This window comes from Thermanaerovibrio velox DSM 12556, assembly GCF_000237825.1.
GTDB lineage: Bacteria > Synergistota > Synergistia > Synergistales > Synergistaceae > Thermanaerovibrio > Thermanaerovibrio velox.
The window spans coordinates 798,490-1,029,175 of sequence record NZ_CM001377.1; the positions used below are offsets into that span (position 1 = coordinate 798,490).

Here is a 230,686-nt window from a genome sequence, read left to right on the forward strand (position 1 = left end):
GAGGTGGACTTGGAGATGGCCCCTTCTCAGCGGGATGTGTGGGCGGATCCTGGCATGTTGGAGAACCGTATGCTCAAGATCAAGAGGGAGGTGGGAGCCCGGTGGTTTAGGAGCGCTGTGTTGGGTATACAGGCGAAGGATGTGATGGTGAAGGTCATACAGCTGCCGCGCATTGAGGATGGAAGGGGACTGAGAGAGCTTTTTAAGATGGATTTTGATAAGCATTTCCCCTTCCCCGCCAGCGAGGCGGTTTTTGATGTTGCCACCATAGAGCACCCGCTGGATGCTGGGGGTGACGTTTCTTATGCGGTTGCCGCGGTTTCCAGGTCCAGACCGGTGGAATCCATCATCGAGGTTTGTGGCAAGGTGGGCCTCATGGTGGATGCGGTGGAGCCAAGCGTGATGGCTGCCTTTCGGGCCATGCAGGGGCCTGAGCCGCCGAGTGAGCGCTGTAATCTATATGTCATGGCGGGTTTTTATTCATCCTTCATAGTGGTTTCATACAAGAATAGTGGGATACTATACAGGAATGTCTCTTATGGTTTTGGCAACGAACGTCCAGATGAGGATGTATTCGTGTCCTTTGCCCGGGAGATATACTCCTCCGCCAACTTCGTAACCACACAGCTCAAGGGACTTGGGGTAGGTAAGATATACATTGGGGGATATGGGCTGAATTATGCGGATGAGATAAAGGAAGCGGTTTCATCCATGACGCTTATACCGGTTGAAACGGTGGATCCTTGGGATCTATGGGAGATCGATGGGGCTCCGGAGGAACGGTGGGGTTGGGATGTCACCTTGGGCCTTGCGCTTAGGGGGGTCGATGACGAATGAAGGTTATGTTGGATCTGAGGCCCGAGGGGATAAGACCCGTGCAAGCTGCCTCCACGGAGGTTAGTGTTGCGTTTGTGCCAATGCTGCTCTTTACCCTTTTCGTGGTTGTGGGTCTGGGTAACATAGGTTGGTCTTCGTATCTCCTTCTCAAGATGGGAGCTGAGAAGGGGGAGGTGGAGGTCAGCATGCAGGAGGCCCAGTCCTTGTCGGATCGTCTTGCGATGCAGATACAGGTCATGGAGAGGAAGAACAAGGCCTTGTCTGAGGGCATCGCGTTTCTGCTAGGAGATGTCCCTGCTTTGGAGGTGCTGACCACCATAAATGGAGCTTCCCCTAGCGAGTTCTTCTTGGAGGGGGTAGAGATCAAGGACGGCCTCTTCTCAGTTGCTGCGGCTGGTAAGGATCAGAACAAGGTCGTTGCATTCAGCACCGCCTTGAATGGTCAGCCGGTCTTTTCCTCGATTTCAATGCCCGTGACGGAGGAGAGGAAAGTGGGCAAGGACACATGGTTGGCCATAACCACCAAGGGAACGGTGTCCGGTTGGAAGGAGTATCTTGATAAGATCCAAGGAGGGGGTGTCGGCAATGAAAAACCTTAAGATATCCTCCCCCCTCCTGGGGCTCATCCTGGTGGTGGTTTTCTTGGGAGGACTGCAGGCCTTTATGGCATACAGGGTGAAGCAGACGGCTGCCGAATTAGCTGAAATGAAGGTTCAGAAGGCCGCGCTGGACTATGTTAACGAGCAGCGGGCCATGAAAGTGGAAGCCCTTAAGAAGGCTGAAGTGGAACTCAGCGACCTTATGGTAAAGCGTTTCAAGGATGGGGTTGATTTTTACGCTTCCCTTAATGCTATCATGAGCAAGAACAAGATGGAAAAGCCTTTGGTGGTGCCGATATCCATGGATCAGGGTGTAGTGGCCGCCAAGGTTGACGTTACCGGAAGCTACAATTCTCTATTGCTGTTTTTGGGAGATATGCGCCAAGGGCCCAAGGGTTTGAGAGTCGACTCCCTATCTGTATCTGCCGCATCTAAGGATCAGGTTAAAGTCTCCATGTCCGTTAGCGGCCTCTTGGAGGTGACAAGCGGTGACCGGTGAAAACACTGAAAGCATTTTTTACCTTTTGAGCCGTAGAACCCCCGAGGGAAGGGGCTGAGGTGGGTTTTTTCGATCATATTCGGTGCCCTTGTCCTAGGGGAAGCTTACGCTGGGTACCTAATAGCGGGAGCATCGTATGTATCTCCTGACACCTTGAGGAGTGCCTCCCCAGAAGTAGCCCAGAAGGATGCCATGGATGAGGTGTCATTCCAAAGGTCTTATATGGAGCTTAGGCGGTCTTCCTTGCAGACTGCACAGCTCGCTACCGCTTCCGGGATAAACCCCTTCAGCAAGCCTCCGATGGCGGTTGAGCTTCCTCCGTTGGATACTTCTCCGGTGCTTCCTGGCGGTAGCCCCATAGCTCCTCCGCCGGAGGTCCAGCCTCCGATGGTCACCGTCAAGGCCATAATGATCTTGGGGGATAAGGCTGCGGCGGTGGCGGACATCGAAGGAGACGGGCAGGCGGTCATACTTAGAGTCGGCTCCTCCTTTGATGGTGGCAGGGGAAGGGTTGTCGGCATAAGCAACTCGGGTGTTAGGTTCCGGTGGAAGGAGAGGATATACGATGCGGCACTCCAGTCCAATTAAAGGTTGTTCTCCCAGGCTGTTTTATCCGAAGAGCTGGGTGGTCCTTAGCATATTGCTGGCGATTTTGATGTTTGGAGCCGGTCAATCCTTTGCTGCACCGGCTGATGTGGTCTCCGGGGACAAAATCCCAATGATAAGCGATGTTAAGTGCGGTCAGGGAGGTAGTGATCTTGCGGTGTTGGAGCTTATAGGCAATATGGTGCCTGCTCCTTCCAAGACCCAGCAGGGTAAGGACGGACTTGAGATGTTCTTCCCCGCATCCCTGGAGCCGTCTTTAAGAAATGTGGTGTTTGAATATCCTCTAGTTAACTTTGTAAGTTTTCGTCCCGATGAGGGCGGGGTTTGGATGGCGGTGGGGTCATCGAAACCCGTTAAGGTTCAGTCGGTTTATGGGGCTGGGACAAGCCGTTTGGTGGTGTCCCTGGTTTCTAACCCAGAGCTTTCTCCGGTTAAGGGACCCAAGAATCCCCCTACCGTGGTGCCCCGTCTTTCTTCTGGCAAGGATCCAATAGCCCTTAGCGTTCCCGTAGATTTAGCCCTTCGGGATGTGGAGCTTAAAGACGTGTTCCGGATGCTTGGGGAGTTCAGCGGTTATAACATAATCTGCGATCCCACCGTGCCTTCTAGCCCAGTGACCCTTACCGTCAAGAGGGTACCTATGAAGGAGGTCTTCGCCTACCTCATGAGGACCTATGACATAACCTATGCGGTGATGGGGAAAACCATCCTGGTGGGCAAGGCGGATGCGTTGGCCAAGTCCTTGGGGCAGGAGAAGACCAAGGCATTTGAGATATCTTACGGGGATATAAAGCAGATATCCGGTCAGGTGCAGACGTTGTTTGACATAACAAAGCCCATTGTGGTGGATGAGCGTCTTAGGCTTCTTTATGTAACTGGCAGGCCGGAGCAGTTGGAGGCGGTGGCTAAGTTCCTGAGCCAGGCGGACCATCCGGGCAAGCAGGTAATGCTCCAGGCCAGGATCGTGGAGGTTAAGGACGATGGCATGAAGGAGCTGGAGTCGGTCATAAACGCGGTATATCGGTATTGGTGGTTCTCGTTCAACAGCAAGGGTGGGGTGGTTGGATATAGCCGAGTTAATGAGGCGTCTATATACAAAAATGATTCCAACCGGGTTACCAAGCCTGGTGCGGCGGATATAAGCGCCATAGCCGAGAGCGGGAACATAAGCATGATAGACGCGGGTATAAGGGCCCTTGAGACCGCGGATAAGGGCAAGGCCCTGGCAAGCCCTTCGGTTGTGGTGGCGGATGGCAAGGAGGCCAAGATAGCGCTTACGGAGAACGTTAAGTACATATCCGCCAGGGATCAGGCGGGTAACCCCACTTACTCGGAGGAGAAGGTAGGTCCATCGATGGAGTTCCTCCCCGTGGTTGGAAGAGACGGGTTCATAACCATCAAGATGACCCTTAAGACCGGAGAGATAACCAAGTACATAAAGGGAGGTTTGGGTGAGCAGGTCCCCCAGACCAGCACCAGAGAGGTTACCTCCTACGTCAGGGTGAGGGATGGGGAGCCGTTTGTGGTGGGAGGTCTTTTCAGAAACTCTGACAAGTACTCGGAGTACAAGATACCTGTTTTGGGGGATATCCCGCTTCTTGGGGAGCTGTTCAAGTCCAGGAGTCGGACCAAGGAGAGGGGAGAGGTGGCCATGATCGTGATCCCGCATATACTTGATGTCCCCACTTCTCCTGTGAAGGCCTCCGATGTGAATACTTTGCAGTAACAGGTTGCTTAACCCTATTTGCCCCAGGGTGGATGTTGGGGTATTATAGGTTAGTGCAACACGGCTTGTGGAGCGTTTGATTTGAAGTCCAGATCGGGAGGTTTTCGTTTATGGCTCAGGTAGTGGACACAAGTGACCTTCGCCCAGGTATGAAGATAAAGTGGGAAGGAGGCATGTGGACCATATTGGAGTGCTCCCATCACAAGATGGGTCGTGGGGGTGCCATAGTTAGGGGTAAGCTTAGAAACCTTGAGACCGGTGCTGCCATTGAGCAGTCCTTCAAGTCCGGTGAGCGGTTCGAGCGGATAGTGTTCGATGAGAAGCCCGCCCAGTACCAGTACCAGGAGGGGGACAACTACGTCTTCATGGACTTGGAGAGTTACGACCAGGTTTACATCCACAGGGATATCCTTGGCGATGTGGCGAAGTACCTGGTGGACAACCTAGAGGTCCAGTTGGAGATGTATGAGGGCAAGATAATGGGTATAGAGCTTCCCAACTCCGTGGTGATGAAGGTGGTGGACACCCCTCCTGGGTTCAAGGGGGACACTGCTTCTGGCAGCGGTAAGCCCGCTACCTTGGAGACCGGTTTGGTGGTGAACGTGCCGTTCTTCGTGGAGAACGGGGAGGAGATAGTGGTGGACACCAGGACCGGTGAATACCTGGAAAGGGCTAAGAAGTAGGGGCTATCGGGGCTTGGGCTTTGACCATCAAGCAGAAGGGGGGAGATGCGGTGTCTTCCAGGGAAAAGATAGCTTACCTTAAGGGGCTTATAGACGGTCTTAAGATCTCGGATCCCGACATTTCCAAGGTTTTGTCGGCGGTGGTGGAGTCCTTGGATGCCCTGGCGGATGAGATAGAGGATCAACGGGGGATCATAATGGATCAGGGGAACGCATTGGAGGAGATCTCCGAGTACCTGGATCAGCTGGACGACGACATATCTTCCTTGGAGGATCGCATTGATCCCTGTTGCTGCGATCACGATGAAGAAGATGATGAGGACGGGGAGGAGTACGTCTCCGTATGTTGTCCCAATTGCCATAAGGATTTCTTTTACGATCCCAGCTCCTACGATGAGGATGAGGACTTGTTGTGTCCCCATTGCGGTGAGCCTTTCAACAGGCCGGAATAGGTGATAGCTTTTCGGCTTTTTGATCCCTAGGAGAGGGGGCTTGTCTTAGCATGGACGATATGGACAACAGGGAGTTCATGGAAGAGGTGGAGTCGGAAGAGGTGGCTGGTGCCTCCGGCAAGGTTAGGATATCCGAGGACGTGGTGGCCCAGATAGCGGTGAAGGCCCTCAGCGGGGTTGAGGGGGTTCGCCCTGCTAGCCCGGGGCTCATGGCTAACCTAAGGTTGGGCAGGAAGGCTACTAACGGAGTTAGGATCTTGCTTTCCGAGGGGGAGTTCCCAGAGGTTCAGGTGGATGCATATGTGGCGGTTCGCTACGGCCTTAGGATCCCTGACGTATGCTGGGATGTTCAGGAAGCCATAAAGGAACAGGTAGAGCGTTATACCGGTTATACCGTGAGGGCGGTCAACGTTTTCGTTCAGGGTATAACCTTCCAGGAGAAGCGAGACGACGAAGGTTATGAGGAGGCACCTTCTTTCATAGAGGAGGATTGACCTTTTAGACTCGTCGCTTCCCGGCCTTCCAATTCCATGGAAGGCCGTTTTTTTGTTAGCTGTTAAGATTAACATAAAAAGAGTGGCGGTCTATACTTCCCTGGGCTTACCATGGGGTGAGAGGGCGTGTGAGCGGACGTTTTGAGCTTTTTGTGATGGGTGGGAAATGGTGACTTGTCCTTCTCTTCCGGCTATGCTTGTGTTCCGTGGGGGGTGTTGGTGCGATGATGTACCTTTGGAAGTCCAATAAGCTCGGTAAGATATGGTTAGATGGTGATGGCATGAGGCGGATCGTGTCGCTTCAACTGCCCGGTGGGTATGTTTGCCAGGAGGTTTCATTCGTTGGTGACATGGACACCATTAACGTATTCATTGGTTTCCCCGAAGGGGAGTCTCAAGAGAAGCTGGACAGGATAGGCAGGCTTTTGGAATCTAGGTTTAAGAGGTCCGGGATAAAGGTGTCGATTCACTGGGTTGAGCGCACCAAGGAAGTGGAGTGCTCATCGCCGCCGCTTTGGCGGACCCCCATCGTTTGGGCCGCTGGGGTTTCCACGTTGGTTGCATTGGCCCAGTTGGGGTTTAAGGGTATAACAAAGACCGTTATCGCGGGATGTCTCTCCTATGGAGTGGCTTGGCTTGCGTTGACAGATGATGGCAGGAAGTTGCTAAACTCCGTGATCAAAGAGGTGAAGAAGGGGAGATGAGTAGGGATCTGCCCAAGAAGCGGCGAAGGGCCAGGGAAATTGCCCTGCAGCTGGGCTATTTAATGGACATGCGTCAGGAGCTGCCGATGGATAAGGTCTTGTCCTCCTTGCCGCTTGAGGAGGAGGAGCCGGAGGTCAGAGATTACGCTACAGCCCTGGTTAGGGGGCTTTTTAAGGAACGGGATATATTGGAAGGCCTGCTTAGGGAGCACCTGGTGGGGTGGCGTCCTGAGAGGATGGTTTCCGTCGATCGGGTTCTGATAAGGCTTGCCCTGTTGGAGGGATACGTGGATAGGTTGGTCCCCTATCCGGTGGCCATATCCGAGGCGGTGGAGTTGGCCAAGCTGTTTGGAACCGATGAGTCTGGGCGGTTCGTTAACGGTGTTCTAGGTCGGATGTTCAAGGATTTATCTAAAGAATCGGGAGAGGCCTCCTCGGATGAGGAAGTCTGACGGGGACGCTGTTTTTGACGTGGACTCCCTTACGGGGAGGATAAGGGAGGTCCTCAAGGCAGGGGAATTTCAAGACATCCTGGTTCAAGGCCAGATAGAGGGGCTTAAAAGGCACTCGAGCGGGCATGTTTACTTTACCCTTTTGGGTAAGGAGTCCAGGATAAGCTGTGCCATGTTCCGTTCTAGCGCCTCTTTGGTGTTGCATTGGCCGGAGGACGGACAGGATGTGGCTGTGCAGGGCGGTTTAGACCTTTACCCCCCTCGGGGGGCCTACCAGCTTATCGTGAGCAGATTATACCCCCTGGGGCAGGGTGATAGGGCCAAGCAGAAGGAGCTTCTTCAAAGAAAGCTTAGGGAAGAAGGGCTTTTCGATGAGCGTTTGAAAAGGCCGATCCCGCCAATACCTTCAAAGGTTGCGGTGATCACTTCTCTTACCGGTGCCGCCCTTCAAGATGTCATAAGGGTCTCCGGGGAGAGGTTCCCGCAGTGCCCTTTGCTCGTAATCCCATCGGTGGTCCAAGGGTTGGAGGCCCCGCGGGCTATCGTTGCGTCCTTAAGGAGGGTTTCTGCCCTTGAGGGCTTGTCCTCCGTCATGCTGGTCCGGGGAGGTGGGTCGAGGGATGACCTGGATCCCTTTGATGACGAGGACGTGGCAAGGGCCATCAGGGCTTGCCCCTTCCCGGTGGTAACCGGGGTTGGGCATCAGGTTGACCTTACCATAGCGGATATGGCGGCGGACCTTTCCGCTCCCACCCCTTCTGGGGCGGCGGAAAGGGTCTTCCCGGATCGAAGGGACCTCTTATCTCGCCTGAATGGTAATGTTAGGTTGTCCAGGTCATCGGTTCAACGGCGCATAAGCACCACAAGGGAAAGGCTGCTTGCCCTTAAGAGCACTATGAACCGGTCCGTGTATCACTCCCTGGACGCTAACCACAAGAGGCTTTCAGCCCTTATAGGGACTTGTAGGTCATCGTTAAGCTTAAAGGTGGTACGGGTTGAGGGGGTGCTTAAAACCCTTGATGCCCGTTTAAACTCCCTTTCTCCCGATTGGATACTCAGGAGGGGATATGTCAAGGTGGAGGATCTGAAGGGACGGAAGATATGCTCCGCCCGAGATCTTGAGGTGGGACAGAGGATGGTTTTAAGGTTCAGGGACGGGTCGGTTTTAGGAGAAGTGATTAAGCCTTTGCCCCCAGGAGGTGACTTCGTAGATGCCTGACTCCTTCAGGTTCTTAAGGGAAGAAACGGCCTTGGAGATATTGGATCAAAGGCTGATCCCCTTTCAGGTTAGCTATTTGAAGTGTACCAGCGCTGACCAGGTGGCCTCCGCAATAGTTTCCATGGCGGTTAGGGGAGCTCCAGCCATAGGCATAGCCGCTGCATTTGGAGTGGCTTTGGATGCGCTGGCGGGCAGAGATGTCGAGAGGGCCATAAGGATATTATGGGCCACAAGGCCTACTGCGGTGAACCTGTTTTGGGCCCTGGATCGCATGAGGTCTATTGCGGGATTGCCCCCCGATATCCGAGGGGATGCCATGTTGAAGGAGGCCCTTTCAATATGGGAGGAGGACCTAAGGATAAACAAGGCCATAGGGGCTAACGGCAGCGTACTCCTGCCTGAGAGGGCCAAGGTCATAACCCATTGCAACACTGGTTCTCTTGCCACCGGAGGGTACGGCACCGCTCTTGGGGTGATCAGGGCTGCTGTTGAGGCCGGTAAGGATGTAGAGGTCTTCGTGGATGAAACCCGTCCCAGGTTTCAGGGGGCGAGGCTTACCGCCTTTGAGCTGTTTTCTGATGGCATAAAGTTCACCGTGATCTGTGATTCCATGGCCCATTGGCTCATGCGAACCCGCAGGATTGATGCGGTGTTGGTGGGGGCTGACAGGGTTGCCATGAACGGTGATGTGGCCAATAAGATCGGAACCTATTCATTGGCTGTGGGGGCCAAACATCATGGGGTCCCCTTTTATGTGGCGGCGCCCTCTTCGACCTTTGATCTCCAGTGCCCATCTGGAGAGGCGATCCCCATAGAGGAGAGGTCTCCAGAGGAGCTTAGGACATTGGGGGCGGAGACGTTGTTCCCGGAGGATTATCCGGTTTGGAATCCCTCCTTTGATGTTACCCCTAATGAGATGATATCCGCCATAATAACCGAGAAGGGAGTGCTTCATCCCCCTTATGGCGCGTCGATAAGATCCGTCCTTGGCTTTGAGGTTTTGAAGCCTTAGTTATCCTGGATAACTATAAAGATAAGAGATTGGAAGGTGATTTTGATGGGCCAGGCAGCGGTCCTCTCCCTGGCGGAGTCCGGGAAAAGGAAGATAGAGTGGGCGTGGAGGTACATGCCGGTGCTTCGGGCTTTAAGGGAGCGTTATTCCCCTTCGGCTCCCTTGGCTGGCCGTAAGCTGGCTTGCTGCCTGCACCTGGAGGCCAAGACCGCATGCCTTCTCCTCACACTTAAGGACCTGGGGGCCACTGTCTTCGCGGCTGGAAGCAACCCCCTGTCCACCCAGGACGACGTTTGTGCCGCCCTTGTGGAGAGAGGGGTTACGGTGTACAGCAAAAGGGGCATGTCAATGGAGGAGTACTCGGAGAACCTTAGGAGGTGTCTCCGGGAAGCTCCAGATTTCATCATAGACGATGGGGCCGATATGGTCTACATGCTTCATTCGGAGATGCCTGAGGTGCTTAGAGGGGTCTTGGGGGGCTGTGAGGAGACCACCACGGGGATAAAACGCCTCAGAGCCATGCATAAAGAGGGGATCCTTAAAATCCCCGTGGTAGCTGTTAATGATGCCCTAAGCAAGTACCTCTTTGATAACCGCTATGGTACCGGTCAATCGGTGTGGGATGCCATATCGAGGCTTACAAATCGGGTGGTGGCCGGCAGCTGTGTGGTGGTGGTGGGTTACGGCTGGTGTGGCAGGGGGGTTGCCAAGCGGGCCCAAGGCCTTGGGGCCAGGGTCATAGTGGTTGAGGTGGACCCCCATAAGGCCTTGGAGGCTCACATGGATGGATTTGGGGTCATGGATATGAAGAGGGCCTCCATGGAAGGTGATTTCTTCGTAACCGTTACCGGTAACGTTAATGCTATACGGGGGGAACACTTTGCCCTTATGAAGAACGGGGCCATATTGGCTAACGCTGGCCACTTTGACGTGGAGATCTCCCTGCCGGACCTAGAGAGGATGAGCCGTTCCGTGGAGGACACTCGGGATGGGGTTAGGACCTACACCATGGAGGATGGAAGGGAGCTGCACTTGTTGGCGGAGGGGCGCCTTGTGAACCTTGCGGGGGGGGATGGCCATCCGGTGGAGATAATGGATTTGAGTTTCTCATCCCAGTTGCTGTCCGCGATGTATTTAATGGATAATCCTATGGATCCAGGGCTCTATCCCATGCCCTGCAAGTTGGACCAGGAGATAGCCAGGATTAAGCTAGAGAGTCTCAACCTATCCCTGGAGGAGCTTACGGACGAGCAGAGGGAGTACCTAGACTCCTTTAGGGATTGAAGCCGGAGGGGATTATCGAGATGGGCTTGCTATTAAGGGATGTTATCCTTTGGGATCCAGAGATGCCGTCCCCCGTAAGGGGTGATCTGGTGGTGGAGGATGGCAAGATATCCGGTATCTTGGGGGTAGGGGAAGGGGATGGCGAGCTTCTCCTGGACGGGGGCGGTAAGTTTGCGGTTCTGCCTGGATTTGTGAATGCCCACACCCACGTGGCCATGGTCTTGTTGAGGGGGTTGGGAGAGGAGCTACCCCTCATGGATTGGCTTAGGGAAAGGATATGGCCAGTGGAGGCTCGGCTTAAGGCAGAGCACGTCTTAAATGGAACCTTGCTGGCGACCCTTGAGATGATATCCACCGGTACCGTGGCATTTGGGGACATGTACTTCTTCATGGATCAGGTGGCGGAGGGCACCATCAAGAGCGGGCTCAAGGCCAACCTTTCCAGGGGTATCACCGGTGATGACCCGTCTAAGCTGGAGGACGGGCTTGCATTGGTGAGGAATTTGAGCGGAAGACGTGATCTCGTTGGCTTCTTTGGCCCCCATGCGCCCTATACGGTTCCGCCGGATTTCCTTGCCGAGGTGGGGAGGCTGGCTGTCAAGGAGGGGGCAGGAGTCCACACCCATTGGCTTGAGACCACCTGGGAGGATAACTACATAAGGGAAGAGCTCAAGGTTGATCCGGTGGAGCTTCTGGCTAGCAGCGGGCTGCTTGAGGTAAAGAGCCTCATCTTGGCCCATGGGGTTTGGTTTAGGGAGGAGCACATGCCCCATCTGGCCAGGGACAACGTCACGGTGGTGCACAATCCGTCGAGCAACATGAAGCTGGGGAGCGGTTTTGCCCCCCTGCGCTGCATGCTTGAGAACGGTGTCCGGGTGGCTCTTGGTACCGATGGGGCGGCCAGCAACAACCGCCTGGATATGTGGGGGGAGCTGCGTTTGGCTGCCCTTATACATAAGGGGATCGGGAAGGATCCCACAGCCATATCCGCAAGAGAGGCCTTGCGGATGGCCACTCGGAACGGAGCGTTGGCTTTAGGATTCCAGGATGTGGGCCTCATAAGAGAGGGGTTCTCTGCGGACGTTATGGTGGTAGACCTTAGGGGACCTCACTACATGGGAGTGTCGGAGGCGACCTTGCCGGAGTACTTGGTTTATGCGGGTTCCTCATCGGATGTGCACATGGTTATGGTGGGGGGCCGGGTGCTCTATCGGGAGGGAAGGTTCCCGCACCTGGACCCTGAGAAGATAATCCAAAAGGCTTTGCGAAGCCGAGAGGAACTTTTGAAGCCTTAAGCCCTTTACCTGGGTGAACACCAGGGGCAGGGCCGGTTTCGTAGATAAATTTTTAAAGCTAAGCTAAATGGGGGTATGGCTGGTGAAGTGGCGATCTGCTGCAGAGTTAAGAGAGATGTTTCTGTCCTTCTTTGAGGAAAAGGGCTGTGTTAGGTATCCAAGCGCTTCGCTGATACCGGACGATCCGACCCTTCTTTTTACGATAGCTGGCATGGTGCCCTTCAAGCCCTATTTCCTCGGTCTTAAGCTCCCGAGCCACACTCGTGTTACCACTGCGCAGAAGTGCATAAGGACCAACGACATAGATAACGTTGGCAGGACCGCCAGGCATCACACGTTTTTTGAGATGCTGGGCAACTTCAGCTTTGGCGATTACTTCAAGGCGGAGATCATCCCATGGGCGTGGGAGTTCCTAACCCAGCGGGTTGGGATGGAACCGGACAGGATGTATGTGACCATATACAGGGATGACGATGAGGCGGAGTCGATTTGGATGAACTCCGTTGGTATCCCTAAGGACAGGATAATTCGCATGGGAGAGGAAGATAACTTCTGGGCCGCTGGCCCCGTGGGGCCCTGCGGCCCATGCTCAGAGATAATCTATGACCAGGGACCGGAGTTCTCTTGCGGTAAGCCCACCTGTGGGGTCGGCTGCGACTGTGACAGGTACCTTGAGGTGTGGAACCTGGTGTTCATGCAGTACAACCGGGACGAGGCGGGCAATCTTACCCCCCTTCCCAAGAAGAACATAGACACCGGCATGGGGCTTGAGAGGCTTGCCTCGGTGGTGCAGCGGGTGAAGACCGACTTTGAGACGGATCTTTTCCGGCCCCTTATAGACAAGGCCTGCTCCCTTGGAGGGGTTTCATATGGCGCTTCTCCCAAGGCTGACCTCGCGGTACGGGTGATATCCGATCACGTGAGGGCCGCCGCTTTCCTGGTGGCCGATGGGGTTCTGCCCTCAAACGAGGGAGCCGGGTATGTCTTAAGGCGCCTTATCAGGAGGGCGATCCGCTTTGGCCGGTTGATAGGGATTGATGGGCCGTTCATTAAAGAGATCCTTCCGGTGGTGGAGCAGCTCATGGGTGATCCCTATACGGAGCTGTTGGAACATAGGGCCACCATCTATCAGGTTTTGGATCTTGAGGAGGGACGCTTCTTAAGGACCCTGGAGCAGGGAAGTGCCCTCCTGGAAGAAGAGCTATCGCGGCTTAAGGCCGGAGGGGAGACCGTTTTTCCGGGACAGACGGCTTTTGAACTTTACGACACCTATGGTTTTCCATTTGAGCTAACCGCGGAGATATGTGCGGAACATGGGATGAAGGTGGATTCCACGGCGTTTGAGGAGGCCATGGAGCGTCAGCGGGAGATGGCCCGATCGGGGAGCAAGCACTCCTCCGCTGTGCTCAAGCGCACCGTTTACTCCGATGTTCTAGCCCACGGCAAAACAGTTTTCGTGGGGTATGAAACCGAGGAAGCGGAGTCCTCCGTGGTTGCCATTGTGGCGGATGGCAAGGCGGTGGATCATGCCTCCGCCGGAGAGTCCGTTGAGGTTTTCCTTAAGGAGACCCCCTTCTACGGAGAGAAGGGAGGACAGGTGGGGGACCGGGGTGTCATCCTCTGGGAAGGCGGGGAGGCCCAAGTGGAGGACGTCCAGTGCCCGATGGATGGTCTCATATCCCATAAGGTGATGGTGCTTAAGGGATCCCTCCAGGCGGGGCAATCGGTTAAGTGCCAGGTGGATTCAAAGAGGCGGTGGCACATAAGGCGGCATCATACCGCTACTCACTTGTTGCACGAGGCTCTATCAAGGGTTCTTGGAGGGCACGTGAGACAGAGCGGGTCATTGGTGTCGGAGGACATGCTTCGTTTCGACTTCAATCACTTTGCCCCCATGTCCCCGGAGGAGATAGCCAAGGTGGAGGACGTCATAAACCAGGTTGTTTTGATGGACCTGCCGGTTTCCACGGTGGAGACCGATTTGGATTCTGCTAAGGCAATGGGGGCGAAGGCGCTTTTCGATGAGAAGTACGGGGATACTGTCAGGGTGGTATCGGTTAAGGATTTCTCAACGGAGCTTTGCGGGGGTACACACGTTCACTCCACCGGTCAGATAGGGCTCTTCAAGATCCAGCGGGAGGAGGGGATCGGTTCTGGGCTTAGGCGGATAACCGCCACGGCTGGAATGGCTTCCCTTGAGGGGTATCGAAGAGCCTTCGATGTCTTAAAGAGCGCCTCGTCGATCCTCGGGGTAGAACCCGACGGGCTGCCTAAGCGGTTGGAAGAGCTTATTAAAGAGGTAAGGGGGCTGGAAAAGGAGCTTAAACAGCTTAGGCTGTCCCTTAGCACCGGTGAGATTGAGAGAGAGCTGTCATCCCCTATCAACGTTAAGGGGGTAAACGTGGTGACGTTCTTCACCGAGGGAGCCGACGGGGATGCTTTAAGGGCCATGGGGGATATGGTGAAGGGCCGTTACCCCGCGTCCGTCTCCGTTATGGTATCGAAGAACGACTCCAAGTTTTTGGTGGTGGTGATGGTCTCCGATGAAGCGGTATCCAGGGGTATTAAAGCTGGTGCCCTCATCAAGGAGTTGGGAGCCCTTTGGGGATTCAATGCGGGGGGGAAGGCCAACACTGCGCAGGGAGGCGGGGTCTGGAGTGACCAGGTGTCTCAAAGGGTATCTTCTATCAAGGAAGACGTGGAGAAGATAATAGGGGGAATGATCTAAGGATGGCCGCTGATTCCAAGGGCAGGGTTATGGCCTTGGATCTCGGGGAGGTGCGGATTGGGGTCGCCTTGAGCGACCCCTCTCGCTGTTTTGCGTCTCCCCTTGAGGTCCTTAAGATGGAAGAGGGATGGATCGAAAGGGTTAGGGAGTTGATCGAGCGCAATCAAGTATCCCTGGTGGTTGTGGGCCTCCCAAGACGTACCGACGGAAGCCTGGGGCCTGAGGCGCATAGAGTGGAGGCCTGGCTGGAGGAGCTCAAGGGAGTGCTTGGTGATGTGGAGGTGACCACCTTGGATGAGCGGTTTACCACTGCCATAGCCCAAAGGTTTCTCCTGGAGGCGGACATGCGCAGGGATAAGAGGAAGGGAAAGGTGGACAAGGTGGCCGCGGCGGTTTTGTTGCAAAGCTATCTTGACGCCAGGAGGGACGTTTAGTTGCTTCCAGATGGAGTTAAGCTTACCCCCATGCTAGAGCAGTACCTTTACTGGAAGGAGAGGTACAAGGACTATCTTCTTTTCTTCCGTATGGGTGACTTTTACGAGCTGTTCTTCGACGATGCAAAGGAGGCGTCCCGGCTTTTGGACATAGCTCTTACCGCCCGGGATCAGGATCGCTCGATACCCATGGCTGGAGTTCCCCACCATTCGGTGGAGCAGTACCTTGCGAAGTTAGTGGAACAGGGGCGCAAGGTTGCCATATGTGAGCAGGTTTCTGAGCCAGATGGTAAGACGCTGGTTAAAAGACAGGTGGTACGCTTGGTGACCCCGGGCACTTTTGTCCCTTCGGATGGTTCGGGGGATGCTTATCTGGCGGCCTGTGCACCTGTTGGGGAGGGATGGGCTTTCGCGGTGATATCCCTGTCTACCGGTCAATTTGAGGCGGGGGTTGTGTCAACCTTGGAGATCCATGGGGTGCTGTCCGCCTATGCCCCTACAGAGGTTTTGGTGCCTAGGGGCAAGATACCCGATGGCATGCCTTGGAGATGGGTTGAGCGGGAGCTAGATCTCTTTTCGCCAGCGGCCAACGAGGTGCTGTTGAAGCAGCGCCTTGGGTTATCCACCCTGGAGGGACTGGGCTTCCCAACCAGTGATCCTGCTTTGGGTCCCGCAGGAGCGGTGCTTCGCTATGCGGAAGAAACCCAGTTCAGGGCTATAGGTCATCTAAGACCTCTTAAGCGGATATCCCTTGGCAGGGGGCTTATGCTCGACCTCACATCCCAAAGGAACCTGGACCTTTTGGAGCCGAAGGGCTCATCGCTATTCTCCGTTCTTAACTTTTGTGTAACCCCTCTAGGCAAAAGGGTCTTGAAGGAGTGGATACTGCATCCCCTGAACGATCCGGATGAGATAAACCTTAGGCTTGACGCGGTTCAATCTTTGGTGGAAGACCCGTTGGCTTTAAATGCCATACGTTCATCCCTCGGAGCCGTTGGGGATGTGGATCGTGCGGTGTCTCGGCTTCATCTTGGTACTGGAGGTCCAAGGGATGCGGGGGTGTGCAGGGATTTTCTCTCCGCCCTTCCGGATGTGGCTGCTTGTGCTGCATTGTTCCCGGAGAGGTGGCGCATAAGCCTTTCCAGTGCCTTGGAAGAGCTTAAGGTGACGTTGGAGGCCGCTTTGGAGGAAGTGCTTCCGCGGGATCTGTCTGAGGGGCCCGTTATCAAGCAAGGTTATGACGGTGAGTTAGATGAGCTCCGGTCTTTTGTGGATGGTCACGAGGGTTGGCTTTCTGCCTTTGAGGATAGGGAGAGGGAGAGGACCGGCATAAAGGGCCTAAAAGTACGGTACAACAAGGTGTTCGGCTATTACATAGAGGTCAGCAAGGCCAACCTAGACAAGGTCCCCTCCGATTACGTTAGGCGTCAAACCCTGGTAAACGCCGAGCGGTTTGTTACACAGGAGCTTCAGGAGTTTGAGGCCAGGATGTCCAAGGCGTCCATGGCGGTTAGCGTTAGGGAGGCTCATGTTTGGGGAGAGGTACTTTCCAGGATACTTAATGCTACGCCTGAGATACAGTCCCTTTCGGCCCTGGTGGGGGAGATAGATTGCATCCAAAGCCTTGCCGTGGCAGCGGTGGAGAGGGGGTACTCCAGGCCTCATGTGGACCTTGGAGACGTATTTCACCTGAAGGATGCCAGGCACCCGGTCGTGGAGGTTGCACTACACCCCGAACCCTTTACCCCCAATGACATGTATTTGGACAGCGGGGAAAGGCGCATGATCCTTTTGACCGGCCCCAACATGGCGGGTAAGTCAACCTATCTTAGGATGGGGGCTCTCGTGGCGATAATGGCTCAGATGGGATCCTTCGTGCCTGCAAGCTACGCGAGGATCGGGTGTTTCAGCAGGATATATACCAGGATAGGGGCCAGGGACGATCTGGTGCGGGGGCAGAGTACCTTCATGGTTGAGATGGTCGAGACCGCTCAGATATTGAACAGTTTGGGTCCCAGGAGCCTTGTCATATTGGACGAGATAGGTCGGGGTACGTCCACCGATGATGGTATGAGCATAGCTTGGGCGGTGATGGAGTACCTGCATCACCGGTCAGACGTGGGGGTTAAGGTCCTTTTCGCCACTCACTATCATGAGCTGACGGTTCTTGCGGATCAGCTCCCTGGGGTTAGCAACTGGAGCGTGGCGGTGGAGGAGACCCCAAGGGGGGTTGTTTTCCTGCATCACGTGATCCCTAGGCCTGCGGACAGGTCTTATGGAGTGGAGGTTGCGAGGTTGGCAGGGCTTCCGGAGTCCGTTCTTAGGCGTTCCCGGGAGCTGCTGGAGATGTTCGAGGGAAGAAGGAAGAGGGATGTGGGCGCCGCTTTTGACGTTGCCCCTGGGGTGGTGCAGCTCTCGCTTTTCGACCCCAGGGTGGACGGGTTGCTGGAGGAGTTAGCGGCTTGTGATCCTGATAATATGACCCCTCTTCAGGGGCTGGAAATGATATATGAGCTCAAGATGAAGGCTCTTGACATACTAAGGGGTGGGGGACATAAAGCACGTGAGCAGGATTGAGCACCTGCCCCAGGAAGTAAGGGAGAAGATAGCCGCCGGCGAGGTAATAGAGAGACCGTTATCGGTGGTTAAGGAGCTGGTAGAGAACTCTATCGATGCTGGGGCGGCCCGTATCAGCGTATCCCTCTCCCAGGGAGGGAAGAGCTGGATAGTGGTGGAGGATGATGGCAGGGGTATCCCATTTGAAGATCTCCCTATGGCGGTTTTGCGTTATGCCACAAGCAAGATAAAGTCTCTGGATGACCTGTTTAACATAAGATCCCTTGGCTTTCGGGGGGAGGCTCTTGCCAGCATTGGTGCGGTGAGCCGGATGGAGATAAGGAGTCGCTTCGAGGGCGATGATGTCGGGGGGCTTATCCTATGCGAAGGGGGGGAGGTGCTGGCGTGTCACAGAATCCCCCGTCAATTGGGCACCACCGTAAGGGTGGAGGAGCTATTCTACAACCTTCCAGCCCGGAGAAAGTTCCTAAGGGCTGCTGCTGCTGAAACCCGTAGGATAAGTCAGTTTATCCAGGAGATGAGCTTGGTTTGGCACGATCGGTGGTTTACCTTGACTTCCGATGGCAGGCGTATCCTTGACCGGCGGCCGGTGGGTTCTAAAAGGGAAGCCGCTCAGGCCCTGTGGGGTTGTGAACCCAGGGAGGGCCGCATGGAGATGGATGGGATTAGATGCGTTACCCTGTGGAGCGGGCATGGGGATGGCCGTGGCGGAATGGTTATCTTTGTAAACCAGAGAAGGGTATGGGATACGAATATAAGGGCGGCGATACAGGGGGCTTCTGGCTCGGCCAGGGGGGATTGGGTCGTCTTCATAGATCTGCCACCGGAGGATGTGGACGTGAACGTTCATCCCACTAAAGGTGAGGTTCGCTTCAAAAGGCCTAGGGACATCTTCAGCGTGGTGTATGGAGCGGTTCAGTCGGCGGTAGGAATTGTGACCATGGCAGGCCGATCCAGGGTTGAGGCCCCCCCGCGGGGTTCTGGGATTACAGGGATCATGGGATTCCCAGGTCGGGAGGACTTTGATATCGATACCCTGCCAAGGGACGAAGGGGAGGATGTCTCTGGGCTCAATGGATCCCGTGGAGGGACCAATGTTGCGGAGGCGGACACCTTGGAGGAGGGAGGTTCTGCCTGTAGGGCTGAAAAATGCCCGGAGCCCCTAGATCTTTACGAGGTGGTATCGGTTGATGTTTTGGAAGCTTGTTATATCGGCAAGACCTCTAAGGGATATCTGCTATATGATCTTCCCCGAGGAGTTCTTTTCTTGGATCCTCATGCGGCGGAGGAAAGGATAACCTTTGAGCGGATAGTCAATGGCTCCTATGGAGGGTCACAGGTTTTAACCTTCCCGGTTGAGGTCCCCGCGTCGGTGGCTTCCCAGTTGAAATTATCTACTAAGCCCTTGGAGCGCTTAGGGTTTAGGTTCAGCTTAGGGCAGTCCGATACCGTTTGGTTGGAAGGTATTCCCCAGTCTCTTTCCGCGTTTGATGTATCTCCCGTAGAATGGCTTCGTTGGGCGGTTGCGAGCTCGTCTGAGGAGGACGAGGGGGATACGGAGGAGGGCCGTATTTTGCGGCGAATGGCGGGGAGGGCGTGTAAGCGTTCTATGAAACTTGGCGAGATGCTTGACGATGAGGGGGCTCTCCGGTTGATACGGGAGTTGTTTGGGTGTTCCACCCCTCACAAGTGCCCCCACGGCAGATCCACTTTTTTCGTTATCCCGTGGGGCTATGTTGAGTCCAGACTTGGGAGGTAACATGAGAGAGCGAGCCGTTGTTCTGCCAGCCATAATAGGTCCCACAGCGGTGGGGAAGACGGACTTCAGCCTGCTGCTTGCGGAGGAGCTGGATGGGGAGATAATCTCCGTGGACTCGAGGCAGATATACCGCTACCTGGACGTTGGGACCGATAAGGTTTCCCCGGAGGTTAGGCGCAAGATAATTCATCATTGCATAGATGTTGCGGATCCAGATCAGGTGTTCTCCGTGGCGGATTTTGTGAAGTGCGCTTCCGAAGCGGTGGAAAGGATACTTAATCGTAACAAGGTGCCTATATTTGCGGGTGGTACGCCGTTCTATTTTAAAGCCCTTGAGGGAGGGGTTTTGTCGGATCTTCCGTCGGATATGAACGTGCGCCGCGCCATTGAACTGGAGATGGAAGAAAGAGGCAGGGAGGCCATGTACGAGGAGCTCAAGTCGTTGGATCCAGATGCGGCGGTCCGCATAAATCCAAACGATTCCCACCGTATAGTTAGGGCATTGGAGATATATAGGGCCAGCGGCAAGCCTCCAACCTGGTGGTATAGGAACAATCCGCCGTCATCGGGCGGTTTCAAGATGATGTACATAGGGCTCAACAGGCCAAGGGATGAGCTGTACCGGCGCATAGATGAGAGGGTAAGGAAGCAGTTCCAATCGGGATATCCGGAGGAGGTCCTTTGGCTTCTCTCGAATCGCTTTGACGAGCGTTTGCCGTCCATGCAGGGTTTTGGGTACAGGGAACTTATTGCGTGGGCCAAGGGTGAGATGACCATTGAGGAGGCCATGGCAGGAGATGTGCGTTACACCAAGGCATTTGCCCGGCGTCAGATGACGTGGTTTAAACGGTTTCCTGTGTATCGTTGGTACGATCTTTCTCTGATATCACCCGAGGGCCTTCTCCAAGAGGTTAGGGACGAGGTTTTCCGTCAGATGGAGGCGAGGCAATGAAGGTCCTTACGGCAAATCCAACGGGCCTTTGCTTCGGTGTTAGAAGGGCCATAGAGGCTCTTGAGAGGGCGCTCGAAGAACGAGGCAGGGTTTACTCGATAGGCAGCCCTATTCATAATCCTCAAGAGGTGGAGCGTCTGGAGGCTAGGGGGCTGGTGGTTGTAGATGATTTAGATGAGGTTCCCCCGGGAGCCCCGCTGTTCGTAAGGGCTCACGGCATTGCCCCTACTCTATTGGATGAGGCATTGCGGAAATGTGGAGAGGTGATCGATGGCACTTGCCCGTTCGTAAGAAAGGCCCAGGAGAGGGCGAGGGATCTATCTGCGGAGGGGTATCCGGTGGTGATAGTGGGGGATGGTGAGCACCCAGAGGTCCGGGGGATACTGGGATTCGTCAAAGGGTTTGCGTTGGTGGTGCCTGGAGACCATGACCCCTCCCTTTCCAGACTATCCCGTTTTGCCAAGGTAGGGGTTCTCAGTCAGACGACCCAAAAAATGGAAGTTTTTTCAAGCGTGGCCAAGGCCCTTGTGGGTATCGTTCCCGAGGTTAGAGTGTATAATACCATCTGTAGTGCCACCCTTGAGAGGCAGAGGGCTGTTTGTGAGCTTGCGTCCATGGTGGATGGCATCTTGGTGATAGGCGGCAGGAACAGCGCTAACACTAGGAAGCTTGTCCAGATAGCCCAAGAGGCTGGGGCCTCGGTGCTATGGATAGAGCACCCGGATGAGCTGGACTTGGGGTGGCTTAGGGGAAGGGGTTCCATCGGATTGGCCGCCGGCGGAAGCACGCCGGACTGGTTAATCCGGGAATTGATAGAAAGGCTTGAGAAACTGTAGGTCGCGAGGAGGATGGAGAGGTATGGTGGACGAGTCGATGATGAACAATTCCGGAGTGTGTGATCCGGAGCCTGAGACGATGGAGAGCATCATGGAGCAGATTGACTCCGTGAACATACATCGGGGCAGCGTGGTTGAGGGCACGGTGGTTGATGCCCGGGAGGACGGCTGGCTTGTGGATGTGGGTTACAAGTGTGAGGGCTTCTTGCCCAAGCGGGAGTGGACCCATCGGGCCATCGTGGAGAAGGTGGGGGAGCCCCAGGTTGGGGATCGCATAAGGGTCCAGGTCACTAACGTGGGTCAGGGTGAGGAGGCCCAGCTCAGCCTTAGCCGTTGGCGCTGTGAGTTCGACGAGCGTTGGAACGCCCTCGAGGAGAAGCTGGCTCAGTCGGACGTCATAGAGGTGGAGGGTATCCGGAAGGTTAAGGGCGGTCTTATAGTGGACTGCTGCGGTCTTGAGGGTTTCATCCCCATCTCCCATCTGGCCGAAGAGGGAAGGGGCATCAACCCTGCCAATCTGGTGGGTAAGACCTTCCCGGTTAAGCTGGTGGAGAAGGACCGGAGGAAGCGTCGTCTGGTTCTTTCCAGGCGCAGCATCCTTGAAGAGGAACTCTCCTCGCTCCGGGAGGATTTTTACGCTAACGTTCACGAGGGTGACATCCTGGAGGGGGATGTCAGCAGCGTGACCTCTTTTGGGGTCTTTGTCAACCTCGGGGCCCTTGAGGGGCTTGTCCATGTGACCGAGCTATCCTGGCAGAGGGGAGCTAAGGCCAAGGATATAGTCCAGAAGGGTGACAGGGTTAGGGTAAAGGTGATAGGCATAGACCGGGAGAACAACCGCATATCCTTGAGCCTTAAGCAGGCCCAGGAGGATCCGTGGGTTAACGTCACCTCCAGGTGGAGCGTGGGGCAGAAGACGAAAGGGGTTGTCACCAACCTGGCCGATTTCGGTGCCTTTGTGGAGATAGAGCCGGGAGTGGAGGGGCTTATCCACATAGGAGACCTCAGCTGGAGCCGGGTCAAGCATCCCAAGGAGGTGCTTCGCAAGGGCCAGGAGGTTGAGGTTGTCATCCTTGAGGTGGATGGCGAGCGTCGCCGGATAGGTTTGGGCTTTAAGCAGCTCAACGATCCTTGGAACAACGTGGCAGAGAAGTACTCCAAGGATCAGGTGGTTAACGTCAAGGTGGTTCGTCTGGCTGACTTTGGGGCTTTCGTTGAGCTGGAGGATGGGGTTGAGGGGCTCATTCACATCTCCCAGCTGAGCCGCCAGAGGGTGGAGAAGCCCTCTGACGTCCTAAAGGAGGGGCAGGAGGTGCAGGCCAAGATCTTGGAGGTCAACCCTGCGGAGAGGCGCATTCGCCTGAGCCTAAGGGCCCTGGAGGAGGAGCCGGCCCAGGAGCGTAGGGAGGAGCGTAAGCGTCGTCCTGCCAAGGATGATTCTCACGGCTCTCCTAAGTCCTTCTTGCCCCAGCAGGAGGAGTTCACCTTTACCATAGGAGATCACCTGAATCTTAACCAGTAATAAAGGGATGGAGGTGCGTGGGCCGGTCTTCGGACCGGCCCTTAAGTTCTAACCATGGCCAGCAATGTTAAGGGTAATGTAATGAAAATTAGGGTTTTCCCTGACCCGGTTTTGCGGGAACCGGTGGATCCGGTGGAGGACTTTGGATCGGATCTGTCCAAGCTTTTGGCTGATATGTGGGCCACCATGTATGTGAAGGACGGTATAGGGCTTGCGGCGCCCCAGGTGGGCATATCCAAGAGCTTGGCTGTCATCGACTATCACGGGGAGCGTTACACTCTCATAAATCCTGAGGTCTTGGATGCGGAGGGTGATGAGGAGGGGGAAGAGGGTTGCCTTAGCTTCCCCGGCATTTTCGTTAAGGTTCACAGGCCCACTAGGATAAGGGTGCGTTTCCAAGACGAGAGTGGAGATCCAAGGGAGATGGATGTTCACGGCTTTCTTGCCAGGGTGTTCATGCACGAGATAGATCACCTCAAGGGTAAGCTTCTTATAGACCATGTCTCCCCGATGAGGCGGCACATGATAACATCAAAACTTAAGAAGAGGTCGGCGGAGGAACGATGAACTGGGGGGTTCTGAGCGCTGGCCCCTTTGGTGCCCTTTGGATTAAGGGGCTTGTGGATTTGGGGATGCCTCCTGAGTGGGTTCTTACCAAGCCCCCAAGGCCCGCTGGCAGGGGATATAGGGAAAGGCCCACGGATGTTGAAGCCTGTTGTTCAACGTTGGGGCTAACGGTGGTCAGGACATCTTCTCCGCTGGAGAGCGTCCAAACCCTTGTAGGCCATGGGTTGGATGCTCTTTTTGTGGTGGATTGTTCGTTCTTCATCAGGGAGCCGTTGTTGAGTTTGCCTAAATTGGGGTGTTTGAACCTTCATCCTTCCCTTCTGCCGCTTTTAAGGGGGGCTGCTCCTATCCAGAGGGCCCTTTGGATGGGGTTTACGGAGACCGGGGTAACGTTGTTCAGGTTGGTGGAGGAGATGGATGCGGGGCCCGTTCTCATGCAGCGTAGGAGCCCAATAGATGAATCCGATGATATGGGAACCCTTATGGCCAAGCTGGCGATGCTCTCTGCGGAGATGACCGTAGAGTTCCTTAGAAGCCCCCATTCGTTCATCCCAGTACCCCAGGAGGGGGAGCCCACTTATGCGCCAAAGATAAGCAACGAGGAGACTCGTGTGGATTGGCGCAGGGGGGCGTTTGAGATCCTCTGCATGGTTAGAGCCCTTTCACCGAGGCCTGGGGCCTGGTCCACGATCAATGGTAAACGGCTTAAGATACTCAAGGCTTCTATAGATCATCAGGTGCCCCGTGGTCTTGAGCCAGGGGATCCCTATGTAAAGGGAAAGCTACCAGGGGTGGTATGTGGTGATCAGCTTGGCCTTATACTGTTAGAGGTACAGCCGGATGGCAAGAGACCGATGCCAGGGGAGTCATGGTTATCTGGGCTGAGGTCCTATGATGCGGACTGTCGCTGGGAGTGAGGAGGGGTCTTATTGTCCGATTCCAACCTGTCCGAGGAGGTCTTGTGCCGAGAGATCGTTTATGGTGGTAAGGTCATATCGGTTGCCAGAGATGTAGTTAAGTTGCCAAATGGGAAGAACACATTTCGCGAAGTTGCTGTCCACAGGCCTGCGGTTGCGATTTTGCCGATTTTAAACGATGGACGGATATTGTTGATCCGCCAGTATCGTCACCCGGTCAAGAGGGTGATATGGGAGATCCCCGCAGGGCTCCTTGAGGAAGGGGAGGATCCGGCGGGGGCTGCTCAAAGGGAGCTGCGGGAGGAGACCGGTTATAGGGCTGGTGTTTTGGAAAGGGGGCCCTCGTTTTTCCCGTCCCCGGGCTTTTGTGACGAAGAGATCCACGTCTTCATAGGCAAAGAGCTGGCCCAAGACCCTCTGGATTGTGATGATGACGAGTTCGTGAGGGTTGAGTCGGTATCGTTGGAAAAGGCTCTTAGTATGATCTCAAGCGGGGAGATAGTGGACGGCAAGACGATCCTAGCCATTTTGTGGCTTATAAACTCCCTGGGAATATCTCAGAGGTGAACTCCGTTTTGGGAGGTTGGTGCTGTGGAAGAGGGTTCCTGCTTCCCCTCGGATCCCCGGATGGGGGCTTTCTTGGAGTATCTAGCGTTAGAGAGGGGTTTAAGTGGCAACACCATCTCCGCTTATCGGCTTGATCTGGTGAAGTACGCTGATTTTTGTGCCAAGAGGGGCAGGGATGCCATACCTCCGGATCCCGAGACGGTGTCCCTGTTTTTGTCGGACCTTCAGCGGTCCGGTTACGCCAAGAGCTCGGTGCAGCGGGCGGGAGCCTGCATAAGGTCTTTAAACCGTTTTCTTGGTGAGTGTGGCGCGGATCCCGGCAAGGTCCCGATGTTGCCATCTAAACCTTCGGTTATACCTTCGATTCTTACGGAGGGGGAGGTTACGCGGCTTCTTGAGGCAACGGCGGGGGATGGAGTTTTAGACATAAGGGACAGGGCTATAATAGAGTTGCTTTACGGGTGTGGCCTTAGGGCTTCCGAGCTGTGCGGGCTGTCCATGCGGGATCTTGACCTATCCTCCGGTACCCTTCGTGTTTGCGGCAAGGGAGAGAAGGTGAGGGTACTGCCCTTGGTGGGAGAGACCCGCAAGGCCTTGGAGCGGTATCTGTCCATACGGGGTACGGCTGATGGCCCTGTCTTCCTGTCCAAGCGCGGCAAGGGGCTTAAACGGGAGGACGTATGGAAGATCATGAGGCGAAGGGGGATGAAGGCCGGCATAGCTTCGTCTAGGCTTCATCCACACGTTTTGCGCCATTCCTGTGCCACCCATCTTTTAAGGCGCGGCATGGATTTGAGGGCCCTCCAATGCCTTTTGGGGCATTCATCGGTAAGGACCACTGAGGTATATACCCATTTTGACATGGAACTTAGAGATGTATATGACAAAAGTCATCCTAGATCGCAAGGGAGTTGATTTTTATGACACCTAGGGACAAGGTCCTTGAGGCTCTTGGGGTTCTTAAGAGGTTTGTCCCCTCCGCCCCGGAGGTTGTGATGATTTTGGGATCCGGAGTGGGAGATTTCGTTAATATCTTGCAGGATCCGATCTCGATCCCCTACGAGGATATCCCTTGGTGGCCCAGGTCCACTGCGCCAGGACATCAGGGTGTACTTCGGATAGGAAGCATTGATGGCCTTACAATTGGCGTCCTGCAGGGCAGAGTCCATTATTACGAAGGGTATTCGATGGAAGAGGTGGTGTTCCCCGTGCGGGTCATGGGGGAATGGGGGGCCAGTACGCTGGTTGTAACGAATGCCTCCGGTGGCATCGATACCTCTTACTCCCCTGGCCAGTGGGTTCTTATAGAGGATCACATAAACTTTATGGGGGCGAATCCCCTTATCGGTCCCAACGAGGATTGTTGGGGGGTAAGGTTTCCCGACATGACGGAGGCCTATGACAGGGGCTTGATGGATATGATGGAACGGGCTGCTTCCCAGGTGGGGATTGAGATAGGTAGAGGGGTTTATGCTGCCATGTCGGGCCCCAGCTTTGAGACCCCTGCGGAGGTAAGGATGCTTCAAAGACTGGGCGCAACCTTGGTGGGGATGTCAACGGTGCCGGAGGTCATAGCGGCTAGGCACATGGGGGTGAGGGTTTTAGGCCTTTCCTGTGTTGCTAATTATGCGGCGGGTATTTCAAAGACCAAGTTAACCCATGAAGAGGTTTTGTCCGAGGTATCCCGGGCAACCGGTGATCTGTGTAAGCTTCTGCCGGCCTTTTTGGAGGTGATGAGGCGTGGGATTTAACATCCTCAAGTTCATCGAAGTGAAGAGAGACGGAGGGGAGCATAGCAGGTCTGACATAGAGGGTTTTGTAAATGGCCTCATGGATGGTTCCGTGAAGGACTATCAGGCAGCGGCTTGGCTTATGGGGGCCTTCATACGGGGCCTTACCATGAGTGAGATGTCTTATCTAACCACCGCTCTTGCCAACTCTGGTGATGTGTTTAAGCTGCCGGCTAATGGTTTTTCTGTGGACAAGCACAGCACCGGAGGAGTAGGGGATAAGGTTACCTTGGTTTTGGTCCCCTTGGTGGCATCCCTTGGGATACCGGTTGCAAAGTTGAGTGGCCGGGGCCTTGGGTTTACCGGAGGCACGGTGGACAAGCTGGAGTCCATACCAGGTATGAACATGCATCTCTCCATAGAGGATTTCAAGACCCAGGTGGCTCAGATAGGCTGTGCGGTAAGCGGCCATTCGCTGCAGCTTGCCCCCGCGGAGGGGAAGCTCTACCACCTCAGGGATGTTACGTCTACGGTTCCTTCTATGGGTTTGATTGCCACCAGCATCGTTAGCAAGAAGATAGCTGGAGGTGCGGATGGCTTCGTCTTCGACGTCAAGTGGGGACGGGGTGCCCTGATGGAAACTTACGACGGCGCCGTGGCCCTTGGGAGGTTGCTGGTTGACCTTTCAAGCTCCCTTGGACATCCGAGCAGGGCGGTCCTCACCAGCATGGAACAACCCTTGGGGGATTGGGTTGGGAATGCCGCAGAGGTTCGTGAGGCCCTGGAGGTGCTAATGGGGGAGGGGCCCAGTTCTACCAGGGAGGTTTCCCTTTTGTTGGCCAGGGAGATGGTGCTTTTGGCCCGCAGGGCATCAAGCCCGGATGAGGCCCTTGATATGTGCCGACGTGCTTTAGATGGCGGCTCTGCCCTTGAAAGGTTTGCCATGATGGTGGAGCGCCAAGGAGGAGACCCCAGGGTCACCGATCCTTCCACCTGGGATCGGTTGTTGCCTTTGGCGCCGGAGCGAGCCGTTGTAATTGCGGAAGAGGATGGTTTTATGGCCGGGATTGACACCAGGGCCATTGGTGAGGCACTGAGGACCCTTGGTGGTGGTCGGATTAGAAAAGAAGATCCAATTGACCATGGGGTGGCCATAAAGGTCCACTGTTCAGTGGGGCAGCCGGTTAGTAGGGGAGATGTGCTCCTGGAGATTCTGGGAAGGACTAAGGGGGCTGCGGAAGAGGCTGCTGCAACTCTGGGTGGTTCTTTGGTGATCTCCAAGGAGCCGGTGGATTCTATACCGTTGGTGGGTGAGATCCTTTATCCCCTTGAAAGAGTGGCGAAAAGCTAGTAGGATTTACTGGTCCCGAGCGGAGGTGAGTCGTAGCTGGTGCTGCGCCCAGGCTTCAAACCTGGTGGGGGTCGGTAGGCCGGTCCCGGTGGGTTCGATTCCCACGCGCCTCCGCCAGAGTCGAGAAAGCCCCTTCCCTTTCGAGGAGGGGCTTATTTTTTAGGATGTTAAGTTTAAAATCACAGGGGGCAGGGGGATTTTCGATGTCCTTGGGCTTCTTCCTCACCATAGAGGGGATAGATGGATCCGGAAAGAGTACCCAGGCGGGCAAGGTGGCATCCTGGATTCAGCAGGAGCTTGGCAGGCCGGTGGTTTGGACCCGAGAACCCGGGGGTTGGGGGGACGGGGAGTCATAAGGGACATGCTCATCAGGGGAGATTGGGCTAATTCTTACACGGAGATGCTTCTGTTTTTTGCGGATCGTTGCGAGCACTGTACAAGGGTGATCACCCCAGCCCTTTTGGACGGGTCGGTGGTTTTGTGTGAGCGTTATCAAGACTCTACCATTGCATATCAATCCTTTGGGATGGGGCTGCCAGAGGGGTTGGTAGCGGGGGTTTTCTCTTCCTTGAGACTACCGGTTCCTGATAGGACGTTGTGGCTTGACGTATCTCTTGAGGAGGCCATGGCCAGGCTTTCCGCCAGGGGGGCTGGTGATAGGATAGAGGCAAGGGGATTGGATTTTTTTAAGAGGGTACGGGAAGGATACCTCTCCATATCTGTCAGGGAGCCTGATAGATTCATCAGGGTGCCAGCTTCCGGAGATCCCGAAGACGTGTTTCAGCGGCTGAAGGAAGAGTTGGTGAGGATGCTTTGTTCATGAAGGTACATGGTGGGGGAAAGAGAAGTTCCAGCAATCAAGGTGTCTCACTTGGAGGCAGAGGAGCTGGGCAGCCCAGGGCCGGGGATAGGGTTGAGGGGGCAAGCTTCTTGGAGGCCATGGAAGAGGTGGAGCGGGCGAGGTTAATAGAGGAGATCCGCTCCCTGGGGGACAGCCTTTCGAAGCATCCGTCGGTGTCGGTGCTCCAGCGTTATAGACATTTGATAGGCCTGGCCATAGGGATGGTTCGCAGCACCATGGCGCTAAAGAGGGACTACAAATGGAGGAGATCCGAGAGGACTCTGTACGTACTGATAGAGAGGACGGAGAACGCCCTCGCCGAGCTAGAGGCGGTGTTAGCGGGAGAGGGTGACCGCTCCAGGGTCTTGGATTTGGTGGAGGAGATAAAGGGTTGTTTGATATCAATTCTTTCCTGATTTCCAACCCCCCATGGGATGATTTCCTTAGGATGGCCCACTCTGGCCGGTGTCAGAGCCTATGTTTTGTGGTGCCAGAGACCCTGCAGGAAAGTTTGAGCGTCCAAGTGGCGATGGCACTTTGGGGAGGAGATGGGGAGGGGATGGATGATCTTATCCCCCTGGGAAGTCCTGGTAGTCCCCCTGGGATAGAGGTTTGTAAGACCCTTGCCATGGAACTGTCCCTCTCTCCGGTGGGGAGGCCGTTTAGGATTGGGGTGGTGTTTTCCGCAGATAAAATTTCCCCTGCGGCGGCTAACAGCCTTTTGAAGGTCACGGAGGAGCCCCCTGGGGGATCCAAAGTGGTCTTTCTTTTGGAGAGGGATAACCTTTTGCCCACGTTGAGAAGCCGGGTTGGCATGTTTAACCTGCTTGCTCCGGAGATGCATGAACCATCCCATCATCCATCTGACCCGGAAGCCTGGATGAGAGTTATGAGGGCCTGCGGCAGCGGTGGGAAGACCCAGTGGGATTTGCCCAGGCTAAGACAGGAGATCCAGGGATGGGTAACGCAGATGATCAGGGATGGTATGCTAGAGGAAGCTGATCGGGTCTCTCGTTTGGTTGAGATCCTCTTGAACCATCCCATGTCCCCATCTATGGGGGCGGATATGGTGTTCTTGACCCTTGAGGAGGGATTAGACTTTGCCTAAATACCTTGCAGTCCTTGGTAAGCCCAGATACCTTGGGATATTTTCACTGGATGATCCAACGTTTTCGCTTTTGAAGGGTGATAGGGTAATGGTTTCCTCCCCCAGGGGGGAGGAAACCGCGGTGGTCCTAGGGACAATATCAGAGGAGAAGGAAGAGGAGCTTAGGTCCATGCGGTCTAATCAGGATATGGGGGATGGGGTTAGATCGGAACCGTTGATTATGGATCTTGAGTTCGTTTCCACCTTGAGGGAAGAGGAACTGGAAGAGATAGATCGACTATCTATGGAAAACGATGGGGCCCTTAAGTCTGCCAGGGTGATCTTAGAGGCCCATCAGCTTCCAATGAAGATCATTGACGCGGAGTACCTGCCTAACAAGAAGAAGCTGTTCTTCTATTTTACCTCCGAGCAAAGAGTTGATTTCCGTGCCCTGGTGAAGGATCTTGCGAAGGAGTTTAGAACCCGGATAGAGCTTCGCCAGGTTGGAGTCAGGGACGAGGCCAAGATAATAAGGGGCCTTGCCCCGTGTGGAAGACCTTGTTGCTGCAGCTACTGGCTTCATCAGTTCGCCCCTATATGCATAAAGATGGTTAAGGAACAGAACTTGGCGCTTAACCCCACCAAGATATCTGGTCTGTGTGGAAGGCTTATGTGCTGCATGAGCTATGAGCATAAGACGTACCGGGAGCTGTGGGAGGATCTGCCTAATCCGGGCTCTAAGATAAAGACTCCTGCGGGTAACTATGTGGTGTTAGGAGTGGACCTTGGAAGTTCCTCTGTGCGGTGTTCCTTGCCGGGTGGCGGCGAGATCTTAGTGCCTGTAAGGTTTTTTGAGCAGTTTAAAGATGCGGTTACCAGGGGAGAGGTTTGGGAAGCTCCGGATTTGCCGGAGGAAGCGTCTATTGAGACCGGGACATCCGGCGTGCTTTTTGCTGAACCCGAGGTGGAGTTGTCAGTGGATGACGCGGAGCAAATGAACGCTGCCGGTGAATTGATGGGACGGTCGGATGGTGCAGAGGGGCCTTCCAAGAAGCGGCGCAGAAGGAGGAAGCCCAAAGGTGGCAGGGATAAGTCCTCCCAGGAAGGAGACGCTTCTGCGGGTGTGGCGGATGCGGACTTATCTCGCTTATCCTCCGGGGAAGGCGACTTGTCCGATGTAGAGACGATGGGGAGGAGCAAGACTGGTTCTAAGAGAAGGAAGTGGAAGGATAGAAGGAATAAGAACCGGTCAGAAAGGGATAAGGAGGGGAACTCGGTTGATAGGCTTTCTCAAGAAGGTATTTGATAAGGTAAAAGACGTAAAGGCCAGGTGGGAGTACGGGCTTTGGAACATATTCTCCGATGAACCTATAACTGACCAGTTCTTCGAACGTCTTGAGGAACATCTCATAGCCGGGGATGTCGGGGTGGGGCTTTCCGAGTCCTTGGTGAAAGGTCTTAGGGAATTTGCGATAAGTGCCAAGATATCGAGGGCTTCGGATCTCAGGGCCCATTTTGCCAGTATGTTGAAGGACATGTTAAGCCAGGCTCAAGGGAGTGGTTCATCCCTTAAGTTCAGTGGACCGGTGGGGCTAGTTTTGCTTATAGGGGTTAACGGCAGTGGTAAGACCACCACTGCGGCCAAGCTGGCCCGGTTGCTCAAGGAAGAGGGACGTAACGTGGTCTTGGCAGCGGCAGATACCTTTAGGGCTGCTGCAATAGATCAGCTTAAGGTGTGGGGGAAACGTGCTGGGGTAAGGGTGATAGCTCAAGAGCCCGGGGGGGATTCCGCGGCGGTGGTTTACGATGCCATACAATCGATTAAAGCTGTCGGTGGCATAGTTATCGCGGATACCGCCGGCAGACTTCATACGAAGCATAACCTTATGGAAGAGCTTTCTAAGATATACCGGGTGGCCCTTAAGGACTTATCCCCCGATGACATATGCCCTATTTTGGTTGTGGATGCCATAACGGGCCAGAACGCCTTGGCGCAGGCCAAGGCTTTTAACGGGGCCATGCCACTCAAGGGACTGATACTTACTAAGTTCGACCATACCGCCAAGGGGGGTACCATTTTGGCCATGACCTCCGAGCTTAACGTGCCGGTCTTATACGTTGGCGTTGGGGAGGGGATGGAGGATCTGGAACCGTTCTCCTGCGACTCTTTCGTGGAGGACTTGCTTGGGGGCGGTGTAGGGGCATGACTTTAAGGGAGGTCTTGCGGGAGATATTTAGATCCGGTGCGGATTACCTGGGGCATCGTGGTCCCGGCGGGGTGGTTCTAGTGCACAAGGATGAGCTTATACCGTTCATCGAGACAAACGATTCCGCGGAGATAGAAGAGGTCATCGCAAGGTTTGAATCCCGCAGGGCTCTGTCCTTTGATCAATCTCTTGAGGGCAAGATATTTTTCGTAGCGGAGGAAGATCCTGCCAATGCCGCTGCCGATAAGAAGGGTTTGCCCCAGTGGTGGGACGTGCCAATCCCGCTTTTTTCAACCAGGCTTGGGGGATTTAATCCAGCTGGGGTTAGGGAGTATGGCTCTTTAGAGGGCCTTGTGAAGGCCTTGGAGGTAGCGGTCTCTGCGGGGGATGATGTGGTGTCCGTTTGGCACGAGGGTTGTGAAAGGGTTTTTATGATCCATCCGCTGGGTGACGGGATCTATCGGTTGGAGGACATATCGCTGGAAAGCGCTTCCGCCAGGGAGATATGTAAGTGGGCGGCGGTTGGGCGGTCTATGGTTGACCGTTTTAGGGATAACGGCTTGGATGTCAGGGTTTTCGATCCTCAGGAGGTAGTACCTCCGGGTGGCGAGGTGGTGCCCTGCATGTGGGAGAAGGAACTGGTGGGATATCTTTTCATCCCATTGCCTCAGGAGGATGGAATGGAGAGGTCAAGGCCTTCGCGGGGTTCCAGGGCTAAAAGATCTAAGGGGACAGGGGAGACGTAGTTTGGTCTATCCCAGCGGTCTTGTTAAAGCGGGTTTCCCTATATTTCCCATGTAAAGCCATATTAAAGCTGCCATTCTGTAGGGGGGATTTTTTTGATACCTCGTTATGAGACGGAGGAGATGCGCGGGATATGGTCCGATGAGAATCGGTTCAAGGCATGGCTTGAAGTTGAACTTGCCGCCTGCAGGGCTTGGGCGGAAGAAGGGGTTATCCCAAGGGAAGACATGGAGGCAATTGAGGCCAGGGCGGGGTTTGACGTCGATAGGATAAGAGAGATTGAGGAGGTCACACAGCACGACGTAATAGCCTTTGTGAGTGCCGTGGCCGAGCGGGTGGGGGAGAGCGGACGCTATGTTCATCTAGGGCTTACGAGCAGCGATGTGGTTGATACGGCTTCATCGCTTTTGCTTTATAGATCTTCTAACGTTATCCTGCGGGAGTTGGAGGGGTTATTAAAGGCCTTGGGGGAGTTGGCGGTTTCACATAAGTTCACCCCTTGCGCTGGTAGGACCCATGGGGTTCATGCGGAGCCCATGACCTTTGGACTTAAGCTTCTGAATCACTATGCCCAGCTTAAGAGGGACCTTTCTAGAATAAAGTCCGCTGCGGAGGATATCAGGGTGGGGAAGATCTCCGGAGCGGTTGGAACCTATGGGAACTGCCCCCCCCACATAGAGGGTAGGGTTTGTGAGTCCCTTGGGCTCAGGCGTGATGAGGTATCAAATCAGATCATCCAACGGGACAGGCACTGTGCGCTGCTTTGTTCACTAGCCATAATGGGTGGGTCCCTGGAGAGGCTTGCCATGGAGATACGCCACCTTCAGAGGACAGAGGTTCTAGAGGCCTTGGAGCCCTTTGGTAAGGGGCAGAAGGGATCAAGCGCCATGCCGCATAAGAAGAACCCCATATTGTGTGAGAGGATCTGCGGTATGGCCCGGTTGCTTAGATCCTATGCCCTGACGTCAATGGAGAACATAGCCCTTTGGCATGAGCGAGATATAAGCCACTCTTCAACCGAGAGGGTAATATGGCCGGATGCTTTCCACGTGGCTCATTTCATGATACGTTCAACGAAGAAGGTGATTTCCGGCCTTACTGTAGATCAGGATAGGATGAGGCGCAACATGGAACTTACGGGAGGCCTCCTCTTTAGTGGGAGGGTCCTGCTGTTCCTGGTGGAGCGTCTTGGAATGTCGAGGGAGGATGCTTACTCGGTGGTTCAGGATAACGCCATGAGGTGTTGGAACACTGGAGAAAGGCTTTCGGACCTGCTCTCGGCGGACAGCAGGCTTAAGGGTGTGCCAAGGGAGGAATTGGAATCCCTCTTTGATGTGGGCTTTTTTACCAGGCACGTGGAAGACATTTTTTCAAGGTTTCCCGAGCTCAACTGAAGGATTTTTTGTGATTTAAAGCCGCAGTCTTATTGGTGGGGTTATTAAATATCACAATCTCAGGGGGGTGTCTTGGTTGTATGCTCCGGAGAGGAACATGGCGTTGGAGTTGGTAAGGGCCACCGAATCTGCCGCTATGGCGGCTGGAAGGTGGATGGGGCGGGGAGACAAGAACGGGGCGGATAAGGCCGCGGTTGATGCCATGAGGTATATGCTTAACACCATCCACATGAATGGGGTGGTGGTCATCGGGGAGGGGGAGAAGGATGAGGCCCCAATGCTTTTTAACGGGGAGATCCTTGGGACCGGTGAACCCCCGGAGGTTGACATCGCGGTGGATCCCATTGATGGTACTAGGCTTTGTGCCGAGGGGCAGCCGAATGCGGTGAGCGTGGTGGCGGTGGCTGAGAAGGGGTCGCTATATGACCCGAAGCACATCTTCTACATGGACAAGATTGCCACGGGTCCCGAGGCGGCCCATGTGATAGATATAGAGGCACCGATTGAGGAGAACATCCGTAAGGTGGCGTCGGCTTTGAAGAAGTCCGTTGAGGACGTTACGGTTGTGGTGCTTGACCGTCCAAGGCATGAGGATTTGATAAAACGCATAAGGGTCATGCGGGCCAGGATAAGGCTCATAAGGGATGGAGATGTGGCGGGAGCCCTTATGACGTGCAAGGATGACAGCGGTATAGATCTGCTTCTTGGGATAGGTGGATCGCCTGAAGCGGTTATAAGTGCCTGTGCTATAAAGTGTGTAGGGGGTAACATGCAGTGTAAGCTTTGGCCTAGAAACGAGGAGGAAGCCTCTCGTTGCAGGGATTTAGGCATGGACCTTGACAGAGTTCTAACGCTTAATGACCTAGTAAGCAGCGACAACGTGTTCTTTGCTGCTACGGGAATAACGGATGGGGAGTTCCTAAAGGGCGTCAAGTACCATGGGGATAGGATAAAGACCACGTCGATGGTCATGAGATCGAAGAGCGGTACCATCCGGTATGTAGAAGCCATACATCAGCTGGACAAGCTGGAAAAGATAAGCGGGATAGAGTACGGCCCCGTCAGGTAGGGCCGTGCGTTCTGTAAATATATAGCGAGCCCTTTACATAAACGGTTAGGGGGGATGTTCCCTCCTAACCGTTTATGTCTTAGTTTATTGGGCCTTAGCCTTCAGGGGCACGAGGCTTTTATCGAATCTTCTTCCATCTGGTCCCCTGGGGTGTATCCTCGAGGACTATGCCCATGCTGAGCAGCTTGTCCCTTATGGCGTCTGCCTCTTTAAAGTTGCGTTCTTTCCTCGCCTGGTTCCTACGATGTATTAGCTCCTCTATCTCATGATCCAGGGCTTGTGCATTTTCTATCCCGATGATGCCCATTATCCGGTCCACGTCCTGCAAGAACCGGGCTGCTTCATTTAATGCCTCAAGGTCCAACGGTGACTGGGAGCCTATATGGGAGTTGGCGGACCTTATCAGAGCGAAAACAGCACCTATGGCTTCTGCGGTATTGAGGTCATCGTCCATGGCATTCAGGAATTGTTCCCGGCTTTCCCTTACGGCGGATCTTAGTTCCTCCGATATTCCCCCGGAGTCCTGTCTCTTAAGGGCGAAAGATATCTCTGCCCACCCATTCCTCAGCCGCTCAAGGGCCCCTTGGGCCTGGCGCAGGTTGTCCTCTGAGAAGTTTATGGGAGACCTGTAATGGGCGGATAGCATGAATAATCTTACGGCCAGGGGGTGGAACTTGCTTATGACGTCCCTGGCGGTCATGAAGTTCCCAAGGGACTTTGACATCTTTTCCTTATCTATCATGAGATATCCGTTGTGAACCCAGTACCTGACGAAGGGCTTTCCCGTGGCGGCCTCTGACTGGGCTATCTCGTTCTCATGATGCGGGAACACGAGATCGCAACCGCCTCCGTGGATATCGATGGTTTCTCCCAGGTGATGCCTGCACATGGCGCTGCACTCGATATGCCATCCCGGCCGTCCCAAACCCCAGGGGCTTTCCCAGGCGGGTTCCCCAGGCTTTTGCGCTTTCCATAGGGCGAAGTCCAGGGGATGTCGTTTCCTTGGATCTACGTCTATGCGGGCTCCGGCTTGAAGTTCTTCCAGGTCCTGACGTATCAACTTCCCATAGGCGGGATAGCTTTTAACGTCGAAGTAAACGTCCCCATCCACCTGGTAGGCGTGTCCCTTGCGTATGAGGATTTCTATTAATTCTATGATGTGAGGTATCTCTTCAGTGGCCTTGGGGTTTACCGTGGCACGTTTTATGCCCAGAGCGTCTGCATCCTGGTAGTAGGCCTCTATGAACTTGTCGGCCAGCTCCTTAACCGTAATCCCCATCTCGTTGGCCCGGTTTATCATCTTGTCGTCTATGTCGGTGAAGTTCTGCACGTATTTAACCTGATAGCCTAGGTATTCCAGGTATCTGCGCATAACATCGAAAACTATAAATGGTCTTGCGTTGCCTATGTGAAAGTAATCGTAAACTGTGGGGCCGCACACGTAGAACCTAACCTTGCCCTCCTCTACTGGCACGAAAGGCTCCTTTTTGTTAGTAAGATCATTAAATATATTAAAGGCCACGGCTATACCTCCCTCGCCTGTTTGGCTATTGTGTTATCCTATATCAGGATAGGCAAAGAATCAAAGCCCAATGGGATCTTAAAAACAGCTTTGTGGTGCAAGGTAGAGGGAGCCGATGGCGGAAGAACGGTTGATAAATTATGTTAAGTCCCTTCCTGAAAGGCCTGGGGTCTACATAATGAGAGACCAGGACGGCCAGGTCATATACGTGGGCAAGGCCAAGGCCCTGAGGAGGAGGGTGATGTCGTATTTTAGACATGGGGGGTTTGCGTCTCCAAGGCTTAGGAAACTAGTAGAGATGGTGAGGGATATATCGGTGGTTAGGACCGCCACCGAGGCTGAGGCGCTGATACTCGAGGCCAGGTTGATAAGACAGCTTCAGCCCTTTTTCAACGTGGAGCTTAAGATGTCAGAGCGTTATCCCTACATAAGGGTGACCGAAGAGAAGTTCCCCAGGATAACGGTTACCAGAGTCAAGTCAGGGGGAGGTCTTTTCATCGGTCCCTATGTTAGGGTGAGGGAGCTTAGGGAGCTTTTGCGCCTGTTGGATCGATTTTTCCCTCTTCGTAAGTGTTCCATCCCCATAGAACCCCCTTACGATAGAAGGCCGTGTGTATATCACTCAATAGGTAAGTGTCTTGCCCCCTGTGCTGGACTTTGTAGCCAGGGGGAGTACCTTCAGATAGTGTCCGATGCGGTCATGCTTCTTCAGGGGCGTGGGGCTGATTTGGTGGAACGGTTGAGGCGCAAGATGGAGGACGCGGCGTATAATAGGCTTGCTTTTGAAGAGGCTGCCCAGATAAGGGATATGATAAGGGCCATATGGAGGGTTGGCAGGCAATCCCCTTCTGCTCACGTTGGGGATGAGGATAACTTTCCATTGCTGTGTTCCCTGCAGGATATCTTAGGGCTTAAGGTGATCCCCTGGCGCATAGAGGGTTATGACATATCGCATCTTAAGGGGACTAGCACGGTGGCCTCTAAGGTGGTATTCGAGCAGGGTAGGCCTAACAAATCTTTGTACAGGAGGTATAACCTTGGGGACTTTGGGGGTGATGACTTTAGGGCCCTGGGGGAGGTTTTAAGGCGTAGGTTCTCAAGGGCCTCTGAAGACGAGGTGCTACCCAACCTGATATTGATAGATGGCGGACCAGTACAGCTGGAGTTTTCTTTAAAGGTTCTCAGTGATATGGGGTTGTCGATCCCCACCGTTTCCCTGGCGAAGGGGGAGGAGGAGGAGGTATATCTTCCTGGGAAGGACCAGCCTTTGCGGTTGGGAGAGGGGAGCTTGGCTCTTAGAATGCTTCAGATGGTTAGGGATGAGGCTCATCGCTTTGCCGTTTCCTCCCATAGGGAAAACAGACGTCTGAGAATGAGGCATACCAGACTGGAGGAGATACCAGGTGTTGGTCCGAACAGGGCTTCCCAGTTATTGAGCCGATTTGGAAGCGTTAAGAACATAGCGAGGCTTTCGGAAGAGGAGCTCATGGCCATGCCCGGTATCGGCAAGAAACTTGCCAGGATCATATTGGAACATCTGAAGGAGGGGAAGGATTGAAGGCCCTGAAAGAGTTTAATAGGGAGTCCCTGGGGGAGTCCAAAAGGCACATATATTTTATGCGCATGGCCTTAAGCCTTGCAGCAAGGGGAGGGGTTTCGGTAAGCCCGAACCCTAAGGTGGGCTGTGTGTTGGTAAGGGATGAAAAGGTGGTGGGTATTGGTTATCACCGAAGATACGGGGGGCCTCATGCGGAGGTTGAGGCTTTGGCCATGGCGAGGGATAAGGCGAGGGGTAGCACCGCCTACGTCACCCTTGAACCGTGCGCCCATCATGGGAAGACCCCACCTTGTGCCCCAAGGCTTGCAGAGGCTGGGGTATCAAGAGTGGTTTATGGATTTAGGGATCCAAACCCTAAGGTGAACGGAGAGGGGCTTAGGATCTTAGAGTCAAGCGGGGTTGAAGTGATAGGGCCAGTGCTGGAGAGAGACTGTAAGTGGATTAATCGTGGTTTTATAAGGCGGATTACCTTGGGGAGGCCTTGGGTCACGTTAAAGGGTGCTCTGTCTGTGGATGGAACTGCGTGTCTGGATAGCGGTGAGAGCAAGTGGATAACCGGTCCCATGGCGAGGCAGAAAGCACACCTTCTGAGGGCAGAGCACGATGCGGTCCTTGTGGGTATAAATACAGTTATGAACGATGACCCGGAGCTTACCGTTAGGGCATTGGATGGTGAAAGCCCTAAAAAGGTAGTCCTTGATGGGCACCTAAGAATACCCCTGGAGGCCAAAGTGCTTAAAGGGGGAGAGAGGATAGTATTCACCTCACAGGAGGCCCCTATGGAGAAGTTGACGTGCCTTCGCAACATGGGGGTTACGCTGATTCAAGTCCCTAGCGTTGGCGGAATGCTGGACCTTAGTCAGGTTTTGTTGGAGCTTGGAAGGCTTGGGGTTAACAACCTGCTTGTGGAAGGTGGCGCCAGGGTGCTAGGGGCCTTTGTGGACAGCGGTCTTGGCGACATGGTATCCCTGTTCGTAGCCCCTTCTATACTGGGCAGGGGGCTTCAGATTTTCGAATCCTTTGCCATTCAAGGTCTTGGTAGCAGGGTAGAGATCACGGACCACATGGTTCGCCAGGCGGGGCATGACCTTTGGCTCGAGGGGGTATTAAGGTGTTCACCGGCCTTATAGGGGCTGTTGGTAAGGTGGTTTCGGTCAAGCCGGTGGGTGGCGACGTATGGGAGATGCAGGTTGATTCGGTGGATGACTTCTTAAGTGGGGTATCCATAGGTGATTCGGTGGCCGTGGACGGAGTTTGTCTCACTGTGACCGCCATTAAAGGCACCAGGATTGTTGCGCAGATGATGCGGGAGACGGTGGAAAGAACTAAGTTGGGTAGTTTGAAATCGGGGCATCGGGTGAACTTGGAACTTTCCATGCGATTGGACGGAAGGCTGGACGGGCACATAGTTCAAGGCCATGTGGACTGCCTTGGTATTGTCGATAGTTGGGAGGCGCAGGGCAGCTGGAGGAAGCTTTGGGTTTCGGTGCCACGGTGGTTTGCTCCATATGTGGTCCCCAAGGGGTCTGTTGCGATAGACGGCGTTAGCCTTACCGTTATAGATGCCCTAGATGATGCTTTTTCCGTTGGGCTTATCCCCGAAACTCTTAGAAGGACCTGTCTGGGTGATCTTAGGATTGGGGACAAGGTTAACTTGGAGGGGGATATAATAGGTAAATATGTGATGCGTTGGCTTGGCATCTTCGGCGGTGCTTCGATGAAGCCCGGTGAGGGTGTTGATGTGGGTTTAGAGGAGGGCGGGATCAGCTACGATAAGCTGGCCCTTTACGGATGGGATGTTGGGGGGCGTTAGAGTGGCAGAGGATGCTGTTGGAGGTGTCCTTGGGAGCGTGGAAGAGGCTCTTAGGGTGATATCCGAAGGTGGAATGGTGATAGTCGTTGATGATGCCCAGCGAGAGAACGAGGGGACCTTGTTATGGCTGCCCAGTTCTGTCGTGGGGAGGACATAAACTTCATGGCTAAGTATGGCAGGGGTTTGATATGTGCTCCTGTGGATGATGAGATAGCTAGAAGGTTGGATCTTGCCCCAATGGTGGAGAGGAACACGGATCTTCACGAAACCGCGTTCACCGTCAGCGTTGATGCCAAGGAGGGGACCACTACCGGCATATCGGCTCAAGAGCGGGCGTTAACAGCCCGATTGTTGGCGGATCCCAAGTCGAAACCAGAGGACTTCAGAAGGCCCGGGCACCTTTTCCCCCTTATTGCCAGGAGGGGTGGGGTTTTAAAGAGGGCGGGTCATACCGAGGCGGCGGTTGATCTAGCCAGGTACGCGGGCCTCTCCCCCGCAGGGGTGATATGTGAGATCATGAACGAGGATGGGACCATGGCAAGGCTCCCTCAGCTTGTGGATTTCGCCAGGGAACATGGGCTCATGATAATCTCCATTGAGGACCTCATAAGATACAGGAGCCGGAGGGAGAAGTTGGTAAGGCGGGAGGCGGAGATACATCTCCCTACTGCCTACGGTGACTTTAGGGCCATTGGTTACAGGTTTGTGCTGGATGAAGACCCGGATAAGGTTCACATGGCACTGATAAAAGGGGAAGTGGAGGGTAAGTCCGGTGTTTTGGTGCGGGTCCACTCCGAGTGTTTTACCGGGGATATCCTTGGCTCGCTCCGCTGTGACTGTGGCCCGCAGCTTCATAGGGCCATGGAGATGATAGAGGAGGAGGGGGCTGGGGTTCTCCTCTATATGAGGCAGGAGGGACGAGGTATAGGGTTGCTTGCCAAGCTTAAAGCCTATGAGCTTCAGGAAAGGGGTATGGACACAGTAGAGGCCAATGAGGCCCTTGGGTTCGGAGCGGATCTAAGGGACTATGGTGTGGGGGCCCAGATATTGGCTGACCTGGGGCTTAAGGAAATAAGATTGTTGACCAATAACCCGAGGAAGATAGTCGGTTTAGAGGGTTATGGCCTTAAGATCCTAGAAAGGGTGCCCATAGAGATCCCGTCTAACCCTCATAACGAGAGATATTTGAAGACCAAGTCCTGTAAGCTGGGGCACCATCTTCATCTTTGATTGATCTCTTTTGCCCCGCTTAGTTGCCTTTTGTTTTGAGGTTTTGCTTTTAATTTTGTTGGATATTAAGGGGGTTCCGACGTGAGGGTTTACTCTGGGAAGTTAATAGGCACTGGGTTGAGGTTTGCGGTGGTGGTTTCCAGGTTCAACGAGTTGATATCATCGAAGCTCTTGGAGGGGGCCAAGGACGCTCTTTTTAGACATGACGTAAGGCACCAGGATGTGGATGTCTTTTGGGTTCCCGGGGCCTGGGAGATCCCCCTGGTGGTTAAGGAGCTGGCCCTTACTGGTCGTTATGATGGGATAGTTGCATTAGGGGCGATAATAAGGGGAGATACTCCCCATTTTGACTATGTGGCCGCGGAGGCTAGCAAGGGTTTAGCGGCGGTGGGCCTGGATCAGAGGGTTCCTGTGGCCTTTGGGGTTCTTACCTGTGATAACCTGGAGCAGGCGTTGTTGCGGGCTGGCAGCAAAGCCGGGAATAAAGGGGCTGAAGCGGCCTTGACCGCCCTTGAGATGGCAAGGCTTTTGGATCAAATCCGAAAGGACCAGGGACAGGGGGAGGAGTAGTTCATATGATGGACCTTCGATGGGTAAGGGATAACCTGGAAGAGGCGAGATCTTATTTAAGGGCTCGGAACTCCGATTTCCCGCTAGATCAGCTTATATCCTTTGATGAAAGGCGTCGGCAGATCCTGGCGGAGGTTGAGGATCTGAAGGCCAAGCGCAATGAGGGTTCCCGGAGGGTTGGGGAGATGAAGCGCCGGGGGGAAGAACCCAAGGATCTTATGGAGGAGATGCGTGCCATAGGAGATAGGATTTCTGTGCTGGAGAGTGAGCTGTCTGCGGTTGAGCAGGAGCTCAACGGTCTTTTGCTTAGGATGCCCAACAGGCCGCATGAATCCGTCCCGGTAGGAAAGGATGAGACTTGCAACCCGGTGGTCAGGGTTTGGGGAGAGCCTAGGCAGTTCGACTTCACTCCCAAGCCCCATTGGGAAGTTGGCGAGGCCTTGGGGATAATGGAGTTTGAAAGGGCGGTCCGTTTGGCGGAGAGCCGGTTCGTGATTCTTCGGGGACTGGGTGCTCGGTTGGAAAGGGCATTGATCCAGTATATGTTGGATCTTCACTGTGAGAACGGCTATACTGAGGTATCCCCTCCCTTTCTCGTTAACACCGATACGATGACTGGTACTGGTCAGCTGCCTAAGTTTGCGGAAGATCTGTACCGCTGTGCCAACGATGACCTGTGGCTCATCCCCACCGCGGAGGTTCCCCTTACGAACCTTCACAGGGGGGAGATACTGGAGGAGGAACAGCTGCCCCTTTACTACACTGCTTACACCCCATGTTTTAGGCGAGAGGCCGGTAGTTATGGGCGGGATGTAAAGGGTATGCTCAGGGTTCATCAGTTCTCCAAGGTGGAGCTTGTAAAAATATGCAAACCCGAGGACAGTTACGATGAGCTTGAGAAGCTTACCGCTTCTGCGGAGTCCGTGTTGAAGGGGCTTGGGCTTCCGTATAGGGTTGTTTGCCTCTGCACCGGTGATATGGGATTTGGAGCCAGCAAGACCTATGACATAGAGGTCTGGCTGCCATCTCAGGGGTGTTATCGGGAGATAAGTTCGTGCAGCAACTGTGAGGATTTTCAGGCCAGGAGAATGAACACCCGCTACAGACCGAAGGGAGGGGGCAAGCCGCGATTTGTCCATACCCTAAATGGCTCTGGGATAGCGGTTGGGCGGTGCCTCCTGGCCATAGTGGAAAACTTCCAGCGGCAAGATGGGTCCGTTGATATCCCCGATGCATTGGTGCCCTACATGGGAGGGGTCAAGCGGATAGTCCCGGTTTGCAGTGGTAATGCTTAGTTTTGTTTGGGGTCAGTGGTTTGGTGAATATTGACTTTTGGTCTCAAGTTTCTTTGATCCTGGTCCTAGGGCTTGGGGGATTGCTGGTTCAGCGGTTCTTCAAGCCCCATTTGGACAGGGATCAGTACTACTACGTTAAGGACATAACCATGCTGGCATCTTGGGCCATGGTGGGGATTTGGTCTGGAAGCGGGCTCCTCAAGTGGGTCATAATAGCTGGCATGGGAGGGTTGTTTCTGGGCTTTTGCCAGAAGATGCAGCGTTCTTTTGAACTCAGACCCCTGTTTCTGCTATTGGGGCTCCTGCTTGCCCTCTTTGGACCAAGGATAAACTTCATAGGAATGCCTGGAGGTGTTTTCCTTTACCTTCCGCAGGGGGTAGCGGTGATTTTAAGCGCCCTTTGGTATTCCCTCTTCCCGCTTGTTCTCCAAGAAGTGGATCAGATACCAGGTCTTGGGGGAAGCCTGCTTTTCGTTGGGTGGTTGTTGATGACTCTTGGAGTCGTCACATCTTCTCCGGGGTGGAACGAGGTGATATACGCTTCTTTGGCCGGGTTGGTTCTGATAGGAACCTTTTGGAGCCGTCACCTTCACGTCTACGGCAGGCTTGGGGAGCAGATGACTTCCATGTGGGGTATGATAATGGGAGGCATAACGGTGCTTGGAGCTTCTAAGGGGTTGGCCTTTTCTGCGCTGTTTTTGATGCCCCTTGGGCTTTTCCTGGTGCCAATAATGGAAACCTCCCTTAGGGTGGTTGGAACCTCCTTGGTGAGGCGGCAGTTGGGGAACGTGACCCTTTACAGGGCCCTAATAAACCGGGGTGTTGATCACCCAATGGCGGTATATATGGTGTCCTTCACGTGCCTTTGTCTTGGTATTTTGGGTTTCTCCGCTCAGCGATATGGTCCCTGGCAGGTGCCTCTTTTGGTGCTGCCCGGTGTTTTGTTGTTGGGAGGAGGACTTTATGCCTTTTTAAGATGGGGAGGTTCTGTTTTGACCCATAGCAGGCGTCCACGGATATTCGGGGTTCATGTGGATAACGTTACGCTTAACTACGTTTTGGGCAGGGTAAGGGCGATGGTGTCTCAGGGGGAATCCTGTCTCATATGTACCCTGGATGCGTTGGGGGCCTTAAGGTCCAGGGAGGATGCGGAGTATAGGGAGGTTCTGAATCGATCGGATCTGGTGCTCCCGGATGGCAGCGGTTTAATTGAGGCATTTAAACTGCTGGGGAATCCCTTATCGGAGAGGATACCTGGAGTTGAGTTCGTTGACCACCTTTGCCGGTTGGCCGCATCGGAGAGGTGGGGGGTGTTTCTTCTTGGAGGTAAGCCAGGAGTTGCGGAGTTAGCGGCTCAGCGGTTGTTGGAACGGCATCCTGGGCTTGTGGTGGCCGGATGTAGGGACGGTTACTTCCCGGATTCAGAGGAAGGGGAGGTGATAGAATCCATAGCCTCCAGTGGAGCTAGGGTTTTGTTCGTGGGGCTTGGAGTCCCCCGCCAGGAGAAGTGGCTGTTCAAGGTGTTGAAGGCCCATGGGCGGCTTCCTGGCGTGGTAGGGGTTGGAATTGGAGGAAGCTTTGACGTGATATCCGGGAGGCTAAAGCGTGCTCCTGTGTCATGGCAGCGCCTGAGGCTTGAATGGTTATACAGGACCATCCAGGAGCCCTGGAGGATACGCAGGGTAGCGAGGTTGCCCAAGTTCGCATTCCTCGTCCTTTGGGAAAAACTGTTTGGTAAGAGGGAAGAGAGACAAGATTAGCAGTATCTGTCTTGAATTTAGCAGCAGGGGGGTTAATCCCCTTCTGGTTTTGTCTATTTATTAGTTGATTTTTATGAAGAGGAGATGGTGGTTTTGAAGATAGATAAGATTTTCAAGCAGGCCCAAAGGGTTCAAGCTCAGATGGCCACGTTGCAGGAGGAGCTGGCTAAGACAGAACATCAGGGATCTTCTGGTGGGGGCATGGTGACTGCACGGGTTAATGGACAGGGGGATCTTCTCTCGGTGAAGATATCTAAGGAGGTTATCGATCCATCGGATCCGGAGATGCTTGAGGACCTTGTGGTATCCGCGGTCAACGATGCCCTGAGGAAGAGTCGTGATTTTGCTTCAGAGCGGATGAACCGGTTGACTGGCGGTCTTGGATTTGGAGGTTTCTAATTGAGTTCAACTGGTGTTTTTGTAGTAGATAGGCTTATAGAGAAGTTTAAGAGGCTCCCTGGGGTTGGGGAGAAGGGGGCCAGGCGTTTTGCGTTCTTCGTTCTTCAGCAGCCCTCTGGTTGGGTTGAAGATCTCGCCAGGGATTTGCTGGAGGCGAAGACCGCGGTCCGTCCATGTAGGATTTGTGGGGGGCTTGCGGAGGAGGAGCTTTGCCCTATCTGCGCGGATCCTAAAAGGTCTAATGGGATCATTTGTGTGGTGGAGACTGTAGAAGATAGCTTGGTGATTGAGAGACACGGGGTGTTTGACGGCCGATACCACGTGCTTGGAGGTCGTTTCTCCCCGCTGGATGGAGAGGAGATCCCGAGCGATAGGTTGGATGCGTTGCGTCGGAGGCTTGTCCAGGAGGGAGTATCAGAGGTCATATTGGCGCTTAATCCAAGTGTGGAGGGGGAGCTCACTGCCATGGCGGTTAGGGATGCCATAGTGGACCTTCCGGTAAGGGTTACTCGTCTGGCCTTTGGGATCCCAGTTGGAGGGAGCATAGGTTTTGTGGATAGCGCCACTTTGAAGCTTGCAATGGAGGGGCGCAGGGGCCTTTAGGCCCCGTTGGCTTTATTTAAATTTATATATTTTTGGAGGTTTGTAATATGTTTAGGATCATGAGGGGGGTTATAAGGCTCCTGTTGGCCGTGTTGGGTGGCGTTGTGGGGTATCAGCTTGCGGGCTTTATTTTGGCAGATGGCGGAGAGATAGGGGCTTTTATAGGTTATCACCCGGTGGGGTGGGTAATTTTCTTCGTATTTTTCTTTGCACTGGTTGGTTTTATGCTTACCCCGGTTTTTTGGATGGGGCTTGGGAAGATGGGTCAGCTTTTCGAGGCTAATCTGCAGGGATTCGGTTTTCATGAAATATTAATATCCTTGATGGGCCTTACCCTTGGCCTTGTTTTGGCTAATTTGATAGCCCTTCCCTTGTCCAGGGTGCCCGTTGTGGGGGTTTACCTAGCTGTCCTGATCAACGTGGCTTTGGGGTACTTGGGGGTTAGGTTGTCCTTAAGGCGCAGGGATGACATATGGGCCTTTTTCTCCTCTGCTGGCTCCATAAGGGGGAAAATCAACTTCCGATCCAAGAAGTCTGGCCAGGTCCCAAAGGCAGAGGTTAGTGACAAGGGGGATGGTTACGGTTATAGGAAGCCCAAGGTTTTGGATACCAGCATTTTAATAGATGGAAGGATCTCTGATATAGTCTCCACGGGTTTCATCGAGGGACCGCTCATCCTTCCCCGCTTTGTCCTATCAGAGCTTCAGGGGGTGGCGGACAGCTCGGACCCGATAAAGAGGGCCCGGGGAAGGAGGGGGCTTGACGTGGTAAATAGGATGCAACAGCACCTCGGTGACGATCTCAGGATAATGGATGTCCCAATGAAAGAGCTTGAGAGGGACGTTGTTGATGAGGCCATCGTTGCCCTAGCCAAGAGGATAGACGGGTGTGTGCTGACAACGGACTATAACTTGAACAAGATAGCCCAAATAGAAGGGGTTAGTGTCCTCAACGTTAATGACCTTTCAAACGCCCTTAAACCTATGCTGTTGCCTGGAGAGAACATAAGGGTTGATGTCATTCGGGAGGGGAAGGAGCCAAACCAGGGTGTGGGTTATCTTGAGGATGGTACCATGATAGTGGTTGAGGATGGGCAGAGGTACATCGGAAGCCATGTGGATGTGGTGGTGACATCTATGCTGCAGACATCGGCGGGAAGGATGATATTTGCCAGGATAAGGCGATGAGCATCAGAAGATCATCCTGGTCGTTTGTGTGTGTGGCTGCTGGAACTGGGAGCAGGCTTGGAGGGACGCGAAAGCAGTTCCGGTCTCTTGGGGGGCTCCCCCTTTGGGCCTGGAGTTGCAGAACCGCCAAGGTTCTCTGGGATATGGGAGCCATGGGGGAAGTTATACTCGTACTTCCTTCGGACATGGAGGATCATTCGTCCATTAGGTGCGCGTTTGGGGAACTTTTGGGGCCTATGCCACTGGTCACTGTGCCAGGTGGTATCGATCGACATGCTTCAGTCCTAGCTGGTGTTGGGGCTGCTTCAGGTGATATGGTAATGGTTCATGATGCCGCAAGACCGTTCCTTAGCGAAGACCTTTGCCTGAGGTTGATGGAGGTGGCGGAGGAGACTGGGGCGGCAATCCCAGTGGTTAGATGTAATGATTCCGTTCGATATGTCAAGGACGGAGTAATTAAGGGCACGTTGGACAGGTCGTCGTTGTTGCTCACCCAGACCCCACAGGCATTTGATCGAGAGAGGCTGATTAGCGCCCTTTTAAGGGGTGGGGGGTTTAAAGATGAGGCAGAGGCGTGGCTTGACGCCGGGTGGGATATCGGCTGGGTTGAGGGAGACAGAAAGCTTTTTAAGGTGACGGAGGATTGGGATTGGAAGGTGGCGGTGGCTATGACAGGGGGATTAGGATTCCGATGTGGTCATGGTTATGACGTTCACCCTCTAGTGCCTGGAAGGCCATTGGTGCTTGGAGGGGTGACCATTGAAGGAGCTCCGATGGGTCTTTTGGGGCATTCCGATGGTGATGTAGTATGTCATGCGATTGCGGACGCAATACTTGGTGCGGCGGGAGAGCCTGACATAGGTACCCTCTTCCCCGCCTCTGATGAGGCCTATCGTGGTGCCTATAGTCTTGATCTCTTGAGGCAGGTCTATGCGAGGGTGGTTGAGCTTGGATTCACGGTGGAATGGGTGGACGTTACCATAATGGCTCAAGTTCCCAGACTTTCCTCTTGGATATCTCCGATTAAGTCGGAAATTTCCTCGGCTTTTGGGGGTTTGAATTTGATCAATGTTAAGGTAAAATCCGGGGAACATGTGGGATCGGTGGGCAGGGGGGAGTGCGTAATTTGTCATTCCGTGGCCACTTTGAGGTGTTCAGGGCTTTAGCGTCCGCCATTTTCTCTGTTCTATTCCTTTTAGGGGCGGCGACTTCTACGTTAGGAGGCGTGGCATCCGAGGTTGTGATCGGCGACGGTGTGGCGGTATGGCTTCTCTATGGGGAGGAGATCTGGAGGTTTCCCATTTCATCGGAGGTGGATGCTAGATCCGCCTCCGATGCTTTAAATGGCGTTTTATCCAGTGGATTCAGCCTGTCCGACCTTAGGGTCGCGAGGCGGGATGATCGATGGTTTCTTCAGGTTGGGCGAAGAGATCTTATCGAGGCCCAATCGGATCATTCCGGTCTTTTGAGGCTTCCTCCTAAATTTGTAGCCCTTTTGATGCTGTCAAGGATTTACGATGTGTTGGGCAAGGGAGCCCCTGTTGGAATGGATGAGCGTTTTACCCTTAGGGGAGGAAGAACGGCGGAGGGGACCATATCCTGGTATGGTGGAGAGTCTATGATTGGCAGGAAGTTTGCCAACGGGGAAGTATGTTCCGGCAATGAGTTAGTTGCGGCTGCTAAGGATCTGCCCTTTGGGACGCTGCTAAGGATAAAAAATCTGGCTTCAGGTAAGACGGTGGTGGTTAGAGTTGTAGACCGTTTTAGGGAGCACCGAGGACGGATATTGGACGTATCCAGGGCTGCAGCGGAACTACTGGGTTTTAAGAGCCAGGGAGTGGCTAAGGTTTTGGTGGAGGTAATAGGTCACGTCAAAAGGGTGGGCGGGAGGTAGGGCCCAGCTTTTTTTATAACTTTACGGAGGTGTTTGCATGAGTCTAGGTGATCGCTTTGTTCCGTACGAGGGGTTTACGTTTGATGACGTACTTTTGGAGCCCGCTTACAGCGAGGTCCTGCCGTCTCAGGTGGATCTTCGGAGCAATCTTACCCCTATGATAGGACTTAACTTACCCATAGCTAGTGCCGCCATGGATACGGTTACGGAGAGCCGGTTGGCCATAGCTATGGCTAGGGAGGGTGGCATAGGTATTGTTCACAGGAACATGCCTATAGAGCGCCAGGCGGCCGAGATTGATAAGGTCAAGAGATCGGAATCGGGGGTTATAGTGGATCCCTTTTACCTCTATCCGCAGGACAAGATTCAGGATGCGGTGGATTTAATGTCGCACTATCACATCTCTGGGGTGCCCATAGTTGATGATAGGCTGCGCTTGGTTGGGATAATAACTAATCGTGATCTTAGATTTGTGACCGATTATGGACAGCCCATATCCGAGGTGATGACCAAGGAGGGGCTGGTAACTGCCCCGATCGGTACGACCCTTGATGATGCCAAGGACATACTGATGAGGCATAAGATTGAGAAGCTTCCCATAGTGGATGGGGAGGGGAAGCTTAAGGGGCTTATAACCATAAAGGACATACAAAAGGCCAAGGAGTTCCCGAACGCTGCAAAGGATGAGCATGGGCGTCTTCGGGTAGGGGCTGCCATAGGAGTTGGAACGGATTCCCTGGTGCGGGCTGAGGCCTTGGTTAGGGCAGGGGTTGACGTGATAGTGGTTGACACAGCGCATGGGCATTCCGTGGCGGTTTTGAATACCGTTAGGGAGTTGAGGAAGCGGTATCCGAAGCTGCAGATAATAGGAGGGAACATAGCCACTGGAGATGCTGCCAAGGCGTTGATTGAGGCTGGGGCTGATGCGGTTAAGGTGGGTATAGGGCCTGGCTCAATATGTACTACCCGGGTGGTGGCGGGTATTGGGGTTCCTCAGGTGGCAGCTATAATGAACGTTGCTAAGGTTGCTCATTCCATGGGGGGGACCGTCATAGCGGATGGAGGTATTCGCTATTCCGGGGACATAGTTAAGGCCATAGCCGCAGGGGCGGACGTGGTTATGATAGGTTCTCTCCTTGCTGGTACAGAGGAGAGTCCTGGTGAGGTGGTCATCTCCAGGGGGAGATCGTTCAAGAGCTACCGGGGCATGGGGTCCCTTGGTGCCATGAAAGAGGGATGCAGTAAGGACCGTTACTTCCAGGAGGGAACCGTGGAGGACAAGCTTGTGCCCGAAGGGATAGAGGGGCTTGTTCCTTATAAAGGGTCTTTGGCGTCTGTGGTCTATCAGATGGCAGGTGGCATCAGGGCTGGTATGGGATATGTTGGCGCCAGGGATATCCGGGAACTTCAGACCAAGAGCCGGTTTATAAAGATAACCGCTGCCTCGGTTAAGGAGAACCACCCGCATGATGTTACAATAACAAAGGAGGCTCCGAACTATTGGGTGGAATAGGGGGTGATTCCCGTTGAGGGTGTTTCACGTTCCCGAGGATTTTAGCGATGTTTATAAGGATGGTGTTATGATGCTCCCAGATCTGGAGCTTGACGTGTTAAGCGATGATTCTCTGGAGAGCATGCCGGAAGATGATTTTTTGATGGGCATTGACGATTGGTGGGCGGAGTTCACCGCGGACATGAACTTGTGATGGTTCTTCCCTTGGGAGAGATTGTGTAATATAATCAGCAAGGATTAGCATTTGCGTTTGGCATATTTCCACAGTAGGTGGTCTTGGATGTTGGAGAGTGGGTTATATCCCACTCTTCGTTTTTTGTTCCACCCTTTTGCCACGGAGGTGACCGTGTTGGTCGCAAGAGGATTTCGATTGCGTGATGATATAAGACGCATGGTGGAAGAGATGGGATACATATGTGTGGAGGTTAAGGTCACTAGGGAGATGGGGGCCCAAATTTTAAGGGTGACCATAGATTCGTCGGACTGCCCGATCGGCCTCTCTGATTGTGAATCGGTTTCCAGGCGTATTAATGAACTGCTGGATGAGCGGGAGGATGGGGGCATAAAGGAGAGGTACTATCTGGAGGTTTCATCGCCGGGTCCTCAAAGGCCTTTGATCTGTTTGGATGACTTCAGGCGTTTTGTGGGACGGAAGATAAGGATATCAATGGGCAAAGGCAAGAAGAGGACCTTTTTCATAGATCAGGTCATGTCTGATGGCAGGGTAAGGCTCTATCAAGAGGGAGAGGAATTGATCTGTCTGTGGGATGAGCTCAAGAATCCCAGGCTTTGCGATTGAAATTTAAGCTAGATTAAAGGAAATGGGGGAGTATTTTTATGATCTTGGGAAGGGATTTCGCCAGGGCCCTTAAGCAGCTCGAGGCGGAGAAGGGTTTGTCGCTTGACATAATATCGTCCAGCCTGGAGGCTGCTTTGGTGTCCGCCTACAGGAAGTTTAAGGGAGGAAATCAGAACGTAGAGGTCTTTATAGACTTTGAGAATGGGGAGATATTCCTATCAGAAGTCAAACAGGTGGTATCTTGTGTGGATAACCCTGATACTGAGATATCCTTAGAGGATGCCAGGAGGATGGGTTTTGGGGACGTGGAGATTGGGGATGTGATAAGGATAGAGGTGTTCCCCGAGAACTTCGGCCGCATAGCTGCTCAGACCGCGAGACAGGTCATAATTCAACGGTTAAAGGACGCGGAAAGGCAGGTTATTTTTGAGGAATTTGCGGATAAAACTGGGGACCTGGTACAGGGGGTAATATTTAAGATAGAGGGGGACCAGATCCTGGTCCGTTTGAACGATAGGACCGAGGCCATACTTCCCCGAGAGGAGAGGATCCTTGGGGAGTCTTACAAGGTTGGGGATCGCTTTAAGTTCTTCCTTTTGGATGTGAGGCAGACCACCAAGGGACCTCGCATAGTGGTGTCAAGGACTCATCCTGGGTTTTTGAGAAAGCTTTTTGAGTTGGAGGTTCCGGAGATAAGGGATGGCATCATAGAGATAAAGAACATCGTAAGGGAGGCTGGTGGCAGGTCCAAGGTGGCGGTTCAATCCCTTGACTCTAACGTAGATCCTGTAGGGGCCTGTGTGGGTCCCAAGGGAACGAGGATAAAATCGGTTATGGATGAGCTTGGTGGCGAGAGGGTAGACGTCATATCCTGGAGTAGTGATCCCATGGTATACGTTAGGAACGCCCTTTCTCCGGCCAAGGTGGTTAAGGTGGAGCCGTTGCTTGATCAGGAGAAGGCCTTCAGGGTATATGTGAGACCGGATCAGCTTTCCTTGGCTATAGGTAAGGCTGGGCAGAACGTGAGGCTTGCCGCTAGGCTTACGGGATGGAAGATAGATATTAAGGTGTTGGAGCCAGAGAGGCTTCCTACCCTGAAGGACCTTTTTGAGGACATCATGGCCGATGCAGGCGGAGAGAGGGGCTAGGAGTGGAACAGGGGAAGCGGCGCCGTCCGAGACGTTGTGTTGGATGTGGTACCGAGGCTCCCAAGAGAGGACTTGTGAGGATTGTTAGGTCCCCAGAGGGCAAGGTAAGCATTGACAGGTCCGGTCGGGCTCCTGGTAGGGGGGCCTACTTGTGTCCTAAGTTGTCGTGTCTTGCTTTGGCGGTCAAGAGGAAAGCCCTCCAGAGATCGCTTCGTACAGAAGTGGGATCTGAGGTTATAAGGGAACTGGAGGATTTGCTTAAGGCCTTGGAGGCAGAACCGTTTGATGGTCAATACTAAGAAGCTTTGCGGTCTTATCGGATTGATGAGGCGTCGGGGGGTTATAGCCTATGGCCAAGACAGGGTGGTTAAAGCTGTTGGCAATGAACCAAGCGACTGGGCGGTTCTCATCTCCGGTGACTGCCCCGACAAGCTGGCGTCTAAATTTCGCCGTATTGGCTGTGTTGTGTATATATTAAATGATATTAATTCTATTGAGATGGGTTATTTGCTGGGAACCCGTGCGGTTTACGTTTTAGCGGTGCCCCTGTCGGATTCAATGGGGCGGTCGTTGGCGTCTCTTTTAGAAGGGGAGAGTGATACTGTTGAGCAAGATAAGGGTTTATGAGTTGGCTAAGATGTTGGGGAAGTCCAACGGAGAACTGATGGATATATTGAAGGATTTGGGAGTGGATGTTAAGACTCATATGAGTTCTATAGATGCCGACGTGGCGCAGTTGGTGGAGGATACGGTTCTTGGGGGAGGACGTGCTGTAGAAGATAAATCTCAAGGGGCTAAGAGGGTGCAGTATAGGCCTGGATGCAGCGTTGGGGATATCGCTAAGGCATTGGGGCAGACCCCTGGTGGAGTTGTTAAGGTGTTGGTTGAGGCTGGCATGATGGCCCCAGCGTCCGCGGTTGCGGATGAGAAGGTCTTAGCAGTTTTGTCCGAGCACTTTGGAGTTGTCTTTGAGCCATCCCAAGGGGCCGAGGCTGGTCTAAATCAGCCAGGGGATACCAGGTTGACCAAGGGGGAGAAGTCGTCAGGCGGAAAGGGTAAGCCCAAGACGAAAAAGGAGGTTGCGGCCCCGTCCGGCCAGATGCAGCCGAGGCCGCCGATCGTGACCGTCATGGGTCATGTCGACCATGGCAAGACCACCTTGCTGGACTTTATAAGGAAGACCAAGGTGGCGGACAAAGAGGCGGGAGGCATAACGCAGCACATAGGGGCTTCTGTGGTTGACTATGGTGGGAAGAGGATAGTCTTCCTGGATACGCCAGGTCATGAGGCTTTTACCGCCATGAGGGCCAGGGGGGCTAAGGTTACGGACATTGCGATACTCGTGGTGGCGGCGGATGACGGGGTAATGCCTCAGACCCTGGAGGCCCTTAACCATGCGAAAGCGGCGGGGGTCCCGATAATAGTGGCTATAAACAAGGTGGATAAGCCGGAGGCTAGGCCTGATAGGGTTCGCCAGCAGCTTTCGGATCACGGCCTGGTGCCAGAGGAGTGGGGCGGAGATACCGTTATGGTGGAGGTGGCTGCCAAGTCCGGGTTGGGCGTGGATCAGCTGCTTGAGATGGTCCTTTTGGTTGCTGAGATGGAGGAACTCAAGGCGGATCCAAACGGGGAGCCTAGGGGGACGGTGGTGGAGGCAAACCTGGACAAGGGTAAGGGGCCCGTGGCCACGGTGATAGTCCAAGAGGGAACTCTCCGTAGGGGGCATGTGATAAGGACGAACTCCACGTGGGGCAAGATAAGAGCCATGTTGGATCACCGGGGTAACTTCATTGATGCGGCGGGTCCCAGCACTCCGGTGGAAATATTGGGTTTCGAGTCGGTGCCTCAGCCCGGAGAGACCTTTGAGCGGGTTGCGGATGAGAGGGAGGCCCGGGAGCTTTATCAGATGCACCTTCAGGAGAAGAGGAGCGCAGAGGTTAAGAAGGAGTCCCGCCTTACATTGGAGGAGCTTTACGAGAGGATGCAGGAAGGTGGAGAGTCCCCCCAGCTTAACCTGGTTCTCAAATGTGATGTTCAGGGTTCTGTTGAGGCCTTCAGGTCTTCTCTCTTGAAGCTGAGCACTGATGAAGTGGGGATAAACATAGTCCACGAAGGGGTCGGTAGGATCTCGGAGAGCGATGTGATGCTGGCCTCTGCGTCAAACGCAATAATAATAGGGTTTAACGTCAGGCCCGATGCCAATGCCAAAAAGATAGCGGAGAACGAAGGGGTTCAGATAAGGCTTTACAGGGTCATATACGACGTCTTGGACGACGTTAAGGCTGCATTGGAAGGGATGCTGTCCCCCACGATCAGGGAGAACATCCTGGGTCAGGCGGAGATCCGTGCGGTCTTCAAGGTGCCTAAGGTCGGTAAGATCGCCGGTTGTTACGTTCAGGAGGGGCTTATAAGGCGCAACGCCAAGGTTCGCCTCATCCGAGAGGGAGTTGTTATATGGGAGGGTGCCTTGGCCACCCTCAAGAGGTTTAAGGATGACGTAAGAGAGGTTTCCGCCGGTTATGAGTGTGGCTTGAGCTTCCAGAACTTCCAGGACTTCCGGGAGGGAGATGTGGTGGAGGCCTATGAGTTGGTGAAGGAAAAGCGTCACCTGGATTAAATAATTTAGTTACGGGGGGTCCGCCATGGAAGGACTTAGGGGATGGATGGGTTACTTGAGGGTGGAGCTTAAGGGCCCTGAGTTCTCGTGCCTAAAGGATCGAAGGAGTTGGATCCGTTCTGTTCTGGATCAGGCCAGAGGCAAGTTCAACGTTTCCATGGCGGACCTTAGCCCCGATGGCGCTCCAGGGGCAGTTGCCCTCGGTTTCGCTGTGGCAAGCTCTTGTAATTCCGAGCTGAAAGGAAGGATCGAAGCCATTAAATCGTTTGTGACCCGCATGGCGGAGGATAATGGCCTTGAGATCCTGAATCTTTGGGAAGAGGTTTTCTGCGATGACGAGTTTTCGGATTGAAAGACTTAATAAGGAGTTTCTAAGGGAGATATCGGTCCTGCTCCAGGGCAGGGTTAAGAACGAGAAGGCCAAGATGGCCATATTGACCGCCGTTTCGTGCTCCAAGGACCTTAGCGTGGCCAAGGTCTACTTTACGGTTCTTGATAGGTCTACCGTTGGGGATGTCAAGGCCGGCCTTGAAGAGGTTGGAGGTCTCCTTAGGGGGCTTTTGGGCAAGGAGATGAGGCTTAGGAAGATACCGGAGTTCCGATTTGTTTATGACGACACGGAAGACCGGGCTGGTCGAGTGGAAGCTTTGTTAAACCGCTTATCCCTTGTAGAGCCTTCCCGTAACGCCGATGAGGAGGATGAAATGTCTTATGAGTGGGAGGATGAGGAGGGTTTAGAGTGACACCGATCCCCTTCTTTGACCTCGTGGAGAAGTTTCAACGATGGATAGTTGTATCTCACGAAAAACCCGATGGGGATACCTTGGGCTGTGGAAGCGCAGTCTCTTCGGTTCTAAGGTCCATGGGCAAGAAGGTCATTTGGTGTGGTCCTAGTGACATGCCCCAGATATATAGTTTTTTCAGTTCTTCTGGGGAGTATATCCGTTTCAGTGATCCAAGAGATGTAAGGTCCTCCTTGGGAGATGACCCTGTTGGGTGGTTTTTCTTAGACTTGAGCGACTTCACTAGGGCCATGGAGTATATACCCCGCTTGAGCGGGGATGTGGTGGTAAACGTGGATCACCACGGGGACAACACGTTTTTTGGGGATTACAACTGGGTTGATCCATCCGCTGCGGCGGTGGGTGAGATGGTGGCTCGCATGTTCCGCGATCTTGATATTCCCCTATCAGGGTCGGTTGCAACGGATCTTTACGTTGCTATTGCCACGGACACGGGTTTCTTTAGGTTTAGCTCGGTGACTCCTGTGACCTTTGATGTTGCGGGGTTTCTTTTGTCCAGGGGTGTTGACGTAGCCTTTTTGGATGATGCGTTGAACAGGTCGATGGATGAGGGGATACTTCATCTGTGGGGCAAGGCCTTGTGTCGGGTTGCCTCATCGGGTGATGGTTTAGTCGTGGTGTCTTGGTTGGACGAGGATGATTTTAGACAATGCGGTTGCGGTCCCGCTTCCACCGAAGGGTTGGTCAATTTGATATTCTCAACCCCCAAGTCCATGGTGGGTGCCATGGTTAGCCGGGATTGTGGGGATGTATCAAGGGTGAGTCTTAGGACCCGTAGGCCTGTCAACGCCAGGGAGATAGCGGCTTTGTTCGGCGGCGGAGGCCATGAAAGAGCGGCAGGGTTCAGGCTCAATATGTCTCCGGAGGAGGGGGCCAGGATGCTTTTAGGAGAGCTGGTATCTCATGTGCTTCAGTGGATTTCTTCTGATAGATAAGGAGGAGGGGCTTCGAAGCACCGCCTGTGTGGAACTTATGCGGTTGAAGCTTGGCAGGTCCGTTAAGGTGGGGCATGCTGGTACCTTGGATTCAGGGGCTACCGGGCTTTTGGTCCTACTTGTAGGGCGTTCTACCCGTCTGTCTGAGATTGTAATGTCCTTTACCAAAGAATACTTTGTTGACGGGGTGCTGGGGGTCTCCACTGATACCGATGACATGACAGGTCATGTCATTCAACGAGAGAAGCCACCTAGGATTTCACCGGAGCAGATGGATCGTGTGATAGCCTCGATGTTGGGTTGCAGGTTTCAGCGTCCTCCTGCTATATCCGCGGTCCACGTAGGAGGTAGAAGGGCTCATGAGATCAGCAGGTCTGGTGAGCTACCGGACATAGCCCCTAGGGAGGTTATGATCCGTCGCATAGATGTACTAAGGTATCCCGATGCTGATGGGGTGTTCTCCCTTAAAGTGTTGTGTGGCAAGGGTACGTATATTCGGTCACTGATCAGGGATATCGGGACGGCCCTTGGGACCTCTGCATCGGTGTTAAAGCTTCGCAGGACCTCTGTTGGCCCTTTATCTTCGGAAAATGCGTTGCCATCTTCAGTGGCCCGGGATCTTTGCAAGGAGGATCTGCTTGCCCATGTAATACCTGCTTCTGAGGTCCTCTCCATTTTGCCCTTTGGTGAGGTGCCGGAGCGTTTGGACAAGCAATGCGTTAATGGTGGATTCATATATGCTAGGGATCTTGTGGGTTTCCGTATCTCCCCGGGGCTCATAGCCGGTGGTGCGGTTCTTGTGAGGCATTCGGCCGGTGGTGGTATATATCGGCTTGCCGATGGGGGGCGGCTGGATTGCATGGTGAATATGGTGCTTTAATCGATATCGGGGGTTTGGCCTCATGATATGGGTCATGGGATATTTCGATGGGTTTCACCTTGGGCATCAGCTCCTTCTGAAGGAGGCTAGGAGAGCTGCCAAGGAGAGGGGAAGAGGTTGGGGCGTCCTGTCCTTTACAGCTCATCCAAGAGAGGTCCTTTTAGATAAGCCTATGGGTCTCCTTTTCAGCAGGCGGGAGAGAAAGATCCTGTCGAGGTACCTTGGGGTGCCTGTTATGGAGGAGATCCCCTTCGATAGGTCTGTAGCGGAGATGTCGCCGAGTGACTTCCTTCATGTGGTTGAAAGGAAGCTAGCCCCATCTGGGATAGTGGTGGGGGAGAATTTTCGTTTTGGTCGTGGAAGGGTTGGAGACATAGGTTTTTTAAGGGATTTTTCCGCTAGCCGGGGTTGGTTTTTCAAGGCTCTTAAGTGCCTTGAGCTGGATGGAGAGTTGGTTAGCAGCACCAGGATAAGGGGTTTTGTGGAATCTGGGGCCGTTTACGAGGCGAATAGGTTGCTAGGATATCCGTTTATGATGCTGGGAAGGGTTGTTCGTGGAGATGGCAGGGGACGTGGTTTGGGGTTCCCCACCGCCAACATATCACTTCCTCACGCAAAACTCATTCCTGGCAGGGGTGTATATGCAGCTGTCGCCTGGGTAGGGGGGGAGTGGCGGGGCGCTGCTTTGAACATAGGATATAACCCCACATTTCAAGGGGTTCGTTCCCTCCGGGTAGAAGCTCACCTTATCGGTTTTCATGAGGATATATATGGTTCTGATATCGTTATATTTCCGTTGAAGATGATAAGGGATGAAAGGCGATTTAGCTCCTCCTGCGAATTGATTAAGCAGATGGAGAGGGATGTTGAGGAGGCTCGCCGAATTTCTATCGAGGTGCCTCAAGGGTTTATAGAGCACATGGGTAGTGTGTTAGTTGACGAAATGCCCGTTGTGATGAAGGCGAAAAAAATTCCGTAAATTGACCAGATCCTTGACATGGTGGATATGGCTGGGTATTATGTACGCCGTGATGTGCGGGCCCATAGCTCAGCAGGATAGAGCGACGGCCTCCTAAGCCGTAGGTCGCCAGTTCGACTCTGGCTGGGCCCGCCATGATGCGACAGCCCTGACGTGGTAGCCATGTCAGGGCTTTTAGTTTGGCCTTAAATGGCTGATTAATTTTTATTTTTTGTTTTTTGTGGCGGGGTTTGGTGTATGCTCAAATGGTTGCTTCCCTTGGCGATGCTCTTATCGTTGTCTATCCAAATGGTCCCTCTTGGGTTCAAGCTAGTTGTGAGGGATCAGCGTGGTGTAGAGGTTTTTAGTTTGCCTATTTATCTTGGCTCAAGGTTGGTATTGCGCTCCGAGCATTCTTTGGAGAGGTCCCAGATGGAGGATCAAGTGGTTATCTGTGATGGCAAGCTTTGGATATGGAGCACTGCGGTTAGGACTTACAATGCCGGTATTCCAACGGAGGTCCCCGTGGGGGGTGTTTTCCTAAGAGATGGGGAGTGGGATGTATTTTTAGGGGGAAGACGTCCACTTCCTGATGATTTTAGATACAGGGTTGGCAATGCAATGTTTGGTAAGAATCAGATGTTTTTTTGCGGCGAGCGGTGGGATCTTTTTAAGGTTTTCCCAAATAGGGTATTGAATTTCCGTTTGGAAGCAAGGTGATTAGGTTGGGGGGGTGATGCTGAGCGAGGGGCATGGACTTTAGCCTGTGTCAAGTGTTAGCTTCCCAAGCTTTACTATTTGTTGGCTGTAGAATGGGGGTAGGTGGATTTGAGCGAGAAGGATCTTGAGGTTGGTAATGTGGTTGCTGATAGTCCGGGTGGCGGTACGATCGATATCGACGAGATAGTTAGAAAGTATGATACGGAGGCGAGGTTTAGAAGCCTTAAGGGTTGGCAGGGGGCTTTAGTGACTGTCATAGCGGTTGCTATGTCGGTGTTCCATTTCTACACTGCTGGGTTTGGCCTTTTGGATGCGGTTAAACAGGGGGCTGTGCACCTGGCTTTCACCCTATCTCTCGTGTTCCTGCTCTACCCGATATCAAGTAAGTCTGCAAAGGATAAGATCCCTTGGTACGACGTGCTTCTTGCTCTGGGGGCTGCATATGGTTCCCTCTATCTAGTTATCAACTTTGACGCCTTAAGTGCCAGGTCTGGTCTTCCCACCACCATGGACCTGGCTATGGGTTTTATGACCATGGCATTGCTCATGGAGGCTACCCGAAGGATATCCAACCCGGTGTTGCCGATATTGGCGCTGCTCTCCCTGATATATTGCTACTTTGGTAGGAGCATGCCGTCCATATTGGCTCATCGAGGTTTTTCGATCCCTCGAATAGTTAACCATATGTACTTGGGTACCGAGGGGATATTTGGGGTTCCCCTTGGTGTTTCCTCAACCTTTGTGTTCATGTTCATCCTTTTTGGTGCGGTGCTTGAGAAGACTGGGATGGGGCGGTTCATAATAGACCTGTCCCTTGCTTTAGCTGGTTGGTCTACTGGTGGCCCTGCCAAGGTGGCGGTTTTGAGCTCCGGTCTTATGGGGACGATATCCGGGTCTTCCGTGGCCAACGTTTGTACTACCGGCATGTTTACCATACCTCTGATGAAGAGCGTGGGCTACAAACCCCATTTTGCAGGAGCCGTTGAGGCGGTGGCCTCCACAGGTGGTCAGATAATGCCTCCGGTCAGTGGGGGCTGGAGCGTTCATATTGGCTCAGATATTGGGGGTGCCCTACATTGAGGTGGCCATCGCAGCCATAGTCCCGGCGCTCCTATACTATGGCGGAGTGCTTGTTCAGGTTCACCTGGAGGCTACCCGGTTGGGGCTTAAGGGCATACCTAGGGATCAGCTGCCGCCGTTGCTTCCACTTTTGAAGTCCCAGGGGTTCCTTTTGATCCCCCTGGTGGTCATCGTGTACTTCCTCTTGGCTGGCTACACCCCGTTGAAGGCCGCCTTCAACGGCATCATTGCCAGTTACTTGCTCTCTTTCCTTAACAAGGATACCAGGCTTACGCCCAAGCGCCTGATAGAGGCCTTTGAGGCTGGTGCTAGGGGGGCTATTGGTGTTGCCTGCGCCTGTGCTACCGTTGGCATAGTGGTCGGCATGGCTACTTTGACCGGCCTGGCCCTTCGGGTTGCGGGTACTATCATTGCCCTATCGGGTGGAAAGCTCTTGAACACCCTGGTGCTCGCCATGGTCTCCAGTATCTTGCTGGGTACGGGGCTTCCTACCACAGCCAACTTCATAATAACCAGCATGATGGTCGCTCCCTCGCTTCTTCAGCTTGGGGTTCCCGCTATGGCGGCCTACATGTTTGTCTTCTACTTTGGGATTGCTGCGGATCTTAGCCCCCCTGTTGCGCTGGCTGCCTATGCTGGGGCTGGAATAGCCGGCTCTGACCCTATGAAGACCGGGTTTACCGCCTTTAAGCTGGCCTTGGCAGGCTTCTTGGTGCCTTACATATATGTTTACAACCCCATGATACTGCTAATAGGGTATGAGCCGTTGCCCTTTGCCCAAGCGGTTGTCACTGCGGTGATAGGTATATTCCTCTTGGGGATGTCCACCATAGGGTTTTATAAGGCCGAGATGTCATGGCCCTTTAGGATATTGGCCATGATCGGAGCCCTTGGTTTGCTGATACCGGGTACTAAGACTGACATCATGGGTCTTTCAATATTGGTGGTCATCCACCTCTGGCAGACCATGAAGGCTAGAAAGGCAAGCTCTTAGGTGGGTTTAGACAGGGTGTGACCGATAACTTTTAAAGTTGTGTGGTTGGTGTATAATCACTTGAGAGCGCCCCTTGCGCTTAGCAAGGGGCGCTCCTTATAGCATGAAGGGGGTATTTTGGTGACCACGGACTACAAGGACACGCTTCGATTGCCCAAGACTGACTTCCCGATGAAGGCCAACCTGGCCCAGAGGGAAAAGGAGTTTTTGGCCTTTTGGGCTGAGAGGGATATATATGGAAAGATGCAGGATAAACCGGATGGGGCTCCTACCTTTGTGTTACACGATGGGCCTCCTTACGCCAATGGCCACATACACATAGGGACTGCGTTTAATAAGATTCTCAAAGACTTTATCCCAAAGTACAAGTCCATGAGGGGGTATAGGGCTCCTTACGTCCCCGGGTGGGATACCCACGGATTGCCCATAGAGCTTAAGGTCCTTAAGGAAGAAGGGGTTGATAAGGATCAACTTTCCCCGGTAGACCTGAGGGCCAAGTGTGCCAAGTATGCTTTGGGTTTCGTGGATGTTCAAAGGGAGGAGTTTAAGCGTCTTGGGGTTTTGGGGGATTGGGATAATCCCTATCTCACCCTTAGACCAGAGTATGAGGCTGCTCAAATAGAGGCATTTGCCGACATGGTGGAGAAGGGATTGGTTTACAAAGGGCAGAAGCCGGTGTTCTGGTGTACCGATTGCCAAACAGCCCTTGCTGCCGCGGAGATAGAGTACGAAGATGAGGCTTCCCCTTCAATCTACGTGGCTTATCCAATGAGAAAGCTTAGCGAGTCCATGGGGCAGATGCCGATGGATGACCTCTTCGTGGTCATATGGACCACAACGCCTTGGACACTTCCTGCCAGCATGGCGGTGGCGGTTCACCCGCAGTATCAGTATGGTGTTTTCTGTGCCTCCAACGGAAGCCGTTTGATCATGGCTGTGGAGCGCAAGGAGGCATTTGAAGCGGAGTCCGGTATTTCCCTTGGTGAGGCGATAAGGGTTTTCCCAGGGGCAGGGTTAGAGGGGGCTATTGCGGGGCATCCCTTCTATGCTGATCGGGATATCCCATTGGTATTAGCAGATTATGTGGTGCTTGACTCCGGTACCGGCTGTGTCCACACCGCCCCTGGGCATGGGGTGGAGGACTTTGAAACCGGAGTCCGATATGGGCTTGAGATCCTCAACCCTGTGGACAACAAGGGGTTTTTTGTTAAGGACACCCCATTGGTGGGTGGCATGTCCATATCCGATGGGGCCAAGTTAGTAATGAGCACTTTGGCTGAGTCCGGTAGGCTTCTATTCAGTGGCAAGATAAAGCACTCATACCCTCACTGTTGGCGATGCAAGAGGCCTGTTATCTTCAGGTCCACCGATCAGTGGTTTGTATCCGTCCAGGCTTTCCGGGAGGATGCCATGGGGGCTATTGAGTCGGTTAAGTGGGTGCCCGCCTGGGGTAGGGACAGGATAGGCAATATGGTTAGGGACAGGTCTGATTGGTGCATAAGCCGTCAGCGGGTCTGGGGGGTGCCAATACCGGCGTTTTACTGTGAGGATTGCAAAAAGGTCGTTGTGGAACCTCCTATGGTAAGGCGGGTTGCTCAGGTCATCCGCCGGGAGGGAAGTGATGCTTGGTGGACCAAATCGCCGGAAGAGATGCTGGGGGAGTTGTGCCGCTGTCCCCATTGTGGTTCAAACCGGCTGCGCAAGGAAAGCGACATCATGGACGTATGGTTTGACTCTGGGGTTAGCCATCTTGCGGTTCTTGAGACTCGGCAGGAACTTCGGTGGCCTGCGGATATGTATCTAGAGGGAAGCGATCAGCATCGTGGGTGGTTCCAGACATCTCTGCTGACCGGTGTTGCCACCAGGGGCAAGGCTCCTTTCCGCCAGGTCCTTACCCATGGCTTTATAGTTGATGGGCATGGGCGGAAGATGTCCAAGTCCTTGGGGAACGTTACCAGCCCTCAGGAGGTAATAGACAAGTATGGAGCGGACATACTGAGGCTTTGGGTTGCTTCCACTGATTATCGCGGTGATGTTAGGATATCAGACAGGATACTTAAAAACCTGGTTGAGTCGTACAGGAGGATAAGAAACACTGCCCGCTTCATACTAGGTAACCTGTCTGATTTTGACCCTTCCAAGCACATGGTAAGCCGTCACGATCTCATGCCCTTTGATAAATGGGCTTTGAGCAGGCTTCAGGATCTGGTGGAGAAGGTTACAAAGGGGTATGAGGAATACGAGTTCCACGTTCCATATTTTGCGGTTCATCAATTCTGTGACAACGATATGAGTTCTTTGTACCTTGACGTATGTAAGGACCGGTTGTACGCGGATCACTGCGATGGTCTGTCAAGGCGAAGCGCCCAAAGTGCCATGTGGGAAATACTGATATCCCTTACCAAGATATTGGCTCCGATCCTCAGCTTTACATGTGAGGAGATATGGCAGTTTGCCCGCCAGATGGATCCTTCCCTGGAGGAGAGCGTTTTCTTGAGTGCGTGGCCTTCTGTGGACAGGACTGGCCTTGATGACGTGGAAATGAAAAACTGGTCCAGGCTGTTTGAGGTGAGGGGGGCGGTTCTACGGGCCCTTGAGCAAGCTCGTTTGAACGGGATGATAGGCAATTCCCTGGAGGCCCAGGTGGAAATGGATCTTGCAGGCTATGCCGATTTATTGAATTACTTCTCCCTGGAGTTCCTAGAGGATCTATTTATGGTGTCTGGGCTTGTTGTATCGGGTGCCATGTCTTCGGATGCACATGTTGATGAGGAGACTGGGGTTAGACTAGCGGTTTCTCACAGCCCCTATCAAAAGTGCCCCAGGTGTTGGAAGTGGAAGCAAGAAGTCAAAGATCTTGGGGTTTGTGGCCGATGTGGTGAGGTGCTCTCCAAGCTTGGATAGATCAGGTGAAGGCCTCCTCTTTGGTGATGGTCAGCCTTTGGGGCATGTCTTCGGAGAGACGGAGGATGCCCCAAAGGCTGAAGGGGTTCAAATCTCGGTTTCGCCAGGGTGGGAAGGGCATAGGTTGGATTTTTTGATATCCCAGGAACTCGGTCTTAGCAGGTCATATGCCACCAAGCTTATCCGTATGGGTAGGGTGATGGTTTCTTGGTCCGATAGGGTTAAGCCGGCTCTTAAGGTCCAGACGGGCGGTTCTGTGTCGGTGGACTTGCCGCCCCCGGAGGATTTGGAGCTTCAGCCTGAAGACGTCCCGTTCCAGGTGGTATACGAGGACCAGGATATAGTGGTTGTTAACAAGCCCGCAGGTTTGGTGGTTCATCCTGCCCCTGGGCACTGGAGGGGGACGTTGGTTCATGGGCTCCTTTACCGGTACCCGGAGATGATGGAGCTCAATGGGGTCAGACGTCCAGGGATAGTTCATCGATTGGACGGTACCACCTCTGGTTTGATGGTAGTGGCCAGAAATGGTTTGGCCATGGAGGGTCTTATAAGGTCCTTCAAGGGTAGGATGGTTGAGAAGGTTTACATCGCTGCGGTCTCTGGGTCTCCCTGTCCTAAGGAGGGGGAGATCCGTTTCCCCATAGGAAGAGATCCCGGGAACAGGAAGCGCATGGCACCGGTGGATTGGGGTAGGGATGCTCACACGGCATACAGAACCCTTTGGAGCCATGGGGGCTACAGTCTGCTGTTGTGCCAGATAAAGACCGGCAGGACACACCAGATAAGGGTTCACATGAAGGCCATTGGACATCCACTGGTGGGGGACCGGCTTTATGGGGGGGCTTGCCCGCGGGGGTGGGAGGTGGAAAGGGTATTTTTGCACTCCTGGAGGCTCAGCTTCCAGCACCCCAGGACGGGGAAGATGATGAGTTTTGTCTGCCCCCTCCCGGATGAGCTGATTAAATTCATAGTCCAAGTTCGCCGGGGTCTTTAGGTTGTACTAGCAGGCTTTTGAACACCTTATACCTTACGCCCGCCACCCCCTTCTCCGGTAGCGGGCGTAGGTTCTTTCTTTGAGTGTAGTCTACCCAAGCCTTGCTCTCGCTCCTTGCGGGGCTGAACCAGGCGGCTAAAGAGGCCACGACAGCTAACACCTCTTCTGCAATAGGTGATTTGGGGTCTTTGGGTCTTAGCAACACATGAGAACCGGGCAGATCCTTTACATGAAACCAGATGTCGTCCGGCTTTGCTATCCTGAACGTTATCTCCCGGTTCCCCATGGCGCTTAGCCCCACGTAGATGGTGCCAAAGGATGGGTTGAGCCTTTTCACCCCCGGTGCTTCTTGCCCCTTGGGGATCCTTACTTTTCCGCGGGTATTCCCCTTGCTGCCTTTGGTATCTATCTCCGCCTCCAGGGCAGCCAAGTCTTGACCGCTGATGGGGCCCATGAGCAGGGCTCTTTGTTCCTCGAGGGTGGCTATCTCCCCTCTTACAACAGGAGCTCTTTCTTCTGATGCCCTGTGCCTTCTTAGCAGGCGACGGTATTCTTTGAAAAGCCGCTGGGCCTCCTCTACTGGTGTTGTGCCATTGGGTATTTCCACCTCAGTGTTTTCTTCCAGTCCTGGCCAGTTAGTGATGAACAGTTTACCCCCTTCCCTTCCCTGTGGAAGGCTCATTAGGAACTCCGCAACGGACTTTATCCTGTTGGCCCTTTCAAGAAGCTCCGGATTTGGGAGTTGCGGTTGTAGCGCTGTTACCTTTTTATCTATTATAGATAACAGCTTTTTCCTTTTGGTAGCTAGAGCCTCACCTATGAGGTGTTCTTCCATGATTCCGGAGGGCAACTCTAGAGGATCTTTTAGCGTTGGCAAGTACTCCTCCGCGAGTCCCTTGGGAATGGGGAAGAGGTCCTTTCCCTTTTGTATCGCTTGCCATTCGGTCTTCAAGGGGTCTTGAGAGTATAGGAGGTGCTCCATCTCGGCTGCTGTGCTTGGATAGTTGGGGTATCCCTGTAGAACTCTGATCATTCCCCTGCTTAGACCCGCATGGGGCTGGGAAAGCATTGGGGAAGGAGGGGAGTATGTATTTCCCGGTAGTAGTACTCTATCGGATGTGTCCGGATAAAGGCGTTTATGGCATTCCAGTATGATGCCATCCTGCAGAAGGCATATATTAGTGGACCTGTCCATGAGTTCCATGATCATTGTAATTCGATGATTAACCGAAGAGCTAACGAGTTTAGAGAATTCTAAGGCCATGATCCGATCTCGTTGGATCTGCCTTGCTTCTAGCAGATAGGCCCCGGCGAGATGGCCGTTTAAGAGTTCTCCCAGGGGGGACCTTCTGGGAAACAAGGTGATTAGATCTTTCTTTTGGGAACGGGTTATTTTGAATATGCCTGGTAGTTTGGTAGACCATGATATGAACAGGGTTATATCCCTCCTGTGGCACCTAAGATCCAGGAGGATTCCCTCGGAGCAAGATTCTCCGCGGTCTACCAGGGCGTTTTTCATCGTATTGTTTATCCAAGCTTCTTGTAGCCTTATCATCTCTGGCCCGAAAGCCATGTTTATCACCTCCAGGGAAGGGGAGGTTATCACGAATGGCTGAGACTTGACAAGCATGCAAATGATGTATAGAATGCTCTTCGTGATTTCGGGGCTGTAGCGCAGAGGGAGCGCGTTTCCTTCGCACGGAAAAGGTCGGGGGTTCGAGTCCCCCCAGCTCCACCAGTTAGATATCGGGGCGTAGCGCAGTCTGGCTAGCGCACCTGCTTTGGGAGCAGGGGGTCGAAGGTTCGAATCCTTTCGCCCCGACCAGGGTAGATCGGAGGCGGGAATAGCTCAGTTGGCTAGAGCGACGGCCTTCCAAGCCGTAGGTCGCGGGTTCGAATCCCGTTTCCCGCTCCAGGGTTTTTGCGGGTTTGCGCCTGTAGCTCAACTGGACAGAGCAACGGACTTCTAATCCGTGGGTTGGAGGTTCGAGTCCTCTCAGGCGCGCCAAAATGGGTGGTGTGGTGAGCGTAGCTCAATCGGTCAGAGCACTGGACTGTGGCTCCAGGGGTTGGGGGTTCAAGTCCCCTCGCTCACCCCAGCGTTCTCTTGTTTCTTGGGCTTGCGCCCGTAGCTCAGTGGATAGAGCGGCAGACTTCGGATCTGTTGGTCGCGGGTTCAAATCCTGCCGGGCGCGCCACGGAGTGTAGCGTTGATGGACCGTTAGCTCAACTGGCAGAGCACCTGACTCTTAATCAGGGGGTTACAGGTTCGATTCCTGTACGGTCCACCAGGATTTCGCAGCTCGTTGCGAGAGTGGTGGAACTGGTAGACACGCGGGACTTAGGATCCCGTGCCTGTGGCGTGGGGGTTCGAGTCCCCCCTCTCGCACCAGAGGTTGTAGCATAGATTGGTTTCGGTATGAAGGACCGTTAGCTCAACTGGCAGAGCACCTGACTCTTAATCAGGGGGTTACAGGTTCGATTCCTGTACGGTCCACCAAGCTTTACGGGCAGGGCTTTAGGCCTTGCCCTTTTTTTGTATTTGGTGCCCTCTGCGGTGGTGGATCTCGTGTGGTGATTTGGCCTTGACGGCCCATGTGAACCTGTTGGATCAGGGGGGGTTGGCTTGATAATAGGCATCGGGGTGGACATGTGCTCTGTATCCAGGATGAGAAGAAGCATTAACATTGGCGGCTTTTTGGAGAGGGTTTTCCATGAGGAGGAGCTTGAGTATGTAAGCGGTTCTTCCAGGCCCGAGGAGAGTTTGGCGGGGTCTTTCGCTGCTAAGGAGGCTTTTGCCAAAGCCCTTGGAATCGGGCTTTCCAAGCTTGGCCTTAAAGGGGCATGGGTGAGGCGGACCGCGAGGGGCCCTGTGCTATGCCTTGATGATAGAATTTCTGAGTACGCTAGATCTATAGGGGTTGATAAGATCTTCCTGTCCATATCTCACGAAAGGGAAATGGCTGTGGCATTCGTGGTTTTGGAGGGAGGTGTTTAGGTTGTCCTTGTCAGCTTACGATCCCAATGACGTAAGACTGGCGGATCAAAAGGCCGTTCAGATGGGCATCCCCGGTGAAATACTGATGGAAAATGCTGGAGCTGGGGCCGCAAGGGCTATCATTGATAGGTTTGGGGCGTTTAAAAAAGCGGTTGTTTTATGTGGTCCCGGGAACAATGGCGGGGATGGTATGGTGGTGGCAAGGCATTTATTGACCGCTGGTGTGGATGTGGCGGTTGTGTCAACCACATCTAGTAGGGCTGGTGATTCTCTCGGGGCGGAAAGGATGTACCTGGGGGCTGGAGGCAGGGTGTTCGTATCCAGCGAGTTTTCTGACCGGGAACTTCTAGATTTTATAAGGTCGTCTAATTTGCTGGTGGACGGTCTCTTGGGCACTGGTTCGGGAGGGCCTCCACGGGGAGAGGTTCTAAGGTTGATAAGGCTGGCAGGTGATGCAGGAGTCCCTGTGGTTTCCCTCGATATCCCGACGGGGTTTGATGGTAGGACAGGGGCGCTCCTGGGAGATAAAGGGGATTTCCTTTCCGCATCTTTGACCGTGTCTTTTATGGCTTTAAAAAGTGGTCTTTTTTTCACCCCTGCCTTTGATTCTGCTGGTAGCCTTGAGGTGGTGCCCATTGGTGTGCCTCCTTGTTCGGTTCTACCCGAGGAACCGGCGGTTACGGCGATATTCCCCGAAGATCTACCCTTTTTTAAACCCAGGTTGGGAAGCGGGTACAGCAAGGCAGATAGGGGTATGGTCTTGGTCATAGGGGGGTCGGACTCTTTTGGGGGGGCTCCTTTCCTTTCAGCGCTGGGGGCTCTGTGTGCCGGTGCTGGTTGGGTTGTATGTGGTGTGCCTGAAAAATGGTCAACCTGCTATGCCCCGATCGTACCGGAGGCCATGATTGAACCTCTCCCGGTTGATTCCTCTGGATCGATAGTCCCTGAGGCTTATGAGCACCTGATGTCCCGTTACGGGGATAAGGTCAAGGCTATAGTATTGGGGCCAGGTCTTGGGAGGAGTGAAGGGGCGATAGCTCTCGTGGGTAAGGTCCTTTCGTCTTGGGAAGGGCCTTTGGTCTTGGATGCCGATGGGCTTAACGCTTTTTCGGCGCTTGGCATGGATTGCAGTTGCGTAAGATCCAAAGTCTGGATAACTCCTCATGAGGGGGAAGCTGCGAGGCTTCTTGGGAAGTCGTCCAGTTGGATTAGGGGTAACAGGCGAGATGCGGCGGAAGCTTTGGGGAAGTGTTTTGACGGGGTGCTTTTGAAGGGCAGGAACTCCGTATTGGTGTTCCGCCAAAGGATGGTGGTTTGCTGTATTGGAGATCCTAACATGTCAATACCGGGTTCTGGTGATGTCCTCTCCGGCATAATGGGAGCGATTTTTGCCCGGGCTGGCTGGAGCATGGATTCTGCTATTTTTGCGGTGGGCCTTCATGCAATGGCGGGGCAGAGCTTGGCATTAAAGGGTAGAGGGGATGGCATCTTGGCAAGACATCTGGCGGATGAGGTTGCCTTGGTGCTTGGTGGGATGTATAGATGAGGCGTGCTAGGCGCTCAGCAGAGGATTTATACAAGCGACAGGAGGAAGCCAGGAAAGCTAGGATAAGGGGTCTCCGTTATACCCTTTTAGGCTTCCTATCTGCTCTTGTTGTCATGGTGGGGGCAAAGGTGAGACATCCCAAGATCTCTCTTAAATCCCCCATGATGGTTCTAGGTGCCTTGGTGCTTGGCACGCTTTTGATGATAGCCATCGCTTCAAGGCGGGACGAATGAGGTGAAACAGTTAAGATGATTGGCAAGAAGGTATTCAAGATTCAGGTGGACGGGTTGGATAAAATGGAGGAACTTGGCCGGGCTTTGGGGGGTAGCCTCTATCCCGGCCTTTTGGTTTGTTTAGATGGAGAGTTGGGGACAGGGAAGACCACCTTGGTCCAGTACATGGGGATGGCCTTGGGGATAAGGCGAATGCAAAGTCCCAGCTTTATTTTGGCAAGGGAATATGACTCCAAGCCGCCTTTGGTTCACGTGGATCTTTACAGGTTGTCGTCGGATGAGGTTGAGGGGTTGGCGCTTTGGGAGTATTTAGATGACGGGAGGGCCCTTTTGGTTGAGTGGGCTTCCCGGATGGCCCTAGGGGGGTTCATCGATCGTTGGGAAATTTTTATCGCATATGGTGATTCACTGTTTTCTCGGGAGATCAGTGCTTGGGCGTCTTCTTCAAGGTCTTGGGAGGCCTTGACTGCTGCGCTGTCTGGATTTAGTGGGTCCGTAGTTTTAGAAGAGTTGAGTAACGGGAAGGAGATAAATAGATAATGGCGGACTTGGGAAGGGTTCTTTGGATAGACACGTCATGTGGATATACCACAGTAGGGATGACGGAGGGCCGCAGGGTTGTGGGTGAGGTTAGGCTTGATCTTGGCCGCTCCCAATCCACCCATCTTCCCGGGATGGTGGAGGGGTTATTTCGCAGCCTAGAGGTTCCGATGCAGTCTTTGGACTCCATAGGGGTGGTGGTAGGGCCTGGGGCTTACACGGGGCTTAGGGTGGGGGTGTGTTATGCCCAAGGGTTAGCGGAGGCCATAGGCGTTGATATGCTGCCGGTACCAACTTTGGATGCTCTTGCACAGGAGCGCACCTGGGGTCATTCGGGGCCTTTCATCTCGTTCCTTCGGGCAAAGAAGGGGTTGTTGTATGTGGCGGCCTATGATGATCTGTCCTGTGGCCCTTTTTGGGGCCCTGTGATTTGTGAGCCTTCTTATTTGCTTAAGGAGGTGACGGCTAGGGGGATCAGGTTGGCCAAGGGGCCTTATTGCGAGGAGATAGAGCTGATGCATCAGGTTGGTTTATCGGTCATGGACGTACCGTCGCCATCCATTAGGGGTATGGTGGGCTTTGTCGAGTCTTGTTCGCCCTCTGGGGTCTCCCCGGCTGATGTGCGCTTGATGTATTTAAGGGAGCCTGATTTTGGTCCCACGCCTTGCAAGCACCCCTAGGCAAGAGTATTATATCTTCTATACAGCATTTTGTATTTGAATTACCCTGTTTGGGGAGGTGATTGAACCAGGGTTTCTGGCGGTGGTTAGGGTTCAGCAATATCCGTTCAAAGTTCAAGGAGGGATATTAGGCATGCACCTTATTGACCAGCACCCCATTTTGGACTATCGCCATGGCAGGAAGGTTAAGTTTACCTTCGATGGCCAGGAGATGGAAGGTTATGAGGGGGAGCCCATTGCGGTGGCCCTTCACGCCAATGGAGTTCGTGTATACCGTATAACTCCAGAGATGAAACGCCCCCGAGGCTTTTTCTGCGCTATAGGGAAGTGCAGCAGTTGTTTCATGGTGGTTAACGGAGTGCCAAACGTTAGGACCTGCGTTACTCCTCTTGAGGAGGGGATGGACGTTAGGACTCAAGTTGGCAAGGGCAAGGTGTCCATATAAGGGGGCGGGATGGACATGATGAGCACGGACATTTTGGTGGTTGGCGGAGGGGCGGCCGGTTTGTCCGCCGCCGCTGAAGCCGCTTCCTATGGGGCTAAAGTCCTTGTGTTGGAGAGCGACCTGCAGCTTGGTGGGCAGCTGATAAAGCAGACCCATAAGTTCTTTGGTAGCAAGGATGAGTATGCTGGCACAAGGGGCTACAAGATAGCAGACATCCTCCTTGAGGAGATCCGATCCGTCGGAGACCGGGTTCAAGTGGAGACCAACGTAACGGTCACCGGTTACTATCCTGAGGACGGTACTATCACTGCCATGCGTGGGGAGGAGGAGTATTTCCGGGTCTCTGCCAAGAAGGTGATAGTCGCTACCGGGGCTCAGGAGAGGTTGATTCCGTTCCCCAACAATGATCTTCCTGGGGTTTATGGGGCCGGGGCAGTTCAGACTCTCATGAACGTCTACGGGGTGGTCCCAGGCAAGAGGGTTCTCATGGTTGGGGCTGGGAACATAGGTCTAATAGTAAGCTATCAGTTAATGCAGGCAGGAGTAGAGGTTGCGGCGGTTGTGGAGGCCATGCCGAAGGTTGGTGGGTATTGGGTTCACGCTGCTAAGATACGCCGGCTTGGTGTTCCCATATATTTAAGGCACAGCATAAAAGAGGCTCTGGGCAAGGAAGTGGTTGAAGGAGCGATCATTCAAGAGGTGGATGATCGCTGTTCTGGAATAGGGAATGAGAAGAAGATAGATTGCGACATAATATGCATGGCCGTTGGCCTTTCCCCGACCGTTGAACTGTGCTGGCAGGCGGGCTGTAAGATGAAATACGTACCCCACCTTTGTGGTTATGTCCCCCTTAGGGATAGAACCATGAGGACCAGCCACCGGGACATATGGGTTGCTGGAGACGCCTCTGGCATAGAGGAGGCCAGTGCCGCCATGGTGGAGGGAAGGATAGCTGGGTTATCCGCTGCCATGAGCCTGGGGCTCCCTTGCAATGTGGAGAAGATGGACGAGTATTGGGCGCGTCTTGGGCACCTGAGGGCCGGTGAGGTTGGAGAGAAGATCAGGGCTGGCATCAGTCAGGTTATGGTGGATGGTTGGGAGGAATAGGCCATGACCGATAAGGAGCTCTTGTTCAACAGCGGAGTTTTGGTGGAGCATCGCCAGGGGGCAGAACTTCCCCCCAGGGATCTGTGGGAGAGCAAGAAGAACGGGCTTGTCATCATCGAATGTCCCCAGCGCATACCATGCAATCCGTGTAACACCAGTTGCCCTACCGGAGCTGTCCTTCCCTTTGAAGACATAAACGACACGCCTCGGATAGACTACTCTAAGTGTACGGGGTGTGCCATGTGCGTTGCGAAGTGCCCGGGCCTGGCTTGTTTTGTGGTGGATCTTACCTGGGGCGAAGAGGGCATGGCGTTGATGAAGCTCCCCTATGAGATGTTGCCTCGTCCCGAGAAGGGCGATTCGGTGGAGTGCCTTAACAGGGTAGGCGAGGTTGTTTATAAGAGCAAGGTAGAGGCGGTCACTGAGCCCTGGAAGGACAAGACCTTGGTGGTTCACGTGGGGGTCCCAGTGGATCTTGTGGACCAGGTTAGGGCTGTTAGGGTGGTGAAGTGATATGAGCGAGATAATCAAAGCCGGAGAGGTGTGCAACAACGAAGAAGTGGAGAACCGGGAGCGGGGGATAGTGGTCTGCCGCTGTGAGGAGGTAACCCTTGGGGAGATAAGGGACTGGATTGCCCGGGGCTATGACACGTTTGATGAGCTGAAGAGAGTTCTGCGGGTAGGGATGGGGCCCTGTCAAGGCCGTGGTTGCAGGGAGATGATACTTAGAGAGATCTCTCGGATTACTGGTAAGCCTGTTGCGGAGATACCTGCTGGTACGATCCGACCGCCAGTTAAGCCCGTTAAGCTTGGCATCCTAGCCTCTGGGGGTGGAGAGTGATGGAGTGGAAGGATACCGCTGAGGTTGTTGTCATCGGCGGTGGGGTTCAGGGCATGTCTGTGGCCTACAACCTCGCCAAGTTTGGGGTTAAGGACGTGGTGGTCCTGGAGAAGAACAGCATCTGCTCCGGTTCCACCGGGCGTTGTGGGGCGGGAATAAGGGCTCAGTGGGGAACCGAGATGAACTGCCGTCTTGGTTTGGCTTCTCTTAACCTGTTTGAGCAGCTTCACGAAGAGCTTGGTATGGATGTTGGATTGAACCAGTGTGGTTACCTCATGGTGGCTTATAAGGAGAGCGAGTTTGAGACGTTGAAGAAAAGCATGGCTCTCCAGAACAGCTTGGGCATAAAGACTAGGGTGGTTTCCAAGGAAGAGGCCATGGAGATATGTCCTTGCCTTTCTGCGGATGATGCGGTTGGTTTTACCTTCCACGAAAGGGATGGTCATGCTGACCCGTTCCTCACCACCTTTGCCTATCAGGAGGCGGCGAAGCGCCTGGGGGTTAAGGTCTTTAAGTTCACCGAGGTCACCGGGATCCGAGTTGAGTCTGACAGGATAGCGGGCGTGGAGACTAGCCGTGGGTTCATATCCACCAGGGCGGTGGTCAACTGTGCGGGGCCCTATGCTCAGTTTATAGCCGCCATGGCGGGCATAAAGATACCGAACTATTCGGAGAGGCACGAGATATTGATCACCGAGCCCGTGGAGTTCGGGGTATGCCCCCCTATGCTCATGAGCTTCTCTGGGAACTACTACATTCAGCAGCGTCCCCATGGTTCCATCATAGGCGGATGCAGCCCTGAGGGGCATCCCGAGGACTACGAGAATAAGGCTTCTGCGGACTTCCTTGAGCACATGTCTAAGACCTTCGTCAAGGTCCTCCCGAAGACAAAGGGGATCAGGGTGGTTCGTCAGTGGTCTGGTATGTACAACATGACCCCGGACAAGCAGCCGGAGCTGGGAGAGACGGACGTCAAGGGCTTTTACCTGTCTACCGGATACTCGGGGCATGGTTTTATGTTTGCCCCAATATCGGGTCAGCTCATAGCGGAGTTGTACACCAAGGGTACTACGTCGATAGACATCTCCATGCTTAGCTATAAGCGATTTGAGAGGGGCGAGCTGATACTGGAGCCTGCGGTGGTGTAGTTTCCATGCTTGGTTTGGCAGGAGACTAAAACAGGGGGGCGTTGCCCCCCTGTTTTAGTATGGTGTGAAAATTTTTGAATTGTCTATTTTGGATCAGTAGATTCAACATATAAACACCTTTTTTTTGTTGCAACGCATCTTTGGGGCTGGCATAATTAACGAGGTCATGGGCAGCAGCACGCAGGGTTTACATGCCAAGGGAAGGAAGGTGGAGCGATTGGCCAAGAAGTTCTCCGTCCTGGTAAACAAGAAGTGGTGCAAGGGGTGCGGGCTTTGCATCGCCATATGCCCCAAAAAGGTTCTTGAATTGGATAGCAGGGTCAAATGCGAGGCGGCTAGACAGGATGACTGCATAGGGTGCCGTCAGTGTGACAACGTCTGCCCGGACTTCGCCATCACTGTGAAGGAGCGTGAGGAGAATGCCTAGGGTCGAGTTTTGGCAGGGCAACAAGGCTATAGCCATGGGAGGCATAGCCGCTGGGTGCCGTTTCTTTGGCGGGTATCCGATAACCCCTTCAACGGAGATAGCAGAGGTGATGGCGGAGGAACTGCCCTTGAGGGGTGGTAAGTTCATCCAGATGGAGGACGAGATAGCCGGGATAGCGGCTTCCATTGGGGCGGCTCTTACCGGTGTTAAGGCCATGACTGCCACCTCTGGGCCTGGTTTCTCCCTTAAGCAGGAGAACTTGGGTTACGCGTACATGGCGGAGATCCCCTTGGTGGTGGTCGATGTTATGAGGGGAGGCCCCTCGACCGGCCTTCCCACTAAGGTATCTCAGGCGGATGTCATGCAGGCCCGTTGGGGGACCCACGGAGACCATGGCACCATAGCCTATGCTCCTTCCTCCGTCCAGGAGAGCTTCGATCTTACCGTGACCGCTTTTAACATGGCGGAGCGGTTCCGTCAGCCTGTTCTTGTGATGACCGATGAAGTCGTGGGGCACATGAGAGAGAAGATAGTGGTCCCTGATAAGGTGGATACTGTTGATAGGAAGCGTCCTACGGTGTCCCCCGATCAGTTTGTCCCCTACAGAGCCGATGATGACGACGTGCCCCCGATGGCGGCATTTGGAGACGGTTACCGCTGGCACGTTACCGGCCTTACCAGCAACGAGTGGGGATTCCCCACCAACAACGCTGAGGATATCGACAAGAAGGCCACCAGGATAATACGAAAGGTGGATCGTTTTAGAGATCAGATAGTTTCCTACTCTCATGAGGGTCTTGAGGATGCGGAGGTTTTAGTCCTTTCTTACGGTTGTGTTAGCCGTTCTGCCTTGAGGGCCGTTAGGGAACTTAGGGCCAGGGGTGTGAAGGTTGGACACTTCAGGCCCATAACCATATGGCCCTTCCCGGACAAGGAGCTTAGATCCCTTGCTTCTCACATAAAGAAGGTTATTGTCCCGGAGCTCAATGCTGGACAGATGGTTCTTGAGGTTGAGAGGGTTATGGGTAGGTACTCGGAGGTAATATCCAAGACCCTTATAAATGGTGAGCTCTTTAAGCCGGCCCAGATAATGGCCGCCGTCGAGGAGGTGGCGTAGTATGCCTCGGGAGGATGTTATGAAGTGGATCCGCAGTCAGTTCATGCCCCATATATGGTGCCCCGGCTGTGGTCATGGGATAGTGATGCATGCGCTGTTGCGGGCCCTTGCTGACTTGGGCAAAGATCCCACCAAGACTGTTCTTTCCTCTGGGATAGGTTGTTCCAGCCGGCTTCCCGGTTATGTAAACGCCTGCACTCTTCATACTACCCATGGGCGGTCTTTGAGCTTTGCCACGGGTGTTAAGCTGGCCAACCCAGAGTTGACGGTGGTTAACGTGATGGGGGATGGAGATTGTTCCGCAATAGGGGGCAACCACTTCATCCATGCCTGCCGTCGTAACATAGGGATAACCGCCATCGTCATGAACAACAATATCTATGGGATGACAGGTGGGCAGGCTTCTCCTACCACCCCGGAGGGGGCTTTTGCCTCTACTACCCCTTATGGGGCTGTTGATCCTTCTTTTGATCTTTGTAAGCTGGCCATAGGGGCGGGAGCCACGTTTGTGGCCCGGGCTACTATCGCGCAACCCCAGCTCTGTGAGACCCTCATAAAGAAGGCCATACAGAACGACGGGTTTTCGGTGGTAGAGGTGGTCACCCACTGTCACACCCAGTTTGGCCGCAAGAACAAGCGGAGCCGTCCGATCGACAACTTCAATTTCTTCAAGGATCACAGCGTTATGAAGGCTAAGGCGGATTCCATGTCCCCGGAGGAGCTGAAGGATAAGATAGTGATAGGCGAGCTCTTCAGCGCCGAGGGGGAGGAGTACACCAAGAAGTATCAGCAGCTCATAGATCGGGTAAGGGGGTAGTCGGATATGAGCGATCGTTTTGAGATTCGCTTGGCTGGGTCCGGCGGCCAGGGGGTTATCTTGGCGGCTGTGATAGTAGGAGAGGCTGCCGCCCTTATGGAAGAAGGGCTTTACTCGGTTCAGACCCAGGCTTATGGTCCCGAGGCCAGGGGAGGGGCTTCCAAGTCTGAGGTGGTCATATCCAGGAGTGAGATAGACTACCCCAAGGCCAGTGCGCCGGACCTTCAGGTTATCCTTACCCAAAAGGCCTGCGATGAATACGCTTTGGACACAAAGCCAGGCGGTATAGTTATAGTGGATGATTTCTTCGTAACAGATCTTCCCAACTTGGATGCGGAGGTATACCCTCTTCCCATCGTGAGGACTGCCCGTGAGGAGCTTGGGAGGGAGATCGTTACCAACATGGTGGCTCTTGGGGCCTTGGCCAGGGCCTTGGAGCTTAAGGGGCTCATGAAGCCGGAATCCATCAAGAAGGCCATATTGAACCGGGTTCCCAAGGGCACCGAGGAGCTGAACGCAAGGGCCTTTGATGCGGGTTACGATATGATGAAGGCCAAGAAGTAGCGTTTGATCCAGCAGGATTAGAGAGAAGTTCGTTAGTAGGGTATTTGAAATGAAGCTGTGTTAAGCTAGGGTCTGGGGGTCCGTTTTAGGGTCCCCAGACCCTTGGTTTCTGTGGTATTGGTAGCATTAGGATCGTATCATTGGCCGGTGGCACTTAGCTTTGATGATTTCTTGTCCGTTGGGGGATTTAAAATTGCTAAGCAGTGGAGATGTCTTGGAATTGCTCATTTCTTCGGTTAATAGCGCCGGGGATGGGGTTGCAAGGGATGGTGATTTCGTCATATTTGTCCCCTACGCTCTTCCTGGGGAGAGGGTAAGGGTTGAGATCGGTCTGGTTAAGAAGACCTATGCGCGGGCTAGGCTGATTGAGGTGCTCGAGCCCTCAAACAGCAGGGTTATGCCTTCCTGCCCACTTTATGGGCGCTGTGGGGGATGTCAGCTTCAGCATGCGTCTTATGGTATGCAGCTTAAAATTAAAAGCATGACAGTCAAGGACGCCCTTCGTCGTATAGGAGGTCTTTCGGTTGATTCAGTTGAGGAGTGTCAGGCTAGTCCCAAGCGATTTGGTTATCGTAATAAGGCGATAGTCCCGGTTAGGCGTCATGGTTCTGGCGGGGCCATTGGTTTTTATGAGCCCTTTTCTCATAGGGTGGTACCCCTCAGGGGGGATTGTCCTGTGATGTCTAATTCGGTTAATAGGGTTTTGGAGGGGGCGATCAGCTTCTTGACCCCCAGGATTTCGAAGGGGATATTGCCTCCTTACGGAGAGGGCAGGGAGCCATCGGGGCTTATTCGAGAGCTGGTGGTTCGCTCTGGGGAGCGTACCGGGGATGTTGTTTTAAGCCTTGTGATGAGGGGGAAGCCCCGGGGAACGTTCAAGGCAGAGGTGGAGCGGCTGTGGGGGTTTATGAAGGGACTTGGGGTAGGAGGAGTATCGGTATTTTGCAATCGATCGGATGGTAACTTCGTTTGGAACGGTTCCTTCGTGTGGGAGGGAGGGAGCCGTGTTGTTCGGGAGGTTTTTGGCGGTTTGACCCTTTCTTACGATGTGACATCGTTTTTTCAGGTGAACACGTCCCAGGCGGAGGCCATGTTTTGCCACGTAAGAGATCTGGTGGCCTCTGTTGGGGCCGATAATGTGCTAGAGCTTTATTGTGGTGTGGGGAGTCTGACGTGTCTCTTGGCCCAGGGTGGGCATCAGGTTACTGCCGTTGAGGAGTGGCCATATGCGGTGGATCAGCTTAGGGACAATCTGGAGATCAACGGACTTTCCCATAGAGCGAGGCCTTTTTTGGGGGCGGCGGAACTGGTGATAGGTGATTTGGATGGGGGTTTTGATTTGGTGGTGTTGGACCCCCCTAGGGGAGGGTGCGACAGTGCGGTGATTGATGCTATAGCAAAAAAAGGTATAAGACACGTTATATACATTTCCTGCAATCCAGCCACCATGTCCAGGGACCTAAGGCTTCTCGTGGATAATGGGTACTCCATAGCTTCCGTGAGGCCCTTTGATATGTTCCCACAGACCAGCCACGTGGAATGTGTAGCGTTGGTAGAGCGGAAATAGCTTGAGATATGGGGTACCGTGATAAAAGCTGAAAGGCTACCCTAAGAAAAGGCCCCATTCGAAGGGGCTAGTTTAAGAGGGCAATTATGGCCCCTTTCAAGGTTGTGGTTGTGATGATCTATTAATAGTTGTTGGTAAATGTTGACACTTATTCATTGGCGAGAACAGGCATTTTGAAATAGGTTTAGACGCTCGGGAATGCGAAGTGCTACCTGAATAATTGCCCATAGTTATCGTTGTCTGTTTGGAAAATCTTAGCTGATAACCATGGCATTTGTGGGGTGTTGCCTTGCCCCTTGCTGTGGCGATTTTAAGGTTATGCTTTAGTGATCTTCGTTTGTGCTGCCCTGGGGGAAGTTTATCCTCCCCGTGGGGTTTTTGTTCCACGGGAGGACTACCATCGCTTGGGTGGTTGAATGTTGGTAGCATAATTATCCCATTCGGATTTTCCGTGGGGCAATTCGGGGGTTGCAAATACTCAATGGGTTATGTATAATCCCCATCGTGATGCGCGGACATAGCTCAGCTGGTAGAGCATCGGCTTCCCAAGCCGAGGGTCGCGGGTTCGAATCCCGTTGTCCGCTCCATGTTAATTGAGAGGGGCAGTGGTTGCCCCTCTTTTTTGTTTTTTGACATCCCTTAATGAGGAATTTTTTTTATCCCGTTCTCGTTATTTTTTGCACAATTGACTCATGTGGGGTTGTTGTCTAAGATAACACCAAGCTGGGGTTTTATAGCCTTTTACCACTTAGGAGGGGAGGTGTCTTCGTTGAGTGAGAACCTGGCTCAGGAGATTAGGCTTTGTGAGGAGGCCGCCCAGAAGATGGTGGCGGATGCAAAGGCGGAGGCTTCTAAACTAGTTGCGGAGGCCAAGGCCTACGCTTCCAAGTCCGTTAAGGAGGCTTGGCAGAGGCTTTACCGGGAGCACCGGGAGCGTATAGCCAAGGCGGAGAAGGAGGCGGATCTCGTAGCTCAGGGCCTGCTGGAGAAGGGACGCGCCGAGGCGGAGGCCTATTTCGAGAGCAAGAAGGGTTCAGTGCCGTCAGTGGTCTCTTGGGTGGTAGAAGAGGTGATGAGATCTCATGGCCTTGGTTGAAATGGGTAAATACCGTCTTGCCGTGCACTCTGATGCGGCAGAGGCGGTCTTTAGGGAGATCCAACGGTTCGGATTCTGTGAGTGGATCTTGCCGGAAGGGGAGGATGGGGCTGTTAAGGCGGAAGAAGCCAGGGAGCTCCGGGGCATAGACGATCAGCTTGGAGAAGCTCGGTTCGTCATTCGATTCCTTGACGACAAGGCCCAGCAGAAACCAGGAGGGCTTGACAAGGCCCTTGGGAAGTCTCCTGAGCTCACCCTAGACCTTCTTGAGAAGGAAGCGGAGTCAAGGAACTTCCCTAAGACCGCGGAGAAGATCCGGGGGCTTGAGCGTAAGCTTTCAGAGATAAGATCCGAGGAGGCCCGTCTTAGGGGGATAGCAGCCCAGCTTGCACCGGTTGAATCCTTGGAAGTGCCCATATCCATGTTCAACGGGGGCACGTCCATGGCCGAGGCCTACCTGGGATCCATATCTGAGGAGTCTTTCTTTGCCTTCTCAGAGGCCCTTCAAAACCGCTTGGGTGGGGCTGTTGAGGTAATCAAGCTATCGGGTGGCACGGATGGCCAGCTTCTGTGCGCGGTGATCGTGTTGAAATCCCACGCCCAGGTCTTCAAGACGGTGGCCGATGAGATGGGGTTCCAGCGCATGGAACTGCCAAAGGAGCTCACTGGCCTTCCGCAGGAAGAGTTGGCCAAGATAAGGTCTAGGCTGGAGGAGCTGGAAGCGAAGACCAGGGAGATCGAGGATGAGGCCCGGAGCTTGGCCGATGAATCCTTCGCTGATGCGCTCTTTGTCTCCGATTATCTCTCGATACTTAAAGCCCGCAAGGAGGCCATACTCAGGTGCGACTCAACCGGTTTTACCAGGATAGGGGAGTTCTGGATGCCGGTCTCCAAGGAGGCGGACCTCAAAAAGGTGTTGGCCCCATTCGAGTCCCACGTGGACCTTTCGAAGGCAGAAGTGGAGGAGGACGAGTTGCCTCCCACGCTGCTTGAGAACCCATCATGGGCTGCTTCTTGTGAGCCTTTGACCTTGATGTACGGGGTGCCAACTTACGGCGGTGTCGATCCTACCCCCAAGATGGCCCCGTTCTTCTTCCTGTTCTTCGGAATGTGCTTTGGGGATGCGGGGTATGGGTTGATCTTGACCGCCCTTTTCTCTTACTTCCTGGTTAAGCACCGTTTGAGCAGTAACCTGCGCAAGTTCTTCCAGGTCCTAGCCATAGGCAACGTGGCCACGGTGTTCGTTGGCGCTGTTACCGGCTCTTGGTTCGGTAACATGTTTGACGCGTTCTCGTTCCTGCGTTCCGTCAAGCCCATAAAGGATGCCATGCAGGTGCTGGATCCCATGACGGATCCGATTACCTTCCTTGGGATCTCCCTTGCCATAGGGTTCCTGCAGCTTCTCTTCGGTCTTTGGATATCCATGATGGATTCCGTAAGGAAGGGAGACTACTTCGGAGCTGTGGCGGACAAGGGCAGCTGGATCGTGTTCCTTGTGGGACTGGTTTCCTGGGGCTTGGGGGGCAAGATCTCTCCTTTGGTTGCCGCGGTCGGTAAGGTCCTTTCCGCTGTGGGGGCCATTGTCCTGGTGACCACTCAGGGGAGGGACAGGAAGAACATCTTGAGCAGAGCTGTAATAGGGCTCCTTAGCCTCTACAACGTGACTGCCTACCTTGGTGATACCCTGAGTTACAGCCGTCTGCTGGCGTTGGGTTTGTCATCCGCCGCCATAGGCATGATAGTGAACCTCCTATGTACTTTGGTGGTGGGTGTGCCGTACGTGGGGTGGCTTCTGGCGCTGGTCATATTCGTTGGGGGACATCTTTTCAGCGTGGCGGCCAACATACTCGGGGCCTTCATTCACTCCCTGAGGCTTCAGTACGTTGAGTTCTTCAGCAAGTTCTACGAGGCCAACGGAAGGGCTTTTACCCCCTTCTCCTGTTCCACCAGCTACGTGAGGTTGTCGGACACCGAAAATCCGGCTTAGCCTCATAAAACTTGATCAAGACGAAGGAGGATGTTCAGAATGAATTCCATCATTTCCACCATGGCTGATCAGCTCGGACCGGTTCTTGCTATGTTTGGTGCCGCTTTGGCTGCCGGAGTGGCCGGTTGCGGTTCCGCCAAGGGCATAGGGATAGCCAACGAGGCGGCGGCGGGCATCATGACCGAGGATCCCAAGAAGTTCGGCTTGGCCTTGATCCTCTTGGCCTTGCCGGGCACCCAGGGTATCTACGGTCTTCTGACCGCCTTCTTCGCCATCCAAAAGGCGGGCCTTTTGGGCGGTGCCCCGGTTCACGTTACCATATGGCAGGGGCTTGGCATATTCTCCGCTTGCATCCCCATCGCCTTGGCGGGGTACCTATCCGCGGTCTTCCAGGGTAAGTCTTCAGCCGCTACCATACTGATGATATCCAAGAGACCGGAGGAGATAGGTAAGGCGGTCATACTGCCTGCAATGGTGGAGACTTACGCAGTTTTGGCACTCCTCATGAGCATAATCCTGCTCAACAGCGTCAAAATAGGTTAGAGAGAAGAGGGTTCCGGATATGGCTTTGGCGGACATTAAAGCCAAGATAGAGGCCGATGCTAAGGAACAGGCGGAGGCCATTCTAAGGCGGGCGAGGGAACAGGCGGAGGAGATACGCAGGGAGGCCCAGCGCGAGGCGGAGGAGATAAAGCGCTCCTTCGATGAGAAGTTCGCCAAGGAGGCCCCGGAGATCTCAAAGCGCCGGGAGGCAGTTGCTCGGCTTGATGTGGAAAAGGAGATGCTCAACGCGAAGCGGCGGCTCATCGCTATGGTTTTCGATGAGGCCTTTAAGGCCATGTCCTCCATGGACAAGACCAAGAAGGAGGCACTGGTTGAGAAGCTGCTTCTCAGTGCCGTGGAAGATGGGGATGAAACGGTTGTGGTTGGGCCCTCCGAGGATCTCATCAACGAACAGTGGCTGGAGGAGTTTAACTCAAAGCATCAAAAATCCCTAAAACTTTCTCCCCAGAGGGATCCGTCCGTTAAAGGAGGTTTTCTCCTTGAGCGGGGTAGGGTGGTTACCAACTGCACGTGGGATATGCTGCTCAAGGTTTTTCAGGAGGACCGGGAATCAGAAGTGGTGAGGCAGCTCTTTGCCGACCGCTGATTGGGAGGTGGTGCGTATGGCTGTCCAGGGGGCTTATGGATACGTAGTTGCCCGCCTCCGTGCGATGGAACATCGTTTCCTGGATGCCTCTTTCATCAACAAGCTTGTGGAGAGCGATGATGTTCAGAGTTCTCTCAAGCTTTTGGGCGACACCATCTATGGGCAGTTCCTGTCCTCCCAGAGGTCGGACAGGTTCGACGAGGCCTTGGAGTCGGCGTTGCTTGATTCGTACCTCGAGGTGAGAGGTTTCGTCCCGGACGTGGCGTTGGTGGATGTTAACAGGCTCTACTACGATATCCATAACGTCAAGGTGGTTGTAAAGAGCGCCATACTGAGCAAGAGGGGTGGCAAGAAGCGGTGGGATCTAATGACCTCCTTGGGGTCTGTCCCGGTGGACGACCTATTGGAGGCGGTGGAGTCCGATGACTACAGAATGCTCCCCTTGGGGCTGGGAGAGGTGATCCAGGGGTGTTTCGCCGTCTTTGAACAGACCGGAGACCCCATGGATGTGGAGTCCCTCCTCGACAGGTACTACTTCCAAATTCTGGAAGAGGTGGTGAAAGAGACCTCTCTTGCGGGCCTTTCGGATTGGGTTAAGGAAAAGGTTGACGGGGAAAACCTGAGGACCTTATTCCGCCTTAAGAGGATGGGTTTCGACTCCCAGATGGTACTTCCGTTCCTCTATCCGGGGGGCAAGCTGGATCGGTCGGACCTCATTAGTCTCCTTAGCGAGCCCGTTAGCGCGTGGAGCCGGGTACTTTACTGTACCTCTTTCAGCCAGCTCTTCAGTGCCATAGGGGATCAGATGTCTCTAGAGGAGGCTATGCCGCTTCTTGAGAAGGCCTTGGATGATCACTTCTCCGCCTACTGGAACAGGTATAGGTATGTAATAGATGCTCCGGAGAACGTGCTCGCCTTCTTGTGGGGTAAGGAGATGGAGGTCAAGAACGTAAGGATGATCCTCGTCTCCAAGGCGACCAACTATGACAAGGAGAGGGTTAGGAGGCTGTTGCGCCATGGATACCCATAGGAACCTTAAGGGCATAGGGGCCTTAGGGGATTACGAAAGCGTCCTCCCCTTCCAGGCCATAGGCTTGGATGCCGTGGTGGTTTCCCCTGATGCGGACGATGAGGAAGTGCGTTCTGCGGTTCATCGTTTTAGGACCGGAGGCTTCGCCATCCTCTTCGTCACCGAGCGCGTCTACATGAGCCATCGGGACTTCTTGGACGAGATAAACGATACCGAAGATCTTACGGTGGTACCTATACCGGGCATAGGGGGCTCCATGGGCCTTGGTATGCAGTCGGTGCGCAAGTGCGTCGAACGAGCGGTGGGAATGGACATATTCGCCGTCCAATAGGTCACCTTAAAAAAGTTTTTCTGGGGGCGATATTAGTGGCTGAGAAGAGGACCGTGAAGGGTTATATATCTAAGATATCAGGCCCTCTCGTCGTGGCCTCCGGCATGGGCGGAGCGTGCATGTACGACGTGGTAAGGGTTGGGAACATGGGGCTTGTGGGCGAGATAATAGAGCTCAAGGGTGATACCGCCTCCATACAGGTCTACGAGGAGACCTCTGGGCTTATGCCTGGCGAGCCTGTGGTCAGCACTGGTGAACCTCTTAGCGTGGAGCTGGGGCCTGGGCTCATTGAGCAGTTTTACGATGGAGTTCAGCGCCCGCTTAACAGCATAGAAGAGGTCGCCAAGAGCCCCTATATATCCAGGGGCATAGCGGTTCCTGCTATAAGCAGGAGCAAGCGTTGGACCTTCGAGCCCAAGGCTAAAGAGGGCGACCAGGTGGGGTCCGGAGATGTTTTGGGCACCGTTAAGGAGACGGTCTTGGTAGAGCACCGGATACTGGTCCCCTATGGGGTATCGGGGAAGCTGGTTTCCATAAAAGCCGGGGACTTTACGGTGGAAGATGTGGTTGCGGTCATACGGACCGACGATGGGGATGTAGAAGTAAGGATGCTCCAGCGTTGGCCTGTCCGAATCCCTAGGCCTGTGGCTAAGCGTCTTCCTCCGGATACGCCGCTCAGCACTGGACAGAGGGTTGTGGATACCCTATTCCCGATAGCTCGGGGCGGTACCGCCTGTGTTCCCGGCCCCTTCGGATCAGGCAAGACGGTCATTCAGCACCAGCTCGCCAAGTGGGCGGATGCGGAGATAGTGGTGTACATAGGCTGTGGGGAGCGTGGCAACGAGATGACCGACGTGCTTCTTGAGTTCCCCGAGCTTGAGGACCCACGCTCCGGACAGCCTCTGATGAAGCGTACGGTGCTCATAGCCAATACTTCCAACATGCCGGTGGCAGCCCGGGAGGCTTCGATATACACCGGCATAACCATAGCGGAGTATTACAGGGATATGGGGTACTCGGTGGCCCTCATGGCGGATTCCACCAGCCGTTGGGCAGAGGCCCTTCGTGAGATATCAGGGCGCTTGGAGGAAATGCCAGGCGAGGAAGGCTATCCGGCGTACTTGGGTACACGGCTTGCATCCTTCTACGAGAGGGCGGGCAGGGCCATATGCCTTGGCAACGACGGAAGGGAAGGGGCAGTGTCCATAATAGGCGCAGTCTCTCCTCCTGGCGGTGACCTATCAGAACCAGTTACGCAGAACACCCTCCGGGTTACCAAGGTGTTCTGGGGGCTTGATGCTAACTTGGCATATCAGCGGCATTTCCCCGCGATAAACTGGCTTACCAGTTACTCCTTGTACGCCGAAAAGCTTGGAGAGTATTGGGACAACCTCTACGATGGAGAGTGGAGCTCCTACAGGACCGAGGCCATGGGCATACTGGAGGACGAGGATCGCCTAAAGGAGATCGTGAGGCTCGTCGGCATAGATTCCCTCTCGAAAGAGGAACGCATGACCTTGGAGACTGCTAAGTCACTGAGGGAGGACTTCCTCCATCAGAATGCCTTCCACGAGATAGATACCTATGCCTCGATGGATAAGCAGTTCAAGATGTTGAGGAACATCCTGACCTTCCATCACCTTGCCATGGAGGTGTTAAGGCGGGGAGCCCTTCTAAAGGACGTGTTAGAGCTCCCGATAAGGGAGGAGATCGCCAGGATGAGGTATCTGGACGAGAAGGAGCTTGCTAAGCTGGACGAGCTGGAGGATAGGATAAAGGAAGTATTGGGGCAGCTTACCGCCAATGGAGGTGATGAGGATGTTGCCTAAGGAGTATCGCACAATCTCCGACCTCTCTGGACCTCTGTTGGTGGTGGAGAAGGTCCAGGATGTCCGGTACGACGAGCTAGTTGAGATATCCCTGGCCAATGGTGAAAAGCGCCGTGGAAGGGTCTTGGAGATAACCACTGACAAAGCCCTGGTTCAGGTCTTCGAGGGAACCACTGGTATTGATACGGAGAGCACCAAGGTTAGGTTCCTCGGTAAGGTCCTTACGCTTCCAGTGAGTGGCCAGATGTTGGGCCGGATATTCAATGGTCGTGGTGAGCCCATAGATGGAGGAGCCCCTATAATCCCAGAGGCATCCTTGGACATAAACGGGTTTCCCATGAACCCCTATTCCAGGGACTATCCCTCTGAGTTTATTCAGACCGGCATATCTACTATAGACGGGATGAACCCCCTGGTTAGGGGTCAGAAGCTCCCGATATTCTCTGGCAGTGGGCTTCCCCACAACCGGATGGCCGCCCAGATAGCCCGTCAGGCCACGGTTATCAGCGGTCATGAGGCGTTCGCGGTGGTCTTCGCCGCGATGGGCATAACCTTTGAAGAGGCCACGTTCTTCATGGATGACTTCCGGAAGACCGGAGCCATCGAGAGAACGGTTATGTTCGTCAACCTGGCGGACGACCCGGCCATAGAGCGAATAACCACTCCCCGTCTAGCTCTCACGTGTGCGGAGTACCTGGCATTTGAGAAGAACATGCACGTGCTGGTCATCCTTACGGACTTGACCAACTATTGCGAGGCTCTGAGAGAGATATCAGCGGCTCGTAAAGAGGTCCCGGGTCGGAGAGGTTACCCTGGATATCTCTATACAGACCTTGCCACCATGTACGAGAGGGCGGGCCGTCTCCGCGGTAAGGCTGGGTCGATAACTCAGCTTCCGATACTCACCATGCCTGAAGATGATAAGACCCACCCGATACCGGACCTAACCGGGTACATAACTGAAGGCCAGATAATCTTGAGCCGGGGGTTGCATCGGAAGGGCATATACCCCCCTGTGGACGTGATGCCGTCCCTTTCCCGTCTTAAGGACAAGGGTATAGGCAAGGGCAAGACCCGCGAGGATCATGCGGACCTGATGAACCAGCTTTTCGCCGCCTATGCAAGGGGTAAGGAGGCCAAGGAGCTGGCGGTCATACTCGGCGAAGGAGCCCTTACTGACGAGGACAAGGCCTTTGCCAAGTTCGCTGATGCCTTTGAAGACAGGTACGTGAGACAGGGTGAGTATGAGAACAGGACCATAGAGGAAACCCTTGCCCTTGGTTGGGATCTCCTGTCCATGATACCGGTCAAGGAGTTGAAGCGAGTCAGAGACGCTTATATTGAGAAGTACCTGAACCCAATACTTGCGGAAAAGGGAAAGAAAGAGCAAGTTGGGCAGGGAGTTTAAGGGGGCCTTCCCATGGCCAAGGCTTTAAACGTAAACCCCAACCGGATGGAGCTTTCCAGGCTGAAAAAACGCCTGGTGGTGGCCAAAAGGGGACATAAGTTGCTTAAGGATAAACAGGATGCCCTTATAAAGGAGTTCCTTCAGAGGGCGAGGGATCTCAAAAACCTCCGGGAGGAGGTTGAGGGGGAGCTAAGGGTTTGCTACCAGAGCTTTCTCTTGGCAAGGTCTCAATCCCTTCCGTCCTTGTTGGAGCAAGCCCTTTTGCTATCCAGTGGTGGGCTGGGGGTTGAAGAGAAGAGGAAGAACGTTATGAGCGTTAGCATACCGCTATACACTCTCTCTGAGCGGGCGGTGGGGCTTACCTACGGTCTTCTAACCTCTTCTGGGAGCTTGGATGTTACCCTGGAGAAGTTCGAGTCCCTGCTGCCTAAACTGGTCCGATTGGCTGCGGAGGAAAAGGCTTTGCGGCTTATGGCCAAGGAGATAGAAAAGACCAGGCGGCGGGTAAACGCACTGGAGTACGTCCTGATCCCCAGCTTCATAGAGACCATAAAGAACATATCCATGAAGTTGGATGAGATGGAGAGGGCTACCCTGGGGCGGCTTATGCGTATTAAGGAGATAGTCAGATCACATTAAGGACCATGTGTTGGGCGTGTCTCGGAGGGCTATCTCTCCAAGACACGCCCGTGAGCTTTATGGAGGTATATGGTGATGATCGCTGAGAATCTGTTGCCCTTTGAGGGTATAATGCCAGAGGTTCATGAGGATGCCTTTGTGGCTCCAACAGCTTGCCTGATAGGTAAGGTTAAGGTAGGCAAGGGAGCAAGTGTTTGGCATCATGCTGTTTTGAGAGGTGACCTCAACCGGATAGAGATAGGGGATAGGTCTAACATACAGGACGGTTGTATAGTTCACGTTACCGACCAGCTACCTGTGGTTGTAGAAGAGGACGTGACCGTCGGCCACGGTGCCATACTTCACGGTTGTACCATAAAGAGAGGTTGCCTTATAGCCATGCGGGCCACCGTTCTAGATGGTGCGGTTATAGGGGAAGGTTCCGTAATAGCCGCCGGAGCCATAGTCCCAGAGGGGGTTAACATACCGCCGGGGAGTGTGGTAATGGGCATTCCAGGCAAAGTTGTAAGGGAGGTAAGGGAGAAGGACAGGGAAAAACTGGCGTTCCTGTCCTCCTCTTACGTCGAACTATCTTCTCGTTACAAGGGTCTGCGGTAGAGGAAGGGACCTGCGGATTCAAACCCTATGTTTTTGTAGTCGAATATCTGCTCAGTAGATCCTGTCATGAGATATCCGCCAGGGCGAAGGGCCTCAAAGAACTTCCTGTAAAGGAGGCTCTTCGTCTCTGGGGAGAAATATATGACCACGTTTCTGCACAGGATCACGTCGAAGTTCTTGTCGAACGGATCCTTTATGAGGTTTTGTTGCTTGAAAACCACCCGGTCTTTTACTTCCTGTTTCACCTGAACCGTGTTTGAGTCTATTTCCGTGAAGTACTTTTTAAGCCAATCAGTAGGAGCGTTAAGTAGCTGCCTCTTTTGATAAATGCCCTTTTGGGCTATGGCTATAGCACCTCTATCTATGTCGCTAGCTAATACCGGCTGAGCGTTCATTACCCCGGTCTCGATTGCAAGAATCGCTAGAGAGTAGGGTTCCTCCCCTGTGGCGCAGCCGGCGCTCCATAGCTTCACCTTTTTCTGCCCCGTCTCCTTGAATATCGATGGGATGACCTTGTCTCTTAGATCCCACCACCTGGCGGGGTTCCTGAAAAACTCCGACACGTTTATGGTGAGGTAGTCCAAGAACTCCCTTAGTTTCTCTTCTTTGGAGGCCATCATGTTGAAGTATTCGTCGTACGATTTCACGCCCCATCGCTGCATAAGCATGTGCACCCGCCGGTGTATTTGGTACTTGTAGGCGTTAAGGTCCACACCGGTTAGGTCTTGAACTTTCTTCTTGAAGGTTTCATATTCTGGGGGGGCAGGATAAGGTCTTTCGTCAATGGATATGGCGAACAACCCCTTTCTTTGGTGGTATGCTTTATAGCCTCCATTGGGCATATTGTACTTAGCAAGAGGTTGTGTAGCAACAGGACATTATTTGTCATATCACAATAAAATCTGGCAGCATCTATGGACATTCGATGTAATGTGTAATAAACTTTCTGGGCTTGGGGAGTACCACATCCAGTCGCTGCCTTTTAGGTAGAGGAAAGTCCGGGCTCCGTAGGGCAGGATGCTGGAGAAATTCCAGTGAGCGCGAGCTCAAGGATAGCGCCACAGAAAATATACCGCCTCTTGTGTGAGGTAAGGGTGAAAAGGCGGGGTAAGAGCCCACCAGCCGGCGGGTGACCGTCGGGCTTGGCAAGCCCCATCCGGAGCAAGGCCGAATAGGGGGGGATGACGTGGCCCGCGGACCCCCGGGTACGGCCGCTTGAGCGCCTCCGCAAGGAGTGCGTCAGAGAAATGACTGGACTTAGACAAAACCCGGCTTACGGGGTGCTCCCCAAGGACCTGCTCAGGGTTTCCTGCATCTAACGTATTATATCAAATGGGTCCAAAGCCTCATAATGGTTTTGGGCCTTGTCTTTATTTGTTTGGCCTTTGGTGGTAAAAAGTGGTAGTAAGTGGTTTAAGGGGGATGATCGTGGCTTGTTAGTGGGAACCTATGATCATCGGATGGATTCAAAGGGGCGCCTTGTGCTCCCATCCAGGTTCAGGGATGAGCTGGGAGATCGTCTCGTGGCCACGGTGGGAATAGATTCCTGCGTATCCATATACGGGCTTCCGGGTTGGAGGTCATTTTTTGAAAAGCTTAGCGCCCTCTCGTCCGCCAGGGCGGGCTGCAGGGATGTCAAACGGCTTCTCATGGCTTCTGCAGTGGAAATAGATGTGGACTCGATGGGGCGGGTGCTTATCCCGCCCTTTCTGAGGGAGCATGCTTCTCTGAATAGGGAGATATCCGTCATAGGGGTTGGGGATCACGTGGAGATTTGGGATAAGGAGTTATGGGAGGCAAGGAGGTTGCAGATAATCTCCGAACTTCCTGCCATCATGGAAGGGGTTGGGGGGCTTTGATGGTACACGTTCCGGTCATGTTGAATGAGGTGCTCCATATGCTTAGCCCCTTTGAGGATGTTGAGCTTGTGGTGGACGGAACCCTGGGGGCAGGGGGGCATTCGATGGCCATATTGGAGAACTGCCCTAACGCTTTCTTGATTGGCATAGATCAGGATGAATCCATATTAGCTATAGCCAAGGATAGGCTGTCTGCTTTCAAGGATAGGGTTTATTTTGCTTTGGGTAACTTCAGGGATATAAGATCCATACTTTCTGATGCGGGCTTTGATAGCGCACAAGTGTTTCTGTTTGACCTGGGCATATCTTCGCTTCAGGTCGATTCCCCAGAGAGGGGCTTTTCCTTTAATTACAACGGACCCCTTGACATGCGTATGGACATGGGGAGGGTTTGTTCTTCCCTTACCGCGGCCGATATTGTAAATACATGGTCCCCTGCGGAGCTTACCATGTTGTTTAGACGGTATGGGGAGGATCCCTTCGCTTTCCAAGTGGCCAGAGCTATATGCCGGCGTAGGGAGAAGGACGGTCCCATAATGACCTGTGAGGAGCTTGTGGAGGTGATAAGGTCTGCCGTCCCAGCTCCAGCCCAGAGAAAGATGCGGGGGCATCCAGCTAGACGTATATTCCAGGCCTTAAGGATTCAGGTGAATGATGAGATGGGAGCCCTTGAGGACCTCCTCGATGAGCTACCCCAGATAACAAGAAGAGGTGGCAAGGTGATTTTTATAACCTACCATTCTCTGGAGGACAGGATGGTTAAGAGGAACATGAGGAGCTGGGCAGAAGCGGGGCTTGGCAAACCCATGACCTCACGCCCCCTGGTGCCGTCGGAGGAGGAACTGGAGCTTAACCGTAGGTCTAGGAGTGCAAAGGTGAGGGGTTTCTTGTTTACGCCTTGAGGTGTTGGATTGGTAGATTGTTAACGTGATGAGAGGAGGCGTCCAGCGTGTCCCTTCCCAGACATGAAAGCCCCCATAGGATTAGTCCATCATGCCTTTTCGCTGTGATGGTAATGGCGTTTTTTGCGGTATTCCTTGGAGGAGTCAGGCTTTATTCCCTTTACTTAGAATACCGGTTGTCTGACATAAACTCTAAGATAGAGTTTGAAATGAGCAGGAAGGTGCAGCTGGAGATAAAAATGGCATCCATGCTTTCTCCCGAGAGGATATACGTCAACGCTAAAAATAAATTTGGGATGAAGCCTCGTAGCTCCTTCCAAACCATAAGGATTGCAGGGGGGGCAGGAGAATCTTGGGTTGCAGGAAAAGGTCTGCAAGACTCTTTGGACACAAGGGAAGGTAAAACCGCGAGGAGGCCCATAGTACCTCCAGCCTTATTCGATATGGCGGGAGCAGCCCATGCCAAAGAGTAGCAGATCTGGATACACCAGGCGGCAAAGCCAGTGGATAGCGCTGGCGGCCGCCTTTCTAGTGATTGGAATTAACCTTGTTAGGGTTCACCTGTTCCCAGATCCTAGGGTATCATCTCAGGCTTCTAAGCAGTATTGGGCGCAAGTACCAATAAGCACTTCCAGGGGAGGGATATTTGATAGAAATGGTATCCCGCTAGCTCTTTCCGTCCCCGCGGAGAGTTTCTTTATAGATCCCCTCTATTGGAATCCCTCAAACGCCGTTATGCTTCGTGGGCTGCTGGATCAAAAGGAGCTTCTCCGTTTCCAGAAGCCCCTCCAAGGGAGGTTTGTGTGGGTTCGCCGGAAGGTCGATCAATCCCTTGCCCAAACTTATCTGGCAAGGGACATTCCTGGGCTTTTTTCCATAAGAGAGAGCGCCAGGGTATACCCTCATGGGCATCTTGGAGCTCACGTTTTAGGCTTCTGCGATCTGGATGACAACGGGTTGGCGGGGATAGAAAGGGCTTGGAACAACGTTTTGTTTTCTCCGCAACAGACCAGATTGCTTGCCCGAGATGCCAAGGGTAAGCTTCTTGATATAGTGGGCAACAGCTCTGATGAAAACTACGTAGGGGCTGGGAATATCTATCTTTCGATAGATTCTAGGATACAGCAGATCTTGGAGGAAAACCTGACCGTGGGAGTTCAAGAGGCTAGTGCTGCCTGGGGGGCCGCGGTTTGTTTGAATCCTAACGACGGATCAATCCTTGGTTTGGCCAGTTACCCAACCTTTAATCCCAATGATAGGGGCTCGTTTTCCAACCAGGAAGCATTGCGCAATAACGTGGTGGCCAGGGTCTATGAGCCTGGTTCCACGTTTAAGCCTCTGGTCATGGGACTTGCCATGGAGGAGGGATTGGTGAGCGGATCTGACAGGTTTTCCTGTTCAGGTAGTGTGAGAATCGCTGACCACATTATAAGGGATGTCAAGAAGGGTGGGCACGGCGTAGAGGACCCCAAGAAGATACTTGTTAACTCCTGTAACGTTGGGATGGCGTTGATAGGTGTTAGGTTTCACGTTTTTCGCTTCTATCAGGGTCTTAGGTCTTTGGGATTCGGTCAGAGGACCGGGATAGATTTGGCCGGTGAGGAAGCGGGGCTCATGCAGCCCCCCGAGAGATGGTTAGGGGTAGTTCCTGCTAACGTTGCAATAGGGCAGGGGGTGGGAGTTACCCCTATTCAGCTGGTTTCTGCCATAGCCGCTATTGCGAACGGAGGGCACCTGCTAAAGCCATATGTGGTAAGAGAGGTTAGGGATGACAAAGGAAACGTGATATACAGAGGTAAGAGGACTCCGAAGTCCGCTGTTTTTTCCCCAGGGATTGCCTCATACCTTAGGGATAGCATGAGAGAGGTGGTTAAAACAGGTACTGGCAAGGAGGCAGACACCCCCCTTGAGGAGGTGGCAGGGAAGACTGGGACCGCCCAGGTGGCCTCAGGGGGTACCTATACCAAGGGACGTTATGTGGCCTCTTTCGTCGGTTTTTGGCCTTATAAGAAGCCCAGATACGTCTTGCTAGTGGTCATAGGAGAGCCCAAGGGAGGCCGATTCTACGGCGGAGAACTTGCAGCGCCGGTCTTTAAGAATATAGTGGAGGCGATATCCCTTCTGCCTAGAGTTGGCAAGGACTGAGGATGCTCCATCCATCGGTTAAAAGAAAAACATACTGAAATAATCCCGGGCAGGTGATGCATGTTGAAGCTTAGAGAGTTTTTGAACTTGATTAGCCAAGAGCCGGATTTTGTATCTGTGATTGTAAGAGATGAGTCCACCTTGGATAGAGAGGTATGTGATGTTGCATCGGATACCTATAGCGTAAGAGATGGATCTATCTTCGTGTGTGTTAAGGGAAGCAGGTATGACGGGCACAGCTTTGCGAGGGATGCGGTAAGGTCGGGGGCGGTTGCGTTATGCGTGCAAAACCCCATTGACGACATCCAGGTCCCTCAAGTGGTCTCTTCAAACCCAAGGTCTTTCATGGGTAGGTTGGGGGCTGTGTTGTACGGTTGGCCCTCTAAGCAGCTTAAGATGGTGGGAGTGACAGGTACCAACGGCAAAACCACCACCACGTACATGATAAGGTCAATATTCGATAAGTCGGGCATGAAAACCGGCCTTTTGGGGACTATATTTTACTGCGATGGCATATCGTTTGAGTATGCTGATAGGACAACCCCAGAGGGCAGCGGCATTCAGATGTTCCTTAAGAGGATGAGGGACAACGGCTGCCATGCCTGTGTCATGGAGGCCTCTTCTCATGGATTGGAGCAGGGAAGGCTGGAAGGGTGCCTTTTTGACGGGGCGGTTTTTACGAACCTTACCCCTGAACACCTGGACTTCCATGGTAGCCTGGATTCTTATTTTCATGCAAAACGAAAACTGTTTGATTGTTATATGAAAGATGGCTGGGTTGGGGCTTCAAACGCGTATGATACATGGGGTAAGAGGCTGCTGGAAGAGTACGGCGGAAACATGAATGGATATGCGGTTATAGGTGTAAACGAACCCCCTATCAAGGGTGTTTGGTGTGGCAGGGTCGTATCCTATGGTCTTGATGGCATGACTCTGGACGTGTTCGATCCCCAATGTCAGATGTTCATTGATAAGCTTCCTGTTCCCCTGATAGGTGAATATAACGCTCAGAACGCCATGGGAGCCATTGCTCTTTGTGCTTCCCTGGGTATAGACGCCTCTTCCATAAGGAGAGGTATTACCTCGATGCCCCAGGTTCCAGGTAGGCTGGAGACTTACCGATTCCCTAACAACGTGGTGGCGGTGATCGATTATGCCCATACGCCAGATGGGCTGGAGAAGGTGTTGACAGCCCTTAAAAAGGTCTGTGCCGGAAAGCTATGGGCAGTATTTGGCCATGGGGGGGAGAGAAGCAGGGAGCATAGGCCTAAACTAGGAGCGGTTGCCTCTTCTTTGGCGGACAGGGTGGTTATAACGATGGACAATCCAAGGAGCGAGGATCCAGAGGATATAGCCCGGCAGATAGAGTCGGGAATGGTGAAACCAAAGGACGGGTTTGCCCATTGGGTTATAATAAACCGCTCTGAGGCCATAAGGTTTGCGATGGATAACGCTGCCCCTGGAGATTTGGTGGCTATAACGGGTAAGGGACCGGAACGGTTCCTTATATTTGCAGATCGCAAAGAGCCCTTCGAAGACCGTTTAGAGTTGATAACCTGGGGAAGGGAGCGTTTTGGTCCCCTAGAGTGGGATGTCTAGGTGAAGGATGTTTTGTATGCCATCCCAAGGTGCCAAGGGGTGTCTGTTTGTATTTAAGTTAAAATTTTCATAAAGACAGGGGATTTGATATTTATGTCCGGTGGGGATTTTCTTACCCTTGGGGATATAGCGAGGTTATCTGCTGGAACTCTGATAGGCCCTGATGTGTCCTTGCCAAGGGGCATTTCGATTGATAGCAGGGATGTAAAAAGTGGAGATTTGTTCGTTGCCATTGAGGGCAATAGGACTGACGGGCACAAGTACGTGTCTCAGGCGTTCAAGAGTGGGGCGTCTTGTGCTTTGGTAAAACGGTCTAAGCTGGATATAGTAAAAGCCCCTATGGGGTGCAGCATCGTAGCGGTTGATGATACAGAGAAAACCTTGGCTCTGGCAGCCAGGGAGTGGCTGGACAGGGTCTCTCCAAGGGTTATAGGGATTACTGGATCAGTCGGTAAGACCACTACCAGAGAGGTCATGTTGGCCGCCATGAAGGGTATAGGGCCTGCTCATAGTGCCCCTAAGAGTTACAACACGATGATAGGGGCATCTCTCACCGTTTTATCCATGCCTAGGGATTGCAGGTTCCTTGTCTTAGAGTACGGAACCAGCAGTTTCGGTGAGATATCATCCCTGGTGAACGTGTTCCCGCCTAACGACATGATAATAACGGAGGTTCGCCCTGCCCATCTGGAGGGGTTGGGAAGCCTTGAGGGAGTTTTAAGGGCTAAACTGGAGATATTGGAGTCCCCGAGGGGGGAATTTTTGTCTTATAACGCCGATAACGACCTCCTGTGGAATGCCTTTAGTAGCGGTATAGGTGATGGGAATGGCTTGGAGGTAGTGTCTGTTGGGACCAGTAGGGGAGACGTGAGGATTGAACATCGTGAGATCCTGTGGTCTTGTGATGGCCCTAGGCTCTTCATGGTGGTCTCCTATGGTGGGGAAAGAGTGGAAATATCCTCCGGATTGTGGCTTCTTCACAATGCCTACTCTCTAGCCTTCGCTTGGCTCATGGCAAAGCGAAACAGGGGGGAGGACTCTTTTGTAAATTTAGCCAGCTCGTTAACTCCATTCTCGGGAAGAGGCGATGTGATTAGGACGAGCGGCGGAGGGTGGATGATTAACGAATCCTATAACGCAAACCCAGCGTCCATGAGTGCCGCCATAGATAACTTGATGGATCTTGCGCAAAAGGCCAATCTCCGACCGCAAGCGATCTTAGGGGGCATGTTGGAGCTGGGAGCGGAATCCGATCACTGGCATGCCTTGATGGTGGATAAGCTGCGGGGGTTGAAAGAGCTGGATAAGGTGGTATTTGTTGGTAGGGAATGGTCAAAGTGTGCTCTCCCTGACAGTGCAATTTGGGTGAATAGCTTGGAGGACGTTTTAGAACTTCCCCTTGACATGGGAGATGGGACCTTAACCTTGATCAAGGGATCTAGGGGATATGGCCTTGATGGATTTGTTAAGGTTAAGTCCAGATAGCTTTTGTGATGAAGGGTGGCGGTATATTGTCTTTTGATGATGCTATTAAATTAGCCCCCATGTGGATCTTTGTCTTGACTTTCCTATCTCAGGTGTTGGCACAAGAAGGCTGGGTGCGGTTTATGGCCCAGTTTAAAATAAAGCAAAACGTCAAGGAATACGGTCCAGAGGGGCATGCGGTAAAGGTGGGCACTCCATCCATGGGCGGGGTTGTGTTCCCACTCTGTATAGTCGTTGTTTTGCCATTTTGTGGGAGTGATACTTTGAAGTTGTTTTCCCTCCCGCTTCTGGCTTCGGTGGTTGGTTATCTGGATGACCATGCTAAGGTGGTTAAAGGGTCTGGAGATGGCCTTAGCAGCCTTCAAAAACTTGGGCTTCAGGTGGCTTTGTCCATGCCTTGGTGTGTATGGGTATCCATGGGTGAGGGGATCAGCCTTTGGTCTGGAATGAGGGTTGCGGGATATTTTGCGATACCATTGCTTCTCTTTTTGAGCGTAGGTCTTCAAAACGCGGTGAACGTTACCGATGGTTTGGATGGCCTTGCGGCGGGGGCTATGGCCATATCTGTGCTGGGTTTTATCCCTTTTCTGGTTGATAATCCCATGGGGCTTGCTTTTGTGGCTGCATTGCTGGCGGTTTGCCTGGCCTTTCTTTGGCACAATTCTCATCCTGCCAGGGTTTTTATGGGAGATGGTGGTGCTCACTTCCTTGCCGGGTCTCTCTTGGTGCTGGGTGTTATATCCGGCAGGCTCTGGCTTGTGTTCCCCATGGGTTTCCTATTTGGGGTTGAAATCCTTTCCGTGGCAATTCAGATATTAGCAATAAGAAAATTTGGGCGTAAGGTCTTCAGGATGAGTCCTATTCATCATCACTTTGAGCTGATTGGGTGGCCAGAGACCAGGATAGTGACTAGGTTTTGGTTGGTTCATGTGTTCGGGATGGTGGCTTTGGTTATGATCGCCGCTGTTTTTGGGGAGGGCATGTTAGGTTGAAAAATTTGCTTCGCGATTGGACTGGAAAGGCTGTAACGATAATAGGGGGCGGGCTTAGCGGTGTTGCCTTGGCAAGGCTCGCCAAGGAGGCGGGAGCAAGGGTTTTCGTATCGGACGCTGCCAAGATCAAGGATGATCGGCTCTCGGATATGAAAGCCATGGGCATAGCCTTTGAGGAGGAGGGGCACACGGAGAGGCTTTTTGAGGCAGATGCTCTGGTGTTAAGTTCCGGAATAGCTCCAACATCGCCGGTGCTTTCCCTTGCTAGAGATAAGGGGATACCTGTTGTTGGAGAGCTGGATTTTGTGGCTCCCTTTTTGGACGTACCGGTTATTGCTGTAACAGGGAGTAACGGCAAGACCACTACCACGGGGATGTTGGGGCACTTCTTTTCCTCTTTGGGACTTAAGGTGGTTACTGCGGGGAACATTGGTAACCCGATCGCCCTGGTCCCCGTATGCTTTTCTGACTCCCAGGTGGTTGTTGCGGAGGTGAGCAGTTTTCAGCTCTTTTGGTGCTCTAGTGCCACCTTTGTGGGCAGTGTTGTGACCAACATAGCGCCTGATCACATTGACTGGCATGGATCATTCGAAAATTACGTGGCATCCAAGAAAAGGGCTATGGAGAGGACTATGCTTTCTGGTTTCTCTATTATACAACGCTCGGATGCGAACATCTTGGGAGCCTCGGGGTTATCTCATAAGGTGTTAACCTTGACATGGGGTCATGCCCTAGGGGAACAGGACGTATGTTTGGATGATGATGCCAAGGAGGCCAGGATGATCCTCGATGGCCAGCCTATAAGGCTTTTCCGATTTGAAGAGGTAAAGCTGCTGGGTAAACATAACCTCGAGAATGCCGCCATGGCATTGGCGTCTGCAGCTATGTTCCTTCGTCGCCCTGTCTCTGGAGAGGAGGTTAATATAGCCGGTTTTAAAGCACCGCCTCACCGTTGTGAGCTCGCAGGAGTAGTGAATGGAGTTATCTTCGTGGACGATTCTAAGGGTACCAACGTTGCTGCCACTGTCACTGCCTTAAAGAGCTTAAAGTGTCCTGGCAATGGAAGGAAGATAATACTCCTTGGAGGCCGCGGCAAGGGGGAAACTTATGAACTGCTTGCCAGGGCGGTATTGGAGGAGTGTTACCACGCGGTTTTATATGGGGAAGAGGGGATGGCTATCGGGGCTGCCCTCTCAAAGGCGGGGTTTTCTAATTGGGTATATGTCAATGATCTAAACGATGCTGTAAATAAGGCCTATGAGTTAGCAAGGCCCAATGACATGGTGCTCCTGTCTCCCGCATGCACAAGCTGGGACCAGTATTCAAGCTATAAAGAGCGTGGAGATCACTTTAAACGTTTAGTGGCCTCCCTTGCTAGCTTAAACTAAAGGGCTTTTGAGGGGTGATATTGATTTGTCCCGCTCGTTAGAACCACCTCTTGGCTCACGGGGTTATGATACCAGACCAGATGTACTGCTGTGGCTAATCCCGTTTCTCCTGAACGGCCTTGGTATGTTGGTGATAACGTCCACTACTACTCCCAAGATATTTGGCAGCAGCGGTTCCCTTTTTTGGGTTGGGCTTAAGCAGCTTCAATGGATGTTGATAGGATGGGTAGGCTTCATAGTAGGTTGGAGGATACCTTTTAGGGTGTGGATGCGAACGAGCGGCATCCTTTGGGTTGTGTCGATATTTTTGGTGTTTTGTACCCTTCTCCCAGGTATAGGGGCTACCATAGGTGGAGCAAGAAGATGGATAAGGATCGCTGGTTTGTCGTTTCAACCAGGGGAGGTACTTTACCTATTTTTTTCCATTCATCTTACCAAGATGCTCCATAAACACGATAAGGATGAGATAAAATCCTTCATTGTTCTTTTGTCCCTTATTTTTTTGTCTGCTGCTCCGCTTCTATTGCAACCTGACCTGGGGACCATCATACTTATATTTACTATAGGCATGGGTATTTTTGTGGAGCGCCATGGTTGGAGGTTGCCGCTTGTCTCTGCCGTAGGAGGGGTGGTGATCCTCGTTTTGCTTATAGTTGCCGAACCATATCGTATGAGGCGAGTGGTTGCGTTTTTGGATCCCTGGAAAGACCCCTTGGATACTGGTTTTCAGGCTATTCAGGGGCTAATTGCCTTTAGCAACGGTGGGCTTTGGGGGACTGGGCTGGGGCATGGTTTCCAGAAGCTTCAATACTTGCCTGCTGCATACACGGATTTCATATTTGCCGCCCTTGGGGAGGAGATGGGACTTGTTGGCACCATGGGAGTTCTTGCTCTCTTCTTCATATGGACCATGAGGGTTAAGAGATATTACTTTGAAATGGACGATGATATCGTGGCCTCAATGCTTTGGGCCATGGTATTGACTATAATTACCCCCTTTTTTATTAACGTGGGGGGAGTTACGAAGATGATGCCTCTTACCGGTATGCCGTTGCCATTTTTGAGCTATGGCGGCACATCCTTGGTGATGATGTGGTTTAGGCTCGGAATGGTGATGGGTATATGTAGTGCTGGGGCATCTCAGAAGAGGGGATTAGCTTGAGGATAAAGCGAGTCTTAGTGGTTGCTGGCGGGACTGGAGGACATATATGGCCTGCGATAGCCTTTGGGAGCTGGCTTAGGGAAAGGCATTCGGATGTGGATATTTCCTTTGTGTCTGGATCAAGGCCCCTTGAGTTGAAGATATACAGGGAGGTCAATTTGGATCCTCATATAATACACTTGGAGGGTTCCCCCCTGGGGGGGGGATTGCGCAAGATGCCCAGGAGATGGAAGCAGATATTTAAGTGTTTTCACCAGGCTAGGGACTGTATAGAGAAAGAGGCCCCTGATGTATGTCTTATGTTTGGAGGATACGTATCCTTCCCAGCACTTATGGTGTCCAAGATGATGGGGTTGCGTTGCCTTATACACGAGCAGAACGCAGTGGCCGGACGGGTTACTAGGCTGGCTGCCTTGCTTGGTGTCCCCGTGGCATCTGGATGGGATACCTGTCATCCCCTTAAGGACAAAAGCTATAAGTACGTGGGGGTGCCAATAAGGGGAATGCAAAGGATACCTAGGCCCATTGCTTTAAGGCGATTGGGGATATCGGTAGAAGCGGGATCGAAGGTGGCCTTGGTATTGGGAGGGTCTTTGGGAAGCGGATCTCTTTTCGAGAAGGTTATAGAAGCATCGAAGGATGAATACTTTAGTGGGTGGACGTTTCTAATCATAGGGGCAAGTAGCGTCCCCCAAGTTATTGGAAAGTGCATTCTCATGCCTCACACGTGGGACATGGAAGCCCTTTATTCCGTGACGGACGTTGTCATAACCAGAGGGGGAGCTTCAAGTTTAACTGAGATTAAGTTATGGAAGTTGCCTTGTGTTATAATTCCTTGGCGTGATTCATCAGGTGGACATCAGAGGGCCAATGCTGTGGCCTTTTGCCGATCCGCCAGGGGTTTGATCCTAGACGAGGAGTTAGTTTCGGGAGGCCTGGGAAGGGCGGTGGAATCCCTCTTGAACGGGGGGAGCGCTTCCTCAGACTTGATTGTCTGTGGCACGACTTTAGATGAGGATCTCCCATCTGTTACATCTAAGACTTGTTGCGATTTATGGGAAATGCTGCTCGCTCTCTAAAAATCGAAAGGAGAGGTATTGCTTTGCTTAAAATGCCTTCCAATGGCCTTGGCTGCGGTACGAAGATACATCTCATGGGAATTGGTGGAGCCGGCATGAGCGGTCTTGCGCTGCTGTTGAAGGGGATGGGATGCCAGGTTAGTGGTTGTGATGCGGCCAAGACGTCCTACAGTAAGAAGCTGGTTCAGGGTGGGATGGAGGTACTGATGGGGCACGACGAAGCCCATATTGGACGTTTCATGCCTGACCTTTTGGTCTATACGAGTGCCATAGAGGACTCTCATCCGGAGATAGTTGAGGCCAGGAGGCTAGGTGTTACGGTGGCTAAGCGGGCGGAAGTGCTAAGCGCCATATTTAACTCTAAGCGAGGATTTGGTGTGGCGGGTACTCATGGGAAAACAACCACCTCGTCAATGTTGGCCTTGATCGCCGAGCGACATGGGATTTCCCCTACCGTGGCCATAGGCGGTGAGCTCTGTGATATAGGGTGTAATGCAAAGTTGGGGACCGGAGACGTCATGGTAGCCGAGCTTGACGAGAGCGATGGTAGCTTCGAGCTGTTTGAGCCAGAGGTTGCGGTGGTTACCAATGTTGATTGGGACCACGTAGATCATTATGGATCTGTTCATGATGTCTTAGACGCTTTCCTTCGGTTTGTGGGTGGGATGAAAGATGGAGGTGCTCTAGTGATATGCGCCGATGATGGTGGCAATCAGGAACTGCTTCGACGCATCGAATTTCGGGATAAGTGCATTAGGGTTCTCAAGTACGGATGGGGTACTTCCTGGGATTGGGGGGCCGCCAACGTTTGTCATATAGATGGGGGAGGCGTGGCCGCCGATGTGTACAGAGATGGCAAGTTCTGCGGCGAGCTACGCCTTCGTGTGAGTGGGGAGCATAACGTGCTTAATGCTCTTGGAGCATGTGCTGCGGCGGAGATGATGGGGGTGCCTTTCAAGGCTTCCTCGTCCATTTTAAGTTCTTTCAGTGGTGCCAAAAGGAGGTTCCAGCGGGTTGGATCCTCCGGGGGGGTGGATGTTTTCGATGATTACGGCCATCATCCAAGGGAAATTCAAGCCACTATAAACGCTGCCCGAGGTGCATTCCCGGGCAGAAGGCTCATCGTTGTCTTTCAGCCCCATCGATATACCAGGACATCCGCCATGTACGGTGATTTCGCAAGAGTTCTGGCTTTAGCGGACAAGGCATTGGTGCTCCCAATTTATCCCGCGGATGAGAAACCTATCAGTGGCGTTAGCTCCAGCCTTATAGTCGATAATTTCCCTGAGGGGGCTTCTTCTCCGGTTCTATGCGGATCCTTTGATGAGGCGGTAAATACGCTGTCCGGTTTCTGTCGTCAAGGGGATGTTGTTTTAACTGTTGGGGCTGGGAATGTATCATGCCTTGGCGAAAGGATCGTTAACGCTCTTGGGGAGGGCAGAAGGCTTAATGATGAGGTGGCTGTTGGATCTAGATAGGAGGGGACTTTGCTCTGTTAGACCCAAGGAACCTCTTAGATTCTGGAATACATGGTGTGTCGGTGGTTGTGCGGAAGCGGTGATAAGCCCAAGGTCGGAGTCTGCTTTGGGATGCATTAGGAAGATGACCTCCGAAGAGGGAGTTCATGCTTTTGTGCTCGGAGAGGGCTCAAATGTGCTGATCCCAGACGAGGGGCTTGAGGGTTTAGTCGTGCTGCTTCGTGACGACACTTCTCCCCCGATTGTGGAGTTCTCTTCGGATAGTAGAGTGGAAGTTCAGGTTTCGGCGGCCCTCCCGCTCCGCAAGTTGTTGAATTGGGCGGTTCGCAGAGGGCTTTCGGGGCTTGAGTTCGCTGTTGGAATCCCAGGGACTGTAGGTGGGGCTGTGGCGGGGAACGCCGGAGCCAAGGGGAGGTCAATAGGGGACTTGGTCACCTTCGTTAGAACCATTGAGGAGGATGGGAACGTTAGGGTGTGGATGGGTAATGAGTTGTCGTTCTCCTATCGCAAGTCTGGGTTATCCTCTGGCAGATCTTGGATTACCTCCGTGGGTTTGAACTTGTATCCATCTAGCGATGGGGATATCAGACAGAGACTTAAGCACTTTGCCTCTTTCAGGAAGGGGCAACCGAAGAACGCTAAGACTGCGGGGTGTGTTTTTAAGAACCCACCTGGTGGAAGCGCTGGTATGATGTTGGACTCTGCGGGTTGCAAGGGGCTTAGAGTTGGTGGGGCTATGGTTTCTTTGCAACATGCAAACTTCATTGAGAACCTTGGGGATGCTACCGCGGGTAACATAATCCAGCTTGTTGATATTTGCAGGGATAGGGTAAGGGATAAGTTCGGGGTAAATCTCGAGTTAGAGGTAAGGGTTTTGGGAGATGGTCCATCGCCGCCCGAGGGTTAGAAGATCAACGTCTAATAGAAAAAATCTAAAGCCCCTTTGGAGGATCGTCTTACTGGCTTTACTGGTCGGTATTCTCTGGGGAGTCGAGTCTAATATAAACCTTATGCGGATGCTGGGAGTGACTGTGGTTCCCCCTGGCTTGTTGCCTGAGGAGGCGGTTTGGTCGATTCTCACCCCTACAGAGCGGCGTTTTTGGCCCCTAGCGGCGTTCCGAAGCGAAGAAATCGCTGAAAGACTTGAATCTAGAGTCCCGGTGTCCGCGGAGGTATCCATAGCGAATTGGGGTTGGTTAAGGTTTCGAGTATCTCCGTTGCATCCGAGGGCGATGGTCATGTGGAAGGGAAGGTTTTGGCTGTGGGCTAGTGAGGGAAAGGTTTGGCCTGCATCGTTGCCTCAAAACGTTACCGTGAAGGGAATGGTCTACCCCTCAGGACCTGTGGTCTACTGGGATACCTCGATGGATCCTCTCTTTGAAGGAGCATCGGTCAACAGAGAAGTTATGCCATCGAATGTTCCTTTGGTTAAAATTATGAATATATTGGATGTTATAAGGAGTATAAGGGTGTCTGATGCTGGTCTTAAGGGGCTTAAGGTGTTGCGTGGAGACGAATCTCCTATTGGGATAGCCATATATGTATCTGGTGATGCGGAGACCATGAGGGTAATGTTCCCCATAAAGGATGAGGCTGGGGCAGAGAGGATTTTTCGGGTGCTCAAAATATTGAAGGAAAAGGGTGCCATTTCAGGGGATCAGATGTTGGTAGATTGCACTTATAAGGATAAAATTATACTGAGGAAGTAGGAAAGCAACCAACATCATATTAATAAAAAATCAAGTTTTATCGGGGGGGCTTCTCTTGTTTAAAAGGATATCTACCTCCGCCGCTCATGGCGATCCAGATTTGTTGGTGGGTCTCGACTTGGGGACCACCAAGGTGTCTGTCGTTGTTGCCGAGCGGGAGAGCCGGACGGGGGAGGCTCAGATAATAGGGATAGGCCATGCCCCTTCCAGTGGGATTCGAAAGGGATTAATAGTCAACCTTGATCAAGCAGTTCGATCGGTGCAAAGCGCGATTTGCGATGCTGAGAACATGGTAGGCCTTGAGTTAAAGGAGGTCACCGTGGCATTCAGCGGGAGCGAGGTAAAAAGCATAAGGTCCAAGGGCATGGTTTCATTGGGTAGATCCCCGAGGCCTGTCATGCAGCTTGATGTAGAGCGAGTTATCGAGGCCGCACAAACGGAGGTATCCGTTCCGCAGAATCAGAGTATTCTCCATGCCATACCGGTAGAGTATTTTCTTGATGGCCATGGTGGTATTGACGATCCCTCGGGAATGACCGGGATGAGGCTAGAGATAGATCTTCAGTCCGTCATAGTTCCAACCGCAGTGTTGCAGAATGTTCTTAACTGTGTAGAGAGGGCGGGGCTTGAGGTTAACGGCTTGGTTATAAAGCCGTTGGCGTCAGCCTTGGGAATGCTTTCCAAGGAGGAATCCATGGCTGGGGCTGTGGCTGTGGACGTGGGGGGCGGTACAACGGGGGTTGCGGTCTTCTCCGACGGGCGTCCCAAGCATTTGGCGGTCATACCAGTTGGAGGAGATCACATCACTAACGACGTGGCCTCGGTGTTGAAGATGCCATTAAGCAAGGCAGAGGAGATAAAGAAAGAAGTATCCCTTTTCGAGGGAGCGGAGTCTGCAGAGGATGTTCTAGAGTTTGATGTTAGGGGCAGGAGCTACTCATGTAGGGTCGTTGATGTGGTGGAAGTTATCCGATGCAGGCTTGAGGAACTATACTCTGTCCTGATAAGGAGGGAGATATCGGACCTCAGCCCATCAATGATGTCTGCTGGGGTAGTCATGTGTGGAGGCGTTGCAAAGACTTCCGACATAGAGGTGTTAGTTAGCGAGCTCCTTGACATGCCTGCTAGGGTTTCCTTGCCCTTAGATCATGACAGGATGCCTCCCAGTAGGAACGGTGTGGAGTTCGTGTCTGCCGCAGGAATAATTAGATATATGATAGAGAGGGAGCGCAATCCATTCCGGTTCATGGAGCCTCACTTGGATTCCATAAGACGACAAGGTCATGGACGGGGTATCATGGAGGAGCCGCGTCCTAGGGTTAATCCTAGGGTTTCCTCCGGAGGAGGATTGGGTGATCTTTGGGAGAAGATACGGAGATATGTGGATGAGCTTTTTTAATCCTTTAGCTCGCTTGTAGTGTATTACCGCCGAAGGTGGCCATATTGAAATGCTTAGGGGGATTTGCAGACATGGCGGAGCTTCTTCAGATAGACCGGTCTGGTAGAGCCTACAGGGAAGTTATAAAAGTGGTTGGGGTAGGCGGTGGTGGAAACAACGCCTTGAATCACATAATAAGGAGCGGGATAAAGGGAGTTGAGTTTATATCCGCTAACACTGACGTGGCTCATATGGAGCTCTCAGAAGCGGACGTCAAAATAATCCTTGGCAAGGAGTTGACTAGGGGCCTGGGGGCAGGAGCTAATCCCGAGATAGGTCAGAAAGCCGCACTTGAGTCCAGGGATGAGATCAGGGCCGCCATAGAGGGTGCGGATATGGTCTTTATAACCGCCGGCATGGGGGGGGGTACCGGTACTGGGGCTTCTCCTGTGATAGCCAACATAGCCAGGGAGAGCGGAGCCTTGGTCGTGGCAGTGGTGACAAAGCCCTTCATGTTTGAGGGTAAGCGTAGGATAAGCCAGGCATTGGGTGGGATAGAGCGTCTAAAGGAACAGGTGGATGCCCTAATAGTGATACCTAATGACAGGTTGCTCCAGTTGGCCGATAAGAAGACCGCCCTCACTGAAGCCTTTAAGCTGGCGGATGAAGTGCTTCGCCAGGCGGTTGACGGGGTCACCAGTTTGATATTAAAACCGGGGCTTGTCAACGTTGACTTTGCGGACCTTAAAACTGTCATGAGCAACGCCGGATCTGCAATAATGGGAATAGGTGAGGCTCAAGGTGAGAACCGCGCTGCCGTTGCCGCGAGAAACGCGATAAACAGCCCGCTTATGGAGGCCCCAATAAAGGGTGCCAAGGGAGTGCTGTTTAATGTCATAGGCGGTACCAGTGTCACTCTTCATGAGGCTTTGGAGGTTTCTGAGGTCATAAGGGAGTTCACCGATGATGATGCGCAGATAATATGGGGTGCCGTCCTGGAGCCTAGCTTAGAGGATAAACTCCAGGTGATAGCCATTGCCACGGGTTTCTCTCAGATGGCCCCTAATGAGTCTAAGGTCTCGAGCTTTACAGGAGCAGCAAAACCATCCAGCCAATCCAAAGGAATGTGGGCCCCCGATAAGTTAAAGGCCAAGGCTCAACTCGAGGAGACCGAGGTCCGCCCGATGGGGCATCCCTCGGGAGCTGAGGAGGATTTGTTCAGGGGTAGTGGTGTCCCTACCGATGACCTGGATCTTCCGGCTTTTAAGCGCAGGAGGGGGCATCTTTAACACTTAGGAAGGAAGAAGAGGGAAGCTTTTGGGTAAAAAAGATTCTAAAAAAAGTGCTTCCCGGAGCGGAGACAGTGGTTCCTGCTGGGGTAGCTGGTCTTCGTTTCGGGAGGCTGAGGTTTGGACTCAGGAGCTTCCCAAGGGCGGGGCTCCACGTTGGGCTTTGCTTTACCCTGGAGAGTATGGTATTGGAAGTGCCAGCTTGGGTTTTCATCACGTTTATAGAAGGCTGCGTAGAATGGGGGTTGGGGTTGAGAGGTTTTTCATAGGCCCCGGCCCTGTTTATCGTTCCGTTGATTCGGATGTTCACCTTCGTAATTTCCCCATTGTGACCGCTACCATATCCTATGAAAACGAAGTCTTATCGTTTACCCGATGGCTTGAGGAGGGGGCAATCCCGCCCTTAAGGGCAGACAGGAGGGATCCCTTTCTGCCAATTGTAGGTGCTGGTGGGGCATTGACCTACATTAACCCGTTTGCGTTATACCAGATTTGTGACTTTATCGTGCTAGGTGACGCAGAGGTTTCGTTACAACAGGTGGTCAACGTCCTTCGCGAAAGCCATAGTAAGGATGATGCCCTTAAAGAACTTGCATCCCTCCCGTACGTTCTGGTCCCATCTCTTCTTGATCTTCACCGCCCCCAAGGAGTCGGTAAGATCTCTGAACTAAGTCAAGAGGATTCTATAAGTTCTTGGGTCACCAAGAAGAGTCTTTTCGAATCTTCACTCCTTTTGGAGTTACAGAGGGGATGTAGACGGGCCTGCAGGTTTTGCACGTTAACTTATTGTTTTTCGCCGATGCGGCGCCTTCCTCTCCATGATGCTAAATTTTTGATAGACCACATAAAATCCAAGGTTCCATTCGAAAGGGTGGGGTTGATAACTCCGGAGGCAGGGGATTACCCAGAGATAAGGCCATTGATAGAAACAATCCTTGCCCTTGGTAAGGGCATCTCCTTTGCCTCCCTTCGACTGGACTCTATGGACAGTTTTATGATAAAAGCATTAAAGTATAGTGGTGGTAAATCTATAACCCTGGCTCCCGAGGCAGGGACGTTCAGGCTTAGGTCTCTATGTGGAAAGATTTTTACCGATGATATGATAATGGAAAAGGCAGCGATGGCTGCTTCATCGGGCATATCAAAAGTGAAGCTATATTTCATGATTGGTCTTCCAGGCGAGACAGATGATGACTTGAGCGGCATAGGGGAGCTTTGTGGAAGCATAATCTCTAAGACAGGGCTCAGCGTTGTGGCATCGGTAAATGCATTTGTCCCCAAGCCGTTAACTCCATGGTGGGAAGCGGATTTTTTAGATAAGAAGGAATATGATCGCAGGGTAGCGCTTATAAAAAAGACATCTATTGCCTTTTGTGGCAGGAGAAAGCTAGAGCTTAGGTTTAATGGCTATAGGGAGGCCGCCATCGAGAACCGCCTGGCTTGGTCATTACCAGAGGGACCATTAATAACGCAGGAAGATCTAGACGCTAGTGTAGGCAAAAAGAAGCAAGTCCTAAGAATGCTTGCCGAGATAGGGATTGCTAGCCCTGTTTAGCCTTTTTATCTTTTGCGGATGGGGGATGATAAAGTGGGATACCGGCTTACTAGAAACTACAAAAAGCGAAATCAAGGTGGGTTGGCCACAAAGATAGTGATAGCTTTTACCGCTTTAGTTGCACTTGGAATATTGATTTCTGGGGTGAAATACTTTGCAACTCAGTGGTTACCTAGCGATAACTACCAGTCCGATCAACGGTATGAACAGGAAGTTCCACCCCAGGTAGACCTTAATGGTGACTTATCAACCAAAGGTAATGAATCGCGGGGCTATGATGAAGGGGTACAAAATCTCGCTACCCCACTGCCCAATGTTGCAAAAGCCAAACCTTCTAGTTCCGTGTCGTCGCCGGTAAGTACGGAATCAAGCTCTAAGTCAAATTATGACAAGGTTAAGGGCAAGCCTAAAGCGTCAACCGCCATTCAGCTGGCTTCACCGGTGGAAGAGACATCCAAAACCCAGCTGAAAACACCCCCTAAAGCTAAAGTATCGCCAACTTCGTCAGAGGAAAAGGCTAAAGAAGAAAAAGCAAAAAAGGAAAAGAATACGTCTCAAGAGAGAACTCAAGAAGGCAGCCCTAAGGCATCTGAGCCTACTAAAACATTACCATCTAAATCTTCACCTAAGGAGAGCACAAGCACGACCGAAAGGGCTGGTGGTTCTGGTTCGTCCGGTCATAGCCAGAAGGAAGGTTCCAACAATACTTTTATGGTTCAGGTGGGGGCTTTCTCATCGTTAGACGGAGCTAAGGCGCTCCTGGAAAAATTGAAGAAAGACGGGGTGGAAGCCACGTTGCAGGAGGCCAGCGTATCGGATAAAAAGTTCTTCCGGGTAAGGGTTCCTGTGGAGGGGGACCGTTCAAAGGCGGACGAGGAGGCCTCCAGGCTTGCGAAGATGGGCTATCCTACTCAGGTTATACCGCCTAAGGGGGAGACAAAATAATGTGCCCCATAGGTTCGCTAATGGATAGGCAAGACGCAGTGCATGCCATGGTAAGTGCAGCTAAACTTGAGGTCCCGGTTGAAGATGTACCGCTTGGAAAATCTACTAATCGAATACTAGGTTGTGATGTCCGTTGTAAGTTGGATCTGCCCCCTTTTGATAGGAGCCTTAGAGACGGTTATGCGGTAAGGTCCGATGACCTTATGGGGGCATCCTCCGGGTCGCCTTCCTTCCTTAACGTGGTGGGTGAGGTGCCTGTTGGTGGGGTTCCAGACTTCAAGATCCCTCAACAGGGAGCAGCGGTTATACATACCGGGGGTATGCTGCCAGATGGTGCGGACTGTGTGGCGATGCTAGAAGACACGTCATTGGTTGGTTCCATTCTGGAAGTTCGCAGGGCCCTCCAGAGGGGTGAAAACGTGGTGTTCAAGGGGGAGGAGGCCCCTGCTGGTTCTGTCGTGCTTGGGAGGGGGACGCTGCTCTCTGAAGCCCACGTGGGGCTCCTCGCTTCTCAGGGTATCAAGGATGTCCCGTGTCTTGGGTTAAGGTCTTGTGTGTTTAGTAGCGGTGATGAGATAAAACCAGTTGGAGAGGCAATTCCATACGGTATGCTTTATGATGTAAACGGATGGTTTATCTGTTCAGCCTTGAGCCGCATAGGCATCGAATCTTCTTACGGTGGGATACTCGAGGACAGAGCCGTTAACATAAGGGAAAAGATCCGAGATGCCATGGAATGGGCTCATGTGATCATCATTAGTGGAGGATCCTCGATAAGCGTAAGAGATCACTTGGAAGAGGTATTTTCAACGTTTGATCATCCTGGTTTGATAGTTAGAGGCATCAACGTTCAGCCTGGCAAACCACTGTTGGGAGCGGTAACTGGATCTCCTGCACGAGTAGTCCTTGGCCTGCCGGGACATCCCTTGTCCTGTGCAACGTCTTTTTACACCTTTGTTACTCCTATGCTTGAAATGATGTTTGGGGGCAGCGGATGGAACGTGAAAACCCTGAAGATCTCCCTTGCTGAGGATTTACCAGCCAGGTCTGGGATTGAGGAGTTCGTCCCCGGTAAGATATGTGATGATGGTGTTGTACCTATTTTTTCAGCCTCCAGTTACAGCGGTGTCCTTGCAAATTGTGACGGTCTCATAAGGGTTCCTAAGGACAGGGAGACCCTTCGTAGAAGGGAGACGGTTGACCTTTGGATGATTCGATGAGGAGCAGGGAGCATATATCAAGAGAGGAAGCTTTGATGATGTTAATGGCCCATTTCTCCCCTATGGGGGTGAAAAAGGTGCCTACCCGTTCATCGGTTGGATTGATACTGGGGGAAAACGTCTTTGCCCGCTTGAACATACCCAATTCCGTGGTTTCTGCGGTGGACGGATATGCGGTGCTTTCGGAATCTACCGCCAACGCTAGCCCACAAAGGCCTGTGGTACTTGAAAAACAAGGGTATGTTTGGGTCAATACCGGATCCATGGTGCCACCGCCTTTTGATTCCGTGGTAATGGTGGAGGATGTCTCCCGCTGGGATGATGGGACCGTGGTGGTTTATAGGGCGTCACCCAAGGGGCAGAACCTTAGATACCTTGGGGAAGATGTGATGTCTAACCAGCTTTTGGCCTTTGAGGGAGATCAGATAACTCCTCAGCTGGCCTCCCTTCTAATAAGCGCTGGTGTTTTGGAGTTAAAAGCTATACCAAAGCCGAGGATATTATTTATACCCACAGGGGAAGAGATAGTAGGCGATGATGCGTTAATTAATGGCATTATGAAACCAGGTGATGTTCTAGAGAGCAACTCAATATTGGTTACCGGGTATCTTGAAAGATGCGGCTACCGAGTGGATGTTCACAGCTCTATCCTGTCCGATAACGTTGATGAGCTTAGAGGTGTGCTTAAAAGGGCCGTAATGGATGATTATCATGTGATATTGATATCTGGTGGTTCCGCTAAGGGCCTAAGAGATGTGTCGGCGGAGGCCCTAAAGGATGGGCTTCTGTTCCGTTGGCTGCTTATGAAGCCTGGGCGACCTGCCATAGGGGCTTCCTTTGATGGATGTCCGGTCATTGTGTTGCCAGGGTTCCCCTCATCCTCATTAGTAGTGCTTCTCACTGTCGTAGTGCCTTTCCTTAATCATCTGTCCGGCAAGCCGCCGATGACCTACTTTGAGTCCCTTGACATTGAACCTTGGGAGACCCAGTTACTTCATCGCATGTCCTCATCTCCGGGCATGGAGGAGTGGGTCAAGGCTAAGGTGGTGAAGATGGGGGATCAAGCCTTGCTTTGGCCCCTTGGCGGCGGTTCAAGTTCCTTGTTCTCCCTTGGGGAGGCAGACGGATTGGCTTGCATACCAAGTAGTTCCGTTGAGCTTGATAAGGGAGATAAGGTACGGTTCTATCCGCTCGTTCATCTCGACCTCGCCAGGCGTTGCCTATTACAGGGGTCTGATGATCCGGCCCTGCAAATGCTTGCTGCGATTGCTAAGGGAAAGGGCGGAGAAGTTGTGGTTAAGAGGACTGGTAGCATGGGAGGGGTATTGGCCCTCGCAAGAGGGGAGGCTCATGCCGCTACCTGTCACATTTTGGACCCTGACACTGGTATTTACAACGATCCGCTGATAAAGAGACTTGACCCCCACGGGTTGTGGTGTAGAACGATACTTTTCTATCGGGAGCAAGGGTTTATTCTGGCAAGGGGCAATCCTAGGGGTGTGAAGGGCATCAGAGATCTGGTTAGAGATGACATAAGGATAGTTAACAGGCAGCCTGGTGCTGGGACCAGGATACTTCTTGACCATCTCCTTGAGAAGGATGGCATCTCGAGGGACGGAGTCAAGGGATATAACGATCTTTGTGTCTCTCACTTGGATGCTGCTGCCAGAGTCCTTGCAGGTGCTGCTGATGTGGCTTTGGGGGTGAAAAGTGCGGCTGATGCTCTGGGATTGGATTTCATCCCCATAGCGGAGGAGCCGTATGAACTGGTGTATCATTCGGCCTATTTGGATCATCCTGGGATAATGGCGCTTATGGAGGCTGCGTTGGATCCCAAGTGGCGTTCGATTGTTGATAGAATGGGGGGGTATAGGTGGCCCTGACGGATAGTTATCTTAGAAACATAAACTACGTAAGGATCTCTGTGACCGATAGGTGTAATTTTCGCTGCCGCTACTGTATGCCGGAGGATGGGGTCCCGCTTTTGGATCACAGGGACATAATGTCTTATGAGGAGCTCGCGTTATTATGTCAGGCTCTCCAGGACCTTGGGGTAAAAAAGATTCGCTTTACGGGAGGAGAGCCTCTGGTGAGACGGGGCTTTCTGGATTTTCTCTCCTCTCTGAAAGGTCTTCTGCCCAATCTCAAGATAGCCCTTACAACAAATGGGGCTATGTTGGGCCAGGAGGCACAAAGAATAGCTGAGATTGGCATATCGGGGCTGAACGTGAGCTTAGATACCATAGATCCAGAGAAATTTCGCTACATCACGAGAAACGGGGATCTCCAAGGGGTTTTGAACGGCATGAGGATGGTTCGGGATCTCGGTCTTAGGTCTATAAAAGTTAATACGGTGCTCATAAGGTCCTTTAACGACATGGAGGTACCGGCCCTTTTGGATTTCTGTGCCAAGAATGACTATCTTTTGCGTTTAATAGAGTTCATGCCCCTTGACGATGGACTTTGGAGCAAGGATAGCTTCATATCCGCCGATGAAATCCTCGGGAGGGTTTCATCTGGTTATCGTTGGGTTCCATCCTCAACCGGCGAAGAGGTAATGGGTCCCGCCAAATACTATCGTGATCTGGAAACTGGTCAGAGGATTGGGATAATCTCTTCCGTGTCCAGCCATTTCTGTTCCCATTGTAATAGGGTTAGGATCAGCGCATCCGGCAGGCTGAGGGCTTGTTTGTTTGCCAGGGAAGAAACGGACCTCAGACCCTTCCTTTTGAAAGGGGATTTTGAGGGCCTCAAGGATATTATAGTCAAGGCGGTAAGTGCAAAACCCCGTTGTTGGGAGGACGTTATAACCGGAGACCTCCACATGTCTCAGATAGGAGGATGAGAACATCGTCATGAGCTCATTTACCCACCTGGATGAATACGGAAGACCTCAGATGGTAGACGTAGGAGGCAAAGGTCCTAGCGTAAGGAAGGCATGGGCGGAAGCTAGGATATGCCTTACCGATGTCATCGTTAAAGCCTTGTTGGAGGGTGGTGTTCCTAAGGGTGAGCCTTTCACTGTTGCTGAACTGGCGGGGATAATGGGGGCCAAGCAGACCCCATATCTTATTCCCCTTTGTCACCCAATAAAGATAGACGGCGTGTCCGTCCGCTGCACGCTGGATGAAGAGGCTAAAGAGGTGATTGTTACAGGTGTCGTCTCTGCCAGTGATGTGACTGGAGTGGAAATGGAAGCTCTTATGTCGGTTAGCGTAGCGGCCCTGGCTTTTTACGATATGTGCAAGGCCTTGGACAAGGGCATGGAGATTAGATCTATAAGGCTTTTGAGAAAAACTGGGGGGAAGAGCGGGGATTGGACTTCCCCGTCGGTTCCCCAGGAGAGGCTGGGTGATCTCAAGTGAATTCAAGGCTGATTAGGATATGCTGGAACTTGGCAGAGGATCTTCCCATGGCCTACATACACATGGGCAGTTCAGGGGATGCCCTATGTAACGGTGAGCCGTCAAAAATAACGCTTGCCTTCCCCGGTGAACCCTTGGACTTTGACAAGGGGGAAGAATCGGGAGGATTAAAACTAAACCCTCTCCATCTGGTCGTGTCTGGGCTTAATAGGGATTCTATCAAATCAAGGGTTTTTGTGGCTTTTGGCGATGGCGGAGCTGTTCTTAGGTTGGGAGAGGGGAAGAGGTTAGAGGTAGTATCCCCTGGATTCATCGCGGTTTCTCAGAGATTTAAGCTGTGGGAGCCTATAACAACAGGGGTGCTTACCATAAGTGATAAAGGAGCAAGAGGTGAGAGGGAGGATACCGCTGGTCCTGCTTTGGCGGAAAGGGCTCTGTGTATAGGAGCTGAGGTCATAAAAAGGGACGTTGTCCCTGATGACGTGGAGATGATAAGGGATAAAGTGTTGAACTGGGGCAGGGAAGGTATCGAACTGATACTTTGCACAGGTGGTACCGGCTTATCTCCCCGGGACGTGACCCCTGATGCGATCATGGGAATCGCGGATAAATTGGTTCCTGGTTTTGGGGAGATGATGAGGATAAAAACCAGCCATGCAAACCCGAGGTCCTTCCTGTCTAGGGGCATTGGGGCATTGGTGGGCAAAACACTGGTCTTGACGTTCCCAGGGAGCAGAAGAGGGGCTCTGGAGTGCTTTGAAGCTGTAGAAGAAGGTATAAGGCATGGGGTTGAGATAGCCAATGGCAGGGCCATGGAGTGCGGTAATCACGGCTGATCCTTTGAGGTAAGTGTTTTGGTTTCGTTGTGCTTCTTGGGTTATGGATCTCTGGGAGAGTGGTTTCATGGGGGAGAATAATGTTAAAAGATTAATTATACTTACAGGGCTCTCCGGTAGTGGTAAGAGCACTGCGTTGAGGGTTTTGGAGGATCAGGGGTTTTATCCCATAGACAACCTGCCTCCATCGCTGTTGCCGCAGCTTTTGGATGTTTTAAGCAGCCATCCTTCCGCGTCTTCTGTAGGGGTAGTTGCAGTGATGGACGTTAGGGGGAAGCACCTGCTAAACGACCTTGATCGGGTTGTAACTGGTCTTAAGAGGGCAGGAAAGACTCATGTGCAGTTGATCTTCCTGGATGCATCCGATCGGGAAATTGCATCCCGATTTCAGCTTACCAAGAGAGCTCACCCCATAAACCCAGAAGGTGATCTGCTGGAAGGCATATCGGAGGAGCGGGCCATGTTGGTGCCCCTTAGGGGGATAGCTGATATGGTCATAGACACCAGTGGCATGAACCACACCATGCTGAGGAAGGTCCTTTTAGAGGAGCTTCTAGGTGGTGAAGGGTTCAAATTGATAATAACTTCTTTTGGGTTTAAGTATGGCGTCCCGCAGGATTCCGACGTTGTATGGGATGTGAGATTCCTTCCCAACCCCAACTACGTTCCGCACCTTAAAGATCTTACCGGTATGGACAGAGCCATAGTTGATTATTTTGGGGATGTCCCTGTATTTTTTTGATTTTGTAAGACAAATGTCTGATATGTTAAAGCGATTTTCTCCCTGCTATGAGAGGTCCGGGAAGGTGGTCCTAAGGGTTTCCATAGGCTGGTACGGGGGGGAGACATCGTTCTGTGGCGGTTGCGGAGGCTATAGGGGACTTGGTCAGCCAGATGGGGCTTAGGTGTGAGGTATTGCACCGAGACGTTGACAAGGGTAGTTTGGACTGATATGGACTCGGGAATATCCGCTCTTATAGGCTTTATAACCGGTGCTTTGGCCACGTGGGGAGCTGTCTCCGCCTTAGGGGGATCTTTGTTAAGCGGGGCTAGGGGTGGCCGGGAGGTAATAGCAAGCGCGATAGAACATCGGCTATCTATGGGACCCAACATAGTGGCCATAGGTGGCGGTACTGGCTTATCTACCCTTTTGGGAGGACTTAAGGGGTTTACCAGAAACATAACGGCGGTTGTTACGGTTACGGATGAGGGGGGTAGTTCCGGAAGGCTTAGAGAGGAATGGGGAGTTCTCCCCCCGGGGGATATAAGGAACTGTATAGTGGCGCTCGCAGAGAACGACAGTGCGCTTCAGCGGATACTTTCCTTTCGTTTTGATCGGGGTGGGTTAAAAGATCACAGCCTTGGCAATTTAATACTTCTTGCTGCCACAGAGCTATATGGGGATTTTGGCGTGGCAGTTAAGGAGATGAATAAGCTTCTTGCCATAAGGGGTCAGGTTTTGCCTGTGACTCTGGAGCCGGTGGTTCTATTTGGGAAAACCGCTGATAGGACAGTTCGTGGCGAGGTAGAGATAGCCAGCGTTGGTTGTGAGCTGGTAAAAATCTGGTTAGAACCAAGGGATCCCAAACCTCTTCCGGAGGTGCTTTTGGCTTTGGAGTCAGCAGACTTGATAGTCTTAGGTCCTGGCAGCCTATTTACAAGTGTTCTCCCCAACCTTCTTGTGGATAGAGTGGCCCATAAAGTTAGGATATCAAAGGCTCCTAAGGTTTACGTCTCGAACATAATGACCCAGCCTGGGGAGACAGATAAATTCGGTTTTATGGATCATGTTGAATGGATTGCTGGGGTGTTGGGGACTTATCCGGACATGGTGATAGCAAACTCAGCACAGCTTCCCAAGGAGGCGCTCAATAGGTATTTAAGCCAAGGAGCAGTTCCTGTGTATCCTAGCGTGGAAGAGGAAGAAAAGCTTAAATCAAGTGGATGTCGTTTGATAAAAGGGGATCTCGTGGGTTCTGAATCGCAGAAAGGGCTTCTTCGGCATGATCCCAAAAAGCTGGCGGAACTTTTAATCCGTATAGCGAGAGAGGTCAAGGAGGGTGAGCTTTGGAGGACCTGAGCCTGTCAATGTGGGAGGAGTGGGGGGCAATGCCTTTGGGTACCGCTCCATTGGCGGAGCTAGCGGGGATATTGGCGGGACTGTTGCCTCGGATGGTATTAGGCGGATGGGTATGCAAGACTTCAAGGCGATTCGTGTTGAGGCGAGTATTAAAGCTTTGGGGAGCCTTAGATAAAAAATTAGTTGCCAATGGATCGCCTAAGCTATTGATTGATCGCGAGGCTGGGGGCTCAAGAGCTAAGGTTTCAATGATCTTCCCCGATGAATTGTTTAATGTGCTCAAGGAGTTTAGGGGAAGGAGTGAAATCGAATGGGCATGCTGGCTTAGAGGACTATGGGGGAGTTGTGGGGCCCTTTATCTCCCAAGGGTCGGTTACTATCTGATGGTAAAGGTCCCTCTGTTTGATAATACAGCGGATTTGTTGTATAAATTGCTTAGGGCCAGGGGAATTACTTTTTCAAGACGCCCTAAAGATCAACGAATAGAGGTAATGATAAGAGATCAACAGAAGATAGTTGATTTCTTGGCTGTTATAGGGCTTTCTAACACCCTGATGAGGCTAGAGAACACTGCAATAATACGATCCATGAAAAACAAGGCCAATAAGTTGGTAAACTGCGATTCCGCCAACATAGTTAAAAGCCTGGAGGCATCAGAAAACCAGATGCGTCTGGTTAGGCTGATAGATGAGATGGGGCTGGAGGAGGAGTTGCCCATGCCTTTGCGGGAGGTGGTACGGGCTAGAAGGGAGAATCCCAGTCTCTCACTTAGAGAGCTTGGACAGGTGTTGCCTCATCCTGTCTCCAAGAGCACGGTGGAGTACCGTTGGAGGAAGTTGGAGAAGATGTTTGCCAACCTGTTGAAGGGGGATGATGCCCATGTACCTGGGAAAGGCTGATGTCAACACCTATGATAAGGGGGCGGGGAGGGAGTTCCTCGTATCTGATGGTCATGGTAGCTACTGTTTCTCCACTGTAATAGGAGCTAACACCAGGTTGGCTCACGGTCTGTTGGTGAAGAAACTGGATCCTAAGGGTAACCATAAGGTATTGGTAAGCAAGCTTGAGGAAACCCTCTTCATCGGAAGCAAGAAGTATCAGCTATCCACTAATCGCTATAAGGACCTCATTTACCCCGATGGGTTCCGTTACCTTCAGGAGTATCAGGCATCCCCCATGCCCTCCATGTTGTTTGTGATACATAGTGCTCTGTTCAGGAAGTCCATATTCATGCCCCAGGGTATGGGTTGCACTATAGTTAAGTATGAGCTAATGGCATCCCCGGAGAGGGTAAGGCTTGAGGTTCGTCCCCTTATGTCGCACCGGGATGTTCAGTCTCCCCAAGCGTCCCGTTTGGATTTCAGCTGCAGTGCTTCGGGCATGGAGATCATTGTTAACGGAGGGGGTATAACCACCAAGGTGGGGGCCACCGATGGAGAGTGGATAGAAAAGCCCCTATGGTTCGATCGGGTGGTCTACGAACAGGAGGAGAATTGCCAGGGGGCGGTCTGCGAGGACCTATGGTCGCCTGGCTTTTTGCAGCTCGACATGCAGGAGGGAGATTCGGTTTACCTAGTGTTGTGTTCCTCTGACACAGGGGCTTGCAAGTCCAAGGCCGAGATAGGGGTTCTAGAAAAAGAGGCCATTCAGGGAGCTCATAGATTGGTGTCTTCCGTTCCCATGGAGCCGAAGACAAGTGCCATAAGGGATCTTGTGATGGCATCGTCCCATCTAGTGGATGAGGGTAATGGGGGCAGCCCCTGCATATATTCTGGATATCCTTCCATGAGGGTGCTTGCGAGGGAGACCTTTATCTCGATGCCAGGACTATTGGTGTCCACGGGTAGACACCAAGCCGCAGAGGGAGTTTTGAATAGGTGGCTAGCCCTAGCGGAGGATAATGATTGGGTGGTCCCCACAGAGGTCGACGGTGACGATGTAAAGTTCCAGGGTGTGGACACCGGGTTGTGGCTTGCGTACAGTGCCCAGAAGCTTTATGAGGCTGTTGATAACCCTGACGCCAAGGAGGATCTCTGGAGGAAGGTCCTCTGCGTGATAGATCGCTATTCTCGCCCTATAGATGTGCTTCAGCTTAGTCTAACGGATGGTGGGATGCTGTTTTTAGATACCGATGATCCATCCAGACATTGGATGAATGGGGTAGTTGATGGTGAGACGGTGGTTACCAGGAGAGGCTACCTGGTGGAGGTCAACGCCCTTTGGTACAATGCCCTCCGATTTGCGGAACAGGTTTGCGAGCTAACCGGGGACGTAAGCTCCCGGGAAAGATATGCGGGTATGGCCGATAGGTGTGGGAAGTCCTTTAAGGACACCTTCTGGAATAAAGAGGGGGGAGTATCTCTACGATTGGGTCGATCCCTCATGCAAGCCTGACCCGTCCATAAGGCCGAATCAGATACTTGCGGTATCGCTTCCATGTTCACCCCTAGATCCAGTGATGGGAAGGTCCGTTTTGGATGTCTGTTGGAACGAGCTATATACCACTTACGGCCTTAGAACCCTTGAGCCTAAGCATGATAAGTTCAAGGGGCGTCAGGAAGGACGGATAGACCAAAGAATCAAGGCTAAATTTAGGGGTATGGCCTGGCCTTGGTTGCTTGGCCACTTCATAACCGCTTATCTCAAGTTCAACCCCAACAGGATAGATATCGGGTGGGTTTTCATGAGGCCCTTTAACGCTCACATGAGGCACGGTTGTCTTGGTGGTATAGCGGAGTTCTTTGATGGGATTATGCCCTATAAACCTCATGGCGATGTACTGTATTCCGCAAGTCTAGGGGAAGTCCTAAGGGTTCTTCAAGAGGATTTGCTAAATCCCATGGGGGTTGCTTAAATAAGAGTTTAATATAAAATATACCTATCGTCGGCGAACCTTTGGAGATCTTATGAGTTTGGGGTTTGCTTAGACTGAGGTAATAAAAGGTAAAAGGGGGATACTTGATATGGGTAAGATTAAGGTGGCTATTAATGGCTTTGGTCGGATAGGGCGACTTTCGCTTAGGGCCTTCTTCGAGAAACAGGGCAACTGCTTCGATGTGGTTGCGGTAAACGACCTCACTCCGCCGGCATCGTTGGCGTACCTTTTCAAGTATGACTCGGTGTTTCGTCGCTTTCCTGGCACTGTAGAGGTGGACGGAGATAATTTGATTGTAAATGGGCATAAGATAAAGGCATTGGCCGAGCCGGACCCCACCAAGCTGCCCTGGAGGGAGATGGGGGTTGACGTAGTTATTGAGTCCACCGGAAGGTTCACCGATGCCGCGAAGGCGAAAGCCCACATGGACGCGGGGGCCAAGAAGGTTGTAATAACCGCTCCTGCCACGGATGAGGATATCACCATAGTAATGGGGGTAAACGAGAAGGATTACGATCCTTCTAAGCACCACATTATCTCCAATGCATCTTGTACCACCAACTGTTTAGCTCCCGTGGCAAAGGTGCTCCATGAGAGGTTTGGGATAGTGAAGGGGCTTATGACCACCGCTCATTCTTACACTAACGATCAGAAGACTTTGGACTTCCCTCACAAGAACCTCTCTAGGGGAAGGGCTGCAGCGCTTTCTATAATCCCCACTAGCACGGGGGCTGCTAAGGCCATAGGCAAGGTCATGCCTGAGCTGAAGGGCAAGCTCAACGGTTTTGCCCTTCGGGTCCCTACCCCTGATGTGTCAGTGGTAGATCTGGTGGTGGAGTTGTCAAGGAACGTTACCGCCGAGGAGATTAATCAGGCGGTTAAAGAGTACGCAGAGGGTTCCCTGAAGGGGATCTTGGCCTATGAGCCGGAGGATTTGGTATCGATGGATTTTGTTCAGGACAGCCATTCCTCTATCTTCGCCCCCAAGCATACGATGGTCATCGATAACATGGCCAAGGTGCTTTCCTGGTACGATAACGAGTGGGGTTATAGCTGTAGGGTGGTTGATCTGGTTAACTACATTGTGGAGAGGGGACTTTAAATGCCAAAGGTAAGGACCTTTTCCACCGACCAGGTAAAAGGGAAGAAGGTCTTCCTTCGGGTGGACTTCAATGTCCCAATGAAGGATGGCAAGGTGTCCGATGATACCCGGATTCGGGCTCATCTTAAGACCATCCAGGCTCTTAGGGATGCCGGGGCGGTTGTTTGCATGGCATCCCACCTTGGAAGACCCAAGGGCAAGAGGAACATGGAGTTTTCCTTGGGGCCGGTAAGGGATGAACTGGCTAAGCTTACCGGTTGGAGTATCAAGATGGCGGAGGACTGTGTCGGCGAGTCGGTGGTGGAGGCGCTTGGCTCTCTAAAGGATGGCGAGATGCTCCTGTTGGAGAACCTTCGTTTCCATCCGGAGGAGGAGAAGAACGACCCAGATTTCGCCAGGAGGCTTGCAGAGCCCTTCGACGTGTTTGTTATGGATGCGTTCAGCGCTGCTCATAGGGCCCACGCATCCACCAGGGGTGTCGCGGATCACCTTGAAACCTATGCGGGGTACTTAATGGAAAAGGAGATAGAGGTGCTCAGCAAGGTGAGAGATAACCCGGATGCCCCCTTCGTGCTTATCTTGGGAGGGGCTAAGGTATCCGACAAGATAGGCGTTATAGACAACATGTTGGATAAGGTCCAGACCATCCTTATAGGCGGTGGCATGGCCTTTACTTTCCTCAAGGCAAGAGGCGTGGAGATAGGCAGATCCCTGTGTGAAGAGGATAAGCTTGACTTTGCCAAGGAGATGATGAACAAGGCTGCCGAAAAGGGGATATCCATGGTGCTCCCCGTTGATGTGGTGGTGGCCCAGGAAGTAAAGGATGGAGTCTCTTCGGCGGTAGTATCAAGCGACGCGATACCTTCCGATCAAATGGGTCTAGACATTGGTCCTGAGAGCGTTAAGAGCTTTGCTGGGATCATCGAGGGGGCCAAAACCATTCTTTGGAACGGCCCAATGGGGGTTTTTGAGATATCAGCTTTTGCTTCCGGCACTAAGGGGGTAGCTGAGGCTATTGCCAGGACTGTTCAAAACGGATCTACATCAGTGGTAGGTGGAGGTGACAGCGCTGCCGCGGTGGCTGCTTTCGGGATGGAGGATAAGGTAGGACATGTCTCCACCGGAGGGGGAGCCAGCTTGGAGTTCTTTGAGGGTAGGGTGTTGCCTGGAGTCGAGATCCTGTTGGATTAGGTTTTAGGGGTTGTTTAGCGATGGCCCGCCGTTATGGTGGGCCATCGCTTTATGATCACCGGTTTTCCCGTAACGACTATCATATAAGTTAGGTTGGGAGGGATCTCCATATGTTGAGGCCTCACATTGTGGCGGGTAACTGGAAGATGCACAAAGGGATAGAGGAAGCGGAGGCTTTCGTAAGGGGATTGGAGAGGACCTTGGATTCACCGGATAGGAGCGGCCTTGCAGAACTTTTGGAAGAGGATCTCCTGGAGGTGCTAGTATATCCAACTGCCCTATGCATTCATAGTTGCCTGATAAGCCGCTCAACTGAAATGGTTAAGATCGGTGCCCAGAACGGTCATTGGGAGGAAAAAGGAGCATATACTGGTGAAATCAGCATCAGTGCTCTTATAAAGGAGGGATGTGATTACGTCCTTATAGGACATAGTGAAAGGCGAACCCTGTTTGGAGAAACCGATGAACAGGTGGCGAAGAAGGTGGCTTCCGTTGAGGCCCTTGGTGGGAAGGCCATGGTGTGCGTTGGGGAGTTGCTGTCACAACGGGAGTCCGGGGAAACCTTCAACGTTGTGAGGTCACAGGTCGAGCAGGCGCTGGGTGGGCGGTCTAGCGACTTCGTGGCCCAAAGGCTTGCGATTGCATACGAACCAGTATGGGCCATAGGTACCGGTAAAACCGCCAGTGCTCAAGATGCACAGGAAGTATGCTCCTACATAAGGGAGGTTGTAAGGTCCTTGATGCCAAATGCGGCAGATTCAGTCAGGGTCTTATATGGAGGCAGCGTAAAGGTTGACAACACCTTCGATATTCTAAAAGAAAGGGACATCGACGGGTTGCTTGTCGGTGGCGCATCCCTGGATCTGGAGGGTTTTACTGGCATACTTAACGAGGCGTATCGTGCCATGGCCGCTAAGGGTTTTGGCAAGAAGCTCTAGGTAACATAAGATATATTATAGGACATATTTGGGGCCTTCAAAGGGCGGCCGCTAACCCCTCCGGCCGCCCTTTGAAGAGTCTCACCCACCTAGGCAGTCGCTACACGTTTATAGAATCATTCGTCCGGGTCCTCAAACCTAAGAACTGGAGAATCTCCCCATATACGTTCTATCCGATAGAAGTCTCTTGCGTCCTTAGAAAATATGTGAACTACCACGTCGCCCGCATCCAGAAGCCTCCAGCGCCTGCTTTCCTTACCTTCTTTCCTTACGGACTCAAAGTGATCCTCCAGAAATTCCTCTGCTTCCGCCTCCAACGCTTCCATGTGTATGTCATTGAGTGCAGTTACAACTACAAATAGATCTGCTACCCCTAACGTATCTCGAACATCTATGAAATCCACATCCTTGGCGTGCTTATCGATAAGCCTTATGCCAAGGGGGCGATACCGCTTAAAGAGACTTTCCGAGTCCTCTGTGCTTTTAATCTCATCGATAGAAGCCGCTTCCCTGCCTGGTACTACTAATTTGTCCTTCAAAAAAAATCGCCTCCTTTTTATCGCATTTATCGCAATATAAATAGCCGCCGCAAAGGCCAAAGACCGAAGAACACCTCATGATCTTATGTTGCTTGAGTGTGTCGCGGTTTAATCTTATCATGTGCTAACTTATAGGGAGACATGCCCTATAATAAGCTTACTAATCAATGAGAGTCCAAGTACTTCCTCGCTTCATCCAGGCTCCCAAAGATCTTTCCATAGTCTCCTCCTAAGACCAGGCTTGCGAACATCGCTTGACGACCTGATCGTACCATCGAATCCCTTATCCCGCATAGCTTAGCCATGTTCTTAGCAGCCCTTATGGTGTCTTGGTTTGCCCCTTCTGGGTAGAGGACCATGCTAGCTCTGTAATCAAAGTGTTTAGCGTTGCCCGTGTATATAACCTCTATGCCCATCTTCTGAAATGTCTCCGAGGCGATCTGTCCTAAGCCCTTCTTCCCAGTTCCGTTAAGAATCGCCACCGGTACAGTTATGTTTTTAACAAGAGTTCTGATGTCATCTTCCGATGCCTCACTCGGGCCCCCTTGGAGGCTTGTCCTTTTATCGCTGTAAATATCCCTGTCCGAAGCAGTTGAGATTTGTACCCCGTAGTTGGCGACAAGATCCATGGAAGCCCCATCGGGGTTGGATAGCTCCTTCACACTCATAGCACATATACGCTTGAAACCTTCCATCTCGGGGAGCCAATAACTCACTCCCTTTATGTAACTTGGCTTGCCTGGCATCATTGTGAAGAGGATATTACTCTTATCTATATCACTTAAAAAACCACCGAGCTGCAGTGCCACCGAAAGTGGCATGTCGGTCTTTATGATGCTTATGGCCTCCCTTACGAACTGTGGCACCTTCGTAACCATCTCAGGGCTCTTAAGCTTGCTCAGAATAGCCTTGATAAATTCCTGCTGACGCTGCACCCTGCCAATGTCACCCATAGCATCGTGGCGGAACCGCACAAAGTGAAGGGATCTCTCCCCATCCAAATGCTGAAGCCCCTTCTCCAAGTTTATGTTGAGCCCTCCTGCCCTATCAACATACCGCATTTTCTTAGGTACGTATACGTCTACACCGCCGATGGAATCCACCATCCTGGCGAAACTGCTGTAGTCCAATAAAACATAGTAGTGTATAGGTATGCCCAGGTTTGACATCACCGTTGACTTAAGCAGGTCTACACCGCCGAAAGCGTAGGAATGATTTAGTTTTTGAAACCCGTGACCTGGTATATTGACCCTGGTATCCCTTGGCAACGAAACCACCTTAACAGTATTAGCATCCAAGTCTAAAAACACAAGGGCGATGCTATCGGTTCGCCTGGAGCCGTCCACGTTATCCTCCCCAAGCAAAAGAATGTTCAGTGAACCCGTCAGCTTCTTCCCCATGTCCTCGGAGATGGTATCCTTTATCTTCTCTACCGGCGCAGAAACCTCCGAACGGAACCGCACATATGCTCCAGCGGCGAAAGAAACAAGCACTAAAAGGGCTGCTAAGAACATATTTCTTAGTCTCATGTCCTGTGGAGATCCTACCTTCCATAGTGGAATAGTTAATTTAATCTAAGTAAAGCCTCTTGCGCATTATGTAGTCTACGACAGTATCAGGCGTAAGATACCTTATGCTCATACCGTCCCTGAGCCGTCTCCTGATGTTCGTGCTGGATATGGCAAGCAACGGAATCTCCAAGGGCAAAATGGCCTTTCTTATCTGCTCCGGCAAATCCAAAATCTTATTCACATTATACCCTGGCCTGCTTACCGCAATTAAAGTACAAAGAGATGCCAATAAAAAAGGCTCCTTCCATGTAAGGAGTTGAAGTATAGAGTCCAATCCGGTTATAAAATAAAATGAAGAGCCCTTGGGGAAAAGAGACTTAAGTGCTAGGATGGTATCAACGGTATGATGAGGACCAGGTGTGTCTATCTCTATCCTGGAAACCTTAAAACTGCTGTTACCCGCCACCGCAAGGGAAGTCATCTTGAACCTATCCTCTTGATGGGATATTCGACTAGTATCCTTATGTGGAGGGTATCCAGTTGGAACAAATATGACCTCGCTAAGCCCTATTCTAGATCGAGCCTCTTCTGCTGCCAAAAGATGACCGTAATGGATGGGATCAAAGGTCCCACCCATTACGCCGATCCTCCGCTCGTCAGGCCTTGACAGATCCGAATCGTTTTCTAGCCTGTCCATGACAGCACTCCTGTTTTCAGAGGTGTTGTTCAACGATGACATTAAAATTTAACCTCGATCAACTTTAATTCTAGCCGAGGATAATCTCATTTATCACCATCGGGATCCTCGTCTTTGGAAGGCGAGATCTCCTGTCCTTCAATTTCTTCAACGGCATCTAAATCGGGGTTGAAGTTAAACTCCACGGAGCCTATTAACACCGTGTCCCCTTCTTTAGCCCCTGCACTTAAAAGAAGATCATCAACCATGTAGGAACGCAATAACCTACCAAACCTCACTAGGTTTTCCTCGTGATCGAAATTGTATCGCAAAACTGCGTCCTCAAGGTGTGGGTGAACCACTCTGTATACCCCATCGGCTTCCCTTAGAACATGAACACTGCGATGGCGCATGGACTTGAAGTCCCGGCTCTTTGTGTCACGGGAAACCTCTACGGCTGTTACCCTTGGGGTATAAATGGGAGTTGGGTTCTCATCGGCAAAACGCAGTATCTCTTCCACCAATTGATCAATGTTCTCTCCCGAGAGGGCGCTTAAGGCTACAAAACGCATCTGTTTTTCGGTGAAAAACTCCTTTGTAAGGGGTAACAGGTGATTTCTGGTCTCCTCCGACAAAAGGTCTAGTTTATTACCGACGATCATACACGGTTTATCCAATATGGACCGATCAAAAGCCTCCATCTCGGCTCTTATGGTGCTCCAATCCTTAACAATGAGGTCTAAATCCCCGGAGGATATGTCCAACACATGGATCAACATCCTGGTTCTCTGGATATGCCTCAAAAAGGCTATGCCAAGCCCCCTATTCTCGTGAGCCCCCTCTATTAAACCAGGGATATCTGCAATTACAAGCCGATGTCTATGGTCTGCTAGCACTCCGAGGTTAGGGGTAAGGGTGGTAAAAGGATAAGGGGCTATCTTGGGATTAGCTTCACTTAGACTTTTTAGCAGGCTAGACTTACCCGCGTTTGGAGCCCCCACCATTCCAAGGTCCGCTATCATCCTTAGCTCTAGAAGCAGTTCCCTAGAATCTCCAGGATAGCCCTTCTCCGCAAACCGAGGAGCCTTTCTTAAGGAGCTGGCAAAAACCCTATTGCCCCTTCCACCCCTGCCCCCCCTCGGCTGCCAGGAACATATCTCCATGGGATACCAAGTCCGCATAGACCTCCATTGTGGACGAATCATAAACCACGGTGCCACAAGGGACCTTAATGAAAAGATCCTCTCCGGATTTCCCGTTTCGCCCACCTCCGCTTCCGCTCTTACCATCCTGAGCTTTATATGACCTTTTATACTCGAAGTCAGCTAAGGTTTGCAGGTTGCGATCTGCAACCAACCACACGTTGCCCCCCCTGCCACCGTTGCCTCCATCTGGGCCACCCTTAGGAACGAACTTCTCCCTTCGGAAGCTGACACAACCGTTGCCACCGGCACCGGCCGTGACCCTTATCTTGGCCATGTCCACAAACTTCATATGCCAACACCCTCACATGTAGAAACATAATTAAAGGGGCCGCAAGGCCCCATAAAGAAGTTGATCACAGGATATGATGCGCCTACGGCTCAACAGGGTACCACGGCTACGAACTTGCGATCCGCCTTGGTCTGGAACTTAACAACCCCATCCTTCAGGGCAAACAAGGTATCGTCCTTACCCCTACCCACGTTAACCCCAGGACGGTACTTAGTACCCCTCTGACGGACGATTATGGTACCCGCCTTGACCACTTCACCATCAGTTCTCTTAAGACCAAGATACTTTGGGTTGCTATCCCTGCCGTTTGAACTGCTCCCCTGCCCCTTCTTATGGGCAAAGAATTGAATATCAAAAACTAAGATCATTTCGCTCCACCTCCGAAACGACTATGTACTTAGGATACGAGGACGCCAAAGACTTCAACGAGAGCCTAACCGTTTCCACCAGAACCCTCCAGCCCTCTCCTTCCAGCTGACCCCATACCATCCGCCTGAGCGGCTTGCGGGGATCCACCTGAAAATCGGGGTTTTTAACTCCTACCACCTGGATCATGCCCAACTCTAAAGCTTGAAGCAAGGTGGAAACAGCGGCACATACCACGTCCTCACCTCTTGCTGCGGCCCCTGAGTGCCCAACCGCCTCAAAACCAACTATCAAACCGCCCTTAAAAAAGAACGTGACCCTGGTCATTTACACAACCTAAGACCTAAAAAACGTCCAACTGAACACAAGACTAGAGCGTGATATCCTCCACCATGAGGTCGGTATAGTGCTGCCGGTGCCCCCTAAAGCGCCTATAGTTCTTCTTCCTACGATACTTGAAAACTATAACCTTGTCCTCTTTGCCGTGACCAAGAACCTTAGCGGTTACCTTGGCCCCGTCAACGTAGGGGCTGCCTACCAATATAGAATCATCCTTTGAAACGAAGAGGACCTTATCAAGGCAAACAGAAGAGCCCTCGTCTGCCTTCAGCAACTCAACCCTTATCTTATCTCCTTGCTTTACCCTGTACTGCTTACCACCGGTCTCTACTATCGCGTACATTCACACCTCTCCCTTCGCTGCGGCTCGGGTGAGCAAAGCTACTTTAAACCCGACCCAGGCGATATTAACGCCAAAGAATTCTACACTTTAGGCCCCAATTAGTCAACGTCAACCACGGTCTCAGCGCCGTACTTCTCCAGAAGGAACCTGGCGTGCCTCATGGCATCTTCATGGGCTTCACCGGATAGCATTCGAGCTATCTCCGCCACACGTTCTTCTCCGGAAATATCTAAGACCTCGGTGATATCCCCTTTCCTCCTAACCACAAGATGTTGGTCCCCCATAGCAGCAAGAGTAGCCTCATGGGTTATTAGTATGACTTGACCAGCTTTAGATAACTCTTTCAACTTCAGTCCAGCTAAAAGGGCAGATCTTCCCCCAAGCCCCGCTTCCACCTCGTCGAATACTATACACTCCGGGGACCAACGGTCCTTCATGGCACACTGAATTGCAAGCAAAATACGACTTAGTTCCCCTCCAGACGCTCTCTTAGATATGGGATATAAATCAGATCCCTCGGTGCCCATTAGAAAGAGGACTCTATCGGCCCCTGACGGGCCTATCTTTTTTAGCGGCTCCCTGGAAACACTGAATTTGATCCCATCCATTCCCAGAGCCTCTAGGTTTAGAGATACCTCCCCGCTGAATGACTCAGCAAGCGCCCCCCTAAACTCTCTTAGCTCCATAGCGGTTTCATATGCCTTTTTTTTAAGTGCAGCAACTTTTCCGCTAAGCGAGCTGAGTCGGGATTCCGCCTCTATTAGCCATCGGGATCGCTGTTCGGCTTCGTTTAAAAAATCCGTTATATCTTCGTCGCTGTCCAGGTGAAGTTTCCTCATCAGCTGCCTTAAGCTTCCAAGCTTGTCTTCCAATTCATCTGCCTTGGCTTCCATCTCATCAACGGCATCAATGCCTTCCCAGCTTCTAAGATCCGCTATTGCGGCTCCTAAGGCATCCAGGGCCTCAGAAAGCCTCCTGGTGATTTCCTCTTTCCTGTCGGAGCTTGGAAGCTTTGATGACAGGGAACTCAATGTGCTGCCTATGATGTCCGCTGCGGACCCCTCTCTATGATGGAGCATATCCATGGCCTCTTCCACCGCTCTAAGCTCTTGCATTGAGTCTCTTATCCTTTTTGCCTCTGATTCCCAGATCTGAACACATCCTGGGAATGGATTTAGCCTCCTAAGTTCAACAAGCAGTGGTTCTATTATCGCCTGGTCCCTTTGGCACCGCTCAAACTCCCGCTTGAGCCTCTCAAGCTCCAAAGCCGCGCTCCTGGCATCCTCGTAAGCAGATTTCATTTGATCCCTAAGGGATCTCATCGAAGAACCACCGAACGAATCTAATATTTCCATAAAAGCGTCCTCATCCAAAAGACACAGGTGGGAAAACTGACTTTGTATCTGAATTCTGTTGCCCAGGTTCAGGATGAGATCCGATAGGCTAACCTGGTTACCCCCCAGAAAGATCCTGTTTCTACCCTCAGAAGATATGATCCTCCTGATATTGACGGTACCGCCACGAAAAGAAAATTCTGCGTCAACTTCTCCACTGGTGCTGGATGACCTTATCAGTGCGTTGCTTGACCTCTTACCAGCAACCAACTCCAGAGAACGGACAAGACTGCTTTTGCCCGACCCGCTCTCCCCGGTTATCGCCACAAACCTTCCGCCTATGCACAGATCTGCGGAGGCTATCCCACATATGTTGCGCACCGATAGCCGCTTCAGCAAGATTCATCTCCCCCAGGATCAAAGGCACATCTACCCCATCGAAGTTTGTCCCGTAACAACGAGTAGTAGCTCCGATCGGGAAGGGATATAGTGTACACCTTTGGGGCTCCGGATATGGACACCTCTATGCTGTCCCTCCCTTGAAGCCTATAGCCCAACTGACCATCCTGAGTAAGCAAGACCTCCCTATCCTCACAGAGAGGGGTTATCACGGCCCTATCGTTGGGTCCCAGCACGATAGGCCTGGAGTACAGTGTATGAGCACAGATGGGAGCAAGTATCATGCACGATAGATGAGGAGGTACTATAGGACCACCAGCCGATAAAGAATACGCGGTAGAGCCGGTGGGTGTTGACGCTATAAACCCGTCACAAGGAAATAAACCTACCAGCTCCCCATCTATGGATAGCTCCAGGTCTATTGACCTCGCAAATGATCCCTTTGTAACAACCAAGTCATTGAGTGCAAAGAGTTCATGAACCTCTTCGCCATCCCTGATGACTATGCCCTTCAGACATTCCCTAGTCTGTAAGGTGTACCTGCCATCCATAATGGTGGATAGATCTTCCTCCGCGCTAAGGGGACTGCCTATCGCAAGGAATCCAAGGCGTCCAACGTTTATGCCATAAAGGGGTATCTCCCGTCCTAACGTATACCTGGCGGCCCGAAGGAACGTGCCATCTCCTCCTATTACAACCACCAGAGTTGATCTTTCAAGGAATTCTTGGTCAGATGACGCACCAACCCCTAAAAAAACCGCTTCCTCTGGAGGTACCAGCACCTCTATGCCTCGCTTATTACACCAAGCAAGTACCCGCTGAGCTATCCTCAGAGCGGGAGCCTTGCTTGTGTTGAACAACAACCCCACCACGCTCATCGGGCATCACGATGGGCCAAAGAGACCACCTCATCTATATCAATCAGCTGATAATCTACATCATCCCCATGAGCTGCCACTACATGGAAGAGAAACTCTATGTTCCCCTCCGGGCCTCTTATAGGGGAATGGGTCATACCCGCCACCCTCCACTTAGTGTTATCATTGATGAAAGCCGTCATATCCGACAGGACCTCTTTGTGCAACAAAGGATCTCGCACTACCCCTCTCTTGCCAACTCTCTCTCGTCCCACCTCGAACTGTGGCTTTACCAAGGCTATGACGTGACCAATCGGGTCCATAACGGAAAAGAGGCTTGGAAGTATCAGCTTCAACGATATGAAGGACACGTCGCAAACCCCTAGACCACATGGCTCCGGTATTACCTCCCTAGATAAGGATCTTGCGTTAGTCCTCTCCAAAACAACTACCCTGGGATGATTCCTTAAGGACCATGCCAATTGACCGTACCCCACATCTACTGAGTACACCCTTGAAGCCCCTCGCCTTAGCAAAACCTGCGTAAAACCTCCCGTGGAGGCCCCTACGTCAACGCATACCAGGTTAAACGGGCTAACCTGGAACATATCCAATCCCCGCAAAAGCTTGTAAGCTCCCCGGCTCACCCATTTTTCTTCCTTGGAAATTTCAACGACGTCCACCGTTGATGTCATAGCAGCCATGCAAGATGGTTTTGAGGCTACAACGCCATCTATCCTTACAACCCCTGCTTCTATCAACCTCTTTGCTTCCTCCCTGGATGTGGCAACTCCTCGCCTCACCAAAAGGGAGTCTAGCCTAATCCTTTGAGATTTCATCTAGCATCTGGACCACCCCATGAGGGGTTAGCCCCTCCTCCTCCAACTGTTCTTGTCTTTTAGCGTGGGGCACAAATCTGTCTGACACGCCCATGGTGATAACCCTGCATCGAAGCCCACGCTCCGAACTTAGGCGGCATATGGTCTCCCCCATACCACCTAAACGGTAGCCCTCTTCTGCCACAACCACTAAGCGATGCCTAGATAAGACGTCTATCATTCCCTGATGGTCTAGCGGTTTAAGGAATCTGAGATCTAACACCGTGGGATCCATTCCCCTTGACCCCAGGATATCCGCTGCGGCCTCTATGGTTGATACGGTACTTCCGTATCCCGCGAGGCATATGTCCCTGCCGTTCCTTATAACCTCCAGTCTTCCCCAGGGGGCAACCATGCGTTTTGCCGTTTTAACTGCTCCCTTAGGATACCTTATAAGGGCTGGGCCTGGAGATTTGAGCCACTCGGACATCATGAACCGAAGATCCTCGCCGTCTCTTGGAGACATCAAGGTTAGGTTTGGTATACACTTCCCCCACGAAACATCCAAAAGTCCCTGATGGGTCTCTCCGTCTTCTCCCACTAAGCCTGCCCTATCCACGCAAAGCAACACTGGAAGCCCCGGAAGGCAAACGTCGTGAACCAACTGGTCCATTGCCCGCTGAAGAAACGTAGAGTATATGAATACCAGGGGAATCATGCCCTCTGCGGCCATTCCGGCGGCAAAGGTTATCAGATGAGACTCCGCTATTCCAACATCGAAGAAACGATCCGGGAAGGAGTTCGCAAATTTGCCGAGCTTGCTACCCTCCTTCATGGCGGCGGTGGAACACACCACCCTAGGGTCTTTCGCTGCCATCTCCTCCGCTATGGATGCGGCAAGAGAGCTCCAATCCTGGGTCTTAACGTTCAAGGTCCCATCCTCGGTCTTATCTTCTCTGCCTACGAAAGAAGGGGATACCCCATGAAAGACCGTGGGGGATACCTCCGCCCTTTGATACCCCTTCCCCTTCTTAGTTATAACGTGAATTAAAACCGATTCAGGATATTCCTTTGCCCAGGTAAATACCCGGTCCATCTCGTCTACATCGTGCCCGTCGAAAGGCCCCCAGTAGGTTATATCCATTTCCTCAAATATGTTGGGGGGTAGTAGCAAGGACTTAATCTTACCCTTCCAGCGACCGATCAGGTCCTCCAGCTTTTGGCCACCTTGGGCCTCCCTTAGGGCCTTTTTTACCCGCTGTTTGATGTCCTGGTATGTGCTGCTTGCGGACAGCTTAGCTAAGTGCTCCGCCATGCCGCCGACCCTGTGGTTTATGGACATCTTATTATCGTTTAAGATTATTATAACCTTAGTACCAAGGGGGGTAACGTTGTTTAACCCCTCGAATGCCAACCCGTTGATCAACGCCCCGTCCCCTATGACTGCTACCACATGCCCCTTTTCCCCTAACGATTCCCTAGCCTTTGCCATACCCAACGCGGCAGATATTGACGTGCTGCTATGACCTACATCAAAGGCATCGTAGGGGCTCTCCTTGCGACGAGGAAATCCCGCTATCCCATCCTTCTGCCGTAGAGTTTTAAATACATCTCGACGATCGGTTAATATTTTATACGCATAAGCCTGATGCCCGACATCAAAAATGATCTTATCCTCCGGGGGGGAGAAGCTCCTCAAGAGAGATACTATCAGCTCCACTGCCCCCAAGGAGGAAGCCAAGTGCCCCCCGTTGCTAAGGGTAACCTGACATATGAGGTCCCTTACCTCTTTACATAGTATTCCAACCTGTGATTTGCTGAGGTTCTTGATCTCCTGTGGCCCTTTAAGGTTCCACAAGACTCCCCCTGTATCTTGGCTCATGCTGCCGTGCAAGCTCATCGTGTCCTCTCCATTAGTTTTTCTAACCAGTAAACAAAAAGACCGCTGCACAGGGGAGCTCCGCTGCCCATCCCTTGGCCTTGTCGGATAGATCAGCCAAGATCCTCCTTGCCCCATCAATCCCGTGTACTGACACAAAGGTGGTCTTGCCCTGAGCCTGGTCCTTACCTGCCGTCTTGCCTAAGTCCTCACTCTTGCCTATAACGTCCAAAATGTCATCAGCAACCTGGAACGCTACTCCTAGAGAAATGCCGTAGTTCTTCAACTTGAGTAGATCTTCCTCATTTGCGTTGGCCAGGATGGCTCCACTTTCCAGGGCAGAGGATATCAAAACCCCCGTTTTGTAAGTGGCCACCCTTAAAACCCTATCCACTGGATCCAGATTGTTCACTTCGAGCTCAAAGCCCATGTCCATGGACTGCCCACCACATATTCCCTCGGGCCCGGTTGCCCTAGCCAAGCTTAAAACCGCGGCTAATATCAAATCAGAGGGGAAACGGTTCTCCCTAAGCCCGTCAATCGCATATTGGAAGGCCCATGCCAACAGAGCATCCCCGGCTAGCAATGCCAATGCTTCTCCGTAAGCTTTGTGATTTGTAGGCCTACCTCTGCGCATGTCGTCGTTGTCCATACATGGAAGGTCATCATGGATCAGGGAGGCGGTGTGAACCATTTCATAGGCAAGGGCCATCGGCATGACATCCTTTCTGGACACGCCGAAAGCCTCCGCCGTTGCCATGCAAAGGATGGGCCTTAACCTTTTGCCTCCGCCAGAAAGGGAGTAATCCATAGAGGACCAAAGACGATTTGGCATGTCGCTTGGCAACGAAGAATTAATTGCCTTTATCTCGCATTCCACCTCATCCCCAACATGACGCATGTAGAGGTTAAGTTCTTCCATAGAGGATACATCTACCAACCTGATAGCGTTCACCATCTACTCCCCCAAGCTACGATTTATGTTCACAGGTTTAAAGGCTTTTCCGTCCCATCTTCGCTAAGGATGTCTATCCTGCGGCGGGCGTCTTGAAGGAACTCAAAACACCTCCTGGCTATTATAACTCCCTCTTCATAGACATTGAGGGCCTCTTCGAGAGGTAGATCGTCCCTTTCCAATCTAGCAACTATTACCTCTAGCTTCGACAGGTCTTCAGTAAATGACAACTACAGCACCTCCAGCGCCTTTCTTTTACTATGTTGCTTCTATCCTACCGTCCATGATACAATGCTCGAGCTCAGTTGTCGCCACAAGCGGAGGGAGGGAAACGAATGTCCAGGATCTGCGATTGCTGCGGGAGAGGGCCACAGACGGGCAATGCCGTCAGCCACTCTAATCGTCACACCCGCCGCCGTTGGCTAATCAACTTAAGGACCGTGCGGGTGGACCTGGGTTGCGGTGAGACCCGCCGACTCAAGGTCTGTACCAAGTGTCTCCGTTCCGGTGTAGTTCGTAGGGCCGTCTAGGACGGCCCTTTTTCTCTGTGTTGTTACGCCCCATGATCCCATTGGGTTCCCCCTCTTCAGTGGCTTCGGTAGATAATTGACAGCCTTAAGGGGTGCGGATCAAACTCAACTCGTGCGTGTTTTTTAACTAACGCCATTGAAGGTATGCGATCAAAACGCCAGTTCTAGAGAATACGTAGACCCTGCGGGATGTTGGCTTATTGCTGATTGCGAAGGGCAGACATTTTCTTAAAAGGGCATCCTGAAGCTCCCATTTAACCCCTCCTATGCTTACCCCCGAGCAATCTTCCAATGGCAGCAACGATATGTTCTTAGGCATGCCATGAGGATTAAACTCCAAGGAAATCTTCTCTTCCCCTCTCAATATGAAAGCCATTTCCCGATGATCTACCATGCCAACTGGCACAACCCCACGGGCATAGCAGAAGCTCATCATAGAGCTCATTAGGTGATCCAGCCTTCCCCCGAACGCAACCAGTTGCTAACACTGGGACTGCTTCTCCCTGCGATAATGAACTTATCTTAGATGCCCTCTCTAGCGCCAATTGAAAGTCCGTAAGATCCTTATCCACCGGGTGAACATCCATGGGAACTCCTAGCCTCTGGGCCCAGTTTAAGGCCTCTGAATGGACGCTATCCATATCACCCAAGACCATAGACGGTCTCCAGCACACCCGTTTGCAAGACTCTAGCCCCTTGTCCACCGCCCAAAGCTCCCAACCCAAGTTTTTAAGGTCCTCAAGTAAGAAAGGAGATGGCTTCCTGCCTCCAAGAACCATTACAACTCCTCGTGTAGATCCATCATCCTCTGAATGGGGCAAGGGTGCATTCAGACGCAACCCTACGGATGGAAAATTGAATATCATTATCTAATCCCCTCTGGCCTCCCTAAGTATTTCCATGGCGCTATCCTCGTCAACCAGTATTTCCCTCGGCCTTGCCCCATCCGGCGGGCCCACGATGCCGAGCTGCTCCATGGTGTCTATGAGACGAGCTCCTCTGGTAAAGCCCACCCTAAGCCTCCTTTGCAGGCTGCTGGCAGATGCTACCCCGGAAGAGAGGACAATGCGTATCGCCTCCTCGAGCAACGGATCGTCCAGGCTAGCATCTCCGCTTGAGTTACCGTTTTCTTGATCTTCTATGTCTATAACTTGAGGCTCGCCAAAAGTTGATACCAAGTGGTCAAGCCATCGGCTTATATAGATCTCGTCTATCCAAGGGGCCTGAAGCCTTATCGGCTTAGGGAATCTTGAGGAAAGGAACAACATGTCCCCTTTCCCAAGTAGCTTTTCGGCTCCTGCAGAATCCAATATGGTCCTTGAGTCCGCTTGGCTTGGTAACGAGAACGCCACCCTAGCAGGCACGTTAGCCTTTATAAGGCCTGTTATCACGTTAACAGATGGCCTCTGAGTAGCTAAAATCAGATGTATGCCCGTGGCCCTGGCCATCTGAGCCAAGCGGCATATGTAGTCTTCAACTTCCCTTGGGGCGGTCATCATAAGATCCGCTAACTCATCCACCACCACTACCACCTGCGGTAACCTCTCCGCGGGAAGTACCTTTTTGTTATATGCCAATAGATTCCTTACCTTAAATCGTGAGAAGGTGTCGTAGCGGTTCTCCATCTCTCGAATGCACCAAGCCAGTGCCTGAACCGCCTTTTTTGAATCCACAACCGGTTTGGTCAATATGTGAGGCAAGCGGTCGTATATGGCCATCTCAACCCGTTTAGGATCTATTAGTATCAGTCTAAGATCCGATGGGGGCTTTGACGAGCAAAGTCCTACTATACATGAGTTTATGAAAACGCTCTTCCCGGAGCCGGTCGTTCCGGCTACCAAAAGATGGGGAAGGTCCTCAAGGAATGACACCATGGGGGATCCGTCTATGGAAACCCCTAACGGCAAGGGAAGATCCCCCCTAGGCCTTGAAAACGCCTCGGACTCCATTACCTCTCGGAGTGACACGGACCTTCTCTCTGGGTTGGGTATTTCAACCCCTACGTACGGTTTGCCAGGGATTGGCGCCTCTATGCGAAGGCTTGGAACGGCCAAAGCCAAAGCAAGATCGTTAGCAAGGGATGCCACCTTACTTACCTTGATACCCGGGGCGAGTTGGATCCTGAACTGGATCACCGTGGGCCCTATCTGGGTCTCTCCAAGCTCGGCTTCCACCCCGAAGTCCCTCAGTGAAGATAATATCCTATCTGCCATGACATCCATCTGCTCCTGATCCAGATCATCGTCCCGGTGATTCGGAGGACCGATTATATCCAGAGGTGGTGGGAACAGCCCTGGTTTGATCGGTTCTGCCGATAAGGAAGGATCCACTTCATCGTTGCTCAGGTTATCAGCTTGAACATCCTCCAATGTCCCCTCCTCTAGGAGAAAAGGGTTGTCCGATTCGATGCTCCGACCTCCCATGTAATCTCCCGCAGTCTCATAACCTTCTTCCTCGGAGCAAAGTGGCGCGGCAGAGTTCTTAAAATCATCAGAGCCTGTGAGTCCTTGCTCTTTGTTGCTTTTGGTGGGGGTGGTAATCCTCAATAGTATGTTTAACGCTCTAAAACGATCCTTGGACCAAGCTGTTGCATTGGCTAAGATCATGGCTATGAAGTTCATAACCTCTGATGGGGATTCCCCACTGAATGCACCTACGGTTATTAGACAGCACAGCAACCCTAGTAACGTAGCCCCAAAGGGCCCCAGAAGGTGAAACGCCCTTAGCCCTATGGATCGGCCTAAAAACCCGGAAAGCTCCAGAAGCCTTTTGTGTCCGAAAGCCTCGGACCACATGGCGAGCATTAGAGCTAGACTTATGGTTAGCGATAAAGCCCCTAGGGCCTGTCCCCGGATGTTGGGGACTTGATATCTAAAGAGCCTTGCCCATGATGCGTAAGCCATGAAAAGTATGGGTACTATTATCGAGATACCAACGTGATCTATCATCCAATTCCTAACGGCCCTTCCCAGATCTCCGGTCCAAGCGGTGAAAAGGGAGGCCCCAAGGAAAAGGGATAGTAAAAATGATAGGATTGCTAGCCAATCCCAAACCCAGTCATCAAGCTTTATAAGCGTGATCAGAGATTTAAGCCACCCTTCCTTTCGGGCGGAATAGGTCCTGCTATTTCTCATGGCGATTCCTCACATGCTCGTCGAACGTCTCCGAAAATCGGTGACTTCCACCTTCCCCAAGCCTAAAGAAGAGAAACTTTGAGCTGGCGGGGGCTAACGCAGCGCTCCATGATTGGATCCCCGGTATTCCTATAGGCCCAGGAGGCAATCCCCTCTGGATGTATGTATTATAGGGTGATGTTACCTTAAGGTCGTCAAAAGAGAGGTGCGTTTTCTTCTCTCCCCTTAACTTCCAAGCGTAAACCACGGTTGCACAGGATTGTAGGGGCATGCCCTTGTTAAGCCTATTTACAAAAACCGATGCCATCAGGGGCCTTTCCCTATCAAGCTTGGCCTCCCTCTCCACTATTGATGCCAGGGTCGCCGTAGATAGGGCACGGTCCTTTGTTAGCCCCGTGTGATGTGTCCCAACCCGCTCCCACCAAGCCTTTGAAGCCAACCTGATGAGCCTTCGGACCGTCTCATCCCCGTACCCTACGAAATAAGTATCAGGGGCCAGGAAAGCGATCCTGTCCCAAGGTTCATCTGGAAGAATAGGCCTAACCGGGGGGAAGAAGGCTTCATCATCCTTAAGGGCTAATTCCCAGGTCCTTAGGTCGAAGAACTTAAGAAGGTCGATGCGATCGTAACCCGGTATTATGGTTATCTGTCTTCCTTCAGGGAATGCCATCTTTAACCGCATGGCTACCTCCCAAGGTGAGCCGGGTTCAATCCTGTAGGATCCGGGCTTTATGCTCCGGTCAAAACCAAGCCGCTTCATCCAACCAAGTAGTTCCGTATCGTTGGAGACTATGCCAGCATTAAAGAGGATCCTCGCCACATCTTTTGCAGAACTCCCCTGGGGTATCTCCACGGTTATAGCAGCGGATCCCCCCGGGGGCATGCGATACCAATTCTCAGATGGCACAACAAAAGATAGCCCCACCAAAAACCCAAGGAACAGGATCACTCCTAGGGATAAAAAAAGCCACTCCTTTCCCCTCAATAAAGAAAGCCCCTTTCGCAAAGTAGAATAGGTTTATCATTATACACTAATGTTCCGTATCCATATATACATGACTTAACTAGTTTAATGCTTGACTTGTCGAGGTCGCCCATGGTATAAGCAACCAAATTTTACGAAGAGAGGTGAAGCCGGTGCATATCATGTCATTACTTCGCAATCTAAAGATGTGCTCCACAACCTCTCAGGCACTCAATACGGAGGCTTTAGGTTATCGTTTTTCTTCCCACTCAGGTTCCCTCTCTTGGTCCTCTTCAAATTCTGGAGAGGATACGGTTGGATCATACATCGTACCTGGGCCCCCGATATAGATGAAATCCCGTGATAGAGCTAAATTTAGCAGATTAGAGGGTTATCTTTAGCGGGGGAGGCTGCTACGAACCTCCCCCGCTCTTTTTAAAGATTCGCTTCTTGATATCAAACCCCTCTGTAATGGAGCTTTTATTTGGCTCTAGAGGGGTTAAAAGAGGAGGTAGATAAAATTGAGAATGCTATTAACCCCAGGACCAGTTGAAGTCCCCTTTGACGTATCTATTCGCGGCAGCATGCGGATGATATCCCACAGGGGGCCTGAGTTCTCCAGCCTCTATTCTGACCTGCTTCACCAATTATCCCGTCTCTTTGAGGTTGAAGAGCCTCCAATCCCGATACCTGGATCAGGTACGGGAGCGTTGGACGCTCTTTGCGGGAACTTGATATCCCCGGGTGATAGGGTCATATCAATATCTTGCGGATTCTTCGGCGAAAGATTCCGTGAGATAGCGTCAAGGTGCGGGGCTTCCCTGGAGATCATAGACGTACCCTGGGGGGAATCGTTGGAGGTCCACCACCTGTTAGAAGCGTTGGAACGTTTCCCAAACGCGAGGGCAATACTTCTGACCCACAATGAGACGTCCACTGGGGTGCTTAACCCGGTAGAAGATCTGGCGGGATCTGTTCCTAAGGATGGGCCATTGATACTTTTGGATGCGGTAAGCTCCGCAGGGGCTATGCCTTGCCTTCCCGAAAGGTGGGGCATTGATGGTGTAGCCGCCTCTTCACAGAAGGGATTGATGGCCCCCCCGGGGGTCGGATTGGTATGGCTATCCAAGCGGGCTTGGAGTAGAGCCCAAGAGGTACGGTGCCCTTCCTACTCCATGGATTTGAAGTTATATAAGAAAAACTTAACCGATGCTCCGGAAACTCCATACACTCCCCCGGTATCCCTGTATGCCCAGCTACTAAAGGGGGTTGAGATCATCCTTAGTTCTGGCAAGGAAGAATGGTGGAAAAGTCGGGCCCGCATTTCTAGGGCCCTATGCGCTGCCGTGGAAGCAATGGGATTGGACCTCTTGGTTAAATCCCCAAACAGGAGATCCCCTGGCTTAACCGCTATAAAAATGCCCCCTAATCTAGCCAATGGAGTTCGCTCAAGTCTAAAGGGCATGGGGCTTCAAGTGGCGGGAGGGCAAGGGGGGCTTAAGGACAGCCTCATCAGAATTGCCCATTATACGGATATGGACTGGCCGGAGGTTTGCATGATCATAGGATCCCTATGGAGAGCCTTAAATGATCTTGGAGTAAGGGCCGATGTCGGCTGTGCCCTTGAAACGGCGAATAAGATTATGAGCGAGAGGTGAGTTGCCGTGTGGAAGGTCTTGGTTACCGAATCGATCCATGAGGAAGGCCTTAAAATCCTGCGAGACGCCGCAGATGTGACCCTGGTTGAAAGGGTTGGTATATCCAAGGAGGAGTTTTTGGCAGAACTTGCAGACGCGGATGCCTTGCTAACTAGGAGCGGCACCGCCATAGATGTCCACGTGCTTGAATCGGCGCCCAAGCTTAAGGTGGTAGCAAGAGCAGGGGTTGGGGTGGATAACGTAGACCTTATGGAGGCAAGCAAGAGGGGTATTGTAGTGATAAACGCCCCTACGGGTAACACCCTGTCTGCAGCGGATCACACTATGGCCCTCATGTTAAGCCTCGTACGAAGGGTGCCACAGGCTCATGCCTCCATCTTGGCGGGCAAATGGGATAGAAAGAGCTTCATGGGGCACCAGCTTCATGCTAAAAAGCTCTTCATCATAGGTTTGGGGAAGATCGGTAGCCAAGTGGCTATCAGGGGAAGGGCTTTTGGCATGGAGGTTTACGCATATGATCCCTACGTGCCGGAGGTTAAGATGGATAACCTTGGGGTAGCACGGGTTGATAGCCTTGAAGATGGGCTTGCTATCGCAGATGTGGTGACAATTCATGTCCCTCTAACTGATGAGACCAGGGGAATGTTGGACGAAAATCGCATAAGAACCGTTAAGCGAGGGGCTTACCTGATAAACTGCGCAAGAGGCGGCTTGATGGATGAGGTCGCTTGCTACAACGCGCTAAAAGATGGAAGGTTATCAGGGGTGGCCATAGATGTATATGGGCATGAGCCGGTTAGCAGTGACCATCCTATTTTAAGCGAGGACGTTAGAGACAGGGTGGTATTGACCCCGCATATAGGGGCCAATACTTTCGAGGCCCAATCGGCAGTCGCCAGGATAGCTGCACAAAATCTGCTGGCGGCGTTAAGAGGTGAACCGTATGAGCATGCGGTCAACCTGCCATTTATGAAGCATCGGCTATCAGACTTGAAAAAAAAGTTCCTGGCCTTATCTAGAAACCTCGGCATACTGGGCACCCATATGGCGGATCTAACAAAAGGGGCCGTGAAATCCTGCAGCTTGGTGCTCAGAGGGCCTGTATTTCAAGAGGAAGATGAGCCGATAAAGTTCGATGCACCATTTAGATTGAAACCCTACACCGTGGCTTTCCTTAAGGGGCTTCTGGAGGTACGGCATGGAGCTGAGGTTAACTATATGATAGCCCCGCTTATTGCCCGGGATAAGGGCATAGATATCGAGGAGGGCACGGGAGAATCCAACACCTATAGGAACGTCATAGAAGTGGTCATAACCACAGAGAAGGGTTCCGTCCGGCTTATGGGAACAGTTACAGAGGAAGGCAGACAAAGGGTGGTTAGAATAAACGATTACTGGCTCGATCTGATACCTTCGGGCAAGATTTTGCTATTCCAGAACCACGATAGGCCTGGTGTAATAGGCAAGGTGGGGACTTTGCTTGGCAGGGCCAACGTCAACATAGCGAACTTCGCTTTAGGTAGAAAGAATGAGAGCGGCCTTGCCCTAGCAGCGATGCAGATAGATCAAGACCTTAGCGAAGACCTGCTCAAAACCCTCAGAGAGGATGTGGACCTCATCTGGGCCACCACGGTCTCGTTGAAGGAGGATCTGTGATGAATCTAGTCTTGATTAGGCATGGTCAGACCGATTGGAACAGAGAGGGTCGATTTCAAGGGAGGATTGACGTACCCCTTAACGAAGTTGGTTCTCAAGAGGCATTGGCTTTAGCATCTAGGTTGAGAGATGTCAATGTAGATCTGATAGTCTCAAGCCCCTTAAGCAGGGCATTGAAAACCGCTGAGGCCTTAGCCCAGTTGAATATGGGCATGCCGGATTTGGAGATTTGGGAGGACCTTGCAGAAATAAACCACGGCGATTGGGAGGGGTTGCTTTTCGAAGAAGTCCTCGCGAAGTGGCCCGACCTCCTGCGCCTTTGGAGGATTCGTCCGTCAGAGGTCACCATGCCAAACGGGGAGAACCTTGATCAAGTTGCCCAAAGGGCAAATAGGGCTATCGGGGTTACTAAAGACAGATTATCTACTAAGGATGGAACCGTGTGTCTAGTAACCCATGACGCGGTTATAAAGGTCATCCTTTGCAACGTCTTACAGGCCCCCTTGGACTCGTTTTGGCGGTTTATAATACCCAACGCAAGCCTTACGGTGATAAGGTTTATCGAAGGTATCCCCAAGCTGGCCCTCTTGGGAGATTCAAATCACCTTAACAGGGGATTTGTCTTTTCAGAGCAGAGGGGGTTGTGATCCTGCTCTCGGGCTGAGATTTTTTTAACTCCAAGTATCAAAGCCATCTTCGGACAGGCAGCTTAACGTAGGGGATCTCAAGATCGCTTAGTGGTTTAGGTGTATCAGTAGTGCCGCTAAACCTAAGCGATGTCTTGATGATCCCCTTAACGTCTGGATATAGGACTAGGCCATCAAGTTCATCTAGGGGTATCCAACATACCTCGTTTGCAGAAGTCTCTTCAGGATTAAGATGTGGGATCCCGCCTGTTATGGTACAGGAGAAGAGCACGTGGAGGGTAGGCACTTTGTTACCCATGGGTCCTCCCTGGGCCAGCGCTAAAATGGGGCCAACGGATACGGAGATGTCCAGTTCCTCTAGTAACTCTCTAATGAGTGCACAGTCCAGCCACTCGCCATCATCTACTCCGCCGCCGGGGATGCAATAGACATCACCTCCCCCGTGACGATAGCGCATTAACAGCAGCCCCTCGGGGCCTGTTATTATTCCTCCGACCCTTATCTTCAAGTGCATCACCCCCATAAGGAAACTACGACGCAAACCCTATTAACCATCCCGGTTGCGTCGTAGTTTAGCATTACTTTCATAGATGTTTATATAGGGGTTATGCCTTATATGCCCAGCTTTTGGGCTAAGAGCTCCTCCACTTCCGCCCCAATCTTGGCTACCTTATCAAGGCATGTCCTTACGCTATCCTCACAGGTCCTTACGAAGTCCTGGTCGTCTATGCCTGGCAGGTTGATGAAAACGTTGTAAGCCGCCGCCTTAGCCGCTGCCCGTGCCAAAAGGGCGGCGGTGCCAGCGTCGGTTACCGCGTTGGGATTCCCACTCCTCGCAGCTTCGAGGGCTATCTCTGCCAGCGCTTCACAGCTCCTCAGGGTTGCCAGAGGAACCATAGCGGTTCTCTTAGAGGCCTCTGCGATCGCCTGTGCCCTTGCGGCCTTTTCTTGATCCGTATCCTTAGGCATTTTCCTAGCCGCCATAAACTGATTGAAGGATTCCGTGTCCTCTTCCATTAGCTCCAAGAACTTCTTGTTAAGAGCCAACCCGTCGGAAATCACCTTCTCCATCACATCCCAGGACTCTTTGTACTTTTCCTTGCCAACGGTAAGCCGTGCCACCATCGTTGCCAACGCTCCACCGAGGGCTCCGCAGAGGGCCGCAACGCTACCTCCGCCAGGGGCAGGGGAATCGGACGCTAATTCTTCAACAAACGATTTAACCGTCATATCTTGAAGACTCATTATGGCTAATCCTCCCAGAAGATTTTTTAGTGCTGTAACCCTAATTGGGGGCTATACCACTTTCTCTCCCCGCTTGTAAACTTCAAGCACCGAGTTAGCCCCAACATGGTAGGCCATGGTAGCCGGGGTCTTCCCATCCAACACCACGAAATCCGCCAGTTTCCCCTCCTCTAGGGATCCTACCAGGTGTCCCATGCCTATCGCATGAGCAGCGTTTAACGTACAGCCAACCAATGCCTCCTCCACTGACATGCCCATATTCATCACCGCAAGGCCAAAGACAAACTGCATGGACTCGCAGAAGCATGACCCAGGGTTACAATCGGTGGCTAGAGCCACTGGCACCCCAAGCTCGATCATCCTGCGGGCCCTTGCATATGGTTTTTTGAGGCTGTAAGCGGTCGCAGGAAGGAGTACAGCTATGACTCCTGCTTCTGCCATGGCATTCAAACCCTCATCGGAAGCGGCCAAGAGATGCTCTGCGGATAAAGTACGGAGTTCTGCTGCAAGAGAAGCTCCGCCTAAATCATGCACCTCATCGGCATGGATCTTAAGTTCGAACCCGTTGCTCCTCGCACATGACAATATCCTGCGGGACTGATCAACCGAGAACACACCATCCTCACAGAACACGTCGCAGAAGCGAGCTATGCCCTGCTCTGCAGCGGCGGGTATCACCTCGCCGCATAACAGGTCCACGAACTTATCCGGGTTGTTCCTAAAGTCCTCGGGCACCGCATGAGCCCCCATAAAAGTTGCAACCACGTCTAAATGGGTTTCTTTCCCAACCCGGTTTATGACGCTGAGCATCCTAAGCTCCGATTCAGTATCCAATCCATAGCCGCTTTTTATCTCCACAGTGGTGGTTCCGTGTTTAAGGGCATTGATGGCGTTCGTCTTGGTTACCTCGTATAGATCTTGATCGCTCGAGGTTCTAACTGCCCTCACGGACGATAATATCCCTCCGCCGGACCTCAATATCTCAAGATATGGGACCCCATGCAACCTCTTGGAAAACTCTTCTTCCCTCCTCGAGGCGAAACACATGTGAGTGTGGGGATCGACTAAACCTGGTATCACACATTTGCCATGGAGGTTTATCTCTTGATTGACCTCAAGGGAGGAAGCATAGGCAAGCACTTCCTCCTCCGGTCCCACCATTTCAATTATCCCATCTCTACAGAGGATAGCCCCCAGTTCTATCTCCCGAATCCTTCCCTGTTCCACCCCCCGCAGGGGAGCAGTTCCAGCTTGGGGAGTGTATATCCTAGCGTTACGAAAGAGCTTTACGGTCATTTCAAACCCTCTCCCATCAGCTTGAGCAACCTAAGCTCTATAACCTGCTGGGGATCAAAATCGGCCACTTGCATATAATAGGCTGCGCTATCCAAGATGGCTCCAGCGGGTATCATGCCGTATATCTCAGTCTCCACAACTGGCACGCCGTAGCGCTTGGCCTCCATCCTTATGGTCTCAAGCACCCGGTAAAGGGAGTTCTTCTCGTAATCCACCAGGTTCATGCTAACCTGTACCATGCCCTTATCCTCCAAGGCCACTCCTATGCCCTTCACGTGACAGAACCCTCCGCTGGATGCCCTCACGTAGGATGCTATCTTCTTGGCCACATCCAAGTTGGTGGTCCCCAAGTTTACATTAAAAGCAACCAAGAACTTCCTAGCCCCTATGACGGTGGCCCCAGCGGTGGGGTGAAGTGCCGGTCCCCCTACATCAGGTTGCCTCTCGGGATTACTGACTGCCTCGTCCTTTAACGCTTCATATTGTCCCTTCCTTATGACCTCCAGTTTCTTGCGATCCGGTTTCAATGCGGCATCCTCGTAATAGTAGACGGGGATACCGGTAGCCTCATGGTATCGTCTGCCAAACCCCCTGGCCAACTCCACACATTCCTCCATGGTTATGCCTGAGATCGGGGTAAACGGGATAACATCCACCGCACCAATCCTCGGATGTGCCCCTTTATGGTTGTTCATATCTATGTGAGATTGAGCGATCTTAGCGGACTCTATGATGGCTTCCTGAAGAGAATCGGGATCCCCTACCAGGCTGACGACTAAGCGGTTATGGTCCTCATCAGCTCTATAATCGAAGAGATAAACCCCTTGCCTGTTCTTGAAAGGCTCCACTATGGCCTCTATAACTTCTTTCCTGCGACCTTCGCTGTAGTTGGGTACACATTCCACAAAGGCTTTTTCCAACTTTGATACCTCCCAACGATTTGGTTTCTTCAGTGCCTAATGCACTAGTCCAGCGGGCCTATGACGGACTCAACCGCCTCTAAGATAGCTCCTTCATTCACCAATGACAAGGCTTCACATATCATGGGATGTATGTAGGCGTCCTTCTCCATGAATGGTATCCTCCTCCTGATGCAGCTGTAGGCTGCCTTTGTTCCTCTTCCCGGGTTGAGGGGCATGGAGAAGTCAAGTCCCTGGGCTGCGGTAAGGAGCTCTATAGCCACCACCTTTCTTGTGTTCTCCAATATATTGCGTCCTTTCCTGGCCGCATAGGTACCCATGGAGACATGATCCTCCTGGTTTGCTGAGGTGGGTATGGAATCCACCGATGAGGGGTGAGCAAGGACCTTGTTCTCCGATACGATCGACGCGGCGGTGTATTGGGGTATCATGAATCCGCTGTTGACGCCGCTATCCTTGACTAAGAAGGGCGGTAGCCCAGACAGCTTATGATCTACAAGGCGGGCTATCCTGCGCTCCGATATGTTGGCTATCTCAGCCACAGCTATCCCGAAGAAGTCCATAGCTATAGCCATGGGCTGGCCATGGAAGTTGCCGCCGCTTATGGCCTCGTCATCGGATGGGAATATGAGGGGGTTGTCCGTTACGGAATTTATCTCGATCTCCACCTTCTGCCTAACGTACTCCACAGCATCCCTGCTTGCTCCATGCACCTGGGGAATACAGCGTAGTGAATAGGCGTCCTGCACCCGGTTACCCTTGTATTTCTCCACGATCTCGCTTCCTTCAATGAGACGCCTCATGTTAGACGCCACGATCCTTTGTCCCAAATGAGGACGCAGATCGTGGGTACGCTTATCAAAGGCATAGGGAACCCCATGGAGGGCCTCCAAGGATACCGCGGCGGTGATGTCCGCAGTCTTTAAGAGGGCCTGGGCATCAACAACACATAGTGCCGCAATGGCAGTCATCACCGTAGTGCCGTTGTTCAAAGCCAACCCCTCTTTAGGGCCAAGCTCTATGGGGCTAAGAGACACTTCGTTAAGAGCCTCCATGGTAGGCATCCTGCGGCCCTTGAAGAAGACCTCCCCTTCCCCTAGTAGGGTAATTGCCAGGTGAGATAGCGGGCATAGATCTCCGCTGGCTCCAACCGAGCCCTGCGAGGGTATCACCGGGTGTATTCCAAGGTTAAGGTAATTAACCAGCTGCATTAGGGTTGGAAGGCTTATTCCAGAAAACCCCCTGGTTAGGGTATTGATCCTAAGTAGCATTATGGCCCTCACCAGGTCCTCCGGGAAGGGGTCCCCCGTACCGCAGGCATGGCTCAGTAACAGATTGCGCTGCAGCAGTTGGCTCTTGTCTGATGGTATAGAAACGTTGGCTAAATCACCAAACCCAGTGGTTATGCCATATACCACCCTTCCTTGATCGACCCACTTGCTTACCGCTTTAGAACCTCTTTCAACAAACGCCACGGCGGAAGGGTCAAGCGCAACCTGCCAACCGTACCTCGCAACCCCAACCACATCCTCCAGAGTCAAGCCATGACCATTGAGCTCCACTACCCTATTAGCCATCTCTAAAACCCCCTTGGAAGACCTTTGACCACATTGGGAGCAGGGTATAAATTCTAAGCGTTCAGGGAAGCGCTATCCCCACCTTAGATCCGCATAAGCCGCAATTTCCCAATGTGTCTAAATAATTAGCTACCACATTATAGCCCATCCTGACAATTATGTCTTCGCCACAATTGGGACATTTGGTAACGTTCAGGGCCCTTTCAGGAATGTTGCCTACGTATACATTAAATAGGTGTTCCCTTGCAATCTCCACAAAGCGGTCTATTTCAGTTACTGGGATAGGCCTTGTCTTCATCAAGTAGGCAGGATGGTATGCAGATATGTGTAGAGGGATCAATCTGGAGAGACCGGTAATCCAACGAACCATTTTCTCAAATTCAACATGGTTTGAAAGGCCTGGAACCAAGAGATGGGTTATCTCCACATGAACCCCCATGGAGATCAATGCCTCCACGGATTTGACCACGCTGCTAATGTCTCCGCCGACATGATCATATCCTTCCTTGGAGAACGCTTTGACGTCCACGTTTGCACCGTCAATCAACCCCTTAAGCTCATAAAGGGGGGGCAAATTAACGGTGCCGTTGGTCACCAACACTGTGGCCAAACCCCTTGCCTTCAAATAACCACAGGCTTTAATAAGATACTCCATGTGGACAAGAGGTTCGTTGTAAGTAAAGGCCACTGCGGATACCCCAGCCTCGATGGCTAGACTCTCAATATCTGGAGGGGATAGCGCTAATAACTTGCCATCGTAGCGACCGTCACTTATTTGCGATATTTGGTGATTCTGACAGAAAGGACACTTCAGATTACACCCTATGCTCCCGAGGGATAGGATTAAGCTTCCAGGACGCCAGTGATACAGGGGCTTCTTCTCCACCGGATCCACTGCAACACCGGAGAAAAAGCCGGAAAAGGGGGAACGCAGGGCACCCCCTTTAAAGCACCGGACGCCACAATAACCCCACCTGCCCTCGGTTAGAAAGCAACGATGGAAACACAGGTTGCACCGGCAACCATCTCGCTCTGGTGACCAAAAGGAGGCCTCCTGTAGATCATCAAGGCTCTTTGTATCTACGTACGGTAAATCGCTGGATTTTGACCTCCTCATGGTCCCCGATCCCAGCCTTTCTTTTGGCTATGCTAAGCTGATCTTGAACCGTGTCAACTCCATTGATGTCCGGCAAAAGGACACCGCGCCTTCTGCCCGCCCGCACTACCACACCATAAACCTTTGGATTTAGATCTTCTATAGAAGCATCTTCCAAAGGGGACAAGACGTCAACGGATATTTTCAAGTTAGGAAGTTCTTCCGGTTTGACCGGGGAAAACCTTGGATCCTCAAAAGCAGCGGCAGCAGCGTTGTTGGCTATCTCAAGGGCAATGGAAGGTCTTGTCGGCTCAATGGTTCCGATACACCCCCTAAGCTGGCCATTTAGAGTATAAAGGGACACGAAACAGCCACTTCTTTGGTCCCATACCTCCTTGCCACCGCCTGCGGACCTCACCAGAATGGGTATATCGGGCAGCCTGTTGTCCAAGAGGTCCATAAGGACAAGTCTGGCAAAATCCACATAGTGATGAATGTCCTTAGGTCTCAGGACCGCCACCGCATACCCTACTCCAAAGGGCCCCTCATAAGACAACACCCTCAGCGGTTGCTGGGCCATCCCAATGAATGCCAACACGCTATTAAGTCCACATTGTCCTGCTTCATATAGCTGCTCTTCACCCAAACGGAGAAGAGCTGATGGATCCCCACTGGAGAGTGCTTCTATAACCATATTGTCAAAGACGTTCCCAAAGGGGCTAAAACCACATGGGGCATCTGGGCTTAAACGATGGGATAGGTCCCCGCTGAAAAGAATTCCAAAGTCAGCTTTATTTGAATCAAGTTCATCCCTGAGACGCCTACCAAGATCATATGATTGGGCTGGAGAAAGCCCCACGGGGTTTAAGGGGACGATTTTGGCCGGTCGTCTGCCATATCCCTCCAATAGCGCTAGAGGCACGAAGGTGCCGTGATCCAAAAGCCTGGTCTTGCTGTCAATTTTCGCTGGAATATCCGCCCCAGCCATAAACCCCAAGAGATCCTGGGCGAAAAGCGAATTCCCTACGTATTGATTGGAGACTTCGGGGGCAGAGAACTTGGAAAGATCACCGCTATACATGTCCAAACTGCCCACGATCAGGTGACCTGGAAGGTAGGTGAAGTGCGGAGACATGATAATGGCGGTTTCATCCTTAAAGTAAGGAAGGAGCATCCCAAGCCTTTTGATTCCCCAAAGGGTTTTCTCCGCCTCCAACTCCCTTCCCCGCCCAACCTGAGGCACCAAGATGGGCGGATGCGGCATAAGACAAGCCCATTTAATCAAAGCGAATCACCTCCTAGGGTGATGGGATCTTCCTTTTTTCCCCGCCTAAGCAACAAGAGTCATCGGACCATTTGCAATTCTTGCTCCCCGCTCACCTTACAAGATTAACATGGCATCACCAAACGAGAAAAACCTATACCTTTTGCTAACCGCTTCCTTGTAAGCATTCATAACGTTGTGATACCCAGCAAATGCAACCACCAACATTAAAAGGGTGCTCCTAGGTAGGTGAAAGTTAGTCACAAGGCCATCTACTACTTTAAACTGAAAACCCGGCCTTATGAAAAGGTTTGTCGAGAAACTCCTTCCCTTTATCCCGTTCAATCCAAATGATTCGAGCGTTCTAACCACGGTGGTCCCCACTGCAATAACCCGGCCCCCCTTTGACTTGGTGGCTGCTATCAACTCTGCGGTGGACTCGGGAACCGAACATACCTCTTGATGCATGATGTGGGCTGATGCCCTCTCCGTTTTTACTGGTCTAAAGGTCCCTATCCCAACGTCAAGCGTTACGAAAGATGTTCTAACCCCTTTATCATTGAGGCTCCTAATAAGCTCCTCTGTGAAGTGAAGGCCTGCGGTTGGTGCTGCTACGGATCTTTCTTTGCAGGGGTCACAGTAGATGGTTTGGTACCTGTTTTCATCAACCGCATCGTTCTCAATGTAGGGAGGGAGAGGGACATCCCCGAGCCTGTTAGCTATATCCCTTCCGTTACAGTTAGGGAACCTGACCAGCCTTAGCCCATCCCCTATCCTATCCTCCACTATCGCCATATCCGCTTCGGAGTCGGAGAATAGCACGCAAGTCCCATGAGGCACCTTCCTGCCAGGCTTTACCAGCGCCTGCCACAGGGTACCTTCCTCATCCAATGGGGACAGCAAGAAAACCTCTACCTTTCCTGAGGACGGCTTACGCCCCAAGAGCCGGGACTTCATCACCCTGGTATCGTTTAGAACCAGCAGGTCTCCGGGTAGAAGGTAATCCTTAACATCTCGGAAGATCCTATGATCAATGGATCCCCCTGTCCTGGGTAGCACCATTAGCCGAGAAGAGTCCCTGGGCTCAACCGGGCTCTGGGCTATCAACTCCTCCGGCAGTTGGTAATCATAAGAATCCATCAGATCTAGATCCAACAAAGTTCTAACGCCTCCCAAGATGTGTACCGGGGAAGTAGTACATCAATATTTGTTCAAAGTTCCAACCGTACTCCGCCATGGTCTTTGCACCCCATTGAGACATGCCCACCCCATGTCCCCAGCCCTGGCCCTCAAGGACCCAAGAGTTGCTGCCGGATGCACGTCTTATCGTGGGCGAGGATGTCGCGACGGCGGTACGATTATCATCGTCGTTCCCCTTCCTGGATGTTCCACCCTGTGTCCTGGCCTCCCCCATCTTCTTATACATCTCCCTCTTGGAGGGGTTCATTATCATGTCAAATACCTCATCCTTTGAGAACAGCCCATCCTCAACCATCTCCACTAGAGGATCTGTTTCGTATGATACGTCCGTCTTCCCCTTCACATCCGCTTCAATTGGCCTGTCCACCGTAGAATTGTCTGGGGTGTCCATTTTTCCGTTTATGGTAAAGTTCGTGCTCCTTACGACCGATGTCCCCAAGGCCATCCTAAAGGCATGTCCGGAAAGCCTAACCGTACCGGCGGAGCCCTTTATGTCCATGGCGGTTATTCGACCGCCTTTGTCCCTGGTTACAACCCTTATTCCGATGATGTTACCTACCCAGCGGTTTATGCGTTTAAGTGCGCTTTCGATCTGGCTGGAGGACAAAACCGTCTTCCAGCTGGAATAAGGACTTCTGTACTGGAAGGGCTCCGGCCTTGATAAAAGGTATGGAACACGTCCTCCCCATACGTCTGACGCAGCAGCGGTAATGCCGCCACTGTCCGAGTGAAAAGGGGTTATCGCAAGGGATGATCCGTACATCAGGACAACGCCGGAGGTATTGAATACTGCCTGATCAGATCTTGGGCTCTCTCCGTTTCGTCCTCTGTAAACCTGGCAATGGAGCGATGAACAGATGTCAAAGCCATCACTCATGTGTCTTCCCAGATTCCTAAGGGCATAAGTACGGGCCACTACCGCTTGAGCCTTCAAGAACTCCATAGGCCACTCAGGATTCGCCTCAACTTTCATGATGCCCCTTACATAGTCCTCTAGTTCTACCACGTTAACGACGTTAAACCCCCTGCCTACTCTTGAGGGGATTAGCTCAATGCTTCCTCTATAGCCAATGGGACCAAATGAGAGGTTATCTCCATATATCTTTACGGGAAAACTCAAGAACCTTCCTTGAACCCAAACACCGCCATCCCCCACAGAAACCGAGGTTCTACCAGATAAGGGCACAGAGATACCAGATGAATCGGTCATACTACCCACTCCACCTAAAGTACCATTGACAACGTTTAAGGCAACACCCACCCTAAGTAGGGTCTGGGCCTCTAGTCTAGAACCCAAAGAACAAATTAAGACAGCAATCGCCCATACCCGAAACACTTTTAAGCGGCTTGTTTTACCCAATATTTACGTCCTCCCTTGCAATTATTCCGCAAAAGGTAGCTTTCTCTAGTTCTACGATTGCATAGAAAAATAAACTTAATATATCATCGGCCAATAATTCGATAGATCACATTAAGCAAAATTGACAGCACAAGACTAAATACAAGCATGCTTCCCAATGGTGCAAAGAAAGTAAAGTTCTTTCTGGTAATAACTATATCCCCTGGAAGTTTCCCAATGGGTAGGTTGAATTTTGAAAGCCCTAAGACGATAAGACCCACAAAGAGGAACACCACACCTATCAAGACAAACGCCTTGCCTAAATTCCACATGATGGTCAATCCTCCTCAACAAGCATGAGTTGCTGAAACTTGGGAGAAGGTTGAAGTCCAAGATAGCTATACGTTCCCCTGGTAGCCCTCCTACCCCTAGGGGTCCTTTCCAATAGCCCCTTTTGGATGAGAAACGGCTCATATATATCCTCTATGGTCTGAGGATCTTCATTGAGGGCCGCTGCCAAGGTTGATAGGCCCACGGGACCCCCGTCAAAGAGCTCCACCAAAGCTCTTAAAAACTTCCTATCCCCATCATCAAGGCCTTCCTTGTCAACTCCAAGCATGTCTAAGGCCTCTCTAGCTACATTGACATCTACAACCCCAACTCCTCGTACCGCAGCCACATCCCTGACCCGTCTTAACAACCTTAACGCAACCCTCGGGGTGCCACGGGACCTCATCCCTATTTCCATCGATGCCTCTTCATCTATCTGAACTCCAAGTACAGAAGCCCCACGACGTACTATGGCAGTAAGCTCCTTAGGGGTATATAACTCCATCTGCTCTACTATCCCAAAACGTGCCCTAAGGGGGGAAGTCAACAAACCAAGTCTGGTAGTTGCCCCCACCAGCGTAAAGGGGGGAAGTTGAAGCTTTATGCTCCTTGCCATGGGACCTTTACCTACGACTATATTCAAAAAGAAGTCCTCCATAGCAGAATAGAGCACCTCTTCCACCACCGATGGGAGCCTGTGTATTTCGTCTATGAAAAGCACGTCGTTGGGTCTTAGGTTTGATAGTATGGAGGCCAGATCTCCGGCACGCTCTATGGCTGGACCAGTGGTGACACGAAGATCACCACCCATTTCCTTTGCTATTATGTTCGCCATCGTGGTCTTCCCAAGACCAGGCGGGCCGTAGAATAGACAATGATCCAAGGGCTCCCCCCTACCCTTGGATGCAGATATGAATATCCTTAGCTTTTCTTTAATCGCCTCTTGCCCCACGAATGAATCAAGGCTTTCGGGCCTTATGGATCTAACAACCGTGGCGTCCGTATCGTCCCCGTTCTTTAAACGATGCATAAGCTTATCTTCAGCGCTCATAGGAACTCATCACCCCTTTCCAAGCAACCTCAGGGATGCCATCAATAACTCTTCCTCAGAAGCCCCCTTAAGCCTACCCATCACGGTGGAAAGGGCGGAATACGCTTCCCCTCTTGAAAAGCCCAGTTCAACCAGGGCCTCCACTAAAGACGATACTTCTGATGCCGATTCTGAGGCTTGCATAACGCCGAAGGAGAATTGATCTATTTTCCCCTTTAGCTCAAAACATATGCGTTCCGCCCTTTTAGCCCCTACGCCGGGAGCTTTGGCTATTCTAGAAGGATCTCCAGCTCCTATGGCCTGTACTAGCTCATCTTTACGAAGGGTTCTTAGAATGGACATGGCCATCTTGCCGCCCACGTTGGACACCTGCAGCAAAAGAATGAACAACTTCCGTTCGTCTTCATCGTGAAATCCGTAAAGCGATATGCCATTCTCAGTGACAGACAGGTAAACGTAAACCTTAATCCTTTCTCCAGGAAGGGCCCTTTCTAAGACAGCCCTGGTGGCGTTTATCTCAATCCCTACGCCGCTAACCTCCAATATCAGAATATCCCCCAAAACTTCACAAACGAACCCCTCAACGTACCTTATCAATTCTTAATCCTCCGACGCAGGTCAATCTTCCCATGGCCAATCCCGCTATGGCAACCGCAAGCGCATCGGCCACATCATCAGGAGTCGGACATGCTTCCAGTCCCAGAAGACAACGTACCATGAGCTGGACTTGTCTCTTTTGTGCTCCACCATAGCCACAAACCGCCATCTTAACCTCCGAAGGCCCCGGTTCAATCACCGGGACCCCCATCATGGATGCGTAAAGCAATACCACCCCTCGAGCTTGCCAAACCATCTCCGCGGTAGTCGTATTCCTTCCGAAGTATAGCCTCTCTACAGCCACAAGATGAGGGGCAAACATGCTAAGCCTCTCATCCATAAGACGATAGAGCATTTTAAGCCTTTCTGGCAAGGAAAGACCGGGAGGGGTATGGATAGCCCCATACCCCTCCGCACGAAGTTCACTACCCCGCTGAACCACTATCCCATACCCAAGGGTACCTATCCCAGGATCTATCCCAAGACAACGAATTTCGTCGCTAGGCATCGAGCTGCTCAAGGATCTCGTCTGGGATCTCCATGTTAGAGTAGACGCTCTGCACATCGTCATGGTCCTCAAATTTGTCTATGAGAGCCAAGACCTTGGCAGCCTCCTCTTTGGTCGATATGGTCACGGTGTTCTTGGGAATCATGGCTATCTCCATATTGCTCACCGTGTAGCCCGCGTTCTTTATGGCCTCTCCTACCTCACTCATCACAGAGGGATCACAATAGATCTCAAAGACATCACCTTCCAGCTGCATATCCTCTGCCCCTGCTTCGGCAGCCACGTCCAAAAGGGATGCCTCGTCAACCCCGGAAGCATCTACCTTCACAAGCCCCTTCCGGTCAAAGTTCCAAGCCACACACCCAGCCTCTCCGATGGCACCTCCGCCCTTGGTGAATATGGAGCGAATCTCTGCCGCCGTCCGGTTCCTGTTGTCTGTCATGGCCTCAACCATGATAGCCACACCAGCAGGGCCATAACCTTCATACGTTACCTCTTCGTACACCGCTCCTTCTATCTCACCGGTACCCCTCTTTATGGCTCTCTCTATGTTGTCCATGGGCACGTTGCCTGCCCTGGCTCTCTCAATAGCTACCTTCAAACGGAAATTGGCGTTTGGATCACCACCACCAGCCTTCGCAGCAGCTATTATGGCCTTGGTAAGCCTCTGATAAGCGGCCCCTTTCTTTGCATCCTGAGCCGCCTTCCGGTGCTTTATGTTCGCCCACTTTGAATGTCCAGCCACTAAATATCACCCCATGGATATGATTTAAGAAGGTTCGACCAAAGATTCATTATAACATCTCCGGCACGGGCGGAACCATTCGCTTGTGCCGGGATCTCTCAAAAGCCCTATCGATCCTATCCCTTGCCTCCAAGGAAACTGGCAATCCCATTATGTGGCGATCCAGGTCAACATAAGATACCCCCATCTCCCCCTCATCGGTCTGCCCTTCCCAAAGACCTGCGGTAGGTGGCTTGTTGACCACCCTAGCCGGTATACCTAGGTGTTCTGCCAAGGCCCAAACCTCATGTTTTATGAGCCTTCCTAGGGGTAAAAGATCTACCCCTGAGTCACCATGTTTTGTAAAATAGCCGAACGTAAGTTCCGCCCTATTGCCGGTTCCCAAGACTAATAGGTTTCTTGTTTGGGCAATGGCATACAAAGTGGCCATCCGCAGCCTCGGTTTAACGTTGGAGGCTCCAATGTGGGACAAGGCTATGCCAGCACCATTGATAGAGCCTATTAACACGTCAAAAGCCGATGAAAGATCCACCTTGATCACGGGAATCCCAATGGATGAGGCGACGAGACGGGCATCCTCTTCATCTACCGGCTGACTATGACAAGGCATTATTACCCCCAGGGAGCCGCTGCTTCCAAACGCCCGCATCGATAGGGCCGCAACAACCGCAGAGTCAACCCCACCACTTAACCCCACCAAGCCACCTAAAGCCCCAGCTTCACTTACTTTATCTTTAAGCCAAGCAACTATGACGTCCGCTAGATACTCAGGATCCCTAACCGGAACGCTCAAACTGATCACCCTTTCAACCTACGGTGTTGGTATGGCCCTTTTTAGCCTTTTATTTTAACATATACGGTATCCCCAGCTATGAGGTGATCTAGTTGCCGCTTGGTCTGATAATAGATGGATATGTGGATGAGCCAGCCTGTTTTGGTGTGCCGCCCTATATATCCCCATATGTAAGGTACTGTGCCGGAGTGTTTATGTCCCACGGCTTTGAGGTTATATATCTCACAGTTGATCAGATTAGACAGGAGAAAGCAGACCATCTGATAAGATCCGCGGAGGTCACGGTGGTGATAGCAGGACTTACCGTCCCAGGACGATATCGTGGCGGATCTCCAATGACCCTTAAGGAGCTCAAGGGCTTATCTGAGATACCTAGACGGGGTGCAATGATAGTTGGAGGACCTATCGGAAGCGGCTATGCCCTCAAGGGAGGGGATGCGGCCTTAGATGTGTCTAAAATTCTGGATGTGGATTGCATTGCCACCGGGGATCCAGAGGCGGTTTTAGACCTATGGATTCGCACTAAGGAGATGACCCATGACGCCAAAAGAGACTACGGGACGCTAGCGAAGTGGGCAGAGGCAGGCGCCCAGGTGGTTAAGATGCATCCAATGTACCCTTTAATCATTGCTGAGTTGGAACTGTCCAGAGGATGCGACAGAACCGATGGGAGATGCAGCTTCTGTGTAGAAGGGCTTAAGGCGAGGGAGGAGAGATCTCCGGATTCCGTCGCCGCCGAAGTCCGATGTTTGGCAATAGCTGGGGTTAAGGCCTTTCGCTTCGGACGGTGTGCCAACGTCTTAACCTATGGAGGTACGTTAACTCCTAAGGGATGGATGCCCTCTCCCGATGGCTTGCGGAGCCTCTATTCCTCTGTTAGATCCGCCGCTCCAGATATCAAGGTTCTCCACATGGATAACGGTAACCCAAAGACCATAGCAACGTTCCCAGATAAGAGCTTTGAAGCACTAAAGGTCATAGCGTCTTACAACACACCAGGGGACACTATATCGTTAGGCCTTGAATCCCTGCACCCCCAGGTGGTACTGCAGAATAACCTAAAAGTGTTTTTCGACCAAGCCCTTGAAGCGGTAAGAATAGTTAACTTAGCAGGGGGAACAAGACCCTTTCAGAATTCAATGCCATCACTCCTGCCAGGGCTTAATTTTTTGATAGGGCTGCCCGGTGAAAACAAGGAGACCATCAACGAAAATCGAAGGTTCTTGGAGAAACTTCTCTCAGAAGGGCTTTCCGTAAGGAGGATCAACATAAGACGCCCTATGACCTTTAAATCTACTCCTCTGGGGGCTGTAGATTCCAGCGCCATGAAGGGCATACGGGATCGTGACTATAAGGCCTTTAAAGATTGGGTAAGAAGCGAAGTGGATCCTGTGATGTTCTCAAGGGTGGCTCCAGAGGGAACGATCATCAGGGATGTGATATGCGAAGAAAGGCTCGGCAACCTCATCTTCGGTCGCCCCTTGGGGAGCTATCCCCCTCTTTTAGGCATAACATCATCAACGCTTAAAGAAGGTGATACCACAGACGTAACGGTGACCGGAGCAGGCCCTAGATCTCTGTCTGGGATACCATGGCCACTTGATATTAACAACTGCAGCCAACAGGAGCTGCAGGGGATACCAGGCATAGGTAAGGCCCGGGCCATGCGGCTTATCTTGAACCGACCAATAGCGGGGTTGGAGCAGTTCAAAGCTGTACTTGATGATCCGGGCCTTGCCGATAAGGTGGCTAAGTTCTTTAGTTTTCCCAGTGACGAGGGGGCAATTTGATATATTTTTAATTTAGCATGTTAGATCTCTCCAGGAAACCCGTAAAGATCCTTACGACGACAATCAAAAACTCTCATGACCTTCCTGGTGCGATGAAGGATCGCCATGTCAAGCTCCACCGTCACAACCCCCTCATCAAGCTCCATCTCCATCAGTACCTGACCATCAGGAGCTACCACGGTAGAATGGCCGCCGTATATGTCCCCTCCCCCCTTGCCGCAGCGATTAACCGCAACCACAAACATCTGGTTCTCAATTGCCCTTGCCCGCACAAGCGTTTTCCATGCATCTATCCTTGACAAAGGCCACTGGGCGCAAACAAATAAAACCCAAACATCTTCAAGGGCAATCCTTCTTATGTACTCTGGGAAGCGTATGTCATAACATATAGCGGTCCCCGATGGGACACCACAGACAGAGGTGATTAGTGGGGAATTACCCGCCACGAAGTTGCTCGGCTCTTCTAAAAGGGGGAACAGGTGAACCTTATCATAATAAGCCACGAGAGTGCCCGTTGGATCTATCCAGAAGGCACGATTATATAAAGCTCCACCCTCTGAAAACGGCAGGGATCCTGCCAATGACCAAGAGGCCCTGTCTACACACCAATTTGCCACAACATCAAGGCATTTATGGGTAAACTGCGCATGTTCGCTAAGGCGCTCATTTTGGTACGAACAGCTCCAAAGCTCCGGCAGGACCGCCACATCACAATCTTCAATTGAATTAAGCATCTCCTTGGCCTTCTCAATGTTTCCCAATGGGTCTCCCCATAGGACGTCCATTTGAATGAGCCCAACACTTATCTTGTTTGCCATCACAAGCCCCCCTTGTGCAGCTTATTGCTTGACTAAACACCTAGCGCACAAAATCAGCACTCAAAATTTCGCGAACGAACTCCATGAGCATATCCGGTACCACACGGAACGAGAACTCCATATCCAGCCTCTCGGTCCATTTGTGGGCATCTTTACCCCCAACCCCTATGTTGATAACAGGAACATCAAGCATTCTCATGGCGTCCAAATCTAAGGGATATAACGTGCTGGCCCCAGGCATGTTATCAAGAACAGCCCTAAGGTCCTCCACTGATGTTCCGCCACCTAGGAAACTGAGATCAGTTATCCCACCAAAGGCCTCTTTTAACACGAAGGGTTCACCAAACCGGTTACTCCATTTAACGCACAAATCCTCGGCCAGCTTACGAAGCATTTTTTCTTTTACAGATTTGTTTCTATTAACCTTTGACGGATAGTAGGGGGGCAAAAAACCCACCACTGCGGCAGGAGGTTCTATTGGAATTGTCTTAATTGCCTCCAGGAGGATCATCAATGACATCTTCCTGGTGTCCATCTCTTCCTTATTTGAGGCCTGGGCAGATATCACAGAGTCCTCTCTAAATCCATTCCTCCTGGCCTCATCAATGACATCCCGGACCTCAACGATCCGTATCCCCTTCTCCAATGTAGGGGATGGTAATCCGCAAAGCGAAAGTCTTTCTTCCCAGTCGCTAATGGCCCGCCTTAATGATTCCTCACATGCCTTCTTAAAGGAAGATAGGAATACGCCATGATCATCTTCGACGGCCAGCTTATTGAAGTACAGTAAAGCCATGTCTGGAATGGTAACCGAGTAACTTTCCCTTACAACCGATATTTCCATGCAAGCCATCGGGGGAAACCTATCATCGCCAATCTCATCGGAGCTCCATGGCACCCCCTCAAGATCCAAAACTATCCGGCTTGCTAAATGAGCTGCATTTATACCGAGCCAAGGCTCCCCCACATGAGAGGGCTTTCCTAGCACGAGAACAAAGGGCATCAACTTGCCGACCGAGCCTATGAAAATGGGTCTTTTGTCATCAGCCCCCCCCAGCTCACAGGGTTCCGTGTTAACACAGGCCACATAATCCAGTCCTTCCGATTCCATAACTTCCTTCAGGAATGGAAGGGCTCCCCTCATTCCAACTGAATCTCTCTCTTCATCTACCACAGGGCAAAAAAGCACGTTGCCGGTCTCAATCCTTGCCTTTACAAGCTCTCTGAGCAGGTTCATCTCAAGGACCAGACCGGCCTTCATGTCCAAGACACCTCTCCCGAAGAGGAATCTACGGCTCTTCAGGTCATCCTCAACCTCAGGAGGGAGCTCCTTGATGCCCCTCATGGCCTCTTTTAGAAGCTCTGGGTTGAATGCCAGATCCCGCAAGCTTCCATAGGGAGAAGTGTCCACCACGTCCACATGCCCTATTAATATTACCGTTCGCGGCCCCTTACCCTTGAGCAACGCCGCCACATGGTTTCTGTCGAAAGGGTCATTGGGGACCTTGTACTTAAATATTTTTAAAGCCCCTCCGCTGATCGCCCTGATCTCTTCAAGCTGCTTTTCTATTAGGGCCATTACCCGATTCTCCCCGTCAGACTGTCCAGATGTACTAGGGATCCTACAAAGCCTTATCAGTTCACTTTTGAGCCTTTCGCAACCTAAATCCAGCCCCTCACAAAATATCCGATCCACACCTCCAGTTTCCATATACAGCACGCCCCCTAACATCCCTACGATAAGGACCAAAATCTTCGTGCAGAATATTATATTAAAGCGGCCCCAATCCCAAGGATCGAGGCCGCCTGATGAGTTAGATCGTCGCTTCGAGTTACGATGCGATTCTTAAGGTTTAGAGATTCCCTATGCTCGAAACCATCACCGCTTTGATGGTGTGCATGCGGTTCTCCGCCTCATCAAAGACCCTGGACTGGCGGGACTCAAAGACATCCTCGGTGACCTCATAACCCTTGACGGCGGGTAGACAGTGCATGAAGATAGTATCCTCCCGACCGGTAGCCGCCATGAGATCCTTGTTAACCTGGTAGGGCTGCAGGATAGCCTTCCGCTCTGCAAGCTTATCCTCCTCACCCATGGAAGCCCACACGTCAGTGTAGATAACGTGAGCCCCATTAACAGCCTCCTTCGGGTCCTCCGTTATCTCTATCACCGCACCGGATCCACACTCCTCCGCGATCTTCTTGCACTCCGCCACAAGAGAAGCCTCGGGGAAGAGGGACTTGGGGGAACCTATAACAAAGTGCATACCCATCTTAGCAGCGCCGATCATGAGGGAATTAGCCATGTTGTTACGCCCGTCGCCAACGTACACAAGCTTTATACCCTTAAGGCAGCCAAACTCCTCCTGAATGGTGAGGAAATCCGCAAGAACCTGGGTGGGATGGAACTCGTCGGTGAGTCCGTTCCAAACGGGAACGCCAGCGTACTTGGCAAGCTCCTCAACCACGGACTGCTTAAAGCCACGGAACTCGATGCCATCAAACATCCTGCCCAAAACCCTAGCGGTATCGGCCACATCCTCCTTGTGCCCGAGCTGGATGTCGTTCTTACCCAGGTACTCAGGATGCCCGCCCTCGTCGATGCACGCGACAGTAAAAGCACAACGGGTCCTGGTAGAGGGCTTCTCAAAAATAAGGGCCACGTTCTTACCCGCCAGGAGGTTACCCCTTATCCCAGCCCTCTTCTTGTTCTTGAGATCCCGAGAGAGATCCAAGAGGAACTTTATCTCCTCCGGAGTATGGTGCCTCAGGCTCAAAAGATGACGTCCCCTAAGGTTCACTGCCATGATCTATTCCTCCCTGTTTTGTTAAGTATCGGAAACTCCCAAGCTTCAACTGCACAAGCAGGTCCAGAGGGAATCGAACTTTCGGGACAGTAAAATAAACCTGGGAGATCCGATGGTTTACTGTTCAATATTACCACAAAGGATTAGATTTTCAATAGCCCTTCTCAGGGGAGATGAGTGTCCCCTGCGCGGGACAGGACCTCCCTCAATATTTCCGGTATTACAGATTCCATCATCTCCAGCGGCCAAGATCCAAGCGATTTCCCCCGTGCAAAAACTATAAAGCCCGATGGAGCGCCAGCTATCCCTAAATCAGCCCCAGCGGCTTCCCTCGGCCCATTAACTTCACATCCCATGACAGCGACCTTGAATCCATCAGGAACATCGTCAATCCCATCAAAGATCTTGCGGACTTTGTCAACATACACCTTGGAGTCCATCCTACACCTGCCACAGGTAGGACAACTTATCCACTCCACTCCTTTTGAACGGATGCCCAGCGACCTGAGGATTTGATAAGCCGCCTTGACCTCAAGCACTCCATCCCCCGAAAGGCTCACCCTTATGGTATCCCCTATTCCGCTCATCAAGAGACCACCTATACCAACAGCGCTTTTTATCGCCCCCTCGAAAGGAGGCCCCGCCTCGGTTATACCTATGTGGAAGGGAAGATCATATATGGATGCGAGCATGTGATTAGCCCTCATGGTCTCCTTAACATCCGAGGACTTGGCCGAAACTATTACATCCTCAAAGCCATTTTGAAGGCACAAATCAACTTGCTCCCTAACTGCTAATACCAATGCCTTCGCCCTATCCCCATCAGCCCTAGCTATCTGATCATTGCTGAGGGATCCTCCATTTGCCCCAACCCTTATTACCACATTAGCATCCCTTGCAGCGGCCAGGACTTTCATCATCCTGTCCTCTCCACCAAGGTTCCCAGGGTTCACCCTCACGGATAGACACCCGGCTATCATGGCAGACAGGGCCAACCGATGGTCGAAGTGGATATCTGCCATTATTGGGATAGGAGAGGAGTTGACCACCTCTTTAAGAGATGTCTCCTGCTTAAGATCACGATAAGAGGTACGAACCAGCTCACAACCCGCTACCTTGAGCCCATGGAGCTCGTTGATGCATCCATCAATGTCCTCTAGGGGGGTTTTAAGCATGCTCTCAACCCTCACCGGCGATCCACCGCCTATAGACAAACCTCCAATTGATACGCTTCTGATGCTGCCCAACAAACCATCTCCCTCAAGGTTGTTGTCTATCTATCATGAAAGATCAACCTCTGTATATCCTTCCATGTAACCCACAGCATCAACATCATCAAGAGGGCAAAACCCAGGTAGTGAACCATCCCCTCGTACTTGTCCGGTATCTTTCGGCGGAATAGGACTTCCAGAATTACGAAGATAAGCCTTCCCCCATCCAGCGCCGGGAACGGAAGGAGGTTCACCAGGCCTAGCTGCAGGTTGATAGCGGCTATGAAAGCCACTAATTCCCAAACTCCACGTCTTGCCACATCACCCGCCGCCGCCGCAATGCCCACCGGCCCGGATACATCAACCGGTTTAAACCGGAACCACCAGTTCCATATCCCCTCAAGCATACCTACTGCTAGGTCTATGGAATATCTATACGCCCCCCTTATGGACTCCAACCAAGAAAGCCTCTTCATGGCCGGCCTTACTCCAAGAAGGAACTGACCGTCCCTGTCCTTGGGTATCTTCACATACAAATATCTATTAACTCCATTGGACATGACGCCTAGTATCAGTTCTCCTTTTGGCGCTTCCCGCCTTATCCTGGTGGCCATCTGGGACCAATCCAAAACCCTTACCCCGTTGACTTCTAATATCCTGTCCCCTGCTTTTAAGCCAATAGACTCCGCAGGGTAACCAGGCATAACCTGACCTATCTCGGTGGATTTCATGTCAAATACACCGTGAAAGTGTAAAACCGCCGTGGCCAGCATGAAGGCTAGTACGACATTGAATATGGCACCGCAGGAAAGGATAAAAGCCCTCGCCAAGGGTCCCTTAGAATTGAATCCTCCCGGCCCCTCTTCATCATCTCCTTCCATGCCAGCTAATTTAACAAAGCCCCCTATAGGTACTATGCGGATGGACCACTTGGTACCCCATTTATCCCAAGAAAAAACAGGGGCACCCATCCCCATTGAAAACTCTCTAACTGAAACTCCGCAAACCCTCGCGGATATAAAGTGCCCAAACTCATGAACCAAAACGCTTATCGATATTACAAAAAGGAATGCCACTACGCTTACAGCCAAATCAAAGCCTCCCAAGTGATTCACATACTTTTAATGCCATTTCCCGACCATGCTCTACCAGTGCTAATGCTTCATCCACTGACCCTGGGGCTGGACCAGAGTAAGAGGACATAACATCCTCCAGGACTCGAGGAATCTGGTCAAACGCTATACGCCCGGTGAGGAAGGATTCTACTGCCACCTCATCAGCCCCCACGTAAAGAGCAGGATACGGACCATCCTTTTTACCCGCTTCCTTGGCCAAAAAGAAAGCTTGGAAGCGGTCTTTCTCAACCTCTCGAAAACACAGATCCCAATCCGAAATGGCAACCGGTGCTAGGTGATCTGCCAAGGGCAACCTCTCAGGATATGAAAGGGCCATTGCAGCAGGCAATCGCATGTCAGCACGGGATAACACCATCTTGTATGTTCCATCCTTGAACATCACCATCCCATGGACCTGCGACCTGGGATGTATCAATGCATCGACCCGATCCATAGGGATATCGAATAACCGCATGGCCTCTATGCATTCAATGCCCTTGTTGGCCATGGTAGCACTATCCACGGTTATCTTGGCCCCCATTGACCATACAGGATGTGCCAACGCTTCCGACGGGGTGACATGCTTAAGACGATCCAACGGGACATCCCGGAAAGGCCCCCCAGAGGCAGTTAAGATAACCCTCTCAACTTCGGATGGTTCTCCCATAATACATTGCCATATTGCACTGTGTTCGCTATCCACAGGCCTTACCTGCCCTGGCCTCGCCTTGCCAAGTATCCAAGGCCCGGCCACCACGATGCTCTCTTTATTGGCTATCGAGACGTCAATCCCCATCGATACCGCCAGGTCAAAGTGAGGGACACACTGAGTACCGGAGGCCAAAAAGGCCCAATGTTGAACGTTCTCCCTCTGGATCATCTCCATAAGGCCAAGGGATCCTCCGTAAACCCGTCCTTCAAAAGAAACGACAGATGGATCTCCACTAAAAGAACATATGGCCTCACAACCAAACTTCTTAGCCAGCGACACAAGACCGGAAACGTTTCTCCCGGAGGCCATCGCCACTACTTTGAACCTGTCAGGATAAAGGGCGCATACATCACAAAACGCCTTACCCACGCTGCCAGTAGCCCCCACGATGCCCACCCTGACTGGAGTCAACAACACTACCTCCCTATCACCTCAAAGATAATGAACGCAAGCGAGGAGTTAACTAATATGCTGTCAAACCTGTCCAAGAGCCCCCCATGGCCAGGGATGAGGCTTCCGCTGTCCTTCACCCCCGCCTCTCTCTTTAACACCGACTCACCGAGATCCCCCAGCTGCCCCATAAATCCACAAAGCAGTCCCAAGAGGAGCAGTGGGAGAGGGGGAAACTCAAAAACCAAGGCAAGAAGCGATGAGCCAAAAAGGCTGCCAAGCACTCCACCGGCAAACCCCTCCCAAGTCTTCTTCCCGCTTACCTTGTCACACAGCGGATATTTGCCCCAAATGCTACCCACAAAATAAGCGGTGACATCACAGAACCAAGTACACATAAATATGGTAAGGACAAAAAGCCTCCCCCAGGTTTGTTCTCTTAGGATTATAAGGAAACACCACGGCAATATTACGTATGCAACCCCCGCTAAGGTACCTCCGATATTTGCTAGAGCATCGCTTTGTCCAGTCCCCTGTCGTCTAAGTACCTCCACGAACAGAACCAAAAAAGCTAGAAGCGATATAACCGCTAGTATCGACGATAGGCTTAGCCCCATGGATGCTACCCACAACATCATAAGCCCCGCCGCCAAACCCATCGCTTTGGACATGGTATAACGGGATGAGAGTAGCGAGTAAAACTCCCATAAGGACCCCATAGCTATGACGGATACCACCAGCTTCCAATACCATCCTCCCACATAGAGGGAGGACAGGACAAGCGCTCCCAGCAAGGTGCCACTCACGGTTCTCAACACCAGGTTGCTCTTGAAAGCCTCACTGAGCCTTGACCCCTCCATACCGCCTATCCCTCCTAGCGTAGTCTAATACGGCTTCCCGAAGATCCTGAGCTCCAAAATCCGGCCAGTACTTAGGGGAGAACACAAACTCGCTGTATGCACACTGAAAAAGCCAGAAATTGCTTATCCTAAGCTCACCACTGGTCCTTATCACTAGATCAGGGTCCGGTAGGTCTGGCAGGTACAGGAAGTTCCTAAACACATGCTCATCAACCGCCTCAACCCGAGCAGATAAAAGCCGGTTTATCGCGTCCAGTATCTCTTGCCTACCTCCATAGTTAAGGCAAACCACAACCGTTATCGCACTGCAATCCTGGGTCTCCCGCTCCCCGTATTCCACTATCCGCTGTAGATCTTCCGGTAAATCTTGGATTCGTCCCGCAAACCGAAGACGCCCTCCTTCGGCCTTAAGCTTCTTAACCTTCAGTTTAACGTAATAGCGAAATAACCCCATCAGCCCGGAAACCTCTCCGGAGTCCCGTTTCCAGTTCTCAGTGGAAAAAGCGTACAAGGATATGTACCTTACACCCATATCCTTAGCTGCCCTTACCACCTCCTCTACCCTTTTTACCCCCGCGTGATGTCCCATAACCCTGGGTAACCCCCGCTCCCTGGCCCACCTTCCGTTGCCATCCATCACTATCCCAACGTGGAGGGGGATCCTATGACTAAGTTCCCCTGGTATTAAAAGGTCCGACATCCTAACGATCCCTTCCCATTAGATGATCCCACCTGGCTTTTACCTCTTGTATGTCCTGCCATGTCAAATGTTTAGGCCCCCCGGCTTTATTGGAAGGGTTCCTGAGTAAATAACTTGGGTGAAACATCGGCATGACCGGGATGCCTCTCCACTCATACCATCTCCCCCTAAGCTTTGATATCCCCTCCTGGGTCTTAAGTATCCATTTGGTAGGAGTACTACCTAGCAGGACCAAAAGCTTTGGACGAACCAACATAATCTGGGAGTTAAGGTATGTATCACAGGCCATCATCTCTTCATATGTGGGTACCCGGTTACCAGGGGGACGACATTTGACCACGTTGGTTATATATACCCCACCCCGATCTATTCCCGCAGCAGCAAGTATCTGGGTAAGCAGCTGGCCAGCACGACCTACAAAGGGCCTGCCCTGTTCATCCTCATCTGCGCCAGGACCCTCCCCAATGAACATAAGCCCTCCATCTAAGCTGCCCTCACCAAAAACTACCTTTGTCCTTGTAGGGCAAAGACCACAACGATCGCACACCTCCGCCTTTTTGCGGACCTCTTCCAACATGAACCTTCTAGCGTCAGCGCTAAGAGGTTCATCAAAAGACGGAAATGCCATATTAAAAACACACCTCGCTAACGATTACGTCAAAATGCGATATCTCTATCCCAGTAAAATAGCGCACTCCCAATATGACCCTCCTCCTAACTTGGCGCATAACCTCAAGGAAGGTTTTCTCTCCTGGCCTCATGCCCAAATCAAGCTGAACGGATACACCTTCATCCTCTGGTTTGACCTTCACCTGAATAACTTTTTCCACCTGATGTGTTAGAAGGGCTATGTGAGTTATCATCTCTCCCACCGCTTGTGGTTCTATATGAAGGGCACCTATGAAATTGAATGGGGGACGCACGATCGTCTTCTCCCCGTCATACGAACCTTCCTTGGGACGCCACAACACCTTAAGCCTTCCCACCAGCTTTCCTGCAAAATTTCTTCTTACCTGAACATGTGACACCGGAATGACATGCTGCCCCTTCCCCCTGCGCTCTCTCCTAGCCTTAGCAATCTCCTCAGGGGTAGAGACTTCCTCGATCCTTATCACCCTCTCGGGTCTTCTCAAACCAAGACGGGAGGCCACCTTGAAGGCCATGCCCTCAGAAGTGGCTATTATCATTACAGAACTGGGTGCCGCCTTTGCGAAGAAATCAGATACCGCCTGCCGATGGTCTTCGAACTCGAACATGGCACGCCTTATAGCCCTGACCTGATTCCGCTCCGCCTTGGCACTCTTACCACAAACTATCTGCCCCCGCCTTATTACCAACCCATCGTCTATTATGTACTCCGCACCGATGCTTGCAGCCACCATCTGAGCCCGCTGGCTCTTACCGGTACCGGCGGGCCCGACAAAAGCAAAAACGCTATGGAACGATCTGTTATCGATGCCCTCCAAGGCCTATCCTCCTAAGCGCCTCAGAACCCGGTCAAACTCCTTAAGGAACCTATCGTTCTCCTCCGGCAACCCAACGGTAACCCTTATGGTACCCTCAAGCCCAAGATCCTCACCGTTTCTCACTATCACTCCCTTGGCTAGAAGGGCCTCGTAAACATCATTTGCACGAGTTAGGCTAATCAACAAAAAGTTAGCATGTGTATTATGAACTCTCACTCCCATATTACACAGTACTCGATGCATTCGATCCCTTTCCAAGATGGTCCTATCCCGGATGGAGGATATATGGTCCTGGCATCCTAGGGCCGCTATGGCCGCCGCCTGTCCTATCGCATTGACAGAGAAAACCCTTCTGACCTTTCCGAAAGCTTCAGCTATGGGCTTTGGAGCTATGGCATAGCCGATTCTAAGACCCGCAAGACCATAAATCTTGGAGAAAGTTCTAAGTATCACCACGTTGCTGAGCTGCCTAAAAAGCTCAACTCCACAAAGGTAGCGGGGGTCGCTTACGTACTCCGCGTAAGCCTCATCCACTACCAATAAAGTCTTACGTTCTTCCAGCCTTACCGCCAAGTTCAAAAGGTCTTGGCGCTCTACTATATTCCCCGTCGGATTATTGGGGTTGCAGATCACCACTGCCTTTGTCCTCTCGCCACAATTCGATACGATCCGGTCAATCGGCAGGGAGAAGTCCTCCAGGAGGGGGACAAAATCACACTCCCCTCCAGCAGCCGCAACGCTAAGGGCATATACAGGGTATGTGGGCTGGGGAATCACCACCCTATCCCCCACCTCTACCAGGGCCTGGAAAAGCGTGCATAAAACCCCTTCGGTACCTCCTCCTACCACTACTTCTGCTGGAGATACCCCTAAATGCTTAGAGAGGGCTCTTTTAAGCAGATAGGCCTCTGGATCAGGGTAGCGCTGAACTTCCCCGCTGGCCTTTAGGATCGCTTGTATTACCTCTTCTGGGAGTGGCCATGGGTTCTCGTTGGAGCATAGCCTCACTGCATCGCTGAGCCCATAAATCCGCTTGATCTCATCAACCGGCTTGCCAGGCCTGTATTGGTTAACCCACCGCAGGTAGCTCCTAGGAAGCTCATCCATCCAGGACACCTCGACACCCCCATATACAGCGTGATTTTAACGTCCCAACCTTAGCAGTTGTGGAAGATTAGTCCTCCTTGGTAACTATTACCTTGCCACCAAGGGCTCTTAGCTTCTCGACTATCCCCTCATAACCTCTCCATATGTGCTCAAGGTCGCAGACCACAGTCTCATCCTCCGCCGCAAGGCCCATCAGCACCAACGCGGCACCAGCCCTAAGATCCGTAGCGTGAACCTCTGCCCCAAAGAGCTTGTTAACCCCTGCCACAATTGCAGTGTTCCCCTGCAAGTCTATCCTAGCGCCCATCCTTTTAAACTCACTGACGTGCAAAAATCGGGACTCAAAAACACTCTCATGTATCACGCTGGTGCCGTTGGCCAAGCACATGGTAGCCATCATCTGAGGCTGAAGATCTGTGGGGAAACCAGGGTATGGGAGCGTCTTAAGAGAAACCGATCGATATTGGCTGGGATAAACAGTAACGGCGTCATCTCGAACCTCTATCTCCACTCCAGCCTCCTCTAGTTTAGAACAGAGGGAATCTATATGTTCAGGTACAACATCCCTTACAGTGACCTTCCCCTTTGTTATGACCCCAGCCAACAGATAGGTGCTTGCCTCTATCCTATCGGGTATTACGCTAACCCTAGCATCTCCTAGCTCCCTAGCACCTTTTATCCTTATGGTGCCAGATCCTTCCCCCTCGATGAACACCCCCATGGCTCTAAGGGCATGGGCCAGGTTGACTACCTCTGGTTCTCGAGCAGCGTTCTCTAATATGGTCTCCCCTTCAACCAGGGATGCGGCCATCATAAGGTTCTCCGTGGCTCCAACGGAAGGAAAATCAAAATATATCCTGGCCGGCTTAAGCCCCGATGACCTCCCATGAAAAGCCCCCTGGACCAACTCAAAATTGGTCCCCATCTTGGATAGACCCCTTATATGAAAGTCTATCGGCCGACTCCCTATGGCACATCCACCCGGTAAGGGCAAAACTGCTCTCCCACACCTAGCTATGAGTGGGCCCAAAACCAGGGAAGAAGCCCTCATCTTGCGAACAAGAGACGGGGGAGTCTCCCATCCTATCTCCTCTGGAACGTCCAGTGTCATCCTATGGTCCCTGAACTCCACCTTGACCCCCAAATGACTTAGAAGGTCCGCCATTGTATGTATATCGTGTAAATCAGGTACCCTATCTATAGTGAGCCTTTTCCCCTTGAGCAGCAACGAAGCCGCCATGATGGGAAGCGCGGCGTTCTTTGCACCCTGAGCAGTAAGCACCCCGTTCAACGGTGCTCCACCCCTTATTACCAGCTTTTCCCTCTCTGTCCCATAGGGTAGATCCTTATCCTTCATGATCCTGCGTTAACCCCCAAAAGATTTTCTTATGTCTTCAAAGAACCAGATCACGTTCAATTTCTTAATATATTAAATAAAGATTGGATTGTTGACGAACTTGCATATAACCTCGGCTATCAGCCTGGAGGCCCTTCCATCACCGAAGGGGGACCCCATCGAAGCGGGCAAGGCCTTCCTACCCTCCAATATTTCTAAAGCGTTAGAGACGATCCGCTCCCTAGACGTTCCAACCAAAAAACCTACCCCAGCTTCAAGGACCTCCGGACGCTCCGTAACATCCCTAAGGATCAGGACCGGCTTTTTAAGTCCCGAAGCTTCCTCTTGAACTCCTCCACTATCGCTTAACATAAACAGGCACTTATCCATGGCCCAAACGAAATCCGGGTAATCAAGGGGATCACATAGTAACACCCTGTCATGATCGCCCAGAACTTCACGCCAAACGGCTCTAACGTCCGGATTCCTGTGCATTGGAACTAGCAACATCAAGTCCTCATCCATTGATAGAATGTCCCTAAGGGCCAACGCTATCTCCCTCATAGGTTCACCCCAGGACTCTCTTCTATGGGCCGTAACAAGGAGAAATCGTTTGCCCTCAAAGGCCATGAGGTCTTCCCGAGAGGGCCTGGCCATCTTATCCCTCATCCATATCAAGGCATCTATAACTGTGTTACCCGTGACCCAAATTCGCTCCTCCCCAATGCCCTCCCTTAACAGATTATCCTTCGACTTTCCTGTAGGGGCAAAATAAAGGGAAGAGATCCTATCGGTAACCACCCGGTTCATCTCCTCCGGGAAGGGACGGCTCATGTCACCGCTTCTAAGCCCCGCCTCTACATGAGCCACCGGGATATGGCGATAGAAGGCCGCCAAGGCGGAGGCCATTGTAGTGGTGGTATCTCCATGAACCAAGACCACATTGGGCCTTATCTCATCAAAAAACTCCCCCACCCCACATAGCACAGAAGAGGTAACGTAATCCAAAGACTGGCGCTCCTTCATTACCTTAAGATCATGGTCAGGGCTGAGCCCAAAGGGCTCCAAAGCCTGGTACAGCATCTGGGAATGCTGCCCTGTAGCCAGCAAAACCACATTAAGAGAATTTTCTTCCCTGAGAGCCATAACCACTGGCGCCATCTTTATGGCCTCTGGCCTTGTACCCACCACGCAAACTACCGTCTTCCTTCCATCATCAACGGCCAACTCTATACCCCCATACATGCTAACATCTAGCCCCGCCTACAAGGAGGAGCATACCCGCAACAACCAGGGATAGATGAACACACACTAAAACAGCCAATACCTTAATCTTACCAAGTCCCATGTCCAAAAGCCGGTGATGTCCATGGGTCCTATCTGGTAGAAACGGTGACGCACCCCGCAGGATCCTCCCAAACATGACCGACAAGGTATCCACCACGGGTAGTCCGCCGAGCAGGAACAGGGTTATACATAACCTAACCACCCCGAACTTGGCTAGGATTTCTCCCGCATCCCACAACATCAAGCTGCCACACAGAAACCCCAAAAGCGTACTACCCCCATCCCCCAAAAAGGTCTTAGCCTTAGGGAAGTTCCAAAGCATAACCCCCAATACGAGCCCCATGGTCACCACCCAAGGGAAGGGGGATAGGAAATACATGGCACAACCCATGGTCACAAGGGTCATGGACAGGCACAGCCCATCCATCCCATCTATCAAGTTGAAAGCGTTGGTCAATCCGGTAATCCATATGACCGCCACAACCCTATGGAGTAATGGAATATCCAGTGGATACAGCACACCCATGGCAGCAACCAGATGCACCATAAACCGTATTGACGGCGGAAGGGGACTCATATCATCCAGATACCCCACCACAAACACCCCCGTGGCTCCACTTGCCACATAGGGAGCGAAAGGAACGTGGTCTCCCATAAGGAGCGATACCAGCAGGAAGCCTACCCACAAGACGATTCCGGCCCCTCGAGGGGTAACAGAGGCATGAAGCTTCCGCCCCCCCGGCACGTCGAGGAGGCGGAAACGTTTGGCCAGGGCCATGGATAGGGGAACCGCAAGAAATGCCCAAAGAAAGGCCCCTATGGCCTGCAGTATCTGGGAATCCGTAATGCTTTTATCCACGATAAAACAGCCCTTGTCACTATTTGGTGCCAAAGAGCCTGTCCCCAGCATCCCCCAAACCTGGGACTATATAGCCATGATCGTTGAGATGGCTGTCCAGGGCAGCAGTGAATATATCAACCTCGGGATGACTGGACCTGACCCGTTCTACACCCTCCGGAGCCGCTATGAGGGACACCAACGATATCTTCTTGCCTCCACGACGCTTGACCAAATCTATAGCAGCGGAGGCAGAACCCCCGGTAGCCAACATGGGATCTACCACATATACATCCCGATCCTCTATATCTCCTGGGAGCTTACAGTAATATTCAACAGGCTCAAGCGTATTGGGATCTCTGTAAAGGCCTACATGACCAACCTTGGCATTGGGGATGAGTCTTATTATCCCCTCCACCATACCCAATCCAGCCCTCAGAACCGGGACAACGGCCATCTTCTTCCCAGAAAGGGTAAAAGCCTTGGTGGGGCCTAAAGGGGTACAGACCTCGATCTCTTCAAGGGGAAGATCTCTGGTTATCTCATAAACCATGAGACCAGCTATCTCCTGCACCAGCTCCCGAAAGTCCTTGGAAGAGGTGTTCTTATCCCGAACTATGCCAAGCTTGTGCTGAATCAGAGGATGGCTAACCACCACCAACCTGCCCCCGGATTGAACTTGGCATAAGGCCTCGGGCTTGTAAACAGACCGCTCATAATCCCTTATCTTCTGATTCCTAGCTTCATAACGCCCACCAAGGAATGAAGTTCGTAACCACACATCAACCATCTCTAACGCTAAATCCTCCCCTAGGATTCTGCCTCCCAGGGCGAGGACGTTGGCATCGTTGTGTTCCCTGGATAACCTGGCTTCAGTTACATCTCTACAAAGCGCCGCATACACCCCAGGAACCTTGTTGGCAATTATAGACATGCCTATCCCGCTTCCGCAGACCACGATTCCCCGATCCGCTTCACCCCTGGATACCGTCTCCGCAACCCTTGCACCCCAATCAGGGAAGTCTACTTTCGCTTCAGCGGAACAAGTTCCTAGATCTAAAACATCATAACCCTTATCAAGCAAGTACTTACCTATCCGTTCTTTTAGAAGGAATCCCGCATGATCCGAACCTATCGCTATCTTCATAACAATTATCCACCTCTTTCAACCAAGAAGGGTCTGAAAGCCCCTACAAACACACCTAAGGCATTATGCCACAAAAAATGGGCAGCCAAAAGCCGCCCTTCAAATCAAAGCAGGGTCCACGGTTGTGAGAGTTTACTTAGAGCATAACACCTCGTCAAGGATGGATTCAGCTATTGAATATGGGTCTACCTTCCTAAGCAACAGATCTTCCAGAAGCCCTTCGCTCCTTCGTTTACCCCACTCTCGCTGAATCAGAGATGACACCTCCTTGCGAAGCACCGCCTCCACCATGGCCTCTATCCTGGAGAGCCTCCTCAATCTACCCTCCTGGCTGTTCAATACATGCTCCCTATGGGACATCACAGAGCTGACAGCATCCTCCACCCCATCGCCACGCTCCGCGCAAGTTTTAACGACAGGAGGCCTCCAATCCCCCCTAAACGATATGTCCAGCATCATCCTTATGTCCGCAACCACTTTGTCTGCCCCGTCCCTATCGGCCTTGTTCACCACGAAGACATCAGCTATCTCCATTATCCCGGCCTTCATGATCTGAACATCATCACCCATCCCCGGCACCAGGACGAGGCAAACCGTATCCGCTAACTTTACTATGTCCACCTCTGACTGCCCAACTCCTACGGTCTCTATTATCACCACATCTTTGCCGCAGGCGTCTAAAATCAAAGCAGCTTCTCCGGTTGTTCCGCTAACCCCCCCAAGAGACCCACGACTTCCCATGCTCCTGATAAAAACCCGGCTGTCCACCGCATGATTCTGCATCCTAAGCCTGTCTCCCAATATGGCCCCTCCGGAAAAAGGGCTTGATGGATCAACCGCTATGACACCAACGCTCCTACCCATATCAAGGAAACGATGGATCATCTTGTCCACCAAGGTGCTCTTACCCGCCCCAGGGCTTCCCGTTACCCCTATGATATGAGCACGTCCAGTCCTGGGATATATGCTCCTCATTATCCCATCCGCAAGAGGAGATTCGCTCTCCACCAAACTTATAAGCCTGGCTATAGCCCTGTGATCCCCGGAAAGTGCTCTATTTACCAGCCTATCCAATTGCAACGCCCCTCTTCCCCTACCAGGGTTACGATTCTGTCCCCATGATATAACATCTTCGACCACATGGCCGCATTAGCGCCGAAAACAATTTTTTCAAGAATTATCTAAAAACCCCTGGCCAAAACGGCAACCAATCTCTGAAGCTATATGCCTCTGCATCAACGAAGATGGAGACTAGGGCATCGGATACATTGCCAAGCGGTACATCCACCTTAGACAAAGGCATGCGGAAGGTCCACTGAACACCTTTGATTGGTACTATGGATAGAGCTCCTCCGTTGTAGAGGTATCCCCCAGTGAGGCGCCTTGCCATATCCAGCTTCACCGAAGGAGAGGCCCCGTCGGAAATTAAATCTAATCTTATGCCGTTTATAAGACAAAATGCCAACAACCGCTCTAACGCGGTATCGTCCAGCTTAACACCAGAGCTTACAACTAAAACCTCGGGCAAACCGGACCCTTTCTCTGCGAACAATTTAATCTTTTCCCATACGGACTTCGCTCCCCCAGTGCTACTAGTCAAAACCAGGCTCTCGGGCGTGTCATCAAAGTAGCCTTCGGATGAAACAGATATCATGGCCAACTTGTTCTGCCAAACCCCTCTAGAAACGGGGCTAATTCGTCCCAAGTAAGAGCTAAGAAAGGGTGGTAGTTTAGCGACCATAGTAAGCTGATATAAATCTATCTCCTCTATTTTCATGCTCCGAACGCCCAGTAAACCAATCATGGGGACCCCAGGACGTAAGACTCCCCACATGGGAAGCCTTCCCCCCTGATCAATAAGGATTAACCCACTCTCGTATAGACATATTGACCAAGGATCTCTTAACCCGCGTTGCATCGCCTCAAGGGTTACCGAGGAGTAAGTGACAGGGCCAGTTTTGAAAAGGGTCCCCCCCTCTGCAACGATAAAAAGCCCCCCCTCATGATTCCAAATAACATCCCTGACCGATGGAACCCTTATGGAAGCAACCTCTTTAAATGAGCTGCCATACTCCCAATCCAGTACGTACACCAACCCCCTGCCCCTGTCGGCAACTGCAAACCTTTTACCCATTACATCTACCGCTACAATCTCTGGAAGCTTATTCTCCTTCAGCGGCGGATGCCAAGTGCTTAGGATCCTGCCGTCTATAGAAACTATTGCCAGCCTTCCGTTCATCTGATCCCCAATCAAAAACACTCCATCTTGAATGACTGCCGCATCGGATATTCGTCCGGAATATTTTAAAAAAGGTCTCACGGAAATTTCCTTGCTGTATTGGCCCTCTTCCACTCGGAATGACTCACCGTTCGAACAGAATACTACCCAATGTAGGTAATCCAGAGGTACCACAACTGAAGGGGATTTAAACCTAAGGCTGGCAACGTTCCTACCGTTAGCATACACATGTACTCGGTCCCCAAGCGAATCCACAAAGAACACTTTATCCCCCATGGAACTTACCTTGCCAGCTCCCCCCATGCCACGGAGAAAAAGGGGATCTAAACGTCCAAAAAGCCCCTGCCCTCTTGCGTCCAAAAGCCCCACTTGAACACTGGAGGCAGACGGGTTCAAAGAATTCCTTAAAGCCTCTTCCTCCTGCCACATTCCCTTCAGCAGTGCCCTTCCCCTGTAATCGGTACGCCTAACCTCCAGGTAGTACCGCATGGACCTCTCAGCTTCTTTAAGATCCCCCATTCTCCTCTGAATAATTGACCGAAGGAAGTAGGCATCCACCATGTAAGTGTCCTTCTTTAGAGCCCCTTGAATGTTGGAAAGGGCGCTCCAGTACCTGCCGCTTAAAAGATCCCTATAAGCCATGACGAACAGAGCCTCCGCCGCCCGCCTATCTGCCTTCGGCATCTCCTGACCCATGGATGGATATTTAGAAAACAGCATCAAGAGAGAAACGCAAAGAAGAATTTTAAAAACTCTCATCGCAATATCTCCTTCCCTAGGAAGGAATAAAATGTAAGGGTTACAGCCCCCGCAAGCAGAAATCCCAATAGCATCCTAAGGTAAAACAGCATACCAGGGCCACCGGGCCAACGCCCTCTGTATATGTTCATAACAGCCCTGGCAACCAAAAGCGCAGCGATAAAAAAAAGCAACCCTAAAAGAGCCTGGAGGTTGATAATGCTAATTCCAAGCACAGAGGACATCTCTACAGCACCCCTTACTCTTTGAACCAATGAACCGCCTTAGTATGTTTCTCGTAAATGAGCCTTAGTATTACGTTGTCCCTGAATATCTTAGGGGGCACGGTGGCAACCGCAGCCCACATCACTAATATGGCAGCTCCAAGTGAAATTATAAAAACCAGCAGCACCTGTTTTAATAACGACTCCTTCTTTTTCCTTATCATCCGCAAGGGCATGGTAACAATCCCCCCCTATATGGTCCATAATACCAGTTCGACCTAAAATAAAAAAACTGGAGGGCCCCACCACTAGCCCCCCAGCTCTAGCATGTATCCCCCTGCAAGTAACTTAACCCCTATACGTTTCTTGCCAGGCCCCCCGAACCAAACGCTCCGCCAAGGGGTTGTTTAGACGGCCACAGAAGACCCGATGGAACTATCACCCCATATCTGCCTTAAAACCCTCACGCAGACCTCAAGGGCCCTCTTTCCATCCCTTATCCCAACTAAGGGCTGACGGCCCTCACGAATACAATCAAGGAAGTGCTGAAGCTCCATCTTCAGGGGTTCCTTCTTGGGATAAACCGGGTGCTCCACCACCTCCACAAGGCCGGATCCGCTTTTTAGACAACGGTTAATGGAAACGTCCTGAGACTCAAAGTCAACCACAATGTACCTCTCTCTCTCCATTATGTCCATCTGCCTTATCCTCTTCTCAGAAACCCTGCTAACCAAAACATGGGCAATAGTACCATTTTTGAAAGTTATCTGGGCACACGCGATGTCCTCATGATCGGACTTTACCTTAGCGCCAGTTGCAGATATTTTTTCTATCTCTGAATTAACCATGGATAGGATTATATCTATATCATGGATCATCAGATCTAGCACAACTCCCACGTCACTTATCCTAGGAGAAAAAGGCCCCATCCGACGTGTTTGTATGAACAACGGCTCTTCGACCATGCTGCGAACGTACTGAACCGCGCTATTAAACCTTTCAACGTGCCCAACCTGAAGCACCAGATCCATATCAGCAGCCAACCGGAGAAGCCCTTCCGCTTCCTCTAACTTGGTGGTGACGGGTTTTTCCACCAAAACATGGATGCCTCGCTTAAGGGCCTCCGAAGCCACCTGATAATGCAAGCTCGTGGGAACTGCCACGCTAATAGCATCCGGTTTGACCTGGTCCAGGAACATACGAAAATCGGTGAAAGACGGAACCCCCATGGTATCACCCACATAGTGAGCCCTATCCTCGTTGGAGTCTACAACCCCAACCAGATCAGCCCCCAGTATCTCAGAGTAGAGCCTGGCGTGATGATAGCCCAAGTGTCCAACCCCTATAACTCCAACCCTTAAAGAAGAAGCCAACCTAATCACTCCCTTAGCGAAAAGAGACCTATCACCAGTAGAATCAATTTAGCTTGCCATGCCTCGACAAGCCAGCATCTATAGATATTCTCACCACAACCACACTCCAAGTGGCCTTTAAGAGGAAGTGGATAGAGGCAAAAATCCTCATTAAACTAAAAAATGTTTGGCGGATCCCCCAGGCCAAACAAAAGGATCATCCTTTCCGGAGCAGCATCCCTCCTGTAGGACTTAAGAGCTGGATCCTCCAACGTACAGCTGGGGTCTATCAGGATGTTCGATATATCCATCTTGGAAGACAGCTGGTGTGCCACTATCTTCTTAAGATCAAAGAAAACCGCATCACCCTCAATACGTCGATACTCTGGGGGGATAGAAACCATGCCTGCCCTAGTGATAGGGTCATCCAAACGTCTGCAATAGCACTTACCACATGCAGATGGTCCTATCCAACCCACAACATCTTCCCAAACGGGGGCAAATACCTCATCCACATTGATCAGTGCCTCGTAACATATGTTAGCCACAGTGCCCGCATATCCAGAATGTAAGCCTGCTACCCAATCTGCCTCAGGATGGCCAAAGATGACCGGGACGCAATCCGCAAACCTCAACATACCTACCACTCCGGATTCCCTGATTACTAGGCCATCCGCCTCTGGTCTGCAGGGGAAAAATGGCAGCTCTTTCATAATCACCCTAGAACCATGTACCTGAACCGGTACCACCATATTCGAAGGAGAAATACCTATAAGCCGCGCAGCTTCCATAACTGCCTTGACCTGATCAGCCCCCGCTTGCACCGAAGGACCATCAATCACGAACAAACCCCACCATTTGGAGCTACCTCTCGGAGTTATTACAAGAAGGGTGTGTTCCTTAGATGCTATCCTTTCGCAGTTAATCATGGTTTCCTCTTGAGCCTATTTCTAACATATCCGACCAAGAATAGGCTTCCACATACCACCGTCATCGGCGAATCTTCAGTTGCCATTTCAAGTGCCACCACGGGATCATCGCTAAAACCACCTAACGGCAAACCCATATGGACAGCTTCGTTGAAAAGCCTTTCCGCCTTAGCGGACCTCTCGGAACCTGGTACTTGGGTAAAGAAAAACCTGCGGGCTACGCCCCTTAGGCCCTCTAAGATGCCAGATATATCCTTATCCCCCATGGCAGCGAATACCAAGGAGCATTTGCCCGCAAAGCCAAGGGCCTCCAGGCTGTCCGCCAAGGCTTTAGCACCATGAGGATTGTGAGCCCCATCAAGGACTATCCCCCGGCCATCCTCAAGGGAGATCCATTCCATCCTACCGGGCCAGCGGACATCCCTCAGGCCCGACCTAATATGATCCTCAGACAGCGGGAATTGATCATCGATAGACTCAAGGGCCATCAAGGCCAAAGATGCATTAGCAGGCTGGTGAACCCCGGTCAGCGAAAAGGAGAAACTCCTAGTCTCCCCATTTCTAACCCTTAAAAATTCCACCCCACTAAGGGATATATCGGTCATCTCAACCCTGCATTCTTTAGAGTGAACCAATGGGACCGCAGAAACATCCGTGCAGCGACGGATAAACAACGTCTCCAACTCTTCATCGCCACCGGCAAATACAGTAGGCCTATGTGGTCTTATCACGGCCATTTTCTCCCTGGCTATGCTGTACAAACTATGGCCAAGGAACTCCGCGTGATCCATTCCTATCGGAGTACAAACCACACATCTGACATCCCCCAGCATGTTGGTGGCATCCAACCTGCCCCCCATCCCAGCCTCCACAACCGCAACATCCACACGGGCATCCGCAAAATCCATAAAAGCTAACGCGGTAACCAGCTCAAAATAAGAAGGCCTGTCCGCTAATAACCTCGAATCAGAAGTGATCAGCTCCTCAATTCTCTCAAGCATCCCCAGCCACCTTAACGGATCCGCTAGCTCATCTCCAATCCGCGACCTCTCTGCGGGGCTCTCCAGATGAGGGCTGGTATACAATCCCACCTTGTACCCCCCGGCCTTTAGACAAGAGAACATCGACGAGCACGTAGATCCCTTGCCGTTGGTTCCCACCACAAGAACCGATGGGAACTTGCGCTGGGGGTTATCCAAAAGGGCTAGGAGCCTAGCTAACCGGGCTAGCCCAGGCCTTATACCCGGGCTAGCCAGCTCCATGATCTTAGATTCAACTTGTGTCCAGAGGTCATCCATTATTTTTAGCAACTTAAACTTCTTATGTTCTCCCGGATCCTCTCAAGCCTCGCCGTTCTTTCCGCCAAGGCACCGCGCTCCTTCTCCACCACTTCAGAGGGTGCTCTTTCAACAAACGACTTGTTGGACAACTTGGCAGAGATCCTCTCTATATCCGCCAGGACCTTCTTCTCCTCCTCCGAAAGGCGCTTTATCTCCCCCTCTATATCCCATAACCCCTCCACTGGCAGGAAAACATCCACCTGGGGCAGCACACAAGCTAAGGATTTAGACGGAGATGGAGCGTCCATCCCATGGAACTCCAGCCTCTCGCACTTCGCCATCAGGCATATCAGATCTTGGTTCTCCATGATGAGATCCTTTATCCCCTGTTCCCTGGGGCGGATAACGAAGTGCTCAAGCAACCTCTGGGGCGGCACGGAGGCCTCGGCCCTCAAGTTCCTCATCCCTCTTATGAGCTCCTGCATACTCCCCATGGAGACATCAAGGTTTTCAGCTTCAAACGCTTCACCAAAATCACCAGAAGGCCATCCGGCGGACATTATAAGCGATTTGCCAAATGGGAAGTGATGCCATATCTCCTCTGTAACGAATGGGATGAAAGGATGCATCATCCTTAGAAGATCCCTGAATAGGATCAACAGCACCCTTTGTGTTGACACCTTCCTGTCCTCTCCCTCATCCCCACGAAGAGCTGGCTTTGCCAGTTCCAGATACCAGTCACAGACTTCAGACCAGGTAAAATCATAAAGAAGCCTTGCGGACTCACCAAAGTAGTACCCGTCAAGGAGCCTTCCCATCTCCGATGCTACCGTCTTTAGACGATGCATAATCCACCTGTCGTGAAGCCTGAGATACTTAGGATCTGGAAGCTGCACATCACCATCACCAAAGGCGTCTTCTCCTAGGTTCATAAGGGCAAAACGGCTGGCATTCCAAATCTTATTCAAGAAGAACCGATAAGTTTCTATCCTGTTCGAGGAAAGGCATATATCCCTCCCTTGAACCGTCAGGGCAGCTAAAGTCATCCTAAGCGCATCCGCCCCGTACTTTTCTATTATGTCCAAGGGATCTATCACGTTGCCCTTGGATTTGCTCATCTTCTGCCCCTTCTCATCCCTAACCAGGGCATGAATGTAAACATCTCGGAACGGCACCTGGTCCATAAACTCCAGGCCCATCATTATCATCCTAGCCACCCAGAAGAAGATTATGTCAAAACCGGTAACGAGAAGACTGGTGGGATAGAACGATTCAAGCTCCTTGGTCCTCTCCGGCCATCCCATAGTGGAAAATGGCCAAAGGGCACTGGAAAACCACGTATCCAAGACGTCCTCATCCTGCCTTATATCCGAGGACCCACACTTCGGGCAGGAGGATGGATCGGTCTCGTCCACTATTACCTCACCGCACGAGCAGTACCACGCGGGGATGCGATGCCCCCACCATAGCTGGCGAGAGATGCACCAATCTCTTATGTTCTCCATCCACTGGTAATATATGTTCAGCCAATTTTCTGGAACCCACTTTATCTGCCCCTCTTTTACCGCTTTAACCCCCGCTTCGGCTAAGGGCTTAGCCCTCACAAACCACTGCTCGGAGAGATAAGGCTCCACCACCGTCTGACATCTGTAACAGTGCCCTATGGAATGACGGTGATCCACAACAGCCACAAGCTCTCCGGATTCCTCAAGGGCCTTGACTATTCGCTCCCTTGCCTCAAAACGATCCATGCCAGCGAAGGAAAGGGCTTCATCCGTCATCACCCCTTCATCATCTATGACCTGAATTGCCTCAAGGCCGTGTCTTTGCCCCACCAAGAAGTCGTTGTGGTCATGGGCAGGGGTTATCTTGACGCATCCGGTTCCGAACTCGGGATCCACCATGTTATCCTCTATGACCGGTATTACCCTACCAACAATCGGGACTATTACCTTGCGTCCGATAAAAGGCCTGTTCCTCTCATCCCTTGGGTGTACCGCGATGGCCACATCACCAAGGATGGTCTCGGGCCTGGTGGTCATAACGTGTAACGCTCCGTCTCCATCAGCAAAGCGGTAGGCCACTTTGTAAAGCTTACCATCCTTTTCCTCGTGTTCCACCTCAAGATCCGAAAGAGCGGTCCTGCAACGGGGACACCAATTTATAAGGTATTTGCCACGATAAATAAGGTCTTTGCGATAAAGCTCCACAAACACCTTTCTAACTGCTCGAGAGAGCCCCTCGTCCATGGTAAACCTCTCTCTAGACCAATCACAGGATGCCCCCAGCTTCTTAAGCTGGCTTATTATCCTGCTACCATACTGCTCCTTCCATTCCCAAACCTTCTCAACAAATCTTTCCCTGCCCAGGTCCTTACGAGATATCCCTTTAGAAGACAAATGCCTTTCCACCACGTTCTGGGTGGCTATACCAGCATGGTCAGTACCAGGCAACCACAACACTTCATATCCCTTCATCCTCTTGTAACGGCAAACGATGTCCTGAAGGGTGTTGTTAAGGGCATGACCCATGTGCAGCGAACCAGTCACGTTGGGAGGGGGAATAACTATGCTGAACTTGGGTTTCTTGGAGTCTGGGTCCGCCTTAAAAACATCGTTCTCAAGCCAAATCCCATACCACTTGTCCTCTATAGGAACCGGATCGTAGCTTTTCCCCAACGCAACTTCTCGCATCAGAACGCCTCCCCCTTACGCATTAAGAGCTATGTTCCTCTTAGGCTTCAATCCATCTTATCAGTGACGCATGTATCAATCAGCCATTGAGCAAGCCGTGACTTAAGCTCCGAAAGGCCAAAACCAGTTGAGGCCGAAACCAAAAAGGGCCCAACCTGACACCTGAAACCCTCCTTAACGTATCTGTCTAGGGTGGCCTTCCTCTTAGAGCCGCTTATCTTGTCTGCCTTAGTGAAAACAACCCCCACAGGCAGACCTATACCCTCTAAATACCCTTCCATCTGACGATCATTCTCTAGAAAACCATGCCTAAAGTCCACCAGATGTAGCACCAAAGACATCCTAGCGGATGAGAAATAACGCTCTATGGTCTTCTTCCACAGATCTCTCTCCTCGCCGCTCCGAGAGGCAAAGCCGTATCCTGGAAGATCCACCAAGACAAACGGGGGTTCTCCGTGAACCTTAAAGAAATTTATGCTCCTCGTCTTCCCCGGGGTCTTGCTAACCTTGGCAAGCTTTGCGCCTATCATGGCGTTTATAAGACTTGACTTCCCAACGTTCGACCGCCCTACCATCACCACCTCGGGCAAAGAATAACGAGGTATCTGATCATACCGATAGGCGCATCCAATTAAATTAGCCCGCCATAACATTACACTCATTCCCCCATGAGGATAGGGAAAACCTCATCCATGGATGATACGAAGTGAAACGTCAATCCCCGTTTAGCCCACTCCGGCATCTCCTCAACATCTGGTCTGTTTGCGGCTGGAAGTACGACCTCTTTTATCCCATGGCGCTTTGCGGCCAAGCACTTCTCTCGGATACCTCCAACCGCCAGTACAGCTCCCCTCAGGGTTATCTCTCCGGTCACAGCCACATCGGTCCTGACCGCTGTTCCCCTCACGGCAGAACATATAGCCAAAGCCAAAGCCACCCCCGCAGATGGGCCGTCCTTAGGGATTGCCCCTTCCGGTACGTGAACGTGCAAATCCACCTGATCCCACTTAACGTCCCCCATTTTTAAAGAAAGGGCGTTAGACCTAAGGAACCCAACCGCAGCCTGTGCGGATTCCCGCATTATATCCCCAAGATTCCCAGTGAAGGAGACGCTCCCCTTGCCCATCATAGAAGCCGCCTCTATGAGCAACACGTCCCCCCCCGACTCAGTCCAAGCGAGCCCCACCACGGTGCCAACAGATCCTTCCTTAGGTATCGACGCATCGTATCCCCTAGGTGCACCAAGGAACTTAACCAAAGAACCGGGGACGATCTTGGGAGGTTTTACGACCTTACCCTCTTCAGACGCGGACACCATGTAATACGCTATCTTCCTGGCTATCTTGGACAACTGGCGATCCAGGTTCCTAACCCCTGCTTCCCTGGTATAATCGGAGATCACCTTGGAGATGGCCCCCCTGGTTATCGATACCCCATAGCCGCTAAGACCATTCTCCTTGAGTATCCTTGGCCATAGGTGTTTCTCCGCTATGTTTACCTTTTCCTCAAGCACATAACCCGGGATGCTTATGACCTCCATCCTGTCCAATAGCGGCTTAGGAATCGAATGATGGTCATTGGCGGTGGTTATGAACATGACCCGGCTGAGATCAAAGGGCACCTCCAAAAAATGATCAGAAAACCCTTGATTTTGCTCCGGGTCCAAAACCTCCAAAAGAGCCGCCGATGGATCCCCTCGAAAGTCAGTCCCAAGCTTATCGATCTCGTCCATAAGCATAACCGGGTTCTTAACCCCAGCCTGTCTTATCTTCTGGATTATCCTGCCTGGGAGAGCCCCCACGTAAGTCCGCCGATGTCCTCGAATCTCTGCCTCATCCCTAACACCACCCAAGGACATGCTGACGAACTTGCGGTTGAGTGCCCTTGCTATAGACCTAGCCAAAGATGTCTTGCCAACACCTGGGGGGCCAACAAAGCAAAGCACCTGAGCCCTCGTGTCACCACCCGCCAACTTCCTAACCGCCAAGAACTCTATTATCCTGTCCTTTACCTCTTTAAGACCGTAATGATCTTCATCTAATACGCTCTTTGAAACCCCTATCTCCAACCTGTCCTTGGTCTGGTTGCTCCAAGGAAGCGCAAGCAGCCAATCGAGATATGTCCTTGATACCGTAGCCTCTGCAGATGTGGGCGGCATCTTCGAAAGCCTGTCAAGCTCATAGCGGGCCTTCTCCTTGGCCTCCTTGGGCATCCTCGCCCGATCTATCTTGGCCCTGTACTCCTCTACCTCCGCAACCCCATCAGAACTGCCAAGTTCCTCCTGTATCGCTTTAAGCTGTTCCCGGAGGTAATACTCCCGGTGTCCACGCTCCATCTCCCGGCGAACCCTCTCATGGATACTGTGCTCCATTTCAAGAAGCTCGTTCTCCTTGATGAGCAGTTTCAGCTCACCCCTGAGTCTTTCATTAACAGATGTTGCCTCTAGGAGCAGCTGCTTCTCCGCCACAGCCACCAAAAGGTGTGACGCCACAAGGTCTGCCACCCGTTCTGCCGATTCCTCCGAAAGAGGGGCAAAGACCTCCGCGGGCACCTTAGGATGAAGTCCCACGTAACGCTCAAACTGTTCAAGCACGGATCGCCTTAAAGGCTCGGTCTCTTCATCCTCCTCTACCTGGTAATCTACTGGTGAAACCTGGGCTGTTATCATATCCTCCCCAACCGCGAAGGACTCAACCCTGGCCACATGATCTCCCTGTACCAATACCTTAAGGGTTCCATCTGGAACCTTAAGCATCTGGAGTATGGTACATACCGTCCCTACTCCAAACAGATCATCCGCCTTGGGGTCCTCCAGCTTAAGATCCTTCTGAGCAACCACCAATATGGTCCTGTCTTTTCCCACCGCGCTCTCAATGGCCTTCAAGGACTTAGGACGGCCTACGAAAAGGGGAGTTACTATACCGGGAAATATCACCATATCCCTTACCGGGAGCACCGGCAAGGTAAGGGCTTCCGGCGCCTCAACGGCGTCCCCACCCAAATCAAGCTCTAAACCCAAAGAAGTATCCTCCATTAAGCTACCTCCTGATCATCCCTGGGATAAAATTCAGGAGATCCTTCTCCTAAAACAACCTTATCGTTTATAAGCACCTTGCCAACCCTAGACGCCCTGGAAGGCATTTCATACATGAGATCCAACATTATGGACTCCATTATCGACCTAAGAGCCCTGGCACCAGTCTTCCTCTCAAGGGCCTTGCGGGCGATAGCTCTAATCGCGTCCTGGGTGAACTCCAAAGACACCTTGTCCATCTCAAATATCCGCTGATACTGCTTTATAAGCGCGTTGCGAGGTTCCTGGAGTATTCTGATCAATGCCTCCTCATCCAGTGATTCCAAGGGCACTATAACGGGCAAACGTCCGACAAACTCGGGTATGAACCCATAGGTTATAAGGTCATCCGCTATCAGGTCCTTGTAGAGAGAGTTCCTCTTGTCCAGATCCTTAGCGGACGCCACATCCCCACCAAAACCTATGACCTTTTTGTTGGTCCGACGGGCAATGATAGGCTCTAAACCATCAAACGCTCCACCACATATGAACAGTATGTTCTTCGTGTCCACCTGAATGAAATCTTGGTTGGGATGTTTCCTTCCACCCTTCGGAGGAACATTGGCCACCGTACCCTCCAATATCCTTAGAAGGGCCTGCTGAACCCCTTCACCGGAAACATCCCTGGTTATCGATGGGGATTCAGATTTTCTGGATATCTTATCTATCTCATCTATGTAGATTATGCCCCTTTCTGCGGCCTTTACGTCATAGTCCGCCGCCTGCAGAAGACGCACCAAGATGTTTTCCACGTCCTCCCCCACATACCCAGCCTCCGTAAGGGTTGTGGCATCAGCTATGGCGAAAGGCACCTTCAGGAGCCTTGCCAGCGTCTGGGCCAACAAGGTCTTTCCAGAGCCTGTGGGGCCAACCAGCAAGACGTTGCTCTTTGGAAGCTCCACGTCCTCCTCATCTGGGGCGGAGGTTATTCGGCGGTAGTGGTTGTAAACCGCCACGGAAAGAACCTTCTTAGCCTGATCCTGACCTATTACATATTGGTCAAGAAATGACTTTATCTCGTCAGGTCTTGGTATCTTGTCCAATCCCAAGGGCTCTTTCCCATCTCTTAGGCTTGGAGCTCCAGATACATGCTCATCGTTAAGTATTGTATTGCACAGGTTGATACACTCATTGCATATATAAACTCCCGGGCCGGCTATGAGCTTAGCTACCTCGTCCTGCCCCTTCCCACAGAACGAACAGCGCACCCTTCTCCTCTTGCCCCCAAGGTCATCACTCTCGTTGAACATATCTTCACCTCTGTTTATGCGTATTTTTATCCCCCGTAGTAGGTCCTACTAGGTTCGCACGGATAATCACATATTACAACAAATGGAGAGGGTCCAAAGACCCCCTCCATCATAGCAGGCCTCAGCGGACAACAGACTAGCGCTTCTCTATCACCTTGTCCACTATGCCATAGGCACAAGCTTCATCGGCGGACATGAAGAAATCACGATCGGTATCCCTGGCAATCCTCTCCAGGGGTTGCCCGGTATGATTGGATAGAATCGAGTTGAGGATCTCCTTAACCCGCAGTATCTCCCTGGCCTGAATCTCGATATCCGATGCCTGCCCCTGAGCTCCGCCCAACGGCTGATGAATCATTATCCTCGAATGGGGCAAGGAGATCCTCTTACCCCTCTCCCCTGCAGCGAGCAACACCGCCGCCATGCTGGCTGCTTGCCCGGTGCAGATGGTGGAAACAGGACATTTAATATATTGCATGGTATCGTAAATGGCCAAACCAGCAGTAACAACCCCCCCGGGGCTGTTTATGTAAAGGTATACATCCTTATCGGGATCCTCGCTCTCGAGGAACAACAACTGAGCCACCACGAGGTTGGCCAGGTGGTCATCTATCTCCTGACCAATAAATATTATCCTATCCTTAAGCAGGCGGCTATATATATCGTAGGATCTTTCTCCCCTGCCCGTCTGTTCTATAACATAAGGGATCAGATAAGACAACGGGATTCCTCCTCTCACCCCTAAACCAAGACTCCCAATCCACTAAAAGGTCTTAGGCTTGGGGCACCTCTTCTATCTTTATATTAGACATCAGCCAATCCAAAGTCTTCCTCTTCCTTATGGAGCTGGCCATCTCATCGAGCCTGGAGCGATTTGAGGCTAGGAATGAACGGAACTTAGCCTCTTCAATCCCAACGCTGGCAGAGACCCTTCGTATCTCTTCCTCCAGATCCTCAGGGGCAACTTCTATACCCTCCCTATCCGCCAACGCCCAGAGAACGAGCTCCTTCTTTATGAGATCCCTGGCCCGCGCCAACATCTCCTCCCCAAGCTTCTCCTCATCAGTGCCAGACTCCTTGAGGAAATCCTCCCACTCCTTGCCAGTCTGCCTCTTTACTCGGTCCTTTTCCTGAGACAGCAGATGATCCCTTTCCCTCAGGGCCATTTCCTCAGGGACCTCCACTTCACAGGCATCGCAGAGCGCCTGAAGCGCCGCGGTCCTAGCCGCATCCTCGGAACGGGCGGCTAAACTCCTTTCAATACCCTCCCGAATCGCCTTCCGCAGCTCCTCCGCGGTCTTGCACTCCCCACGAGATACTCGCTCCGCAAGTTCATCGGTCAACTCCGGGATAACTACCTTCATTAAGCCCCGTATGGACATGGCGTACCGCACGACCTTCCCAGCCACCTTCGGGTTGTTATAGCCCTCGTCAACCCGTATGTCCACAGAGACCTCATCTCCAACGGATTTACCCACCAGGGCATCAACGATGTCAGGCCTTATAGAAGGATTGGACAGCTCCACTTTGGTAATCTGAGAGTCCTCCAGCTTCTCTCCCAGCTCATCCCCATCCAAAACCCATGAGCTGTAAAGCACCTCCACGACGTCTTCGGAGGTTATGGGCCTTTCTTCCACTACCGGCTCATGGGTAGCGTTGGCCTCTAAAATACGGCCTATCTCCTCCTGAACCATCTCATCGGTCACGGAGAATACCGGCTTCTCCACGGAAAGGGAGGCTATGTCAGGGAAATGCACCTCGGGCCGCAGGGAGAAAGTAAACTCCATCTCCAACGGCTCCCCTTCTTCCACCTTGCCAAGCTTAACCTTAGGATCCTCCATAAGGGTGAGATCATACTCCTGGATGATATCTCCCATCACCCGGGGAAGGATCTGGTCCACCGCCTCTTCATATATGGCCCCCTTCCCCAGGAACAGCTCCAAGGTCTTGCGGGGGACATGGCCCTTACGAAATCCCTTAAGGTTGACCTTCTTGGAGAGATCTCTCACCGCAGCAGATACGGTCTTGGAGAAAGAATCAGCATCCACCACAGCCTTGATCACCAGCTTGTTCTTATCCTGCGAGATTATCTCGGATTTCAACCAACACAACCCCTTTCAGCCCTATACCCGCATGGTATTTGAAGGACAACGGTCAGTATAACACAGCAAACCCCAAAAGGGCACGGCATACCTTAACCCAGATTGGGCGGACACCGGGCCAGCATAGCAATAATGCCGCCCCAAGGGCGGCATTACTCTCTAAAGATGGTGGGTGGTAGAGGATTCGAACCTCTGACCTCCTCCGCGTCAAGGAGGCGTTCTACCCCTGAACTAACCACCCAACGAGCGGCATTCTACAGATTTTAGCTGGATCTGTCAACACATGAGAGCTAGGAAGTAAAATTCCCCCTAAACCACTCGTACATCGCCAACGCAGCGGCAACGCTCACGTTGAGCGATCCCGTCTCCCCAATCATGGGAATTCTAAGCACTTCGTCACAAGAAGTCGCCACTACCCTTCCAAGCCCCTTGCCCTCGGACCCCACCACCAAGGCCATCCTCCTCGGCATGGGCGATTCGAAGATGGACCTCTCACCATTCGCCTCTATCCCAATAACCCAAAGCCCAAGTCGATCCTTTATATCTCTTATCGCCTGGGATACATTACCGATCATAACTATTGGCATTCTAAGGGCCGCTCCGGCACTGCATTTTACCACCGTACCAGTAGGGAGTGCCCCCCTCCTTGAGGGGGTGAGCACCGCAAACATCCCCACAGCCTCAGCAGTCCTTATCATGGCCCCCAGGTTATGAGGATCTTCCACATGGTCTAAAATCAGGATGTTCAAGGGCTTTGAAGGATCCGATGACATAACCATGGAGATCAGGTCTTCCATGCTCAGCATCTTAACCGGCGATACTCGAGCCACAAAGCCCTGATGAGCAGAAGACCCTGCTATGCGGTCCAAGGCCTCAGGATCAAGTTCTTGGAACGGGATCCCCTTCTTTTGACAAAGTCCAACTATCTTATCCCTAAATGGATCACTCCTGCCCTTGGACTTCGACATGTATAATTTAAGACATCCTCCATCCCCCTCCAATAGGGATAGCACTGGATTTTTCCCATATATCACATCAGCCACGTCTTCTTCGAAGGAACCAGGGACCCTTCGCTTCAATTAAACACCACTCCCATCGTCTTCCATCCTCACAGGCAGGGATTGCATCTCCTCCACACCATCACCAGCTAACCCCCTCAAGATGGCTTACTCATAAGTGCTTCACTGATAAAAACCGCCGTATGCCCAACACCTGAAGCCGCCAACTCCTCAGGAGTACCGGTAGCCACTACCCTTCCCCCACCATCCCCACCTTCAGGGCCAAGGTCTATTATGTAATCAACGGACGCAAGGACATCTAAGTTATGTTCTATTATCCAAACTGTATTGCCCTGATCCACAAGCCGGTGGAGCAACACCAGAAGCTTCTTAACGTCCTTGTAGTACAAGCCCGTTGTGGGTTCATCGAGGAGGTAGAGGGTATGCCCTCTAAAACGCTTACCCAACTCCTCCGCAAGCTTGACCCGTTGAGCCTCTCCACCGCTTAACGTAGTGGCAGGCTGTCCAAGTTTGATATAACCCAACCCTGCCTCCTCGAGGCTTCTAAGCCTGCCGATTATCTTTGGTATATCCCGAAACACCTCCATTGCCTCCTCAACGGAGAGTTCCAAAACATCGGCTATGCTGAGCCCCTTATAACGAACCTCCAGGGTCTCTCGGTTGTACCTCTTGCCCTTGCAAACCTCGCATACCACATAAGCATCCGGCAGGAACAGCATCGGAACTTTTATCACGCCCTCCCCCCTACAAGCCTCACAACGCCCACCTTTCACGTTGAAGCTGAACCTGCCCATCTCATACCCTCGTACTCTAGCCTCGGGAAGCTGGGCGAAGAACTCCCTTATTGCTGTAAAAACCCCAGTATACGTGGCAGGGTTGGAGCGGGGGGTCCTTCCAATTGGACTTTGATCCACCAAGACCACGTTTCTTATTCCCTCATACCCCTCCATTTCACGGAAGTGACCGGGACGTATGCGAAACCTCTCATCGAGTCTGGCTCTCAAGCCCTTGTATAATATCTCGTACAGCAAGGTGCTCTTCCCGGATCCAGAAACCCCGCTAAGGGCCCCCAACACCCCCAATGGGAAGCTAACATCCACATCCTTCAAGTTGTTTTCACGACAACCTTTAATGGATAGGTGCCCTTTCGGGGTCCTCCGCCCACCAGGAAGTGTAACCCTGCCGTCATCTTCTCCCCTTAGGTAAACAGCTGTAGCACTGTCACCCTTCTCAAAACTAGGCATTGGACCGCTAGCGACGAGCTTTCCTCCACGTTCCCCTGCTCCAGGCCCAAGTTCAATCAGGTAATCTCCTGCCTTCATGGTTTCCCTATCATGCTCGACCAATACAACCGTATTCCCAAGGTCTTTGATGGCCTTCAGCGTATCAAGAAGGCGTCCGGTGTCCCTGGGGTGTAAACCTATGGTGGGCTCATCTAACACGTAAAGGACACCTGTCAGCTTCGATCCTATCTGTGTAGCCAGCCTTATCCTCTGAGTTTCCCCTCCGCTTAGGCTGTCCGCCCTTCGCGACAGGGACAGATATCCAGCCCCTACGTTACACATGAAGGACAGCCGCCTTACCACCTCATCAAGAGCCACCTGAACAACCAACAACCTGGCTTCATCCAATTTAACATCCATTAGAAGCTGGAGAAGCCTCTCCACTGGCATATCGCTAAGCTGATCTATGGTATGACCAGCAAACTTAACTGCTAAGGCTTCCGGCCTAAGCCTACGGCCCCCACAAGCCGAGCACGGGGATTCATCCCTATAACGTGCCAATTCCTCCCGCACCGAATCGGAGTCAGTTCTATCCCAACGTCTTTCCAACCAAGGGATGAGCCCCTCGTATCTACCAACATATTCATCACCTGTCTCCTTAAAAGGCAGGGATAACCTAATGTCCGATCCGCTGATTATCGCCTTTTTTACAGATTCATCCAACTCACCGTAAGGAACGCTTAAATCCCACCCCATGACCGAAGCAAGCCTTTGTAGCTTGCCAAGCATGTAGTGCCCTGGCTTCCAAGGCAATATCCCCCCATCCATCACCGACATCCCCGGGATTATCGCTAGGTGCTCGGAGAAAAATTCACGACTTCCCAACCCTGAACACTTGGGACAAGCCCCTTTGGGGCTGTTAAAGGAGAACAAAGCAGGGTCAAGCTCTGGGATGCTCACCCCGCAGGATGGGCAAATGTACTGCTCCGTAAGGTCCATCCAGTCATCCCCGAACTCAAACCGCACAAAGCCACCAGACAACCTGACAGATGCCTCTATGGCCTCCACCAAACGACCCCTTCTATCCTCGTCCAGGGTAAAACGATCCACCAGGACGGAGATATCATGCCTCGTGTTCTTGTTAAGAGCTATCTCCTCATCAAGCCAAAGCAGCGAGCCATCCACCTTAACCCGCATGAAGCCCTGTTTTCGCAAAGAATCCAACAGGTTCTTAAATTCGCCCTTTTTACCACGCACCATGGGGGCATAGACTTCAAGTTTAGAATGGTTAAACCTGGAGAAAACCAGATCCACCATCTCATCCACCGAGTGTTTCACCACCGGCTCGCCACACGAAGGACAGTATGGCTGTCCCGCCCTGCTGAAGAGCAGCCTTAGATAATCGTATATCTCAGTGACAGTGCCTACCGTAGATCTTGGATTGTGTCCCGTACCCTTTTGCTCTATTGATATGGCCGGTGATAGCCCGGTGATTTCGTCCACATCGGGTTTATCCTGCATGCCAAGAAACTGCCTTGCGTAAGCCGAAAGGGACTCAACGTAACGCCTCTGCCCCTCTGCATAAAGGGTATCAAACGCAAGAGATGACTTCCCTGACCCAGAGGGACCTGTTATAACCGTAATGGTATTTTTAGGAATGTCTACGTCTATCCCTTGAAGATTGTGTTGTCTTGCTCCCCTTATTCTTATTATGTCCTCCAACGTTTTTCCCTCTTTCCAACCGCATGGCAGCTATGCCATCCCTAAGCCTGGCGGCTTCCTCAAAATCAAGCCTTGCCACCGCTTCCCACATAAGCCTCTCCATCTCTTCCAGACCCATCGGATACTCAACCCGCTTCTCCTTGGGACCCGAATGCATCTGCAGGTCTTCAGGCAAAAGGGATCTTACTTCCTTCACTATCGAGCGGGGCTCAATCCCCATTTTCTTGTTGTAATCCTCCTGTATCCTACGTCTCCTCAGCGTCTCCTCCATCGCACGCCTCATGCTGTCGGTGACGGAGTCCCCGTAAAGGATCACTCGACCTGCATTATTTCTCGCGGCCCTTCCTATCATCTGTATTAGGGATCGGAAGGACCTAAGATAACCCTCTTTATCTGCCTCCAATATGGCAACCAATGACACCTCAGGCAGGTCTATGCCTTCCCTTAACAGGTTAACCCCCACAAGGGTAGAAAAGGCTCGAGCCCTAAGGTCACGAAGAAGTTCCGCTCTCTCAAAGGCATTGAGGTCGCCGTGTATGTATCTAACTTTTATCCCCATCCCCTCTACATACTGAGATAGGTCCTCTGCAGAGCGCTTTGTAAGGGTCGTAACGAGCGAACATCCTCCCCTGTCCTGTTCAGATCGAAGCTCACCGATAAGATCCTCAACCTGGTTGGATGCAGGACGGACCTCTACCACAGGATCTAGCACACCGGTGGGACGGATTATCTGCTCCACCACCCTCTGGCTGGTGGAGAGCTCATAATCCCCAGGAGTCGCTGATACGAAAATAACCGTCCTCATGTACTCCTCGAACTCATCAAACCTAAGCGGCCTGTTGTCCAAGCAGGATGGCAACCTAAAACCGTGTTCCACGAGGATCTCCTTCCGGGCCCTATCCCCATTGTACATACCCCTAACCTGAGGTATGGTTATATGTGACTCATCTATGAATAGAAGATAATCCTCAGGGAAAAAGTCCATAAGGGTACCTGGTGGTTCTCCCGGGGACCTGCCCTCCAGATGCCTGGAGTAGTTCTCTATGCCTGAACAGTAACCTACCTGGTTCAGCATCTCAAGGTCGTAACGAGTCCTAGACTCTAACCTCTGAGCTTCGAGAAGCTTCCCATTAGCTTTTAGCTCCATCAATCGGGCCCCAAGCTCCTCTTCAATGGCCTTCATGGCCCTTCCCATGGTCTCCTTATCGGTTACATAGTGTTGAGCTGGGAACACCGCGCCGTCATCTTTGCTACTAAGGACTTTTGAAGTCAAAGGATCTATCTCCAGTATATCCTCTACTACATCATCCTCAAAAACCACTCGAAGGGCGCTGTCACTGTAGGACGGGTATATATCTATAACATCTCCTCGTACGCGAAACGTCCCAGGCTCAAAGGCCACATCGTTTCTTGCGTAGAATATGTCCACAAGCCGCCCCATGAATTCCCTTCTTGGATGCTCCTCTCCCTTCCGAAATCTAAATATCGCTTCTTCATAATTTTTCTTCTTCCCAAGACCATATATGCAGGAGACACTGGCTACCACTATCACATCCCTTCGCTCCACCAGGGCTTTTGTAGCAGCCAGTCTCAGCTTTTCTATGCGATCGTTTATGGACGCGTCCTTCTCAATGTAAACATCCTGAGCGGGAAGATATGCCTCGGGCTGATAGTAGTCATAATAACTCACAAAGTACTGCACCGAATTTTCCGGGAAGAACTCCTTGAACTCAGAGTAAAGCTGGGCCGCCAATGTCTTGTTGTGAGCCAACACCAGGGCGGGGCGCTGGAGAGCCTCTATAACCTTAGCCATGGTAAAAGTCTTCCCGCTGCCCGTGACCCCCAAAAGCGTCTGTCTTGAGAGCCCCTCCCTTACACCTCCTACCAAAAGCTCTATGGCCTTTGGCTGATCACCCGCGGGGGGCCACGGACTCTTAAGTGCAAAGGGTCTCAATCTATCCACCCCAATCAATCAAACTTGGGACGCCCCTTTAAATAAAAGGCGTCCCATATCATTCATTCTACCTCAATATCTCATCCCGAGCCCCAAACTAACAACGCTCAACGCGGCTATGCCATCTCAGTCTGAGGCTGGGCAAACCCCTTTCCCTTGACATCTTGCATAGCCCCATCATCACTCGCCACCTCTGGACGATCAGCTCCGGATGGGCCTAACGGAAAGGACGGCCCCCCATTGAGCAAGGCTTCCAACTCCTCAGCCTCTATTACCTCCCTCTCAAGGAGCAGCCTGGCTATGCTCTCCAGTTTAGACCGGTTCTCCTCAAGAAGACCCTTGGCCTTATCGTAACACTGATCAACTATTCGACGCACTTCCTGATCTATGGCGTAGGCCACTTCCTCACTGTAATTACGGTCTTCAACTATATCTCTTCCAAGGAAAACCTCGTGCTGTTTCCTACCCAGGGTTACAGGTCCGAGTTTGTCGCTCATCCCAAACTCGGTGACCATCTGACGGGCCAGCTGAGTCGCCCTCTCCAGGTCGTTCTGTGCTCCAGTTGTAACGTCATTGAAAACTATTGACTCCGCTACCCTGCCCCCGAGAAGCACGGATATTCGCTGGAGAAGCTCTTCTTTAGATATAAGGAAGCGATCCTCCTCAGGTAGCTGGAGAGTATATCCCAGAGCTTTATGCCCCCTAGGTATTATGGATATCTTATGTACCGGGTCACACCCCGGTAACAACTTAGCCACCAGGGCATGGCCAGACTCGTGATAAGCGATTATCTCCCTTTCCTTCTTGCTTATAACCCTAGACTTCCTCTCCGGACCAGCTATGACCCTGTCTATGGCCTCTTCAAACTCAGCCATGGATAGCACATCTTTGCCCCTACGACCCGCCAAGAGAGCGGCCTCATTGACCAAGTTCGCAAGGTCCGCCCCAACAAATCCCGGGGTCCTTCGAGCTATTACATCTAGGTTCACGGAGTCATCCAACCGTTTATCCCTGACGTGAACCTTCAGAATGGCAAGCCTTCCGTTGACGTCAGGCCTATCCACCACCACATGCCTGTCAAAGCGGCCCGGCCTCAGCAACGCAGGATCCAAAATATCGGGCCTGTTAGTAGCGGCTATCAGGATTATCCCGCTTCCAGCGTCAAACCCGTCCATCTCAACCAGCAACTGGTTTAGGGTTTGCTCACGCTCGTCGTGACCTCCACCCAAACCCGCACCCCTGTGTCGGCCAACCGCGTCTATCTCGTCTATAAAGATTATGCAAGGCTGATAGCGCCTCGCTTGATCGAACAGATCTCTTACCCGAGCAGCGCCTACACCCACAAACATCTCCACGAAGTCAGAACCGCTTATGCTGAAAAAGGGAACATCCGCTTCACCGGCCACCGCCCTCGCCAAAAGCGTCTTTCCAGTGCCTGGCGCACCAAGAAGCAGAACCCCTCTTGGGACCTTGGCCCCCAACCGGGCAAACCGTCCAGGGTCTTTAAGGAACTCCACAACCTCCTTAAGTTCCTCCTTAGCCTCCTCGCAGCCCGCCACATCACTAAAGGTGACCTTTGGCCGGTTATCTAGAAACAGCTTGGCCTTGCTCTTGGCAAAGCTCATGACCTTGCTGCCACCACCCTGCATGTTATAGAGGATGAATATCCATGCCCCTATCAAGAGAAGAGTGGGGAACAAGGAGGACATAAGGTTAGCCCACCACGGGGTACGCTGCGGTGGGACCACATCAACCTCGACCCCTTTGTCCACAAGGGTCTTCGCCAAGTCCCCGTTATCAAGCGAATAGGTCCTAAACTCCCGGCCGTCCTTAGCAACACCCCTTATCCCAATATCATCTATCGAGACCTTCTTAACCAAACCAGCGTTCACAGCTTTTATGAAGTCACTGTAAGGAACCACGTCTGGCTGCTTCCCTCCTCCATTAGGGGAGAGGAAAACGTTAACAAGGCTAACCACAAGGACGATCAACACCAGGTATAATCCCAAATTCTTCGCTATCTTTCCCAAGTTGTCCCAACGCCCCTCTTTCTAATCGATTCCCTCAAAACTTACCATTCCAGACCTTATAAACTAACACACATAGAGCTCATTCACTCAAGGTTCTCACGGAACATATCTCGGGTAGGTGTCTCCATTTACCCCCTGCATCTATGCCATAACCGACCACAAACCTATCCGGTATGATGAACCCCCTGAAATCGATCGGCACCTCCACCCGGCGCCTTTCGGGCTTATCTAGCAAGGCACATACGGAGAGGCTCTCAGGAGCCCTCTGGCGAAGCACATGGAGGAGGTAGGACACGGTAAGCCCGCTATCAACGATATCCTCCACTATCAAAACGCTCTTTCCCCTCACATCAGAATCCAGGTCTTTCAATATCCTAACAACTCCACTTGACTCGGTGGCGTTCCCATAAGAGGAAACGGACATGAAATCAAAGGATACGTCAAGGTCCCGATCTAGCTCCCTAGCAAGGTCGGAAAGAAACATAACTGCTCCCTTGAGTATCCCTACCATCACCAGTGACTTGCCACGGTAATGGTCTGATATCTGCCCTCCCAAAACCTTAACCCTGTCGTATATCTGTTCCTTGGTCACCAAGATGGAATCTATCTCATAGTTCACTTAATACCACCCCTAGCCTTTAGGCATAAGACGAACCCTAGCTATGATAGCACACATTGAAACGCTTATCGCGTCCCCCTTCCCCGGATACCATTCCCCAGCTGAACTCAACACCCTTGGGTATAAAGGGCGAAGCGGGCGAGGTACAGGACAAGATGATTCATCAAGTGGCTTGATAAACACATCCGGATCAGACAGATCCAGCGGAACATATCCAAGCTGAAGGTTGCTGCCACCTCGGAACGAGGCATCAGGGGTACGTGTTGTTGGGATATCAAATCGGATCAACCAAGGCCCCCATCGGACATCCACGTTGGACCCCGGGTTATTCAAAAGCTCCGACAAATTTACCCTCTCAACCTCGTGATAAGCAAGGGGCTCTTTCAAGAAATAAATCCGCTCCCTATCGCCAACCACCCACCAGCCAACCTTCCACGGGCATGAAAATGGCCCCTTGTCGCGTATCTTTCGCACCAACTCCTGGATCCTAACCCTATCCAGGGAGGGCAGCTTCAAGCAAGCCCCCTCCCCCCTGAGGGCCTCCGCTAAGTCCTGGGGGGAAAGCGACGCCGCCCTCTTCCTGTCCCATGTGACCCTAGCCGGATAAAATGGGCGTCGTAACCATGGAAGTATTGCCCCACGCCTACTTGTGATAATCAATCTATTCTTCAAACATTCTACAGAAAGATCGAAAATCCGATCAGAGAAAGCAGGATTTAGGTTGTCCTCTATCCAAGGTATAAGGTCTAGCCTAACACGGTTTCTAACGTAATCCCTAGATTGATTGGTCTCATCCTCCACCCACTCAACACCCAGCAGCTGAAGATAACGCCTCAGCTCCGATCGCCTCATAGCGATTACCGGTCTCACCCAAGGCCCTCTTCTGTGGGGCATACCTGCCAATCCCCAAATACCAGCCCCCCTTGTTAGGTTCAACATGACTGTCTCAACCTGGTCATCCATGCTATGGGCAGTTGCCACATACCCACATCCTTCAGACCTGGCAAGACCCTCTAGAAATTCGTGCCTGACCCGTCTGGCGGCCATCTCAATGGACTCTCCCTTAAGCCTTTCACATGGGACGTTGCGCCTTGCAACAAAACATCGAATTCCCCAAGCCCTCGCAAGGGACTCTACAAACTGGGAATCCCTATGGGATACCTCTCTTATTCCGTGGTCTACATGTCCCCATATTTGAGTACCCCCCCAAAAACGCCTAAGGAGTGCCCCCATGGCCACAGAGTCACCGCCCCCAGAAACGGCAACGATCATCTTAGATGCTCCCCACCATCCTTGCTCCTCCCCAGCGGCCCTTAGCCTAGCCCCAAGGGACTTCTCAAGACATGCAAGCTCCTCACACCTCATGACCATCATCACCCCAGAAGGAGGAAAATCCACAAGCCCGAAGGGCAAGGTGGACAAATAATTGTAGCTGCAAAATACGACAAAAAAAATAACCCCCCTTGCACAAAGGGGGGATAATATCTGGTGGCGGTGACTGGAATCGAACCAGTGACACTGCGGGTATGAACCGCATGCTCTAGCCAACTGAGCTACACCGCCCTGGTTGCGGGGGCAGGATTTGAACCTGCGACCTTCGGGTTATGAGCCCGACGAGCTTCCGGACTGCTCCACCCCGCGATACCCCTCTTGGTGCCGAGAGCGGGACTCGAACCCGCACGGGCACAGGGCCCCAGGGATTTTAAGTCCCATGCGTCTACCAGTTCCGCCATCCCGGCCAGCGCTGATCATTATATCACCGAAAGACATCTAGTCAACCCCAACGGGACAAACTTCAACTATCTACCCGAGAATCCCCCTTCTTCTACGACCTCTTTTATCAGCTCCCCTACCGCATCTCTTATCATATCCCTTATCTTGCGGGCTCCATTAAGCACTTCCTCATGGGAACCCTTCAAGGCCGCAGGATCCGGAAACGGCCAATGAAGTTTTCTGGAAACTCCGGGGTAATCTGGACAACGTCCCGCCACGGCGGCATCACATACCGTGACTACGATGTCAAACTCAAGCCCCTTATCCAATAGTTCCATAGCACTCTTAGAATAATGCATGGACATATCTATGCCCACTTCACTCATCACATCTTTTACTATCTGGAGCACCCCATCTCCGGGCTCAAGACCGGCACTCCAGACGTCAAACATATCCCCTCCCATATGCCTAAGAAAAGCCTCCCCCATTTGACTCCTTGCGGTGTTACGGCCACAAAGGAAAAGAACCCTCACCTTCTCCATCACATAGCTCACCCCCATCCTTAAAGTGATTATAAACCAAGGCTTCCTTGACTTTTGCAATCAAGCGTGGTAACCTTCCACTTCAGATATCGTGATGATATTTTATTATGATAAATAAAAGGAGGAGCTGCGAAATGGTCTTTCAGGGATCGACCTACCTCGGACTTCTTAAGGGATCTCAGGCAGTGAGCCGTCAACTCCCCCCCGCCATTCGGGAAGAGATACGTGTAATCCTTAGGGATGTTAATTACAACGTCCCGCGGAACGATGGATGTGCATCCTTGCGCCGTGAGCTGGGAGACTCCATCGGGCAATCTCCAGAACACATCCTTGTGTTCGGGTCATCCTCAGATCCATTTAGAGACCTAGCTTTATCCATGAGGGGTGCAAAGGTATTGATGCCCTGGGGCTGCGGGGGGGCAGCGGAGGTTTTTGCCTCTTTAGGGTTCGACGTAATTTCAGTGCCCCTAACGTACGATGGGAAATTTTCATTCCCCATAGAGTCGTTCCTGGACGAATGGTCCTCCGCTAGGCCAGACGTGGTTTACCTGGACATCCCAAATGACCCCACCGGGCTTAGCTTGTCTAAAGATGATTTAATCATGCTATCTCTATTCTGCGGCAATTCACTGTGGCTAATAGACCAACGTTACGCCGAGTTCTCAATCCAAGATGAGCTGGACCTTAAGTACCTTTTTGACCGGTGGCAAGGGAAAAAGGGATTGGGGATCATCCGCTCTCTATCCTTCGCGTGGGGACTTGGGGCCATGGACATCTCGTACATGGTATGGGATCACCGGGGAGGGGAAGCCGTTAAATTTCCGTCCTCAAACAAAATAGAAAGCCCAAGGGGTGAGATACTAACCCACTTAGTAAGGCGCTGTTACGGTTGGATGGAATCTCGAACCTACTCCTGTCGCTACATAAGAGATGAATTCGCGAAGGGATGTTCAAAGATACCGGGGATAGAGGTTTACCAAGGGGATGGCCCATTCTTATTGCTAGGTTTTAACGACCAGGTTTGGAGCCAAGTGGCCGACCTATTCACGCAAAGGGACTGGACTATTCCCATTGAAGTTCCGAACATAAACAGCCCATTTGTGCAGGTATTTGCGACATCGGAAGAAGCCTTAAGTAGTCTTTTAAAGGATATACTCCTCGTCACAGGAGATCACCACGTCGAAACGGAAGAGGGAGTAAAAGCTGCCATAGCTTAACTTTACGGTTTAAGCCTTGCAACAAAGCAGTTTAAAATATATGCTTGGTTGGAGCCCATCCTAAACCCACGAGGGGGGACGACCAAGGTGACCGACCGGTGGAAGGACAAGCTGACGGATCAGTTGTGTAGGGCAATTTTAGCTCTGAAAGAAGAGGATGAGGTGTATCGTTTCCTCGAAGATGTGGCCACAATAGGGGAAATAAGGGCCTTTGCCCAGAGGCTGGAGGTGGCAAGGCTGCTGAGCGAAAACATGACGTACCCTCAAATCGCCCAGAGAACCGGAGCAAGCACCGCCACCATAAGTCGAGTCAAGAAGTTCCTTGATTACGGAGCGGACGGCTATAAAACCGTCTTAAGCAGGTTAAAGGACCAAGGCAAGCCCAGAAACTGAATGGGAGGGGCCTACCCCCTCCCATTTTTATTCCGCTTTCATCTTGGGACCTCATACTTAACGTGCAAGGCGCCGCAGGTAAGCATAGCGATAGGGCTAAAGGACCTAAGAGATAATACCAACCTTAGGACACAAGCTCGTCACCACACAACCCTTGCAATTTGGCCTCCTCGCCCTACACACGGCTCTGCCATGACATATCATGTTCACATGAGCCCCAAGATACCTCTCCGGTTTCAACAAACCCTCTAAAACCACTTGAATATCCTTGGGCTCCATGCCAAGAGGTGCAAAACCTAGCCTGGAGCTTAATCTTGCAACATGAGTATCCACAGGGAAAGCCGGTATTCCAAGGTCGAAGAGCATAACGCAAGCAGTCGTCTTTGCCCCAACCCCTGGTAGGGACAACAGGAACTCCCGAACCCTATCAGGGGGCCAATGCTTAATTGGCTCCATCGTATACCCACCGAATCGGCCACGGACCACCTCTAAAATTTCCCTTATCCTGGCGGCCTTGCTATTTCCAAGCCCAGCGACTTTTATTGCCTCAGCCACCTCTTCCACAGGGGCAACCGCCACAGATCCCCACGTTGGAAACCTACTTATAAGCTCTTGATAGGCCTTATCCCTGTTCTTGTCATTGGTATTTTGAGATAGAACCGTCAGGATAAGGCCTCCAAGGGGCTCATCGCTCGGGGCTAAGGTGAGGGAGCTCTCGTTTCTATAGGCTTCCTCCAGCAAATCAAATACAGACAGAGCCCTTTTCATATCTCCTTCCCGAAGAATATGGGGGCTACTAATCCTCTTCACCATCGTCAGACCCAGCCGGATCATCCACATCCATAGGTTCTTCGTCGCTGTCTGAGTCTCCTTCACCCTCGGATACGTTATCGTTAGCACCCTTTTTCGATTCCTTAAGCTTCTCAAGCATCTTCTTTAGCCTTTCCTTGGCCAACCCGTGTACCGTACCCTCTGGGTAGGAGCCATCCTCAGCAGGCACCCCAGCTTGAATTCCAGTGAGGAGCTCAAGCCCCTGGTCTATATTTTCTACCGCCCATATATGAAACTTCCCTTCCTTAACCGCGTCTAAAACATCATGATGAAGCATTAGGTTCTTAACGTTTTGCACCGGGATCATAACCCCCTGCGTTCCGGAGAGCCCCTTGGCCTTACAGTACCGGAAAAATCCTTCTATCTTCTCGTTAACGCCACCTATTGGCTGTACATTGCCAAACTGGTCTACCGAACCGGTAACAGCCACATCCTGACGAAGCGGGACACCAGCTATGGCGGATATCAGGCAGTAGAGCTCCGTGGAGGAGGCGCTGTCGCCCTCTATCCCCGAATAGGTCTGTTCAAAAGCTATCCTGGCAGAAAGGGACAACGGCATATCCTGTGCGTACTTGCGTCCCAAGTAGCTCTGGAGGGTAAGCAGCCCCTTGTTATGAATGGGACCCGTCATCTTAACCTCCCGCTCTATGTTCACGACCCCTTCCTGTCCCATGAACACGTTAGCAGTTATCCTGACAGGATGTCCAAAAGCGTGGTCAACCATGTCGACCACGGTGAGACCGTTTATCTGTCCCACCGCCCTACCCTCAGTATCTACCCTTATAAAACCCTCTTCGAAAGCCCTGCGCAACCGCTCCTCGATGAGGTTAGACCTAAATATCTTCTCCTCTATGGCCTTTCTAACGTGATCCCTGCCAACTTTCGCAGATCTCTCCATCTTTGCCCACGCGGTTGATTCCACGAGTATCTCTGCTATACGGTTAAACTGGGTGGACATCCTATCCTGATTCTCAGAAAGGCGGCATGACCATTCGATTACCTCTGCAACCGCCTCAGAGTCGAAGGCAATTCCCCCTTCTTTTTTGACGAAGTTAGCCACAAAACAGGCCAACAGCTTCTCCGTCTCGGGGTTTCTAGGCATATCGGAGTCAAAATGTGCCTTTATCTTGAATATCTTCTGGAACTCTGGGTCGTATATGTTAAGCAGGTAGTAGATCCAATAGGTACCAACTATCACTACCTTAAGGTCCACCGGGATAGGTGCAGGCCTCAAGGATGAAACTGGCACGAACCCCAATTGCTCCCCAAGGTTCTCTATAGATAGCTCCTGGGTCCTTAAGACCCTTTTGAGGGCGTCCCAAGACATGAAGTGCCGGAACAGCTCTTCCGCCTCAAGAACCAGGAATCCACCGTTAGCCTTGTGTATGGCACCGGGGACGATCTTCTTGAAATCCGTGTAAAGGTAACCCTGGCGGCTTTCGTATTCCACCTTACCAACCAGGTTGTAATAGGTTGGGTTGGTTTCCCTTATGACCGGGGCTCCTTGGGCTGGATCGTTGGACACGAACACGTTAACTTGATATTTGGAGAAGTCAACCTCCGCGTTATCGTCTCTGCCTGCGGCGATGAAGGCACTGAAGTTAGCCACCACGTCCTCAGCAAGCTGGTCCAGCCACTGAGAACAGCTGCCGTAAGAACCATAGGCCTCCTTAAGCTCATCAAAATGGGGTTTTATAGCCCCTCTGCATATCTCTGCCTCCAGGGATTTTATGCGGTCCTTGAGTCCCTTTTCTCTTTCTCTTATCTGCCTTAAGATCTCCAGCGTCCTCTGGGATATCTCCTCCGATACCCTCTGAAGCCTTTGCTGTTCTTCCTCTCCAAGGGCCTCGAACTCCTCTTGCTGCATCTCCCTTTGGGAAACCTCACCAGATTCGGAGACCTCTTTCACCAGGGGAAGGTTAACAAAACCCTGGGGGGTTCTCTTAATCACAAACCCCCTCTCCACAGCCCAATCCTTAAGCTCCTCCATGAGGGCGTTAACCTGTTCTTGAAACTCCCTCACCAACTGAGCCTTACTATCCTCATACTGGCTGTTGTCAAAGGCTTTGCTAAGCGTGACCTTGAGATCCTCTAGAGTCTCCTCCATATCCCTTGCCAATTCCCTGCCCATCCCCGCAGGCAAGTTTATGGCCATCGGCTCCTGAGGTTCCTTGAAGTTATAGACATACACCCAATCACTAGGAGCCGGCATCTCCTTTGCCCTATTTGAGAGCTCCTCCAGGATATACGTGGTCCTACCGCTTCCGGGATTGCCAACCACGAAGAGGTTATAACCCTTGCTGTTGACCGCCAAGCCAAACGATATGGACCTAACAGCCCTTTCCTGCCCTATCAGTCCCTTAAGGCATCCAAGCTCATCGGTGTCAGCAAACCCCAAGGATCGAACGTCAGTTATTCTACGAAGCTTATCTATGGGAACCGCAAAACGGTAATCTTCCATGATTCAAACTCCCCCCGTCCTATGGAGATACACATAACCCCATGCAAAAAGCAGAAAGCCTTTTAATTTAAAATTAATAACAAGAACTGCCCGTTTGTACGTATTATAACAGCCCAAGTAACCCTTTATAACAGCCAGGGTAGGGAAATAAAAAAGGGAGGGCCATGCCCTCCCTCCTCAACAAAGCGCTAACCCCTAGAGCTTCTCCACGTTGGCCGCCTGGGGTCCCTTCTGACCATTAACCACCTCGAAGGAAACCCTCTGCCCCTCCTCAAGGGTCTTGAAACCCTCCTCCTGGATAGCACTGAAGTGGACGAACACATCCTTGCCATCCTCTGCGGTTATAAAGCCATATCCCTTGGTTGCGTTAAACCACTTAACTACTCCGTTGGTCTTCAAAAGCATTGCCCCCCGCTATGAATATGTTGTCGATGGCGCCAATCGACGAACTTACATTACCCAGTTCAAGGGACGGTGTCAAGCTATTCAATGTGATATACCCAAAAAGCATAAACCACAATCCTCATATTGACCTTTAGTGACCTAGCAGATATAATCACCTCATCAGGTTTAGTAAAAACGGAGGGATCCACATGAACATGGACAGGTTTACAAGTAAGTCGCAGGAAGCATTGCTAGAGGCACAAAAGGAGGCCATAAGACTATCTCATCAGGGGATAGACCCCGAACACCTGCTGCTCGCCCTACTGATCCAGGAGGGTGGGCTAATAAGCCGGATCCTCGAGCGCGAGGGGTTCTCTGTTCAGGGGATGATCCAAGAAACCGAGCGGGAACTTGCAAGAAGGCCCAAGGTCTCAGGCCCAGCAATAGAGAGCGGTAAGATATACCTCACCCACAGGCTATCTAAGTTGCTGGTGGACGCGGAAGAAGAAGCAAAGGCCATGAAGGACGACTACGTGTCCGTGGAGCACCTCTTCCTAAGGCTTTTGGAGGAACCAGATTCAACCCCTGTGAAGAGAATCCTAAAAACCTTTAACGTAACACGGGACAGGTTCCTGAAGGCCTTGGCAGAAGTGCGCGGAGGTCAGAGGATAACCAGCGCAACACCAGAAGAAACCTATGAGGCGCTCGAAAAATACGGCAGAGACCTGGTCAAGATGGCCAAAGAGGGCAAACTCGACCCAGTCATAGGAAGGGACGAGGAGATACGAAGGGTAATCAGGATACTCAGCAGGAAGACCAAGAACAACCCCGTGTTGATAGGTGAACCAGGGGTTGGTAAAACCGCCATCGTGGAGGGATTAGCTCAGCGTATTCTCAAGGGGGACGTACCGGAAGGCCTGAAGGAGAAAACCGTGTTTGCACTAGACATGGGCTCATTGATCGCTGGAGCCAAGTTCCGCGGTGAGTTTGAAGAGCGGCTGAAGGCGGTTTTGTCTGAGATCAAAAGAAGCAACGGCCGGATAATACTGTTCATAGACGAGCTTCACACAGTGGTAGGAGCCGGCAAGGCCGAGGGTGCCATGGACGCGGGGAACATGCTCAAACCAATGCTTGCAAGGGGCGAGCTTCGCTGCATAGGGGCCACGACACTGGATGAATACCGCCAGTACATCGAGAAAGACCCCGCGCTGGAAAGACGATTCCAGCCTGTTTTGGTTGAGGCACCGGATGTGGAGGACACGATATCCATACTTCGCGGGCTTAAAGAGCGCTTCGAGGTTCACCACGGCGTTAGGATCCAGGATAACGCACTGGTTTCCGCGGCAGTCTTATCCAATCGCTATATAACGGACCGCTATCTACCGGATAAGGCCATCGACCTGGTTGATGAGGCATGTGCTCACATCAGGACCGAGATCGACAGCATGCCGGCAGAACTGGACGCAGCGGTTCGCAAGGTAATGCAGCTCGAAATAGAGGAGGCTGCCCTGAGCAAGGAAAGCGATCCTGCCAGCATGAAGCGCCTCGAGGCACTGAGAAAGGAGCTTTCGGAACAAAGGTCAGCGGCAGACTCCCTGAGGGCCCAATACGAAAAGGAAAAGGCCGCCATAGGGGAGATAAGATCCATCCGGAAGAAGATCGAGGACGTTAAGAGGATGATAGAGGAAGCAGAACGCACCTATGACCTCAACACCGCAGCCCAGCTAAAGCACGGGGAGCTGCCCAAACTACTCAAGGAGCTATCGGACAAGGAGGCAGAGCTGCAAAAGCTGTTCGGCGGAACCCGATTGCTCAAAGAAGAGGTAACCCCCGAGGAGATAGCTGAGATAGTAAGCCGTTGGACTGGGATACCGGTATCAAAGATCCAAGAGGGAGAGCGAGAAAAGCTCCTGCGGCTTGAAGAGCTTCTCCATCAGAGGGTGGTAGGGCAAGACGAGGCAGTAAGGCTGGTATCCGAAGCGGTGTTGAGAGCCCGGGCGGGAATAAAGGACCCAAGAAGACCCATAGGATCCTTCCTCTTCCTGGGCCCCACTGGGGTTGGTAAGACGGAGCTGGCAAAAGCGCTTGCCGAGGCCCTGTTTGACTCCGAAGATAACATGGTAAGGATAGACATGTCGGAGTACATGGAGAAACACTCGGTTTCCAGGCTTATAGGAGCTCCTCCCGGCTATGTGGGATACGAAGAAGGGGGACAGCTTACTGAACAGGTAAGACGCAAACCATACTCCGTGATCCTTTTCGACGAGGTGGAGAAGGCCCACCCAGACGTATTCAACACGCTTCTTCAAATACTTGACGATGGGAGGGTAACTGATAGCCACGGAAAGACTGTGGATTTTAAAAACTGCGTAATAATACTAACCAGCAATGTTGGATCCCAACACCTCTCAAGGGTAACGAGCGGGTCTGACTTTGAGGAGGCCGCGAAGAAGGCGCTGGACGAGGTAAGAGCTCTGTTCCGCCCAGAGTTCATAAACAGGCTGGACGAAATCATAGTATTCAAACCGCTAACGAAGGATGAGGTGAGAACCATAGTATCAATGCTCATCTCAAAGGTGGCGGAGAGGCTAAAGGACAGGAACATAAGCGTAGAAGCTTCCGAGAAGGCAATGGACCTGATAGCCCAGGAGGGATACGACCCAATATATGGTGCAAGACCGCTTAAAAGGGCCATTCAGCGCATGATAGAAACACCTCTGGCCAAGGCCATTCTAAAGGGAGAGTTAAAAGAGGGCGGATGGACAAGAATAGACGTTCAAGGGAAGGATTTATCCTTCTACTTTGAAAACCCTGAGGAAGAAAGCGCCTAATCATCCCCACTGCTTCCACCGAAATCGAAATAGAAACATAAAACAACGGGAGGGGAACCAACCCCTCCCGTTCAAATCATGGCGCGCCGGACAGGATTTGAACCCGTAACCTTCGGATCCGTAGTCCGATGCTCTATCCAGTTGAGCTACCGGCGCACTTAACCTGGACATGATGGCGGTGGGACAGGGATTCGAACCCTGGAGGGCGGTTTTAGCCACCCTACTCGCTTAGCAGGCGAGTGCCTTCAGCCGACTCGGCCATCCCACCTCTCCATCGCACGGGGATTATTCTATTTGGGCATCCCCATCCTGTCAAGTGAAAGACTAGTTCCCCTTATTAGAACCTTCCACCCCCGCCTCATCAGAGGGCACCTCGAATATGGACTTGTCCAATATCTCAACTGGGGCCTTCTTCAAAAGGTCCTGAACATACTGGCGCTGCACCTGACTCCGCTTTTGGTTCAAAAGAACCTGGTGAATATCCTTGCTAACCTCATCATAGGGCATTATCCGTTCAGGCTCATTTGAACGCTTGAGAACGATGATGTAATCATCGCTGGCCACCTTAACCAGCGGCGAAAAAGCCCCAGGCTTAAGGGATATAACGGACTTGAGATCATCCGCAAGATCTTTTTGGGCTACAAACACCGGCTTACCATAAGGTGTTGAGTTGCTCACGTCCTTGGACAGGGCCTCTATGACCTTATCCCATTCCTCTCCCTTGATCAACCTTGCTCTCGCCTGCTCCGCAACAGCCTTACCCCGGAAAGCAGCCACATTAAGGTTATATCCAACCGGACGCTTGAAAAACACGTTCTTCATGGCATCGTAGAACTTGCGGCTTTCCGAAGCATCCACTGAAACGTTGGCGGTAACCTTGTCCAGGAGCTTCTTCTGGACAAGCATTTCCTCTATCCTCTTCTTCATCTCCCTCTCAGTCATTCCAGACCGCTGGACGTACTCATTGTAGGCCTCCTTCGTTGGGAAACGGGCCTGCATAGCCGCCAGGTAATCCTCCACTTCCTCCTTTGAAACCTCAACACCCTCCTCTTTAGCGGTCCTCGTAAGCTCCATGCCCACCACTATATCATCCAAGACCATTTTTCTAAGCAATGGGACATCCTTAGAGGTTATCCTGTCATTACCAAACTGGTCTGCCAAGTCCTTGAGACCCGTCTCAATCTGAGACCTCATTATCTTGTCTCCATTAACCTTGGCAACAGGATAGTCTCCACCGGACACTCCACCGGACCTCCCCCGGACGTACATCCCATAACCGGCAAAGCAGGACACAACAAAGACTATGACCACTCCTATCATTATGGCCTTAACGTTGTTCCTTAGGTATCGCATCATCACGACCTACATTCCTCCTCCACGACTAGTATTCCAGCCCTCTCTTAAGGAAGCCAGAAATTCACCAAACGGGGTTGATGATAAGCGCTGGTCCTTGGTATGTCAAAACCCAAGCACCTCAGATCAAGCATCCGTGTCTCATATATCCCCCATGGTTCGTCCTATTTTGACCTCCACTTTCAACGGTACATCCAGGGGAACAGCCCCCTCCATTACATCCTTAATAACCTTGGAAAAACGATCCGCATCTTTCTCCTTAACGCTGCAAACTATGGAGTCGTGAACTTGCAAAACTAACTTGCAGTCCTCTCCCTTGACCGCTTCCCATAAATCCACCATGGCCTTTCTAGCTATGTCCGCAGCGGAACCCTGTATAGGAGTGTTTATCGCTACCCTGTCTATAGCTCCTGCTCCCCGTCCCTCGACTGTAGCCACTTCATCCAAAGGTCTTACCCTTCCCATAAGGGTCCTGGCGTAGCCCCTTGATTTGGCCTCATGGACAACCCTTGATATATATTCCTTTATGCCAGGCAAGGCCTCGAAATATCTTCTGATGATCTCTGCGGCCTGCGATCTCGGCACCCCCATCCTCTGAGCAAGTCCATGAACCCCCATGCCGTAAAGCAGCCCAAAATTTACCACCTTTGCAAAACGCCTTTGCTCAGGGCTCACTGAACCTTGTTCTATCCCATATATCCAAGAAGCGGTCCTGGCATGAACATCGGCCCCCTGCAAAAAAACATCGATCAGTCGCTCTTCCTTTGACAGGTGAGCCAGCACCCTTAGCTCTATCTGCGAGTAGTCCGCCGCAAGGAACACACGCCCCTCCCCCGCGGGTCTTAAAGCCCTCCTGAACTCCAAAGCCCACTTCCCAAACTGAGGCAGGTTCTGAACGTTGGGATCCCTGCTTGATAACCGACCAGTCCCAGTACCAGCCTGTTCAAATGTCGACCTTATTCTCCCGGAACTACCCAGTTCGATGAAGGGATTGACAAACCCAGTGAGAAGCTTGCTTGTCTCCCGATGCTCCAGCAGCAACGAAGGAACTTCCCCCAGATGGCCAGGAAGCCTGGAGAGCTCCTCCAAGACACCAACATCGGTGGAAAAACCCGTTTTAGTCCTCTTGAGTGCCGGGAGCTGAAGTTTCTCAAACAAAAGCCATCCGACCTGCTTTGGGGACTGCAAGTTCACCCATGTACCGGCTGATTTAGCCACCTCATCTTCTATAACCTTCATCCGTTCCCTCAGGAGAACGGAAAGTTTTTTTAATCCCGCTAGATCAACCCCTATCCCTTCTTGCTCCATATCAAGCAATACCATGGACAGGGGATGATCTACATTAAAAACCATGTCCCTGGCGGCAGGCCAACGGGGATCCGAGAAAATGACGTCCATAAGCTCATATGGATTTTCTTCGGAGTTCATCACCTCGGGAATGAACCGTTCTTCAAACTGTCCAGTACGGTCCGGGTGAAATGCGTAGTAGCAAAGCCTAAGATCCAACACGGATGACCATTCGGGCACCGCTCCCAATGCGGCAACAAGCCCCTTGTAGTCCCAGGTAAGGACCTCTTTCCGTCTAAGAACCTCCAGCAACTCCGATGGGGACAGCCTGCCGGTCCATGTGGCACCATCCTGCGATAGCATCCTAACGTCAAACCCTAATCCACCGGCACCCCATGCGCCAAATACCCCAAGTCTTCGAAAATCCTTCATGACCGAAAGGGACACCTCTCTAGTTGACCCCCTATCATCTCCAGATTTCCGAGAAGATACCTTGTTCCCCCCTGGCTCGCTCAACCCAAGCCTGGATGCCAGCTGCCTAAGCGCCAGGCGCTCAAATATCTCCTTTGCCCTTGCCTCGTCCGGTTCCATCGGGATAAGCCCCTCCAGGGGCACTGGCTCCGACGGACCTGGCACTATGAGCTTTTTGCTCAAAAACGCCATATCCCTACCTTCCTCTAACCTCACTCTCTTTGCCTTAGGCAGATCTTGGATCCTATGATAGATGTTCTCTATGGAGCCAAGGGCTGCCACTAACTCTCTTGCCCCCTTATCCCCTATACCCTTAACACCTGGTATGTTGTCCACCGAATCCCCAGTAAGAGCGAGGTAGTCCACCATGAGATGGGGCTCAAATCCATACTCCTGGACAAAAACATCCCGGTCATACACCTTAAACTCCGAAACTCCTCGCACAGGCCTGCACACCACCACGTTAGGTCCTATGACCTGGAACAGGTCCTTATCCGCAGAGAGGATGATCACCTCGCCGTGGCTGGAAAGCTCTCTTGCGGTAGCCGCGATGACGTCATCGGCCTCTTCACCTTCCCTCTCATAAACCCGATGCCCCAAGGCACCCAGCACGTCCTTAATGATAGGCAACTGCACTTTGAACCCCTCGGGGGTCGGACGCCTTCCCTCTTTGTACTTATCAAAAACCTCCTTACGAGCTACCGGCCCTGGGGGGTCAAAGAAAACAGCCCAACGGGTTGGATTTTGATCATCCAATATCTTGTAAAGCATGTTGAAGAAGCCAACGACGGCATTAACCGGAGTGCCGTCCGGGGCACTTAGGTTCGGAAGGGCATAAAATGCCCTAAAGGCCAACCCATGACCATCGACCAGGAGGAACTTCTCTTCACAGGACAAAATTCCATACCTCCACTTCTCTTGCAAGAAATATTTCCACCACCAGAAGGTAATCGCTCTTACATGTATAATTATGGCCCGGCGGATCCATTTTACATGACAGGGATACCGCACACATTTTTCAGCGGCAAGGAGGATTGGCATGACCGGGCAAGAGGTCAGGGTAAGGTTTGCCCCCAGTCCCACCGGAGCCCTCCATATTGGAGGTGCTCATACGGCCCTTTTCAACTGGCTGTGGGCGAAGAGAACCGGGGGAAAGTTCATATTGAGGATAGAGGACACAGACAGGGAAAGGTCCACCAAGGAGTATGAGGAGACCATCCTGGACGGCCTCAGGTGGCTCGGACTTCACTGGGATGAGGGGCCAGACATCGGTGGCCCGTTTGGCCCCTACAGGCAGTCCGAAAGGTCCCACCTTTACGAAAAATACGCCAAGGAATTGATGGATAAAGGACTCGCCTACGAAGAGGAAGGGGCAATCCTCTATCGGGTCCCGACAGGGGTAAGGGTGGAGTTCGAGGATGCGGTATACGGATTAATATCCGTTATGAGCGAAAACGCATCGGTCAACAAGGACGGATCCGTCAAGGACATAGTTATCATCAAGAGCGATGGTAGCCCCACGTACAACTATGCGGTCGTCGTGGATGACCACTGCATGGGCATAAACTGGGTCATAAGAGGAGAGGACCACGTTATAAATACCCCTAAGCAGATCCTGCTTTACAGGGCACTTGGATGGGAACCGCCCAAGTTCGCGCATCTGCCAATGATACTTGGGAAGGACAAGAAGAAGCTTTCCAAGAGGCACGGGGCGACTAGCGTTTTCGAGTATCATAGCCTAGGCTATGTACCCGAAGGGGTCTTTAACTTCCTTGCCCTCCTTGGATGGTCCCCTGGGGATGACAAGGAGGTGTTTAACCGCCATGAGGCAGCAAAGCTCTTTGACATATCGAGGGTTACAAAAAGAGCTGCGGTATTCGACATAGACAAGCTGAACCACATAAACCAGGAACACCTGAAGCTCATGGATCCATTCGAACTGCTCAACTTGGTAAAGCCAATTTGGGCCGAAATGGGATTGAACCCCTCGAAGCTCGATGACTCTTACCTATGCAAAGCAATAAATCTCCTCACTTCCAGGGCTAAGACAACCAGAGAGCTCGCGGAGTACACTGATTACTTCATAGACTTCGAACGGGTGATAGATAGATACGACGGATCCGATATATCGGAGGAGCAGAAGAACCGGATATCGCCGTTCTTCGAGGAGATGCTCAATTGCAATCCTTGGACTGGTACGGCCATGGAGACATTGGCCAGGTCATGGGGAGAATCCAATGGCGTATCGCTAAAGGAGATAGCCATGCCCCTTCGGTTTGCCCTGTCAGGGCGCAAGGTAAGCCCCGGTGTCTTTGACATCGCTGAAATACTCGGTCCCGAGGAGTGTAGGAAAAGGCTGGCTCATTACGGGCTGGTAAAGCCATGTTAAAAAACACGCTTGAACGCTAGGTCTCCGACCCAACCCAAGCAAACTTATGTAGCTAGTAAGACCTAATGACACAACGAAGCGGCTAGCCCCACCCAACCTTTACGGGCTAGCCGCTTTGATTTTTATCGCTGCTGTTGCTAATAACCGAAGAACTTAATGCGCCTTAAACAAGTAAAAAGTAAAGATACAAGGGAATGCTTCAGTATTTCCTTAGGTACCTCCCCATAAGAGCTTCTCCATCCATTCCAACGTGACTCAACAGAAGGGAATAGCACGCCAAGGCATGTACGAATTCTATAGGATAATCCATCTGGCTGAACACCCGGAACCCCCTTTGTGAAAGCCAGCCCAAACCCACATTATCATAGAGCAACGGGTTCTTCATGTCTCCCTCCGCCTGGCTGCAAGCCACGATAACGGGCTTATCACTACGGTGGGCATAGGAACTATCTATGGCGGAATGAAGGGTTTGAGGGGCGTTACCAGCCCCATAACCTATTATGCCGATAAGCTTCTCATCTCCGTCTAAGGAATGTCCCGCCCCAGGCGCCGAGAAAATCCATCTTATATTGCTGCAAACCAAATCCGCCAGGTTCTCTGGAATTCCCATGAGGGCGTTCAGGGCTTCCCCCGGAGTCCAGATCATAGCACCTCGAGGCGAATCAGCCCCACCTATAAGCCCCCACTCGGGATTGAAAAAGACCGGAAATCCCCCCATGGCGCTAAAGGCATCAGGGTGGCTCGCCCTGGCTTTATGTGCCCTGTTGCCCTGGATAAGCTTCCAGTTGAAGTAGATCCATACACCCTTCACGTTTGAACACATTACTTGAACTGCGCCCTTGAGGTTGACCGAACCATCCTCTGGCATGTAGTCCCTGGTGAACTGGCTACCGGTAAGTATTATTGGAATTGGGCACCCTGCGAAGCACAGGGACAACCAAGCAGCAGTATATGCCATGGTGTCCGTCCCATGAAGGATGAGAACCCCAGAACATCCGGAACTCAAAGCTTCCGCCACATCCCTGGTGATTCGAAGCCAGCCGGATGGGGAGAGGTCCGAACTGTCTATGCCACCTTCCCCCCATGGATACGAGAAATCGGGGATAACACCCTTATCACTGAACAGAGAAGAGAGGGTTTCTGAAAGAAAGCGCGAAGCCTCCTTGCTTGGGGCAGACCCTCCTTGTTTGCGATCGCTCCCTATGGTGCCACCCGTCAATATAATCCTAACCCTGGGCTTGATCGTATTCAAAAATAGTACCCCCAATTGCACGACTATAATATTATGATATTACCATAATAAGTGATCCCGTGGAACATAATACTGTACCGATAAGACCCAGCACCTTGTATGAAAATCCGCCCAAGACCACGGAAGGAGAAGCCGTAACAAGGAGGGACCGTGCTGCAGAAAACCAGTACTTCCCCAAGGGGGTTCCTATTAGGTATGTCCATTGAGACCCGAAATCACCGGTGAATATGTTAGATACGGTAAGACCTATAGCCCAGAAGCACAACCCTTCAAGAGGGGTAATTTTACCTTTACACGCCAGACAACCCCCAAGAATTGAAAGGGACCCTGCAAAGCACAACACATAACCAAACTTAGCTGTGGTACCTAGAAGCGACCAGACGGGTATAGCAGAGAATACCTCAACTCCCAGAGGATCCCCCAACACAGGTAGAAGGTTGGCCTTGATTACCATCCCTAAAATACCAACCGAAAGCCCCAATGGCACTAAACACGAGCCTTGGATAGGTTCCAGCATCACCCAGCATAGAAGAGCAACGGACACCACCAGCCACGCAGATGGGAACGGAAGGCGCAAGGTCGGACAAATAGGCCCAAAAGGCTGAGATAATATGACTATGGCCGAAACGACCAATAGAAATACCTTTCCAACCAGCGACTCGCTATCGGCTTCCCCTTCAACTAACCGAAGAAGGCTTAGCCCTTGAGATAACCCTAGGGATACCAAACTGGACATTACAGATAAATTGACAGCCCAAAAGAGTTCTGCCCAAAGTAACAGTCTACCGCCCCCCAAGATACCACCCCCTCTAAAACCCTGCTAATTAAAACACATGGCCAGGACAGCGTAATTGTAATCCTCCCAAGCCATCGATGGACAGTAGAAATACAAAATTATTATTTAATATTAATTCATCCCCCATGTGCTAGAATTCTTTAAGCGTTGATCGCTCCACAATTAAGGGGGACGATTTCATGAGGTTTTTCTTGGACAATGTGGAATGGCATGAATTTGTGGAGGGGGACCAAAGGTCAAGGGTCATACAGGATATCAAGAATTACGCCGCCCAAAACGGTAGAGTCGTAATGTCTTGGCAGCTGGATGGGGAGGAGATATCAGAGGAGGCGCTCATGATGTCATCCGCCGGTTCTAAAATCAATGCCTCCACCAAGGACATACGCACGTTAGTAAGCGAGTCCCTTGATCAAACAGAGGAATATTTCCCAATACTGGTGAACGGGCTTCTCACCGTAGCGGAAAAGCTGGAGGCTCATGAGCCGGAAGAGGCTTTACGCCTTTTCCAACAAGCAACCGAAGGGATGGGATGGGTGCTTCAGGTACTGCACCACTGTGGGAACCTGTTAGGGATCACCCCCATAGAGAGATCAGATGAGTTTGACTTACCATCAGGTTGTGCCAAGCTTCAAGAAGCCTTGGAGTCCGTCGCAGACTCCCTCCAAAACGGTAGGCTCCTAGAGATGGCCCACAGGATCAGGGAGGTCATGATACCTAGGCTACAGGAGTTCACTCCCTACTTGGGTAGGCTCAAGGAAGAGTCCCATAAGACCTCCAACTAACGCCCCTTATCATCAGAGGAGTCATTGAAAATGACCGTAAGAAAGGGGCTATCTCTGTTCCTGATAGTGGCGGCGTGCGTTAGCATAGGGACCATACTGGCCACCACTGATGGGGAGACGATAGAGCTAATATTAAAGACTGACAAGACAAGGCTGGCCATCGCCTTTTCCCTGGTTCCGCTGATCTGGATCTTTGATTCCCTAAGGTTCTCATCTTTGATAAGGGCAAGCGGCAACCGAATACCACTAAGGCTATCACTCATGCTTGTGTGGATAAATTATTTCGGTTGCGCCATAACTCCCATGCAGAGTGGCGGCGGACCTTTCCAGATATATATCCTTTACAAAAATGGCGTCCCGGTTGGGAAGGGTGTAGCGGTTACACTGGTAAGAACGATGCTGACCCTATTGGTATTGGGACTAGCCATACCAGCAACCATGGTTATGTCGCCGGACATACTCTTTGGACGAAGCATATTAAGGGATCTAGCTATATACGTAGCCTCTGCTTTGGGACTAATATGGCTGGTCGTGACCATAAGCCTGGTAAGGCCTGTGTTTGTGAAGAGAGCGTCTGCAATATTTACGCTGTTGCTAAAGCGGATTGGGCTTGTAAAACCACAAAGGGTTCTCAAGATCGTTCGACATGTTAACGCAGAGGTAGATATATACAACGAAAACATGAGAGCCTTTTGGGCACAGGGCAAGAGATACGTACTTCTGGGCGCTTTATTCACCTTCTGCCAGCAGTTAGTTCAGCTATCGGTCTTACCGTGCCTCATATGGGCCATGGGGCTTCCAGTGGAATACGTCAAGTCCATCCTCATTCAAGCCCTTCTTCTTTTCGCCCTGTACTTCATCCCTACCCCTGGGGGCAGCGGCGCCGCTGAGGGAGGGGGTGCTGCTGCGTTCAGGCTGTTGGTACCTGGTAATCTTGCAGGGCTTCTGGCAGTGCTCTGGAGGGTCATAACCGAGTACACCGGGGTCCTGCTAGGTACCATAATGGTTATCAAGCTCCTTGGTCTTAACATGGCAGACGACCTGATATCCAGGACGGAAGAGGAGATAGATCGGGCAGGAAGCGATTAAGAGGTCTCTATGTCTGCTTTCTAAGTAGGTTCCAGATCTCTAGGTATAGGTCGTAGTAGTAAAGAAATATATCTCCTCCCCCGCGAGGTGGAGATAGTTTTATCGTTCGAACCCCACTAGCCTGCACCGCTGATGATATTGGGGCAGGGGTCCATGGATCCATGACAACCAACCAGCCCTTTTGTTTAGCGCTACCCAATGCAACCGAAAGAAGGTCCCCCCTAGCCCCTCTCGACCAATCCCTCCAAAGATCTAGAGGAGGCCTTGCGGATCGGGAAACCGCAGCACCAATCCACGGTCCCATGGAGCCAGTAAGATCGAGCACCTCTACCCCCTTGAGCAATTGACGCCCTACCTCCATGGTGCTCTCAAGGCGAGATTGGAACTCCGCCAAACGTCTCTGATAATAGGGATAATTATCCGGATCTTCCTTCGCTAAAAAGGACAGCACCTTCTGGCCTACGAAAGGCAAAACCGCAGGATCAAAGTAGGCGGTCTCAGACCTGGCACCACCAAGGGGCAAGGGCCTCTCAAAGAGAAAGCGTGTCCCCTTGTATTTCCCTATGCCGGCTTCGTTCGCCTCGTTCCTGTCTAACGCCACAGCCACCCCCCGTGGAGACGACGACCTAACCATCCTACCTTGATCATCCCATGTCCTTACGCTGTGAACCTTACCATGAACCCCCGCGATAAAACCGATCATCTGTGCAAGCCAGGGCGATGAAGCCCATATCTCTAGAGCATAGCCACAAGAAGGCATGAGAACAATCAAAAACAAAACACACAAAATACGAAAAACACAATACCTAATCCCGTTTAACACGATCCAGCACCACCAACGATCTCTTCTTTTGCTTGCTAGCCAACAGGACCAAATTAGCCAACAGCAGAGCCACAGTCAAAGGGCCAACACCGCCAGGTACTGGGCTTACAGCCCCAGCTACTCGAACACAAGATGTATCAACGTCTCCTACAAGTCCTTTTTCCGTAGGGGTGGTACCGACATCGACAACCCAAGATCCAGGGGCTATCATGTCCTCCTTTATAAGGCCAGGGACTCCAGCGGCAGACACCACCACATCAGAGCTTCTTAAAAGATCCCTAAATACATCCCTTGGAGTGTATTTATGTGATTGAAGCACCGTGGCATCCCGCTGAAGCAGCATGGCACCTATCGGACGCCCAACGTTTATGCTATGCCCCACCACCGAACAGACCTTGCCCTTTAATTCCCCCAGGCCATACCACTCCAGCAACCCAATCGAAGCCCATGCAGCACAGGGTAAGGGGTGACCTCCTACCCCTAGAAAAAGCTTACCCAAGTTCTCTGGGTGAACCCCCTCAACATCCTTAGCGGGATCCATGGACTGGAAAATCCTGGATATGTCCCACCCGGAAGGTAGAGGTGTTTGTACTATTATGCCGTGTACCCCAGGATCCTCGCTAAGGCCCCTTATGGCCTCTAGCATAGCCCCCTCCCCATCCACTGGGTCCACGTCTATCATAATTCCGCTAGCCCCTACCCTGCTGCAGGCTGTCATCTGTCGACGTCGGTAAGCCTCGGAGGCCCCTTCCCGTTGGGCCGACACGGAAGCAAGGGTACAACCACCAAGTTGGGATATAGCATCCTTAACCCAGTTCATCACCCACTCTGCAGGTTCCTTGCCGCTCATGACCAGCACCCAAACCGCCCCCTTAACCATACTAAGAGCACAAAATTCATTACATGGTTAAGTTATATCATATGAAGCGGCTTCCGGGCTTTAGAAGTTTCTCCCCATTAGCACACATAGGGCATGATTCAGGGGCATACACTGGGAATTGGGTCTCCCAAAGGGACATGGTAGGCACCGGGAAAAGATCTTCTTTACCAGATCGGTTAACCAAGGACAAAGCCCCTACCCATTCGGCCCCTATGGAACACATTACATCCACCACTTCCATTGTGGACTTGCCAGTTGTAAACACGTCCTCAACCACAATAAACCGTACCTTCCCAGGAGCTGGGAAACGCCGCAGCCTCATAACGCCTCCCTCACGCTCGGTGAATACGAAGGGCAGTCCACCTTGGCGGGCAGTCTCATGGCCTATTACTATTCCCCCCATGGCAGGGGAGACAACCAGATCAGGTGCGAGGTCCTCAGCCGCTCTAGCCAATTTCTCCCCTGCCCAGGAGGCATAAGACGTGTTAGACAGGAAGAGAGCACACTGAAGATAATCAGAGCTGTGAAGTCCGGATGATAGGAGAAAATGCCCCCTCAGATGAGCACCGCTATCCGATAACATGGCAAGGAAATGCCCCAATTCGTCTTTCGTCAACAATCCGGCCATATCAATAAACCTCCATAGTCTCAACTATATGCTCCACCCTAGATCTCTTGTCCTGGGCTTCCAGTATGGGGCGTCCAATCACCAAAAAATCCGCCCCCTCTTTGATCGCCTGAGAAGGTCCCATTACCCTGGCCTGATCATGACGGTTTTCACCAGGCATCCTTATCCCTGGGACCACGGTAAACAGATTGGGGGCCTTTTGCTTTACAAGCTTCAGATCTCTGGGGCTGCACACCACCCCCTGCACACCCGATTGCTGAGCCAACCCTGCCCTGTGCGATAGGGCCTCATCCATAGAGCAACCAGGGCAAACCCTATCCCACTGATCCTCCCCAAGGCTTGTTAAAACCGTAACCGCAAGGATGTTGACCCCTCCACGAGTTTCTGAAGCCCTTTTCATCATCTCCTCCCCTCCCGCGGCGTGAACGGTCAAAGCCCAAAGACCGGTAGACGCAAAGACATCTACCGCAGAAGCCACAGTGTTAGGTATGTCGTGAAGCTTTAGGTCCAGGAATACTTGGTAACCGCGCTGAATGACCTCCTGTACGAAAGCAAGCCCCCCAAGGGCAAAAAGCCTCGGACCTATCTTCACACGGTGAACCGAATCCCCTACTACGTTGAGAACCCCTATGGCCTCTTCCAAAGAGTTCACATCTAAAGCCAATATCAGCCTATCCCTAGCTTTCAGTGCAGCCATTTAAAAACCTCCCCGAAAAATCTTTAATTTTAATAACTTAAAATCCCCTGCCTCCACGGTTTAACCCATGCCCTCCTCTGTGGGCCACCCCTACAAGCTCATTCAAAGAGCCGATTGACCTATCTTCAAGGAACCGGCCTATGCCTTCCAAAATCTTCTTGGGAATTCCCATGTCCCTGAAGAGGCAAGTCCCAATTTCGACCGCAGAGGCACCAGCCATAATTGCCTCCAAGGCGTCTTCCGCAGAACATACACCGCCAGAAGCGATAAGGGGGACCGGAACCTTCCCGTAAAGCTTAAAGAGCAACCTAATCGTAAGGGGCAACACCGCAGGCCCAGAAAGACCTGCAAAGACCCTATCAAAAGCAGGAAGTCCCGTCTTTATGTCCACCGCAGCTCCTAGCCACGTATTGGCCACCACCAACCCGTCAGCTCCAGCCTCCACAGCAGACAGGGCCACCGTTTCGATATCCCTCGCTTGGGGCGTAAGCTTGGCCCATATAATCCCATCCCAGGCATCCCTGGCAGCACTTACAGCCTCAAAAGTCCGCCCTGGATCCTCCCCCCAAATTGATCCCTCCCCATCTGCGTTAGGGCATGACAGGTTCAGCTCCAAAACTGAGATCAAGGAGCTTATCCCCCTTTTATAAATTAAATCTAACATCCTCTTTATCTCTTCCGTGGAGGAGAAGGCCATGTTTAAGGCAACCTTCTTGCCAGTTTCAGTAAGATTTGGCAGACAATCCATGAAAACATCTAGGCCTGGGTTTTCAAGCCCTATGCTGTTAAGTAGGCCCGACGGCGTTTCCCAAAGCCTATTCCCCCTGTTGCCCTTCCTAGGGTAAAGCGTGATCCCCTTGCTGCAGATCAGCTCACACCCCTCAATGGAACTCCAGACATCCGCATCCATGGGGATTATGCCCGATGCCACTACAAGGGGAGATCCAAGCATTAAGGGCCCAACACTTACGCTAGGCACGTTGCACTTTGGTGAATTAAAGGATTTCGTCATCAACGATATCCTCCCCAGGGAAGAAGGGCCCTTCCTTACAAACCCTGGCCCTCTTATTACCCTTTAAGTCTATGGAACAACCAAGACATCCACCCAAACCACATGCCATGCGTCGCTCAATGCCCAGCAAGACCTTAAAACCCCGCTGTTTAGATGCTCCAAGCACACCCCTCAGCATCCCTGCGGGACCACAGGCAACCACAGTGGCATCGCACAAGTCCAGGGAATTCATGGCATCAATTCCGTTACCCCTAAATTCCGTGCTACCATCCTCCGAGGCTAAAAGAACCTCACATCCCTTAGGTATAGAAACAAAGTCAAGACAACTTCTAGCTAATTCCATCCACTCCTCGCCACCCCTGAAAGCCCATATCATGCTATCCGTCGAGTGAACAGCTGGGAGTGCAAGCAACGAGGCTATGCCAAATCCACCACCCAAAAGAATCAAGGGACCTTTTTCTTTTTTGGGTATATTAATAGGGCTTCCAAGGGGTGCATTAATGCGTATAGATCCCCCAACGGGCATGTCAAGCAAAATCCCTGTGCCACGTCCTACGCGTTGGCATAGGAAGAGGAGGTTCCCATCAACCTCCGATGCTATGCCCAGCGGCCTGCCCAACAAGGGATCCATGGAATCCGAAGGAAAGAGCATGGCGAACTGCCCGGGCTTCCATGACACCGGCTCATGGGGCCTTACCAGAAGCAGACCTCCCAAACTCCCGAAGACCTGCTTGGAAACCAAGGAACAAGGGATGCTAGCATGCGAACAGCTCATTAATCCTGAGACCTCCAGGCGATCTTTCCACCCACCAAGGTCATTACAGGCCACCCCTTTAGGACTACCCCATCCCATGGACCAAACTTACACTTGCTCAACCAGGAGGAACAGGAGACCTTGCTCACCTTATCAAGGTCTAAAATGGTGAGGTCAGCCCTTGTCCCAACCTCAAAGGCATGGAAGCCCTGATTGATTATCTTTCTCGGTGCAATGCTCATGGCAGCAAGGACCCTCTCCGTTGGGACTCCTCGACGGACAGCCCCATCCAAAACAGCTGCCGCCGCGCACTCCAGGGAAGCTATCCCAAACGCGGCTTCCTGAAAGGGCAGATCCTTTTCATCAAGATGCCAAGGGGCGTGATCGGTAGCTACGGCATCCACTGTACCATCCATGAGGCCCTCCCAAAGGGCTTCCCTATCCTCCGGAGATCTGAGCGGTGGGTTGACCTTGAAGACCGCATCGTACCCCGAGGCTATCACGTCATCTTCAGAGAAAGTCAAGTGGTGGGGAGTTACGTCACAGGTCACATCAACCCCCTCTCCCTTGGCCCTTCTTATCATCTCCACAGACCTAGCGGTGCTAATGTGAGTGAGATGTATTGACCCCCCAGTATTTCTGGCAAGCTCTATAGCCCTCACGACCCCAAGCTCCTCTGATACGGATGGGATGCCCTTAAGGCCACTAAGACAGCTCACTCTACCTTCGTGCACATGTCCACCCAAGGAAAGGGATGTATCTTCTGGGTGTTCCATCAGCCTTATGCCAGTTCCCTTAAGATATATTAAAGCCAGTCTGAGCAAGGAGGAGCTTTTAACAGGGGCTCCATCGTCAGTAAACATCACCGCCCCAGCCTCGGCCATTTTGAGTAATTCCGCCATCTCCTCTCCCTTTCGGCCTTTGCTAACACAACCGGAGGGCAGAACGCTAGCACCTTCCAGGAGATTGCCTTTCATTGCCATATGCTCAACCAAGAAAGCATCGTCAATCGGCGGATTCGTATTCGGCATGGCCACGACAGAGGTAAATCCTCCAGCACAAGCCGCCATCGAACCGGACCTTAAATCCTCCCTCCACTCGAAACCCGGTTCCCTGAGATGACAGTGAATGTCCACAAAACCGGTACTCACCAGTTTGCCTTCCAGGTCCTCCACTTCTCCTCTGAAGTCAACAGGCAAATCCTTAGATATCGACGCCACCCTATCGCCCTCTACAACCACATGAAAAAGCCCTTCCTGTATGGCGTTACCGTCAAAAACCTTGGCGTTTTTAAGCAAAAGGCTCATCACGCAGCACCTCCGGCACAAAGATACAAAAGGGCCATCCTAACAGCCACCCCGCTTCGGACCTGCTCCAATATCACGCTGTTCTCTCCATCCGCCACGGAACTCTCTATCTCAACCCCTCTGTTGATAGGACCAGGATGCATAACCAGTACATCCCTGGAGAAGCTAGAGATCAACTCCTCCGTGGCACCCCAAAAACGATGATATTCATCTATGGAGGGGAATAGCCCGTCCCTCTGTCTCTCCCGCTGTATCCTTAGAAGGTAAATCACGTGGGCTCCCTCTAGGGCCTTCCTCACATCCCTTTCGTAGGTTACGTTAAGATGCCCTATCTGGTGGGGCATGAGGGTTGAGGGCCCGGAGAGCACGACCTGACAGCCCATGGTTTTAAAGCCTATGACGTCGCTCCTGGCCACCCGGCTATGCTCCACATCCCCAACTATGGCCACCTTGCGTCCCTCCAAATCCCCCAAATGCTTCCACGCGGTGTACAAATCCAGAAGGCACTGGGTGGGATGCGCATGAGCTCCATCCCCTGCGTTCATTACCACCGCACGCTTAAGTTTTTTGGCCAGGTACTGAGCAGCCCCTACCGCACCATGTCGTATTACGACTATATCCGCTCCCATGGCCTCCAAGGTCCAAGCGGTATCCCTTAGGGTCTCCCCCTTGGCGGCGCTGGAACCCGAGCTAGACCAGTTGACCACGTCTGCGGACAACATCTTTTCCGCCAGTTCGAATGAAACCCTGGTCCTAGTGGAGTTCTCAAAGAACAGGTTGACCGCCAATTTACCACGAAGGGCTGGAACCTTCTTTATGGGACGCCCCATGAGATCCTCCATATGCCGGGCCTGTTCCATGAGCATCAATATCTCTTCCCGACTCCATCCCTCCACATCAAGAACATGCCTTTTGGTCCACCTAACGCTAGTCCCGTTCACTTATGATCACCTCGTCCTTCCCATCCACCTCGGTAAGCATGACCTCTACAACCTCGTTCTTTGATGTGGGTACGTTCTTACCGACGAAGTCCGGCTGTATCGGCAACTCCCGGTGCCCCCGGTCAACCAACACCGCAAGCCTTATCCTTCCAGGGCGACCAAGATCCATTACCGCATCCAGGGCAGATCTCACCGTCCTGCCGGTGTATATAACGTCATCCACCAAAACCATCTTCTTACCCATTATGTCCTCCGGCATGGAGGTACTTCGTACTATCGGTTGGTCACTTAACATGGTGAGGTCATCCCTGTAGAGAGTTATATCCAGCTCTCCGCATGGGACCTTAACCCCCTCAAACTGAAGGATAAGATCCCTAAGACGCCTGGCCAGATAAACCCCTCGCCTTTGAATGCCCACAAGCATAAGTCCATCCAATCCCTTAGAATCCTCCACAACCTCATGGGCCATTCGCTTGAGGACACGTTCCATATCATCCCGATCCATCAATTTGGCCTTCACCCTCACTTAACATCCCCCCCAAAGGCATAAAAAAACGAGGGATCGCTGGATAGACCAGCGTCCCCCGTGTCATTAAAGCTCAACATTAGAGAAGATACAAACATGGCACACCCCCCAGCCTTGGGGTCTCTCTGGACCCTCTTAAAGGCTCTTCACAGGGGAGTTTACACCATTCAATGGCTTTATGCAACCGGTTGCAAGCGATCATTTATTTCTCCGACAACTTGGAGAGAGCCTCCGAAGCAGCCAACGCTTCTGCTTCCTTGCGAGTTTTACCTCTACCCCTACCAAGTAATCTACCCCCACACCACACAGACACCCAAAAAGTAGCATCATGGGGTGGCCCAGAGGTCCTCTCCAGTTTATACTTAGGTGCTCCAAGTCCTTGATGCTGAAGCCTCTCCTGAAGGGCAGACTTGGGATCACACGCATCGACATCAACATCCAGGGATATGAACTTTAAAACCACTTCCATTGCCCTCTCTATGCCCCCATCCAGGTATACCGCTCCCAGCAAGGCTTCAAAGGCATCTGCCAATATGCTGTCCGTGGCCCCATTTTTTAACGCCTTTCCAAGTCGAAGATGATCGGCAAGCCCTGCTGTCCTAGCCGCATTAGCCAGGGCCTCACAACAAACCACCCTCGCCCTCATCTTTGTAAGACGCCCCTCCCGCTCCGAGGGGTACCGGATGAACAGCTCCTCCGCCACACAAAGCCCTATAACCGAGTCACCTAGAAACTCCAGCCTCTCATTGCAATAGCTTAGCCCAGACTCGTTGGCAAAGGAAGAGTGCGTTAGTGCTTCAATTAAAAGTTGGGTATCGGAGAACCGATACCCAACCGCTTTCTGCAGGGCCTCAATCGATCTCTCAAGGTCCTGGGAATCCGCCATGAGTTCTATCCCTCGTACTTCTTGAGAGCTAAAACAGCATTATGGCCGCCAAAACCGAAGTTATTCACCAGCACACAGCGAACGTCCTTCCTAATCGCTTTAGTACCCACCACGTTGACGTTGCACTCGGGATCCGGGTTCTCATAGTTCAAGGTCGGATGCACTATACCTTCAACTATGGATTGCAAGGCCGCTATGGTCTCAAGAGCACCGGCAGCGCCCAGGCCGTGACCTATCATAGACTTGGTAGAGTTTACCAAAACATCGTTCGCCCGGTCACCAAATAGGGATCTTATGGCAGCACTCTCCATCTTATCGTTCAATGGGGTAGAGGTGCCGTGGGCGTTTATAAGATCCACTTCATCGGGGCTGAGACCAGCCTTACGAAGCGCCATCTCCATAGCCCGCCTGGGACCTTCACCCTCAGGATCCGGGGCAGTGATGTGGTAGGCATCACAGGTATTACCGTACCCCACGACCTCGGCGATTATGTTAGCCCCCCTCTTAAGGGCATGCTCCAGCTCCTCAAATATGAGGATACCAGCCCCCTCCCCCATAACAAACCCATCCCTCTCAATGTCAAAGGGCCTGGAAGCCCGTTGAGGCTCGTCATTTCGGGTAGACAGGGCCTTAAGGGCCGCAAAACCAGCCACCGCAATTGGGGTTATAGCCGCCTCTGCACCTCCGGTTATCATCACATCCGCATCGCCCCGCAAGATGGTCTCATAGGCCTCTCCCATGCTGTGCGTAGCAGAAGCACAGGCGGTAACCACCGCCATGTTAGGGCCCTTAGCTCCGTAGGTTATGGCCACATAAGCGGCTGGCATGTTGCTCAGCATCATAGGAACGAAGAAGGGACTCACTCGAGATGGGCCCTTATCCCGGAGTATCCCATAGTTTTCATTGGTGGTGTTTATACCCCCCTCGCCACTTCCTACATAGACTCCGAAGCGGTAGGGATCTATCTTATGCACGTCCAGCTGTGCATCCTTAACCGCCATGGCGGCGGCAGCGGTGACGAAGTGGATGACCCGGTCCGCTCTGCGGGCCTCCTTCTTGTCCATCCAATCTTCAGGGTTAAAATCTTTCACCTCAGCGGCTATTTTAACCGCATAATCGGTAGCATCGAAGAGAGAGATGGTGCCAACACCGCTGCGGCCCTCCTCCAGGGCACGCCAATAGGTCTCTCGGCCAAGTCCTATGGGGCTTACGACTCCGAGGCCCGTGACGACGACTCTTCTCAAACCAGGTCACTCCCTTGTATTGAGGGTTTTCTCACTTTCCGCAGCCTTAAAAAAACAGTTGCCAACGACAATCGTGGCCTTAATCCTAAACATATGGGGGATGGGAAGCTCCATCCCCCTGGAACGCTGCTACTCCTCGATACCAAGCTTGCTCTTCACGTAGTTGATAGCATCACCAACGGTAGCAAGCTTCTCCGCATCCTCGTCGGGGATCTCGATATCGAACTCCTCCTCAATACCCATGATAAGCTCCACTATATCGAGGGAGTCCGCTCCCAGGTCCTCCACAAAGGAAGCCTCGGGCTTGATCTGATCCTCCTCCACGTTAAGGCGATCCATCACTATCTCCTTTAAGCGGGACATGAGCTCCTCCATCTGCATTTCATTCACCTCCTTCCAAGCTACATGGTCATTCCGCCATCAACAGCTATCACCTGTCCGGTGATGTAAGAGGCACCCTCGGAAGCTAAAAAAGCCACAAGCTCTGCCACATCCTCCGGTGTCCCCGTCCGGCCAAGGGGTATCTGACCCTTTAAAGCCTCCTTGACCGAATCACCAAGAACCCTGGTCATATCAGTGTCTATATACCCGGGAGCCACCACGTTAGCGGTGATCCCACGGCTAGCCACCTCCCTGGCCAAGCTCTTGGTAAACCCTATTAACCCCGCCTTAGCAGCGGAGTAGTTGGCCTGTCCTGCGTTCCCAATAAGCCCGACTACGGAGCTTATGTTTATTATCCTACCCCATCTGGCCTTGGTCATCCCCCGAAGAACCTGCCTAACACAGAGAAAAGCGGATGTCAGGTTGGTCCTTACGACCTCATCCCAGTCAGAATCCTTCATCCTCATGAGAAGGCCATCCCTGGTGATCCCCGCATTGTTGACAAGGACCTCCACTGGTCCCATAGCAGCTTCCACCCGCTCAAACATGGACGCCACAGAAGATGGGTCACTTACATCGGCCTTAAATATCTCCGCCTCCCCACCCATATCGCGGATCCTATCGCGCACCTCCGCCGCTTTATCCTCAGAAGAGTTGTAATTAACCGCAACCCTAAAACCGTCCATCCCAAGTCGGAGTGCCACCGCCCTGCCTATGCCCCTACTGGCACCGGTCA

General features: G+C 52.1%; 221 protein-coding genes, 18 tRNA genes, 1 other RNA gene and 3 pseudogenes (2 of these 243 running past the window's edge). 146 read left to right on the forward strand and 97 right to left on the reverse strand.

Annotated elements, in window-relative coordinates; genetic code table 11:
• From pilM to glpX, 37 genes are all read left to right on the forward strand, one after another.
• Window positions 1–837, forward strand: the 3' portion of a protein-coding gene (gene pilM / locus THEVEDRAFT_RS03765) for a type IV pilus biogenesis protein PilM (protein WP_245522726.1). 126 nt of this gene lie to the left of the window's left edge; the window shows 837 of its 963 coding nt (coding positions 127–963); its start codon lies off the left edge, out of view; its stop codon occupies window positions 835–837.
• A complete protein-coding gene (locus tag THEVEDRAFT_RS03770; RefSeq protein WP_006583397.1) occupies window positions 834–1,436 on the forward strand; it encodes a hypothetical protein in 603 nt (200 codons plus the stop codon). The genes pilM and THEVEDRAFT_RS03770 overlap by 4 nt, the downstream gene beginning before the upstream one ends.
• A complete protein-coding gene (locus THEVEDRAFT_RS03775) occupies window positions 1,423–1,935 on the forward strand; it encodes a hypothetical protein (RefSeq protein ID WP_006583398.1) in 513 nt (170 codons plus the stop codon). The genes THEVEDRAFT_RS03770 and THEVEDRAFT_RS03775 overlap by 14 nt, the downstream gene beginning before the upstream one ends.
• A 222-nt stretch (window positions 1,936–2,157) precedes the next feature.
• Window positions 2,158–2,523, forward strand: coding sequence for a hypothetical protein (locus THEVEDRAFT_RS09565; protein ID WP_172634022.1), 366 nt, complete (start codon window positions 2,158–2,160; stop codon window positions 2,521–2,523).
• A gap of 130 nt (window positions 2,524–2,653) precedes the next feature.
• On the forward strand, window positions 2,654–4,267 hold the full coding sequence (locus tag THEVEDRAFT_RS03785) for a type II secretion system protein GspD (protein WP_245522727.1): 1,614 nt from the start codon (window positions 2,654–2,656) through the stop codon (window positions 4,265–4,267).
• Window positions 4,268–4,377: 110 nt separating this feature from the next.
• A complete protein-coding gene (gene efp / locus THEVEDRAFT_RS03790; protein ID WP_006583400.1) occupies window positions 4,378–4,950 on the forward strand; it encodes an elongation factor P in 573 nt (190 codons plus the stop codon).
• Between the two features lie 50 nt (window positions 4,951–5,000).
• Complete coding sequence (locus THEVEDRAFT_RS03795; protein ID WP_006583401.1) at window positions 5,001–5,402, forward strand: CD1247 N-terminal domain-containing protein; 402 nt, start codon at window positions 5,001–5,003, stop codon at window positions 5,400–5,402.
• Between the two features lie 50 nt (window positions 5,403–5,452).
• A complete protein-coding gene (locus tag THEVEDRAFT_RS03800; protein WP_006583402.1) occupies window positions 5,453–5,896 on the forward strand; it encodes an Asp23/Gls24 family envelope stress response protein in 444 nt (147 codons plus the stop codon).
• A 206-nt stretch (window positions 5,897–6,102) separates the two neighbouring features.
• Window positions 6,103–6,600: a hypothetical protein gene (locus tag THEVEDRAFT_RS03805; protein ID WP_245522755.1), complete on the forward strand. Its 498-nt coding sequence runs from the start codon at window positions 6,103–6,105 to the stop codon at window positions 6,598–6,600.
• A complete protein-coding gene (gene nusB, locus THEVEDRAFT_RS03810) occupies window positions 6,597–7,052 on the forward strand; it encodes a transcription antitermination factor NusB (RefSeq protein WP_006583404.1) in 456 nt (151 codons plus the stop codon). Before THEVEDRAFT_RS03805 ends, nusB begins: the two co-directional genes overlap by 4 nt.
• The gene (xseA, locus tag THEVEDRAFT_RS03815) at window positions 7,039–8,271 is read left to right on the forward strand and encodes an exodeoxyribonuclease VII large subunit (RefSeq protein ID WP_006583405.1); all 1,233 of its coding nucleotides are present in this window, start codon (window positions 7,039–7,041) and stop codon (window positions 8,269–8,271) included. The genes nusB and xseA overlap by 14 nt, the downstream gene beginning before the upstream one ends.
• A complete protein-coding gene (gene mtnA / locus THEVEDRAFT_RS03820; RefSeq protein WP_006583406.1) occupies window positions 8,264–9,283 on the forward strand; it encodes an S-methyl-5-thioribose-1-phosphate isomerase in 1,020 nt (339 codons plus the stop codon). Before xseA ends, mtnA begins: the two co-directional genes overlap by 8 nt.
• Window positions 9,284–9,328: 45 nt before the next feature.
• The gene (locus tag THEVEDRAFT_RS03825; protein ID WP_006583407.1) at window positions 9,329–10,567 is read left to right on the forward strand and encodes an adenosylhomocysteinase; all 1,239 of its coding nucleotides are present in this window, start codon (window positions 9,329–9,331) and stop codon (window positions 10,565–10,567) included.
• A gap of 20 nt (window positions 10,568–10,587) precedes the next feature.
• Entirely contained in the window at window positions 10,588–11,862 is a 1,275-nt protein-coding gene (locus tag THEVEDRAFT_RS03830; RefSeq protein WP_040825288.1) for an amidohydrolase, read from the forward strand.
• Window positions 11,863–11,944: 82 nt separating this feature from the next.
• Complete coding sequence (gene alaS / locus THEVEDRAFT_RS03835) at window positions 11,945–14,590, forward strand: alanine--tRNA ligase (protein ID WP_006583409.1); 2,646 nt, start codon at window positions 11,945–11,947, stop codon at window positions 14,588–14,590.
• 2 nt (window positions 14,591–14,592) lie between these two features.
• On the forward strand, window positions 14,593–15,024 hold the full coding sequence (gene ruvX, locus THEVEDRAFT_RS03840; RefSeq protein ID WP_006583410.1) for a Holliday junction resolvase RuvX: 432 nt from the start codon (window positions 14,593–14,595) through the stop codon (window positions 15,022–15,024).
• Window positions 15,025–17,601, forward strand: a complete 2,577-nt coding sequence (gene mutS / locus THEVEDRAFT_RS03845; protein WP_006583411.1) for a DNA mismatch repair protein MutS — start codon at window positions 15,025–15,027, stop codon at window positions 17,599–17,601.
• Window positions 17,588–19,360 (forward strand): DNA mismatch repair endonuclease MutL, encoded by a 1,773-nt coding sequence (mutL, locus tag THEVEDRAFT_RS03850; protein ID WP_006583412.1) that lies wholly within the window; start codon window positions 17,588–17,590, stop codon window positions 19,358–19,360. The genes mutS and mutL overlap by 14 nt, the downstream gene beginning before the upstream one ends.
• 1 nt (window position 19,361) lies before the next feature.
• On the forward strand, window positions 19,362–20,312 hold the full coding sequence (miaA, locus tag THEVEDRAFT_RS03855) for a tRNA (adenosine(37)-N6)-dimethylallyltransferase MiaA (protein ID WP_006583413.1): 951 nt from the start codon (window positions 19,362–19,364) through the stop codon (window positions 20,310–20,312).
• On the forward strand, window positions 20,309–21,148 hold the full coding sequence (gene ispH / locus THEVEDRAFT_RS03860) for a 4-hydroxy-3-methylbut-2-enyl diphosphate reductase (protein ID WP_006583414.1): 840 nt from the start codon (window positions 20,309–20,311) through the stop codon (window positions 21,146–21,148). Before miaA ends, ispH begins: the two co-directional genes overlap by 4 nt.
• Window positions 21,149–21,170: 22 nt before the next feature.
• Window positions 21,171–22,670 (forward strand): S1 RNA-binding domain-containing protein, encoded by a 1,500-nt coding sequence (locus tag THEVEDRAFT_RS03865; protein ID WP_006583415.1) that lies wholly within the window; start codon window positions 21,171–21,173, stop codon window positions 22,668–22,670.
• Between the two features lie 54 nt (window positions 22,671–22,724).
• Window positions 22,725–23,237, forward strand: coding sequence for a peptide deformylase (def, locus tag THEVEDRAFT_RS03870; RefSeq protein ID WP_040825291.1), 513 nt, complete (start codon window positions 22,725–22,727; stop codon window positions 23,235–23,237).
• Entirely contained in the window at window positions 23,234–24,154 is a 921-nt protein-coding gene (locus THEVEDRAFT_RS03875; protein WP_006583417.1) for a methionyl-tRNA formyltransferase, read from the forward strand. Before def ends, THEVEDRAFT_RS03875 begins: the two co-directional genes overlap by 4 nt.
• 12 nt (window positions 24,155–24,166) lie before the next feature.
• Window positions 24,167–24,721: an NUDIX hydrolase gene (locus tag THEVEDRAFT_RS03880; protein ID WP_006583418.1), complete on the forward strand. Its 555-nt coding sequence runs from the start codon at window positions 24,167–24,169 to the stop codon at window positions 24,719–24,721.
• Between the two features lie 24 nt (window positions 24,722–24,745).
• Window positions 24,746–25,636: a tyrosine recombinase XerC gene (locus THEVEDRAFT_RS03885; protein ID WP_006583419.1), complete on the forward strand. Its 891-nt coding sequence runs from the start codon at window positions 24,746–24,748 to the stop codon at window positions 25,634–25,636.
• A 5-nt stretch (window positions 25,637–25,641) separates the two neighbouring features.
• Complete coding sequence (locus tag THEVEDRAFT_RS03890; protein WP_006583420.1) at window positions 25,642–26,472, forward strand: purine-nucleoside phosphorylase; 831 nt, start codon at window positions 25,642–25,644, stop codon at window positions 26,470–26,472.
• Window positions 26,462–27,802 (forward strand): thymidine phosphorylase, encoded by a 1,341-nt coding sequence (locus THEVEDRAFT_RS03895; protein ID WP_006583421.1) that lies wholly within the window; start codon window positions 26,462–26,464, stop codon window positions 27,800–27,802. The genes THEVEDRAFT_RS03890 and THEVEDRAFT_RS03895 overlap by 11 nt, the downstream gene beginning before the upstream one ends.
• 21 nt (window positions 27,803–27,823) lie before the next feature.
• Window positions 27,824–27,919: transfer RNA gene (locus THEVEDRAFT_RS03900), tRNA-Sec, on the forward strand.
• 86 nt (window positions 27,920–28,005) lie between these two features.
• The gene (locus THEVEDRAFT_RS10110) at window positions 28,006–28,158 is read left to right on the forward strand and encodes a dTMP kinase (RefSeq protein WP_281054552.1); all 153 of its coding nucleotides are present in this window, start codon (window positions 28,006–28,008) and stop codon (window positions 28,156–28,158) included.
• Window positions 28,137–28,625, forward strand: coding sequence for a dTMP kinase (gene tmk, locus THEVEDRAFT_RS03905; protein ID WP_281054553.1), 489 nt, complete (start codon window positions 28,137–28,139; stop codon window positions 28,623–28,625). The genes THEVEDRAFT_RS10110 and tmk overlap by 22 nt, the downstream gene beginning before the upstream one ends.
• Window positions 28,622–29,059 carry a DUF327 family protein gene (locus tag THEVEDRAFT_RS03910; RefSeq protein WP_083830696.1) on the forward strand — a complete coding sequence of 146 codons (438 nt, stop codon included), beginning with the start codon at window positions 28,622–28,624 and terminating at the stop codon, window positions 29,057–29,059. The genes tmk and THEVEDRAFT_RS03910 overlap by 4 nt, the downstream gene beginning before the upstream one ends.
• A gap of 143 nt (window positions 29,060–29,202) precedes the next feature.
• Window positions 29,203–29,751, forward strand: a complete 549-nt coding sequence (locus tag THEVEDRAFT_RS03915) for a hypothetical protein (RefSeq protein WP_245522728.1) — start codon at window positions 29,203–29,205, stop codon at window positions 29,749–29,751.
• A complete protein-coding gene (locus THEVEDRAFT_RS03920; RefSeq protein ID WP_006583425.1) occupies window positions 29,744–31,036 on the forward strand; it encodes a PSP1 domain-containing protein in 1,293 nt (430 codons plus the stop codon). Before THEVEDRAFT_RS03915 ends, THEVEDRAFT_RS03920 begins: the two co-directional genes overlap by 8 nt.
• Window positions 31,008–31,937: a signal recognition particle-docking protein FtsY gene (gene ftsY, locus THEVEDRAFT_RS03925; RefSeq protein WP_006583426.1), complete on the forward strand. Its 930-nt coding sequence runs from the start codon at window positions 31,008–31,010 to the stop codon at window positions 31,935–31,937. Before THEVEDRAFT_RS03920 ends, ftsY begins: the two co-directional genes overlap by 29 nt.
• Complete coding sequence (locus THEVEDRAFT_RS03930) at window positions 31,934–32,683, forward strand: hypothetical protein (protein WP_006583427.1); 750 nt, start codon at window positions 31,934–31,936, stop codon at window positions 32,681–32,683. The genes ftsY and THEVEDRAFT_RS03930 overlap by 4 nt, the downstream gene beginning before the upstream one ends.
• A 93-nt stretch (window positions 32,684–32,776) precedes the next feature.
• Complete coding sequence (gene purB, locus THEVEDRAFT_RS03935) at window positions 32,777–34,075, forward strand: adenylosuccinate lyase (RefSeq protein ID WP_006583428.1); 1,299 nt, start codon at window positions 32,777–32,779, stop codon at window positions 34,073–34,075.
• Between the two features lie 76 nt (window positions 34,076–34,151).
• The gene (glpX, locus tag THEVEDRAFT_RS03940; protein ID WP_006583429.1) at window positions 34,152–35,144 is read left to right on the forward strand and encodes a class II fructose-bisphosphatase; all 993 of its coding nucleotides are present in this window, start codon (window positions 34,152–34,154) and stop codon (window positions 35,142–35,144) included.
• A gap of 118 nt (window positions 35,145–35,262) precedes the next feature.
• On the opposite strand, the gene cysS is transcribed toward glpX, so the two are convergent.
• Window positions 35,263–36,666 (reverse strand): cysteine--tRNA ligase, encoded by a 1,404-nt coding sequence (gene cysS / locus THEVEDRAFT_RS03945; RefSeq protein WP_006583430.1) that lies wholly within the window; start codon window positions 36,664–36,666, stop codon window positions 35,263–35,265.
• A 115-nt stretch (window positions 36,667–36,781) separates the two neighbouring features.
• On the opposite strand from cysS, the gene THEVEDRAFT_RS03950 reads away from it, so the two are divergent.
• From THEVEDRAFT_RS03950 to THEVEDRAFT_RS04090, 29 genes and pseudogenes are all read left to right on the forward strand, one after another.
• Window positions 36,782–38,224, forward strand: a complete 1,443-nt coding sequence (locus tag THEVEDRAFT_RS03950) for an excinuclease ABC subunit UvrC (protein ID WP_006583431.1) — start codon at window positions 36,782–36,784, stop codon at window positions 38,222–38,224.
• Entirely contained in the window at window positions 38,221–39,354 is a 1,134-nt protein-coding gene (gene ribD / locus THEVEDRAFT_RS03955; protein ID WP_006583432.1) for a bifunctional diaminohydroxyphosphoribosylaminopyrimidine deaminase/5-amino-6-(5-phosphoribosylamino)uracil reductase RibD, read from the forward strand. Before THEVEDRAFT_RS03950 ends, ribD begins: the two co-directional genes overlap by 4 nt.
• Window positions 39,336–40,037 (forward strand): riboflavin synthase, encoded by a 702-nt coding sequence (locus tag THEVEDRAFT_RS03960; RefSeq protein ID WP_040825294.1) that lies wholly within the window; start codon window positions 39,336–39,338, stop codon window positions 40,035–40,037. The genes ribD and THEVEDRAFT_RS03960 overlap by 19 nt, the downstream gene beginning before the upstream one ends.
• A pseudogene (locus THEVEDRAFT_RS03965) lies at window positions 40,021–41,267 on the forward strand (bifunctional 3,4-dihydroxy-2-butanone-4-phosphate synthase/GTP cyclohydrolase II). Before THEVEDRAFT_RS03960 ends, THEVEDRAFT_RS03965 begins: the two are co-directional and overlap by 17 nt.
• Window positions 41,268–41,348: 81 nt before the next feature.
• A complete protein-coding gene (gene ribH / locus THEVEDRAFT_RS03970; RefSeq protein ID WP_006583435.1) occupies window positions 41,349–41,837 on the forward strand; it encodes a 6,7-dimethyl-8-ribityllumazine synthase in 489 nt (162 codons plus the stop codon).
• Between the two features lie 5 nt (window positions 41,838–41,842).
• Window positions 41,843–43,132, forward strand: coding sequence for a serine--tRNA ligase (gene serS / locus THEVEDRAFT_RS03975; protein ID WP_006583436.1), 1,290 nt, complete (start codon window positions 41,843–41,845; stop codon window positions 43,130–43,132).
• A 53-nt stretch (window positions 43,133–43,185) separates the two neighbouring features.
• On the forward strand, window positions 43,186–44,892 hold the full coding sequence (locus tag THEVEDRAFT_RS03980) for a WecB/TagA/CpsF family glycosyltransferase (RefSeq protein WP_006583437.1): 1,707 nt from the start codon (window positions 43,186–43,188) through the stop codon (window positions 44,890–44,892).
• A gap of 93 nt (window positions 44,893–44,985) precedes the next feature.
• Window positions 44,986–45,291 carry a YbaB/EbfC family nucleoid-associated protein gene (locus THEVEDRAFT_RS03985; protein WP_006583438.1) on the forward strand — a complete coding sequence of 102 codons (306 nt, stop codon included), beginning with the start codon at window positions 44,986–44,988 and terminating at the stop codon, window positions 45,289–45,291.
• A complete protein-coding gene (gene recR, locus THEVEDRAFT_RS03990) occupies window positions 45,292–45,894 on the forward strand; it encodes a recombination mediator RecR (protein ID WP_006583439.1) in 603 nt (200 codons plus the stop codon). It abuts the gene before it with no gap.
• A 47-nt stretch (window positions 45,895–45,941) separates the two neighbouring features.
• Window positions 45,942–47,081, forward strand: a complete 1,140-nt coding sequence (locus THEVEDRAFT_RS03995; protein WP_006583440.1) for a PIN/TRAM domain-containing protein — start codon at window positions 45,942–45,944, stop codon at window positions 47,079–47,081.
• Window positions 47,082–47,113: 32 nt separating this feature from the next.
• Window positions 47,114–48,247 (forward strand): 2-C-methyl-D-erythritol 2,4-cyclodiphosphate synthase, encoded by a 1,134-nt coding sequence (ispF, locus tag THEVEDRAFT_RS04000; protein WP_245522729.1) that lies wholly within the window; start codon window positions 47,114–47,116, stop codon window positions 48,245–48,247.
• A 59-nt stretch (window positions 48,248–48,306) separates the two neighbouring features.
• Window positions 48,307–48,975 carry a septal ring lytic transglycosylase RlpA family protein gene (locus THEVEDRAFT_RS04005; RefSeq protein WP_156787104.1) on the forward strand — a complete coding sequence of 223 codons (669 nt, stop codon included), beginning with the start codon at window positions 48,307–48,309 and terminating at the stop codon, window positions 48,973–48,975.
• Window positions 48,976–49,012: 37 nt separating this feature from the next.
• Window positions 49,013–50,488 (forward strand): IMP dehydrogenase, encoded by a 1,476-nt coding sequence (guaB, locus tag THEVEDRAFT_RS04010; protein ID WP_006583443.1) that lies wholly within the window; start codon window positions 49,013–49,015, stop codon window positions 50,486–50,488.
• Window positions 50,489–50,501: 13 nt separating this feature from the next.
• Window positions 50,502–50,681, forward strand: a complete 180-nt coding sequence (locus THEVEDRAFT_RS04015; RefSeq protein ID WP_006583444.1) for a hypothetical protein — start codon at window positions 50,502–50,504, stop codon at window positions 50,679–50,681.
• A gap of 177 nt (window positions 50,682–50,858) precedes the next feature.
• Window positions 50,859–51,287 carry a ribosome maturation factor RimP gene (locus THEVEDRAFT_RS04020; RefSeq protein ID WP_245522730.1) on the forward strand — a complete coding sequence of 143 codons (429 nt, stop codon included), beginning with the start codon at window positions 50,859–50,861 and terminating at the stop codon, window positions 51,285–51,287.
• Between the two features lie 38 nt (window positions 51,288–51,325).
• Window positions 51,326–52,435, forward strand: coding sequence for a transcription termination factor NusA (gene nusA, locus THEVEDRAFT_RS04025; protein WP_006583446.1), 1,110 nt, complete (start codon window positions 51,326–51,328; stop codon window positions 52,433–52,435).
• A 2-nt stretch (window positions 52,436–52,437) separates the two neighbouring features.
• On the forward strand, window positions 52,438–52,734 hold the full coding sequence (rnpM, locus tag THEVEDRAFT_RS04030; protein WP_006583447.1) for an RNase P modulator RnpM: 297 nt from the start codon (window positions 52,438–52,440) through the stop codon (window positions 52,732–52,734).
• On the forward strand, window positions 52,721–53,062 hold the full coding sequence (locus THEVEDRAFT_RS04035; RefSeq protein ID WP_216593062.1) for a hypothetical protein: 342 nt from the start codon (window positions 52,721–52,723) through the stop codon (window positions 53,060–53,062). Before rnpM ends, THEVEDRAFT_RS04035 begins: the two co-directional genes overlap by 14 nt.
• Before the next feature lie 10 nt (window positions 53,063–53,072).
• Window positions 53,073–55,052 carry a translation initiation factor IF-2 gene (gene infB, locus THEVEDRAFT_RS04040; RefSeq protein ID WP_425358273.1) on the forward strand — a complete coding sequence of 660 codons (1,980 nt, stop codon included), beginning with the start codon at window positions 53,073–53,075 and terminating at the stop codon, window positions 55,050–55,052.
• A 25-nt stretch (window positions 55,053–55,077) separates the two neighbouring features.
• Window positions 55,078–55,404 carry a DUF503 family protein gene (locus tag THEVEDRAFT_RS04045; RefSeq protein ID WP_006583450.1) on the forward strand — a complete coding sequence of 109 codons (327 nt, stop codon included), beginning with the start codon at window positions 55,078–55,080 and terminating at the stop codon, window positions 55,402–55,404.
• Window positions 55,385–55,795: a 30S ribosome-binding factor RbfA gene (gene rbfA, locus THEVEDRAFT_RS04050; protein WP_006583451.1), complete on the forward strand. Its 411-nt coding sequence runs from the start codon at window positions 55,385–55,387 to the stop codon at window positions 55,793–55,795. Before THEVEDRAFT_RS04045 ends, rbfA begins: the two co-directional genes overlap by 20 nt.
• Complete coding sequence (locus tag THEVEDRAFT_RS04055) at window positions 55,792–56,790, forward strand: DHH family phosphoesterase (RefSeq protein ID WP_006583452.1); 999 nt, start codon at window positions 55,792–55,794, stop codon at window positions 56,788–56,790. Before rbfA ends, THEVEDRAFT_RS04055 begins: the two co-directional genes overlap by 4 nt.
• The gene (truB, locus tag THEVEDRAFT_RS04060) at window positions 56,759–57,670 is read left to right on the forward strand and encodes a tRNA pseudouridine(55) synthase TruB (RefSeq protein WP_006583453.1); all 912 of its coding nucleotides are present in this window, start codon (window positions 56,759–56,761) and stop codon (window positions 57,668–57,670) included. The genes THEVEDRAFT_RS04055 and truB overlap by 32 nt, the downstream gene beginning before the upstream one ends.
• Before the next feature lie 22 nt (window positions 57,671–57,692).
• On the forward strand, window positions 57,693–58,649 hold the full coding sequence (gene ribF / locus THEVEDRAFT_RS04065; RefSeq protein WP_006583454.1) for a riboflavin biosynthesis protein RibF: 957 nt from the start codon (window positions 57,693–57,695) through the stop codon (window positions 58,647–58,649).
• A gap of 58 nt (window positions 58,650–58,707) precedes the next feature.
• Window positions 58,708–58,784, forward strand: a tRNA-Arg gene (locus THEVEDRAFT_RS04070).
• 153 nt (window positions 58,785–58,937) lie between these two features.
• On the forward strand, window positions 58,938–59,348 hold the full coding sequence (locus THEVEDRAFT_RS04075; protein ID WP_281054560.1) for a DUF1850 domain-containing protein: 411 nt from the start codon (window positions 58,938–58,940) through the stop codon (window positions 59,346–59,348).
• 108 nt (window positions 59,349–59,456) lie between these two features.
• Window positions 59,457–61,422: pseudogene (locus THEVEDRAFT_RS04080) on the forward strand (TRAP transporter permease).
• Window positions 61,423–61,542: 120 nt separating this feature from the next.
• On the forward strand, window positions 61,543–64,326 hold the full coding sequence (gene ileS / locus THEVEDRAFT_RS04085) for an isoleucine--tRNA ligase (protein ID WP_040825712.1): 2,784 nt from the start codon (window positions 61,543–61,545) through the stop codon (window positions 64,324–64,326).
• A 124-nt stretch (window positions 64,327–64,450) separates the two neighbouring features.
• Window positions 64,451–65,320: an RluA family pseudouridine synthase gene (locus THEVEDRAFT_RS04090; RefSeq protein WP_245522732.1), complete on the forward strand. Its 870-nt coding sequence runs from the start codon at window positions 64,451–64,453 to the stop codon at window positions 65,318–65,320.
• On the opposite strand, the gene THEVEDRAFT_RS09330 is transcribed toward THEVEDRAFT_RS04090, so the two are convergent.
• Complete coding sequence (locus tag THEVEDRAFT_RS09330) at window positions 65,292–66,950, reverse strand: NFACT family protein (RefSeq protein ID WP_083830697.1); 1,659 nt, start codon at window positions 66,948–66,950, stop codon at window positions 65,292–65,294. The two genes, THEVEDRAFT_RS04090 and THEVEDRAFT_RS09330, sit on opposite strands and share 29 nt — an antisense overlap.
• Window positions 66,951–66,983: 33 nt before the next feature.
• Here THEVEDRAFT_RS09330 and THEVEDRAFT_RS04100 point away from each other — a divergent pair.
• The 35 genes from THEVEDRAFT_RS04100 to THEVEDRAFT_RS04270 all read left to right on the forward strand — a co-directional run bounded on the left by THEVEDRAFT_RS04100 (window position 66,984) and on the right by THEVEDRAFT_RS04270 (window position 89,417).
• A tRNA-Ala gene (locus tag THEVEDRAFT_RS04100) sits at window positions 66,984–67,058 on the forward strand.
• Window positions 67,059–67,067: 9 nt separating this feature from the next.
• A tRNA-Pro gene (locus THEVEDRAFT_RS04105) sits at window positions 67,068–67,145 on the forward strand.
• 13 nt (window positions 67,146–67,158) lie between these two features.
• Window positions 67,159–67,235 (forward strand) — tRNA-Gly (locus THEVEDRAFT_RS04110).
• A 16-nt stretch (window positions 67,236–67,251) separates the two neighbouring features.
• Window positions 67,252–67,328 (forward strand) — tRNA-Arg (locus THEVEDRAFT_RS04115).
• 14 nt (window positions 67,329–67,342) lie between these two features.
• Window positions 67,343–67,419, forward strand: a tRNA-His gene (locus THEVEDRAFT_RS04120).
• A gap of 23 nt (window positions 67,420–67,442) precedes the next feature.
• Window positions 67,443–67,518: transfer RNA gene (locus tag THEVEDRAFT_RS04125), tRNA-Arg, on the forward strand.
• 17 nt (window positions 67,519–67,535) lie between these two features.
• Window positions 67,536–67,611: transfer RNA gene (locus tag THEVEDRAFT_RS04130), tRNA-Lys, on the forward strand.
• Window positions 67,612–67,628: 17 nt separating this feature from the next.
• Window positions 67,629–67,712 (forward strand) — tRNA-Leu (locus THEVEDRAFT_RS04135).
• A 32-nt stretch (window positions 67,713–67,744) separates the two neighbouring features.
• Window positions 67,745–67,820: transfer RNA gene (locus THEVEDRAFT_RS04140), tRNA-Lys, on the forward strand.
• Between the two features lie 126 nt (window positions 67,821–67,946).
• Complete coding sequence (acpS, locus tag THEVEDRAFT_RS04145; RefSeq protein WP_006583460.1) at window positions 67,947–68,318, forward strand: holo-ACP synthase; 372 nt, start codon at window positions 67,947–67,949, stop codon at window positions 68,316–68,318.
• Window positions 68,311–69,864, forward strand: coding sequence for an NAD(P)H-hydrate dehydratase (locus tag THEVEDRAFT_RS04150; protein WP_425358269.1), 1,554 nt, complete (start codon window positions 68,311–68,313; stop codon window positions 69,862–69,864). The genes acpS and THEVEDRAFT_RS04150 overlap by 8 nt, the downstream gene beginning before the upstream one ends.
• A complete protein-coding gene (locus THEVEDRAFT_RS04155; protein WP_006583462.1) occupies window positions 69,861–70,097 on the forward strand; it encodes a hypothetical protein in 237 nt (78 codons plus the stop codon). The genes THEVEDRAFT_RS04150 and THEVEDRAFT_RS04155 overlap by 4 nt, the downstream gene beginning before the upstream one ends.
• Before the next feature lie 15 nt (window positions 70,098–70,112).
• Window positions 70,113–70,637 carry a tRNA (adenosine(37)-N6)-threonylcarbamoyltransferase complex ATPase subunit type 1 TsaE gene (tsaE, locus tag THEVEDRAFT_RS04160; RefSeq protein WP_006583463.1) on the forward strand — a complete coding sequence of 175 codons (525 nt, stop codon included), beginning with the start codon at window positions 70,113–70,115 and terminating at the stop codon, window positions 70,635–70,637.
• On the forward strand, window positions 70,637–71,317 hold the full coding sequence (gene tsaB / locus THEVEDRAFT_RS04165; protein WP_006583464.1) for a tRNA (adenosine(37)-N6)-threonylcarbamoyltransferase complex dimerization subunit type 1 TsaB: 681 nt from the start codon (window positions 70,637–70,639) through the stop codon (window positions 71,315–71,317). The genes tsaE and tsaB overlap by 1 nt, the downstream gene beginning before the upstream one ends.
• A gap of 133 nt (window positions 71,318–71,450) precedes the next feature.
• Window positions 71,451–71,762: a (2Fe-2S)-binding protein gene (locus THEVEDRAFT_RS04170; protein WP_006583465.1), complete on the forward strand. Its 312-nt coding sequence runs from the start codon at window positions 71,451–71,453 to the stop codon at window positions 71,760–71,762.
• 15 nt (window positions 71,763–71,777) lie between these two features.
• Window positions 71,778–72,869 carry an NAD(P)/FAD-dependent oxidoreductase gene (locus THEVEDRAFT_RS04175; protein WP_006583466.1) on the forward strand — a complete coding sequence of 364 codons (1,092 nt, stop codon included), beginning with the start codon at window positions 71,778–71,780 and terminating at the stop codon, window positions 72,867–72,869.
• Between the two features lie 3 nt (window positions 72,870–72,872).
• A complete protein-coding gene (locus THEVEDRAFT_RS04180) occupies window positions 72,873–73,382 on the forward strand; it encodes a 4Fe-4S dicluster domain-containing protein (protein WP_006583467.1) in 510 nt (169 codons plus the stop codon).
• A 1-nt stretch (window position 73,383) separates the two neighbouring features.
• Window positions 73,384–73,710 (forward strand): (2Fe-2S)-binding protein, encoded by a 327-nt coding sequence (locus tag THEVEDRAFT_RS04185; RefSeq protein ID WP_006583468.1) that lies wholly within the window; start codon window positions 73,384–73,386, stop codon window positions 73,708–73,710.
• Window positions 73,710–74,858, forward strand: coding sequence for an NAD(P)/FAD-dependent oxidoreductase (locus THEVEDRAFT_RS04190; RefSeq protein WP_006583469.1), 1,149 nt, complete (start codon window positions 73,710–73,712; stop codon window positions 74,856–74,858). The genes THEVEDRAFT_RS04185 and THEVEDRAFT_RS04190 overlap by 1 nt, the downstream gene beginning before the upstream one ends.
• A 217-nt stretch (window positions 74,859–75,075) precedes the next feature.
• On the forward strand, window positions 75,076–75,285 hold the full coding sequence (locus THEVEDRAFT_RS04195) for a 4Fe-4S dicluster domain-containing protein (protein ID WP_006583470.1): 210 nt from the start codon (window positions 75,076–75,078) through the stop codon (window positions 75,283–75,285).
• Window positions 75,278–76,402 carry a 2-oxoacid:acceptor oxidoreductase subunit alpha gene (locus tag THEVEDRAFT_RS04200; protein ID WP_006583471.1) on the forward strand — a complete coding sequence of 375 codons (1,125 nt, stop codon included), beginning with the start codon at window positions 75,278–75,280 and terminating at the stop codon, window positions 76,400–76,402. The genes THEVEDRAFT_RS04195 and THEVEDRAFT_RS04200 overlap by 8 nt, the downstream gene beginning before the upstream one ends.
• Window position 76,403: 1 nt before the next feature.
• A complete protein-coding gene (locus tag THEVEDRAFT_RS04205; RefSeq protein WP_006583472.1) occupies window positions 76,404–77,219 on the forward strand; it encodes a 2-oxoacid:ferredoxin oxidoreductase subunit beta in 816 nt (271 codons plus the stop codon).
• A 6-nt stretch (window positions 77,220–77,225) separates the two neighbouring features.
• Window positions 77,226–77,783: a 2-oxoacid:acceptor oxidoreductase family protein gene (locus THEVEDRAFT_RS04210; protein WP_006583473.1), complete on the forward strand. Its 558-nt coding sequence runs from the start codon at window positions 77,226–77,228 to the stop codon at window positions 77,781–77,783.
• Window positions 77,784–77,997: 214 nt separating this feature from the next.
• Window positions 77,998–79,350 (forward strand): 23S rRNA (uracil(1939)-C(5))-methyltransferase RlmD, encoded by a 1,353-nt coding sequence (gene rlmD, locus THEVEDRAFT_RS04215; RefSeq protein WP_006583474.1) that lies wholly within the window; start codon window positions 77,998–78,000, stop codon window positions 79,348–79,350.
• A gap of 511 nt (window positions 79,351–79,861) precedes the next feature.
• Window positions 79,862–79,937, forward strand: a tRNA-Gly gene (locus THEVEDRAFT_RS04220).
• Window positions 79,938–80,110: 173 nt separating this feature from the next.
• Window positions 80,111–80,446 (forward strand): hypothetical protein, encoded by a 336-nt coding sequence (locus tag THEVEDRAFT_RS04225; protein ID WP_245522733.1) that lies wholly within the window; start codon window positions 80,111–80,113, stop codon window positions 80,444–80,446.
• Complete coding sequence (locus THEVEDRAFT_RS04230) at window positions 80,433–82,433, forward strand: V-type ATP synthase subunit I (RefSeq protein ID WP_006583476.1); 2,001 nt, start codon at window positions 80,433–80,435, stop codon at window positions 82,431–82,433. Before THEVEDRAFT_RS04225 ends, THEVEDRAFT_RS04230 begins: the two co-directional genes overlap by 14 nt.
• Window positions 82,434–82,472: 39 nt before the next feature.
• Window positions 82,473–82,976: a V-type ATP synthase subunit K gene (locus tag THEVEDRAFT_RS04235; protein ID WP_006583477.1), complete on the forward strand. Its 504-nt coding sequence runs from the start codon at window positions 82,473–82,475 to the stop codon at window positions 82,974–82,976.
• Between the two features lie 19 nt (window positions 82,977–82,995).
• On the forward strand, window positions 82,996–83,583 hold the full coding sequence (locus tag THEVEDRAFT_RS04240; protein ID WP_006583478.1) for a V-type ATP synthase subunit E: 588 nt from the start codon (window positions 82,996–82,998) through the stop codon (window positions 83,581–83,583).
• Between the two features lie 16 nt (window positions 83,584–83,599).
• Window positions 83,600–84,613 carry a V-type ATPase subunit gene (locus THEVEDRAFT_RS04245; RefSeq protein ID WP_006583479.1) on the forward strand — a complete coding sequence of 338 codons (1,014 nt, stop codon included), beginning with the start codon at window positions 83,600–83,602 and terminating at the stop codon, window positions 84,611–84,613.
• Complete coding sequence (locus THEVEDRAFT_RS04250) at window positions 84,600–84,944, forward strand: V-type ATP synthase subunit F (protein WP_006583480.1); 345 nt, start codon at window positions 84,600–84,602, stop codon at window positions 84,942–84,944. Before THEVEDRAFT_RS04245 ends, THEVEDRAFT_RS04250 begins: the two co-directional genes overlap by 14 nt.
• Before the next feature lie 35 nt (window positions 84,945–84,979).
• Window positions 84,980–86,773 carry a V-type ATP synthase subunit A gene (locus THEVEDRAFT_RS04255; RefSeq protein WP_006583481.1) on the forward strand — a complete coding sequence of 598 codons (1,794 nt, stop codon included), beginning with the start codon at window positions 84,980–84,982 and terminating at the stop codon, window positions 86,771–86,773.
• Window positions 86,763–88,181 (forward strand): V-type ATP synthase subunit B, encoded by a 1,419-nt coding sequence (locus THEVEDRAFT_RS04260; RefSeq protein ID WP_006583482.1) that lies wholly within the window; start codon window positions 86,763–86,765, stop codon window positions 88,179–88,181. Before THEVEDRAFT_RS04255 ends, THEVEDRAFT_RS04260 begins: the two co-directional genes overlap by 11 nt.
• Before the next feature lie 12 nt (window positions 88,182–88,193).
• Window positions 88,194–88,820 carry a V-type ATP synthase subunit D gene (locus THEVEDRAFT_RS04265; protein ID WP_006583483.1) on the forward strand — a complete coding sequence of 209 codons (627 nt, stop codon included), beginning with the start codon at window positions 88,194–88,196 and terminating at the stop codon, window positions 88,818–88,820.
• Between the two features lie 75 nt (window positions 88,821–88,895).
• The gene (locus THEVEDRAFT_RS04270; protein WP_006583484.1) at window positions 88,896–89,417 is read left to right on the forward strand and encodes a gamma carbonic anhydrase family protein; all 522 of its coding nucleotides are present in this window, start codon (window positions 88,896–88,898) and stop codon (window positions 89,415–89,417) included.
• Here THEVEDRAFT_RS04270 and THEVEDRAFT_RS04275 read toward each other — a convergent pair.
• Complete coding sequence (locus THEVEDRAFT_RS04275; protein WP_006583485.1) at window positions 89,399–90,217, reverse strand: CheR family methyltransferase; 819 nt, start codon at window positions 90,215–90,217, stop codon at window positions 89,399–89,401. The two genes, THEVEDRAFT_RS04270 and THEVEDRAFT_RS04275, sit on opposite strands and share 19 nt — an antisense overlap.
• Before the next feature lie 156 nt (window positions 90,218–90,373).
• On the opposite strand from THEVEDRAFT_RS04275, the gene rnpB reads away from it, so the two are divergent.
• The 34 genes and pseudogenes from rnpB to tpiA all read left to right on the forward strand — a co-directional run bounded on the left by rnpB (window position 90,374) and on the right by tpiA (window position 123,989).
• Window positions 90,374–90,708: RNase P RNA component class A (rnpB, locus tag THEVEDRAFT_RS09260), an RNA gene on the forward strand.
• 148 nt (window positions 90,709–90,856) lie between these two features.
• A complete protein-coding gene (gene mraZ, locus THEVEDRAFT_RS04280; protein ID WP_245522735.1) occupies window positions 90,857–91,276 on the forward strand; it encodes a division/cell wall cluster transcriptional repressor MraZ in 420 nt (139 codons plus the stop codon).
• Window positions 91,276–92,178 (forward strand): 16S rRNA (cytosine(1402)-N(4))-methyltransferase RsmH, encoded by a 903-nt coding sequence (rsmH, locus tag THEVEDRAFT_RS04285; protein WP_006583487.1) that lies wholly within the window; start codon window positions 91,276–91,278, stop codon window positions 92,176–92,178. The genes mraZ and rsmH overlap by 1 nt, the downstream gene beginning before the upstream one ends.
• A gap of 47 nt (window positions 92,179–92,225) precedes the next feature.
• Complete coding sequence (locus tag THEVEDRAFT_RS04290) at window positions 92,226–92,651, forward strand: hypothetical protein (RefSeq protein ID WP_006583488.1); 426 nt, start codon at window positions 92,226–92,228, stop codon at window positions 92,649–92,651.
• Window positions 92,638–93,102 (forward strand): annotated as a pseudogene (locus THEVEDRAFT_RS09855) (peptidoglycan D,D-transpeptidase FtsI family protein); the annotation flags it as partial. The gene THEVEDRAFT_RS04290 and the pseudogene THEVEDRAFT_RS09855, both read left to right, overlap by 14 nt.
• A gap of 90 nt (window positions 93,103–93,192) precedes the next feature.
• On the forward strand, window positions 93,193–94,323 hold the full coding sequence (locus THEVEDRAFT_RS04295; RefSeq protein ID WP_245522756.1) for a peptidoglycan D,D-transpeptidase FtsI family protein: 1,131 nt from the start codon (window positions 93,193–93,195) through the stop codon (window positions 94,321–94,323).
• 87 nt (window positions 94,324–94,410) lie between these two features.
• Entirely contained in the window at window positions 94,411–95,922 is a 1,512-nt protein-coding gene (locus THEVEDRAFT_RS04300) for a UDP-N-acetylmuramoyl-L-alanyl-D-glutamate--2,6-diaminopimelate ligase (RefSeq protein WP_245522736.1), read from the forward strand.
• 165 nt (window positions 95,923–96,087) lie between these two features.
• Window positions 96,088–97,407, forward strand: a complete 1,320-nt coding sequence (locus tag THEVEDRAFT_RS04305) for a UDP-N-acetylmuramoyl-tripeptide--D-alanyl-D-alanine ligase (protein ID WP_245522737.1) — start codon at window positions 96,088–96,090, stop codon at window positions 97,405–97,407.
• Between the two features lie 122 nt (window positions 97,408–97,529).
• Window positions 97,530–98,399 (forward strand): phospho-N-acetylmuramoyl-pentapeptide-transferase, encoded by an 870-nt coding sequence (mraY, locus tag THEVEDRAFT_RS04310; RefSeq protein WP_245522757.1) that lies wholly within the window; start codon window positions 97,530–97,532, stop codon window positions 98,397–98,399.
• Between the two features lie 5 nt (window positions 98,400–98,404).
• Complete coding sequence (murD, locus tag THEVEDRAFT_RS04315) at window positions 98,405–99,787, forward strand: UDP-N-acetylmuramoyl-L-alanine--D-glutamate ligase (RefSeq protein WP_040825721.1); 1,383 nt, start codon at window positions 98,405–98,407, stop codon at window positions 99,785–99,787.
• Window positions 99,788–99,812: 25 nt separating this feature from the next.
• Window positions 99,813–100,949 carry an FtsW/RodA/SpoVE family cell cycle protein gene (locus THEVEDRAFT_RS04320; protein ID WP_006583494.1) on the forward strand — a complete coding sequence of 379 codons (1,137 nt, stop codon included), beginning with the start codon at window positions 99,813–99,815 and terminating at the stop codon, window positions 100,947–100,949.
• Window positions 100,946–102,028 carry a UDP-N-acetylglucosamine--N-acetylmuramyl-(pentapeptide) pyrophosphoryl-undecaprenol N-acetylglucosamine transferase gene (locus THEVEDRAFT_RS04325; RefSeq protein WP_006583495.1) on the forward strand — a complete coding sequence of 361 codons (1,083 nt, stop codon included), beginning with the start codon at window positions 100,946–100,948 and terminating at the stop codon, window positions 102,026–102,028. The genes THEVEDRAFT_RS04320 and THEVEDRAFT_RS04325 overlap by 4 nt, the downstream gene beginning before the upstream one ends.
• Before the next feature lie 32 nt (window positions 102,029–102,060).
• Window positions 102,061–103,506 carry a UDP-N-acetylmuramate--L-alanine ligase gene (gene murC, locus THEVEDRAFT_RS04330; protein WP_040825725.1) on the forward strand — a complete coding sequence of 482 codons (1,446 nt, stop codon included), beginning with the start codon at window positions 102,061–102,063 and terminating at the stop codon, window positions 103,504–103,506.
• Window positions 103,481–104,413 (forward strand): UDP-N-acetylmuramate dehydrogenase, encoded by a 933-nt coding sequence (gene murB, locus THEVEDRAFT_RS04335; protein WP_006583497.1) that lies wholly within the window; start codon window positions 103,481–103,483, stop codon window positions 104,411–104,413. Before murC ends, murB begins: the two co-directional genes overlap by 26 nt.
• The gene (locus THEVEDRAFT_RS09570; RefSeq protein WP_172634024.1) at window positions 104,388–105,215 is read left to right on the forward strand and encodes a hypothetical protein; all 828 of its coding nucleotides are present in this window, start codon (window positions 104,388–104,390) and stop codon (window positions 105,213–105,215) included. Before murB ends, THEVEDRAFT_RS09570 begins: the two co-directional genes overlap by 26 nt.
• Window positions 105,216–105,270: 55 nt before the next feature.
• A complete protein-coding gene (ftsA, locus tag THEVEDRAFT_RS04345) occupies window positions 105,271–106,614 on the forward strand; it encodes a cell division protein FtsA (protein WP_006583499.1) in 1,344 nt (447 codons plus the stop codon).
• 71 nt (window positions 106,615–106,685) lie between these two features.
• Entirely contained in the window at window positions 106,686–107,882 is a 1,197-nt protein-coding gene (ftsZ, locus tag THEVEDRAFT_RS04350; protein ID WP_006583500.1) for a cell division protein FtsZ, read from the forward strand.
• Window positions 107,883–108,120: 238 nt separating this feature from the next.
• A complete protein-coding gene (locus tag THEVEDRAFT_RS04355) occupies window positions 108,121–109,437 on the forward strand; it encodes a radical SAM protein (RefSeq protein WP_245522738.1) in 1,317 nt (438 codons plus the stop codon).
• 33 nt (window positions 109,438–109,470) lie between these two features.
• The gene (locus tag THEVEDRAFT_RS09335; protein WP_006583502.1) at window positions 109,471–110,382 is read left to right on the forward strand and encodes an SPOR domain-containing protein; all 912 of its coding nucleotides are present in this window, start codon (window positions 109,471–109,473) and stop codon (window positions 110,380–110,382) included.
• On the forward strand, window positions 110,382–111,602 hold the full coding sequence (locus THEVEDRAFT_RS04365) for a molybdopterin molybdotransferase MoeA (protein WP_006583503.1): 1,221 nt from the start codon (window positions 110,382–110,384) through the stop codon (window positions 111,600–111,602). Before THEVEDRAFT_RS09335 ends, THEVEDRAFT_RS04365 begins: the two co-directional genes overlap by 1 nt.
• Window positions 111,599–113,485 carry a substrate-binding domain-containing protein gene (locus THEVEDRAFT_RS04370; protein ID WP_040825311.1) on the forward strand — a complete coding sequence of 629 codons (1,887 nt, stop codon included), beginning with the start codon at window positions 111,599–111,601 and terminating at the stop codon, window positions 113,483–113,485. The genes THEVEDRAFT_RS04365 and THEVEDRAFT_RS04370 overlap by 4 nt, the downstream gene beginning before the upstream one ends.
• Window positions 113,476–114,447, forward strand: a complete 972-nt coding sequence (moaA, locus tag THEVEDRAFT_RS04375) for a GTP 3',8-cyclase MoaA (RefSeq protein ID WP_006583505.1) — start codon at window positions 113,476–113,478, stop codon at window positions 114,445–114,447. The genes THEVEDRAFT_RS04370 and moaA overlap by 10 nt, the downstream gene beginning before the upstream one ends.
• A gap of 10 nt (window positions 114,448–114,457) precedes the next feature.
• Window positions 114,458–114,967 carry a cyclic pyranopterin monophosphate synthase MoaC gene (gene moaC, locus THEVEDRAFT_RS04380; protein ID WP_006583506.1) on the forward strand — a complete coding sequence of 170 codons (510 nt, stop codon included), beginning with the start codon at window positions 114,458–114,460 and terminating at the stop codon, window positions 114,965–114,967.
• A complete protein-coding gene (locus THEVEDRAFT_RS09150) occupies window positions 114,964–115,803 on the forward strand; it encodes a MogA/MoaB family molybdenum cofactor biosynthesis protein (RefSeq protein WP_156787109.1) in 840 nt (279 codons plus the stop codon). Before moaC ends, THEVEDRAFT_RS09150 begins: the two co-directional genes overlap by 4 nt.
• Before the next feature lie 67 nt (window positions 115,804–115,870).
• Complete coding sequence (locus tag THEVEDRAFT_RS04390) at window positions 115,871–116,545, forward strand: RNase adapter RapZ (RefSeq protein WP_172634025.1); 675 nt, start codon at window positions 115,871–115,873, stop codon at window positions 116,543–116,545.
• A 13-nt stretch (window positions 116,546–116,558) separates the two neighbouring features.
• A complete protein-coding gene (locus THEVEDRAFT_RS09575) occupies window positions 116,559–116,708 on the forward strand; it encodes a hypothetical protein (protein WP_172634026.1) in 150 nt (49 codons plus the stop codon).
• On the forward strand, window positions 116,677–116,754 hold the full coding sequence (locus tag THEVEDRAFT_RS10305) for a hypothetical protein (protein WP_425358274.1): 78 nt from the start codon (window positions 116,677–116,679) through the stop codon (window positions 116,752–116,754). The genes THEVEDRAFT_RS09575 and THEVEDRAFT_RS10305 overlap by 32 nt, the downstream gene beginning before the upstream one ends.
• A gap of 1 nt (window position 116,755) precedes the next feature.
• Window positions 116,756–117,883, forward strand: a complete 1,128-nt coding sequence (locus THEVEDRAFT_RS04395; protein WP_006583508.1) for a gluconeogenesis factor YvcK family protein — start codon at window positions 116,756–116,758, stop codon at window positions 117,881–117,883.
• Window positions 117,871–118,782, forward strand: a complete 912-nt coding sequence (gene whiA / locus THEVEDRAFT_RS04400; RefSeq protein WP_006583509.1) for a DNA-binding protein WhiA — start codon at window positions 117,871–117,873, stop codon at window positions 118,780–118,782. The genes THEVEDRAFT_RS04395 and whiA overlap by 13 nt, the downstream gene beginning before the upstream one ends.
• On the forward strand, window positions 118,763–120,277 hold the full coding sequence (locus tag THEVEDRAFT_RS04405; RefSeq protein ID WP_342610177.1) for a glycogen debranching enzyme N-terminal domain-containing protein: 1,515 nt from the start codon (window positions 118,763–118,765) through the stop codon (window positions 120,275–120,277). The genes whiA and THEVEDRAFT_RS04405 overlap by 20 nt, the downstream gene beginning before the upstream one ends.
• Complete coding sequence (locus tag THEVEDRAFT_RS10225; RefSeq protein WP_342610178.1) at window positions 120,174–120,737, forward strand: amylo-alpha-1,6-glucosidase; 564 nt, start codon at window positions 120,174–120,176, stop codon at window positions 120,735–120,737. The genes THEVEDRAFT_RS04405 and THEVEDRAFT_RS10225 overlap by 104 nt, the downstream gene beginning before the upstream one ends.
• A gap of 109 nt (window positions 120,738–120,846) precedes the next feature.
• Entirely contained in the window at window positions 120,847–121,860 is a 1,014-nt protein-coding gene (gap, locus tag THEVEDRAFT_RS04410) for a type I glyceraldehyde-3-phosphate dehydrogenase (RefSeq protein WP_006583511.1), read from the forward strand.
• Window positions 121,861–123,051 carry a phosphoglycerate kinase gene (locus THEVEDRAFT_RS04415; protein ID WP_006583512.1) on the forward strand — a complete coding sequence of 397 codons (1,191 nt, stop codon included), beginning with the start codon at window positions 121,861–121,863 and terminating at the stop codon, window positions 123,049–123,051.
• A gap of 110 nt (window positions 123,052–123,161) precedes the next feature.
• Window positions 123,162–123,989, forward strand: a complete 828-nt coding sequence (gene tpiA, locus THEVEDRAFT_RS04420; protein ID WP_006583513.1) for a triose-phosphate isomerase — start codon at window positions 123,162–123,164, stop codon at window positions 123,987–123,989.
• A 116-nt stretch (window positions 123,990–124,105) separates the two neighbouring features.
• Here tpiA and rsfS read toward each other — a convergent pair whose 3' ends face one another.
• The 14 genes from rsfS to xseB all read right to left on the reverse strand — a co-directional run bounded on the left by rsfS (window position 124,106) and on the right by xseB (window position 135,729).
• Entirely contained in the window at window positions 124,106–124,528 is a 423-nt protein-coding gene (gene rsfS, locus THEVEDRAFT_RS04425; protein WP_006583514.1) for a ribosome silencing factor, read from the reverse strand.
• Window positions 124,529–124,692: 164 nt separating this feature from the next.
• The gene (locus THEVEDRAFT_RS04430; protein ID WP_006583515.1) at window positions 124,693–126,057 is read right to left on the reverse strand and encodes an LCP family protein; all 1,365 of its coding nucleotides are present in this window, start codon (window positions 126,055–126,057) and stop codon (window positions 124,693–124,695) included.
• A gap of 40 nt (window positions 126,058–126,097) precedes the next feature.
• Complete coding sequence (gene nadD / locus THEVEDRAFT_RS04435) at window positions 126,098–126,736, reverse strand: nicotinate-nucleotide adenylyltransferase (RefSeq protein WP_006583516.1); 639 nt, start codon at window positions 126,734–126,736, stop codon at window positions 126,098–126,100.
• 86 nt (window positions 126,737–126,822) lie between these two features.
• Entirely contained in the window at window positions 126,823–127,878 is a 1,056-nt protein-coding gene (gene cgtA, locus THEVEDRAFT_RS04440; protein ID WP_342610179.1) for an Obg family GTPase CgtA, read from the reverse strand.
• Window positions 127,826–128,209, reverse strand: coding sequence for an Obg family protein (locus THEVEDRAFT_RS10230; protein WP_342610180.1), 384 nt, complete (start codon window positions 128,207–128,209; stop codon window positions 127,826–127,828). Before THEVEDRAFT_RS10230 ends, cgtA begins: the two co-directional genes overlap by 53 nt.
• 89 nt (window positions 128,210–128,298) lie before the next feature.
• Window positions 128,299–128,577 carry a 50S ribosomal protein L27 gene (rpmA, locus tag THEVEDRAFT_RS04445; RefSeq protein ID WP_006583518.1) on the reverse strand — a complete coding sequence of 93 codons (279 nt, stop codon included), beginning with the start codon at window positions 128,575–128,577 and terminating at the stop codon, window positions 128,299–128,301.
• Window positions 128,561–128,902 carry a ribosomal-processing cysteine protease Prp gene (locus tag THEVEDRAFT_RS04450; protein ID WP_006583519.1) on the reverse strand — a complete coding sequence of 114 codons (342 nt, stop codon included), beginning with the start codon at window positions 128,900–128,902 and terminating at the stop codon, window positions 128,561–128,563. The genes rpmA and THEVEDRAFT_RS04450 overlap by 17 nt, the downstream gene beginning before the upstream one ends.
• Window positions 128,903–128,945: 43 nt before the next feature.
• Window positions 128,946–129,257, reverse strand: a complete 312-nt coding sequence (gene rplU, locus THEVEDRAFT_RS04455) for a 50S ribosomal protein L21 (protein WP_006583520.1) — start codon at window positions 129,255–129,257, stop codon at window positions 128,946–128,948.
• Window positions 129,258–129,355: 98 nt separating this feature from the next.
• Window positions 129,356–130,990 (reverse strand): AAA family ATPase, encoded by a 1,635-nt coding sequence (locus tag THEVEDRAFT_RS04460; RefSeq protein ID WP_006583521.1) that lies wholly within the window; start codon window positions 130,988–130,990, stop codon window positions 129,356–129,358.
• On the reverse strand, window positions 130,984–131,868 hold the full coding sequence (locus THEVEDRAFT_RS04465; RefSeq protein ID WP_006583522.1) for an NAD(+)/NADH kinase: 885 nt from the start codon (window positions 131,866–131,868) through the stop codon (window positions 130,984–130,986). Before THEVEDRAFT_RS04465 ends, THEVEDRAFT_RS04460 begins: the two co-directional genes overlap by 7 nt.
• Window positions 131,865–132,686, reverse strand: coding sequence for a TlyA family RNA methyltransferase (locus THEVEDRAFT_RS04470; RefSeq protein ID WP_006583523.1), 822 nt, complete (start codon window positions 132,684–132,686; stop codon window positions 131,865–131,867). The genes THEVEDRAFT_RS04465 and THEVEDRAFT_RS04470 overlap by 4 nt, the downstream gene beginning before the upstream one ends.
• Window positions 132,667–134,565 (reverse strand): 1-deoxy-D-xylulose-5-phosphate synthase, encoded by a 1,899-nt coding sequence (dxs, locus tag THEVEDRAFT_RS04475; protein ID WP_006583524.1) that lies wholly within the window; start codon window positions 134,563–134,565, stop codon window positions 132,667–132,669. The genes THEVEDRAFT_RS04470 and dxs overlap by 20 nt, the downstream gene beginning before the upstream one ends.
• 22 nt (window positions 134,566–134,587) lie before the next feature.
• Complete coding sequence (locus THEVEDRAFT_RS04480; protein WP_006583525.1) at window positions 134,588–135,502, reverse strand: polyprenyl synthetase family protein; 915 nt, start codon at window positions 135,500–135,502, stop codon at window positions 134,588–134,590.
• A gap of 26 nt (window positions 135,503–135,528) precedes the next feature.
• Window positions 135,529–135,729: an exodeoxyribonuclease VII small subunit gene (gene xseB / locus THEVEDRAFT_RS04485; protein WP_006583526.1), complete on the reverse strand. Its 201-nt coding sequence runs from the start codon at window positions 135,727–135,729 to the stop codon at window positions 135,529–135,531.
• A 105-nt stretch (window positions 135,730–135,834) separates the two neighbouring features.
• On the opposite strand from xseB, the gene rpmB reads away from it, so the two are divergent.
• Window positions 135,835–136,029, forward strand: a complete 195-nt coding sequence (gene rpmB, locus THEVEDRAFT_RS09340; RefSeq protein ID WP_006583527.1) for a 50S ribosomal protein L28 — start codon at window positions 135,835–135,837, stop codon at window positions 136,027–136,029.
• Window positions 136,030–136,156: 127 nt separating this feature from the next.
• Here rpmB and THEVEDRAFT_RS10310 read toward each other — a convergent pair whose 3' ends face one another.
• From THEVEDRAFT_RS10310 to mltG, 4 genes are all read right to left on the reverse strand, one after another.
• Window positions 136,157–136,474, reverse strand: a complete 318-nt coding sequence (locus THEVEDRAFT_RS10310) for a motility associated factor glycosyltransferase family protein (RefSeq protein WP_083830701.1) — start codon at window positions 136,472–136,474, stop codon at window positions 136,157–136,159.
• Entirely contained in the window at window positions 136,359–136,808 is a 450-nt protein-coding gene (locus THEVEDRAFT_RS09345) for a motility associated factor glycosyltransferase family protein (RefSeq protein WP_172634029.1), read from the reverse strand. The genes THEVEDRAFT_RS10310 and THEVEDRAFT_RS09345 overlap by 116 nt, the downstream gene beginning before the upstream one ends.
• Before the next feature lie 90 nt (window positions 136,809–136,898).
• Window positions 136,899–139,163 carry an FtsK/SpoIIIE family DNA translocase gene (locus tag THEVEDRAFT_RS09155; RefSeq protein ID WP_006583529.1) on the reverse strand — a complete coding sequence of 755 codons (2,265 nt, stop codon included), beginning with the start codon at window positions 139,161–139,163 and terminating at the stop codon, window positions 136,899–136,901.
• Complete coding sequence (gene mltG, locus THEVEDRAFT_RS04500) at window positions 139,153–140,112, reverse strand: endolytic transglycosylase MltG (RefSeq protein WP_245522740.1); 960 nt, start codon at window positions 140,110–140,112, stop codon at window positions 139,153–139,155. Before mltG ends, THEVEDRAFT_RS09155 begins: the two co-directional genes overlap by 11 nt.
• Window positions 140,113–140,717: 605 nt before the next feature.
• On the opposite strand from mltG, the gene THEVEDRAFT_RS04505 reads away from it, so the two are divergent.
• The 3 genes from THEVEDRAFT_RS04505 to THEVEDRAFT_RS04515 are packed head-to-tail and all read left to right on the forward strand — an operon-like array spanning window position 140,718 to window position 144,088.
• A complete protein-coding gene (locus tag THEVEDRAFT_RS04505) occupies window positions 140,718–141,785 on the forward strand; it encodes a pyridoxal-phosphate-dependent aminotransferase family protein (protein ID WP_245522758.1) in 1,068 nt (355 codons plus the stop codon).
• A gap of 6 nt (window positions 141,786–141,791) precedes the next feature.
• Complete coding sequence (gene serA, locus THEVEDRAFT_RS04510) at window positions 141,792–143,441, forward strand: phosphoglycerate dehydrogenase (protein WP_006583532.1); 1,650 nt, start codon at window positions 141,792–141,794, stop codon at window positions 143,439–143,441.
• Complete coding sequence (locus THEVEDRAFT_RS04515) at window positions 143,441–144,088, forward strand: histidine phosphatase family protein (protein ID WP_006583533.1); 648 nt, start codon at window positions 143,441–143,443, stop codon at window positions 144,086–144,088. Before serA ends, THEVEDRAFT_RS04515 begins: the two co-directional genes overlap by 1 nt.
• Before the next feature lie 37 nt (window positions 144,089–144,125).
• Here THEVEDRAFT_RS04515 and THEVEDRAFT_RS04520 read toward each other — a convergent pair whose 3' ends face one another.
• From THEVEDRAFT_RS04520 to nadE, 15 genes are all read right to left on the reverse strand, one after another.
• On the reverse strand, window positions 144,126–144,596 hold the full coding sequence (locus THEVEDRAFT_RS04520) for an NUDIX domain-containing protein (RefSeq protein WP_006583534.1): 471 nt from the start codon (window positions 144,594–144,596) through the stop codon (window positions 144,126–144,128).
• 104 nt (window positions 144,597–144,700) lie between these two features.
• Window positions 144,701–145,333 (reverse strand): cyclodeaminase/cyclohydrolase family protein, encoded by a 633-nt coding sequence (locus THEVEDRAFT_RS04525; protein WP_006583535.1) that lies wholly within the window; start codon window positions 145,331–145,333, stop codon window positions 144,701–144,703.
• 51 nt (window positions 145,334–145,384) lie between these two features.
• Entirely contained in the window at window positions 145,385–146,629 is a 1,245-nt protein-coding gene (gene hutI / locus THEVEDRAFT_RS04530; RefSeq protein WP_006583536.1) for an imidazolonepropionase, read from the reverse strand.
• The gene (gene ftcD, locus THEVEDRAFT_RS04535) at window positions 146,626–147,549 is read right to left on the reverse strand and encodes a glutamate formimidoyltransferase (protein WP_006583537.1); all 924 of its coding nucleotides are present in this window, start codon (window positions 147,547–147,549) and stop codon (window positions 146,626–146,628) included. Before ftcD ends, hutI begins: the two co-directional genes overlap by 4 nt.
• Window positions 147,550–147,593: 44 nt before the next feature.
• The gene (hutH, locus tag THEVEDRAFT_RS04540; RefSeq protein ID WP_006583538.1) at window positions 147,594–149,126 is read right to left on the reverse strand and encodes a histidine ammonia-lyase; all 1,533 of its coding nucleotides are present in this window, start codon (window positions 149,124–149,126) and stop codon (window positions 147,594–147,596) included.
• Window positions 149,127–149,187: 61 nt separating this feature from the next.
• Entirely contained in the window at window positions 149,188–150,243 is a 1,056-nt protein-coding gene (gene amrS, locus THEVEDRAFT_RS04545; RefSeq protein ID WP_006583539.1) for an AmmeMemoRadiSam system radical SAM enzyme, read from the reverse strand.
• Window positions 150,191–151,486, reverse strand: a complete 1,296-nt coding sequence (amrA, locus tag THEVEDRAFT_RS04550) for an AmmeMemoRadiSam system protein A (protein WP_281054561.1) — start codon at window positions 151,484–151,486, stop codon at window positions 150,191–150,193. Before amrA ends, amrS begins: the two co-directional genes overlap by 53 nt.
• A 117-nt stretch (window positions 151,487–151,603) precedes the next feature.
• Window positions 151,604–152,644 carry a tRNA preQ1(34) S-adenosylmethionine ribosyltransferase-isomerase QueA gene (gene queA / locus THEVEDRAFT_RS04555; protein ID WP_006583541.1) on the reverse strand — a complete coding sequence of 347 codons (1,041 nt, stop codon included), beginning with the start codon at window positions 152,642–152,644 and terminating at the stop codon, window positions 151,604–151,606.
• Window positions 152,645–152,648: 4 nt separating this feature from the next.
• Window positions 152,649–153,896 carry a SpoIID/LytB domain-containing protein gene (locus tag THEVEDRAFT_RS04560; protein WP_083830703.1) on the reverse strand — a complete coding sequence of 416 codons (1,248 nt, stop codon included), beginning with the start codon at window positions 153,894–153,896 and terminating at the stop codon, window positions 152,649–152,651.
• Window positions 153,897–154,129: 233 nt separating this feature from the next.
• Complete coding sequence (locus THEVEDRAFT_RS04565) at window positions 154,130–154,357, reverse strand: DUF2905 domain-containing protein (protein WP_006583543.1); 228 nt, start codon at window positions 154,355–154,357, stop codon at window positions 154,130–154,132.
• Between the two features lie 5 nt (window positions 154,358–154,362).
• On the reverse strand, window positions 154,363–155,406 hold the full coding sequence (gene ruvB, locus THEVEDRAFT_RS04570) for a Holliday junction branch migration DNA helicase RuvB (protein ID WP_006583544.1): 1,044 nt from the start codon (window positions 155,404–155,406) through the stop codon (window positions 154,363–154,365).
• Between the two features lie 9 nt (window positions 155,407–155,415).
• Window positions 155,416–156,003, reverse strand: a complete 588-nt coding sequence (gene ruvA, locus THEVEDRAFT_RS04575; RefSeq protein ID WP_006583545.1) for a Holliday junction branch migration protein RuvA — start codon at window positions 156,001–156,003, stop codon at window positions 155,416–155,418.
• A complete protein-coding gene (gene ruvC / locus THEVEDRAFT_RS04580; RefSeq protein ID WP_006583546.1) occupies window positions 155,987–156,511 on the reverse strand; it encodes a crossover junction endodeoxyribonuclease RuvC in 525 nt (174 codons plus the stop codon). Before ruvC ends, ruvA begins: the two co-directional genes overlap by 17 nt.
• Window positions 156,504–157,256, reverse strand: a complete 753-nt coding sequence (locus tag THEVEDRAFT_RS04585; protein WP_006583547.1) for a YebC/PmpR family DNA-binding transcriptional regulator — start codon at window positions 157,254–157,256, stop codon at window positions 156,504–156,506. Before THEVEDRAFT_RS04585 ends, ruvC begins: the two co-directional genes overlap by 8 nt.
• A 49-nt stretch (window positions 157,257–157,305) precedes the next feature.
• Window positions 157,306–158,049: an NAD(+) synthase gene (gene nadE, locus THEVEDRAFT_RS04590; protein WP_006583548.1), complete on the reverse strand. Its 744-nt coding sequence runs from the start codon at window positions 158,047–158,049 to the stop codon at window positions 157,306–157,308.
• A gap of 92 nt (window positions 158,050–158,141) precedes the next feature.
• On the opposite strand from nadE, the gene THEVEDRAFT_RS04595 reads away from it, so the two are divergent.
• The gene (locus THEVEDRAFT_RS04595; protein ID WP_006583549.1) at window positions 158,142–159,839 is read left to right on the forward strand and encodes a radical SAM protein; all 1,698 of its coding nucleotides are present in this window, start codon (window positions 158,142–158,144) and stop codon (window positions 159,837–159,839) included.
• 20 nt (window positions 159,840–159,859) lie between these two features.
• Here the strand turns inward: THEVEDRAFT_RS04595 and THEVEDRAFT_RS04600 are convergent, their stop codons facing one another.
• The 39 genes from THEVEDRAFT_RS04600 to THEVEDRAFT_RS04790 form a co-directional block, all read right to left on the reverse strand.
• Window positions 159,860–160,657: a nitrilase-related carbon-nitrogen hydrolase gene (locus THEVEDRAFT_RS04600; RefSeq protein ID WP_006583550.1), complete on the reverse strand. Its 798-nt coding sequence runs from the start codon at window positions 160,655–160,657 to the stop codon at window positions 159,860–159,862.
• A gap of 40 nt (window positions 160,658–160,697) precedes the next feature.
• Complete coding sequence (locus THEVEDRAFT_RS04605) at window positions 160,698–162,236, reverse strand: M20/M25/M40 family metallo-hydrolase (protein ID WP_245522600.1); 1,539 nt, start codon at window positions 162,234–162,236, stop codon at window positions 160,698–160,700.
• Between the two features lie 274 nt (window positions 162,237–162,510).
• Window positions 162,511–163,464 (reverse strand): ornithine carbamoyltransferase, encoded by a 954-nt coding sequence (gene argF / locus THEVEDRAFT_RS04610; RefSeq protein ID WP_006583552.1) that lies wholly within the window; start codon window positions 163,462–163,464, stop codon window positions 162,511–162,513.
• Window positions 163,465–163,628: 164 nt separating this feature from the next.
• Window positions 163,629–164,639, reverse strand: coding sequence for a (E)-4-hydroxy-3-methylbut-2-enyl-diphosphate synthase (gene ispG / locus THEVEDRAFT_RS04615; RefSeq protein ID WP_245522760.1), 1,011 nt, complete (start codon window positions 164,637–164,639; stop codon window positions 163,629–163,631).
• A 98-nt stretch (window positions 164,640–164,737) separates the two neighbouring features.
• Window positions 164,738–165,766 carry a M50 family metallopeptidase gene (locus tag THEVEDRAFT_RS04620; protein WP_006583554.1) on the reverse strand — a complete coding sequence of 343 codons (1,029 nt, stop codon included), beginning with the start codon at window positions 165,764–165,766 and terminating at the stop codon, window positions 164,738–164,740.
• A gap of 1 nt (window position 165,767) precedes the next feature.
• On the reverse strand, window positions 165,768–166,919 hold the full coding sequence (locus tag THEVEDRAFT_RS04625) for a 1-deoxy-D-xylulose-5-phosphate reductoisomerase (protein ID WP_425358251.1): 1,152 nt from the start codon (window positions 166,917–166,919) through the stop codon (window positions 165,768–165,770).
• Window positions 166,919–167,752 (reverse strand): phosphatidate cytidylyltransferase, encoded by an 834-nt coding sequence (locus THEVEDRAFT_RS04630; RefSeq protein WP_006583556.1) that lies wholly within the window; start codon window positions 167,750–167,752, stop codon window positions 166,919–166,921. The genes THEVEDRAFT_RS04625 and THEVEDRAFT_RS04630 overlap by 1 nt, the downstream gene beginning before the upstream one ends.
• The gene (gene uppS, locus THEVEDRAFT_RS04635; RefSeq protein WP_006583557.1) at window positions 167,730–168,452 is read right to left on the reverse strand and encodes a polyprenyl diphosphate synthase; all 723 of its coding nucleotides are present in this window, start codon (window positions 168,450–168,452) and stop codon (window positions 167,730–167,732) included. The genes THEVEDRAFT_RS04630 and uppS overlap by 23 nt, the downstream gene beginning before the upstream one ends.
• 1 nt (window position 168,453) lies before the next feature.
• Window positions 168,454–169,080, reverse strand: coding sequence for a uracil-DNA glycosylase (locus THEVEDRAFT_RS04640; protein WP_040825321.1), 627 nt, complete (start codon window positions 169,078–169,080; stop codon window positions 168,454–168,456).
• A 1-nt stretch (window position 169,081) separates the two neighbouring features.
• The gene (locus THEVEDRAFT_RS04645; RefSeq protein ID WP_006583559.1) at window positions 169,082–169,918 is read right to left on the reverse strand and encodes an ATP-binding protein; all 837 of its coding nucleotides are present in this window, start codon (window positions 169,916–169,918) and stop codon (window positions 169,082–169,084) included.
• Window positions 169,919–169,921: 3 nt separating this feature from the next.
• Window positions 169,922–171,025 (reverse strand): histidinol-phosphate transaminase, encoded by a 1,104-nt coding sequence (gene hisC, locus THEVEDRAFT_RS04650; protein ID WP_006583560.1) that lies wholly within the window; start codon window positions 171,023–171,025, stop codon window positions 169,922–169,924.
• A gap of 67 nt (window positions 171,026–171,092) precedes the next feature.
• A complete protein-coding gene (gene murA, locus THEVEDRAFT_RS04655; protein ID WP_006583561.1) occupies window positions 171,093–172,382 on the reverse strand; it encodes a UDP-N-acetylglucosamine 1-carboxyvinyltransferase in 1,290 nt (429 codons plus the stop codon).
• 72 nt (window positions 172,383–172,454) lie between these two features.
• A complete protein-coding gene (wecB, locus tag THEVEDRAFT_RS04660; RefSeq protein ID WP_006583562.1) occupies window positions 172,455–173,588 on the reverse strand; it encodes a non-hydrolyzing UDP-N-acetylglucosamine 2-epimerase in 1,134 nt (377 codons plus the stop codon).
• A 19-nt stretch (window positions 173,589–173,607) separates the two neighbouring features.
• Window positions 173,608–174,507, reverse strand: coding sequence for a glycosyltransferase family 4 protein (locus tag THEVEDRAFT_RS04665; protein ID WP_245522601.1), 900 nt, complete (start codon window positions 174,505–174,507; stop codon window positions 173,608–173,610).
• A gap of 19 nt (window positions 174,508–174,526) precedes the next feature.
• A complete protein-coding gene (gene upp / locus THEVEDRAFT_RS04670; protein ID WP_006583564.1) occupies window positions 174,527–175,633 on the reverse strand; it encodes a uracil phosphoribosyltransferase in 1,107 nt (368 codons plus the stop codon).
• 132 nt (window positions 175,634–175,765) lie between these two features.
• The gene (meaB, locus tag THEVEDRAFT_RS04675; RefSeq protein WP_006583565.1) at window positions 175,766–176,707 is read right to left on the reverse strand and encodes a methylmalonyl Co-A mutase-associated GTPase MeaB; all 942 of its coding nucleotides are present in this window, start codon (window positions 176,705–176,707) and stop codon (window positions 175,766–175,768) included.
• 103 nt (window positions 176,708–176,810) lie between these two features.
• A complete protein-coding gene (locus THEVEDRAFT_RS04680) occupies window positions 176,811–178,631 on the reverse strand; it encodes an NHL repeat-containing protein (RefSeq protein WP_006583566.1) in 1,821 nt (606 codons plus the stop codon).
• Window positions 178,628–178,855 (reverse strand): hypothetical protein, encoded by a 228-nt coding sequence (locus THEVEDRAFT_RS04685; protein ID WP_040825324.1) that lies wholly within the window; start codon window positions 178,853–178,855, stop codon window positions 178,628–178,630. The genes THEVEDRAFT_RS04680 and THEVEDRAFT_RS04685 overlap by 4 nt, the downstream gene beginning before the upstream one ends.
• A gap of 14 nt (window positions 178,856–178,869) precedes the next feature.
• Window positions 178,870–179,058 (reverse strand): hypothetical protein, encoded by a 189-nt coding sequence (locus tag THEVEDRAFT_RS04690; RefSeq protein ID WP_245522602.1) that lies wholly within the window; start codon window positions 179,056–179,058, stop codon window positions 178,870–178,872.
• Between the two features lie 183 nt (window positions 179,059–179,241).
• Window positions 179,242–180,207: a Gfo/Idh/MocA family protein gene (locus THEVEDRAFT_RS04695; protein ID WP_006583569.1), complete on the reverse strand. Its 966-nt coding sequence runs from the start codon at window positions 180,205–180,207 to the stop codon at window positions 179,242–179,244.
• Window positions 180,208–180,362: 155 nt separating this feature from the next.
• On the reverse strand, window positions 180,363–181,115 hold the full coding sequence (locus tag THEVEDRAFT_RS09350) for a purine nucleoside phosphorylase YfiH/LACC1 family protein (protein ID WP_006583570.1): 753 nt from the start codon (window positions 181,113–181,115) through the stop codon (window positions 180,363–180,365).
• A complete protein-coding gene (locus THEVEDRAFT_RS04705) occupies window positions 181,112–182,413 on the reverse strand; it encodes a bifunctional folylpolyglutamate synthase/dihydrofolate synthase (RefSeq protein WP_040825759.1) in 1,302 nt (433 codons plus the stop codon). The genes THEVEDRAFT_RS09350 and THEVEDRAFT_RS04705 overlap by 4 nt, the downstream gene beginning before the upstream one ends.
• A 5-nt stretch (window positions 182,414–182,418) precedes the next feature.
• Entirely contained in the window at window positions 182,419–185,088 is a 2,670-nt protein-coding gene (locus THEVEDRAFT_RS04710; RefSeq protein ID WP_006583572.1) for a valine--tRNA ligase, read from the reverse strand.
• Window positions 185,089–185,135: 47 nt separating this feature from the next.
• Window positions 185,136–185,750 (reverse strand): ribosome biogenesis GTP-binding protein YihA/YsxC, encoded by a 615-nt coding sequence (gene yihA, locus THEVEDRAFT_RS04715; protein WP_342610145.1) that lies wholly within the window; start codon window positions 185,748–185,750, stop codon window positions 185,136–185,138.
• Window positions 185,747–188,122, reverse strand: coding sequence for an endopeptidase La (gene lon / locus THEVEDRAFT_RS04720; RefSeq protein ID WP_006583574.1), 2,376 nt, complete (start codon window positions 188,120–188,122; stop codon window positions 185,747–185,749). The genes yihA and lon overlap by 4 nt, the downstream gene beginning before the upstream one ends.
• On the reverse strand, window positions 188,122–189,411 hold the full coding sequence (clpX, locus tag THEVEDRAFT_RS04725; RefSeq protein ID WP_006583575.1) for an ATP-dependent Clp protease ATP-binding subunit ClpX: 1,290 nt from the start codon (window positions 189,409–189,411) through the stop codon (window positions 188,122–188,124). The genes lon and clpX overlap by 1 nt, the downstream gene beginning before the upstream one ends.
• 136 nt (window positions 189,412–189,547) lie before the next feature.
• The gene (gene clpP, locus THEVEDRAFT_RS04730; protein WP_006583576.1) at window positions 189,548–190,132 is read right to left on the reverse strand and encodes an ATP-dependent Clp endopeptidase proteolytic subunit ClpP; all 585 of its coding nucleotides are present in this window, start codon (window positions 190,130–190,132) and stop codon (window positions 189,548–189,550) included.
• Between the two features lie 52 nt (window positions 190,133–190,184).
• Window positions 190,185–191,513, reverse strand: a complete 1,329-nt coding sequence (gene tig, locus THEVEDRAFT_RS04735; RefSeq protein ID WP_006583577.1) for a trigger factor — start codon at window positions 191,511–191,513, stop codon at window positions 190,185–190,187.
• Between the two features lie 166 nt (window positions 191,514–191,679).
• Window positions 191,680–191,754, reverse strand: a tRNA-Val gene (locus tag THEVEDRAFT_RS04740).
• Window positions 191,755–191,803: 49 nt separating this feature from the next.
• A complete protein-coding gene (rlmB, locus tag THEVEDRAFT_RS04745; protein WP_006583578.1) occupies window positions 191,804–192,592 on the reverse strand; it encodes a 23S rRNA (guanosine(2251)-2'-O)-methyltransferase RlmB in 789 nt (262 codons plus the stop codon).
• A gap of 77 nt (window positions 192,593–192,669) precedes the next feature.
• Entirely contained in the window at window positions 192,670–195,477 is a 2,808-nt protein-coding gene (gene uvrA, locus THEVEDRAFT_RS04750; protein WP_006583579.1) for an excinuclease ABC subunit UvrA, read from the reverse strand.
• Window positions 195,407–197,431, reverse strand: a complete 2,025-nt coding sequence (gene uvrB, locus THEVEDRAFT_RS04755; protein WP_006583580.1) for an excinuclease ABC subunit UvrB — start codon at window positions 197,429–197,431, stop codon at window positions 195,407–195,409. Before uvrB ends, uvrA begins: the two co-directional genes overlap by 71 nt.
• A gap of 116 nt (window positions 197,432–197,547) precedes the next feature.
• On the reverse strand, window positions 197,548–199,461 hold the full coding sequence (gene ftsH / locus THEVEDRAFT_RS04760; protein WP_006583581.1) for an ATP-dependent zinc metalloprotease FtsH: 1,914 nt from the start codon (window positions 199,459–199,461) through the stop codon (window positions 197,548–197,550).
• A 79-nt stretch (window positions 199,462–199,540) separates the two neighbouring features.
• On the reverse strand, window positions 199,541–200,080 hold the full coding sequence (gene hpt, locus THEVEDRAFT_RS04765) for a hypoxanthine phosphoribosyltransferase (RefSeq protein WP_006583582.1): 540 nt from the start codon (window positions 200,078–200,080) through the stop codon (window positions 199,541–199,543).
• A gap of 12 nt (window positions 200,081–200,092) precedes the next feature.
• Window positions 200,093–201,445 carry a tRNA lysidine(34) synthetase TilS gene (tilS, locus tag THEVEDRAFT_RS04770; protein ID WP_172634030.1) on the reverse strand — a complete coding sequence of 451 codons (1,353 nt, stop codon included), beginning with the start codon at window positions 201,443–201,445 and terminating at the stop codon, window positions 200,093–200,095.
• Between the two features lie 121 nt (window positions 201,446–201,566).
• Window positions 201,567–201,643: transfer RNA gene (locus tag THEVEDRAFT_RS04775), tRNA-Met, on the reverse strand.
• Between the two features lies 1 nt (window position 201,644).
• Window positions 201,645–201,721: transfer RNA gene (locus THEVEDRAFT_RS04780), tRNA-Met, on the reverse strand.
• Between the two features lie 10 nt (window positions 201,722–201,731).
• Window positions 201,732–201,819 (reverse strand) — tRNA-Leu (locus THEVEDRAFT_RS04785).
• 60 nt (window positions 201,820–201,879) lie between these two features.
• Window positions 201,880–202,335, reverse strand: a complete 456-nt coding sequence (locus THEVEDRAFT_RS04790) for an arsenate reductase ArsC (protein WP_040825763.1) — start codon at window positions 202,333–202,335, stop codon at window positions 201,880–201,882.
• Between the two features lie 134 nt (window positions 202,336–202,469).
• On the opposite strand from THEVEDRAFT_RS04790, the gene THEVEDRAFT_RS04795 reads away from it, so the two are divergent.
• Complete coding sequence (locus THEVEDRAFT_RS04795) at window positions 202,470–203,552, forward strand: aminotransferase class I/II-fold pyridoxal phosphate-dependent enzyme (protein ID WP_006583585.1); 1,083 nt, start codon at window positions 202,470–202,472, stop codon at window positions 203,550–203,552.
• Between the two features lie 87 nt (window positions 203,553–203,639).
• On the forward strand, window positions 203,640–203,945 hold the full coding sequence (locus THEVEDRAFT_RS04800) for a YerC/YecD family TrpR-related protein (protein WP_006583586.1): 306 nt from the start codon (window positions 203,640–203,642) through the stop codon (window positions 203,943–203,945).
• A gap of 105 nt (window positions 203,946–204,050) precedes the next feature.
• Here THEVEDRAFT_RS04800 and THEVEDRAFT_RS04805 read toward each other — a convergent pair whose 3' ends face one another.
• The 3 genes from THEVEDRAFT_RS04805 to THEVEDRAFT_RS04815 all read right to left on the reverse strand — a co-directional run bounded on the left by THEVEDRAFT_RS04805 (window position 204,051) and on the right by THEVEDRAFT_RS04815 (window position 207,636).
• Entirely contained in the window at window positions 204,051–204,758 is a 708-nt protein-coding gene (locus tag THEVEDRAFT_RS04805) for an endonuclease III domain-containing protein (RefSeq protein WP_156787277.1), read from the reverse strand.
• Window positions 204,742–207,237 (reverse strand): Lon protease family protein, encoded by a 2,496-nt coding sequence (locus THEVEDRAFT_RS04810; RefSeq protein ID WP_006583588.1) that lies wholly within the window; start codon window positions 207,235–207,237, stop codon window positions 204,742–204,744. Before THEVEDRAFT_RS04810 ends, THEVEDRAFT_RS04805 begins: the two co-directional genes overlap by 17 nt.
• 195 nt (window positions 207,238–207,432) lie before the next feature.
• Complete coding sequence (locus THEVEDRAFT_RS04815) at window positions 207,433–207,636, reverse strand: cold-shock protein (protein WP_006583589.1); 204 nt, start codon at window positions 207,634–207,636, stop codon at window positions 207,433–207,435.
• 194 nt (window positions 207,637–207,830) lie between these two features.
• On the opposite strand from THEVEDRAFT_RS04815, the gene clpB reads away from it, so the two are divergent.
• Entirely contained in the window at window positions 207,831–210,452 is a 2,622-nt protein-coding gene (gene clpB, locus THEVEDRAFT_RS04820; protein WP_006583590.1) for an ATP-dependent chaperone ClpB, read from the forward strand.
• A 79-nt stretch (window positions 210,453–210,531) separates the two neighbouring features.
• Here the strand turns inward: clpB and THEVEDRAFT_RS04825 are convergent.
• From THEVEDRAFT_RS04825 to THEVEDRAFT_RS04840, 4 genes are all read right to left on the reverse strand, one after another.
• Window positions 210,532–210,608 (reverse strand) — tRNA-Arg (locus tag THEVEDRAFT_RS04825).
• Between the two features lie 17 nt (window positions 210,609–210,625).
• A tRNA-Ser gene (locus THEVEDRAFT_RS04830) sits at window positions 210,626–210,720 on the reverse strand.
• A gap of 56 nt (window positions 210,721–210,776) precedes the next feature.
• On the reverse strand, window positions 210,777–211,808 hold the full coding sequence (locus THEVEDRAFT_RS04835; protein WP_245522762.1) for a peptidylprolyl isomerase: 1,032 nt from the start codon (window positions 211,806–211,808) through the stop codon (window positions 210,777–210,779).
• Window positions 211,809–211,946: 138 nt separating this feature from the next.
• Entirely contained in the window at window positions 211,947–214,460 is a 2,514-nt protein-coding gene (locus THEVEDRAFT_RS04840; RefSeq protein ID WP_006583592.1) for a DNA polymerase, read from the reverse strand.
• A 142-nt stretch (window positions 214,461–214,602) separates the two neighbouring features.
• Between THEVEDRAFT_RS04840 and gltX the strand changes: the two genes are divergently transcribed.
• The gene (gene gltX / locus THEVEDRAFT_RS04845) at window positions 214,603–215,952 is read left to right on the forward strand and encodes a glutamate--tRNA ligase (protein ID WP_006583593.1); all 1,350 of its coding nucleotides are present in this window, start codon (window positions 214,603–214,605) and stop codon (window positions 215,950–215,952) included.
• A 199-nt stretch (window positions 215,953–216,151) separates the two neighbouring features.
• On the opposite strand, the gene THEVEDRAFT_RS04850 is transcribed toward gltX, so the two are convergent.
• Both THEVEDRAFT_RS04850 and THEVEDRAFT_RS09585 read right to left on the reverse strand, forming a co-directional pair.
• Window positions 216,152–217,204 (reverse strand): asparaginase, encoded by a 1,053-nt coding sequence (locus THEVEDRAFT_RS04850; RefSeq protein WP_006583594.1) that lies wholly within the window; start codon window positions 217,202–217,204, stop codon window positions 216,152–216,154.
• A gap of 31 nt (window positions 217,205–217,235) precedes the next feature.
• Window positions 217,236–217,685 (reverse strand): hypothetical protein, encoded by a 450-nt coding sequence (locus THEVEDRAFT_RS09585; protein ID WP_172634031.1) that lies wholly within the window; start codon window positions 217,683–217,685, stop codon window positions 217,236–217,238.
• A gap of 494 nt (window positions 217,686–218,179) precedes the next feature.
• On the opposite strand from THEVEDRAFT_RS09585, the gene THEVEDRAFT_RS04855 reads away from it, so the two are divergent.
• Both THEVEDRAFT_RS04855 and THEVEDRAFT_RS04860 read left to right on the forward strand, forming a co-directional pair.
• Window positions 218,180–218,782 carry a hypothetical protein gene (locus tag THEVEDRAFT_RS04855; RefSeq protein ID WP_006583596.1) on the forward strand — a complete coding sequence of 201 codons (603 nt, stop codon included), beginning with the start codon at window positions 218,180–218,182 and terminating at the stop codon, window positions 218,780–218,782.
• Window positions 218,783–218,812: 30 nt separating this feature from the next.
• The gene (locus THEVEDRAFT_RS04860; protein ID WP_006583597.1) at window positions 218,813–219,871 is read left to right on the forward strand and encodes a lysylphosphatidylglycerol synthase transmembrane domain-containing protein; all 1,059 of its coding nucleotides are present in this window, start codon (window positions 218,813–218,815) and stop codon (window positions 219,869–219,871) included.
• A 7-nt stretch (window positions 219,872–219,878) separates the two neighbouring features.
• Here THEVEDRAFT_RS04860 and THEVEDRAFT_RS04865 read toward each other — a convergent pair whose 3' ends face one another.
• The 13 genes from THEVEDRAFT_RS04865 to fabG form a co-directional block, all read right to left on the reverse strand.
• A complete protein-coding gene (locus THEVEDRAFT_RS04865) occupies window positions 219,879–220,505 on the reverse strand; it encodes a hypothetical protein (protein WP_156787119.1) in 627 nt (208 codons plus the stop codon).
• 172 nt (window positions 220,506–220,677) lie between these two features.
• Entirely contained in the window at window positions 220,678–221,544 is an 867-nt protein-coding gene (locus THEVEDRAFT_RS04870; RefSeq protein ID WP_245522763.1) for a bifunctional 5,10-methylenetetrahydrofolate dehydrogenase/5,10-methenyltetrahydrofolate cyclohydrolase, read from the reverse strand.
• A gap of 67 nt (window positions 221,545–221,611) precedes the next feature.
• Complete coding sequence (gene pyrE, locus THEVEDRAFT_RS04875; protein ID WP_006583600.1) at window positions 221,612–222,202, reverse strand: orotate phosphoribosyltransferase; 591 nt, start codon at window positions 222,200–222,202, stop codon at window positions 221,612–221,614.
• 1 nt (window position 222,203) lies between these two features.
• A complete protein-coding gene (gene pyrF, locus THEVEDRAFT_RS04880; RefSeq protein ID WP_006583601.1) occupies window positions 222,204–222,899 on the reverse strand; it encodes an orotidine-5'-phosphate decarboxylase in 696 nt (231 codons plus the stop codon).
• Between the two features lie 37 nt (window positions 222,900–222,936).
• Complete coding sequence (locus THEVEDRAFT_RS04885) at window positions 222,937–223,911, reverse strand: beta/alpha barrel domain-containing protein (protein WP_006583602.1); 975 nt, start codon at window positions 223,909–223,911, stop codon at window positions 222,937–222,939.
• Window positions 223,895–224,563: an iron-sulfur cluster-binding protein gene (locus THEVEDRAFT_RS04890; protein ID WP_172634032.1), complete on the reverse strand. Its 669-nt coding sequence runs from the start codon at window positions 224,561–224,563 to the stop codon at window positions 223,895–223,897. The genes THEVEDRAFT_RS04885 and THEVEDRAFT_RS04890 overlap by 17 nt, the downstream gene beginning before the upstream one ends.
• 122 nt (window positions 224,564–224,685) lie before the next feature.
• Window positions 224,686–225,972, reverse strand: coding sequence for a dihydroorotase (locus THEVEDRAFT_RS04895; RefSeq protein ID WP_006583604.1), 1,287 nt, complete (start codon window positions 225,970–225,972; stop codon window positions 224,686–224,688).
• Entirely contained in the window at window positions 225,972–226,913 is a 942-nt protein-coding gene (locus THEVEDRAFT_RS04900; RefSeq protein ID WP_006583605.1) for an aspartate carbamoyltransferase catalytic subunit, read from the reverse strand. Before THEVEDRAFT_RS04900 ends, THEVEDRAFT_RS04895 begins: the two co-directional genes overlap by 1 nt.
• Window positions 226,900–227,439, reverse strand: a complete 540-nt coding sequence (gene pyrR, locus THEVEDRAFT_RS04905; RefSeq protein WP_006583606.1) for a bifunctional pyr operon transcriptional regulator/uracil phosphoribosyltransferase PyrR — start codon at window positions 227,437–227,439, stop codon at window positions 226,900–226,902. Before pyrR ends, THEVEDRAFT_RS04900 begins: the two co-directional genes overlap by 14 nt.
• A 202-nt stretch (window positions 227,440–227,641) precedes the next feature.
• A complete protein-coding gene (rnc, locus tag THEVEDRAFT_RS04910) occupies window positions 227,642–228,325 on the reverse strand; it encodes a ribonuclease III (protein ID WP_006583607.1) in 684 nt (227 codons plus the stop codon).
• 5 nt (window positions 228,326–228,330) lie between these two features.
• Window positions 228,331–229,569 carry a beta-ketoacyl-ACP synthase II gene (gene fabF / locus THEVEDRAFT_RS04915; protein ID WP_006583608.1) on the reverse strand — a complete coding sequence of 413 codons (1,239 nt, stop codon included), beginning with the start codon at window positions 229,567–229,569 and terminating at the stop codon, window positions 228,331–228,333.
• A gap of 129 nt (window positions 229,570–229,698) precedes the next feature.
• Window positions 229,699–229,950: an acyl carrier protein gene (gene acpP / locus THEVEDRAFT_RS04920; RefSeq protein ID WP_006583609.1), complete on the reverse strand. Its 252-nt coding sequence runs from the start codon at window positions 229,948–229,950 to the stop codon at window positions 229,699–229,701.
• A gap of 20 nt (window positions 229,951–229,970) precedes the next feature.
• Window positions 229,971–230,686, reverse strand: the 3' portion of a protein-coding gene (gene fabG / locus THEVEDRAFT_RS04925; protein WP_006583610.1) for a 3-oxoacyl-[acyl-carrier-protein] reductase. Its footprint extends 28 nt past the window's final position; 716 of the gene's 744 nt are visible here — the last part of the coding sequence; the start codon falls outside the window, past its right edge — the gene reads right to left on this strand; the stop codon is at window positions 229,971–229,973.

What these genes read in the sequence shown, in the direction of transcription:
- infB (WP_425358273.1), top strand. Translation starts at nt 53,073, where the DNA reads ATGTTGGGGAAGTCCAACGGAGAACTGATGGATATATTGAAGGATTTG.
- pyrE (WP_006583600.1), bottom strand. Translation starts at nt 222,202, where the DNA reads ATGGCCGGATTGTTGACGAAAGACGAATTGGGGCATTTCCTTGCCATG.
- THEVEDRAFT_RS09350 (WP_006583570.1), bottom strand. Translation starts at nt 181,115, where the DNA reads ATGATTAACTGCGAAAGGATAGCATCTAAGGAACACACCCTTCTTGTA.
- pyrF (WP_006583601.1), bottom strand. Translation starts at nt 222,899, where the DNA reads ATGGCTGCACTGAAAGCTAGGGATAGGCTGATATTGGCTTTAGATGTG.
- gap (WP_006583511.1), top strand. Translation starts at nt 120,847, where the DNA reads ATGGGTAAGATTAAGGTGGCTATTAATGGCTTTGGTCGGATAGGGCGA.
- THEVEDRAFT_RS09155 (WP_006583529.1), bottom strand. Translation starts at nt 139,163, where the DNA reads ATGAGAAATAGCAGGACCTATTCCGCCCGAAAGGAAGGGTGGCTTAAA.
- mtnA (WP_006583406.1), top strand. Translation starts at nt 8,264, where the DNA reads ATGCCTGACTCCTTCAGGTTCTTAAGGGAAGAAACGGCCTTGGAGATA.
- THEVEDRAFT_RS04170 (WP_006583465.1), top strand. Translation starts at nt 71,451, where the DNA reads ATGCACCTTATTGACCAGCACCCCATTTTGGACTATCGCCATGGCAGG.
- rpmA (WP_006583518.1), bottom strand. Translation starts at nt 128,577, where the DNA reads ATGATCTTAGTTTTTGATATTCAATTCTTTGCCCATAAGAAGGGGCAG.
- THEVEDRAFT_RS04230 (WP_006583476.1), top strand. Translation starts at nt 80,433, where the DNA reads ATGGCCTTGGTTGAAATGGGTAAATACCGTCTTGCCGTGCACTCTGAT.
- truB (WP_006583453.1), top strand. Translation starts at nt 56,759, where the DNA reads ATGTGCTTCAGTGGATTTCTTCTGATAGATAAGGAGGAGGGGCTTCGA.
- THEVEDRAFT_RS04895 (WP_006583604.1), bottom strand. Translation starts at nt 225,972, where the DNA reads ATGAGCCTTTTGCTTAAAAACGCCAAGGTTTTTGACGGTAACGCCATA.
- THEVEDRAFT_RS09345 (WP_172634029.1), bottom strand. Translation starts at nt 136,808, where the DNA reads ATGGTTCTTGGAGGCAGGAAGCCATCTCCTTTCTTACTTGAGGACCTT.
- THEVEDRAFT_RS10230 (WP_342610180.1), bottom strand. Translation starts at nt 128,209, where the DNA reads ATGAAGTTTGTGGACATGGCCAAGATAAGGGTCACGGCCGGTGCCGGT.
- rnc (WP_006583607.1), bottom strand. Translation starts at nt 228,325, where the DNA reads ATGGCGGATTCCCAGGACCTTGAGAGATCGATTGAGGCCCTGCAGAAA.
- THEVEDRAFT_RS04705 (WP_040825759.1), bottom strand. Translation starts at nt 182,413, where the DNA reads ATGGATGACCTCTGGACACAAGTTGAATCTAAGATCATGGAGCTGGCT.
- THEVEDRAFT_RS04835 (WP_245522762.1), bottom strand. Translation starts at nt 211,808, where the DNA reads ATGATGCGATACCTAAGGAACAACGTTAAGGCCATAATGATAGGAGTG.
- tilS (WP_172634030.1), bottom strand. Translation starts at nt 201,445, where the DNA reads ATGAGGTGTGAGGAGCTTGCATGTCTTGAGAAGTCCCTTGGGGCTAGG.
- THEVEDRAFT_RS09565 (WP_172634022.1), top strand. Translation starts at nt 2,158, where the DNA reads ATGGAGCTTAGGCGGTCTTCCTTGCAGACTGCACAGCTCGCTACCGCT.
- THEVEDRAFT_RS04685 (WP_040825324.1), bottom strand. Translation starts at nt 178,855, where the DNA reads ATGTCCTCTGTGCTTGGAATTAGCATTATCAACCTCCAGGCTCTTTTA.
- nadD (WP_006583516.1), bottom strand. Translation starts at nt 126,736, where the DNA reads ATGGACAGGCTAGAAAACGATTCGGATCTGTCAAGGCCTGACGAGCGG.
- THEVEDRAFT_RS10310 (WP_083830701.1), bottom strand. Translation starts at nt 136,474, where the DNA reads ATGAGCTCTATGATGAGCTTCTGCTATGCCCGTGGGGTTGTGCCAGTT.
- THEVEDRAFT_RS03865 (WP_006583415.1), top strand. Translation starts at nt 21,171, where the DNA reads ATGGTGGACGAGTCGATGATGAACAATTCCGGAGTGTGTGATCCGGAG.
- THEVEDRAFT_RS04075 (WP_281054560.1), top strand. Translation starts at nt 58,938, where the DNA reads ATGGTCCCTCTTGGGTTCAAGCTAGTTGTGAGGGATCAGCGTGGTGTA.
- THEVEDRAFT_RS04640 (WP_040825321.1), bottom strand. Translation starts at nt 169,080, where the DNA reads ATGGCATTTCCGTCTTTTGATGAACCTCTTAGCGCTGACGCTAGAAGG.
- murA (WP_006583561.1), bottom strand. Translation starts at nt 172,382, where the DNA reads ATGAAGGATAAGGATCTACCCTATGGGACAGAGAGGGAAAAGCTGGTA.
- THEVEDRAFT_RS04810 (WP_006583588.1), bottom strand. Translation starts at nt 207,237, where the DNA reads ATGGAAGATTACCGTTTTGCGGTTCCCATAGATAAGCTTCGTAGAATA.
- THEVEDRAFT_RS04890 (WP_172634032.1), bottom strand. Translation starts at nt 224,563, where the DNA reads ATGCTCTTTCCTTCGGATTCCATGGATCCCTTGTTGGGCAGGCCGCTG.
- THEVEDRAFT_RS04035 (WP_216593062.1), top strand. Translation starts at nt 52,721, where the DNA reads ATGGTCAATACTAAGAAGCTTTGCGGTCTTATCGGATTGATGAGGCGT.
- argF (WP_006583552.1), bottom strand. Translation starts at nt 163,464, where the DNA reads ATGGCAGTGAACCTTAGGGGACGTCATCTTTTGAGCCTGAGGCACCAT.
- nusA (WP_006583446.1), top strand. Translation starts at nt 51,326, where the DNA reads ATGATCTTGGGAAGGGATTTCGCCAGGGCCCTTAAGCAGCTCGAGGCG.
- THEVEDRAFT_RS04560 (WP_083830703.1), bottom strand. Translation starts at nt 153,896, where the DNA reads ATGACCGATTCATCTGGTATCTCTGTGCCCTTATCTGGTAGAACCTCG.
- THEVEDRAFT_RS04630 (WP_006583556.1), bottom strand. Translation starts at nt 167,752, where the DNA reads ATGGAGGGGTCAAGGCTCAGTGAGGCTTTCAAGAGCAACCTGGTGTTG.
- THEVEDRAFT_RS04505 (WP_245522758.1), top strand. Translation starts at nt 140,718, where the DNA reads ATGATATCCCACAGGGGGCCTGAGTTCTCCAGCCTCTATTCTGACCTG.
- THEVEDRAFT_RS04270 (WP_006583484.1), top strand. Translation starts at nt 88,896, where the DNA reads ATGATCGCTGAGAATCTGTTGCCCTTTGAGGGTATAATGCCAGAGGTT.
- THEVEDRAFT_RS04525 (WP_006583535.1), bottom strand. Translation starts at nt 145,333, where the DNA reads ATGAGTCTTCAAGATATGACGGTTAAATCGTTTGTTGAAGAATTAGCG.
- amrA (WP_281054561.1), bottom strand. Translation starts at nt 151,486, where the DNA reads ATGCCGCATCCGCCCATCTTGGTGCCTCAGGTTGGGCGGGGAAGGGAG.
- THEVEDRAFT_RS04155 (WP_006583462.1), top strand. Translation starts at nt 69,861, where the DNA reads ATGAGGCGTGCTAGGCGCTCAGCAGAGGATTTATACAAGCGACAGGAG.
- THEVEDRAFT_RS04390 (WP_172634025.1), top strand. Translation starts at nt 115,871, where the DNA reads ATGGGGGAGAATAATGTTAAAAGATTAATTATACTTACAGGGCTCTCC.
- THEVEDRAFT_RS04430 (WP_006583515.1), bottom strand. Translation starts at nt 126,057, where the DNA reads ATGAGACTAAGAAATATGTTCTTAGCAGCCCTTTTAGTGCTTGTTTCT.
- upp (WP_006583564.1), bottom strand. Translation starts at nt 175,633, where the DNA reads ATGAAGATAGCGATAGGTTCGGATCATGCGGGATTCCTTCTAAAAGAA.
- THEVEDRAFT_RS04680 (WP_006583566.1), bottom strand. Translation starts at nt 178,631, where the DNA reads ATGAGAGTTTTTAAAATTCTTCTTTGCGTTTCTCTCTTGATGCTGTTT.
- THEVEDRAFT_RS09330 (WP_083830697.1), bottom strand. Translation starts at nt 66,950, where the DNA reads ATGCTTGTCAAGTCTCAGCCATTCGTGATAACCTCCCCTTCCCTGGAG.
- THEVEDRAFT_RS04885 (WP_006583602.1), bottom strand. Translation starts at nt 223,911, where the DNA reads ATGACGAAATCCTTTAATTCACCAAAGTGCAACGTGCCTAGCGTAAGT.
- THEVEDRAFT_RS04045 (WP_006583450.1), top strand. Translation starts at nt 55,078, where the DNA reads ATGGAAGGACTTAGGGGATGGATGGGTTACTTGAGGGTGGAGCTTAAG.
- ruvC (WP_006583546.1), bottom strand. Translation starts at nt 156,511, where the DNA reads ATGCCTAGCGACGAAATTCGTTGTCTTGGGATAGATCCTGGGATAGGT.
- THEVEDRAFT_RS04245 (WP_006583479.1), top strand. Translation starts at nt 83,600, where the DNA reads ATGGCTGTCCAGGGGGCTTATGGATACGTAGTTGCCCGCCTCCGTGCG.
- THEVEDRAFT_RS04185 (WP_006583468.1), top strand. Translation starts at nt 73,384, where the DNA reads ATGAGCGAGATAATCAAAGCCGGAGAGGTGTGCAACAACGAAGAAGTG.
- THEVEDRAFT_RS04855 (WP_006583596.1), top strand. Translation starts at nt 218,180, where the DNA reads ATGAGGTTTTTCTTGGACAATGTGGAATGGCATGAATTTGTGGAGGGG.
- THEVEDRAFT_RS04870 (WP_245522763.1), bottom strand. Translation starts at nt 221,544, where the DNA reads ATGAGCGGCAAGGAACCTGCAGAGTGGGTGATGAACTGGGTTAAGGAT.
- THEVEDRAFT_RS03775 (WP_006583398.1), top strand. Translation starts at nt 1,423, where the DNA reads ATGAAAAACCTTAAGATATCCTCCCCCCTCCTGGGGCTCATCCTGGTG.
- THEVEDRAFT_RS04710 (WP_006583572.1), bottom strand. Translation starts at nt 185,088, where the DNA reads ATGCGAGAAGTTGCGTTGGGGAAAAGCTACGATCCGGTTCCTATAGAG.
- THEVEDRAFT_RS04415 (WP_006583512.1), top strand. Translation starts at nt 121,861, where the DNA reads ATGCCAAAGGTAAGGACCTTTTCCACCGACCAGGTAAAAGGGAAGAAG.
- yihA (WP_342610145.1), bottom strand. Translation starts at nt 185,750, where the DNA reads ATGAGTGTAATGTTATGGCGGGCTAATTTAATTGGATGCGCCTATCGG.
- amrS (WP_006583539.1), bottom strand. Translation starts at nt 150,243, where the DNA reads ATGAGGAGGTCAAAATCCAGCGATTTACCGTACGTAGATACAAAGAGC.
- xseA (WP_006583405.1), top strand. Translation starts at nt 7,039, where the DNA reads ATGAGGAAGTCTGACGGGGACGCTGTTTTTGACGTGGACTCCCTTACG.
- THEVEDRAFT_RS03890 (WP_006583420.1), top strand. Translation starts at nt 25,642, where the DNA reads ATGACACCTAGGGACAAGGTCCTTGAGGCTCTTGGGGTTCTTAAGAGG.
- tpiA (WP_006583513.1), top strand. Translation starts at nt 123,162, where the DNA reads ATGTTGAGGCCTCACATTGTGGCGGGTAACTGGAAGATGCACAAAGGG.
- THEVEDRAFT_RS04805 (WP_156787277.1), bottom strand. Translation starts at nt 204,758, where the DNA reads ATGGTGAAGAGGATTAGTAGCCCCCATATTCTTCGGGAAGGAGATATG.
- hutI (WP_006583536.1), bottom strand. Translation starts at nt 146,629, where the DNA reads ATGACCGTAAAGCTCTTTCGTAACGCTAGGATATACACTCCCCAAGCT.
- uppS (WP_006583557.1), bottom strand. Translation starts at nt 168,452, where the DNA reads ATGTCGGACCTTTTAATACCAGGGGAACTTAGTCATAGGATCCCCCTC.
- clpX (WP_006583575.1), bottom strand. Translation starts at nt 189,411, where the DNA reads ATGTTCAACGAGAGTGATGACCTTGGGGGCAAGAGGAGAAGGGTGCGC.
- THEVEDRAFT_RS10110 (WP_281054552.1), top strand. Translation starts at nt 28,006, where the DNA reads ATGTCCTTGGGCTTCTTCCTCACCATAGAGGGGATAGATGGATCCGGA.
- hisC (WP_006583560.1), bottom strand. Translation starts at nt 171,025, where the DNA reads ATGGATGAGCTTCCTAGGAGCTACCTGCGGTGGGTTAACCAATACAGG.
- rplU (WP_006583520.1), bottom strand. Translation starts at nt 129,257, where the DNA reads ATGTACGCGATAGTAGAGACCGGTGGTAAGCAGTACAGGGTAAAGCAA.
- ispH (WP_006583414.1), top strand. Translation starts at nt 20,309, where the DNA reads ATGAAGGTCCTTACGGCAAATCCAACGGGCCTTTGCTTCGGTGTTAGA.
- THEVEDRAFT_RS04355 (WP_245522738.1), top strand. Translation starts at nt 108,121, where the DNA reads ATGGGGGTTGGGGTTGAGAGGTTTTTCATAGGCCCCGGCCCTGTTTAT.
- THEVEDRAFT_RS03930 (WP_006583427.1), top strand. Translation starts at nt 31,934, where the DNA reads ATGACTTTAAGGGAGGTCTTGCGGGAGATATTTAGATCCGGTGCGGAT.
- mraY (WP_245522757.1), top strand. Translation starts at nt 97,530, where the DNA reads ATGGCCCAGTTTAAAATAAAGCAAAACGTCAAGGAATACGGTCCAGAG.
- THEVEDRAFT_RS03825 (WP_006583407.1), top strand. Translation starts at nt 9,329, where the DNA reads ATGGGCCAGGCAGCGGTCCTCTCCCTGGCGGAGTCCGGGAAAAGGAAG.
- dxs (WP_006583524.1), bottom strand. Translation starts at nt 134,565, where the DNA reads ATGAGCTTGCACGGCAGCATGAGCCAAGATACAGGGGGAGTCTTGTGG.
- THEVEDRAFT_RS04395 (WP_006583508.1), top strand. Translation starts at nt 116,756, where the DNA reads ATGGACTCGGGAATATCCGCTCTTATAGGCTTTATAACCGGTGCTTTG.
- THEVEDRAFT_RS10225 (WP_342610178.1), top strand. Translation starts at nt 120,174, where the DNA reads ATGCGGGTATGGCCGATAGGTGTGGGAAGTCCTTTAAGGACACCTTCT.
- acpP (WP_006583609.1), bottom strand. Translation starts at nt 229,950, where the DNA reads ATGCAGATGGAGGAGCTCATGTCCCGCTTAAAGGAGATAGTGATGGAT.
- THEVEDRAFT_RS04860 (WP_006583597.1), top strand. Translation starts at nt 218,813, where the DNA reads ATGACCGTAAGAAAGGGGCTATCTCTGTTCCTGATAGTGGCGGCGTGC.
- THEVEDRAFT_RS03995 (WP_006583440.1), top strand. Translation starts at nt 45,942, where the DNA reads ATGTTTAGGATCATGAGGGGGGTTATAAGGCTCCTGTTGGCCGTGTTG.
- rsmH (WP_006583487.1), top strand. Translation starts at nt 91,276, where the DNA reads ATGGTACACGTTCCGGTCATGTTGAATGAGGTGCTCCATATGCTTAGC.
- ftsZ (WP_006583500.1), top strand. Translation starts at nt 106,686, where the DNA reads ATGGCGGAGCTTCTTCAGATAGACCGGTCTGGTAGAGCCTACAGGGAA.
- THEVEDRAFT_RS04790 (WP_040825763.1), bottom strand. Translation starts at nt 202,335, where the DNA reads ATGGAGAAGGTGAGGGTTCTTTTCCTTTGTGGCCGTAACACCGCAAGG.
- THEVEDRAFT_RS03770 (WP_006583397.1), top strand. Translation starts at nt 834, where the DNA reads ATGAAGGTTATGTTGGATCTGAGGCCCGAGGGGATAAGACCCGTGCAA.
- guaB (WP_006583443.1), top strand. Translation starts at nt 49,013, where the DNA reads ATGAGTCTAGGTGATCGCTTTGTTCCGTACGAGGGGTTTACGTTTGAT.
- THEVEDRAFT_RS04235 (WP_006583477.1), top strand. Translation starts at nt 82,473, where the DNA reads ATGAATTCCATCATTTCCACCATGGCTGATCAGCTCGGACCGGTTCTT.
- murB (WP_006583497.1), top strand. Translation starts at nt 103,481, where the DNA reads ATGAGGTGGCTGTTGGATCTAGATAGGAGGGGACTTTGCTCTGTTAGA.
- THEVEDRAFT_RS04240 (WP_006583478.1), top strand. Translation starts at nt 82,996, where the DNA reads ATGGCTTTGGCGGACATTAAAGCCAAGATAGAGGCCGATGCTAAGGAA.
- THEVEDRAFT_RS03915 (WP_245522728.1), top strand. Translation starts at nt 29,203, where the DNA reads ATGGATGATCTTATCCCCCTGGGAAGTCCTGGTAGTCCCCCTGGGATA.
- rbfA (WP_006583451.1), top strand. Translation starts at nt 55,385, where the DNA reads ATGACGAGTTTTCGGATTGAAAGACTTAATAAGGAGTTTCTAAGGGAG.
- THEVEDRAFT_RS04565 (WP_006583543.1), bottom strand. Translation starts at nt 154,357, where the DNA reads ATGTGGAATTTAGGCAAGGCGTTTGTCTTGATAGGTGTGGTGTTCCTC.
- THEVEDRAFT_RS04465 (WP_006583522.1), bottom strand. Translation starts at nt 131,868, where the DNA reads ATGAGCGTGGTGGGGTTGTTGTTCAACACAAGCAAGGCTCCCGCTCTG.
- THEVEDRAFT_RS03800 (WP_006583402.1), top strand. Translation starts at nt 5,453, where the DNA reads ATGGACGATATGGACAACAGGGAGTTCATGGAAGAGGTGGAGTCGGAA.
- murC (WP_040825725.1), top strand. Translation starts at nt 102,061, where the DNA reads ATGCCTTCCAATGGCCTTGGCTGCGGTACGAAGATACATCTCATGGGA.
- THEVEDRAFT_RS04365 (WP_006583503.1), top strand. Translation starts at nt 110,382, where the DNA reads ATGTGCCCCATAGGTTCGCTAATGGATAGGCAAGACGCAGTGCATGCC.
- clpB (WP_006583590.1), top strand. Translation starts at nt 207,831, where the DNA reads ATGAACATGGACAGGTTTACAAGTAAGTCGCAGGAAGCATTGCTAGAG.
- ribF (WP_006583454.1), top strand. Translation starts at nt 57,693, where the DNA reads ATGATATGGGTCATGGGATATTTCGATGGGTTTCACCTTGGGCATCAG.
- THEVEDRAFT_RS04210 (WP_006583473.1), top strand. Translation starts at nt 77,226, where the DNA reads ATGAGCGATCGTTTTGAGATTCGCTTGGCTGGGTCCGGCGGCCAGGGG.
- serS (WP_006583436.1), top strand. Translation starts at nt 41,843, where the DNA reads ATGATGGACCTTCGATGGGTAAGGGATAACCTGGAAGAGGCGAGATCT.
- tsaE (WP_006583463.1), top strand. Translation starts at nt 70,113, where the DNA reads ATGATTGGCAAGAAGGTATTCAAGATTCAGGTGGACGGGTTGGATAAA.
- gltX (WP_006583593.1), top strand. Translation starts at nt 214,603, where the DNA reads ATGACCGGGCAAGAGGTCAGGGTAAGGTTTGCCCCCAGTCCCACCGGA.
- THEVEDRAFT_RS03950 (WP_006583431.1), top strand. Translation starts at nt 36,782, where the DNA reads ATGGCGGAAGAACGGTTGATAAATTATGTTAAGTCCCTTCCTGAAAGG.
- THEVEDRAFT_RS04470 (WP_006583523.1), bottom strand. Translation starts at nt 132,686, where the DNA reads ATGAAATCTCAAAGGATTAGGCTAGACTCCCTTTTGGTGAGGCGAGGA.
- nusB (WP_006583404.1), top strand. Translation starts at nt 6,597, where the DNA reads ATGAGTAGGGATCTGCCCAAGAAGCGGCGAAGGGCCAGGGAAATTGCC.
- THEVEDRAFT_RS04450 (WP_006583519.1), bottom strand. Translation starts at nt 128,902, where the DNA reads ATGACCAGGGTCACGTTCTTTTTTAAGGGCGGTTTGATAGTTGGTTTT.
- THEVEDRAFT_RS04250 (WP_006583480.1), top strand. Translation starts at nt 84,600, where the DNA reads ATGGATACCCATAGGAACCTTAAGGGCATAGGGGCCTTAGGGGATTAC.
- hutH (WP_006583538.1), bottom strand. Translation starts at nt 149,126, where the DNA reads ATGGCTAATAGGGTAGTGGAGCTCAATGGTCATGGCTTGACTCTGGAG.
- ruvX (WP_006583410.1), top strand. Translation starts at nt 14,593, where the DNA reads ATGGCCGCTGATTCCAAGGGCAGGGTTATGGCCTTGGATCTCGGGGAG.
- THEVEDRAFT_RS04690 (WP_245522602.1), bottom strand. Translation starts at nt 179,058, where the DNA reads ATGATAAGGAAAAAGAAGGAGTCGTTATTAAAACAGGTGCTGCTGGTT.
- def (WP_040825291.1), top strand. Translation starts at nt 22,725, where the DNA reads ATGGCCAGCAATGTTAAGGGTAATGTAATGAAAATTAGGGTTTTCCCT.
- THEVEDRAFT_RS03910 (WP_083830696.1), top strand. Translation starts at nt 28,622, where the DNA reads ATGAAGGTACATGGTGGGGGAAAGAGAAGTTCCAGCAATCAAGGTGTC.
- THEVEDRAFT_RS09575 (WP_172634026.1), top strand. Translation starts at nt 116,559, where the DNA reads ATGTCTGATATGTTAAAGCGATTTTCTCCCTGCTATGAGAGGTCCGGG.
- THEVEDRAFT_RS03875 (WP_006583417.1), top strand. Translation starts at nt 23,234, where the DNA reads ATGAACTGGGGGGTTCTGAGCGCTGGCCCCTTTGGTGCCCTTTGGATT.
- miaA (WP_006583413.1), top strand. Translation starts at nt 19,362, where the DNA reads ATGAGAGAGCGAGCCGTTGTTCTGCCAGCCATAATAGGTCCCACAGCG.
- lon (WP_006583574.1), bottom strand. Translation starts at nt 188,122, where the DNA reads ATGGAGGATACTTCTTTGGGTTTAGAGCTTGATTTGGGTGGGGACGCC.
- moaC (WP_006583506.1), top strand. Translation starts at nt 114,458, where the DNA reads ATGAGCTCATTTACCCACCTGGATGAATACGGAAGACCTCAGATGGTA.
- THEVEDRAFT_RS04405 (WP_342610177.1), top strand. Translation starts at nt 118,763, where the DNA reads ATGTACCTGGGAAAGGCTGATGTCAACACCTATGATAAGGGGGCGGGG.
- THEVEDRAFT_RS04370 (WP_040825311.1), top strand. Translation starts at nt 111,599, where the DNA reads ATGAGGAGCAGGGAGCATATATCAAGAGAGGAAGCTTTGATGATGTTA.
- THEVEDRAFT_RS04190 (WP_006583469.1), top strand. Translation starts at nt 73,710, where the DNA reads ATGGAGTGGAAGGATACCGCTGAGGTTGTTGTCATCGGCGGTGGGGTT.
- cgtA (WP_342610179.1), bottom strand. Translation starts at nt 127,878, where the DNA reads ATGGAGATATGTTCCTGGCAGCCGAGGGGGGGCAGGGGTGGAAGGGGC.
- THEVEDRAFT_RS04205 (WP_006583472.1), top strand. Translation starts at nt 76,404, where the DNA reads ATGCCTCGGGAGGATGTTATGAAGTGGATCCGCAGTCAGTTCATGCCC.
- rpmB (WP_006583527.1), top strand. Translation starts at nt 135,835, where the DNA reads ATGTCCAGGATCTGCGATTGCTGCGGGAGAGGGCCACAGACGGGCAAT.
- THEVEDRAFT_RS04865 (WP_156787119.1), bottom strand. Translation starts at nt 220,505, where the DNA reads ATGGTTAGGTCGTCGTCTCCACGGGGGGTGGCTGTGGCGTTAGACAGG.
- THEVEDRAFT_RS04265 (WP_006583483.1), top strand. Translation starts at nt 88,194, where the DNA reads ATGGCCAAGGCTTTAAACGTAAACCCCAACCGGATGGAGCTTTCCAGG.
- THEVEDRAFT_RS03785 (WP_245522727.1), top strand. Translation starts at nt 2,654, where the DNA reads ATGATAAGCGATGTTAAGTGCGGTCAGGGAGGTAGTGATCTTGCGGTG.
- efp (WP_006583400.1), top strand. Translation starts at nt 4,378, where the DNA reads ATGGCTCAGGTAGTGGACACAAGTGACCTTCGCCCAGGTATGAAGATA.
- ruvB (WP_006583544.1), bottom strand. Translation starts at nt 155,406, where the DNA reads ATGAGCGCTGAAGATAAGCTTATGCATCGTTTAAAGAACGGGGACGAT.
- THEVEDRAFT_RS04175 (WP_006583466.1), top strand. Translation starts at nt 71,778, where the DNA reads ATGATGAGCACGGACATTTTGGTGGTTGGCGGAGGGGCGGCCGGTTTG.
- THEVEDRAFT_RS04180 (WP_006583467.1), top strand. Translation starts at nt 72,873, where the DNA reads ATGACCGATAAGGAGCTCTTGTTCAACAGCGGAGTTTTGGTGGAGCAT.
- THEVEDRAFT_RS09570 (WP_172634024.1), top strand. Translation starts at nt 104,388, where the DNA reads ATGGTCCATCGCCGCCCGAGGGTTAGAAGATCAACGTCTAATAGAAAA.
- ispG (WP_245522760.1), bottom strand. Translation starts at nt 164,639, where the DNA reads ATGCTTAAAACCCCCCTAGAGGACATTGATGGATGCATCAACGAGCTC.
- THEVEDRAFT_RS04200 (WP_006583471.1), top strand. Translation starts at nt 75,278, where the DNA reads ATGCCTAGGGTCGAGTTTTGGCAGGGCAACAAGGCTATAGCCATGGGA.
- THEVEDRAFT_RS04605 (WP_245522600.1), bottom strand. Translation starts at nt 162,236, where the DNA reads ATGGCCCTAATAGAAAAGCAGCTTGAAGAGATCAGGGCGATCAGCGGA.
- THEVEDRAFT_RS04795 (WP_006583585.1), top strand. Translation starts at nt 202,470, where the DNA reads ATGGTCTTTCAGGGATCGACCTACCTCGGACTTCTTAAGGGATCTCAG.
- THEVEDRAFT_RS04480 (WP_006583525.1), bottom strand. Translation starts at nt 135,502, where the DNA reads ATGGTGAACGCTATCAGGTTGGTAGATGTATCCTCTATGGAAGAACTT.
- THEVEDRAFT_RS03830 (WP_040825288.1), top strand. Translation starts at nt 10,588, where the DNA reads ATGGGCTTGCTATTAAGGGATGTTATCCTTTGGGATCCAGAGATGCCG.
- THEVEDRAFT_RS04515 (WP_006583533.1), top strand. Translation starts at nt 143,441, where the DNA reads ATGAATCTAGTCTTGATTAGGCATGGTCAGACCGATTGGAACAGAGAG.
- THEVEDRAFT_RS04600 (WP_006583550.1), bottom strand. Translation starts at nt 160,657, where the DNA reads ATGGCAAACAAGATAAGTGTTGGGCTCATTCAAATGGACGTCCTATGG.
- THEVEDRAFT_RS04260 (WP_006583482.1), top strand. Translation starts at nt 86,763, where the DNA reads ATGTTGCCTAAGGAGTATCGCACAATCTCCGACCTCTCTGGACCTCTG.
- tsaB (WP_006583464.1), top strand. Translation starts at nt 70,637, where the DNA reads ATGGCGGACTTGGGAAGGGTTCTTTGGATAGACACGTCATGTGGATAT.